Source organism: Pseudomonas sp. NMI542_15 (assembly GCF_021283425.1).
Lineage (GTDB): Bacteria > Pseudomonadota > Gammaproteobacteria > Pseudomonadales > Pseudomonadaceae > Aquipseudomonas > Aquipseudomonas fortuita.
This window is the reverse complement of record NZ_JAJSRO010000004.1, coordinates 56,263-266,579: the sequence shown is the minus strand read 5'-3', so window position 1 is coordinate 266,579 and position 210,317 is coordinate 56,263. Positions and strand designations below refer to the sequence as shown.

Genomic DNA, 210,317 nt, shown 5'->3' with positions numbered 1-210,317 from the left:
TGACCAGACCGAACAGCGGGCTCGCCGCGTCGAGCATCAGGTTTTCGAAGCCGCCACGCAGCTGGAACTCCGGGTCGCCGGGGTAACCTTCAAAATCCGGGTCACCTGCTCGCTGCCCCTGGTCAGCCGGATAGGGTGAATCGCTACCCTCCGGCACTTCGAGCATCGCGTAAACGCTGCGTTCTGAAGCGTCATGGGCATCGACAGCGCTGTCGGGTTTTACCGGAGGCAGATCGGATGGGCCGGGCATGAAGGGGTCCTTGTCTTCGAGAAAACTGAAGACATGAACACTATCGGGGAATCAATTCTCCAAGGAGTCTGGGGCTTCCCAAATGCTTGTAGGATCCTTCTCTGAATCTAGTTTCCAAACATTCCGCTGGCAGCATCCTGCTAGAGAATAGGGCCCTGAAAGAGCGGGTTTTCCGCTCCTGCAGGGATCGCACAACGCTTCCACAAGCGCGTTGCGCTCAGCCAAAGAGCCTGGCCAGGCAGGCCAGTTTCTTCTTGTATGATCGCCGCGCCTCCAGCGCCTGCTCCAGGCTCACCGCCAGGAACCTTGCCTGCTGGTTGGGCTGCATCTGGCCGATCAGGTCGAGGTCGGCGCTGATCACCGTGCCGATCATGGCGTAGCCGCCACCCGATACCGCATCACGGTGCAGGATGATCGGTTCCAGCCCCGCTGGCACCTGGATAGAACCGATCGGGTAGCAGCTGTCTACGATGTTGGACGGGTCCGAGCCGGCACCGAACGGTTGCTCCCGCGGCTGGAAACCCAAGGCGCTGCCGCCTTTGTAGCGATAGCCGATACGGTCCGCTTCGGAGCCGACTGTCCAGGCCTGTGTAAAGAAGCTTTGTGCTGCGTCTTCGGTCAGGCGATGAAAGTACAGCCCCGGCACCACCCGCACCACCACCTCGCCGCCCAGCGCCTGGCGCAGGGCCATGGGCAGGCTTGCGCCGGCGCGGGTCGTGCCGCTGGGCACACCAACCGGCAGCACGTCACCTGCCATCAGCTTGCGCCCCTGGAACCCGCCCAATGCCCCCAGCGCGTAGGTGGAGCGGCTACCGAGCACCTCAGGTACATCGATACCACCGGCCACGGCCAGGTAGGCACGGGCGCCCGCCGTGGGAAAGCCGAAGCGCAGCACCTGCCCGGCGCGCACCGCAAATGCCGTGTCGGGGCGCTGCTCGCGGCCCTCCAGCAAAGCGGGCATCTGTGCACCGCATACCGCCACCAGCGCATCCTGCTGGAACTCCAGCTCCGGCCCCACCAGCGCACACTCAAGGGCGGCTGCGCCCGCTGGGTTGCCCACCAGGTGGTTGGCCGCGCGCAGGGCGTACTGGTCGAGTGCACCGGACGGCGGAATGCCCAGGTGGTAGTAGCCTTCACGGCCCAGGTCCTGCACCGAGGTGGCCAGGCCGGGTTTGAGTACCTTGATCATGCCAGTACCTCCTGCAGCGACTTGGGGTAACCGACCGGGTCGGCAAGGAAGGCATCCAGGGAGAACTCGACCGGGCGAATACGCAAGTCGAACCGGCCCTCTTCCACATCTGCCACTGCCTGGTCGTAGGCCCGGCGATCAATGGGCTTGAACTGCACGATGTCACCCGGGCGGAAAAACACCATGTGCGCCTTCAGGTAGTTCAGTGTTTGCCCAGGGTCGTAGATCGGTGCCGGGGTGACGCCGAACATCTGGTAGCCCCCCGCCCCACGCACCGAGTAGATGCAACTGAAGCAACCGCCATGGCCCAGGGTAAGCTTGGGCGTGTCAGTACGCGGGCGCAGGTATTTGGGTACCTGCAGCTGCCGCTCACGCTCGACCATCTGGAACATGAAGGGCAGGCCAGCCACGAAGCCGACCATCGACACAAACCACGGCGCACCACTGTGGGCGGCGATAAAGGCATCGACATCCGCCAGCCCGTTTATGCGCGCCGCGTACTCCAGGTCCGTGCTGGCCGGGTCTTGGTGGCGGTCACGGAAACGCATCAGGGTCTCATGGGTCCAGGGGTCGTTGTACAGCACCGGGATCTCGATGATCCGCGTCTGCAACGAACGCTCGGCCACAGCCTGGGCTTCGGCACCTTGCACCGCTTCAAGCAGCGCCTGCGGCGCGATACGGTCCGGGTCGAAGCGGATCTGGAACGAGGCATTGGCCAGGCACACGTCCAGCACACCATCAAGCGCCAGCCGCTCCACTGCGCGGGTGACGGCCATGCCCTTGAAAAAAGCTTCCAGCGACATGCTTTCGCTGACTTCGGCAAACAGGTGCTCGTCGGCGCCGAAGCTGTAGCGGATCGGGGTTGTAGCAAGCGGTTCGGCCATGACTGTTCCTTTTCTTGGAATCTTTATAGAAAGGCAGGCGAAAACAAAATGCACGGGCTCCGGCTTGTCTGTGCCGGATACCTCACAGGTTCAGCGTGGCGCACGCACCACAATACCGGCCGCGTCCAGCGCCCTGCGTGTGGCCTCGACCAGGTCGAGTGCACCCGGGGTATCGCTGTGCAGGCAGATGGAATCGAATTCGATGGCCAGGTCCTGCCCTTCGACCGTGCGCACCAGGCCTTGCTGGCATGCCCGCAACACGCGCTCGGCGACCGCCTTGGGCTCATGGCCCCGCACATTGCGGGTGAATACAATCGAGCCGCTCAGGTCGTACTCACGGTCGGCGTAGAACTCGCGAACCACCGGTTGACCAAGTGCTTGGGCAACACGGCAGATCACCGAGCCCGGCATGCAGTACAGCAGCAGCTCCGGCTCGATCACCCGCAGGTTTTCCACCAGCAGGCGGGCGGCTTCTTCGTCGCGCGCCAGGTGCATGTAAAGCGCGCCGTGGGGTTTGATGTGCTGCAGACTCACCCCCTGAGCACGGGAAATTTCACGCAGTGCGCCCAGCTGATAGAGCATGTCATCGACCAGTTCCTGGGCTGGCGCGTTGATATGCCGGCGGCCAAAGCCGACAAGGTCGCGAAAGCCCGGGTGCGCCCCCACCGCCACGCCGAGGGCCTTGGCCCGCTCGACGGTGCGGCGCATGGTGCCGGGGTCGCCGGCATGAAAGCCCGTGGCGATGTTGGCCGTGCTTATATAGCCCATCAGCTCGCTGTCGACACCGTCGCCAATAGTCCACGGACCAAATCCCTCACCCATGTCCGAGTTGAAATCCACCACCTGCATGACCGTCTCTCCTGGTGCTTGTGACTGCATGCAAGCCACGTTAGATTCTCCTTACCCCCTTGGGAAGATCTATAAACAGATGGGGAGTCTTCGGAAAATCAGATACCTCAGGAGCCCACTGTGTCATTGACCCTGCGTCAGGTCCGCTACTTCGTTGCCACCGCCGAGATCGGCCAGATTTCCCAGGCAGCCATCCACCTGAACATCTCTCAGTCGGCGGTGACTACGGCGATCAAGGAACTGGAAGCCATGCTTGGCGTGATGCTGTTCCAGCGCTCGGCCCAAGGCATGAGCCTGACCGAGGCCGGCCGCCACTTCCTGAACCGCGCCTACGTGATCCTGCGCAGTGTTGACGACGCGCTGAACAGCCCGCTGCCGAACGTGCGCGCCAGCGGCCTGCTGCGCCTGGCGGCAAGCTATACGGTGATCGGCTACTTCCTGCCACACCATCTGCAGCGTCTGGAACACTGGCACCCCGATGTGACCCTGGAGCTGTACGAGCAGGAGCGCAGCGCCATCGAGCAGGGTTTGCTGGAGGGACGTTTCGACATGGCGGTCGTGCTCACCGCCAACCTCACCCACCCCGACATTGTCTCGGAGACACTGTTCAACTCCGAGCGACGGCTGTGGCTGCCTGGCCACCATGCGCTGTGCGAGCGCTCGGCGGTAAGCCTGGCCGATGTCGCCTGTGAGCCGTTCATCCTGTTGACTGTCGATGAGGCCGAGCAAAGCGCCATGCGTTATTGGGAACTGGCCGGGCAGCGCCCGAGCGTGCGGGTGCGGACCAGTTCGGTGGAAGCCGTGCGCAGCATGGTTGCCAATGGCAGTGGTGTGGCGATCTTGTCAGATCTGGTGCACAGGCCTTGGTCGCTGGAGGGCAAGCGCATCGAGACGGTGACCATCAGCGACCCGGTCACACCCATGAGTGTAGGGCTGGCCTGGCACCGTGAGCGGGCATTCAGCCCGGCGATGCAGGCCGTGCGTAATTACTTCCATGACGCGTTCCTGGCGCCCCAGCAGTTGTCCGCCCGGCGCTGAGGGTGTACTGGCAGGGCCGGCCTCTTCGCGGGTAAACCCGCTCCCACAGTTACTGCACCGGCCTTGAGGACAGTGGCTAGCTGAATAAGCCACCGCCCCTGGTGCGACGCGGTCAATGTGGGAGCGGGTTTACCCGCGAAGAGGCCATCACAGGTTTCAGCCGAACGATCAGGCCACAATGCCGTCATAACCTGAGCCGGTGCCGACACGCAAAGAGGACGCGAAATGACCCAGCCCGACCCGTCATATGTCAAATGGCTCGAAGACCGCGCCATGCTCAAGGCTTCCCAGGCGCGCGCCAGCCTGTACTCAGGGCAGTCACGCCTGTGGCAGCAGCCCTACGCCGAAGCCCAGCCCCGCCGCGCCACCGAAATTGCCTCGGTCTGGTTGACCGTGTACCCCGACGCCATCATCGCCCCGCAAGACTGCTCCGTACTTGGCGCCCTGGCTCACGAAGCACTGTGGAAACGCCTGTCGGAGATCGGCATCCAGGGGGTGCACACTGGCCCGATCAAGCTGTCCGGCGGTATCCGTGGCCGCGAACTCACCCCCAGTGTGGACGGTAACTTCGACCGCATCAGCTTCGATATCGACCCGCTGTACGGCAGCGAACAAGAGCTGGTCCAGATGAGCCGCATGGCCGCCGCACACAACGCCGTTACCATCGACGACCTGATTCCCTCGCACACGGGCAAGGGCGCCGACTTCCGCTTGGCCGAGATGGCCCACGGGCCCTACCCGGGGCTGTACCACATGGTCGAAATCCGCGAGGAGGACTGGCCGCTGCTGCCTGAGGTGCCCGCCGGCCGCGATTCGGTCAACCTGCTGCCAGCCCAGTGCGACGAGCTCAAAGCCCGCCATTACATCGTCGGCCAGTTGCAACGGGTGATCTTCTTCGAGCCCGGTGTGAAGGAAACCGACTGGAGCGTCACGCCGCCCATCACCGGTGTCGACGGCAAAACCCGTCGCTGGGTTTACCTGCACTATTTCAAGGACGGCCAACCCTCACTGAACTGGCTAGACCCGACCTTCGCCGCCCAGCAAATGATCATTGGCGATGCCTTGCACGCCCTTGACTGCCTGGGCGCGCGCGGTCTTCGCCTGGACGCCAATGGCTTTCTGGGGGTGGAAACGCGGGCCAGCGGCACCGCCTGGTCAGAAAGCCACCCGCTGTCGATCGTCGGCAACCAGTTGATCGGCGGGATGATACGCAAGGCGGGTGGCTTCAGCTTCCAGGAACTGAACCTGACCCTGGACGACATCGCGCAGATGTCCAAAGGGGGGGCGGACCTGTCCTATGACTTCATCACCCGACCGGCCTATCAGCATGCGCTGCTGACCGGTGATACCGAGTTCCTGCGCCTGATGCTCAAGGAAATGCACGCCTTCGGCATCGACCCCGCCTCGCTGATCCATGCCCTGCAGAACCACGACGAGCTGACGGTGGAGCTGGTGCATTTCTGGACCCTGCACGCCCACGACATGTACCTGTACAAGGGCCAGACCTTGCCAGGGAGTATTTTGCGTGAGCATATCCGTGAAGAAATCTACGAACGCCTCTCGGGCGAGCACGCCCCCTACAACCTGCGCTTCGTCACCAATGGCATTGCCTGCACCACGGCCAGCCTGATCGCCGCAGCGTTGGGCATCCGCGACCTTGAGCAAATCGGTGCGGCCGAAATCGAGCTGATTCAGAAAGTGCATCTGCTGCTGGTCATGTACAACGCCATGCAGCCTGGGGTGGTCGCGCTGTCCGGCTGGGACCTGGTCGGCGCCCTGCCCTTGCCCGCCGAAGCGGTCGCGCAGCGGATGCTGGATGGCGATACCCGCTGGATTCATCGAGGCGGTTACGACCTGGCCGGGCTCGCCCCACAGGCGGAGGAGTCAGTGCGCGGAATGCCGCGGGCTCGGGCATTGTATGGCAGCCTCGACAGCCAGCTGGAACAGGGTGATTCGTTTGCCTGCAAAGTGAAGAAGCTGCTGGCCGTGCGGCAGGCCTATGGCATCGCCACCAGCCGCCAGGTGCTGGTGCCTGAGGTCAGTAGCCCGGGGTTGCTGGTCATGGTTCATGAACTGCCATCCGGGCGCGGTATCCAGATCAGCGCACTGAACTTTGGCCAGGAAGTTATTGCCGAGGAGTTGCAGTTGACCGGGTTCACGCCGGGGCCGGTCGTGGACATGATCAACGAAACGGTCGAAGGGGACCTGACCAAAGACGGGCGATTGCTGGTGAACCTGGACCCGTACGAGGCACTGTGCCTGCGAATCGTCAACAGCAGTGGACATGTGTAAACGGCGCCGGGCCAGGGCATTGCAGCAGAGGGGCAGGTCGGTCTTGCAATTACAGCGCTACGGGCATAGCGTTCGGGAGATTTCTTTTCCGTGCCCAGGAGCAACTCCATGTACACCGGCATCGTTCAGGCCGTCCGCCCTCTGCTTGATGTGACCACCTACCCGGGCCACAACCAGTTCACGATCGACCTCACCCCGGAACTGCTCGACGAATTGAAGATCGGCGCCAGCGTCAGTGTCGAAGGCACTTGCCTGTCGGTCACCGAAATCGCCGGCACCCAAGTCAGGTTCGACGCCATGACCGCCACGCTCGAACGCACCAACCTACGCTTCTTCAAGGCGGGCCAGGGGGTCAACATTGAACGTTCGGCGAAAATGAACGCCGAAGTCGGTGGCCACCTGATGGCCGGCCATATCGCCACCACCGCCGAAATCGTCGAACTGTCGATCAAGGAAACCGGCGCCTTCATCAAGTTCCGCATGCCCCCGGAATGGGGCAAGTACGTGTTCCCGCGCGGTTTCATCGGGGTCAATGGCTGCAGCCTGACCGTCGCCGATGTCGACGACAACGTCATCACCATCAACCTGATCCCGGAAACCCTGCGCCAGACCACTTTTGCCAGCTACAAGGCCGGCGATCAGCTCAATATCGAGGTCGATCACCAGACCATGGTGCTGGTTGATGTGGTAGAACGCACCATCAAAGGCACCCTGGCCCGCGAAAAACTGCTGCCCTGAGGCCTGACCATGCTGCCCAACGCCCTTCCCGCGCGCACGGCCAGGCGGCTACGCCTGCAAGTGTTGCGTGGCCGTGTCGGCCTTGGCCTGGTCGCTGGTTTGTCAGTGCTGGCTGGCATGACCGATGCCATAGGCCTGCTGGCGTTGGGCGACTTCGTGTCGTTCATGAGTGGCAATACCACACGCCTGGCCGTGGCCATCAGTGAGGCAGACCTTGCGCTGGTGCTGCGCCTGAGTGGCGCGATACTGGGCTTCGTCGCTGGCAATGCGCTGGGCGTGCTGCTGGCCCGTGGCTTGCGCCGCCGGGCCTGGCCCGTGTTGCTGATGGTTGCGGTACTGCTGGCGTTCGCAGCGGCGTGGCCGTTGGCGGCCACCTTCCCGGCATTGTTGGCCGCCACGCTGGCCATGGGCATGATCAATGCCGTGGTTGAACAGGTGAACGGCCTGCCTATCGGCCTGACTTACGTCACCGGCGCCCTGTCCCGCTTCGGCCGTGGCCTGGGCCGTTGGCTGATGGGCGAACGGCGCAACGGCTGGCGGGTGCAGCTGGTGCCCTGGGCCGGCATGCTGCTGGGGGCCGCGTTGGGCGCCTGGTTGCAGCAGCGCCTGGGCCTGCAGGCACTGGCTGGCAGCTGCGTGCTGGCCCTGGTGTCGCGGTTCATACCGCGCGGCTGGCAGCGTGGCTACATGCCGCGCTGATCAATCAATGCGCGGGTGCTGCTGTGCCAGGGTCTGGCGCTTGGCTTCCAGCTCGGCGATCTGCGCATCGATGTCTTCGATCTTTTGCTCGATGTTGTCGTGGTGCTCCTGCAACAGCTCGCGCGCTTCATCAATGTCCGATGCCGCCGGTGCCGCGCCGCGCAGCGGCTTGTTGGCGGTTTCCTTCATGGTCAACCCAGTCAGCAAGCCAATAGCTGCGATCACCATCAGGTAGTAGGCCGGCATGTACAGGTCGCCCGTGCTCTCCACCAGCCAGGCAGTGAGCGTCGGGGTGAGCCCGGCGATCAGCACCGAAATGTTGAAAGCAGCCGCCAAGGCGCTGTAGCGGATGTGCGTAGGGAACATAGCCGGCAGCGTCGAGGCCATCACACCGATGAAGAAGTTCAGCAGCACGGCAATGATCAGCAGCCCGGCAAAAATCACCCCCAGCACGCCGCTGTTGATCAGCATGAACGCCGGGATGGCCAGGGCGAACAGGCCGACACTGCCCACGATAATGAACGGCCGGCGGCCGAACTTGTCGCTGAGCAGGCCGATCACAGGCTGCACGAACAGCATGCCAACCATGATCGCAATGATGATCAGCACGCCATGGTCTTCGCTGTAATGCAGGTTGTGCGACAGATAGCTCGGCATGTAGGTCAGCAGCATGTAATAGGTGACGTTGGTGGCAATCACCACGCCGATGCAGGTCACCAGGCTGCGCCAGTGCTGTGTGGCCACTTCCTTGAACGACACCTTGGGGCCGGAGGCCAGGCCTTCGCGGTCGCCCTGCTCCAGCTTGTCGACATGCTGCTGGAACGCGGGTGTTTCTTCCAGCGCATGGCGCAGGTAAAGGCCGATGATGCCCAGCGGCAAGGCCAGGAAGAACGGCAGGCGCCATCCCCATTCAAGGAACTTTTCTTCGCCCAGTATGGTGGAAATCAGCACCACCACCCCCGCGCCCAGCACAAAGCCGGCAATCGAGCCGAAGTCCAGCCAGCTACCGAGAAAACCCCGCTTGCGGTCGGGGGCGTATTCGGCCACGAAGATCGACGCGCCTGTGTACTCGCCGCCCACCGAAAAACCTTGGGCCATCTTGGCCAGCAGCAACAGGATGGGCGCCCAGATGCCGATGCTGGCATAAGACGGTATAAGGCCGATGGCAAAGGTGCTGAGCGACATGATGACGATGGTGGCGGCGAGGATTTTCTGCCGCCCGAACTTGTCGCCCAATGCGCCGAAGAACAACCCGCCCAACGGCCGGATCAGGAACGGCACCGAGAAGGTGGCCAGCGCTGCGATCATCTGCACACTGGGGTCGGCGTTGGGGAAAAACACCTTGCCCAGGGCATAAGCCACGAAGCCGTATACGCCAAAGTCGAACCACTCCATCGCATTGCCCAGCGCGGCAGCGGTGATGGCCTTCTTCATCTTGGCGTCGTCGACGATGGTGATGTCCTTCAGCCCGATTGGCTGGACGCGTTTCTTGCGAGGTTTCATACCCGTATCCCTGTCGATGAATGCTCTAAGGGATCAGATACAACGGGACACTAAATAATTCAGCGCTTACTGATTTTTTGTGCATTTGCGCCGCATCACCAACAGTGCAGACAGAAAAGCCGCTGCAGTAGCAGCGGCTTATTCATACCGAGCCCCGGGCTTCAGATACCTTCGCGCGCCAGGTCCATGGCGAAGTAGGTCAGGATCAGGTCGGCACCGGCACGCTTGATCGCGCCGATGCTTTCACGCACCACCCGGCCTTCATCGATGGCGCCCGCGAGGCCGCCGAACTTGATCATTGCGTACTCACCACTCACCTGATACGCCGCCAATGGCAGGCGCGAGGCGGCGCGGATGTCGGCGATCACGTCAAGGTAGGCACCGGCCGGCTTGACCATCAGCACGTCCGCCCCTTCCTGTTCGTCCAGCAGCGATTCGCGCACCGCTTCGCGGCGGTTCATGGGGTTCATCTGGTAGCTCTTGCGGTCGCCCTTCAGCGCGGTGCCACCGGCTTCACGGAACGGGCCGTACAGCGACGAGGCGAACTTGGTGGAGTAGGCCATGATCGCGGTGTCATGGAACCCGGCACCATCCAGCGCGCGACGGATGGCCTGGACCTGGCCGTCCATTGCTGCCGAGGGGGCGATGAAGTCGGCACCGGCAGCGGCGGCAATGACCGCCTGCCTGCCCAGGTTGGCCAGGGTGGCATCGTTGTCCACGCCATGGTCATGCAGTACGCCGCAGTGGCCGTGGCTGGTGTATTCGCAGAAGCAGGTGTCGGACATCACCACCATTTCCGGCACGGTGTCCTTGCAGATGCGCGACATGCGCGCGACCAGGCCGTTTTCGTTCCAGGTGTCGCTGCCGGTGGCGTCCAGGTTGTGCGATACGCCAAAGGTCATCACCGACTTGATACCGGCGCGGGCATAGCGTTCGATTTCCTGGGCCAGCAGCTTCTCGGGGATGCGGTTGACCCCGGGCATGCTGGTAATCGGCACGAAGTCATCGATGCCCTCTTCGACAAAGATCGGCAGGATCAGGTCTTCCAGGCGGAATTCGGTTTCCTGGAAGATCGTGCGCAGGGACTCGTTCTGGCGCAGGCGGCGTGGACGAACGGACGGGAATTGGTTGGACATGACAGCTCCAGGGCATTTTGAACGGCGTATACCTTATGCCTGTCGCGCGCCAGTGAAAAGGCTAAATGACGAGATTGTGTCTTGCGTCAATGGCAATGGCCAGGTTTAGCCTGTGCCGGCCCCTTCGCGGGTGAACCCGCTCACGCAGAACAAACGCTGATTTACAGATTTAGCGGTGACTCTGTGGGAGCGGGCTTGTCCCGCGAACCCCGGCGCAGCCGGGGCCATGCATCGCGTCGCCCGGATGTAGCCTGACAAGATACGGGAAAAGCCTCACAAAGTTGTGAGGCGCCTGCAACGCCTCACTGCAACCAGGGCGGCGTGGGCTCCTCTGCCTTGACCACTCCATGCTCAGCCTCGTCACGCGCTGCACGGCGGCGTGCATCATCCAGCCGAGCGGCGTCGATCTCGCGCATCACCCCGGTCACGTCAGCTTCATGTTCGTCATCCTCGAACACCCCCGTCAACGGGCTGTCGGGCAGCAAATCACCGGCCTCGAACAACGCCCACATCTCCTGCGCATACCGAGTGCTTTTCAGCTCCGGGGCAAAGCGCCCGAAATAATGGGCCATGTTGTCCACATCGCGCTGCAGCATGCTGAAAGCGTGGTTGTTGGCGGCTGCATCCACCGCCTGCGGCAAGTCGATGATCACCGGCCCGTCCGGGCCGAGCAGCACGTTGAACTCGGACAGGTCGCCATGCACCAGGCCCGCACATAGCATCAGCACAATCTGGCGAATGACAAAAGCGTGGAACGTGCGGGCTTCCTCGGCGTCCAGGTGCACGTCGTTCAGGCGCGGGGCCGCGTCGCCATCGGCATCGGTCACCAGCTCCATCAACAGCACGCCGTCCTGGAAGTCGTAGGGCTTGGGCACCCTTACACCAGCACCGGCCAGGCGGAACAATGCGGCAACTTCGGCGTTCTGCCAGGCATCTTCGGCTTCTTTACGGCCGAACTTGCTGCCCTTGGCCATGGCCCGGGCCTGGCGGCTATTACGCACCTTGCGGCCTTCCTGGTATTCGGCGGCCTGGCGGAAGCTGCGCTTGTTGGCTTCTTTATAGACCTTGGCGCAGCGCACCTGGTTGCCGCAGCGCACCACGTACACGGCGGCCTCCTTGCCACTCATCAGCGGCCGCAGTACTTCGTCGACCAGGCCGTCTTCGATCAGGGGTTCGATTCTTTTGGGTGTCTTCATCAGGCTGTGTTCGGGGTCCTGGCTGTGATGGGGGACATCCTCTCACAGCCGGGTGCGACTTGCTCGTCTGTCTTCAGCCCAGGCTGATCAAACGCCCTGCCCTGCGCTGTTCATCGGCACGCCGCGCGCCCGTCGGCGCGTGACCAGCAAGCCTGAACATACCACCAGCACCGCCAGCACCATGGTCGACACCACTTCCACCCGGTGATCTGGACGCAGGAGCATCACTACCAGCACGCTGAAGATGAACACGATCACACCCCAGGTCAGCCACGGGAACAGCCACATGCGGTAACCCAGCGTCTTGCCCTGTGCGGTCAGGCGCTGGCGCAGGCGCAGCTGGGACACCGCGATGACCAGGTACACCAGCAAGGCGATGGCGCCCGAGCTGGCCATGAGGAAGCCAAATACCTTGGCCGGCACCAGGTAATTGGCGATCACTGCCAAAAACGCCGCACCGGTGGAGAGCAGCACCGCGACCACAGGCGTGCCACTGCGGCTGGTCACCTGGGCGCAGGTCGGTGCATCACCGCGACAGCTCAGCGAGTACATCATGCGCGAAGCGGTATACAGCGAAGAGTTCAGGCAACTGGTGACCGAAGTCAGCACCACAAAGTCGATGATGGCCTTGGCATTCGCCACGCCCAGGGTGTCCAGCACCGTGACATAGGACCCCTCGGTCGCCAGGCGCGGGTCAGTCCAGGGGACCAGCGCGATGACGATGAATATCGACAGGATATAGAACAAGGTGATCCGCCAGATCACCGAATTGGTGGCCTTGGAAATATGCTTGCCCGCATCAGAGGATTCAGCTGCGGCAATGGTCACCACCTCGGCGCCGAGGAACGAGAACATGGTGATCAGCATGGCGCTCAGCACCGCGCCAAAGCCATTGGGCATGAAACCGCCGGTATCCCACAGGCGCGAAACACCACTGACACCGGAACCGGGCAACAGGCCAAAAATGGCGCACACACCCAGTGCAATGAACGCGACGATGGCCACCACTTTTACCAGTGCCAGCCAGAATTCGAACTCACCGTAGTTCTTCACGCTGAACAGGTTGGTGGCCGTCAGCAACAAGGTAATCACCAACGACAAGACCCAGATCTCCATCTGCGGGACCCAGGAATTGATGATGGTGGCGGCAATATTGGCTTCGATGGGAATGATCAGTACCCAGAACCACCAGTACAACCAACCGATGGTATAGCCCGCCCACTTGCCGATGGCGAGGTCGGCATAGGTAGAAAACGAACCGGTATCCGGCGAAGCAACCGCCATTTCGGCCAGCATGCGCATCACCAGCACCACCAGGCCGCCGGCCAGGATGTAGGCCAGGATGGTGGCCGGCCCCGCTTCAGCAATGGCACGACCAGAGCCGACGAACAGGCCGGCGCCGATCACACCGGCAATGGACAGCATGGTGACATGCCGTGATTTCAATCCATGACTCAAATTGTTCTTGTGGGTTTGCATGGCACTACCTTGTTGTTTTTGTCATGCCCACGCTGGGGCCGCCGGCTGCACGGTGGCCGACGCAGGCGCGAAAAAGCCCGCCCTGCCCTGAGTGCAGGGCAGTACGGGTTGAGTAAGCGGAAACCGCAGAACGGACTGCGGTATCGTCAGCTGGCCGCCCGCTGGCGGGCCGCCGTGTCCGCCTTGGGGGCATTGCCACCTGCGCGAGTGACCTGCTCACACACCTTCTCGACGATGTAGGCGCCGATCGGGATGGCTGAAGTGGCAGCCGGCGACGGTGCGTTGCACACGTTGACGCTGCGCGCGGTGTTGACGAACAGGAAATCGTCGATCAGCTTGCCATCGCGCGACACCGCCTGGGCACGCACGCCGGCCGGGTAAGGCGTGAGGTCGGCCTTGGTGATACTCGGGCAGTACTTCTGCACCTGCTTGAGATACCCGCCCTTGAACAGCGAGTTTTTCATCTCGATCAGGCCTGGGCGGAAGTTCTTCGCCAGCACCTTGAGAATGCCGGGGGTGGTCAGGGTCTGGAACAGGTCGCTGGGGCTGACGTCGGTCTTGCGGTAGCCCTCGCGCTTCATCGCCAGTACGGCGTTGGGGCCAACCGTGACGGTGCCATCGATCATGCGGGTCAGGTGCACGCCCAAAAACGGCATCGACGGGTCGGGAATCGGGTAGATCAGGTGGTTGACGATCTGGTTGTGCTGTTTGGGCAGCAAGTAGTACTCGCCCCGGAACGGACAGATGACAAACTCGGTGCGCAGGCCCAGCATGCTGACCACGCGGTCGGCCATCAGGCCCGAGCACGTGACCAGGAAACGGCTACGGAACTCGTCGCGCTGAGTGCGCACGACCACTTCGCTGGCGTGCTCCTGCAGGCCGATCACCTCTGCGCCATAGCGAATCTCGCCGCCGGCACGCTGGAATTCTGCGCCCATTGCAGCGGTTACTTCGGCGTAATTGACGATGCCGCTGGACGGCACGAAGATGCCCCCCATCCCCACGATATTGGGCTCGCGTTCGCGCAGTTCGTCTGCCGACAGCCAATAGCGCTCCAGCCCGTTGGCCGCGGTACGCTCCCACAGCGCTTTCATGCGCTGCATTTCCAGCTCGTTGGTGGCCACCAGCAGCTTGCCGCACTCATCGAAGCGGATGCCGTGCTGGGTGCAGAAGGCCTTGGTGGCCTTGTTGCCTTCCAGGCAGAAGCGCGCCTTGAGGCTGCCGGGGGTGTAGTACACGCCAGCGTGGATAACGCCGCTGTTGTGACCGGTCTGGTGGCGGGCCGGGCCGGATTCCTTTTCCAGCAGGAGAATCTTCGCCTCCGGGTACACCTTGATCAGGTGCATGGCCGTGGACATGCCCACAATGCCACCGCCAATAATGATGAAATCGTACACAGCCTTACCTCACACGCAGGCATTGCCTGGCTCGCTCACCAAGGCCCACGCGGGGCCCGGTGGCATCATTTTGTGCAAAGACGCATGGGCGGGCGCCCGCCCTGCGTCCTGTCATTATTGCCCGCGCTGGTACAGCGGTTTGGGGAACGCGACGTAACCCCGCTGGCGCATCAGTTCACGGCGCAGGCCCTCGTGTGGGGTGAAGCGGTCGCGGCCATGCAGCCAGAACAGGTTGTTGATCAGCAGGAAGCTACCCACCGCCACCGGCACCGAAACCTTCTTCGCGCTGCCTTCCAGCGAATCGGACAGGGCGTTCAGCCAGATGCCTTCTTCGTAGTTTTCCGGCTGCACGAACTGGTCAATGTAGCGCATGGTCGGGCGGCCTTCGCCGTCGGTGTCGAATACCGAGTGGAACACATCTTCGGCGACCTTCTTGCTCGGCGGCGCGGTCCAGCGCATTTCGCGGCGGGCCATCGGGTGGCGGAAGAATTCCTCGCATTGCTCCCAGTCGTCCAGGTGCAGCAGCAGGGAGTTACCGCCTTCCATGTTCTTTTCGTCGATCTTCAGCATCAGCACGTAATCGGTGATCTGGTTCACGAAGGTGCCGTCGTTGTGCAGTTCCATGACCCGATGCGGCTGGCGCAGGTAGCTGTCGGAGTTGTCGGAGTTGACTACCACAAAGCGGGCATAGAACTGGCCGCTCATGGCGTCGTAGTTGGAGCGGCCGATCAGGTGTGCGCAAGCGGTGGTGAACTTGACCATGTCCTCGGCCTGGCTCACGTCATCCAGGCCCACCGGGGTAATCAGCATGCCGCCGGTGGCGCGATCAAGGATGGTGTTGAGCAGCACCGGGCGCAGGGTGCCCTGGCACAGCTCGTCAAGGATTTCACCCAGCCGGAAGCGCAGGAACGACTTGTACTCCAGCGCCTGAACCGGCCACTGGGCAACGGCCTCGACGAACGCTTCGACAGTTTCCCGGGCGAAAGTCAGTTCAAGCAGGCGCGGCGACTGTTTCGAAGGGGCAATCGTGTAACCACGGGGCTCGAGCGGCAGTGGCATCACAAGTTCGTCGATCTGCGTAAAAGCGTTCATGGCAGTGTCCTGGCAAAAAAGTGGAAAGCGCCGTCCGGATGTGACCTGGATCAGTGCGGGCGAGGTAAAAGTATCGCCACTAGATGAAAATGTCTACATTTTTGTATTTGAGCGACACTTATGTTTTTTATCCACTGTTTTTCGTCGGCAGACGGTTTCGGTATGATCGCCAAAACGTTTTGAGGAACAGGATCTTGGAAGCGCTCGCCCCCCGACAAAACTCAGCATTCAGCGGGTATGAGAGGCTCAAGAAGGACATCATCCGTGGCGTGTTCAAGCCCGGCGAAAAGCTGTTGATGAGCGCCCTGAAGGAGCGCTACGACCTGGGCGTGGGCCCGCTGCGCGAAGCGTTGTCGCAACTGGTGGCAGAGCACCTGGTCAATGCCATCAGCCAGAAAGGCTACCGGGTGGCGCCCATGTCGCTGGACGAGATGAACGACATCTACGATGCCCGCGCCAACCTGGAGGCGATGATCATTGCCCTGGCCATCGAGCGCGGCGACGACACCTGGGAAGCGTCAGTGCTGGCCCACTCGCATACCCTGGCCAAGGTGGTGGAAGTGAAAACCCGCGAGCAGCGCCTGGATGTGTGGGACGAGCGGCATAAGGCGTTTCATACCGCCATTGCCTCGGGCTGCGGCTCCAAGCACCTGCTGCAGGCACGCACCTATCTGTTCGACCAGGCCGAGCGCTACCGCCACCTGTGGCTGACGCAGACGGTGTTCTCCGAACAGGCCCTGGAGCTCAAGCGCCAGGAGCATGCGGCGCTGGTCGAGGTGATTCTCGCCCGCGACGCCAAGCGCGCCAGCGCCATGATGCGCTCGCACCTGATGACCCCGGTGCCGATCATTGCGCAGATCATGCATGCCGAAGGTATCGGCGCCCGCTGAAACACCACGCCGCTTGCTTCGCGGGTGAACCCGCGAGGAGGCCAGCGCAGGTAAAAGACGCTAGATGAATTTTTCTTAAATCGCCGGTTGTCTATTCTTTGGCACAATCAAATCTCCATTAGATGCCCAGGAACCAGCATGCCTCGCGTACTGACCATCGAAGACGACGCCGTCACCGGCCAGGAAATCGTCGCCGAACTTACCAGCCACGGCCTGGAGGTGGAGTGGGCCGACAATGGCCGTGAAGGCCTGGCCAAAGCCATTGCCGGGGGCTACGACCTGATCACCCTGGACCGCATGCTCCCCGAGGTCGATGGCCTGACCATCGTCACCACCCTGCGCAGCCTCAAGATCGCCACGCCGATCCTGATGATCAGCGCCCTGTCGGACGTCGACGAACGCGTACGCGGCCTGCGTGCAGGCGGTGACGACTACCTGACCAAGCCGTTTGCCTCCGACGAGATGGCCGCACGTGTCGAGGTATTGCTGCGCCGTAACAGCGTGCCCATGACCCAGACCCGCCTGCAGGTTGCGGACCTGCAACTGGACCTGATCAGCCACGAGGCGCGCCGCGGCGACAATACGCTCAACCTGCTGCCCACCGAATACAAACTGCTGGAATACCTGATGCGCCACAGCGGCCAGGTGATCACGCGGATGATGATTTTCGAAGAAGTCTGGGGCTACCACTTCGATCCCGGCACCAACCTGATCGACGTGCACATCGGCCGCCTGCGCAAGAAAATCGACGCCCCCGGCCAGTCGCCGCTGATCCGTACGGTACGGGGCTCCGGCTATGCCATTGCTGAACCCGTCTAAAGGCTGGAGCTCTTCCACCAGCCGCCTGCTGGCGCTGTACAGTTTTCTGTTCGTGGCCTGGAGCAGCATCCTCATGGGCGTGCTGTACTTCGAGGTGTCCAGCTACCTGAACAAGCTCACCCGCCATTCAATGCTGCAGCGCCAGCATCTGTTCGCACACATGAGCGGCAAGCAGCTGGACGACGCCCTGATTGCCAGCCAGGCCTTCGAAGAACGCAGCTTTGATGCCTATGGCCTGTTCGACACCCAGCTCAACCCGATTGGCGGCAGTGTGCGTACCCTGCCCCCGGAGCTCAGGCTGGACGGCAAGATCCATGAGTTGAAACGCTGCCTGGATGCCGACGACCCACACCTTCCCCGCGACAGCTGCGATGCGGTGGCGATCAAAGTGCAAGATGGCCGCTGGCTTGTACTGTTCCGCGATAACGGCTCACTGTTCGTGGTTACCCGGATCATTCTCGACGCCCTGCTCTGGGGTATCTCCTTGACGCTGATCCCAGGTTTTGCCGGCTGGTACTTGTTGCGCCGCCGGCCGCTAAAGCGTATCCGCGCGATCCAGGCCCAGGCCGAGCTGATCGTTGCCGGCGACCTGACCCACCGTCTGCCCTTGTCGGCCCGGCGCGACGAGCTGGACATGTTGGCCGCCATCGTCAACGCCATGCTCGACCGCATCGAGCGGCTGATGCATGAGGTCAAGGGTGTGTGCGACAACATTGCCCATGACCTGCGTACCCCGCTTACACGCCTGCGTGCCCAGCTGTACCGCATTCGCCAGCAGAGCGACGTCGACTCCACGCAAGCCGAGGCGCTGGACCAGGCCATCGGCGAAACCGACACCCTGATGGCGCGTTTTCGCGGGTTGCTGCGCATCAGCGAACTGGAAGATCGCCAGCGCCGGGCCGGCTTCGTCCAGCTTGACCCCCATGAACTGCTGGTCGAACTGCACGACTTCTACCTGCCTTTGGCCGAGGATGGCGGCATCCACTTGGAATTGCACCAGCCCGCACAGCTGCCGGCACTGCACGGTGACCGCGAACTGCTGTTTGAGGCCCTGGCCAACCTTGTGGGCAACGGTATCAAGTTCACGCCCCAGGGTGGGCAAGTGCGGATTAGCGCAACACACGACGACACCGGTGTGCACCTGGCTATCGAGGACAGCGGGCCGGGCATCCCCGAAGAAGAGCGTACGGCCGTGCTGAAGCGGTTCTATCGCAGCGAGGAAGGTCACCGCCACGCGGGCTTCGGGCTGGGTCTGTCGATCGTTGCCGCGATCGTTGACCTTCATGGGTTTGGACTGGAGATAGGCGCCAGCGAGCTGGGTGGCGCCAGGCTGGTACTGCATTGCCCATTGATAGGGGTATCAAAGTAACGGCTGGGCGCCTCGCCCAGCAAACGCTTGAACACGGTCGCAAAGGCGCTCGGGCTGCTGTAGCCAAGCGCCATCGCGACGCGCGTGACGGGCTCACCCTTTCCAAGCCGAACCACGGCATCCAGCAAGCATGCCTGCTGGCGCCATTCGATAAAGCTGATCCCGGTGTACAAGCGAAACTGGCGTGTGAACGTGCGCCGGCTCATGCATGCCCATTGCGCCATTCCATCGATACCTGTTTGCAGCGAGGGTGCCGCCAGAAACGCCTTGCATGCCTGGGCAAGGCGCGGTTCCTCGGGGATCGGCGCATTCAGCGAAAGCGCCGGCATGTCGGCAATCTCATGCAGCAGCAAGCCCATCAAGCAGGCATGACGCCCCTGTAGGGGGTGCTGGGCAGGCACTTCGATCGCCTTCTCAAGCAGTTGCTGCACCAATGGGGAAACGGCGAAGACCTGGCAATGCCGAGGTAGGCCGACCCGCTCGGCTGCCTGCGGGCAAATGTAGGCATTGAGCATGATGACCGTGCCGCGCATCTGCATTGCATGGGCCAGTCGCGCAGGCACCCAAATGGCCCGCAACGGCGGCACAGCCCAGTTGCCCGCTTCAGTTGCCACTGTGATCACGCCGCAGGCCGCAAAGGCAAACTGCCCTCGATCGTGACGGTGTTTCGGGAAAGATTCGCCGTCGGCAAAAGCCTTCCTTGTAACCACCACTTCACACAGCGTGTTGCCGTACAGCGTGTCTTCAGCGTTTGTCATGGCCTGATTTTAATCAGATTTGACCTTCAATTGAAAGCGGGCCAAACCGCTGGCCGGCATATTAACGGAAGCGTCGAGGCGCACTGCCGCGACATCAGTAGATTGCCAAACCATGCACAGAAAACACATGATCCTTGCCGTCCTGGTTACAGCCCTATGGGGCCTCAACTTCCCGCTCACAAAACTGGGTTTGGCCCACATAGACCCACTCCTGCTCACAGGCTTACGCTTCGCACTGTGCGCATTGCCGTGGGTGTTTTTTGTGAAGCGCCCGAAGGTCGCTGTCCATTGGCTAGCTGCATATGGCCTGATCTTTGGCGTAGCGATGTGGGCACTGATCAATCTCGGGATCGCCATGGGGGTGCCAGCCGGCAGCGCCTCGCTACTGATTCAGTTCAGTGCATTTTTTACCCTGGCGTGGGGCTGTTTACTGTTTCGCGAACGCCTGACCGGCACCCAATTGGTCGGCATCGCGCTGGCGGCAACAGGGTTGGTTGGCATTCTGGCAGTAAGCCCCGGCAAAACCACGACCACAGGTTTGCTGCTGCTCTTGATCAGCGCGCTAGCCTGGAGCATCGGCAACGTCATCATCAAGCTGTCAAAGGTGAAGGAGATATTTGCCTTCGTCATATGGGCCAGCCTTTTCGCGCCAATACCTTTGCTGTCGCTGGCCTGGTGGCTGCATGGCACAGCCGCGTTCGTGGCACTGGCAGCGCAGGCGAATGCCGTCGTGGTCTTTTGCCTGTTATTCCAGGTGTATGCCGCAACACACTTTTGCTACTGGGGATGGAATTACCTGTTGCGCGAATACCCAGTGTCCAGGGTAGCGCCGCTTTCGCTGCTGATTCCGGTTTTCGGCATCGCCAGCTCAGCCTTGATCGTGGATGAGGTGCCTAGCGGGTGGGAGTGGCTGTGTATTGCCCTGATCTTATCGGCGCTGGCGGTCGGCATGAAGCCAGGGCGAGCGGTACTGGGCAGCAAACCGGTGGCTGCTGTTCACTAGCGTGTCGCGAAAGGGCTGCATGGCAGCCCCTTCGCGCCATTGGATCAGTCAGCCAGACGCCAGGTAGTAGAGCCTTTGCTGTCTTCCAGTACCACACCCATGGCGGTCAGCTGGTCGCGAATACGGTCCGACTCAGCCCAGTTCTTGTCTGTACGCGCCTGCAGGCGCGCCTGGATCAAGCCCTCGACCTCGGCAGCATCGACCTTGCCTTCGGCACCCGCACGCAGGAAGTCATCGGCTTCCAGTTGCAGCACACCCAGCACTTCACCCAGCTCGCGCAGGCGGCCAGCCAGGCCGGCAGCAGCGTCTGGGTCGCTGTCGCGCAGGCGGTTGATCTCGCGCACCAGGTCGAACAGTACGGCGCAGGCTTCGGGGGTACCGAAGTCGTCGTTCATCGCCACACTGAAACGCTCGACAAACGCTTCGCCGCCCTTGGCGGCCACCCGTGGCAAGCCGCGCAGGGCGTGGTAGAAGCGCTCCAGCGCACCCTTGGCGTCGCGCAGGCTGTCTTCGGAGTAGTTGATCGCGCTGCGGTAGTGGCTGGCCACCAGCAGGTAGCGCACCACTTCTGGGTGGTACTTATCGAGCACATCGCGGATGGTGAAGAAGTTGTTCAACGACTTCGACATCTTCTCGCCGTTGATCCGGATCATGCCACAGTGCATCCAGGCGTTGGCGTACTGCTTGCCAGTGGCCGCCTCGCTCTGGGCAATCTCGTTCTCGTGGTGCGGGAATTCCAGGTCGCTGCCGCCGCCGTGAATGTCGAAGCTCTCACCCAGGCAGCAGGTGGACATCACCGAGCACTCGATGTGCCAGCCCGGACGGCCCGGGCCCCATGGCGATTCCCAGCTCGGTTCGCCCGGCTTGACGCCCTTCCATAGCACGAAGTCCAGTGGGTCCTGCTTGGCTTCGTCGACCTCGATGCGTGCACCGATGCGCAGGTCTTCGATTTTCTTGCGCGACAGCTTGCCGTAGCCGACGAACTTGCCGACGCGGTAGTACACGTCGCCGTTGCCCGGGGCATAGGCGTAACCCTTGTCGATCAGGGTCTGGATCATTGCGTGCATGCCGGCGATATGGTCGGTGGCACGCGGCTCCTGGTCTGGCGGCAGGATGTTCAGGCGGCGCTCGTCTTCATGCATCGCATCGATCATACGAGCAGTCAGGGCTTCGAAGCTTTCACCGTTCTCGTTGGCGCGGTTGATGATCTTGTCATCGATATCGGTGATGTTGCGCACATAAGTCAGCTCGTAGCCGCTCTTGCGCAGCCAGCGGGTGACCAGGTCGAAGGCCACCATGCTGCGGCCATGGCCCAGGTGGCAGTAGTCGTACACGGTCATGCCGCACACGTACATGCGCACCTTGTTGCCATCCAGCGGCTTGAAGGTTTCCTTCGCTTTGCTCAGGGTGTTGTAAATGGTAAGCACGGCGTTTCCTCAGCTGCCCCAGGAGTCACGCAGGGTGACAGTGCGGTTGAACACCGGGCGGCCCGGCTGGCTGTCTTTCAGGTCGGCGCAGAAGTAGCCTTCGCGCTCGAACTGGAAACGGTCCTCAGGCTGCGCCTGGGCCAGCGAAGGCTCGGCACGGCAACCGCTGAGCACTTGCAGCGAGTCTGGGTTGATGTTGTCCAGGAAGCTGCCGCCCTCCTCGGTCTTTTCCGGGTTCGGCGAGCGGAACAGGCGGTCGTACAGGCGCACTTCGCACTCGACGCTGCCCTCGGCCGGCACCCAGTGGATCACGCCCTTGACCTTGCGGCCTTCAGGGTTCTTGCCCAGGGTGTCCGGGTCGTACGAGCAACGCAGCTCGACGATAGTGCCGTCGGCGTCCTTGATGGCCTCGTCGGCGCGGATCACGTAGCTCCCGCGCAGGCGCACTTCACCGGCCGGCTCCAGGCGCTTGTAGCCCTTCGGCGGCTCTTCCATGAAGTCATCGCGGTCGATGTACAGCTCGCGTGCGAACGGCAGCACACGCACGCCCATGTCTTCTTTAGGGTGGCGCGGCAGCTCAAGTTGCTCCACCTGGCCTTCCGGGTAGTTGGTGATGACCACTTTCAGCGGGCGCAGTACGCACATGGCGCGCGGTGCGGTGCGGTCCAGGTCGTCACGGATACTGAATTCGAGCATCGACATGTCGACCACGCCGTCGGAGCGGTTGGTGCCGATCATTTCGCAGAAGTTGCGGATCGAAGCCGGGGTGTAGCCACGGCGACGGAAGCCGGACAGGGTCGACATGCGCGGGTCATCCCAGGCGTCGACGTGCTTTTCGTCAACCAGCTGCTTGAGCTTGCGCTTGGACGTGATGGTGTAGTTCAGGTTCAGGCGGCTGAACTCGTACTGGCGCGGGTGCGCCGGCACGGGCAGGTTGTCGAGGAACCAGTCGTACAGCGGACGATGCCCTTCGAACTCCAGGGTGCAGATCGAGTGGGTGATGCCCTCGATGGCGTCCGACTGGCCGTGGGTGAAGTCATAGTTGGGGTAGATGCACCATTTGTCACCGGTCTGGTGATGGTGGGCATGGCGGATGCGATACAGGATCGGGTCGCGCAGGTTCATGTTTGGCGAAGCCATGTCGATCTTCGCCCGCAGCACGCGCTCGCCGTCCTTGAACTCGCCGGCCTTCATGCGGGCGAACAGGTCGAGGTTTTCTTCCACGCTACGCTCGCGGAACGGGCTGTTCCTGCCCGGCTCCTTGAGATTGCCGCGGTATTCCTTGGCTTGATCAGGGGTCAGGTCGCAGACATAGGCCTTGCCACGCTTGATCAGCTCGAGCGCCCATTCGTGCAGCTGGTCGAAGTAGCTGGACGCATAACGCACGTCGCCGGCCCAGTCGAAGCCCAGCCATTTGACGTCGCTCTGAATGGCGTCGATGTATTCCTGGTCTTCCTTGGCCGGGTTGGTGTCATCGAAACGCAGGTGGCAGACGCCCCCGAATTCCTTGGCCAGGCCGAAGTTGACACAGATCGACTTGGCATGACCGATGTGCAGGTAGCCGTTGGGCTCCGGCGGGAAGCGGGTGACGATGCTGCTGTGCTTGCCCGAGTCCAGGTCGGCCTGGATGATCGGCCGCAGGAAGTTCGCAGGGACAGCGGGGGCGCCTTTGGCAGCGGCGTTGGGCGCGTTGTCGGCAGTGGGCTTGCTCATAGGATCCTTGAATGCACGTGTCCGGCCTGGGTAGGCCGATTGAAACAAAGGGCCTATCATAGCCGAAGCAGTCAAGCTGCTGACAGTCGGGCCCGGACAAACTGGCGTGATTTATCACGGCTTTTTGCCGCAGCCTGGCAAAATGGCCAGTGCGCGCCATGTGTCGTGATCGCCTGAACATGCGTCAGGTGATAACCGGCGCCCTGCGCACCCTAATTCCCGATTGCCTTGAAAAAGCGAGTTTCAGCATGTCCAAAGTCAAACTGACCACCAACCACGGCGACATCGTCATTGAACTGAACGCTGAAAAAGCCCCGATTACCGTGGCCAACTTCATCGAATACGTCAACGCAGGCCACTACACCAACACCGTGTTCCACCGCGTGATCAAGGGCTTCATGATTCAGGGCGGCGGTTTCGAGCCAGGCATGAGCGAAAAGCGCGACAAGCGTGCCAGCATCCAGAACGAAGCTGACAACGGCCTGAAAAACGCCAAGTACACCATCGCCATGGCTCGCACCATGGAGCCGCACTCTGCTTCGGCGCAGTTCTTCATCAATGCCTCGGACAACGACTTCCTCAACCACAGCGGCAAGAACGTACAGGGCTGGGGCTACGCGGTATTCGGTGAAGTGATTGAAGGCCGTGAAGTGGTTGATGCCATCGAGAAGGTCGCCACCGGTTCCAAGGCTGGCCACCAGGACGTACCAAAAGAAGACGTGATCATCGAGAAAGCCGAGATCATTGGGTGATACTGCTGATCTCCGATCTGCATTTGCAAGAAGAGCGCCCGGACATTTCCCGGGCGTTTCTTGATCTGCTCGACGGCCGTGCCCGCCACGCCAAGGCGTTGTACATCCTGGGCGACTTCTTCGAAGCGTGGATCGGCGACGATGCCATGACGCCCTTTCAGCAGTCGATCTGCCAAGCCATGCGCCGGCTGAGCGACAGCGGTACAGCCATCTTCCTGATGCATGGCAACCGTGACTTCCTGATTGGCCAGGCTTTCTGCGACGCTGCGGGCTGCACGTTGTTGAGCGACCCCAGTGTGATCGAGCTGGGCGGTGAACAGGTGCTGCTGATGCATGGCGACACCTTGTGCACCCGCGACCTGGGTTACATGAAAATGCGCCGCTTGCTGCGCAACCCGCTGAGCTTGTGGGTCTTGCGTCACCTGCCGCTGTCAGCCCGCTACAAGCTGGCGCGCAAACTGCGCAGCGAAAGCAGCACGCAAGTGCGGATGAAGTCCACCGAAATTGTCGACGTCACACCGGAGGAAGTACCCAAGGTGATGGCGGCGCATGGCGTGCGCACGCTGGTGCATGGCCATACCCACCGGCCAGCGATTCACAAACTGGTGGTTGATGGGGAACCGGCACGGCGCATCGTGCTGGGCGACTGGGACCGCCGCGGCTGGGCCTTGCAAGTAGATGAGCAAGGGTTTCAGCTGGCGCCGTTCGAGTTTGCCTGACATTACAGGACTGGCAGTACCGGCCCTTTCGCGGGCAAGCCCGCTCCCACCGGTACACCACAAGTATGAAAATCTGTGGCGTACCTGTGGGAGCGGGCTTGCCCGCGGAGAGGCCAGAATACCTTACTGCTGAACCACCGCCCCTTTGTCCCGCTCACTGATCACCACTTCCCGGTACTCCGGGTCTGCCTTGATCTGCGCCTCGGTAAACGGAATCACCGCCAGTTGCTTGGCCGCAAATGCCTTGGTCTGGTCACTGGCATGGGCTGAAGCCGCTTCGCTCGACTGGGAGAATGCCAATAACCCACGAGCCTCTGGCCCTTTGTCGGTGAAGCTGACCAGTTGCAGGTAGCTGGTACCGCTGACCACCAACCGCTTGCCCTGCCCGTGCGGCACACTGTACATCGCGTTGTACACGCCCAGAGCCTGCGGACCACCGGGTACCGGCGTGCCATCGAGCGACTGCTGCACCTGCCCCCAACGCGTCCCCTCCGCGACACCGCTGTCGTTCACCTGCTTGAGCGACGCCAGTGCCGCGTCATGCACCCGTTTGCGCACGGCCGCCGGCTCCACCGCCAGACCACGGGGCGTGTGCTGCGGGTCTGCCGGGTCAAAGGCCACACGCCAGCTTTCCGGGTGCTCGGCCAGGGCAGTGAACAGGTTCTGGAAATGCACCAGACCAATGCCACTGTCGAGGTCGGCCTTGCCATTCCAGGCAGCCAGGCTGCTGCACACGGCCTGTACCTCTATGGCGGCGCCCTGGCACCATTGCAGCAGGTCTGGCAGCACCAGGCTGGCCAGGTAAACCTCGTCGTCGGTCACCATGCGCTGCAAGTCATCAACGCTCAGCCTTGCCGTGCCCTGCAGGCGCTGCAGGGCGAAACGGCCGCGCATGCCCAGCGGCTGGTCACTGCGGCTGATCAAGGGTGAATAGCCGGTCAGCGGCTGCGCCGGGTTGGCCAACCAGGCCGGGTCGTTGGAGTTCTGCACGAAGTCCTCGCGTTCAAGGCTCGGCAGCAGTCGCGCCGGGAAGATTCCCGGTTGCGCAGCGTTCGCGTCGATCTTCCATTGGCAGGCGCTACGCGAGCCGTCCAGCACCACTACGGGCCCCTGCCCTTGCGGGGTGCTGCAAGCGCCGAGCAGTTGCTGATCCACATATGGCACCACCGATTGGTTCAGGTACAACGCCCGCCCCCCTGGGTCCACGGCCAGGGTGTTGACCCAAGGGATACCCTGCAACTGCTCGACCGAGCCTTTCAACGCTGCCAGGTTATCGGCACGATTGATCTGGTACCACTGTTGCAGCACCCGGGTGTTGTCGAGGTTGGCGTCACGCAAGCTGTAGGCCACATGCGCATCCCAATCCAGGCGCCCGGGCCATTGCACCACCGGGCCGAATTGCGAACTGTAGACCTGCCGCTCCACCTGACCGAGGCTGCCATCCTCAGCCTTGACGGCAACGCTGATGGTTTGCCGGGCCAATGGCAGCGACTTGCCATCCAGCAGGTAGCGGGTCGGGTCCTTGGGGTCGAGCTGCAGCCGGTACAAAGTGAAGTGTTTGGACGTGTCGACGGTATGCGTCCAGGCCAGGTGCCTGTTGAAACCAATGTTGACCACCGGCAGGCCCGGCAATGCCGCGCCCATCACATCGAGCTGGCCGGGAATGGTCAACTGCATCTGGTAGAAGCGCATGCCGCCCATCCACGGGAAATGCGGGTTGGCCAGCAACAGGCCACGGCCATTGGCCGAACGCTGTGCCCCGACCGCCACCGCATTACTACCGCGCTCCGTGGCAAAGCGCGCTTGCCACGCCAGCGCAGCGGCGAAGCCTGCCGGCGCCTGCTGGCGAGCCTGTGCAGGGGGTTGCGCGCCTGCCAGCGCCTCGACGAACTGCCCGACGCCACCCTCGGCCAACAGGCGACGGGTCAGCTTGACCAGGTCCTGGCTGGTGATCGGTCGCAACCACTCACCGTTACCGCATTCGGCGGGTAGCCCCCCGCGGCGGCGCTCGGCCAGCGCCCGGTTGTAGCCGCTGGCATAACCCGCCAGCAATGCTTGCACCTGCGCCGGCTGCGCCTGCAGGAACGTATCGACCGCCACTGGGCTGTTGAGCCAAGTGAAAAACACGTCGCTGGCCAGGTTGTCACGCTGCTCCAGGGTCTTGCCGTTGGCACCAAAATGGCGTGAGCGCTCACCACTGACGGTCAGCACCTCGTTGGCCAGCAGGCACAGGTTGTCCTGGGCATAGGCATAGCCGACGCCATAGCCCAGGCCGCGCTCATCCTTGGCCACGATATGCGGCACCCCGTAACTGGTTCGACGAATCTGCGCGCTGGCATCAGTGGCGGGCTGCGCGTGTACGGCAACGCTCACCGCCAACAGCGCAGCGGCCAGGCCTGCGCACGTCATGGGATGGGAAAGTGGAAACACGGGCACTCCTCGGGTTCGGGCTCTATCCCGATCAGACGAATGGCCAGATGAAAATTTTACGTGTTACCGGGCAATGGAACGTCTTGAAGAAGAACACCATTTTTTTTACGGGTGGGTTGCTGTTTTTGCGTTCTCATTCGTCCTAGTTAGTGAGGCAACCACATTTCGGGTTCGTCCACGAAAAGGAGCATTCACATGTACAACCCGCAACCCTCGACCCAGGCCGGGCGCGTCCCAGGCAAAGCGCCCAACGGACAGGACGTTTTTTCTGAAGAACGCATCGGCAACGAACAGATCCGCGAGCTCCTGCGTACTTTCGGTCTGCGTACCAGCCTGATCCGGCTCAAGGTGATCGATGCCCTGCACACCGCCGACCGCAATGGCCGCAGCATTGGCGTACGCGGCGTGCACGCACAACTGGAACAACTGGACATACCGCTGTCGTTCCTCAGCGTGCGTGAAGTGCTAAAGCGGCTGTGCACCGAAGGTGTCATCGAGTTGGGCAACGACAAGTGCTATAGCCTCAACGCCCAGGCGCGCGCCGTACTGGAGCAGGCATCCTCGCGTTAAGCGCATGGCCGGCCACACCTGGCCGGCCCGCAGGGGTCAGGGTTTGACCTTGCGCCGCAGGATGCCGTTGATCACCACGACCACCACAGCGATGGCGATGGCCAGCATCTGAAAGGTCTGCTCACTGATCGTGCCCTGCTTCTGCAGGTGGGACAGGCCCAGCATCAGGCCTAGTACCACCAGGATGATCAGAAGGGAATATTTAAGGCGCTGCACGTGTGTCATCGAAAGTTCCTTGCAACATCAGGGGCAAATGGCTCGCAACGAGCCGCGCCAATGATACAACGCCCACTGGGCCCGGCGCTGCATTTCCTGCTGGGTAGGGTGGCGACTGCCTGAAAGCATGGGGCTTCAAGCACCCATGCCGGAGGCACCATGTACAAACCCCTGCTGTTCGCGTCCCTGATTCTGACCCCGCTTTCCCTTCACGCGCTGGACACCCGCGAAGTAAAGGCGGCGCAACTGCTTGAGCTTGGCCGCCACCTGGAGCGCCATGCCGGCGCCAGCCAGTGGCAACAACTGTGGCAGCGCGTGCGCCAGGCCGGCTACCTGCAGGCTCAAGGCGCGCCGCTGCACTTCAGCGCCCCCATGGCCCTGTTGCCTGAACTGGCGCGGCTGACCTTGGCCCAAGCCGATCATGTGCAACCGCTGCACCAGACCCAGGCGCTGTATCGCCGCAGTTTTTCCGACACGGTCATCGGTCAGCGCGGCGGCCAGCCACTGCATGCCTTGTGCCTGGTGGTCGACTGGCGGACGCTGCCAGAAAGCATGCTCGCCTCCCCCCAGGCCTACCTGCGCAGCGCCAGCCTGCTGAGCAGTTACCCCTGCAACTGAGGGTACCCCGCCCCATCACTCGATGAGCGTAGCGCCCTTATGGGTAATCAACCGCCACAGCCACATGCTGAAGACACGTCCTACACCGCAGGATATCGCTGCCTGCAATCCCTGTTCACCGAGGCTACAAACCGCACCCCATATGTCGCCTAGCGACGCGCGGTGGCTGTCACACAGAATTTGCTCACACCGTCGACATAACGCCGCTGGTGATCGGGTCGCACATCCCCCCATCCAGAAGGAGCGCCATATGGAATTACCAGACTTGAGCCTCATCGATATCAGCCAACTGCCCCATTCGCTGCAGGCCCTGGTCGACTGTATCGGCATCGACAACGCCTACCAGTTGACCTGCGCCTACGGCGGCAGGCCCAAATACATCCCCAAGTACCGCGAACGCACCAAGCTGGCCGACGTGCTGCCAGCCGAGGCGCTCGACGCATTGATCAAACGCTTTGCCGGGGTAGCCCTGGAAATCCCCAAGGCTGACCACTTTCTGCGCCAGTTGCGTAACCAGCAGATCCAGAAGGAAAGCGCCGATGGCCTTTCACGCAGCCTGCTGGCCAACAAGTACGGTCTGAGCTTGCGTCAGATCGGCAACATCCGCCGTCAGGAGAACTACGCCCGCTGACGGCCAACCCGTTAGGCCGCCACAGGTGGCCACTTTTCCCTTCAACAACAAGAGCAATCAAGCATGTCGATAGACAACAGCCTCATCGGATCCGTGATCAACGCCTTGCCAATGGATCGCATGATCGCAGGTCCCCTGCAGGCCATGGTCCAGGCACAGGTTACTGCGAGCAAGTCATACGCCGACTTCCTGATGCAGGTGTGCGTGCAGGACGGCAAGGCCGTCGCCATCCAGTTCGACTACGACGAAACCATCGTCGACGAACAGGGTGAATACAAAGGTGTGGTCAGCAAGACCATGAAGGTGCCGCTGCTTGCGGCCATCACGCACCCGAACATTTCCATCGAGGAAGGCAATGTCGAGTTCGAACTGGTCATCAACCAGATGTCGGAAGACACTTCCAGCAAGGACATGAGTGCCGATCTGACCGGCTCTTTGGGCTGGGGGCCATTCAGGCTGAATGTGAAAGGCAGCGTCAGCCATAAGTCCACACAAACCCGCAAGACCGACACCCGCGCCCGCTACGCCTTCAATACCACGCTCAAGCGCCAGGAGCCGCCTGAAGCAATGATGAGGGTGATCGAGTTCCTGACCGATGCGGCAACCAAGCCAACGGTGGTCAGAACCGCCGAACTGAAAAGCCAGGACGAGATTTCCCAGGCCGATACCTTGAAAGGTCCTGCTGCCGATGTAACTACCGGTACTGCTTGAGACGCTCCCTGCCCCGCAAAACAGCCCCCCTGGCCAGCGCCGGGGGGCACACCTGGCCTGAGGAGTCGAACCCATGAACAAGCCCCCTGCCCCGATGACCTCCATTGACCTGCGTGAGATCACCCGTGGCCTGCAAGAAGCCGCCAGCGCCACCAACAGCCTGATTGCACAACAGTACATCAACCTGTTCGACCAGTTCTTCGAGTGCGACAGCGACGCCTTGGGCGCCCCCATGAAAGCCAAGATGGTCGAGGTGGCCATGGATGGGCAACACATCATGCGCGTCCCCCTGTTTGCCTTGGTATCGCCCAAGGGCCTGGCCCTGGAGCGAATGCAGGTCGACCTCTCGGTACGGGTTAAAGGGACCGAAGCGCAACAGGCACTGCAGACCGCAAGCGAGAACAAGACTGCAAGCTTCAAGGTCACCATCGGCGGTCAAGGCCGTCAGGGCGAAAGCCGTGACCCTGACGAAGTACAGATCCGCATGCAGTTCCAGGCCAGCGAACCGCCGGAAGCCCTGAACCGGCTGATAGACGAATACACCAACCTGATCGTCCCGGTACGTGCCCCTGATCCGCAGCCCTCACCCGATACCAATGAATTTATCGAGGCGGCCACCGTCCGTTGACGGCCGCCCCGGCACCGCTTCAGAAATCGCGCTTGTAGAAGATGTCCAGTGAGCTGGCCAGCCCGCTGGCGGCTTCCAGGTACACCTTCTTGCTCAGCTTGTAACGCAACGCGATGGTGTTGGCGGGTTCGAACACACCCACGCCGTAACGCAGGCTCAGCTTCTCGGTGATGTTGCCGCTGGCGACCACGCTGGTGGTGTTGCCCGAGCCTTCGGTGTCCAGCTGGAAGTCGTCGATGCCCAGGCTCGATGCCAGGCTGCCGGTGATGCCGGCGCTGCCAGCCAGCCCCAGGCCCAACGCTGCCTCGGCAAGCATGTTGTTGTCCTCGCCAGCGTTGCCCAGAGGCCGCCCCAGCACGAGGTACGACAGCGCCTGCTCCTGGCTCATGGCCGGTTCCGAAAACACCTTGGTCGTGGGTTGCTCGGCACTGCCGCTCAGGCGGATACCGGCAATCACGTCATCGACCGTGCGTATGGCTTCGATGTCCAGGTAGGGCTGATCGATCGGGCCGGCAAACAGCAAGCGCGCGCGGCGGATGGTCAGGCGCTGGCCGTAGGCACGGTAACGGCCGTCGGCCAGGCTCAGCTCGCCACGGGTATCGAGGTTGTCGCCTATATGTACGTGGCCGAGCAGGTTGGCAGTGAGCCCAAAGCCGCTGAATGACAACTTGTCGCGGCCCACTTCGACATCGATGTCCATGGCCATCGCCATGGGCGGTTTGCCCTCTTCGGTCTGATGACCAACGATTACCGTGTCATCCGATACCTTCACGGTTGACGGCGGCAGTTCACGCACGGTGATCTTGCCTTTGGGTACCTGCACCTTGCCGGTAACCGCCAGTTTGTCGTCGATCAGGCGCAAGGTCAGGTCCGGGGCGACCTCCAGCGTTGCATAGGGCTCAACCGTGACTGGCAGTTGCTGGCCTTGCAGGCGCAGGTCCATGCCCAGCGCCTGGCCCCACGTGAGGTTGCCACTCAACTGGCCCCGCCCTGCATCGCCGCTGCGCCAGTTGCCATTGAGTTGCACCTGCTCGCCGGCGATCAGCGCCTGCAACGACAGGTCCTCAAGGCTGGCCGGCAACTCGGCGCCACTCACTTCACCGCCGCTGAGCATCAGGTTGCCGTTGACCTGTGGTGTCAGCAAGGTCCCTGAAAGCCGGCCACTGCCGTTGAGGTGCCCGGCCAGGCGTTCGACCATCGGCACGAACGGACGCGCCACCGACAGGTCCAGCCCGGCCAGGCGGAAATCACCTGACAACGGCTTGTTCTTGCCCAGCGGGTCGAGGCGCGTATTGACATTCAGCTCGCCCAGGCGCTCTCCACGGAAGGCCAGGCGGGTATCGATACGCCGTGGCGCCAACGTGCTGTCGACACGCAGGGTCTGATAGGGGAAATCGACCCAACGGCCCTTGTCGCGCACACGCAGCGTGCCGCCACTGGCATCAATGACAATGTTGCCTTTGGGGCCGCTGGCCGGGATGTCCAGATTGATATCCGCATTGAGCAGGCCCTGCCAGGCGAAGTCTTTTGGCAGCCACTGTGCAAGGCTGTCCAGCGGGAACTGCTTGAGGTGGTAACGCAAGCGCGGCTCGGGCGCCAGCCGCTGGTCGTCACCACAAAGGCTGGCCTGGCCAGAGCGCCAGCAATGGGCACCGAAGTCCAGCTGGCCGCTGGCCAGGCGCTGCAGGCGTGCCGGCGATTGCAGCTGCCAATCCTGGCCACCGGCCTGGATACGCCCACTCGCGAGGCGGCCACGCCAGTCACCCTTGCTCAACTGGCCATCCAGACCGAGGTCAAGCTTGAGCTGCGGGCCATCCAGCGCCAGGGTCAAGGCTTGCTGGCGAATGTCGCCTTTGCCGTTGGCCTGCAGCGTGCCCAATGCCGTGTCGCCCAGGTGAATGCCAGTGGCCTTTAGCTCGATCACACCGTGCTGGGCGTTGTCCAGACGGGCATCCAGGTCCAGCTGTTGCAGCCGGTTTTCGGCCTGGGCCAAGCGCTGGCCCTGCAAGGTCAGCGTGCTTTGCGGAGCTTGCAAGGTGCCGGCAACATCCAGCCGGCCCTTGACCTGGCCCTGCAGCCTTGGCCACAGCTGGCCCAGGCGCGGCAGGTCAAGGTCGATTCGCCCGGCCAGGCGCTGCTGCAAGCTGCCACTGCCGTTGATACGGTTGTCACCCAGCTGGATCGCCAAGGCGCCGAGGGTCCAGCTCTGCCCTGCCCCCTGCGCTTCGGCCTTGAGCACAGCCGGCTGGCCGCGCAGGCGGCCTTTGAGGTCAAGTTGGGCATCAAGGGTGAGCACCTCGCCCTTCATCTCGCCTTTACTGCGCAGCGGCCCCGCCAAGGTGCCCGGCAGCTCCGCCAGCCAATACGCCGGGTCGAGCGCCGAAAGCTGCAAGTCGACATCCCAAGCCAAAGTGTCGGCAAAACGCACGGCCACACTGCCGGCAGCCTTGCCTTGCCCGGCGGTCAGCGCCAGTTGCGGCAGTTTCACCTGGGTCAGGTCACCTTCGAACGGGCTGGCCAGGCTGAACGCCCCTGCCGGGCCGTCCAGGTCGCCTTTGAAGGTGCCCTGGTAATTGCCATCGCGATAATGCACCTGGGTACTGAAGCGCTTGAGGGTGACCTCGGGCGGCGCCTCCAGCGGGTACAGCCGCAACCACGGGAAGTCCTGCCAGTCCAGCTGCGCATCGGCGGTCAGGCCTTGCTGCCAGTCGGTCGTGGCCTGCAGTTTCACGCGCTGGGTGTCGCTGGCAGTCAGGTCAAGGGCATCGAGCCTGGCGCCTTTGCTGTCGACCAACCCGGACAGCGCCAACGCGATCGGCGACTGTTCAGCCGGCAGGTTGGCCGTTCCCGACAGTTGATAGCCCTTGAGCAGATCGCCCTTGGCATCAAGCACGAGCTGATTCAACTGCAACGTATCGGGCAACGAGCCCGCCGGTTTGAACGCCTCTGAACGAATCTGCAGGGTCGCCGGCAGATGCTCGGCCAACGCTTGCAACTGCCCGCTCAGCGTGGCGTCGAGATAACCACGGCTGGTGCCGGCAAGTTTCAGGGTCTTTTGTAATTCTCCGGTTGCCGTCAGCGCCAGCTGCCAGGCTTTGCCGTCTACGGCGGGCAGTTGCAGCTGCCCCTGGAGTTGCAATGGCCAGTCTCCTTCGGGCTGCAGGTCGCCCTGCAGGTCCAGTTGCAGCTCATCGCGCTGCAGGTGCAGGCTGTCGATGCGCATCCCGGTGCCGGTCCAGTGCGCCGCCAGTTGCAGGTCACCCAGCAGGTCGCTGCCATCCAGCCGCAGCTGGCCGACCTTGACTTCGCCCAGCTCGATGGCCAGCGGCAAGTGCAGCGCTGGCAACTGCAGCGGGCCGCTGTCGGCCGGCTCGGCACTTGGCGCAAAGGCCATGTCAATGCGTTGTGCCTGCAACTGGTCGATGCACAGAGTGGCGCGCATCAGACAGGCAGGCGACCAGGCGAATAGCGGTGCCTGCACCTCTACTGTATTGCCACCATCGGCCCAGCGCAGCACGCTGGCCTGCCAGCTGCCCGCCAAGCGGCCTTGGAAATCAGCCACCTCAAGCCCTGGCACTTTGCCCAGCGTCCAGCGGCTGCCCGCTTCGGTACCCAGCAACAGGCCCAGCCCTACGCCCAGGCTCGCGACCACACCTAGCAGGCTCAGCAGAATGTACTTGATCACGCGTTTCACAACTCAGGCCCCATGGAAAAGTGCAGGCGAATGCCCCCTTCGTCATCCAGCGCCTTGGCCAGGTCGAGTCGCAACGGCCCGACCGGCGATACCCAGCGCACACCAAAACCGACACCGGTTTTTAGGCTGGGTAGCTCAAGGTTGTTGAACGAGTTCCCCTGATCGACAAACGTCGCGATCCGCCACTTTTCAGTCAGCGAATACTGGTACTCGACACTGCCGGCTACCAGGTAGCGCCCGCCGATGCGGTCGCCATCGCTGTTCTTCGGTGACAGGGTCTGGTAGTCATAGCCACGCACGCTCTGGTCGCCACCGGCGAAGAAGCGCAGCGACGGCGGAATGTTGTTCTTGAAGCCGTTGGTGGCACTGCCACCGAACTGCACGCGCCCCAGAAGGCGGTGGTTGTGGCCAAGCGTGGTCAAGCCCTTGAGCAGTACGTTGCCGTGCAACAGGTTGGTGTCGGAAACCAGCCCTTCCTTGGCCCCTTGTACATCGAACTGCAGGCGGTAGCCGTTGTGCGGATCGATGCGATTGTCACTGCGCAGAAACGAATAGCTCACGCCAGGCATCAGCAGGTTGCTCAGCCCGGAATCGTCACCCAGGCGATACTCCTCGCGCTGGTACTTGAGCGAAATGACCCGCTGCCAGCCGCTGGGCAGCTTGCTGTGCCACTCTGGGCCCACTGTCAGCAGTTTGCTGAGTGTATCGGTACCTGCCAGCTCCTCGTTCTGGTAACCACCGGCAAAGCGCAGCTTGTCGGTCAGTGGCGGGTCGAGGGGGATGTCATACCACAGGCCAACGTTCTGTCGGGGGGCGGACAGCTCGGTTTCCCAACCGTAACTGTGGCCCTGCGGGTTGACCCAATGGCGGGTCCAGTTGGCCTTGCCACGCGGACCGACGTCGGTCGAGAAGCCCAGACCCAGCCCCATGGTGCGTGGTTTGCGGGTTTCCAGGCGGACATCCACCGGGATTTCTTCACCCACGGCAGCAGTGGGCGCCGCATCCACCCGTACGCCTTCGAAATAGCCGCTCGATTGCAGGTCATTGTTCAGTTCGGCGATCAGTTCCGAGTCGTAGGGCGTGCCTGGCTTGAACGACACCATGCGCTGCAGCAGGTCGTCGTCCAGCGGCGTGTCGCCGCCGAAGGTGACGGCGCCCAGGTGATAGCGCGGGCCACTCTGGTAAACCAGTTCGATATCGGCCACACCGGCCTGCGGGTCGACCGCAAGGCGCTGACGGCTGAAGCGGCCGCTGAAAAAGCCGTAGCGCGACGCCTGGTTCTGGATCAGCCGCTTGGCATCTTCGTAATGGCCGTGGTTGAGCTGTTCGCCTGCGCGCAGCGCCCGGCTGTCGGGCATGCGAAAGGCCTTCATTTCGCTGGCCGGGCCTTCGATACGCACGGTCACGTTGCGCAGGCGAATCGGCTCGCCCGGGTTGATGCTGATGACCAGTTGCGGGGAATGGTCTGCATCTCTGGGCGGCTTGACCTCGCTGTCGATCTGCGCCTGGTAGTAGCCAAGTGCCTGCGCGGCTTTGCGCGCCTGCTCCTCTGCCCCGCGACTGAAGCGTAACAATGCTTCTTCATCGCGGTCACCAAGGGTGCCTATATAGCCTTCGACATTGGCCTTGAGCGCCTTGTTGGCTGGTTTTACCTTCACCAGCAACTCGCTCTGGCCCCATGCTGCGAAACTGGCGGCCCAGAAAACCAGGCCCCAGGTCAATCTTCCTGAATACGTCATGCGGCAAATGCTACCAGAGCCAGGCGCTCAAGGGAGCCGCCTGGCGGGATGTTCAGGCAAAAGTGGACGTTGAAGAGACTGGATTGGGATGGAAGAACACCCGTTCCCGGATCGGTCCTACGGCGACCTCACCAATTTCTTCATAGCCCTGGCGCTGGTAAAAGGCCAGGTAATGCTCATTGCCGGTGTCGAGCACTACGCCCTGGGTGCCTGGTTGATCCGCGCACCAGTCGTGCACGGCTTGTAACAATTGCTCCCCGTAATGCTTGCCCTGAAATTGCGGATGTACCCCCAGCAGTGGCAACACATGCACCTGATCGGTGGGCAGGCAGGTGGCCAGGGCGGCCTGGTAGTCCATGTAACGCCGCGTGCAGCGCAGGCCAGTGCCGAGGATCATGCGCAGGCGCCAGGCCCAGCTGTCGGCAACGCCCAACCGGCGCACCGGCGGCACGATCAGGGCCATGGCAATCAGGCGGTCGTCCACCAGCAAGCCGATGGCAGGTAATTGCAGGTAGAAATGCTGGCGCACCCATTCGCGCACCATTACCCGCAAGCGTCGCTCATACCCCGGGCGCTGGGCTTCGAAGATATAGGCGAAGGTGGGTTCGTGGCGGTAGGCGTTGTACAGCAGCGAACGCGCTTCGCGGCTATAGCCATCATCAAGCAGGCAGACTTGAGCCGGGGCGGCAGTGGTTTCGGGCATTGCGGGCAGACCTCCTGGAATGGGCGTACATTGCCTTGGAGGTGCACCACCGCGCTTCGTTCACCCCCTACAGCACGTTAGCAGCAGGGGCCGGAGGCCGCCACGCTGGTGATGTGGGGCGATGTCGGCTAGCATCCCGCCTTTTACCGGGATTGTCTTTCCATGAAGATCGTCTGTTTCAACATCAACGGCCTGCGAGCACGCCCGCATCAGCTGGCAGCGCTCATCGAAAAGCACCAGCCGGACGTGATCGGCCTGCAGGAAACCAAGGTCAGCGACGATCAGTTTCCGCTGGCCGACGTGCAGGCGCTGGGTTACCACGTGCACTACCACGGCCAGAAAGGCCACTACGGCGTGGCTCTACTGTCGCGCCAGGCTCCATTGAGCCTGCACAAAGGCTTTGCCACCGATGAAGAAGAGGCCCAGCGCCGCTTCATCTGGGGCACCTTCGCCGATGCAGATGGCAACCCGATCACCATCATGAACGGCTATTTCCCCCAGGGCGAAAGCCGCGACCACCCCACCAAATTCCCGGCCAAGCAGCGTTTCTACAGCGACCTGCAGGCACTGCTGGAAGGCCAGTTCCGCAACGACCAGCCACTGCTGGTAATGGGTGACATGAACATCTCGCCGCAGGACTGCGATATCGGCATCGGCCCAGACAATGCCAAGCGCTGGCTGAAGACTGGCAAGTGCAGTTTCCTGCCTGAAGAGCGTGAGTGGATGGAGCGCTTGAAAGGCTGGGGCCTGGTTGACAGCTTCCGCCACCTGCACCCCGACGTGACCGACCGTTTCAGCTGGTTCGACTACCGCAGCCGGGGTTTCGAGGACGATCCCAAACGTGGCCTGCGCATCGACCTGATCATGGCCTCGCAGCACCTGGTGCCGCGTCTCAAGGCAGCGGGCGTGGACTATGAACTGCGTGGCATGGAAAAGCCCTCGGACCATGCGCCGATCTGGTTGGAGTTGAGCTGATTCTGGTGTGGGCCCAAGGTACACGCCTTGGGGCTTGTAGTGCCGGTTAGACCGAGCGCCGCCCGCGCGGCGCTTCGCGGGGCAAGCCCGCTCCCACATTTGTTGCAACATGGCCATGCCTATGGAAGCGGCGTGGTCAGCCTTGGTGCATGGCTTGAGATGGGTGGGGGGCGGCAGCGCCAGCCAGGAAATTGCGTCAAGCCAACAAGGCTGACAACCATGGCCTGACAGGTTCGGTACGTTGCAACAAATGTGGGAGCGGGCTTGCCCCGCGAAGCGCCGCGCGGGCGGCGCTCGATCGCACAGGCGCTGAAATTGTTATGGCGAGCACTCACAACCCCAACCGCAACGCCTCCCCCACCCCGGCCCCACGCGCATCGTCCGCCGCGCTGACCAAGGCGAAGTTGTAAGCCCCATGCGACCAGTACCGCGCCTCCAGCAGGCCATCAACCCGCTGCCCGTCTGGCATGCGCCGATAAAGCTCGCCCGGTGAGCGCAGGAACAGGCTGATGCGCTGGCCCTTGCCATCTTCAAACACCAGCAGTGCCGCCGGCCCCTGCTCGTTGCTGAGCAAGCGCGCCCCCACCGGTTTGAAGCCATAGCCCGCCAGGTCCGGCAATTGCCCAACGCGGCTGAAATGCCGCCCCAACCAGTCGCGCAACTGCCCTGGATCACTGGCCTGGATATCCAGCGCCTCGCTGGCGGCAAACAACCGGTGCGCCTGGACAGCATCGGCCATGGGCTGGTCGGCTCGTGCCAGGGACGCATCGCGCACCTGCCAGCCGCCCAGCCCTCCGACGCCCAATGCCAGCACGACCACCGCCGCGGTGGCCCAGCGCCGCTGCCGACGCTGGCGCAATTGCCGACGCAACTGCCCAAGGTCCAGCTGCGCCGCCCCGGGCAGTTCGCCAAACCCGGCCAGCGCCGTACGCAACCGGCGGGCATCGGCGCGCCAGCCCTCTACCCGTGCCGCAGCCTGCGGGTTGGCCGCCAGCCAGGCCTGCACTTCGGCCCGGCGCGCAGGCGCCAGGCGCTCATCGACGTAAGCGTGCAATTCGTCTTCGCTGGGGATCAGACGCGTCATTTCAGTCTCCGCAAGGCCGGGGGCTGAGGGTTGCCCTCGGTCAGTTCGCGCAAGGCACTGCGGGCGCGCGACAGGCGCGACATCACAGTGCCGATGGGGATGCCCAAGGCCTGGGCAGCTTCCTTGTAACTCAAGCCTTCGATGCTGATAAGCAGCAACAAGGCGCGCTGTTCGGCCGTCAGCCGGGCAAATGCCTGCAAGTCGGCCTGGGCCAGGACAATCGCCTCAAGGTTGGCCCCGAGCGGCTCCTCCTCGCTCTCGGCACGGCCGAACCACGACAGCCAGCGCGCATGCAGGCGGTCGCGACGCTTACCGTCAAGGAAAAGCCGATAGAGGATGGTAAACAGCCAAGCCCGCAGCGCCTCGGCATCGCGTTGCTGGTCACGTCGGCTTAGGGCCCGCTCGACCGTGGCCTGCACCAGGTCATCGGCGCTGCCCGGCTCGCGGGTCAGCCACACGGCAAAACGGCGCAGGCGGGCCAGCAGCTCGCGCCACTGGTGGTCGTCCAGATCATGCATGGCAAAGTCCCGGCCTTTGAAGTAGTCATTGTAAAGGCAGACGCCCACCAGGAAATTCTATTCCCGTCGATGGAATAAATTTTTCCCTGCCCCGTCGTACTGGCACATTCACCAAACCGGACGATGACCATGAACTCACCTTTGCACGGCCCGGCGAAAGCCTTGCGCCTGGCTGCCATCGGCGCCGTGATGCTGGCCGCAGGTGCCGGCTTTGCCTATGCCGCCGGCTGGCTTGGCGAAACCCGGCTGACACCACAGCGCATCATTGACACCTTCGAGGCCCAAGCCGGGCACTACCCAGGCTACCGCAAGAACCACGCCAAGGGCCTGTGTGTCAGTGGCTACTTCCAGGCCAGCGGGCAGGCCGCCAACCTGTCCACGGCGCGCGTATTCAGCCAGGCGCGTGTCCCGGTGATCGGCCGCCTCGCCATTGGCGGCGCCAACCCGTATGCCCCGGACACAAGCATACCCGTACGCAGCCTGGCCATTCAGCTGAGCACCGACGACGGGCAGGTCTGGCGCACCGGCATGAACACCCCGCCTGTGCTGGCGATAAGCACCCCGCAAGGGTTCTACGAGCAAGTACTGGCGAGTACGCCAGACCCGGCCACCGGCAAACCGAACCCCGCCAGCATGCAGGCGTTCTTCGCAGCCCACCCGGAAAGCGCAGCGTTTCGCCAGTGGGCGGCGGGCTACAAGCCCAGCAACAGCTTCGCCAGCACCCAATACCACAGCATCAATGCCTTTCAGCTGATAGATGCAAGCGGCGCCCGCCACCCGGTGCGCTGGCAGCTTGAGCCACAAACCGCGTTTGCCGCGCTGCCCACCCAGATTGATGACAAACAGTTTCTGCAACACGACCTGCAGCAACGCCTGGCCCAGGGCCCGTTACGCTGGACGCTTCGCCTCGTGCTGGCTGAACCCGGCGATGCTGTGGACGACCCTGCCCGGCCCTGGCCTGCCGAACGGCGCAGCGTAGACGCCGGCACCCTGGTGCTGGAACAGGTCGACGCCCCCGAACAGGGGGCATGCCGCGACCTCAACTTCGACCCGTTGATCCTGCCCCGAGGCATAGAGGCATCTGCCGACCCCATCCTCGCCGCCCGTTCGGCTGCCTACTCGGAATCGTTCAACCGCCGCAGCCGTGAATCGCTCAGCACCGGAGCCCGCCCATGAAACCCGAAGCCTTCCACCCTTTCGCCCGCCTGCTGCACTGGCTGATGGCCGTGCTGATCCTGGCCATGCTGTTCATTGGCGTGAGCATGGTTGCAGACCTGTCGCTACGCCACCCTGTACTCATCGGGCTGCACAAGGCCACCGGCCTGGCACTGCTGGTGCTGGTCGTGCTGCGTATCGGGGTGCGCCTGGCCGTGCCTCATCCACCCTTGCCGCGAGACCTGCCCACCCTGCAGCGCTGGGCCGCCGGGGCATCGCACCTGCTGCTCTATGGCCTGATGCTAGCCATGCCGCTACTGGGCTGGGCAATGCTGTCAGCGGGCGACTACCCTCGCCCGCTGGGCTTGCCGGCCATCGCCCCGCACAACTTGCAACTGTATGCCGTGCTGCGCATGGCACACGGCTGGGCCGGCTACCTGCTGTTGGCCACCGTGCTGGTGCATGTGGCGGCAGCCTTGATGCACGCATGGGTGCGCCGCGACGGTGTGTTGCGTAGCATGTGGCCTGGCCCCCTGCGCCGCAGCGAATGAATTGCAATAGCCCGGGCCGTTCGACAATCGATAACAATTCTTAATAATATCGGTTTCTATTGCCTTACTGCCCTGGACTGCCCAATGAACGTCGCAAAGGATCCTGCAACCCTTAAACCTGCCAGCACCCTGGACTTGCGTCCGCTGCTGCTGGCCAACATGGCCTGTACCATGTCGATGATGGCCTTCGTCGCCCTGATCGGCCCGATTGCCCGCCAGCTCGGCATGGCCACCTGGCAGGCGGGTGCCGCCGTGACTGTGGCCGGCGTGGTCTGGGTGCTGCTGGCGCGGCCCTGGGGCCGGGCGGCAGACCGCCTGGGGCGCCGGCGCGTTCTGCTGCTGGGCACCGCCGGTTTTACTCTGGCTTATTGGCTGCTATGCCTGTTTGTGGAAGGCGCGCTGCGCTGGCTGCCGGGGGCGACCGCAGCGTTCATCGGCCTGATGGTCGCACGCGGCTGCATCGGTGCCTTCTATGCGGCTATCCCGGTAGGTTGCAATGCGCTGATCGCCGACCATGTCGAGCCGCAGCGTCGTGCTCGGGCCATGGCCTCGCTGGGGGCGGCCAACGCTGTCGGCCTGGTGGTGGGGCCGGCGCTGGCGGCGCTGTTGGCCAGGCATAGTCTGAGCCTGCCTTTTCATATCATGTCGCTGCTGCCGGCCAGTGCCTTTCTCGTGCTGTTGTTCACCCTCAAGCCGCAGGCGCTGCCCCACAACCATGCCCCGAGCCCAGTGCGTTTGAACGACCCACGCCTGCGCCGGCCCCTGCTGGTAGCATTCAGCGCCATGCTCAGTGTCACCGTGTCGCAGATCATCGTCGGTTTCTTCGCCATTGACCGCCTGCACCTGGGCCCTGCAGAGGCCGCCCAGGCCGCCGGCATCGCATTGACCACCGTGGGCGTGGCATTGATGCTGTCACAGGTATTGCTGCGCAAACTGGAATGGCCGCCACTGAAAATGATCCGCACAGGCGCCACGGTCTCAGCCCTGGGCTTTGCCTGCGGCTCGCTCGCCACCACCGCACCTGCGCTATGGGGCTGCTATTTCATCGCGGCAGCGGGCATGGGCTTTGTCTTCCCGTCCTTTTCTGCGCTGGCGGCTAACGCCATGCACGCCTCCGAGCAGGGCGCCACAGCCGGTTCCATTGGTGCGGCCCAAGGCATGGGGGCGGTGATCGGCCCGCTGGCTGGCACCCTGGTTTATGCCCTTGATCCGCGCCTGCCATTCCTGGCCGTGGCCGCCCTGTTGCTGCTGGTCGGGCTATGGCCGATGCCGCGCGACCAGCGTGTCTGAGAAGCACAGCGCGCAAGCGTGCAGAGTGTGTTTTAATGCGCGTCGCTCATTATTTTTTACACCTCTGATTACAAGGCGGCTATGGACACGGGGACGCGACTCAAACTGGTGCGTGAACGCAACAACCTCTCCCAACGGGAACTGGCCCGCCGCAGCGGGCTGACCAATTCGACGATCTCGCAGATCGAGCAGAACCGCGTCAGCCCTTCGGTCAGTTCCCTGAAAAAACTGCTCGAAGGCATTCCCATGAGCCTCGCGGAGTTCTTCAGTTTCGACGAGCCGGTGCGCGAAGAACGCTTTGTCTTCCGGGGCGCCGAGCAGCCAGACCTGGGCCGCAACGGCCTGCGCATGCTGCTGGTTGGTGCCAGTGTCGAAGGCCGGCAGATGCGCATGCTGCGCGAACTGTATGCACCGGGTGCGGATTCGGGCGAGCCGATCGTGCATGCCGAGGGCGAAGAATGTGGCCTGGTCACCCGCGGCACCGTGGAGCTTTGGGTCGATGGCCAAGTCAGCGTGCTCAACTCGGGCGACGGCTACTACATCCCAACTACCCTGCCGCACAGCTTCAAAAACATCGGCCCGGACGAGGCCGAGATTATCAGCGCAAACACGCCGGCGAATTTCTGACCTTGACGCGCAGCGGTTCGCTGAACAGCCGGGCCATTTACCAGAGCCTGCGTAACGCTGCACTTGGCGTCCATCACCTGCAGGTGAGTGCACGCCGCGATGGCGGCCTGGTCGATGTCGACATCCAGGGTTGGCAATTGGCACTGGCCGTGGATACCGAAGGCCTTGCCCATTGCATCAGTTGCCGCTGCCCCGACGGCCATCAGGCCGGGATCGAGGAGTGGCAGCGCTACGGCACCAACCCGGTCGACCTGCTGAGCCTGTGGGAACGCACTCAGCTCGAAAAGCTGCTGGCACCCTGACTTAACGCTTCCTCGACAAAGTCCAGACGGTCCTGCCCAAAGAACATTGCCTCACCGACAAAGCAGGTCGGCGCGCCAAACACCCCGCGCTCCACTGCCACCTCGGTCGCCTGCTTGAGCGCTGCTTTTACTTCGCCGTCGGCCGCCAGCGCATGAAAAGCCTGCGGATCGAACCCTGCCTGGCTCAGTGTTTCGTCCAGAACCGCGCTATCGCTCAGGTTGCGCCGCTGCACCCACAGCCCATTGAACAGCGCCGACAGCAACGACTCCAACTGCTCCGGCGCGCGCAACTGGGTACCCATGACCCCGCGCATCAAGGTCAAGGTATTGACCGGAAACCCCGGCGGCAGCCCGAACGGTACCCCATAGCGCGCGGCAAAGCGTGCCAGGTCCGTGAACATGTAGCGCCCCTTGGCCGGGACCATGGCCGGCGAAGCATTGCCGGTAGCCTGGAAAACCCCGCCCAGCAGCATTGGCCGCAAGTGCAGCGTAGCCCCCTGGCGGGCACACAGGCCTGGCAATTGAGTCCAGGCCAGGTAGCTGGCCGGGCTGCCCAGGTCAAAAAAGAAATCGACAGTCTTGTTCATGGTGACAGTCCTTGCTTGGTGATAGGGGCTTACCAGCGTTCCATCCAGGGGCGCAGGTCCAGTTCGAAAGTCCAGGCGTCTCGTGGCTGGGCGTGCAGGAACCAGTAGCTGTCGGCAATGTGCGCCGGGTCGAGGATGCCATCCTGGTCCTTGAGGGCATAGCGCTCGGGAAAGCTGTCGCGGATGAAAGCGGTGTCGATGGCACCGTCCACCACTACATGCGCGACATGGATATTCCGCGGCCCCAGCTCACGTGCCATGCTCTGGGCCAGAGCGCGCAAGCCATGCTTTGCCCCGGCGAAAGCCGCGAAACCCGCCGCACCGCGGGTGCCTGCAGTGGCGCCGGTGAACAGGATCGTGCCGCGCTCACGCCGGACCATGCGCCGGGCAACCGCTTGCGCCGTGAGAAAACCGGCAAAGCAGGCCATTTCCCAGATCTTGAAGTACTTGCGCGGGGTTTCCTCGAGAATACTGCAGGGCACATTGGCGCCGATATTGAAGACAAACACGTCGATCGGGCCGATATCACGCTCGATAGTCTCGACCAACGCCGCCACCTCCTGCTCTTTGCGCGCATCGGAGCCAAAGCCGTGGGCCTGGCCGCCAGCGGCACGTATTTCCTCCAGCAGCGGTTGCAGCTTGTCAGCCTGACGCCGCGTGACGCAGGCAATGTAGCCCTCACGGGCAAAGCGCTTGGCAATCTCGCCACCCGTGGCATCGCCCGCACCGATCACCAACACGACTTTTTGTTGTTCTGGCATGCCTGCCTCCATTGGTAAATGATCGTTTAGTAAACGAACGCTATGTTATGATCACCGTCATCGTCAAGCCCGCCTGCAGAGGCAATTGAATGCGTTACTCCAACGAACACAAGCAGCAGACCCGTGAACGGTTGCTGAGCAGCAGCGGCGCGCTGGCCAAACGCGGGGGCTTTGCCAGTACCGGGGTGGCCGGGCTGATGAAGGCGATCGGCCTGACCGGCGGCGCCTTTTACAATCACTTCCCCTCCAAGGACGACCTGTTTACCGAGGTGGTGCGCCAGGAGCTGCGCAACAGCCCGCTGGCCCGCCTGGCCAACCAGGGCGCCAGCCGCGAACGCCTGGGCCGCTGTCTGCAGCAGTACCTGAGCCTGGCCCACCTGCACAATCCCGAAAACGGCTGCCCGCTCCCGCCACTGGGTGTGGAAATCGCCCGGGCCGCAACGCCGGTGCGCGAAGAGGCTGAGCACTGGCTGGTCGAACTGCACCAGGCCTGGAGCGCGACATTGGAGGATGATCAACTGGCCTGGGTGCTGATCAGCCAATGCGTGGGTGCGTTGATGATCGGGCGCATGCTGGCCACTGAAGGGGTGCAATCGCAGGTGCTGGATGCAAGCCGCCAGTTTGTCGAAAAGGCCCTGCATGAAGCGGATTAGCCTGCTGCTGGGCCTGACGCTGACGGTGCCCGCGCTTGCCGAACAAGCGTGCCCGCCCGGGCAATACCAAGTGTGCCTGATGGGCTGTTTTTGTGCGCCGATTGACCCGGGGCAAGCCGGTGAGATTCTCAAGGATGTGGAGGTGATGGCCTCGTCCAGCCTGACGTTCGCCTTGCGCCAGGCCAGGGATGAGGCCACCGCCAGCGGCGTCGAGCCGATCCCGCTGCATATCCGTGCGCAACTCGAACCCTGGTACGACTTTGCCGTGCTCGATGCGGCGCGCTTCCGGGTGGGTGACGAACAGCAGATGAGCGCAGCCAACGCGTTACTGCAGAACCCCGATGTAAACGCCGTGACGCTGATCGACACGATCATCTTCCGCCGGGCCGGCGACGCCGAGGACAACGTGGCCCTGTGGGCTCACGAGCTCAAGCATGTGCAGCAGTATCAGGCGCTGGGGGTGGAGGAATTTGCCCGGCGCTATACGCGCAACTATGACGACCTCGAAGCGCCGGCCTACAAGATCGAGGCCGAGGTCGGCAAGGCTTTGCGCGAACGCGCTTCAGGCCAAGCCAGGTAGAAATGGGCTGCTTTGCAGCCCATCGCGATACAAGGCCGCTCCGGTAGCGGACTGCGCATGCGCTCAGGACGCCGCCGAAGCCTCTTCGGCGCCCTGCTCACGGCTGGCATAACGTTGCCCCAGCACCGCACAGACCATCAGCTGGATCTGGTGGAACAGCATAAGCGGCAGGATCATCGCACCAATACCGCTGCCCACGAACAACACTTGAGCCATGGGCACACCGGTAGCCAGGCTTTTCTTGGAGCCGGCAAACAAGATGGTGATGCGGTCTTCGAGATTGAAGCCCAATGCCTTGCCAAGCACACGGGTACCAAACAGCACCACCGCCAGCAAAATCCCGCACACGGCGAACAACCCGGCCAGGTGCTGCGGCGATACCGTGTGCCACAAGCCGGTGACCACGGCTTCGCTGAAAGCGGTGTACACCACCAGCAGGATCGAGCCCTGGTCCACCACCTTGAGCCAACGCGCATTGCGCTTGACCCAGGCGCCGATCCAGCGCCGCGCAACCTGCCCGGCAACGAACGGCACCAGCAGTTGCAGGGTGATCTTCAGCACGGCATCCAGGCCAGAACCGGTGTCACCACTGGCGCCCAGCAACATCATCACCAGCAAGGGGGTCAGGAAGATACCCAGCAGGCTTGAGGCCGCCGCGCTGCAAATGGCTGCTGGCACGTTACCGCGGGCCAGCGAGGTAAAGGCGATGGCCGACTGCACCGTGGCCGGCAAGGCACACAGGTAGAGCACGCCCAGGTACAACTCGTTGCCCACCAGTGGCAGGAACACAGGCTTTAGCGCCAGGCCAAGCAGCGGGAACATCACGAACGTACAAGAAAACACCAGCAGGTGCAGGCGCCAGTGCCCGGCGCCGGCAATGATTGCCTCGCGCGACAGCTTGGCACCATGCAGGAAGAACAGCAGGCCGATGGCCAGGTTGGTCAGCCAGCCAAAATACACCGCGCCATCGCCCGAGCAAGGCAGGACGGTGGCGATCAGAACCACCCCAAGCAAAGCCAGGGTGAAATTGTCGAATAACATCCGCAAATACTTCATCACAGTGTCCGTCTTGTCATTGTGCAAGGGCAGACGATAAGGTCTACGGCTTTCCGCCGCTAACGCCGGAACCCCCATCGGTATCGCTCAACGGACACGCTCCGCAAAAGGACCCGCTCATGCCCCTCTCCCGCCCGGCCGCGCTTGCAGCCGTCATCACACTCATTCTGGGCCACACCGCCGCCCAGGCCGACGACCAATTGCAGGCCAAGGTCGACCAGATCATCCGCCCGTTGATGCAGGCGCAGGGAATCAGCGGCATGGCCGTGGCGATCTACGCACGCGACCACGCGCACTACTTCAGCTATGGCGTGGCCAGCAAGGCCGACAATGTGCCTGTCAGCCGAGACACGCTGTTCGAGATCGGTTCGCTGAGCAAGACCTACACCGCCACCCTGGCCGCGCTGGCCAGCGCCGAGGGCAAGCTGGACCTTGAAGCCCCGGCCAAGCACTATCATCCGGCACTGGCCGGGGCGCCCATCGGCGACGCGACGGTGCTGGAACTGGGTGCCTACAGTGCCGACTGCCTGCCCTTGCAGTTCCCCGATGCGGTGCAGACACCGCAACAGGTCGTCGATTTCTTCCGCCACTGGCAACCCCGTGCCAAACCCGGCACCCAGCGCTGCTACTCGAACCCCAGCCTTGGCCTGTTCGGTGACTTGGCCGCACGGGCACAGCATCAACCGTTTTCTACGCTGATGTCCGAGGGGCTGCTGGCAAAAATGGGCCTCAAAAACACCTATCTGCAGGTCCCGGCCAGTGCTCAGGGGCTTTATGCCCAAGGTTACGACGACGCCGACAAACCGGTGCGCGTCGGCCCCGGCCCGTATGCCGACGAAGCCTACGGCATCAAGACCAGCGCCAGCGATTTGCTGCAGTACGTGCGGCTGCACATGCAGCCCCAGGGCCTGCCACCGGCACTGGCTAAAGCAACCGCCATCACCCAGCAGGGCTACTTCCAGGTCGGCACCATGACCCAAGGCCTGGGCTGGGAGCGTTATCCCTACCCCGTCACGCTGGGCACCCTGGTAGATGGCAACAGCGCGCGGCTGGTCCGTGAACCGCAGCCAACCAAGCGCTTGCAACCCGCCCTGCCCCAACTGCCGGCCGCCTGGTACAACAAAACCGGTGCAACTAGCGGTTTCGGCGCTTACGCCGCATTTGTGCCCAGTGAACAGCTGGCAATAGTGTTGCTGGCCAATCGAAATTACCCGAACGAAGCCAGGGTTCGTGCAGCCTTCGAGATACTGTCCGGGCTGTAGTGGAAACGGCGATTGTCGAACAAAAAGACAGAAATGTAGTGAGTAAAAATATTCACTACAAAATGATTGACGCCGCTCATCGCCCTTGTGCATGATGAAGCCGTCTCCCTGATCGGGAGCGGTGGCAAGGGTGTTCCAGACGGCTTGCGCGGTAACGCAGGCCGTCCGTGGAGAGGGAACTGTCCAAAAGGCAGCGTGAGAAAGCCCCTGTTGCGATGCTGCTGTAGCAGCGTTGGTAGTGCGCTACACCGTGGTAGCGCCAACTGTGAAAATCACCTACGAATGGGTAATGGGGGCTTTATGATGAACTTGAACAACAATCCGACTATCGACCAACTGGCGCAGCTGTTCGCTGTACGCAAGGACAGCCTTGACGACCACCTGCTGTGGGTTAGCCAAACCGGTGAGGTGCGGCTCGACCGCCTGCCACCGAATACGATCGAAGATGAATTCGAAGAGCACCTGCCCAGCATGCGTGCCCGCTTCAAGGTCTACCGCCGTGGCCAGGGCTACGTCGGCAAGAAGGCCGCCGCCGATACCGAATTCGTCGGCCGCGTGCTGCAGACCCTGCAACAAGAATGGCCCGCCGCCCGTGAGCGGCAGGCAGTCAAGGTGATCGAACCGCTCAACTGAGGGTTCTCACCTTTATCTGAGCCCGGCCCGCATAGGCCGGGCTTTTTCATGCCTGGCGCCGTCGGCAACGGCTTTGCGGCAATGGCAGGGCACCGGTAGCCATCGCACGGGCACGGTCCACACCCCACACCAAGGCACGGGTCATGGTTTCCCCGGGCCGCGCAGGGTAGTACTCCTCCAGCATTGCCCGCCCATCGGCTCCATACAGCCCTAAAAACAGCTGAGTCGCCCCCAGACGTGACAAGCGCACCTGCACATCCAGCGTTGTGCCGTCACTGAGAGCTTCGTTGTGGCTGCGGCTGTGCAACTGGGCGTCGGCCCACTGCCAATACGTCTGTTCCCTGACTCGCATGAGCATTCGATCCTCCGTCGCTGGAATGCCACGACAGAAGACCACAACCCTGGCCAGCCGGCGAGCGCTACCCGGCAATGCCATGAGCCGGATCAACAAAGCGCAATAAAAACCCCGCCATTGGGCGGGGTTATGTACTGGGGCGGGGTCACTTCTTCAGCGGAACCCGCGGCATGAAGCGGCCTTTTTTACTGCGCTGCAGGTGTGCAGGCTGTAGCTGTTCGGAATCATCCAGCGTCATGTGGGCGAACCCGAGGCGGAAGGCCGCCTGGCCGCAACGCACTTGGCTGTTGATCGGGAACGCATCATTCAGGTCTTCGAAAAAGGATTCGCTCATGCCCTGTCTCCCTCCAGTGGCAGTCGCGCCGGCAACCAGAAAAGTCGCCCAGAAAACGCGGCCTGTAAAAAAGAGACTAGCCGGTCATTTACGGACCACCCGGACAATCGCACGACAGCCGACCAGTGGCAGACCGCTCTACTTCAACCGCACCGCGGTGCCGGTGGCAAATACCACGACCATGCCGCCCTGCACCGACGGCATGCTAATTTCGAAATCCACACCCACTACCGCATCGGCTCGCAACTGATGTGCCCGCGCCTTGAGCTCCTCGGTCGCCTGCTCGCGCGCCTCACGCAGGGCGCTTTCCAGCGTTTGCGAGCGGCCGCCGAAAAAGTCGCGAAAGCGTGCAAAGAAATCGCGCACGAAGTTGATGCCCTGCACCGATTCGGAGCTGACGACGCCCAAGTATTCAGCAATCGGGCGACCTTCGAGCTGGCTGGTCGTGGTAATGATCATGAAAGCGCTCCGTTGACCTGGATAAAGAGGCCGATTCTAACAGAGCGCCAAGCAGCATATTTGTGCGGCTTACGCGGTGACCGCCCGCAACCTTTGCCCGATACGCGCGCCGAATACGTTCACCAGCAACCCCGCCATTACCAGCAAGGCACCCCAGCCCTGGATTGCGGTCAGCCGTTCGCCCAGCAACAACGCCGACGAGCTCAAACCAATCACGGGTACCAGCAGCGAGAACGGTGCCACCTTGCCGGCCGGGTGGCGCGACAGCAGTTTGCTCCACAGGCTGTAACCAAGCATGGTGGCGACGAAGGCCAGGTACACCAGTGCCAGCACCGAGCTCCAGCTGATATTGGCCAGGGCATGGCCAATGCGCTCAGGCCCTTCCAGCCACCAGGACAACGCCAGGAACGGCAGTGGCGGTATCAGCCCGCCCCAGATCACCAATGCCACAAGGTCAACCGAGCCAAAACGCCGGGTAATGATGTTGCCCATGCCCCACATGGCACCACCGCACAAGGTCAGCACCAACGCCAGCAGCGGTACATGGCCACCATCTTCGCTACCAATCAACGCCAGGCCGCTGGCGGCTATCAGCAGCCCCAACACACTGGCCAGGCGCAACCGTTCACCCAAAAACAGTGCCGCGAACCCCAGCGTAAAGAAAGCCTGTGACTGCAAGATCAGCGAGGCCAAGCCAGGCGGCATGCCGCTGTACATAGCCTGGAACAGGAACGCGAACTGGCCCAGCGAAATCGTCGCACCATAGGCAATCAGCCAACGCCAAGGCAGTTTCGGCCGCTTGATCAGCAAGATTGCCGGAAACGCCACCAACAGGAAGCGCAGCGCCCCCAGCAACATCGGCGGCAAGCCGTCGAGGCCAACCTTGATGACCACGAAGTTGACTCCCCAGGCGACAATCACCACCAGGGCAATGAGCAGGTCCTTGAGCGGCATTGCGACTTCCTTCTACAGGCTTTGTGGACATATTTCGTTACAGCATAAGGCTATTCCTCAAAAGCGGACCAGCACAGTTACCCGCCGTCGTTGCGCAACAGTGACTGTTACTGGCCCCCAGTACGGGGCCAACCACAGGAGAACACATGTACTCCCGCCGTGACCTCGCAGGCGTTCCAGTGCCGGGCCTGACACACCCCTGCCAAATCAGCGGGTCGCAGCCTCAATCCTGATAACCTGGTGCCACCTTTTCCAGCATTCGCAACAACGCTGCCCACGCCAGCTGCAGCGCATCCGGGTCGGCCAGCTCACCCTGTTTCAACCCCCGCTCCGGCTCATTGAACTGCCGTTCGGTATGCACGCACACTGCGGCCGGCGGCAGTATCAGTTGACCGGCACTCTGCGCTGCCAACTGGATCTCACAGGCCTTCTCCAGGTAGAACATGCGCAAGAATGCTTCGGCCACGCTGCGCCCTGTAGCAAGCAGGCCATGGTTACGCAGGATCATCACCGGCTTGTCGCCGAGGTCGGCAACCAACCGCTGCTGTTCGTCCATATCCAGTGCGATACCTTCGTAGGAGTGGTAAGCCACCCGGCCGTAAAACTCCATGGACATCTGGTTGACCGGCAACAGGCCGCACTCCAGCGCGGCTACCGCGCAACCCGCGCGGGTGTGAGTGTGCAGCACGCATTGGGCGTCATCACGAGCGGCATGAATAGCACTGTGAATGACGAAGCCGGCCGGGTTGACCGGGTGCGGCGAAGGTTGCACTGGCCTTCCCTGCAAGTCGATCTTTACCAGGCTGGAGGCAGTAATCTCTTCGAACAGCAGCCCGTACGGGTTGATCAGGAAGTGATGCTCCGGCCCGGGCAGGCGCAAGGAAATGTGGGTGAAGATCAGGTCGCTCATGCGAAAGTGCGCGATCAGCCGATAGCAGGCAGCCAGTTCCCGGCGCAAGCGCTGTTCCGTTGCGATCATGGTGGTTATCTCTATAGATGAGGAGGCTTGAAACTACTTGCTCGCCCAGGCATTGAAGCGTTGTTCCAGCTCTTCGCCATGGTCGACCCAGAATTCCACATTCATCGCCAGTGCCCCTTGCAAGTTCTGCGGCGAAGTGGGCACCCAACTGGCCAGGGCCGGGTCAAGCCTGACGGCTGCCTGGGTGTTGGTCGGCCCATAGGGAATCTGCTGCACATACCGCACCTGGGTATCCGGCTGATTGGCATAGGCTATCAGCCGCTTGGCCTGGTCGACATGCCGCGAGCCTTTGATGATTGCCCAGTAGTCCATGCCATACAGGCTTCCAGGCCAGACCACGGCCAACGGGCTGCCTTGCTGCGCCGCCACGGCGATGCGCCCGCTGTAGGTCGAAGTCATTACCACATCACCTGCAGCCAGCCACTGCGCAGGTTGGGCGCCGGCGTCCCACCACTGGATATAGGGCTTGAGTTCGCTGAGCTTGGCGAATGCACGGTCAACCCCGGCCGGCGTCGACAGCACCTGATAGACGTCCTCTACCTTGACCCCATCGGCCAGCAGGGCAAACTCCAGGTTATACACCGCACGTTTGCGCAAGCCGCGCTTGCCTGGGTACTTGTTCACGTCCCAGAAGTCGGCCCACGAGGCCGGCGCCTGCGCCAGCTTGTTGCGGTCGTAGGCGATAGCCACGCTCCACACCAGCGCAGCCGAGCCGCAATCCTGCGCCGCGTCGGGTATGAGCTCGGCGGCATGGCCCAAGCGCTGCCAGTCGAGGTGTTCGTAGATACCTTCCTCACAGCCACGCATCAAGTCCGGCCCCTCGATCTGCACCACATCCCAATCGACGTTGCCGGTGTCGGCCATCACCTGGATCCGCGCCATTTCGCCGTTGTATTCGCTCTGTATCAGCTTGCTGCCATCCTGGGCACTGAAGGGCTTGAAGATTGCCTCGTCCTGAGCCTTCTGGCCGGCGCCGCCATAGCCCACCACGACCATCTGCGGCGCAGCTTGCGCAGTGCCCAGGCCAACGGCCAGCAACGTTGCCCAAAGGCCAGCAACACGTGCAATTGTCTGCATCTAAGTTTCCTCCTGCCGGTGCCCCCAAGGGCCCGTTTTCTTGTTGTTGTGAGGTCACGCCCTCGCGCTGAGGGTGATGAAAACCTAGTCGCGCACCAGTAAAAAAACAAGTTGATTTTTTACTGGAGCTACACTTTCATACACAAAACAAGAACAACACCGCACCGGAGCCGCCTGTATGCAGACCGCCTTCCCTCACCTGTTTGAAGCGTTGCAGATCCGCGGCAAGCGCTTGAAGAACCGCATCATGTCCACCGGCCACGATACCTGCCTGCCCACCGACAACCTGGTCAACGACAAGCTGATCGCCTACCAGCGCGACCGTGCAGCCGGTGGCGTCGGCCTGATCGTGCTGCAGGTTGCGGGGGTGCATGACAGCGCCCGCTACACCTCGCATGTGCTGATGGCCACCGACGATGCCTGCATCGACGGCTATCGACAGCTGGCCGAAGCCTGCCATGCACACGGCACCGTGGTGCTGTCGCAACTGTTTCACCCCGGCCGGGAGATCATGGAATCGGCAGACGGCCTGCTAGCGGTTGCCTACTGTGCGTCCTCGGTGCCCAACGAACGCTTCCGGGTGATGCCGCGCGCACTGGACCAGCCGATGATCGACGAAATTGTCCAGGGCTACGCCAGTGCGGCCCGGCGTCTGCACCAGGCTGGGCTGGACGGCGTCGAAGTGGTGGCAAGCCATGGCTACCTGCCCGCACAGTTCATGAACCCGCGGGTGAACCTGCGCAGCGACGGCTACAACGGCGATCTGGAACAGCGCCTGAGGTTTCTGCGTGAGGTGCTGGCCGCCGTGCGCGCCGCCACCGACGAGCAGTTCATCATCGGCCTGCGCATCAGCGCCGACGAGCGCGACAGCCAAGGGCTGAGCGAGGACGAGTCGCTGGCCGCAGCCATTGCCCTGCAGGGCCAACTCGACTACCTGCACATCGTCGCCGGCACATCGGCGTCCTTGGGCGGCGCCGTGCACATAGTCCCGCCCATGGCCATCGAGCCAGCCTATCTGGCCAGAGAAGCCGGCACCTTCAAGCAACAGCTGGCCATACCCCTGTTTGTTACCGGGCGCATCAACCAGCCCCAGGAAGCTGAACTGATCCTGGCACGCGGCCAGGCCGATGTTTGCGGCATGACCCGCGCACTGATCTGCGACCCGCTGATGCCGAGCAAGACCGAACGCGGCCAGGTCGAAGATGTACGCGCCTGTATCGCCTGCAACCAGGCCTGCATCGGTCACTTCCATCGCGGCTTGGCCATCTCCTGCATCCAGCGGCCAGAAACCGGCCGCGAATTGCAGTATGGGCAGCTGACGCCTACCACAACGCCCAAGCGCATTCTCGTCGCCGGTGGCGGCCCCGCCGGCATGAAGGCTGCCGCCGTGGCCGCCGCCCGCGGCCACCACGTAACGCTGTACGAGGCCGGCCCACAGCTCGGTGGCCAGGTGCTGCTGGCCCAATTGCTACCGCGGCGCAGCGAGTTCGGCGGGGCCAGTACCAATCTGCAACGGGAAATGGCCCTTGCCGGTGTCGAAGTCGTGCGCAACACCCGGGTGGACCGCGCCCTGGTCGAACGCGAACACCCCGACCTGGTCATTGCCGCTACCGGTGCCACCCCCTACTGGCCGGCGTTCGAGCGCAGCGGCGAGCTGCAGGTGGTGGACGCCTGGCAAGTACTGCGTAACGAAGTGAAGCTGGGGCGTTCGGTGCTGGTGATGGACTGGCGCTGCGACTGGATCGGCCCTGGCATCGCCGAACGCCTGGTACGCGAGGGGCACCAGGTGCAGTTGGCCGTCAACGGTACCCATTGCGGCGAGAACCTGCCGCTTTACGTGCGTGACCAGCTCGCCGGCGAACTGCATCGCCTGGGCATCCCTGTCACCCCTTACGCGCGCTTGTACGGCAGCGACGACAACACGGTGTACCTGGAGCACACCGCCAGCGGCGAACCCATGATCTTCGAAGGCATCGACACGCTGGTGCTGTGCATGGGCCATCAGCCGCAAGACAGCCTGGCCAGCGAGCTGGCCGGCCTGGTAGAAGTGCGGCGCATTGGCGACTGCCTGGCACCACGTACCGCCGAAGAAGCGATTCACGACGGCCTGACGGTTGCCTGGTCGCTCTGAGGCTGTACATACTGCGGCTTTTGCGATGGACCGACGTGCATGAGCCAACTCCCCCTGCCCCCCGCCAGCGAAGCCGGAGGCGCCGCGCCGCAGTTTCTGGGCACACGCATCCGCGGCCTGCGCAAGCGCCGCGGCATGACCTTGGCGGAGCTGGCTGCGCACAGTGAGCTGACCGCCGGCTACATCAGCCAGTTGGAGCGCAACCTCTCCTACCCGTCAATCCCGGCGCTGTTCAACATCGCCCGCAGCCTGGGCGTGACCATCCAGTGGTTCTTCGCCAGCGAGGCCACCCCTGCGCCCGAGGACCAGGGCTATGTCGTGCGGCGCAACAGCCGCCTGAGCGTGCACTATGAAGATGGCATCGTCGATCAGTTGCTCACCCCCCAGCCCAACCGCCAGCTTGAGATCCTGCACTCGCGCTTCCCCCCAGGCACCTACAGCCAGCAAAGCTACAGCCATGAGGGCGAAGAAGCCGGCTACATCCTGAGCGGCAGCTTCGAGCTGTGGGTGGGCGAACGCCATTTTCAGCTGGGTGAAGGCGACAGTTTCAGCTTCTCCAGCCAGGAGCCGCACCGCTACGGCAACCCCGGTGAGGTGGATGCCGTGGTGATCTGGGTGATCACACCGCCAACATTCTGAAGCACGCCTGACGGTTGCTCCCCCAATGTTCACGCTGGCGGTTACGGACTGGCTCAGGCAGCAGCAAACAGCGCGTTGGCAATCTGCGCCTGTGCAGCATCAATTGCTTGTGTGCGGTGCTCCGGGCCATAAGCCAGGCCATGGGCGCGAACGATTTCCAGGTCGGTGACACCGATAAAGCCCAGGAACACTTTCAGGAAGTCTTCATGCCCGGCGCCGCTCGGCTGGCCAGCGTGCAGGCCACCGGCAGTGGACACCAGTACCACTTTCTTGTTGCCGCACAGGCCTTCCGGGCCCGCTTCGGTGTAGCGGAAGGTCTTGCCGGCAACGGCAACGCGGTCGATCCAGGCCTTGAGCTGGGTCGGTACGGTGAAGTTGTACATCGGCGCACCAATCACCACAGCATCGGCGGCCAGGAATTCTTCCAGGGTTTGCGCGCTCAGCTTGGCCTCGAAGGCCTGGGCTGCATCGCGCATGTCCTCAGGGGTACCTGCGGCTACCAAGGTCGCGGCAGAGAAGTGTGCAATGGCGTCGGCGGCCAGGTCGCGGTACAGCACCTCCACGCTTGGGTCAGCGGCTTTCCAGGCTTCGACCACTTCACGGCTCAGCTGGCGGGAGGCGGAATTGTCGCCCAGGATGCTCGAATCGATGTGCAACAGTTTCATGGGACTCTCCTGTGATTGAAGACCGCAGCGTTAGGCGATCACGATGGAGAGAATCCTACAGAGATGAGTAATGGGTGATAAGGCGGCAAATATGCGCTAGTTTGTCCCACAGATGGAACAGTGAGACATTCTCATGCAAGACCTCAACGACCTTTTCTACTTTGCCCGCGTGGTCGAAGCCGGCGGTTTTGCCGCCGCCGGGCGTCAATTGGGCATCCCCAAATCGCGCCTGTCGCGGCGGATTGCCGAGCTGGAAGAGCGCCTGGGCACCCGCCTGCTGCAACGCACCACACGGCAGCTGAAGCTCACTGCGGTGGGCGAACGCTACCTGCACCACTGCCAGGCCATGCTGCTAGAGGCCGAAGCCGCCGATGAAGCCGTGGCCAGCATGAGCAGCGAGCCGCGCGGGCGCTTGCGGGTGTCATGCCCGGTGGCGTTGGCGCATGCCTTTCTGCCAGATGTGATCAGCCGCTTTCTTGCCCAGTACCCGCTGGTGCAGCTGGACATGGTGCTGCTCAACCGCCGCGTCGACCTGATTTCCGAAGGCATCGACGTCGCCCTGCGCGTACGCGACCTGGGCGACGAAGACCCGGCCCTGGTGACTCGTCGCCTGCGTCAGGCGCAGATGCAACTGGTGGCCGCGCCCGGTTTCGCCGACCACATCCGCGAACCGGGTGAGCTGGCGTCACTGCCGGTACTGGGCGCCGCCGAAGCAGACCGGCTGGTGCACTTGCGCCTGCTCGGCCCGCATGGCAAACAGCATGAAATTGCCTTGGAGCCGCGCTTGGCCATAGATGATTTCGTAGTGCGTAACGCCGCTGTACGGGCCGGCTTGGGGTTCACCGCGCTGCCCAGCATGTTCTGCGAAGAAGAGCTTGAGCGCGGCGAACTGGTGCGCCTGCTGCCAGACTGGTCACTGCCAGGCGGCTACCTGCAGGCGGTGTACCCGCACCGGCGCGGCGTACTGCCTGCGGTGCGGGTGTGGATTGATCACCTGGCGGCATCATTCGAGGCCTGTGGAGAGCGGTATGTCTGAAAGGAAGATGAGCGAAGCCCAGGTGGCCGCGTTTTGCCTGAGCCTTCCGGGTGCACGGGAAGACTACAAGTGGGGTGGCATCCGGGTGTTCTCGGTGGCGGGCAACAAGATGTTCGCGGTGCTCGACCTGGCGGGTGCGGGGCTGTCGTTCAAAGTGGCCGATGAGCTGTTTCTGGGCTACTGCGATCGCCCAGGGGGCGGCCTGCGCCTTATCTGGCGCGGGCGCGGTGGATCAGCATGGCGCTGCCCTACCCCATGGGGCGTGATGAGCTGTGTGATGTGTTGCAGCGTTCGCATCAACTGGTGGTGCGGCGATTGCCCAAGCGGTTGCAGGCAGGGTTGTTGATCTAGTCAGCCTGTATCGGCCTCTTCGCGGGCAAGCCGGCGAAGAGGCCGATACAGGCAAAAATCAATTGAAAGGCAGATAACGCCCCTCAAAAAACAGCCAATGGGCCCAGAACACCTGATGCATCAGCACAATCCCCCAGAACACCAACTGGTACGAAACCTTACGGGTTTTATGCCGGAACAACTGCTGGGCCAATAGCGCACCCGGCCACCCACCCAGCAATTCGCTGGCGTGCAGCACCTTTTCTGGGGTGCGCCAGGCCTGCGTACGCGCCTGCTGTTTATCCTGCCAGTACAGCAACAGGCTGATGAGGCTCATTGCCGGGTACAGCGCCAACGGCCACCAGGCCTGATGGCTCCACCCCATGCGTACCGCTCCCAAGCCGGGCAACAGGCAAAGCAAGCCCAACAGCAGCAATTTCAAGCGCACGTTGCGCACGCCGTCAGCCCTTTGCCCGCGCAGCGCCTCAGCCATGTGCTGTAGACCAGTCAACCCAGCCGAACTGCCAGGTCGCCAGAATCAACAGCCCGAAAACGATGCGGTACCAGGCAAATGCCGCATAGCTGTGGTTGGCAATGAACTTGAGCAGCGCACGCACCGCGATCATGGCGAAAATGAACGAAGTCACGAACCCGATGGCAAACACCGGCAAGTCACTTGGCTGGAACAGGTCGCGGTACTTATAGCCCGAGTACACCGCCGCACCCACCATCGTCGGCATCGCCAGAAAGAACGAGAACTCGGTCGCCGCCTTGCGCGACAGGCCGAACAGCAGGCCACCGATAATGGTCGAGCCGGAGCGCGAAGTGCCCGGGATCATCGCCAGACACTGGACGAAACCGATCTTCAGCGCATCGCTCCAGCGCATGTCGTCTACATGGTCGACCTGCACGCGGTGCTCGCGACGCTCAGCCCAGAGCATGATGATGCCGCCTACCACCAGTGCCGTCGCCACGGTGACCGGGTTGAACAGGTACTCATGAATCAGGTCGGCGAACAATACGCCCAGTACCACCGCCGGCAAGAACGCCAACAGCAGGTTACCGGTGAAACGCCGTGCCTTGGGCTGGCTGGTCAGACCAGATACCACATCGAGAATCTTGCCGCGAAACGCCCACACCACTGCCAGGATCGCCGCCAGCTGAATGATGATGTTGAAAGCCATGGCCCGTTCACCGCCAAACCCTATCAAGTCGGCGACGATAATCTGGTGCCCGGTGCTGGAGATCGGCAGAAACTCCGTCAGCCCTTCGACCACGCCTAAGATGATTGCCTGAAAGGCAGTCCAAAAATCCATCATTCCCCCGGATGGAGCGCTGCCTGTTGCACGCCCCTTGTTCTTGATTTGCTTGAAGTTGCCGCACGCGGCCCGGCTGTTTTACAGCGACTGTTGGTCGCAACGCCAGTAGAAATGTTCACGGCTGCTAAAGGTTTCATCTTGCGCGGCCGAAATCCTGACAGAGCCCCTTTGCAATCGCTTTACGCGACCTGCTACAGACTCTGACAAAGATAGCACCTAGCCATTAGTCGAGTGGGGCCTTGCCGCAAAGCATGCTTGGATGCACCTCTATAAAAAGAACAATGCGGGAGCTCGTGGATGAAGACCTTGAGATCAATGTCGATCAGCCGTCGCTTGTGGCTGATCCTTGTAGTGGCAGTGGCCATGCTGGTGGTGCTGGGCCTGCTGATGCTGCGCCAGATCCACGGTGACCTGTACCAGGCCAAGGCGGAGAAGACCCGCCACGTGGTGCAGACAGCAGCCGGTGTGCTGGCCTATTACCAGGGGCTGGAGGCGGCCGGTGCACTCAGCCGCGAAGCCGCCCAGCAACAGGCGCTGCAAGTGGTGCGAGCGCTGCGCTACGACCACGACGACTATTTCTGGATCAACGACCTGGGGCCAAAGATGATCATGCATCCGGCCAACCCCAAGCTTGACGGCCAGGACCTTTCGGCCATTCGCGACCCCGACGGTTTTGCCGTGTTCAACGAGATGGTCGCACTGGCCCGCCAGCAGGGCGCCGGGCCGGTGAACTACCGCTGGCCCAAGCCGGGCGCCAGCGAGCCGGTGGCCAAGACTTCCTATATACAGCTGTTCAAGCCGTGGGGCTGGATCATCGGGTCGGGCGTATACGTCGATGACGTGCAGGCCGAGTTCGCCCGCCAGCTGCGCGACGCCTCGCTGGTCGGCGTGGGCATTGCCCTGCTGATGGCGCTGGTGGTCTTGCTGATTGCCCGCAGCATCGCCCGCCCCTTGCAGGAGGCCGTGCAGGCCATGGGCAACATCGCCAGCGGCGAGAGCGACCTGACCCGGCGCCTGGATACGCATGGCCGTGACGAAATCACCCATTTGGGTGAGCACTTCAACCGTTTCAACGGCAAGCTCCAAGGGGTGGTCGGCCAGTTGCAGGGTGCAGCCCATGCATTGGCCCAGTCCGCCGGGCACGTCGGTGACAATGCGGGGGCCGCACAACAGCGCAGTGCCCAGCAATCGCTACAGATGGACCAGGTGGCCACCGCCGTGAACGAGGTGACTTACGCGGTGCAAGACGTGGCCAAGACCGCCGAACAGGCCGCCGGCGAAATGCGCACTGCCCAGCAGCAGGTGACGCACGGCCAACAGGCCATCCACGGCAGCCTGGCACAGATCGATCGGCTGTCGCTGACCATTGATCAGGCCGTTCAGGTAATCCGCGACCTGGCCGGGCACAGCACGCGCATTGGCGGCGTGCTGGATGTCATCCGTTCCATCGCCGAACAAACCAACCTGCTGGCGCTGAACGCGGCCATCGAGGCCGCGCGGGCCGGCGAGCAAGGCCGCGGCTTTGCCGTGGTCGCCGACGAGGTGCGCCTGCTGGCCCAGCGCACCGCGCAGTCGACGGCCGAGATCCATACCATGATCGCGCACCTGCAAAGCCAGTCGGACGCGGCGGTCAAGGCGATCGACACCAGCAGCGAAGCCTCGCGCCAGACCGTCGAGCAAGCCCGCGAGGCCGGCGCCAGCCTGGATGCCATCAACCAGGCGCTGAACAACCTCACCGCCTTGAATGCGTCCATTGCCAGCGCCACCTTGCAGCAGACGCATGTGGTCGAGGAGATCAACCGCAACGTGCTGGATACCGCCGGTTTGTCCCAGCAGACTGCCGATGCGGCGCGGCAGTCCAGTGATGCCGGAGTGGCGTTGGGGCAGTTGAGCGAGGAACTGGAACAATTGCTGCGCCAGTTCCGGGTCTGACCTTCAGATTGCCGGGGGCGCTTTGCGGCCCCGGCCACCTGACGCCCTACACCTTCCCCAGCCGAACCGCTACAATCGCGCCCTTCCCTCGATAGACTCTCCAAGGATCGCCGATGTCCGGCCTTGAACTCATCGCCGCCGTCCTCGGCGTTACCGCTGTCTGGCTAACGGTCAAGCAGAACGCCTGGTGCTGGCCGATCGGGCTGGTCATGGTGCTGATCTATGGCTGGCTGTTCTTCGAAGTCAAGCTGTATTCGGGCATGCTCCTGCAACTGGCCTACGCCATCCTGCAACTGTACGGTTGGTGGCAATGGAAGCGCCCCGGCCATGCTGAAGATGCCCGCCAGGTCTCCCGCCTGCAACGCCCTGCACTGCTCAGTGGCCTGGCTGCCGGGCTGCTGTTGAGCGCAGCCCTGGGTGCAGCCATGGCCAACTGGACTGATGCCGCCCTGCCCTGGCTCGACGCCACCCTCACCGGCTTCAGCCTGGTAGCGCAACTGTGGATGGCCCAGAAGCGCCTGCAATGCTGGCCGCTGTGGGTGGTGGTGGACATCGTCTATGTGGGCCAGTACCTGCACCAGCAGCTGTATTTCACTGCGGGCTTCTTCGCCGTGCTTACCCTGATCGCCGTGCGCGGCTGGCTGGAATGGCGTCGGGATCCGGCGTTGGTACAGGCATGAACGCAGAGCAGCCCATGAAGGTCCTGGTACTGTGCGGCCCCGAATCCAGTGGCAAGAGCTGGCTCAGTGGTGTGATTCAGGCGCATTTCGGCGGCGTGGTGGTGCCCGAGTACGTGCGCCACTTCATCGACCAAGAGTGCCGCGATACCTGCTACGCCGATATCCCCACCATCGCCCGGGGCCAGCTGGCCTGGGAGGACCGGGCCCGCGAGCAGGCCCCGCCACTGCTGATCCTTGACACTCACCTGCTCAGCAACATGCTCTGGAGCCACGCCTTGTTCGATGACTGCCCGCCCTGGCTGGAACAGGCACTGCTTGCCCGGCGTTACGACCTGCACCTGCTGCTGAGCCCACAAGGCGTGGACTGGGTTGCTGATGGCCAGCGTAGCCAGCCCGATCTCAACGACCGCCAACGCTTTTTCAACGACAGCCTGGCTTGGCTCAAGCGGCACCACCAGCCACACCAGATACTTGAAGGCAATTGGCCACAGCGCCAATTGCTGGCCCTGCAAGCGGTTGCTACACTGCTTAATAGCGATACGCCAGCATGCCCGACCGAGTGTTAAGCGTCTGAGACACACCGGTGGGGCAAAGCCCCCGAAAATGCGGGGCCTGCCCCCGCATCGGGGTCACTGTCAAGCCAGTGAAACACCCCTGCAAAAACCCTTCCAGTCAAAGCCACTGCTGGCTTGGCCAGCAATCCCCCGGGCTATCTGTATCAACCCTGAGACAGAATACGCCGCAGATTCTCAGCCCCTTGCTTTAACCCATTGATCTGCAAACGCTTCTCAAAAGCGGCACACCTTCTGCTCTGTTGTTCGCATCGCTGAACAGGGCCAGCGCACAAAGAAGGAGTTGCCGTCGTGAGGAAGAGTGACAAACGCCTCTATCACCTGGTACTGCTGGGTTGTGTATTCGGGTCACTGAGCCTGACGGCCCAGGCGGACAACGGGATCATCATCATCAAGCGCGATGTGCAGGTGCGCAATGCGACGATACCGCCCCTGATCCCTGACCCGAGCCCTACTACAGTCAATGCCAACCCTTCTGCCTACGTGCTCAAGCAGACCAACGAGCTGAGTGATGGCGATTTCGCCAGCATCAGCAGTGGCGCAGGCATCAGCAACATGATCACCCAGCAAACCAACAACCTGGGTGGCCACCTCGGCAATCAGAACCAACTGCCCAACCTCTCGGGTGGGCGCGGCACCGGGGGATCGGGCAACGGGATCGCGAACATGGTCAACTCAAGTGTTCAGCGCGGGCTCGCTCCGTTGCAGATCCTGACAGGCGGGGGCAAGTGAGATGAAGCACATGCTGCTGATTCTGGCCACCCTGTGCAGTGCGCCAGCCCTCGCCCAGTCCCTGGTGCCCGTCATCAACAACGCCGACATCGACGATTCCGGCAGCCGCTATCAGGGCAACCTCTCTGTCAACCAGGCCGCGGGTGACAAGCAGCAACAGGTCAATGCCCGCGCCATCGCCGTCGGGCCGCAAGCGAACGCCAGCACACAGATCCGGCAACGGCTCAACACGCCGGCTGACCCTGCGATGGATGCCCGCTCAACCATTCAAGGCAACGCATTCAGCAACGGCAGTGGCGCACTGGGTGTCAACCAGAGCGCCGGTGCCAATACCCAGCAAGCCAATGCCCTGAGCATCAGCCTCAGCGCTCAACCGCAAAGCATCGACGACAGCGTCCTCATGCAGCAGAACGTGGCGCTGCTCAACAACTCCGATCCAGCTGACACCGCACTCGGCCATCGCCAGGTCACCACCAGTGACCAGGCATTCACCGGTAGCCGTGGGGTGATCCAGCTGAATCAGAGTGCCGGGGTGGGAAACCGAATGGCCAACACCTTGAGCATCCGGGTCGCGGATTGACCCAATCAGTTAAGAACAACACTTAACCTAATAAAGTACGGAGAATCACCATGAAACCCTCGATGGCAATCAAGCCTCTGGTGTTCGCAATTGCTGCGGTCATGGCTGTTGCTGTACAAGCTGGACAAAACGATCGGCGCAACGACCACCACAACGGCCACAATAACAATGGTCAGCACACGCCTCCACCCACCAAGATCCCTGTGTATGCAACGGCCAATGCCTGGGATACCCAAAGCAGCACCAACAATCGCATCAGCAATCAAGGCACCATCAACGAAGCCGAGATGAGTGACTCGGGCACAGGCTCCAGCGGCAACGTTGGTATCAACGTCGCCGCCGGTAACGGCAACCAGCAAGACAACGCCGCTGCCATCGCCAATGCCGGCTCCGAGTCGAGCCTGGACAACAGCTTCGTGTTCGGCATGGCCAATGCCACTGCCGACGTTGAGCAAACCAGCAGAAACAACCGGGTCGACAACTATTCGACCCAGTCTTCGGCTGTGATGAGCGGCTCGGCCAGCGGGGCTGAGGGCAACATCGGCATCAACATTGCCGGTGGCGACCTCAACCAACAGAAAAACACCATGGCCATCGCCAACACGGGTGCCCCACTGGGTAACGCCACTGCCACTGCTTCCGCCAACCAGGACGGCCCAGGCCTGACTGTGAACAACAGCGCAGACCGCACCTACCGGGTTGATACGATTACCATCACCACCTCGGCAAGCGGTTCGAGCTCGCGCGATGGCACGTTCAACTCGACCGACGACCGCAGCTCGTCGTCGAGCTTCAGCGTGGCCGGCTCGCAAAGCGCCAGCTCCAGCGGCTCCAGTGGCTGGAACTCCAGCGGCTCGGCATCCAGCAATGCCAGCGGGTCCAACAGTTCGACCGCAAGCGGCTCTAACAGCTGGGGTGCCAGCGGCTCTGCCAGCGGTAGCAACAGCTCGTCGAGCAGCGCCAACCTGAACGCTTCGCTGGATGCAGCAGCCAACGCTACGCGTACCCTTACCACCGATGATGGCCGTCGCGAGCGCACCCGCTCCAGCAGCTTCGATGGTTCGCTGAATGCGTCGCTGGACGTATCGGTCGACAAGTCGCACGAAAGTGCATACGACTCGTCGTTCGAGAAAGCATTCGACTCCAACTACGACAAGTCGCATCAATCGTCGTACGACAAGTCCAAGGACTCTTCGTACACCAAGTCGCACGACTCTTCGTACGAGAATGCTTCGGCGTCTGACTTCTCGAAGTCTGGCGAAAAATCGAAACAATCCTCGAACGACGTTTCGAAGAGCTACAGCGAAAGCAGTGCTTACGACTTGAGCAATACCGTGTCCTTCCAAGTGCTGACCCCGACCGGCTGGGCCAACCCTGTTACCAATACTGCAACCCTTAGCGGTTCGGTGAACGGTGGCAGCGGCAACCTGGGCGTGAACGTGGCGGCCGGTGTGGGCAACCAGCAGAGCAACTCGCTGGCCATCTCCAACACCTCGTTCTAAACGCTGCGCTTGAGGCCCCCTCCGGGGGGCCTTTCTCCAACACACCGTAAGGCACCCGATCATGCGTATTTTCGCCTTGGCGTTTTTGCTGTGCCTGGCCAGCGTGAGCGAAGCTGCACAAATGCCGCTGTCCGTCCTGCCGGGCGGCGCCGTGGTGTTCAAGCCTCTCCAGAGCGTGCGCGAACGCAAATTCGCCGACCTGGTGCAACAAAAAACCGACTTCAGCTGCGGCGCCGCCGCGCTGGCCACCATTCTGCGCCAGGCCTACTGGCTGGATGTGGACGAACATCAGATCATCGAAGGCATGCTGGCCCACGCCGACCAGAACCTGGTGCGCACGCAAGGCTTCTCGATGCTCGACATGAAACGCTACGTCGAAAGCCTGGGCATGCGTGCCCGCGGTTACCGCGTGGCACCCGACACCCTGCACAGCGTGCGCATCCCGGTCGTCGTGCTGATGGATGTGCGTGGCTACAAGCACTTCGTGGTCATGCAGAAGGTCGACAAAGGCTGGGTCTACATCGGTGACCCGGTACTGGGCCACAAACGCTACAAAGTCGAAGACTTCCTCAAGGGCTGGAACGGCATCATCTTCGCCGTGATCGGTCAGGGTTACGACAAGAACAACATCCTGCTCGACCCGCCCCTGCCCCTGACCGCCAAGGGCCGGGTGGACACCTTCACCCCGGTGAAGGACAACGAGCTGCTGGACTTCGGCTTCATCAAAAGCGACTTCTTCTAACGACTGTTCTAATGACAAGGAGCATGATGCTCCAGGGAGCATTTCATGAAGACTTCATTGTGGCTGGCCATGGTCTGCCTGGCTGCCAGCTTGCCAAGCCACGCCGAGGCGTTGAAACCCATTGAACTGAAGGACCAGGAGTTGGCAAACCTGCGTGGCCGCTATGTGATGCCGGGGCGGATCGTCAGCTTCGGCATCGTCATGAGCAGCACCTGGCAAAACGCCAAGGGCGATGTGATCGGGGCGACCTCCACGCTTCAAGTTCAGCAATCGACCATCAAGCCCCAGTTCTATGTATCGATGATTGATGAAAAAGGTACAGGTACTGCCTCGACCAGTGCGCCCTCTGCCGGGACTGGCGTGGTCACCGGCGGCAATGGCCTTGCTACTACCGAGGGTGTGACCCAGGTGGTACGTGCGGCCGGCGACAACAACACGGCCTACAACAACGTCGATATCAACGTTACCAAGGCCAACCAGGCCCCCGCCGTGCAACAGCAAGGCCAGGTGCTGGCCGCCGGCCAGACCCTGCTCGGGGAAAACGGCGCCGGCTCGCTCAGCGTGTCTTCAAGCGGCGTAGGTGTGCAGCTCAACATCAATGCCAGCAACAACCAGGGCAGCAGCGTGCAGCGCCTGGCCCAGGGGGGGCTGATGCAGAATTCGACTTTGCTCGGCAACGGCAACCGGGTCAACAACATGACATCGTTGAATGTGGTCATGCGCGAGAACGTGCCGACAGCGGCTTCGCTCAATGGCAGCCTTGACCAGCTCAAAGGTCTTCGCACTTTCGGATACTGATCTACGCTCAGTCTCATCAAAAGTAGTTGGAAGGGACGGCAACTCCATGTACCGATCTTTAACGCTCAGAGCTTTTGTGTGTTTGACTACCCTGGCCCCCGCCACCGCACTCTACGCAGCCACCGATCCACAAGTGGACGCGCTGAAACAGGAACTGATCGAGCTCAAACGCCGCTACGAGGCCCAGCAACAGGCACTGATGGTACTTGAACAGCGGGTGCGCCAGGTCGAGGAGGCCCCGGCAGCGGCGCCGCCCAAGCGCCTGGTCAAGTCCCCCGCCGAAGGGGTCAAAGGCGCGCAGACCGTCGCGTCAGGCACACCGGGCGCCACAGGCAGCTCCTACGGCCAGGCGCTGACGGCCGATTCCGAACCGGCGCAAAGCGTTTCCAACCTGTATGACGAAGCCAGCGGATTCTTTGGCGGAGGCAAGTTCAGCTTCGAAACGGGTGTTACCTATACCCATTACGATACCCGTGCGCTGACGCTCAATGGCTTCCTGGCGCTGGATTCGATCTTCCTCGGCAGCATCAACCTTGACCGGATCAAGGCCGACAACTGGACCCTGGACATGACCGCGCGCTACAACCTGGCGCAGCGCTGGCAGTTCGACATAAACGTCCCCGTGGTGTACCGCGAATCAACTTACTCTTCCGGCGGTGCGGGAGGCGCCGGGGCCAGTACCTCCGATGCAACCGTCACGCGCGACCCGGAAATCGGCGACATCAACGTTGGCGTGGCCTATAAGTTCCTCGACGAGGACGAAACCTGGCCTGACGCCGTTGCCACCCTGAGGGTCAAGGCGCCGACCGGCAAGGACCCCTATGGCATCAAGCTGCGCGAAGTGGACGGCAACAGCAACCTGTCCGTCCCGGACAGCCTGCCGACCGGCAACGGCGTGTGGTCGATCACGCCAGGCATCTCGCTGGTCAAGACCTTCGACCCGGCGGTGCTGTTCGGCAGCCTCTCGTACACCTACAACATGCAGGACTCGTTCAGCGACATCAGCCCGCAGGTCAACAGCAAGGTGCCGGGTGACGTGAAGCTGGGCGACTCCTGGCAAATTGGCGGCGGTATCGCTTTTGCCCTGAACGAGAAGATGAGCATGTCGTTCTCGGTGTCTGACCAGTTTGCCCGCAAGAGCAAGATCAAGCCGGACGGTGGCGACTGGCAGTCGATCTCCAACAGTGACTACAACGCCGCCAACTTCAACATCGGCCTGACCTTCGCCGCCACCAACAACCTGACCATCGTACCCAACCTGTCCATTGGTCTGACCGACGATGCCCCCGACTTTTCCTTCAGCCTGAAATTCCCTTACTACTTCTGAGGCTTGCCCTCGGCCAGGCCCGCGCTAGCGGGCCCGGCTTTTGGTTACCAGCCTTGTAGCAAACCGCTTTCCCTTCCCCGGCCTGTTATCATCCAGCACAGATGCATGACGATTTAATGGCAAAAGGGAAGTTTTTGTGAAGAACCTGTCAGACCACCCGCGTACCCGGCTTGCCGCGTTGGCAGCCTTGGTACTGGTGATCCCACTGGGTACGCGCGCCATGCTGGGCTGGTCCAACCCGCTCGGCTACCTGTCCGACCTCGCCCTCGGCAGCCTGCTGGTATTGCTGCTGCACCGTCGGCCATGGTGGCTGGCCCTGCCGGTGCTGCTGGCCTGGGCAGCGCTGTGGGTGGCCTCGGCCGAACTGGTTAGCGCGGTAGGCCGGCTGCCAACCAGCGCCGACCTGACCTACCTGGTCGACCCGCAATTCATGGAAAATTCGACAGGTGGCGGCCTGGCGCACCCCTGGCTGCCCCTGACCCTTACTGCCGGCCTTCTGGGCTGGCTGGTCACCGTCTGGCGCGGCCGTACCCAACGCAGCATGCCGCTGCCCCGCAAGGCATGGGCCATTCCAGTGCTGCTGTTCGGTGCTCACTGGGGCAGCCAGCAGTTGGCACCCACCGACGCCGACCAGTGGCGGCAGTACAACCTCACTCACCAACTGATGTCAGCCGGTGTCGGCAGCCTGGAGCGCACGGTCGAAGGCTGGATGGGCCACACGCAAACCTTCACACCGCTGGCCAGCAGTGGCCTGACCCAATCCGACCTGAACGGGCAGCGGCTACTGGCCGGGCCAGGCAGCGCTCGCAACCTGCTGGTCATCACGGTGGAAGGTATCCCCGGCGCCTACCTGCGGCCCAACCGCCAGGCCCTGCACAGCCGCTTCGACGAAGACCTGATGCCCAAGCTCAGCCAATGGGCCGAGCGCGGCATGAACACCCCGGACTACGTGCTGCATACCCACCAGACCATCCGCGGCCTGTACGCGATGCTGTGTGGTGATTACGACAAGCTGGCCAACGGCACGCCCAAAGGCGTAGAGCTGCTGACCCAGAACGAACGCAACCAGGCCTGCCTGCCAGCGCAACTGCGCCAGGCTGGCTTCACCACCCACTACCTGCAAGGTGCCGGCCTGCGCTTCATGGCCAAGGACCGCATCATGCCGCATATCGGTTTCGACTCGGTGCATGGCCTGGAGTGGTTCCGCAACAAGAACTACCTGGACTTCCCGTGGGGCAAGGATGACCGGGCGTTTTTCGAAGGGGCGCTGGACTATGTCGGCCAATTGCAGAAACAGGACAAGCCATGGATGCTGACCCTGCTCACGGTGGGTACCCACCAGCCTTACTCCGCCCCAGCCGAGTACCTTGAGCGCTATGCCACGCCAAAACAGGCAGCGGTTGCCTACCTGGACGACGCGCTGGGGGCTTTCCTCGACAACCTCGAACGCCAAGGCGTGCTAAAAGACACCCTGGTGGTAGTGACCTCCGACGAGTCCCATGGCATCGACGGCGTGCGCCTGGCGTCGTCCTGGGGCTTCAACCTCACCCTGGCGCCAGAACAGGCGCAGTTGCCGCCTGTCAAACGCGGCACCTACGGCCATATCGATATGGCCACTTCCCTGCTCGACTACTTTGCGCTGCCTATCCCCATGGCGCTTGGCGGCCGTTCGCTGTACCGCGACTACGACACAGGCCGCGAGATGATTTCTTACACCAACGGCATGCTGCGCTACCACGACGGGCAGGGCGTCTTCACCGAGTGTGACTTCCAGCAACGCTGCCGGCGTTACGCCAGCGAGGGTTTCATTGCCGACCAGGCCCGCTACCTGGGCCAGGGTGACAGCTTGCTGGGCCAGCAGATCGGCGCCCTGGCCGGGGTGCTCGACCAGTCACTGCTGCAAACCCCGCTCAACCTGCGTTACCAGTTCGGCGGCCCTTCGCCGATCAAGTTGCGCAAGCGCATTCACGATGACTGGGCCGATAACCTGATCGGCGCCCAGTACCTGGAAATGCCGGGAGGCTCTCATACCCGCGTGCGGGTCAAGGTGCGCTCGCTGGACCCCAAGCGTGTGGCCTACATCCAGCTCAAGGCCAAGCAACTGGAACAGGACGTACCGCTGGGCTTGCCTGCTGAACTGAGGGTCACCGCCGACGACCCCCTGGAAATGGAGTTCAGCTTTGACAACCCGACCGAGCGCAAAGCGTTTTCCTTTCACTTGCTAGGCTACGGCGGCGGCAAGGTTGAAGTCAGCGACTTCAGCGTGATCACCGCGCTGCCCGGCGAAGATGACGCAGAAGATGAACTGGCCGAGGGGCATATCGCCCATTCGGGCTGAGCGACGTACCGCTCATCGCATGGCCACCGGTGCCTGTCGAATAGAACAGAGCGTGCTCGTCTAGTGTGTGAATCCCCCAGCGTGGAGACAGCACCATGAGCACAAGCGAAAGCAGGCATCCGGTGGCTTCCCGTAGCCAGTGGCTGGCGGCCCGCCAGCAACTGTGGCTGCACGAAAAAGCCTTTACCCATCACCGCGACGCATTGGCAGCAGCCCGTCGCGCCCTGCCCTGGGTCAGGGTCGAGCACGACTATCAGTTCCAGGGGCCGGACGGCGAACTGAGCCTGGCCGACCTGTTTGCGGGGCGCAGCCAGCTGTTGCTTTACCACTTCATGTTCGCCGAGGGCTGGAGCGAAGGCTGCCCCGGCTGCTCGTTCCTGGCCGACCATTTTGACGGTGCCAACCTGCACCTTGCTCACCACGATGTGTCGCTGGTGGCGGTATCGCGAGCGCCGTATGCCGAGTTTCAGGCGTTCCGTCGGCGCATGGGCTGGCAGTTTCCCTGGTACTCGTCACAGGGCAGTGGTTTCAACGAGGACTTTGGCGTCAGTGTCGGCAGCGAGGGTGAACGGCAGTACAACTATGCGCCGTATGACGGCAGTGAAAGCGAACTGCCCGGCTTGAGTGCGTTTTACCGCGAACCGGACGGCAGCGTGTACCACACCTACTCCACCTACGCCCGCGGGTTGGACATTCTGGTCAACACGTACAACTTCCTGGACATTGCGCCACTGGGGCGCAACGAAAGCGGGACCATGGACTGGGTGCGGCACCATGACCGCTATGAAGGGCAGCCAGACAAGCCACACTGCTGCCACAACTGACCAAACCAGACGCAATCGTTGCTGGAGCGGCCTTGTGTCGCGAAAGGGCTGCAAAGCAGCCCCAGGATTTCAGCGCGGACGCGAATACTGCCGGGGCCGCTTCGCGGCCCTTTCGCGACACAGGGCCGCTCCTGCAAGAGCCCGCGCAGTACGGATATCGCTATTAGCCACGCACACCCAGCATCCCGCGCTCGACAATGAAATCAATCACTGCCTGCAACCCCTCACCCTTCTTCAGGTTGCTGAAGGTCCACGGCCGCTGCGGGCGCATGCGCTGGGTGTCGCGCTCCATCACTTCCAATGAAGCCCCTACATAAGGCGCCAGGTCGGTCTTGTTGATCACCAGGAAGTCCGACTTGGTAATGCCTGGCCCACCCTTGCGCGGAATCTTCTCGCCTTCGGCCACGTCGATCACGTAAATGGTCAGGTCAGCGAGCTCCGGGCTGAACGTGGCGCTGAGGTTGTCACCGCCGCTTTCGACGAAAATCACTTCAAGGTTGCCAAACTTGCGCGCCAGCGCCTCGACGGCAGCCAGGTTCATCGAGGCGTCTTCGCGGATCGCCGTATGCGGGCAGCCGCCCGTTTCCACGCCCACAATGCGCTCCGGCTCCAGGGCGCCAGCCTCGGTCAGGATGCGCTGGTCTTCCTTGGTGTAGATGTCGTTGGTGACCACGGCGATCTGGTAATGGTCGCGCATGGCCTTGCACAGCGCTTCCAGCAGTGCAGTCTTGCCGGAACCGACCGGGCCGCCGACACCGACGCGCAGGGGTTGTTGATAGCTTTGCATGAAGGCAGTCCTCAGGAACGGAACAAACGGGTGTATTGAGTTTCGTGACGCGATGACGCAATGGCCAGCAATGGCAGGCCGCCACCGAGCTGGTCATCGCCCAGGGCCAATGCCCGGTCGAGGGCTGCCGGCAAGCCGGTGCCCAGGTCGCGCAGCAAGGTCTGGGCAGCCTGCTGGCCGAAAGGCACCAGCTTGACTCCTGCCATTACCGCGCCCTCCAGCCAGGCAAAGCCATAGCCGAGGGCCAGCGGGCGCAGCGGGATTGCCCAGTGCGCAGCCAGCCAGGCCATGCCGCCCAGTTGAGTCAATTCAAGGCTGGCACGCCAGGCCGGGGCCTGGCCCAATTGCCAGCCATCAAGCAGCCGGGCCAGCGCCGCGCCGCGCTGCTGTTCTTCCAGGCGCAACTCGGCGGTCTCGCGGTTGGCCAGCAGAAAACGGCTCCAGTGGGCGAACGCCGCGGCATCCTCGCCCTGGCAAGCGTGGTACAGACGCGCCAGCACCGGCCAGTCGAGGCAGGCCAAGGTGTCGTCGACCTGCTCCCGCTGCCAGGCCGCAAAACCGTCCGCGCCCCTTACCCAGCCCGCCTCGACTGCCCACTCCAGACCTTGCGAGTAGGTAAAGCCCCCCACCGGCAAGCCGGGGCTGGCCAGCTGCAGCAGGCGCAGCAATGCCAGGTCGCTGTCCATCAACCGGCCAGCACCAGCGCGGCGCCGGCCAGCAAGCCACCGCCAAAGGCCTTCTGCAGGCCACTGTGGCGGCGCAACAGGCAACCGACCGCAAAGCCCGCCGCCAGCAGCAAGCCGCTGACCGCGACAAACCCTGCGCTGAATTGCCAGAACGCGCTTGGCGTGGCTTCCACCCCATGAGCCCAGCCGTGGAACAAGGCGAACACCGGCATGGCCATGGCCAGCAGCAACTGGCGGCTCGGCAGCAGCACTGCCCCGGCAGCCACCAGCAGCGACAGGGCGATCAAGGTTTCCATGCCCAGCATGTCACCAAACAGGTGGCCACACACCGCGCCGCCAAACATCGCCGCCAGGGTTGCCAGGGGCAACGTCAGGCTGCGCCCGGTCAATGCAGCGAGCACCCCGGTGCCCAGCAGCATCAGCAGATGGTCAAGGCCGGTCAGCGGGTGCAACAGGCCGTCCTGCAGCGGGTTGCTGTCATGGCCAGGGTGGGCGAAGGCTGGCAGGGCCAGCATCAGCAGAAACAATGCGAGCGTCTTTTTCATTGGTTGCTCCAAGGCAGTTCAGGAATGGGCAGGCAGGCGTACGAACGGGTGATCGTTGCCGTGTGCATGGCTGTGGCCATGCGGGGCGCTCTGGTAGGCCCCCGCTTCAGGTTCGAACGGTGCCTGTTCGGCCTCTACCGTCAGGCCCAGGCCACGCAGCATGTCGCCCAGCACATGGTCGTGCTGGAAGCGCAACAGACCAGGCTCGATCTGCAGGGGCACGTGGCGGTTACCCAGGTGATAGGCCGCGCGAGCCAGCAGGTGTGGATCGGCGCAGCGCACCGTCGACACTGCTTCGGGCGCCGCCAGTACGCGGATCAACTGGCTGCCGTCAGCATCGGCAAGCAGCTCTCCCCCGCGCAACAGGTGGCCGCGCTCCAGCATGAGCCCGGCTTCGCGCCCATCGTCCAGGGTTACCCGCAGGCGGCTCTTGATGCGGCTGTCCACGTCCAGGGTGACGGTGCCGCTTACAGCAAGCGTGCCGGGGTCGGTGATACGGCGGGTCAAGACAATCATCGGTGCTCCTTCAAAACAGGAAATAACGCTGTGCCAGCGGCAGTTCGCTGGCGGGCTCGCAGACCAGCAATTCGCCGTCGGCACGCACCTGGTAGGTCTGCGCATCGACTTCGATCAGCGGCTGCAAGGTGTTGTGGACCATGTCCGGCTTGCGCACGCGGCGGCAGCCGTTGACCACGCCAATCAGGCTGCGCAGGTTCAGCTCCTCGGCCAGGCCGCGCTCCATTGCCGCCTGGGGCAGGAAGGTCATGCGCGTGGCATGCCGTGCGGCGCCGAGGGCGCCGAACATCGGCCGGTAGTGCACCGGCTGCGGTGTGGGAATGGAGCCGTTGATGTCGCCCATGGGCGCGGTGACGATCATCCCGCCTTTGATCACCAGGGCCGGCTTGACCGCGAAGAACGCCGGCGACCACAGCACCAGGTCGGCCAGCTTGCCCGCCTCCACCGAACCCACTTCGTGGCCGATGCCGTGGGTTAACGCGGGGTTGATGGTGTACTTGGCGATGTAGCGCTTGACCCGGAAGTTGTCGCTGTAGGCCATGTCTGGCGCCAAAGGCCCACGACGCAGTTTCATCTGGTGGGCAACCTGCCAGGTGCGCAGCACCACTTCACCGACCCGGCCCATGGCCTGAGAGTCGGACGAGGTCATGGCAAATGCACCCATGTCGTGAAGGATGTCCTCGGCAGCGATGGTTTCGCGGCGGATGCGCGATTCGGCAAAGGCCACGTCCTCCGCAATGCTCGGGTCCAGGTGATGGCAGACCATGAGCATGTCCAGGTGCTCGTCCACGGTGTTGACCGTGTACGGCAGGGTCGGATTGGTCGAGGATGGCAGCACGTTGGCCTGCCCCGCAGCGCGAATGATGTCCGGCGCGTGGCCACCGCCGGCACCTTCGGTGTGGAAGGTGTGGATGGTCCGGTCGCCGATGGCCGCCAGGGTGTCTTCGATGCAACCGGACTCGTTGAGGGTGTCGGTATGGATCGCCACCTGGACGTCCATTTCCTCTGCAACGCCCAGGCAGCAGTCGATAGCCGCCGGGGTCGAGCCCCAGTCTTCATGCAGCTTGAGGCCCACCGCACCGGCCGCGATCTGCTCACGCAGCGCTTCTGGCCGCGAGGCATTGCCCTTGCCCAGCAAACCGATGTTGATGGGCAGACTGTCGGCGGCCTGTAGCATACGCGCCAGGTACCAAGGGCCAGGCGTGCAGGTGGTTGCATTGGTGCCGGTGGCCGGGCCGGTGCCGCCGCCGATAAAGGTCGTGACGCCGCTGTTCAGTGCCTCGTCCACCTGCTGCGGGCAGATGAAATGGATATGCGAATCGACACCCCCCGCCGTCACGATCTTGCCCTCGGCCGCGATCACTTCGGTACCGGGGCCCACCGGGACGTTGACGCCCGGCTGCACATCCGGGTTCCCGGCCTTGCCGATCACCGCGATACGCCCGTGCTTGATGCCGATGTCGGCCTTGACGATCCCCCAGTGGTCGATGATCAGCGCGTTGGTCAGCACCAGGTCCATGGCCTCAGCGGCCAGCATCTGGCCCTGCCCCATGCCGTCGCGGATGACCTTGCCGCCCCCAAACTTCACCTCTTCGCCGTAGATTGTGTAGTCCTTCTCCACCTCTACCCACAATGCCGTGTCGGCCAGCCGCACGCGGTCGCCCACGGTGGGCCCGAACATGTCGGCATAGGCCTGGCGGGAAATACGGCTCATACCCTGCCCTCCAGCGGGCCCATCACCTTGCCCTGGAAGCCATAGACTTCACGCTTGCCGGCGTAGGCCACCAGTTGCACAGTGCGCGCCTGGCCAGGCTCGAAGCGCACGGCGGTGCCGGCCGGGATATCCAGGCGAAAGCCCAAGGTTGGCGCACGATCGAACACCAGCGCCTCGTTGACTTCGTAGAAGTGGTAGTGCGAGCCGACCTGCACCGGCCGGTCGCCGTGGTTGGCCACACTGACACTGACCGTTTCCCGGCCGCTGTTCAGTTCGATGTCGCCAGCGGCGACCTGGATTTCACCTGGGATCATGCGGGGCTCCTGGGCAGTTTCAGACGATGGGGTCATGCACGGTCACAAGTTTGGTGCCATCCGGGAAGGTCGCTTCGACCTGCACGTCGTGGAGCATTTCGGCAATGCCGGGCATCACCTGCTCGCGGGTCAGCACTTCGCGCCCTTGGCTCATCAGCTCGGCAACGGTGCGGCCATCGCGGGCGCCTTCGAGCACGGCAGCACTTATCAGCGCCACGGCCTCCGGGTAGTTGAGCTTCAGGCCGCGGGCCAGGCGCCGTTCTGCCAGCAATGCGGCGGTGAACAGCAGCAATTTGTCTTTCTCTCTCGGGGTAAGCTCCATGGCGCTCTCTCAGGTAGCCCAGATACGCGGTGGGCAGGCTGGCAGGCCAAGGACGGCCGGGCGCAGCACATGCCACAGGCGTTGCAGGGTGCGTTGCAGGTGTTGGTTGTCATGGTCAAGCACACGGATAACCAGCAACGACCCCAACAGGGTCGCGCCGGCCGGGTTGGCCAGTTCATCGAGCAATGGGCGAACCTGCTCCAGCACCGCCTGGTCGGCGGGTGCTGCACAGAACGTAGCGAGCAGCGGGTGGCCACCGAGCTTGTCCAGGCGGCCGCCTTCGATACGCAGGCGTTCATGCAGGCCAACGTCGTCGGGTAGTTCAATATGCAAACAGCTGTCCAGGGCGCCCTGCTCGAAACGCTCGTTCATGACAGGGCGCCCCAGGCACAGGGTTTCCCAGGCCAGCAGGCGCGCCCCGGGTTCGAGGGTGAAGCGGCTGTGGAGGCTGGCGCGGGCACCAGAAAAGAAGATGCTGTCCTGCGGCAACCATTCCAGTGTGCTGCCTGCAGCCAGCTGAAAACGCTGGGTCAGCCGCGCGGTCGGGCCGATGCTGCGGTAGAACTTACTGGCACCGGGCATGGTCAGCAGCGCGTGGCTGTCGGGCTCCAGGTGGATATCCAGATCAAGGCGGTCGCCGGCGACGATGCCACCCGGCGGGTGCAGCACATAGACATGGCACGGTGCACCTTCCGGGTAGAAGGGCCGCTGCACCAAAAGAGGTCCGAAATGCCGACGCGCACCAAGGCGGGTCACATCGTCACGCCTGACAAAGCGCAACTGCAGGTGGGCACTCCAGCCTGCATCGTCTTGTTGTTGTTCAATCTGCTCCGCGAGCGACATCCTGCGGCCCCTGAAATCCGTGGCCTGCTGGCCGTTTAGAGGGTCCGGCGCGGGCAATGGCTAGCGCGCGCGGCCTGACCACTCGATCAAATTCGCAGGCTGGATATAGCAGGTTGCGGGCCAACTCCGCAGGTGAAGGCAGATGAAACTTCAGCTGTGGCCGCTCTGGCATCGGGCATGCGCGCAGATGGCGCACAAAGCGGGGGCGCGTGTCGGCCCCGTTTCAGTGCCGACATCCGTGCAAATAGGGCTGCTTTGCAGCCCTTCGCGGGCGCGCCCGCTCCCACAGGTATTACACAGGACTCAAGGTCTGCGAGGAGCCTGTGGGAGCGGGCTTGTCCCGCGAATGGACCGCAAACACAAGGACTCAGTAGTCGAAGCGGTCGACCGCTCGCCGGCGTTCGTTGTCGTCACGCCGGTCATAAATGGCGGTGGTCTGGATATTGGCATGGTGCGCCAGCTTCTGGGCAATCGACAGATCATGCTCTTCGATCACCCGGGTGATGAACGCCCGGCGGAAGTCGTGCGGCATGATTTTCACCCCCACTTGCGCACCGCGCTGACGGGCAATGTAGTAGATCGCATGCTTGGTGATACGCGCCCGGGTGATGTGGCTACCGCGGCGGATGCGGTTGAACAGGAACGGGTCGTCCTCTGCCCCTGCTGGCAGGTCCTGACGGCGCAAGTCCAGCCACGCCTGCAGCTTCTCGAACGCCCATGGCGGGGCGTACTTGATCAGTTGGTGGTTGCCCTTGCCCACCACCTGCAGGCTGCGCGCCTGGAAATCGACCTGGGCCAGGTCGATGTCCACCGACTCTGACTTGCGCATGCCGGTGCCATAGAGCAAGGCGATGATCGCCGCGTCGCGCACGCCTTGCGGCCGAGGGTCGGATGCGCACACCTCCATCAGTTCGCGAATCAGGCTGCGGCGCAGGTTGCGCCCTGGCGGCAGGCGGCTGCCGGTGGCCGGTTTGACCTCACGAATGCGCAGCAACTGCTCATGGTCGATCAGGCCCTGACGCCAGGCCTCGTTCATCACCCCACGAATGGCGTTGACATACAAAGACGAACTGTTTGGCGCATAACCGTCGGCACGCAGGGCCGACACCAAGGCAATCACATGGCCCGGCTCTAGCCGATGCCAAGGCACGTCGACGACATTGCAGTCGACAAAGCCAAGCCGGTCGGCAGCGTCCTGAAGGATGTAGCGCATGGTTTGCTGGCTGGAGGGGGCCAGGCGGTCCATGTACTGCAGCAGCGGATTTTTGGGGAGATCGGACAAAACGTGAACCCTGTAGCGAAGCGGCGGCCGGTCGTGAAACTGGCAAACCCTGAAGCAAGTCGAAACGACATAAAAACAAGTCCTGACGAATGCCAAGCGCGCATTCCATCAAGCCCCTGTGAAGTGCCATCACCTTGATATACAAGGCTTTGCAACTGGCATGGTTCGTGATCTTACCGCAATCGGAGCGTGCTTTTGTCATCAGCCGGCGTGCTGGCCGGCGCAGCCTTGGGCCACCATGCCGGAAACATCTGCTGCACCCGGGGCTCGGCGAAGCGTTCATCTATCAGCACCAGCACGCCCCGGTCCTGGTCTCCACGGATAACCCGGCCAGCCGCCTGGATCACTTTGCGCACACCCGGGTAAAGATAGGTGTAGTCAAAACCCGCACCAAATTGCCGACCCAGGCGTTGCTTGAACTGCTCGTTGACCGGGTTGACCTGCGGCAACCCCAGGGTGGCGACAAACGCCCCGATCAGCCGGGTACCTGGTAAATCCACGCCTTCGCCGAAAGCCCCCCCCAATACGGCAAAGCCAACGCCCCGGCCGTCGGCAACAAATCGATCAAGAAACGCCTGGCGGGCGGCCTCGTCCATCCCCGGGGCCTGGGCCCACAGGGGAATCTGCCCATGCCGCTCGGCCAACAGGTCGGCCACCTGCTGCAGGTATTCGAAGCTGCTGAAGAATGCCAGGTAGTTACCCGGCATGTGCTCATACTGCTGGGCAATCAGCTCCACGATCGGTACCAGAGAGGCTTGCCGCTGCTGGTAGCGGGTGGACACCTGGCTGGCAATCCGTACCTCCAGCTGCTCTGCGCGAAACGGCGCAGCCACTTCCAGCCAGGCGGTATCGGCCGGCATACCCAGCAAGTCGCTGTAGAAATGCCGCGGGCTCAACGTGGCGGAAAACAGCGTCACACTGCGCGCCGCCAGCATGCGTGGGGCCAACAGGCGCGCCGGGGTGACATTGCGCAGGCACAGGGTAGCCAGCCGGCGCTTGCGCGGGCCCTGGCGCTGGCTGATGTCGAACAGGAAGTGTTCATCGAACAGCTCGGCAACCCGGCTGAACTGCAAGGCCTGATAGAAGAACTGCAATACCTGCGGGTCCATGTGCGCGGGCATCTGATTCATCTGCTCCTGAATCTGGCCGATGCACTGCTGCAAGGCGCGCAACAACCCGTCGGGCAGCGACTCGCTGGCCTGGTACGGCGCACGCTGTTCTTTGTACAGCGCATTCCACTGCCGGTTCAGGCGGTCAAGGGCGCTGACCAGCCCGGGCGGTTTGCGCTGACGCAGGGCCAGCAGCTGCCCTTGGTCAAGGCTGGCGCTGTACATGCCACGACCACGCTCAACCAGGTTATGCGCTTCGTCAACCAGCACCGCAACGCGCCACTGGTTGAGCTGGGTCAGGCCGAACAGCAAGGCATGCGCATCAAAGTAGTAGTTGTAGTCGGCGACCAGCACGTCGACCCAGCGCGCCATCTCCTGCCCCAGGTAATACGGGCAAACCTGGTGCGCCAAGGCCACTTCGCGCAGGTTGGCACGGTCGAGCAACGGCAGTGTTGCGGCGGCCTCACGCGCTGCCGGCAAGCGGTCGTAGAAGCCAGCGGCCAATGGGCAGGACTCGCCATGACAGGCTTTGTCCAGGTACTCGCAGGCCTTGTCGCGGGCAATCAACTCCAGTGTGCGCAAAGCAGGTTGTGGCGCAGCATCAGTGATCTGACGCATGGCATCGAGGGCCAGCGCCCGGCCCGGCGTCTTGGCGGTGAGAAAGAACAGCTTGTCCAGCTGCTGCGGCACCATGGCTTTCAGCAGCGGGAACAACGTACCAAGGGTCTTGCCAATGCCGGTGCTGGCCTGGGCCATCAGGCAACGCCCGGTGCTTACCGCCTTGTACAAGGTTTCGGCCAGCTGCCGCTGGCCCTGGCGAAACTGTGGGTAGGGGAAGCGCAGCGCCTGAAGGCCTTGGTCACGTTCGGCCAGGCGTCGTTGCTGGAATTGGGCCCAGCCTAGAAAGCGCTGGCACTGGGTTTCGAAGAAGGCCCGCAATTCAGCGGACTCATAGTGTTCACTGAACAGTGTCTGCTCATCGCTGTCCACGTCCAGGTACACCAGCGCCACCTCAATGGCGGACAGTTGTCGTGCCTGGCACATCAACCAGCCATAGACCTTGGCCTGTGCCCAGTGCAACTGACGGTGATTGGCGGGTTGACGCGCCAAGTCGCCACGGTGCGTCTTGATCTCTTCCAGGCGGTTGCTGCCAGGGTCGTAACCGTCGGCGCGGCCCCGCACCTTGAGGGTTTCGAATTGGCCTTCAAGGGTGATTTCCGACTCGTAGCCCGCAGCCCTCCGTGCCACTACCCGCTGATGCCCTTCGATGCCTTCCTGAGCGCTGGGCGACGGCGTGAAACGCAGGTCCAGGTCGCCAACCTTGGCGCTGAACTCGCACAGAGCACGCACCGCAATGCTGTAGCTCATGGCGCTTCGCGCCAACGCACATGGCACACCGCAACGGGCAGACCGTGTTGCCTGCAGAATTCCAGCCAGCGCAACTGGTTGTCCTGCAGGCGGTCACCGGGCCCCTTGACCTCGACCATGCGGTAACGGCCCTGCTCTGGCCAGAACTGAATCAGGTCGGGCATGCCCGCGCGGTTGCTGCGAATATCCTGCAACAGGCGCAGAAAGCACTGTTTCAGCTGGGCTGCCGGAAGGCAAGCCAGGGCCTGCTCCAGCAGTTGCTCGCTGAGCATGGACCAGAACACGAACGGCGACTGCAGGCCCTGCTTGCCCCTGTAGCAGTCGAGTATCGCCTGGCGATGGCTGCCATCGTCCAGCCGGCCCAGACAAAAATCGAACAGCGCACTGCGCCGTTGCTGGAAGTCACTGTCATGCAGGTCCTGTGGCGCCGCCTGGAACGGGTTGAAAAACGCGCCGGGCACCGGCGCAAAGATAGCCTCCCAGCACAACAGGCCAAACAGGCTGTTGAGCAACGTGTTCTCCACGTAATGCACCTGGCCGCCTTCTTGTGCCAGGTGTTGTCGCACGGCTTCCTCCACACCCAGCGCAGCGTGCTCGCGGGGCAGTTCGAGCTCGATCAGCTCCAGCGGCGTGGCCCGCTGGCGCCGCTGTGGCGGGCCGCCGAGCTTACGCGCCAAGCGTGGCAGCATGCGCTCGAGTGCTTGCACCTCCAGTGCATTGGCTGGTGCCGCAGCAAGTTGCAGTGCCAGCGCGTGGGCATGGGGCCACTGTTCGGTGCGCTCAAGTACACGCACCTGGCGAATGCGCGCCTGGGCATGGTTGCACTGCGCATACACGGCCATGGCCAGGTCCCACTCCCCCAGACGCTCGCATTGTTGGCCCAAGGCGAATTGCAGGCGCGCATGGCGCCTGGCCAACCAAGGGTTCTCGCTGTGCAGGCCTTGTAGAGTCGCCAGGATCGGCACTGGATCGCCGCCCTGCTCCAGGCGCTCGGCGCACTGATGCAAAGCCATGGCCAGGTCGATATCGTCACGTTGCTGCAAGGCGCGGGAATCTGTGCTGAACGGTACTTGCTCGTAGCGCAACAGGCCAAGGTCGGCCAGGACGAAATCTGACCAGTCCTGGTAAAGGTTGCCAAAGAACAACAACCGGATACGGTCGCACAGGGGCTGCAAGCACCACTGGAGAATGCGCACCTCGCTGTCCGGGAACCACTCGAGCAGTGATCGGGCCGCCAGCTCCAAAGGCTGCAGCTGTGCCAACAACTCATGCTTGGCGGCCCGCGGGCGGCTCAGTTGCCGGGCGAAGCAGCGGGCCAGCTCCTCCTTGCGCAGCAAGGCAAACAGCTGCTCCAGTTCCAGTTGCTCGGGTTCCCGCACCCAGCCAAGAACCTGCAACGGCTGCAGCGCCAGCGCGCTGTCGCCGATTTCGGCGTAGTCGAGCCGGTCGCTGCGAAACAACTCGCCTTTGCGCATGACCATGCGCACCATCAAGGCCTGGGCTGGCGCCTGCAGTTGGCTGAAGGCACGGATGAAAGCCAGTTCCTGCTCATCGAGCAGGTCCTGGTAGCGTTGTTCGACCCACAGCACTACCTGGCGGAAGTTGTGCAGGTAATAGAAAGGGTCGTCGACAGAATGGGCGATCACGGGCTGAAGTCAGATTGCGGTATCAGGCACTGTTTATACATACAGATAAACGTGCCTGACAAGAGCCGTGGGTCAGTCCATTGACGCTCCTACAGGGATTACGTGACGTTTCCGGGTTACTTGGTTGCCGGGACCCTCTCCCCTGCCGCGTCCTTCACTGCCAATCGGCGCCTGCAGCAGCAGGAAGTACGCCACCGCCGAGCACAGTGCCACCCCCGCGCTGATCATGAACGCCGTGGTGAACGAACCCGAGTACTGCGCTGGTACTTCTTCATAGGGTTCATGTGTCGCCCTTTTATTATTATTGTTGCCGCGCTGTCAGCGCCTTGGCGATCCATCGAGCGTGCTGCGCCCCTCCCTGGCGCAGCGTGTTGTTCAGGGCTGGCGGGCGGTGGCTGCGACCTCCAGCAGGCCACGCCGGCCAAGGTTGTCGATCAACGCGCGCAGGCCAAACGCCCACTGCGGTGCCTGGTCGCTGGTGGTCACCCGGTTGCACAGAGTGCCCAGTTGCGGGTTGCTGATGGTCACCACGTCGCCCGGCTTGTGAGTAAAGCCATTGCCTGGCTGGTCGCGGTCCTGCTTGGGGGCGAACAGGGTGCCCAGGAACAGCACCATGCCGTCGGGGTACTGATGGTTTTCGTTGAGGGTTTGCTGCACCAGGTCTTGCGGGTCGCGGCTGATCTGGCGCATGGAACTGCGGCCAGACAGGATGAAGCCGTCTTCGCCTTCAACACGCAGGTCCACTTCGGCGTTGCGCACATCGTCAAGGCCGAAGCTTTCGTCAAACAGGCGCAGCAGCGGGCCCAGGGCGGTAGAGGCGTTGTTGTCCTTAGCCTTGGACAGCAGCAAGGCGCTACGCCCTTCGAAGTCGCGCAGGTTGACGTCGTTGCCAAGCATCGCGCCCTTGATGCGGCCATCACTGGACACCGCCAGCACCACTTCCGGCTCTGGGTTGTTCCAGCTGGACTTGGGGTGGATGCCGATAGCGGCACCGTGGCCAACCGCCGACAGCGGCTGGGCCTTGGTGAACACTTCGGCATCCGGGCCGATGCCCACCTCCAGGTATTGCGACCACAGGCCCTGCTCCACCAGCACTTTGCGTAGCGCTTCGGCCTGGGCGGAGCCGGGCACGATCTGCGACAGGTCGGCGCCGATGCGGCTGACCAAGGTGTCACGGATTGCATCGGCCTTGGCCGGGTCGCCCTTGGCCTGCTCTTCGACCACACGTTCCAGCAAGCTGGTCGCAAAGGTCACACCTGCGGCCTTCACCGCCTGCAGGTCGATGGGTGCCAGCAGCCATGGCTGACTGGGGTCGCGCTGGCTCGGATCGCTGTTGTCCAGCAACACCGATAGCGCAACCAGTGGCTCGGCCAGCGGCAAGGCGCGCAGATAGGCCACCGGGTCGGTCACTTCCAGCAGGGCCGAAACAGTCGCCACGTGGCTGCTGATATCGTAGACGGCGCCTGCTTTCACCAGCACCACCGCCGGGCCCTGGTCCGCCAGCCAGACCCGCCCTACCCAGCTCCCGCTCTCGAAGACACTGGCGTTCTGGTTCAGCGACAGCGGTTGATTGGCGTTCGATCGATCAGTCATCTGTGTACCCTTGGTGTGCATTATTGGGAGAGTGCCGGCAGTTGCAGTTGGCCGGCCAGGCGGTCGAGGTCCGCCAGCAGTTCAGGCGAGAGGGTCATGCCCTGTTCCCCACCAGGCCCCGGTCGGTATAGGGCTTGAGATAGGCGGCCAGGCAGCCGATGTGCGAAGCACGGCGCACCACCGCAATACCGATGCCCTGCGCAGTCGCCCCCTTTGCCGCACAATCCAGCGCACGGCTGACGCAGTAAGGCCCCAGCAGGTAGTGGCCATCGAACACGCTGGAGACGTCACTGTGCGACACCTGTTCCAGTGCCTGCGCACGGGCCTTGACCGTTCCTTCCAGCATGCCGCCGATGTAGCGGCTGACCAGGTTCAGGCCGTGGGTGCGGTGCCCGAGCAGTTCACCCTCGAGCAGTACCTGGGTCACCACCTGGGCGACTTCGGCATCGGCGCCGGCCTTTTCGAACAGTTGCTCGACAAAGGTGGTGAGCGCTCGCACGTTGAAATGTGTGGCTTGAGTCATGGGTGTCATCTCGTAGGCGGAACAGAAGCGGTCAATCAGGTCACTGCACCGATCTGCCAGGGCACGAACTCGTTCTGCCCATACCCGTGCTGTTCGCTCTTGCTGCGTTCCCCGGAAGCAATGCGCAACATCTGTTCGAAAATGTACGCACCACGCTCTTCGATAGTGGTGGAGCCGTCGGCAATGCCGCCGCAGTTGACGTCCATGTCCTCTTGCTGGTGTTCGAACACCCGGTTGTTGGTTGCCAGCTTGATCGACGGTGCCGGAGCACAGCCGTAAGCCGAGCCGCGCCCGGTGGTGAAGGCGATCAGGTTAGCCCCGCCGGCCACCTGGCCGGTGGCCGAGACCGGGTCGTAACCGGGGGTATCCATGAACACCAGGCCTTGGGCACGCACAGCTTCGGCGTACTGGTACACATCGACCAGGTTGCTGGAGCCCGCCTTGGCCACTGCGCCCAGCGACTTTTCGAGGATGGTGGTCAGGCCCCCGGCCTTGTTGCCGGCTGAAGGGTTGTTGTTCAGCTCGGCGTTCATGCGCTGGCAGTAGTCTTCCCACCAGCGGATGCGCGCCACCAGCTTTTCGCCGACCTCACGGGTGACCGCGCGGCGGGTCAGCAAGTGCTCGGCGCCGTAGATTTCCGGGGTTTCGGACAGGATCGCCGTACCACCGGCCGCCACCAGACGGTCGACCGCGTTGCCCAGTGCCGGGTTGGCGGTAATGCCGGAGTAGCCATCTGAGCCGCCACATTGCAGGCCGACCACCAGGTGCCGTGCGCTGACCGGTTGGCGCTGGACATGGTTGGCCTCGGCCAGCAGGCTGCGGATCTGCTCGATGCCGGCAGCGATGGTTTTCGACGTGCCGCCGATGCCCTGGATGGTGAAGGCACGCAGCTGCGCACTGGCTTGCAGCCCCTGGGTTTCCAGCAGGCTTTCGATCTGGTTGGTTTCGCAGCCCAGGCCAATGATCAGTACCGCAGCAAAGTTGGGGTGCACGGCGTACCCGCCCAGGGTACGGCGCAGCAGGCCAAGGGCTTCCCCGCTGGGGTCCACTGCGCAACCGGCACCGTGGGTCAAGGCGACCACGCCGTCGATGTTCGGGTAGTCGGCCAGCACCTCGGGGTGAATGTCACGGCGGAAGTGGTCGGCCACAGCCCGGGCCACGGTCGCCGAGCAGTTCACCGAGGTGAGAATGCCGATGTAATTACGGGTGGCAACACGCCCATCGGCGCGCACGATGCCCTGGAACACTGCTTCGCTACCCGGCAAGCTGCGCGTGTCGACACCAAAGGCATAGTCGCGAGCAAAATCACCCATCTGTACGTTGTGCACATGCACGTGGTCGCCGGCATCAATGGCCTGCGAAGCAAAACCGATAATCTGCCCGTAGCGGCGTAGCGGCTGGCCCTGCTCCACGCGTTCGGTCGCGAGTTTGTGGCCCGAAGGAATCGGCTGACGCACGGTAATCGCCTCGGTATCCAGATGCAGGCCTTGCGGCAAGGCCTGGCGGGCGATGAGCACATTGTCCAGCGGGTTGAGGCGGATGACGGCAAGGTCACCGGACTTGGCAATCAGTTGCATGGGACCTCTCAGGGTAGTGCAGCGAGCTTCTTGTTATGGCTGTTGCCACTGTAAGAAGCCTTGGGCAGCATTCCCAATGAGATGATCCGATCAAGCGATAACCAGTGGTTATCAAAAGTTGTAATCGGGCGGTGATCCCTGATCGTCTAAAAGCCTGCCTCGAATTACTCAGGCCTGCACACACCCTGTGGGAGCGCCTGAACCATCAGGCCTTGCCCGAGGCGGTTGCAGCCGTACCTTCCTTTTGTCGCTGCCTGGCGCCCTCCAGCAAAATCTCGACAAACGCCCGGGCCGAAGCGCTCAGCGGTTCATCCTTGCGGGTAACCACGCCATACTCCAGGGCGGGTACGTGCAAGGGGCTGCGCAACTCCCTGAACTGCCCGCTGGCCAGCTGCGCGGCAACCATCGAGCGCGGCAACATGGCAATCATCGGAGCCGACTGCAGTAACTGCAGGAACATCGGCATGGAGATGGTCTCGACGCTGTCAGCCGGCGTGGCGATACCCGCCACCCGGAAGGCCTGCTCCAGGCGGTTGCGAATCGGCGTGCCCACCGGGTACAACACCCACGGCCAGTCGCCCAACGCCGCCAGGGGCGGGCTTTCCAGCTGGTTAAGCGGGTGCTCGCTGTTGACCACCAGGCTGAACGGTTCGGGCTCCAGAGGCTGGAAGTCGAACAACTGGCTGAAGCGCTCTTCGGTAAAGCGGCCAATCATGATGTCGAGCTTGTTCTGCTCGAGCATGGTCAGCAGGTGATCACTGGAATGCTCTACCACTTCAATCGACAACAGCGGGCTGCGCGCCTTGATCGCAGCGATGGCCTGCGGCAGGACCAGTGCAGTGGCGGCAAAGATGCCGCCGACGCGGATAAAACCGTGCCCGCCGTTGCGCAGGCGGTTGACCTGGTCGACGAATTGCTGCGACTCGGCTAACGCACCCTGGGCATAACGCACCACATATTCACCCAGCTCAGTGGGCGGCATGCTGCGTGGCAGGCGCTCGAACAGGGCAAAGCCGAACTGCTCTTCGAGATCGCGCAGCATCTTGCTCAGGGCCGGCTGACTGAGGTTCATGCGCGTGGCGGTTGCGTGCATGTTGCGGGTGCGCGCCAGGGTGTCGATCAGCACCAGGTGCTTGTAGCGGATCCAGTTGCAAAAGCTTGCGTGACTAATTTGCAGCCCTTTAACCACGGGGGCTGCATCGTTTCGGAAAGTCATCCTTTAGGTCCTATTGGGGCCTGAATGGCTCGATAATGCCAGCTTTATGACAACGCAGCTATTCCAGCCCTCGGCGTTCTGCCGACCGTTTTCCTTCCTTTATATGGCTACTCACAGCTGTGCCGTTTTCCGGCACCCTTGATCACCTGGTACCCGCCATGGTGGTCAGGCTCGTAATCGCCGAAGAGACCGATAGCCCAGGCCTCCTCGTGCTCCATCAGCGCCCACATCCTGCCCGCCTCGGCAAGCTCGAGCATGTCGACCAGGTCATTGTCATCGACATCCAGGCGCCGGTGAGCGGCGTAGGCCATCTCACTGAGCACCGCAGCACGCCCATCAGGATCGGTTACCAGGGCAACGTAGTCGCCCAGTTCGGCCAGCCAGGTCTGTGGCAGCCCACTCATCATTCTGCCCTGCACCACCAGGACTGCGCGTACAGCACGCCGTCGATTTCCTCCACCCCGTTGATGTTAATGCCGAGCTGGGCCATGCCGTTGACCTTAGCGTCGTGCAGGCGCGGAATGATGTCCGGTCCAGGTGTAGGGTTGAACACCCAGGCCTGAGTCGACACACGCCCCAGGGGCTCGCTGTGGTGATCACCGATGTGGACGTCCGCACGGAGTGGCTGGACTTTCCGTAGACGGTCGGAGGGTAAGGCCACGCCATGCTCGCGGCGTCGAACGAGAAGGAAGTACATGTGGCACCAATACTGTATAAATAGACAGTATCGTATAACCCATTAGCACTTCAGGCAACGACCGACCGGCGGCCTAATGCAGCGGTGGCAACTCCTTGCCTCGGGCCTTGGCCACGACACGAAGCTGATAATCCGACACGACCTGGAACAGCGACTCGGCCAGCTGGCGCAGGCGCTCCACCTCATGTACCGGCGCGCCGCGATCCTGGGCCTGGTGATACTCGCGCATGGCGTCGATCGCCTGCTGAATCAGCGGCTCGCCAGCCTCGACCATTCCGATAAACGTCCGCTTGTCCACTTCGATGCCCTGCTCACTTGGTCAGGCCATTATAGATCGACTCACACGCCAGCCCGGCTATTCGGCTTCGCTCAAGCGCTGCCGCGAGGTCTCCCGCCATTCGGTCAGACTCTTCAAGCAATCCCCCGAGCACCACGACGGCAGAGGTTCCTGCCTGGCGCTGCTGGGCAGCGATGGAGTCGCAGGTTGCTGCTCGGCCGGCGCGCAGTCGAGCGATTTCCCCGCGCAGCCCGCCAGCAGCAGACTCAGCAGCAGCGGCGCGGCCTTGGGCCAGTTCCAGTTTCTGTCGTGCACTCGCACCCTCCTCGTCCGCCAAAGCCTGGCGGCGCTGTTCTACTGCTCTGGCTTGGGCGGCAGTGCGCCGGTCGCGCTCGGATACCTCAAGGCGGTAGTCGGAAAGCTCGGCGCGCGCAGATGCGGTTTCACCGCGGGCGGCGGCCGCCTCAGCCTTTCCCGCTCCCACGCGGATTTCCTGGCCTCCAGCCACCATAGCCAAGGCAATCAGCCACCAGCACCAGGTGGGCACCGCGGCCCGCCAGGTCATGCCAGCGCCCGCCGAACGCCTTCATCAATGATCGTCGGCGCGTATGGGTTACCGCCGTTCTCGTGGATGATGATGCTGACCACCATGCCGCGCAGCGTGGCCGGGTCCTTGATATTGATCGGGTCGGTGGTACGCACGCCCAGGCGCTTGGCCACGGTCGAGGCGTAGGCTTGGGTGTCGTTCTCGTTGCTAGGCGCCCATCGGTTGATGGTTTCGAGCACCGTATCAATGCCCTTCCCGCCCACACCGGGCATGCCGTCTTTGCTGCGGTAGTTGATCAGCAGCTTGCCCAGCGCGCGGATGCCGTTTTCCGGGGTGTCGAAGACGGCGAAGCGGCCGCCGGGCTCCTTGCCGATCTGGCCCTGCCAGTCGTTGCGGGGGTTGTAATCGATATTGCCGGGGTTTTTGTTGCGAACACCGCGTGCGGTCATGGGATTTCTCCAGGCGAAAAAAAGCCCGCACAAAGCGGGCATTGGGTGGTTGCGAATGCCGTCAGGCAGCAGGCGCCCCAGGCTCCGGTGCTGGCTCTGCCGGATCTTTCGCGCTGATGGAGACCTTGGCGGTATAGTCCTTCAGTACCTGCGCGACACAGACCTGGGCGGCCGGGAACTGGGTCAGGATCTCGCGGGCACGGGCGTCAGCCTCCTCCTGGGTGGCGTAGCGGGTTTTGTTGGCGACTTCGTAGTCATTGCTCAGGTTGATGGCGACAAATGGCATGGGTTTTCTCCAGATAAAAAGAAGCCCGCTCAACGGCGGGCATGGGGTTTTGTGAAACCTTCAGGCTTTGGGGTGTTGCTGTTTGACCCTCTGCAGGGTCGTGTAGAAAGGCTCAGCCTTGGGCATCGCGCCTTGATCCATGGCGTGCCAAAGCATGTCCAATTGATCCTCAATAGGCGGGTACCCGTCCCGGCGCGCCAGGTCATAACTGACAGCGGGCGCGTAGGGCTCAAACTCGCCGTCGATGTACTTGAAGCGTCCCTGCGGCGCCGTGCCAAGGTGCAATACGCCGTCCAGGGCATGGTCATTCAGGTGCAGGCGCTGGGAAGTGCCCGACTGAATAACCACATTCTGCTGGTCCGTAACAAAGTACGAGACGACCTCATACGGATCGTCCCCATCCAAGGTCAATCTGTTCATCGTTTGCATACCACCGCAAGAATCGAGGCGCCGTTAGTGTTACCGGCGTGGTTTGAGGAAAGGGTGTAGGTGTGCGTGCCTGGCCCTGGGTAATCCATCACTCCGCGGCTGGCGATGCTGCTCCCTTGCGGTCGCTCGACCCACAGCGCAACCCCGTTCCTGGTCATCGAGATGTCCGAGTAATAGGTTTGCGTAAGCGATCCGAGCAAAAACACGGGGTAATTACCGTCGAGCGTTACCGTCACGCTGACGGAGCTGGCAGATGCGAATGCACCCACCGGAATGGTCACTGCGTTACCCCGAATACGCAGCGTGTCCACCTCCGCCTCACCGATCTTCGCGGTAGTGATGGCAGCATTCGTGATCTTGGCATTTCCGATACTTGCGTCCCGGATATACGCATCACTGATGAACGTCTGGTTGCCGACCACCGCAAACGGGCTTGAAACTGCATCGCCAGAAGGGTTGAGAATCGCAAACCTGCCGGCCAGGATCGCAAACGTGGATTGAACCGCACCTTTGGAGTTGTCGATGCTCAGGCCGAACCCGGCGACGTGCCGAATACCGTTGGCGGTCATCTGGACCTTCACGACCTCTGACGCATTTGCCACGGCATTAAGCTGAGTCAGCGTCGAGCTCACTCGCTGCACTGACGCATTCGTGTCCCCCAAGGACGATTGCGTGGTCTGGATCTGCTGGCTGAGTGCCGAGTCGGCGTTGGTTCGCGCAGTTATCTCGTTCTGGATCGCTGCCTGGGCGCTGCCAACCGATGTGTACAGCCCATCGATGCGCTGCGCCTCTGCCGTCAGCTTGTCGCCCTGCTGGGTGACCGTCGAAGTCAGCGACTCAACCACGCGGCTCGACGCCGACGGCCCGACACGGCCGACTGCGATCCAATCAACATCCCACACAGAATCGAGCGAATTGGCGAAGTCGAACCGCAACCGGCCGATGGTGCTATCCAACCAGTCCGTGCCGCCGACAGCCAGATTGGCCATGTCCCACTCAACAACAGCTGACTGGCCCACCGCGATGTTCGGGTTAGCCGCACTGGCTCGATAGGCAGACAAAATGCCGTGGGTAGTCGTTGAGTAGTAAAGTGTCCCCGTCCACGACGTGGCTGCACCGCCGCGGCGCGTTAACCCTACGCGCACCTTGGTGTATTGAGCACCGGGAATACTCAAGGTGAGCGCCCCGCTACTGGTCAGCAACTGCGGATTGGTGCTGGTCGGCGTCAGGCGCAGCGAGCCTCCAGACACTGCAGTATTTGCATTGACACCCACCAATCCTTCGGCGCCGGCATCGAACTGCCAGTAGGCCCCGGGAGCTGGGTCGAGCCCGGATGCGCCCAGGCCGCTCTGGATTGCACCGACATTGTTGCTCAAGTCGATCAGGCTTGCGGACTGGCTGGTGTTAACCCCCTCAGCTGCAGCAACACGGTTGGTAAGGGTTTGCAGCGCGGATGCCTCGGCTTTGGTGGCAACCTGAGTGAGCGCCGACTGCGCAGCGGCCGCAGCATCGGTAGCCGCTTTGTCGGTGACCGCCACCCAAGCGCTGCCGCTCCACCGTTTCGGCGTGTTGGCGTTGTTGGTGGTATCGATCCACAAGTTCTGGCCAAGGCGATCCGCCACCGCCGGGGCAGCAGACTGGTACAGCACCTTGCCCTTGGTCCCTGCCGAATCAGCCGCCGCTTGTGCCGCCTGCTGCGCGGTCGTGGCGTTTTGGTTGGTCACCGTTAGGCTGTTGTCCATGGCCGTGATCGCCTGACCCTGCGAGGTCAGCTTGCCCTCGGCGTCCGTCACCCGCGAGTTAATACCCTGCACCACCGATGCATCAGCTTTGCCCTGGGCAACCGACAACGCATTGGCTGCCGCCGCAGCCGCATCGGTGGCCGCCTTGTCCGTGACCGCGACCCAGGCACTACCGCTCCAGCGTTTAGGCGTATTCGCATTGTTGGTTGTGTCGATCCACAGGTTTTGCGCCAATCGATCAGCGGCCGCAGGGGCTGACGCCTGAATGATCACCTTGCCTTTGCCACCCGCCAGCGTGTTTGCCGCATCGGCGGCCTGTTGAGCAGTAGTCACGTTCTGGTTGGTGGTGGTCAAGCTGTTCTCAAGCGTTGTAGTCCTCCCGGTGACGCTGCTCAGCGTGCCGCCCTGCTGGTTGACGACCGACGTCAAGTTATCGACCGCTTTCGAGGTCGCACTGTTGATCGCAGCGTTGACCAGCCTGTTGTCTCGCCACCCGCTTGCACGAGTGCCTTGCTCCACTTGGTACTGGTCAGCCTCGATAAAACCACCTGTAACACTGGCGCCGCCGTACACCACTATCGACGGATACAGCAGGACGGTGTCGGAGGTGGCAACGAAGGTCACAACCAGGCGCGCCCACTCCAATGTGGCATCCTGCCGGACCGACCCCCACGAAGCCGTGTTGCTGCCGGCGGCGTTCAGGTTGTAGACCTGAGCGAGCACGCGTAGCCCTGGGGTGCCCCGCACGTAGACGGACGCCGTGTAGGTTTTCCCGGGAGTGACCTTGAACCGCATGCTTTGCTTGACGTAAACACGCGCCCAGGTACTTGGCGAGAGCCCAGTAATATCGAGACGCTGTGCAATGCCCGGTGCCACCGTTGAGGGAACCAGACTCGGTGCCCGTGTACCGGCGCTGCCGTCATACCACCAACCGTTGCCGATCCCTGGTGTACCGGGATCTTCTTCCTCAAAAGACGAGTTGTAGACCAGGTTCTCGCCACCGACATCGCCAATACTGTTGTTCAGCTCGGTCAATTGGTTTGAAGCGCTGGTCAGCCCTTGTTCAGTCAAAGAGACACGGCCAGTCAGCGCACTGGTGGCCAAGGCGTTGTTATCGATCTGGGCCTGCTCGGTAACATCTTCGATGGTGAAGAAGTCCACCGCCAGCTCACCACCAATACCGCTATAACCCGCGATCATCATCGGGGATACCCAAGCCACGCCGGACTTCATCCGCTTGGGATCGGCCAGTGTTCCCGCACCCGCCCCACCACCCTCGCTGCCGACGGTGTGACCTTTGACATAGGCCGTATGAGTAACCCACTCGCCCACCGGCTGCGGCCGCCCGTTTATAACCACATAATGCGAAGAACCAATGCCCACATTACCGAGGTTGTTTAAACGAGTTACACCGTCTTCGGCAAAGCCATCAAGTCCGGCATAGGTAACCGGGCTTCCATTGCCCGGGGTCAGTTGTTGAATGCGCACCGTAAGCTTGTACAGCCGCTCAGGGTCGAAGCGGATTTTCCGGGTCGAAGCGCCCCACCAGCTGGCATTGTTGGCTCCCCCACTCAGCGTCAGCGTAGCGCCGCTGGTATTGCCTGCAACGTTGGAAAACGAAGCTGACGCGCCTGCACCACTGTTGGTGGAAATCCATTTATCAAGCGATGCGTCAGAGAAAACGCTCTGGTAGATCTTGGCCGGGTTGTTGTCCAGGCTCTGAGCCAGGTTGGCGTTGATGCTGATCAACGCCTGTCCGTTGGCCGTAACCTGCTGGCCCTGCTGGGATACGGTCGACCCCAGCGTCTGCAGCGCCGAAGCGTCTGCCTTGAGTGCCACTTGTGACAGCGCCGACTGCGCCGCTGCCGCCGCATCGGTGGCCACCTTGTCCGTCACCACATGCCAGGTCGTGCCGTTCCAACGTTTGGGCGTATTGGCGTTGCCCGTGGTGTCGATCCACAGGTTTTGTGCAACACGATCCACCACGTCGGGCGCAGCAGCCTGCACGATGACCTTGCCCTTGCTGCCTGCCAGCGCGGCCGCGTTCTGCGCCGCTGCCTGCGCCGCCGTCACGTTGCCGTTGGTGGTGTTCAGGCTGTTTTCCAGGCTGGTGGTCTTGCTCGACGTACTAGCTAAGTCCGTACCCTGCTGGGTCACCTTGGCATTCAACGCTTCCACCGCTGTCGCGGTCGACGCCTGATTGCCACTGTTGACCTGACCGTTGTCGCGCCACCCGGTGGCCAGCGCGCCCTCCTCGATCTGGTATTGGTCGCCCTCGATAAAGCCGGCAGAGGCAGACGCGCCGCCATACACCACAAACGCCGGGTAGATTTGCGCGGTATTGGCGTCAGCGGTGAACGTGACCGAGAGGCGCGCCCACGTATCGCTGGCATCGACACGAACACCGGCCCACGAATTGCTGCTGACGCCGGCGTCGCTGACGCCATACACCTGCGGCAGAATACGCAGGCCGGCGGTGCCGCGCATGTACACCGAAGCGGTGTACGTCTTGCCGGGCACCACCTTGAACCGGCGATTGGCACGGCCATAAACTCGGGCCCAAGTGCTCGATGTCAGCCCTGCTACGTCAAGGCGCTGGGCAAAGCCCGGGGCCAGGGTAGAGACGACCAACGAAGGCACCCGGGTAACCGGAGCGCTCGCACTGTCATACCACCAGCCATCGGCCACCAGGGGTGTGGTGGGGTCCGGTGTGTCGAACGACGGGTTGTAGACTAGGTTCTCGCCGCCAACCAGCGGCAAGGCCGCATTGATCTTGGTCAGCGACTGTCCCTGCGCGCTGAGGTTCTGGCCGTGCTGGTTGACCTCATTGCTCAGGGCCTGAACGGTCGACGCTTCGGCCTTCTTGCTCACGCTGTCGGTGAGCGAGGTCAGGACCTGGCTCTGCGACGTAAGCTGCTGGTCTTGTGCCGCGTCCTTTTGCTCGGTGGCCGTGACGCGGTTACTGACCTGCTGCAACGACTGAGAACTGGCCTTGCCGTCGATGCTGGTCTGCATCCCATCCATGCGGGAAGCCTGAGACGACAGCTTGCCCTCGGCCTCACTGACCCGGGTGGCCACGTTGTTGACCACGGTTGCATCGGCCTTCAAGGCAACCTGAGACAACGCCGACTGGGCCGCAGCCGCAGCATCGATCGCCGCTTTGTCGGTGACCGCCAACCAGGTGGTGCCGTTCCAACGCTTGGGCGTGTTCGCATTGTTGGTGGTGTCGATCCACAGGTTTTGGGCCAAGCGATCAGCGGCCGCAGGAGCTGACGCCTGAATGATCACCTTGCCCTTGCCGCCCGCCAGCGTGTTAGCCGCATCAGCTGCCTGCTGGGCGGTGGTCACGTTCTGGTTGGTGGTGGTGAGGCTCGACTGCAAGCCACCGATCTGTGTCGCTTGCGCCGTGGCCTTGCCGTCCAGCGTGGATACGTCGGTTTCGACCTTGGACACACGCGAAGCCGTGCCGGCCGCCGTGACGATGGCCTGGCCAACGTCGGTCCAGTAGGTCGCGTTCGGTGGCGGGGTGTTCTTCGGTACCGCTTTCAGCGCCTGGTACAGCTTGCCGTCAGCCCCCAGCACTCCCTGATTGGTGGTGTAGGTCTTGTCTTTGTTGTACGGCAGCGAGCCGGCCAGCACGGATACCGAGTCGATTTTCTGCTGCAGGTCGGCCTTGGCGGCACCAACCTCCTGGCCAACCGCATTTACTTGCTGCTGCAGGTTGTCGCGGACGGCGGTGACCGAGTTGTGTACAGCCGCGACTGCGTTGTTGACCTCGGAAACCTGCTCGCTCAGGTCGCTACGCGCCGCCTCAACTCGCTCGTTTACCGATCCAGGGCCATTGCCATCTATAAGGTCGATCTTCTCGGTGAGCTGCTGACCAAGGTGGCTTTCGAGGATCTCGCCAGCGATCTGCTCAAGGATCGGCCCGGCATCGGCGCTGGCTGCGCCAGTTACGTACGTCCCCTCGACAGGATAAAACGGTCCGATGTTGCCAGACCGATCTACCAGACGCGCCCAGAAGTAGAAGCGCTGCCCGGCACGTAGGCCCTGCATGACATATTCATTCTGCGGGTACGCCAAGTCAGCCAGCTTGGTGGTCAGGCTAAGATCTGCACCCTCGCTGTACCATAATTCGGTGCGTTGCGTGTCTTCAGCACCCGCTGGAAAGCCCCATTTAATGCCGATGCCGAATAGCAGGCTCTCAGCTTCGAGGTAGGTGACCGATGGCGGCTGGCCTTCCTTTCCGGAGAGCTGAGTGAGAACAGAGCTTTTCCAGACCGAAGTGATGTCGAAAGCGCTCACCGCACGGACGCGCGCCAGGTAGGCACCAGCATAGATACCGACCACGTCGACAGAAGCGGCCCCAGTGCGCTGCATGCTCACCCAGTTGCCATTATCCTTGCGCCACTCTACGTCGTAGGCGACAGCGCCATCCACCGCCGGCCAGACGATGGTCATGGTGCTGACCGCTATGCCTTGGTCGATCATGTGGGTGGACGACAGCGTCACGCTGGCCGGGGGCTGCACGGTTGTCACCGGGATCACGCTGATCGGACGCTCATCCAGCTTGGCGCCGGTGTCGATCGCCGCGAACTTGCTCGGGTTGAACTCGAGCGCGGTGATCTCGTACTCGCCCTCTTGGGTGCGCGTTGTCTTCAGCACCCGGAACAGCTGCACCGCCAGGTCGTGGTAATCGATTGCCCACTGCAGTTCCGGCTCGGGCTGCACGCCATACGCGGTGGTTACCGTCACCGCGCGGCCGGCCACCGACTGCACCGTGCGTGCCTGGGCGGTGCCGTTCGGCAGGTTCAAGATCAGCCGGTCGCCAGCCTTGATCGGCGTGTCACGGTCCAAGGTCACAACGCGGCCGGCAGCCGCCGAAATCCGACCGCCGTTTGGACGGCCCGCAACCAGCTCGTCTGCGACGGGAATGACGTAGCCAGGCAGCGGAATGCGCCCTTCCATGCCGGTCTTGAATGTGACGGTGCGGTCCTGGCTGTTACTCAACAGCGCCCACTTACCGCGGCGCTGGGCCTCGGACGCACGGGTGCAGCCGATGGCTGAAATCTCCACCGGCCGGTCCCGGTACCGGCGCTGGAGAGCGTTGTCCGTGACCGGGATTACATCGGTGTCATAGTTGTTGGCCGGGTTGTCGTAGCTGACCAGAGCCCGGCTGTAGTGCGTGTTACGCTCGGCACCGCCGTAAACGAACTCCCCGTCGATGACATTGGCCCGGGTGAATACGTAGTCGATATCCTGGGCGCGCGGCATGTCTGCCTGCATGAAAAGAGAGCCGTGAGCCCAGTACACCATGCCCCGGTAAATCGCCGAGAGGTCGCGCAGCAAGGTCCAGGCTTCGGCGCGGCCCTGAAGATTCATGTCGCACAGGAAACGCGGCTCCTGACCGCCCTGCCCATTCGGCACCTGCTGGTCGCAGTACTGGGCGATGCGGTACATCTCCCACTTGTCGACCATCCACGGCTTGATGCGTTTGCCCAGGCCAAAACGGTCCTCGACGCACAGACCGTAGGTCACAAACGCCGGGTTGTTGGTCCAGGCCTGCTTGAAGGTGCCGTCCCACACGCCCGTATAGGTGCGTCCAATGGGGTCATAGTTGCTTGGCACAGGCCAGCGCTTGGCCTTGCAGTCGACGGTCACCGCCGGAATATTCTGGAACTGCTGCGCATCGAACTCGATGTACAGCAGCGCTGTGTTCGGGTAACGCAGCTTTTCGTCGATGATTTCGGTGTAGCCGGCGATGGTCATCGTGTCGGCAATGGTGCCCTTGTTGGCGTTCGGAGTGATCCTGCGGACGCGGAACATCCACCCCGAGGTGGCCTTGGGCAGGTCCACGCGCACGGAGCGCTGGTAGCCGCTGGTGGTCTTGCCGTCTACGGCGCCAAGGTGGGCCTCGACATAGGCGCCGCCGTCGGTGGCGATATCGATGGCGTACTCGATGCGGTAACCATTGGTGTTGCCGTTGCTGTCCTGCTGAGCAAGGCGCGGCCAGGACATGCGAACACGCACGGCGGAGAGCTGGGTGTCGCTCAGGGCACGACTGAACGGATTGTCACTGCGCAGCTCGACACCAACGGTGGTCTCGTTCTCCACGGCAGGAATGCCTTGGATATAGTCTTGCTCGATCGTGCCGCGGCGCCACTCCCACTTCACGCCAGGGAAGTTCACATTGCCGCTGGCATCCATGATCGGCGTGTTGTCGAGGTAGATGTCGCGGTCTGTAGGAGTGCCGTCAAACTCGCCCTCGCCCACGGCGATCAGAATCTTAGCGACGTTCGTCGATTGCAGGCTGTCAGGAGCCTCAACGGGAGTCTTCGGTTTGCTCTCGCCGCCCTTGGCGCCAGTGATTTTCAGATGAGCTGCTGCGCCCATACTTTCCTCCGGGCAATAAAAAACCGCCCGGAGGCGGCTGGTTTGCTGAATTGGCCCTAAGCCTTGTCTTGCGCCTCGATCGAGGCAGAGATAATCGCCCCGCCCCAGCGGCGCTTGCCGATGCAGATTGGGACAGGGTTACCGCTGGCGGTGGTGTTCTTCGCGCTGCCGAAGGCGTAGGAAGGAAGGTTCTCGGGCGATCCGCTCTGTGACAAGCCCTTGGCCTGCGGGCTGAGCATCTGGATCACACCTCCGATCCCTACCGCAATACCCGTTTGAACAAGCCAGGGCTGCCCGGTGACGACGCCAACGACAATCAGGACTGCAGCGATTACCGTCTGTAATACGCCGCCTCGCTTGCTGCCTTCTACTACGGGGACAATGCGCACTTCCTGAGTGCCGCGTCGCCCCAGATCATCCACTCCGACATTCTTCCGGTTGCGGAAAATGGCGAAACGCATGCCCAGTCCATCCAGGCGCCTGATCTCTGCCTCAAAGCCATCCAGCGTGGCCTTGAGAGCCTTGAAGACCTCCCAGGTTTCGCCACTGTCTATCTGTCGGCGGTGCGTGCGGCCAAACTTCTGGGCCAGAGAGCCGGAGAGTTTGATCGTCGTTAATGATTCGTAGTGTGCTGCTGTGACCGCCATGCTTTCCTCCGGGCAATAAAAAACCGCCCGGAGGCGGTTTGTTCAGTTGTAATTGACATACGGCCCTATATAGATGCCGCTCATGTCTCCAGTGATGCTGTAGAGGCTTTCAGCCCCAACCTGCACGGCGCCCGTAATGGTTCGGACGGCTACGCCCATGCATAGGCCTGATCCCGCGAAGCCGACCCCAATGTTGGGATGGCCTGGAGGAAGAAAGAACGTCGCGCGCTGTCCTGTGCCAATTTTCGCCGCCTTCACGCCGTCGATGTAGACGACTGCATCGCATCCAGACCCCACGAAACCAGAGTCCCGGACGACAGTGAGCGTCCCGCTTTGTCCTGCGGGCTTTGTCTGATAAGCATAGAGTTCGTCACTCGGCACCGGCTTCGCTTGCCCGACAGATATCGCAGATGAAGCACACCCCGCCAGCATCGCCAGCCCTACCGCACCGATCAGAATGCGCATGCCGCCACTCCCATGCGAGCTTATTGAAGCCATTCGTATACCCACCTATTGGTAGATGGCTCAGGCTTCTTGAAAATCTGCTCCCAAGCTCTGGCATATGATGGGTACCGCGAAACCTGAGAGATCTTCCAACTGCTACTGACGTCCTTTCTTTCGAGAACATACTGGAAGGGCTCGCCCGCTTCCTTGGCCTTCTTGTCATCAGCATCAAGAACTGCACCCTCTTCAGGAGGTGTCACGTTCTTGATTTGAGCGGTAACTACAGCGCGCGTGTCCGACTGGACCTCCACCTTCGTGATCTGCCTCTCAAAGAGAGGTGGAGTCTGCCCGCAGCTTCGCTCGTTGTATACGTCATCAGTCGACAGCTCTGAAAGCTTCTCGAAGTATGGAGCGGCCAGTTTCAAGTTGTTTTTACAGATTTCTGCCTGCAGGGCCGCACCGCTGTCTTTGGCTCGCCACCATGACTTTACAGCTACGTCAGGAGAGTTATTGCTAACTTCTGTCCTTCCGACCGCGCTGATAGCTTGAGCGAGGCCGTCCCCTGTCGCTTTCTCCTCATAGCATCCGCCCAAAACCAAAGCGGTCGCCGTTACCAGTACCAAACGTTTCATGCTCGCCCTCCTTGCTGATGAGGGCAATCTACCACTACAGCGCGCCAGCACCAAAACCCCGCGATGGCGGGGTTCTGCTTTCATTGGGTGATTACCGGGACAGACCGTGCGCGACGACCTCCGGCATTTCAGCCTGCAGCTTCTCGGCCAGGCGCTTCAGTGGCTTGGCTACCGACTCCTTCCAGAGGATCTGCTGTACCGGCTTTCCGTCGCTGTGCTTCTTTCCAGTGTCGGTGATGACAGCGAACTCCTTGCCATCCGGCGTGACCTCCCAGCGTTTCTTGCCGGGCTTGTACGTCACGTGGTGTTGCAGCCCGCACTGGGCCAGCAGCTTGTTCATGCCGTTCGCAGTCACGCCAAACTTCGCACCAAGCTCGCTGGGAAGGTAGTTCATCTCCTGAGCTTCGTTGACCAGCCGCTTAACGCCGGCCATTTCCATCAGGTCGATGCCAATGGCCGAACGGACCATGCTGTTCGCGCTCAGGATCGCTTGGTTACCTTCAAGCCCCAGGCTCTCAGCGATGCGCTTGGCGGCATCGAAGTTATCTGCTGCTACGGGCAGGCGCCGCTCCTGCGGAATGACAGCATCGTTCGCCGCTGCCGAGTCGAAGGTTCGGATCACATGCAGGCTGAACGTTGGGCTGACCCACATGGCGTAGGCGTAAACCAATTCCTTGCAGGCATAGGTTCCCGGTGAGCTACCTCCGCGCACAACTCTCAAAGCGGGAATTCCCGCTTTGAGCCTTAAGGTCTGCTAATCACACAGACCCTTGTCAGGGGTCAGCCCGACCAAACGCCGGACTTTTCGTTCCTGCCAGATACAAAAAAGCCCACATCAGTGGGCCGTGTCGACAGGGTAAAAGATCAGAAAACGGATGTGATGTCCATGATCGCAAATTTCTGACCATCCTCTGCCGGGACTGCGCACATAGTGCGACGCCCCTTGTCATCCCAGTCAATTGCGACGCTGACCGCAGAGACTTCGATGACCTCGAATGGGCGAACCTGGTAGCCTGGCACTACCACCCCCTCATCCTCGCAAGCCGCGAGTACGTGCATATCAGGGTCGAGCTTTTGCAGTTCAGCGATGAGTTCTTTTACCCTCATGGGCATTGCTCCTGACTGTTGACGAGAAACGCCAACTTAACAGCGCGGCTACGGCGCCGCTAGCCGAGAAGCAAAAAGCCCAGCGCGTTGCCAGGCTTCTTAGGAGGGTTCGACTAAGGAATTATCGTTCCATCGGCCCCGCTTGCGATCGACGGCTCAGGTTAAAGCAGCCTGAGGATATTCACCTTGAACACACTGCTGTAACCGCTGAAAAAAGCAAGCCACTCAGCGTCGGTCCAATTGGACCTGCGCTTGACCTGCCTCAAGTCGTGCCGGCTTGCCTTCAAGGCAGTGAGGCGCTTCCTGGATTTCTCAAAATCCAGCAAGGCCACCTTCACCGCGCCGCCGCGAAGATCAACGAACACGTGTTTCAGGTATAAGCACCCGTGCTGCCACCGACCGCGGTTCAAGGTTGCCAGAGCGCGGCCGTATGCGGCCAGAACCTCGTGATGCCGATCAGTTCCCACCGACTGGTACAGACCCTGGCGGTAGAACTCCTCCAGCGACAAATAGCCATCGAGAGCCGCAGTTATCATCACTGCCTGCCATACCCCATCAAGCTTGCGGACGTAGCTGTAGAGAAGCTCCGGAGTCAGTACTCCCAGCGAATCGGCGGCCGCCAGAGCATGCGCTTCACGGGCAACCGTCGGGTATCCAAGTGGATGACGCAGGCTTCGATAGATGTGCCCTGCCTGCTGTTTTTTGTAGAAGGTTTGCCCATCGTACTCAACCCTCAGTACACCGCTCTCACCTCCTCTACGGATGTTTGGAGGCTCTACCCATACCCCAGGAGCTGCCAAGATATGCTCGAGTCTTGGAGGGCTGGCATCGAGGCCGTGTGAATGTCTCATCAGGAACCTGCTGGCGGCTGGATATCAGCACTATCCTACCAATACGAGATGCTGTCTACCCAGATTTCGGTTACAAGCCGGGCTAGCAAACCATCCAAAGTGGAGGGGCAGCTTAAAAGTGGACCGCAGGTGAAATGGTGCGCATGCAAAAAGCCCAGCGCGGGGCTGGGCACACCGCTAACCAATCTGATTAGCAAAAAGTTGCAAAAAGCACCATTTTAGGTACACTCCCCTCATGCCTGATATCCCTCTTGTACTAAACGTCCGCTTCTTCTGTACCACCGCAGGCAACGAACCAGTGCGCGAATGGCTGGCTGCCCTGCCTCGGGAGCACAGGAGGATGATCGGCATCGACATAAAGACCGTTCAACTGGGCTGGCCCATCGGTATGCCGGTGGTACGCAAGCTTGATGCCGGGCTCTGGGAGGTCAGGGTGGATCTTGGCGATTCCATCGCGCGTGTTCTATTTACGGTTGCAGGCTCCGACATGGTGCTGCTGCATGGCTTCATTAAAAAAAGTCAAAAAACACCCGCATCGGACATGGCAACCGCCAAACAGCGCAAAGCAAGACTATGAGGTGCAACACATGAATCAGCACATTGGATCTGACTTTGATGACTTCCTTGCCGAGCAAGGCCTTGCCGAAGAGGTCTCCGCCGCGGCACTCAAGCGCGTTATCGCCTGGCAGATATCCGAGGCGATGAAGGCACAGCATGTCACCAAGAAAGCCCTGGCTGCACGCATGCATACCAGTCGAACCGCAGTGGACCGCGCCCTCGATCAGGATGATCCAGGAATGACCCTGGCCACGCTGGCTAGCGCTGCTCGCGCACTGGGTCAACGTGTGGAGGTGCGACTGGTGCCAGAGCAAGAGGCGGCTCACGCATAATCTCGACCCAATCGAGTAAGCCCGGCCAAGCGCCGGGCTTTTCGTTCCTGTCCACCCATCCAGCGTGGATGGAAAGCCAGTACCGAGCCTGGCGGAGGCGTAGTAGGTTTGCGCACCAACAAGACGAACTAATCACGGAGATGGATCGAAAGTGCGACCGAGAGCTGTAGTGGACGAGAATGTCGTAAGGATCAAGTTTTTGAATGATGATGGCTCGCTTTCCGAACTCCCCAGGGAGCTCGACCTCAAGCCAGTGATTGAGATAGAGGTGGAGCACTCCACACCTACTGGTTTGATCACATCAAAGGCTTTGGCTCTTATAGATACAGGCGCTGACCATCGAGTAATCGACAAGGCTTTTGCTGAGAGTTTAGAGTTGCCACCTGCTGGAACCACCGATACCTCTGGAGTGGGCGGCCACGCGAGAGATATCAACTACTACCAAATCAACTACAGAGTCACAACAAACGGCGGTTTGAAAAATCTCAAAGGTGCCTTTGTAGCGCCGTCTTTAGCTGACACGGGTCGAAAGTACCAGGTCATTCTAGGTATGTCCTTCCTGCAGAAAGGTCGTCTAATAATGGATGCTCAGACCCACGATTACTTGTTCGAGTTTTCGGATTAACCTATCCGTGCAGCAAGTGCCATGTCCCGATATTGGGCTGAAATGATGGGTTGGTCTGCTTGGGTATTCAGAAGGTACACAATTTTTACTGGGCGGCCCGGCGCAAAGCCGTCTGGGAAAGCCCATAGATAGCATCCGCTCCAAGCCTTCCAATCTCTATCGATACAGGAAACCAAGCGGGTTTCACTCTGCATTGCTGGCTCCTTGTTGACCCTTCATCACTTTGCGTCCCGATGACGCAGCACAAGGCGCGTCCGGTCGAGCCATGGCCCGCCGAATACGATGATTTCTGATGGCCTGCCAAACAGGTGGTGCAACAGGAATGGCCCGGGGCCAAACACTTCTACCTGCTCGCCGGGCAGCTGCGGGTTGGCACCCAGGTAGATGCCGGCGTGGTTCGGGTGCGCTGTGCGCCCCACGGCCATGACGATCATGTCGCCGCGTTGCGGCTGCCCCACCTGGTAAAAACCGGCGTCCTCATAGGCCTGCTCGTACAGGCTTGGCCCGCTCGCCTGCTCCCACCAACCCTCTTCCCGGGCGTAGGCCGGGAACTCCAGGCCCCACTCCCGCTGGTACCAGTCGGCGCAGACCTGCCAGCAGTCCCAAGCGCCGTGCACGAAGGGCCGGCTGAGCAGAGGGGTATGCCCGGTCGGCGTGATCGAGCGCAGGTCGCCCTCGGGCCAAGACAGGATGTGCCAGGGCAGTCCAGTGGCCTCGCACATGGCCAGGTCCCGCGGCGACGGCCGGCTGGTTGCGTCAGGGTGGGAGTGCACGATGCCGATCACCTCGCCCTGGTCCTCTGCTGCCGCGTACTGCTCCGGCGAGATCCGAAACTCTTCGGCGGGCTCGGTCGCGGTGTTGTCGCAGGCGATGTACCTGTGAGCCCTGCCGACAGCGACAATGAGCCCGCAGCACTCGCGCGGGTATTCCGCCGCGGCGTGCTTCTGCACGGCGGCCAGGATGTGTTTGCGCATGGTTAACTCCGGGCGATCAGGGAAACGGCTGGGAAGCCGCCGAAGGGCAGCTGATTACCTTGACCGAAGCGAACGGTGCAGCCTGTGTCCAGGCAGCCGTTGCATTGGTCCTTGACGGGGTCATCGGTTGGGTTGCCGTCCAGGTCGTAATAAGGGCCGGTGTAGCCGCAGTTCGGGCCGCGGTAGCCGGCGGTCATCGCCCAGTGGCATAGCTGGGTCATCTGCCGGCCAATGGTCTCGCCGCCGACATCGCCGGGGCTGGCAAGCTCCCAGGCGACCGTGGTGCCGCTCTCCGACACCTTCTGGTCGATGTACCAGACTTCGATCGCTTCTTCGGTCGGATCGGCCTCCGGATTGCCGCCTGGAAAGTTGGCCGCGTCCAGGTATCGCGCCATGGTGTGGCGCATGGTCAGCTTGAACTCGAGCAGGTTGTCGAAGGCCAGGCATAGCGCCGTTATCCTGCCGTTGACGTTGCCTACCGTCAGCGTGGGCCGCACGGCGGTGCCATCCGAATTGGCTTCGATACCGTCGATCTGCATGGGCCAGGCGCCGTACTCATTGCCCTGCCACCAGATGGCCTTGGCAGGTAACTGGTCAGCGTTGGCGCCGGCCGTCGCCAGCTCCTCGGGGGTGTGCGGAATTGCATGCCCGTGGAACCGCAGGGTGTCGGCGCCAAAGTCCGAGCCATCCAGCTCAAACAGCAGCACCTCGCTGCCCGGCTCCAGGGTCTGGATGTCCTTGATCAGTGACATTGTGGGTCCTTACGGGTGGAAAGCCCGCTGGAAGGTGGCGGTTACCTTGAACCGACCGCCGCCGACGGGTGTGGGCTTGGGGTCAGCGCAGGTGAACAGGCCAAGATCACCGAGGGGCGTGGTCCAAAGGAAAGCCTTCGCGCCGCCGTGGCGGTCGAGGAAGTCCATGATCTGGCGGACCTTGGCCTTTGTGCCGAAAACCGTGACGGGGTAGCTGTCTTCCTTATTGTTGGGGCCGTCGCCGACCACCTGCCGATACCCGCCACCAAACCGCGACTCCCGAATCCGATAGTTGATGTCTGGCGTTTCACCGCGCTGGGTTGGCCAGCTGAATTTCTCGACGGCCATCAGCGCCTCCCGTTTGCGTTTCGGTAGCTGGTGCCACCTGGTCGCCACGAATCGGCGATCGCTTTTTCTGCTGCCATCTGCATCTGCTTCTGCATGTTCTGCTGGAGCAGGTCCTGATCGAGCTCCACCCCCTCATCGCTCCGATCAGGGATGCTGATGCTCACAGGCGCGTTGATTGAGATGGATGTACCGCCTCCACTACCCCCGATTGCTCGAACGCCGAGGTTACCGTCCGAAGTGCGGGTCAGCGGCATGATTGCCTCAGGCCCAGCCTCGGCGAACACGCCGGCACCCTTCGCAAACGCGAAGAACTTCGGCGTGTCGTGTACCTGGTTGCTGAAACTTGAAAGGCTGGGCGAGTCGTAGACACCGCCCTTTGCGTTTGCAGTTACGAAGCCACCTTCGCTGAAGCCGCTGGTGCTGACCGTTTGCCCGCCAGGAGTGAAGTAGGCCCCAGCCACGGAGCCCAGGATGCTCCCGGCGATACCGGCGATAGCCTTCTGGGTCGCAATACGCGCCATGTCGGCCAGGATCGACTTGGTGAAGTCGGCGAACGAGAACTTGCCTGTCATGGCGAAGTTGACGACCGCATCTTCCATCGAGCTGAAGGCGTTGGTGAACAGCGTTCTGGTCTGTCCTGCCACGTCCCTGGCCTGCTCCAGATAGTTCTGGAACGCCGACGACGCGCCGGCGTCCCAGTCGCTCTGGGCAGCGGTCATCTGGTCGTAATTGGCGACTGCGGTTTCCTGCAGGTCCCGCTGTGATTTGTCGAGGGCTGCCAGCTTCTGGTTGTACTCGTCGACGCTCATGCCGCGCGAGCCATCGCCGTACTGGTTGGCCAGGTCCAGACGCTGCTGGTTGACCCGATCAGTTATGCCGTTCTGCTGGTCCTGCAGGCTTCGCTGGCGGTCGCCCAGGCCGAGACCATCGGCAGCACGCTGACCTTGCTGGCGCAGCGCCTGCACCTGCTGATCGAGCGCACTGGTATAGGTCTGCACCGCCTGGGCCTGCTTGCGCAGCCGGCCTTCCTCGTTCGTGGCCAGCACGGCCAGTTCCGAGTCGGCATCCTTTTGGGCCTTGACCATGCTGGCCCGGGCATCGGCGATCTTCTGGTCAAGCTGGACCCGCTGCTGGGTGCTAGTGGTAGCGCGGCCCTTGGCTTCCTCCAAGGCGCTGATTTCGGCCTGGTAGGCGCCGGTTATCTCGGCCTTCTGCTGCTCGATGATCGCGGCGCGCTGGGCAGCATACGACTCCTGGGAGATGATCCCGGCCTTCTGCGCCGCGTCCAACTCCTTCTGGTGGTTCTTGTACTCGGCCAGGATCACGTTGAGCGCGTTTTTCTGATCATTGAATCCAGTGAGGTCGACTGCCGAGGTCTTGCCGGCTGAATCCTTGTACTGCTTGGCAATATCGGCCTGCACCCGGGCGATGCTCCCGGGTTTCAGGCGCTCATCGTTCGGATTGACTTTGCGAATGTCTTCGAGGGATTTTTTATAGTCCTTCAAAGCATCCGCGCGCTTCTCGGCGTTGGTCCTAGCCGACTTTTCAAGGGCATCCACTTTGCCGATGGCCAGGATCGCAGCCTGTTGTCGCTGGTTATCCAGCGCACGCGCCTTGGCGATAGCGTCGAGCGTGTCTCGCTGCTGGATGAGGCCTTTGAGTTCCAGGCTCGCATTATCCCGCTTGGCCTTAGCGTCCGTATCGCTTGGGTCGCCCCTCAACGCGCTTTCAGCGGCAGCAAGTCGCTGCTGGGCTTCAACTATGCGGCTGGCCGCATCCTGCTCGCGACCGACGTCTTTCATGGCATCGACGGTGGCAGACACCTCGCCTTTGAGCGCCTTCCAGCCGCGCTCCCAGAGCGACAGGTTCTCAGTCACTTCACTGCTGCGGGTTTTGATCGTGTCGACGTAGGTGTCGGTCAGCAGTTTGGCGGCGCCGATGGTGTCGCCCTGCTCCTTCAGCGCAACGATCTGCGAGTAGGTTGCTGCGGTCAGAAAGTTGTACTGCTCGTTGAGGTCTTTGGCGGCCGCCACGGGATCCTTGCCGATCTTCACGAACTCGGCGACCGTGTCCTCTACCGCCCGACCTGTTGCCGAGCGCCATTCGAGGGCAGCTTCGGTAATCTCCACAAAGCTGGCCGAGGCAACCTTGCCGCTGCTCGCCAGCTGAGTGAGCACTCCAGCGGCGGCGCCGGTGGTACCGACCGTGGCCGCAACCTCGCGTGCCATGCCAGACAGCCGGTCAGAGGTCGTGCCGGCGGCGTTGCCGGACAGGATGAGCGCCTTCTGGAAGCGAACGGCCTCTTCGCTGCCGGAATAGTAGGCCAGGCCAAGCGCGCCCACTGCTGCTGCAGCGACGGTAAACGGATTCACCAGGCTCAGCACGTAGCCGCCAAGCGCCTGCGCGGCCGGCCCGATGCCGCCAAACATGTCCTTGAGCTGGCCGCCCTGTTGCAGCAGGACAGTGAGCGGGGCCTGGCCGCCCTGCAGTGACACGAAAATATCGGTGAATTGGGCAGGAACGCCCCGGAGCGCGGCAGCGTTCTGCTTGGCCGTGTTGCCAGTACGGGTCAGCGACTCATCAAAGCCAGTAAGCGACTTGCGTGTCTGATCGATCTTGCCCTGGTATTCGCTGAAGGTGGCGACATCCAGCGCCCCCAGCTTTTTCTGCTTAGCCAGGCGGGTTTCAAGTTCGTCCAACCGGCCAAGCGCTTTAACGGTCGGGTCGATCTCGCCGAGTAGCTGGCCAAGGTCGTCAGCTTGCCCACGAATGGCCTGGCCAGCTTTCTTGGCGCTCTGCTCCAGACCGGCAGCCGCCTTCTCGGCACGGCCACCAGCCTCAACCAGCTTGTCCAAGTCAGTCGCAGCGTGTACGGCATCGCCGGAATCCACCCTGATCCCGAGTTCGGCAATGGTGGTCATGATCTACTCCACAGATTCGGCCATGACGGCCAGTGCCTCGACCTCCATGGTGCGCAGGTCGGGGAAAATGTCGATAAGTTCGAGGCGTTTGATGCCAAGCATCGAGGCGGTGATCGGAATGGCAGCGTAGTCCAGGCCAGAAGGTCCGCCCTGCCCCAGGCGCCATTGCGTGCTTAGGGCCTCGAACAGCCGGAAGGCGGGCCAGGCGTCGGGCCAGACCTCGACTTCTTCTTCGGGAATGTCCGCGAGGGTCAGTCCCAGCACCGCCAGCTGCTCGGCAGAAGGACCAGGTTCATAGATGGCCCTGGCGGCCGCCCTCAGTTTCCCAGGCGGGCCGGGCTATAGGCGCTCTGGTATGCCTCCGTGACAGCCTTTGGCGCACCGGTGCAGGTCTTCACTAGGTCGAGAATCGCCTCCTCGCTGAATTCGTCATCCAGATCCCAGCCAACCACGATGTCCTTGAGCTGCTCGGCCTGCAGCTCGATTTCCGCCGCGGTGGCCTCTTTCCAGCTGGGGCTGTCTTCCTGCACCTTGGCAGCCCATGCGTCACGTGCCCTGTTCCAGCGGTCGAACATTTCGGCCAGGGCCACCCGGTCGAGGTAGCGGAACTGGAATTCCACTGGCACCGGTTCGGCGCCTACGCGCGGGAGCTTCACTTCGGCGCTGAACGTCGGGTTCTGCGCGATCTTGATCTTTGCCATGGGGTCTCCTTAAGCGGCAGCCATGTAGCGCACCGGACGGCCCGAAAGCGCGATGCTAATGGTTCGGGTCATGAGGTTGTTCCGCTCCATGGTTGGTGTGGTGGTGATGCTCACGTAGCCCGGGTAGAGGATCTGGTCGCCGCCTGGGAGCTTGAGGCGCACCACCGTGAGCTCTTTGCTATCCCCGTAGGCCTCGACCAACTCCACGTAGTCAGCGGCCGGCTGGTCCTCGACTGTGATCGACAAGGTGATCGGGTTGCGGTTGGTCGGGAACTGACGGTCATCATCGTCTTCCAGGTAGCCTACGGTCAGGTACTGTTGCTCGCCGCCGGCCGAGGTGAACGCGGTGACCTTGGAGATCTGCGCCCAGTTGCTGACCGGAATGACCGAGCCGATGCCCGCTCCGGCAGTGAACTTGTCTGTGTTGGTGGTATTCAGCCCGCCAAGCGAGAACTTGTCGGCTGCCACATTGGCGGCCCGCACGGCGCGGTCGCTGATCAGCGCCCAGCCGGAGTTGACCAGCAGGACGTCACCATTCTTGATGGTGTGGCCGGCCGCGTTGGCCACCGGTGGTGCAGCGTTGGTCAAAGCGGTAAAGGCGACGGCGGCGCCCAGCGTGCTGGCGATCTCCAGCACAGAGCCGTTCGGCAGCGGGAAGCGTGCGGCCATGGTGTTTTCCTCTTGGGTAAAAACGAAAAAGCCCGCACGCGGCGGGACTTGGAAATTGCAGTGATCAGCTACGGTGCAGAATGCCACCAGGCTTGAGCTCATCGCGGAGCAGGCGGCGAACGTCGTCTTCCAGGCTGGGCCCGAGCTTCAGGCTCCTTGCGACAGTGTTCATGCCAAGCCCGACTCCAGCGACGTAGAAGTGCCCCTGATCGTTCACGCCCAACTTGACGCTGTACTGACCGAGCGCAATATCCGCATCGCGCCGGGCATTGACTTCGTTCTCAATCGTATTAGTGAGCCCGGTGATTGCCTGCCCTTGTGGAGTCACAGTGCCGCCTTGGGCGCTGACTTGGCCGGATAGCGAGGCGACCTTAGCGATCAATTCGGAGACAACTCCTTGCAGAGAAACAATCGCATCAGTCGCCACCTTGGCAAACAAAAGGCCGCCAGGTTCGACCAAGTCCTGCCTGGTCAAACATAGGGCAGCGAGCTGCTCGTCTGTAGGTGGCGTGTCGCTATCTTCATCACGCAAATCCCTGAGCTGCTGAGCGGCCTGATCATTGGTCAGGCCTGGCCCGGCAGTGGTGATCATCTTCACCTCCGCATGAATACGACGATTGCCATCGTTCAGTACAAGCCGTCCATAGTCATCAATCTTCCAGCCGGATACCCCCGGCACATAATAGACGCTCTGCATTGATCTTTCCTTCAGGTGGTTGGCTGGTCCGCGACACCGCGGTAGGTGAAGCTGGCCGGGACCGTGTAGGTCGCCGACTCGGTGATAGTTGGGCCCTGCTCTACCGGTTCGGTGATCAGGCCTTCAAAGCCGCTGCGGCTGAGCCGGGAGTCGACGCGGAACAGGATGTTCAGCTCGTCGATGAGGGTCTCGGCGGTGGCCAGGGCCTGGCCCGCTGGGCATACGATACTGACCTGGTAGACCCCGGCGTACTCGTAGGCCTCGCCGCCCAGGTAGCGGCAGGTGGTTCCGGCCGGAAGGACGTAGGCACGAAGATAGGTTTCGTCAGGCTGAGGCTCGAAGCCTTCCTCGAAATTGGCGACCCGGATCGGGCGCGCCGCGGCCCAGGCCATCAGCTTGATTTCGATGGCCTGGCGGGCTCTTGCGTGGCTCATACCTGGTTGTTCCTGATGGCTTCGTCAACGATGCGTTGGAAATTGGCCAGGGTCACCCGGACCATTCCGTGCGGCGCCTGTGTGGAATGTCCATATTCCAATGGAACCGCGTAAATCAGGTTGTTCACGATGTAGGCTGTCTGGCCAATGGTCAGGGCCTGCACTTGGGCCAGCAGGTCAGCGATCGCCTCATTGCCCGACGGGTCGATGCGATCAAGCTCACCGGTGGCCGGCGTGTCGATCGAGAACTGCCAGTTCCCTCGGAAGCGACCGCCGACGTAGCCTTGCCCGGTCACCAGGCCGTTCACGTAGAAGTTCTGGTCCCGCTCGGTCTTCGTCAGCGGCTTGGCGTATCTCACGCCGCGCTTCAGGTTCCCCGCCTTGGTGAAGTTGCTTGGATCCTGGCGGACCGCTTCATTTCGCGCAGCGACCCGGGCGTCGTATCGATCGGCCTCTGCAGTTCGCGCCTGGCGATGAGCGACGTTGGCTGCCCAGATCTCAGGGTTGCCCACTGGAGACATGCGGATGACGCTGCTACCGATCTCGATCACGATCTCGCGGAAGGTGGCATCCAGCGCTTGCTGGGCCTGCTCGGCGAAGGCTCGAATGCTCTCGGCGAATCCACCCTCAAGCCCGCCGTACCGCTGCGTCATGTATGAGCCGCGCGGCATGGGTCACTTCCTCAGCTGGATGGTCCAGGTGGCCTGGGCCGGGTCTTCGGATACGTTGAGTGCTCGGTAACCGCTGACCTGGTCGCCGACCTTGGGCTCCGCAGGGGTTTCGCTAACCTGGCCGCCCTGCTCTTCGAACAACTCGTTCTGCAGCACCAGCAGCTTCACGTCCTCGGTCTGGATGCGTGATCCATCGATTTCCTTGGCCAGGTAGCTGCCGAACACTCCACGGCCGATGTAGCGAATCGTCGTGGCAGGCACTGTTCCGCCGATCTCCGGGTCGTACCCGCCCTTGATGGTGCGGCTGCCGAGAACCGGCTTCACCGCGTCTGCCAGACCGTCCGGATCATCAAAGGCTTCGGCCAGCTCGGCTTGTAGTTCCTCGCGCATGCCCATGATCAAACCCTCTTGAGCATCACGGTGCCAGACCGACGGGTCCAGGGCGCAATCAGATCCAAGGCGAAGTTCTCGCCAGTGGAACGCTCGACGGAGCCAGCAGCGTAGGTCTTGCTGACAGATGTGCCGGACTGGGCCGACACCGTCTTGCTCTGCACCTCGCGCTGCGTGTCCTTGTAGAGCTTGCCCTCAGCAGCCAGCTTGGCGACCTGGACGCCAGCGCTCTTGATTGCGTCAGGTACCACCTCGGGCACGACACGCTTGATCTTGGCCGTCAGCCAGGCATTGGCCATGGCCACGGCAAGGACCGCATCACCGGTGCCAGCCCAGCCTGACCCGAGCCTTTCGTTCACATCGGCAACAGTAATGAAGTCGGTCATGGCTTACTCCTGAGGGATCAGGGCTTGCAAGTCGGGCTTCTTCGCGCTGGCGTCGAAGTTGATGCCCTTGGCAGTGAGCCACTCCTTCAGCTCCGGCACGTTCATCTTGTGCGGGTCGGTTTCGGTGCTGCTTCCGCCTTCCCGCTGGGCGGCGATGGCTGCATCGATCTCTTCTTGAGAGCTTTGAGAGGCGTAACCTTCCGGTGGGTAGTCCGCAGCCTTGTAGCCGGCTTCCACGAACTCGCCAACGGTCGGGCCGTCTTGGCGCGGCCCATCACCCCCGCCACCATTGCCAGATCCTGCGGTCGATTGCGCCTGCTTGCGCAGACGGTTGATCTGGGCGAGCGTGAGCTGCTCACCTGGTTTGATGTCGTCTTTACTCATGGTCGTCTCCATGGAAACGAGGGCCGGAGCCCTCATCGGCTCAGGCGCCTTTGATCTTCAGGAAGGCAATCGGCACGTTCTTGCGATCGACCACACGATTCCAGTTGGCTGCCTTGCGCAGATCAGCCAGCAGTGGCGAGAACTCGTCCACGCTGGTATCGGCACCGGTACGGCCGCGCAGGTTCGCGCGGTTGGTGATGTCGTCACCGGTGAACTGGTAGCCGAACGGGTGCAGGATCCAGGTCTTGCGCTCCCACAGCGTTTCCACGCCGCCACCGTTGCCCGCGCGCGCCTGGCGCTCGATCTCTTCCGGCACCTCTGGGCTGCCCTCGCCGTAGCCAAAGGCGCCCGCGCCAAACAGCACAGCGGTCGTGGTGATGGTTGCGGGGTCACCTGCGCTGGTGGCTGGCATGGAATCGTCCACGATGACGCGCTGACCCATGAACGTGGGGATCGTTAGGTTGCCCTGGCTGTCTGGCACGAAGTCGATGTCATCGGCGTCGATCATCTGCTTGTACGCCAGCGAGTGCACAGCGATGGCCGACAGTTGACCAAAGGCGTCACCCAGCGTGAACACGGCCGAGGTGAACGCCTGGCGCGACCAAAGACCGGCAGCGCCGTCGTAGACCATATCGCCATCGTCGTTCGCTTCGTTGGCAGCCAGCAGGCCGACGGCAGAGGCGATGATGCGGCGCTGCCATTGGCGCTGCCAGTAGGTGCCAAAGCGGTTGCGGATACGCTGCATCGGGTCAGAGCCCGCCAGTTCCACCACCAGATCAGCCGCCGAATAGCCCTGGTTCAGGTAGCTGATCCGCGCCTTCTGCAGGCCAGAGCCCAGCTTGTTTGGCGCAGCCATGTCGGCGGGATCGTCGTTCGAGGCATTCGGCTCGACAGACGCATCCAGGTCGCGCCAGAACGGAACCTGGATCTCCTGTCCGCCTGTGTTCGCCTTCTGGTCCAGCATCGGGTTGCGAACCACAACGCCGGACTCGAAGAAGGCGGTCTTTTCTGGAGTGTTCTCCGCCTGGTAGTCGGCGTAGACCTCGGGGATTACAGCATCAGAAAGGCGAGTAGTCGCCATAGGGTGTTACTCCTGTTTGGTGGCATCGCGCAGCTGGCGATATTTCGCCGGGTCTGCCCTGAACAAGGCAGTGCGCTCGGCTTCGGTCATGTCGGAAAACTTCTGCGTGGCCTTGCCACCGTTGTCGCCGGTCGGTCCGGCACCCTGGGCCCTTGGCCACAGGTGAGTAGCGGTTTCGCGCAGCGATTCCGCCCATTCGAGGGGAGACAGCGGGGTCTTGCCGTCCTTGCCGTAGATGACTTCGCCATCCCGGTTGGTAGCGATTGCCTCGCCGTCCTCACTGAGTTTGAAGGTGCCCCGGGCGCGCAGGATGATGTCCTCAGCGGCCTCGGGTAGCGCACCAGCCTTGATGGCGGCAGCGCGAATGGAGTCAGCCAGCACCTTGTCGCTGTACTTGGCAGCGAAGGCTTCGGCCTTGTCGGCACGCTCGTTGGCGGCCTTGACCTGCTTGTCGAGGTCGGTGCGCAGGCGCTCGGTCCGGCGGGTGATGACCTCGTCCAGCTTGCCCTCGGCGATCAGCTTGGTCTCTTCATCCTGACCCACCTTGGTCAGCAGGCCTTTCACGGCCTCGATGTCCAGGCCATCGAACTGGCCTTTCAGCTTGTCCAGCTCGGTCTTGATGGTCTTGTTGGAGCCCAGCAGCTCGGTGTTCTTGGACTTGAGGCCGGAGACCTCCTTGTCCACGTATTCCTGCACCTTGCCGCCCAACGCCTCCTTGAGGGCTGCGGCTTGGGTTTCGTCGAGGGTGAGGCCGAGGGCGGCCGGGTCGAAGTCAAAAGGCATGTGGCTATCCCCTTGGGATTGGTTGGCCCGCCTGGCGGGCAAGAAAAAGCCCCGCGATAGCGAGGCCTGGAATGCGCGCCACAAAATGGTGGCCCGGAGTTTTGTGGCGCGGATCAGTTGATCCCTGCCCGCTCGAACGCCAGCGGTTCCAGCTCCTTGAGCTGGTCCAGCGATAGCGGCTTGAAGTTCTTGTCCATCTGCAGTGCAGCGAAGCGCTCGGCTGTCAGGCCGCCATTGCGGAACAGCTTGGCGCGCACCGGGCCGAGCGCGGCGTCTTGGAAGGCCGCTGGCTGCGTTTGGAGCCACTGGTAGTAGCTGAGACCTGCCGAGACCTGCGCGCCGCCGGCAGCGCCCACCGAGGCCCGCGTGGCGCCATCGGCGAACAGACCCGACAGCTTTGTCACCGGCACTGTGGTTGACCTGCAGTTCACGTGTGCCGGCGGCAGCGGGCCCTTCCCTACCTCGAACACCCGACCGTCCAGGCTCTTGCACAGGGCACTGGTCTTGCGATCGAGCGTCGACACCCAGCGATAGCCCGGGATCAGGTCGGCATTCGCCTTCAGCGTCTCCATGCGCGCCATGGTGGCCACATGCTGGACTGCGGTTTGAATGACTGACCGAGCGTTGCGGTTGCTGACCGCCAGCACGCCGTCAGTGAAATTCTGCGCCGCGGTACCGCGTATGACCTGAGTGATCTCAGCGTTGGTCTGGCCCTGCACGACGCCGAGCCGGATGGCGTTCGTCACCCGAGTCGCCTCGGTGCGCGTCCAGCCCTTGAGGAACGTCTTCAGCAGCGTGCCGCCGTCGATGCCGGACACCTGCAGCGGCTGCGTATTGATCGCCGCCCGGATCAGGGAGTCGCTCGGCATGATCGCGTCGATCAACAGCGCCTTGGCCAGGCTCCGACCCTCGAAGGCTGCCTCGTACTGCGCGATGTCGACCAGGTCGGCCTGCATGCGGTCATTGAAGGCCTTGTAGATGTCCAACAGCTTGCCGCCGACCCTGGCCAGGAACTCCTCGAGTCGGCTGCGGCTGTAGGTGGTCAGCTCCTTGCGGGTGAGCTGGTCCCGGACATGCGTGTCGACCTTGCGAAGGACGGTCTCGAACTTCTTGACCTCGCCGGCCTTGAGCCGCTCAAGCAGTACCGAGTGGCGGGTCACCTGCTCCAGCAGCTTGTCGTCCGCCGTCTGCTCCGGTTTCGTCGCCATCGTCGTTGTCCAGGTTGATGCCGGCCGACTCGCGCTCGTCGCTGATCAGCTCGGCCTCTTCATCGTAAGGGCGCTCCGGCAGCTTGCCGGTGGTGAGGTACTGCCAGTAGGTCTCGGCGCTGATAGTGCCGGCCATGACGCTCTTCTGCAGTTCGGCCAGCACCTGGGCGTTGACCTCAGGGATGACGAACTCTGGCTTGACCTTGAAGACCACGTCGTCAGGGTTGTAGCCGGTCCACTCGGCGGCATAGCGCAGAGCCTGCTCGATGCCGGCCGCCGCGGTGATGACGATACTGTGCAGCGTGGCGTGCTGGTCGTTCTGCCGGGTCTTGCGCGCCTCGCCAGACTCGGTACCGGCCACGTCCATGACCTTGGCGCCAGCCTCCAGGGCAGCGTTCTTCTGGTCCTCCATGGCGGTGCGGACCGCCTCGATGCCGGCGCCCTGGAACTCCAGGTAGCCGCATGAGCCGCTCGGCCCGAGGTCCCAGGCAGCGGACGGGCCGGTGACACTCAGCTCCACGCTTTCATCCAGTCCGGACACCCAAGGCTGCGGATGGCTGGTCTGGTGCAGTGCGGTGAAGTAGTCGGCGCTGAGCTGGTACGACTTGAGGGCCGCCCGCGCCATGGTCAGCAGCGGGATCTCGTCCACATCCGGAGAGTTGTCGGTCGATCCGCAGTAGATCACCGGGATGTACTCCAGGCCCCGCACCAGCTGGTTGTCCGTGCCGACTGTACCCAGCGGTCGTGCCTCCTCGATGAGCTCGCCCCCTTCGTTGCGCACCGCCGTGTAGCAGACCTCGCCGTCCATGTAGAACTCGCGGAAGACCGTCTCGCACTCATGGCTGTAGCGGTCCTCGGCGTCCTTCTTCCGGAACTCGCGGAACACGGCCAGCACCAGGTCCTGGCGGCCGCCTTGATCAGCAGTGTCCCAGTTGATGGCATTGCGCACTGCGTAGGTGGCGAAGTACGGCTGACCGGAGTCGTCGACGTTCACCACCAGCGGCACGCGCCCGTGGGAAATGGCCTGGCGTACGACCCGCATGAACAGCTGGGTCAGGCCAAAGCCGTCGGCCGTGGCGTACTCTTCGAGCTCCTTCATGCCGCTGGGCAGCTTCACCTCAGGGATGAGCCGGGAGACCAGGCCCATCATCGAGCGCAGCGAATCGCGCACCCAGTGCTCGTATTGGGCGCGGTCGGTGTAGTTGGTGTAGAGGTAGGCGTTCCCGGCGCCGTCCAGTTTCTCAGCCTCGACCATGCCGCTGGGCTTGGGCAGATTGCGCTGGTTGCGCTTGATCGCGCTCTCGCCCTCCAGGGCGTCATCCATCATCCGCCACTCTTCGATATGAGCGTCGTAGTCTGGGTTGGTGGATTGAACAGGCATTACGCCAAACCTCCGATGCGGCGGGTGCCGGCGGACTGAGTCTTGATCGGGAACCGCTTGGCGATGAAGTAGCCTGCGGCGTCGTTCATGTGGTCGTGCCCCTTCTTGGGGTCCTTGTCCGGCTCACCCTTGTCGGTGTAGGTCTGCCGCTCCAGGCATTGGGTGAGCTGCGGGCATTGGTCGATGTTGACCTTCAGGCGCCGCTCCCCGTAGGTGTTGAGGAACATCGAGTTCACCGCGTTGATGCGATCCTTCACGCCGGGGTTCTGCGAGTCGACCACCACGGTGAAGCCGGCCTTCTTGAGCAGGGACAGGTCCGATTCGCTGGCGTTCTTGCTGCTGGTGTTTTGGCCGCTGGCGTCGGGGTACACAGAAACGCTGTGGCCAGAGAAGCGAACCTTGATCTTCTCGATCATCTCTGGTGTATCGCGAACCGAATGGAACTCGTCCAGCGCCAGCGGCAAGCCGTCGCGAACCACGTACACGACCGCGGCCATCTTCATGACGTTGAAGTCCATGCCGATGTGCACGGCCTCGCCCGGTTTGACGCGCTCACTGGTGCGGCACTCGGCTCGGTCGAAGGTGTAGTAGACCACCCCGGCGTAATTCTCGAACCCAGCCTCGTATTCTTGGCGGAACGTGCGCGGGTCCATCTTGCGGCGCGCGGCGTCCAGCTCTTCGGCTGGGACGTTACCGCCCTGCAGCGAGGTGTACTGCCAGCTCTTGTGGTCTGGCTCTCCGCCCAGCTGCCCATCGCGATAAGTGTCGTAGCAGTGGTTGAAGCCCTTCGGGGTGCCGATCCGAAGCGCATGGCCGCCCTTCCTCGACTCCCCGGTCTGGGGAATCGTGTACTGGCAGGTCGAAAGCATGGGCCTGAGCACTTCTTCCCAAGCAGCCCACGGGCAGTCCGCCCATTCGTCCACCAGGACAAAGAACAGGCCAGAGCCACGCAGATTGTCGTAGTTGTCCAGGCCAACCACACGCATGATGTGGCCGGACTTGAGGGTGATCGAGCACTCGGTCTCGTTCGGCCGATTGGCGCGCCATGCTTCGGGGATGGCTTGCTTCAGCCGGCGCCAGAAGACCCGCTTGGCCTGCTTGAACGTCGGCGCGCCATACCAGATCTCGTCCTCGACGCTCACGCCCCATTCGGCAGCCAGCCGGGCCGCGCGACGCATCTCAGCCTTACCGAGAAAGGTCTTGCCGAATCGCCGCCCACACACCGCATCACGAAAGCGCGCCTCAGGCTGGAAGCCCCAGACGTAGATATTCGCCTGCTTCGGCGTCAGCTTCACCGGCGGGTCATAGGTACGGGGTAGTCGGGACACCTTCGTCTGGCTCCAGCTTGTACTCAGCAACCGCGTGCGGCTGATCCGCCTGGGAGCCCAGGGGCTTGTCGGGTTCGATCTTGCGGTTGACGTACATGTCGCCGCATTCCTTGGCTGCCTGCTCGTACAGCTGGGCAGTCAGCGCTAGGTTGCGCATGTTCTCGGCCTTCTCGGCCATTCGCCCGAGGCCGCGCAGACGGAACGCTCGGTTGGCAATGGGGATCTCAGCGGTCTCCTCACGGAAGCGCTTGCGGGTGTCCTCGAACAGGACCCGCCACTTGGCTGCCAGGTTCGCCCCAGCACGTTTGGTTGGGTCGTGCTGCTCCACCTGCTGACGAGTGACATCGATGTCGAATTCTTGCTTGACGGCTTGCGAGACCTGAGTAGGCGTATCGAAGCACGCCAAAGCCTGAACGATGAAGGCTTTCACATCGTTTTTCAGGGCTGCCATAGATTGGATTCCGTCTCATGCCTGTCTCACATCAGGCCAACTTGAGCAGACAGGTTCCGCAGGCCCTCGAAATGTTGATCTTGGCCACCTCAGGCGGCCGGCTTGCAGCGTCAATCAGCTGCTGTACGTCGTCGCTGGCACCGTAGCGCCTCACCACGCCGACGAACTCCTCGACGTCATGTCCGCGCAGGTAGAGCTTGGGCATCCCGTCCTGGGTGAACTTGGGCGCGCCATGCTCATCGGTCGCCTGGGCGATGTGGTACAGCTCGTGCTCGACTAGGGCGCAGAACTCAGCATCGGTGCACTGGGAGCAGTAGTCAGCTGCCAGGGTGATGAGGTAGGACGGCTCCTCGCCGAACCACTGCCGCATCTGCTGCTCTTGCCGGGCTTTCTGCCAGCCGCCAGCACGGAACATCAACTGCTCGGCCTGGCCTAGTACCACCCGCCCCTGCTTGCCGAATCCGCTTGATGCCCACAGCACGCCGATGTTGGCGTCGATCAGGTGGGCGTGGTCTGGGTTATGGATGCTGCCAGTTTCGGAAATTATCTCGCTCTGCACCCAATCCCACATACTCGTAGCCGGGCGCAGTGTGAGCCACAGCGATTCGAGCAGGTCTGCCGGTGGAAGTGGTCTAGCCAAAGTGCCTGGCCTCCAGCCGCTTATGGCATCGACTACCAACATGAGGCAATCTTACAGAGCACCATTGATCAGATAGGGATTTCACTGATGCCATTTCCACCGAAGGAACGTGCTGCACTATTGGAACTCAAGGGCGTAGGCCCAACGGTGATCGTCAGACTTGAGCAGATGGGGATCGACTCGTTGGCCGAACTGGGCAGAGCCGATGTTACCGACATCTTGGCGCGAGCATCTGCCGCATTGGGATCGACATGCTGGAGAAATAGCCCTCAAGCAAGAGCAGCTATTACTGCTGCCGTCGATTTTGCGAAAGGTGCGCTTAGCCAATAGCGCATCCTCACGTAACCACCATCCTGTGCGTCTCGGCATGAGCATGTCCGTGCAGGATGGACACGATCATGCCCTGGGGCAGGCCGGCGTCCTTAGCTTCAGCGATCGCCTTCACTACAGCTGCGTCGAGCGCATTGGTGGCGACCGTTACGTCGGCCGGGAGCGGCAAGACGTGCCGCAGGCGTGTCACGTTGCTCATATAGGCCTCCTTACGGGGATGGTCAAGCAAATGGATCAGCGGGCTTGGCGATCGAGCGAACGAACCACATGAAACCCTGCTGCAGGTTGGTCTTGGCCAGGGCCAAGGTGCGCTGATCCACGCCTTCGATCTGCCCGATCTGCTTAAACAGTTCGCCAGCGTCGGCCTCCAGGGCCTTGATCGAGTTCATGCCGTCGATCTCGCTCTGGGTGAGGTCGCGGTAGCCGGTGATCTTCTTGTGCTGGTTGTCCATGGATGATTCTCTATGCTGTTTGCAAGGCCTAATGGAGAAGGACGCTATGGAAGGAAAAAAGGATCTCGCCAAAAAGCATCTAGAGCTGATCGACCAACTCAAGCGGCTTTCTAGCATGCTGCACGATCACCCAGGCAGCACCGATCCACTGCTGGTCATGCGGCTTGATTATCGAATACACCAACTAGAACAAGCTGTCGTACAGGAGAAAGGCTGGCGATCTCCATTTTCGACAGGGGTTAAAAGATAGGCGCCTGATCTGTCAGTCAGCATCGCGCCACGAAACGGCGCATGCCGAATTTGTGGCGCGGCTTATGTGAAGACGTGGCCGCGACGGGCCCAGGCATAGGCCACCACCCCAGCGTGAAGCATCACGCCGAACGGGTTAACCCAGTGACCCTGCAGAGCGGTGACGAATGCACCGAATCCGCCAATGGCCACCAGGTAGAAGGCGATGCTCAGCAGCGGCTGGTCAGCCGGGCGAACCTTGCGCAGGTAGTCACACGCTGCAGCCACCACCAGAACGCACAGGAACACGTCCAGGGCGGTCAGCGCTGAAACCAGGATGTTGTTCATATCAGGCACCTCGCGCCGTGACGAACGACCCCATGGCAGCCTTGATCGCGGGGATGATGTTCATGGCGGTGAGGCCAAGCACGAACGCTACCCCGCACAGCAGGTCATCGGTGACCGCAAGCTCAAGCTTTGGGGCAAGCCAGGCGGTAACGGGCTGGGTCAGGTAGACCGAGAAGCCGAATCCGGTGGCGACCGCAGTGGCGGCCTGGAACCGGGTTAGGTCCTTCAGGAATCCCAGTGAGAGGATCGAGCCGATGAATGCAGCCATCACCACCCCGTACTTGCCCAGCACTACGCTCGCGGCGGCGCTTGTTGGTTCGGCCATAGGGGTGTCCTTGGAATAAAAGGCCCGGTTGATGCCCTATAGAGGGCCAGGGCAAACGTGCGGAGCAGCACATAACGAAATTGGAGCGGATACGGGGAATCGAACCCCGATCGCCAGCTTGGAGGGCTGTCTAGCGACCTGCGCTACCCGCTTTGCGTGGGTCTTTCCCCACCTGTCTGCCGAAGGCCATTCCAGCGCTGGCACCCTGATGCACCAGTCTCGCCGGTCAAGTCTCGCGCCATCCATCAGCACAGTGAGGGAATGGATGCGCGGGCTGCCGGTGTTTTTCCGTATCACCACACTACCGGCTAGCAGTGTCCAGGCTGTCCCGTGAGGGCCTGCCCTGGCTGCAGTTGCGTTTTGCGCGCACAAAAAAGCCCAGCTCAATGGCCGGGCTTTTGTGGTCACTCCTCAACACGCGCAGGAATGACAGGATGGATCAAATTTACGACATGGCGACATGATATTGCAAGCCCTTTTGAGGGCCTTTTACGCCGCCTCGCCGGAAAGCACCCCAACCGCCTCTAGCATGTGCTGTGCCTCCACCAGCGCTTCGTTGACCATCGACTCCAGGGAATCCTTGATGGCCTTGTTCCAGCGCTGGTAAGTGCGCTCGGTCAGACCCTGGGAATCCCAGTTGGTCATGTCGTAGTTCGATTCGGCGAGCACGATCATTTCGCCAGATCGCTGCTCAGCAACAGCTCTGGCGTGAGCATTGGCCCGTTCCACCGCCTGACGAGCCGCACGGTTACGCCACTCCAGCTTGCAACCATCCTTGCAGCCGCAGTCCTCGGCGCATTCCAGTGGCTTGACCGGTCTGGCCTGTGTCGCAACACGTTGCACGCCTTTCTTCTGCTCCGGCACAGCCCAAACCAGCACCGCCTGTTGGGTGAATAGCTTAGGTGCCGGAGTAGGCACCACGGAAACCAGGCGGCCGATTGAATCAATCTTGCGCCCACGGTGGGTGCTGTACTTGGCCACCAGTGCATTCCAGTGTCGCGGGCTGAGCTGGGCATGCAGCAGCTTGTGTACGATGCAGTCAGCCAGCAGAGCGGCGTCCTTGCCAGAGATCTCGCCCTTGAGCTTGCTGGTCTGAACCCGCGGTTCAACGTTGCACCCGCCCGCGCTGTTGATTGTCTCAGCCGCCAGAGCGCGAACCACTGCCGATACCACGTTCTGATAGTTCATTGCCCACCCCCTGCCCGCTTGGCCTTGCTCAAAATGAATTCTTCGTAGTTGCGCTTGCGGCGCACTGCGCCCGCCCAGGACAACGCCACACCACCCACCACCATGAGGGTGGCCAAAATCAGGAATCCCCATGCTGGTGTCATGCTGCAGCCCTCCTCAGGTCTTTTAGCTTCTGCCTGTACAGGGCCTTGATGGCCTGCAGGTCTTCGATGGTCAGGCGCTGGGGCTTATGAGGCCCTTCGAGCCAATCCACCTGGTCGGCGCCGATGCGCTTCACCAGACGGATGCGGTACTCGACCGCGTTACCCGACAGGTTCCGGTTGCACTTGACGCACTGGCGGTGGACGTTCAGTGGTTCGAATCGCAGCTCAGGACACGCGCCCACAGACCGGTAATGGCCGGCGTCCCAGCGACTGCCGGTGATGAGGTCGTGGTCGCTCGGGTTCGAGTCGCAGCTGATGCATGGCAGGCCGGCGTCACGCTCGCGGATGTAGGCGTTGAACGCGGTCTGCGCTTCGGCCATGTGCTCGCGGCGGGTCTTCAGCTTCTCCCGGCGCTCTTTGAGGTCTTCCCGGGCCTGCTTTGTGATGGCCTTGGCCGCCACCTTCTGCACCTTCGAATCCTTCGACATGGCCAACGCGCAGGCGATGCTGCACACCTTCTGAGTGGTCATGGTCGGTTTGAAGAGCTTTCCGCAACCTGGTGCCTTGCACTTCTTCGGCTTGATCTCCTTGATTGCAGTCATCAGCGATCCTCCCGTTTCTGCCGCTGGTAGAAGCTCGTGACTACCTCGGCCAGGAACCGGCAGCCCATCTCACTTAGCCCGCTGGCGAAGTCCGCTGCGGCACCGGCGCGCCCGGCGTACTCTTGATCCAGTCGCTGAGCCACTGCGGAACAGAAGGAGCCAATATCCTCGGCATCCATCTCTTTCACGACCTTCTCAGCCGAGAGGAACACAGTGGTTTGCGTTGTGATTCCAAGTCCGTCGCTCATGCCGCCTCCTCGCTGAGCAAGTCGCTGAACACCACACCCTGCGGCGCGAACTCGGCCACGATGCGGTCGGTGTACTGGCAGCCCTGAGCCCGGTCGAACAGCCGGGTCACCGGGAAGCCATCCGGCCCGAACATGGCGCACGGCCCCATCAGGCGAAGCTTCACGCTGTAGTCCAAGTGGATGAACGACTCAGCCCAACCGGTGCGAAATTCTGCGCATCCGGCCCGCATGATCGGCACGCCGAAGTGCAGCTTGCAGTACCGGCGCACGTCCTCGATGTCGCCCATCTCGGTACTCTTGGCGATGCGGTCGTACATGGCAAACCACAGAGCGTTCTGGTCCAGGGTGCGATCCTTTCCCGGGCGCATGCTGACCACGACGAACTTCTTGTCACGGAACATGCGCGTGAGCATGGTCACGGCCTCGGATAGCTTTGCCTGGCTGTTGACGCTGATTTTCTCGGTCATGCCGCCTCTCCCTTGCCCAGCTTGAATGCGTAACGCTCCAGCAGGTATGCGCGGTCAACAAATGCGTCAATGACGAAGCCGTTCAGCTTTACCTCACTGACTGCCCCCTCTCGAACAGCTGCCACGTAGTACTTGCAGCCAGGCCGCCCCATGGCCGGGTCATGCACAACCATCATTCCGTCGAGGCATTCGACGATGATCTGGTGCATGCCACCCTCCCAGTTCAGTGAAGGCACGCCGACCAAGTAAGCGCCATCGCGGTCAAACGCGGGCAAGTCAGCAGTGTCGAAGGACTCGAATGGAATCGCCTGCTGTTCCAGCGCCTCACGGGTGCTCATATCCCCGGCGAAGTAGCGCTCGTGCAGTTGGGCAACAACGACGCCGGCTGGCTCGGCCTTGATCATCGCCAAGCAGGTCGAGAAACAGGTGTTGTGCGTTGGCTGGGTCTGATGCGAGATCAAGTAGCTCATGGCGCCACCTTCAGGCCCTGGGCCTCGACCGCAGAACGCAGCGACTCACGCATGTCGCGCTCCATGCTGGCCGGGTAGTCGTCGAACTTTGGCAGCTCCACCACCACGGCCTCGCGGGAGGCCTGCCAGAACACCCAGGCTTCACCCGTGGCGCCCCAGTAGTAGGACTTGCCATCCGATGCCAGACGAAACTCATCATCCGACCAGTCCAAAACATCGCGGCCGAAGCTCTCGAATTGCTCGCGCATCTTGTTGGTGTCCATCAGTGCTTCTCCTCGATCACGGCCTGGTCGCCAATCAGCTCGAACTCGTCGGCGCGCATGTAGACGTTGAACTCAACTGGGCGGACGGTCAGATACCCGCTGTCATTTACGGACGCAGAGGCGATGGTCAGCGTCTTGCCCTTCTGCGACGGCTTGCTGGACCCGTAGCACTGGCCGTTGTAGTCGCTGAGCACCTTGATTTTCCGGCCTACCAGGGCGCGCACCCGGCGCTGGGTCTCCTGCGCGGCGGCGCGGGCTTCTTCCTCGAACTGCTTGATGGTGAGATTCATCACACCCCCTCCCCGGCCGGCTGCCCGGCGCGCTTGATGTTCAACTGAGCAATGGCGACGCGTGTCTGCCGCTTGCGTAGGTAGGTGTCGACCCGGCGGCGCTGGGATTCCTTGGCGCGCTCGCGGTCTTTCTTGGCTTTCGAGGCGGTCAGGATGCAGCGCACCTCCGCCAGCTTTTCGCGGACCTTGGGACTGACCTTGGCCCGCACTTCACCGGTGAGTAGGCCGGCAATGGCCTGACCGTCGTCGGTGATCGGCGCGATGCGCAGGTCGGCCAAGTACTTGGCGCCGGTCTCGTGGGTGATGAGCTGGGCGCGGACGGCGGATTCGATGGCCGTTACCCGGCGCCCGGCGTCGTAGCCCAGCGAAACCTCCCACTTGGCCGGCTGGTCTTCGGCCCGTGCGAAGCTGACCAAGCGCTCGTAGGCGCTCATGAACGCCATCCGGGCGCCGATCTTGTCGCCAGCCTCCAGAATCGGAGCGGATGCGATCATGGCCTGGCGGATTTCAGTGGTGAGCACAACGGTCTCGTGCTCGTCACTGGCCGCCAGGGCGATGGACCATGCCTCGTCCTTGCCTGGGCGGGTGTCTGCCGCGTGGATGTTCTTGAGGACCATGCCGAGCGAAAGGCGCCCAGCAGGCTCTCTACGGCACGCACGCAGTGCGCCGATGATGACGCCAGGCTCATACGCCGAAAGGTCCTCAGCGATGAGCTGAGCGCCTCCTGCGCTAATCGCCTGCCCCATCGCCTCGGCAGTTGCGCAGATTGCCACGGCCAGCTCGGCTTGTTGGTCAGAGGAAAGCATTGCGCTTACCTCCCTGCCCGTTGCGGATCGCGTCAGCCGCTTCCTGCGCCGCGTTTACGTTCGCCTGCGTCTGCTCCTGCTGGCGAGCAGTCGTGGCGTTCATCTGGCGATTGGTGACCCACTGGGTGTGGTAGGCCTCGGCCTTGGCCAGCAGGTCGCCCAGGTTGTGGCAGCCGTTGATCAGCTTGGCGTCGTTGATCCGCAGGTAGAACGCGGCGACATGGTGAGCAACTTCAATCCCGAGGCGGTCGATCAGCTGGCCCATCTGCCCGCCTGCCTTCGCATTCCAAACCGGCCAGGTGTGGTAGCGCTTGCGGTAGGCCATGGCGTAGTTGGCCCAGGCCTTGAAGGTTTTGCAGGACTGGTCCTTCGGTCCTGGCATGTCCGCCGGGATTTCGCAGCGCGGCTCTTCGCCCCCAACAGGGATCAGTGCAACCACTTTTCCGGCAGGCTGGTTCGGCTCGTCCGAACCTTCCTGCGAACACTGACTGGTACCCTGATTGGTATCCTGATTATTGGTATCCTGATTTGTCGGATTTTTTTCCGACCTTGCCTCGGATTTTTTTCCGACCATGCTCGGATTTTTTTCCGAGGTAGATCGGATTTTTTTCCGACCTTTGGTACCAGTAGGCGGGGTCGGATATTTTTCCGACCCATCCAGTTTCTGGTTCCACTCGGTGGCCTTCTCCGTCAGACGGAACAGCGTGATGCTGGACGTGCTGGAAAGCTCGATAAGTCCGACCTCTTCCAAGGCTTTCAGCATGCGATAGGCGGTATCAGGCTTGCCGGTGAGCAGCGGGAGCTCGTCGGTGATCTTGGCCTTGCTCAGGGCGAAGTAGATCCCGTCCGGCGTCTGCATAGGCTTGGCCCAGCTTGGGCAGCCGTAGACGAACGAGAACAGCAGGGCCTGCTGGGAGTTGAGCCCCCATTCCAGAGCTTTCACCTGGTTGATGGTGAGGGTGAACTGCATATCAAATACCCCTCTTGAGGACGGCGGTCAGCATCCGGTAGTAGCGCTTGAACCTCTCCGGTTGGTCGTCTTCAAGGCTCCAGCCCGGGTCGTGACACCAGCCGCAGGATTCGTCGCAGCTGTGGTTACGGCCTTCGTCGGGGAAGTGCTTCTTGATGATTGCCCGGGCTTCCTTGTTGATCGCGGCAGCCTTGGTCAGGAAGCGGCGGCCAGCAGTAGGCGCCAGGTATACGGTGGTTTGTTGGGGGATGATGCTCATGGCTCCTCCCGCTCGATCATGGAGCGCAGATCGCGGTCGAGGTCATGGACCGGCGTCCAGTCGTGGCCGATGTTCATGTGCACGGCCACGAACTCGTTGCTCGGCTGGTCTACCTTCTTTCTCAGCCAGGTGTAGAGGACGTGCGTCTCGGTCAGGACCTTCTTGTCGACTTCCAATTGCTCGCAATAACGACGGAATCGCTCGTTCTCAGCCGCCAACTGGTCTCGCTCCGCCTCAAGCCTGGCGATCGTTGCGTAAGCCATCTGTTCGCGCTGCGTGGGCTTTCTCATGCCGCACCCCGCACGGCCTTGTCGTGGGTGTGCAGGCCGTCCCAGTTCTTCTTCATAGGCAGTTCGCCGGCCAGGTACAGCTCGTACAGGCGCACGGCGCCCTTGCGCAGGAGGATCGGCGTATAGCTGATGAACGCCTCTTTCCCGTGCGGGGTGATCTCCTGCTGGTGCTCGGTCATGTACTTGTCGCGGGCATAGGCGGCCACGCGGTACCGGGTGCCGGACTTGCTCTCGTTATAGAGCCAGTTGCGGCGCTCGAGGAAGTGGCCAACCTGCATCACGTTGACCCCATTGAGGCCCTTGCAGAACTGGACGTGGCTCATGCCTTCCTTGAACAGGTTCTCGAGGTGGTCGATCTTCTTGGCCTGGGCCTCGACCTGGACGGTGAGCAGGACGCGGGCCTTCTCCGACTCCAGGGCCATCTGGAGGATCTCCAGCTTGCTGAGGTCGGCGGGCTGGGCGGGGGCGGTATAACCACCCGTTTTGCGAATGCTGGGCAACACTTCGCTCACCACCCATTCCTCAAAGCGTTCGGCTTGAGGCATCTTCGAGCGCATTACCAGCCGGTAGACGTCACGCTCGGGGATGATGTTTGCCGACGGGCCAAGGGTGAACGAATCGTTCACCCCCACCGGGCGCGGGCTTTTGCAGTGGTCGCGCACGGCTTTTTGTGGATTGGAGTAGCCGAGACCTTCAGCCACATCACGGGCAGAGAACCAAGGCTCACCATCAACGAGCACGACACGAACGTCGAACCCCTCGAAATTGAACAGGTTTACTGTGCGCGCCACGAAATCGTGGTTCGCATTTTGTGGCGCGAGGGCCACGGTATTGCTTTGGATGGTCTGGTGCATATATGATGACCTCACACAAGCGTTACGAATGCAGTTGAATCAGCCGACCTAGCCCGTCGGCTTTTTCGTATCTGCGGTTTGGGTTTTGCTGCGTTCAACGGCAGTTCCTCATGAGTCCCTCAGGGGCTTAATAGCCCTTGCGAAACGACCGAACGTTGCTTCGGCCAGGCTCTGTTCTCGTCATCCGGTTGAGAGCCTCATTGATGATTTGTGCCGCCAGTTGCTCAGGGGTTAAGCCCTTCTGCCTGGCGAGATACGCCAGATCTGAATTGCCCTTCCCGTCGAGCTGGATCTCCAGCTCTTTGCTTTCTGGCACAGGGCCTCCTCGGCCACTTCAGGCCACGTCAGTCTTCGCGTTAAGCTCTTGCATCATCTGGTCGAGACCGCGTTCCAGAATTTCCCTGGCGAGCACAGCTTTCTGAGTGCGCTTGAATCGAGCCATGGCCGACAGCAAGTCGTCGGCAGCCTCATCCAAGCGAACCTTGGTGGGCTTGTTGTGCAGGTGGTCGGGGTCGAAGTACGACACGGTTGGTTCCTTTGTGGTTGAAAGTGGTTAAGCAGCGGTTTTCTTTGCGCTAGCGCTGGGCTGGGAAGCTTCTTCCTGGGCTTCTTCCTCCAGGGCCTTGAAGACGTCCGGGCGGGCTACGCGCAGAAACATCATTCGGGCACGAGGAATGCCGTGCTTTTTCCAATCGCTCACCGACGGCGGGCGCACCTCGCACAGCTCGGCTACGCGAAATGTCCCGCCCAGAGCTTCGATAATTGCGCTGGGGTTCATGCCTGGTATCTCCGGCTGGAATCTTAGGTAGAGATATTAGGCATACCTTTTATTCAGGTCAATAGGAATACCTTAGATGCCTAGTGTTAGGCTCCCCTAATGAGCACACTCCAAGAACGATTGCGGCAAATCATGGCTGGGCCTCCGAAAATTTCGCAGGCCGCTTTAGCGCGGGCGTGCGGCATAAAAGCGCCGTCGGTGAATGACTGGATTTCAGGAAAGACAAAGACGATCGAAGGGCAAAACCTCCTCCTCGCCGCCGAGTTTCTGGGCGTCACGCCTAAATGGTTAGCTACTGGCAGGGGTCCGGTCCGCAAGGGGGTCGGACTAGACGAAGGCTCCAACGTGGAGGCAGCGCTCCAGCCAACCAGGTCATTCTCCTATCCAGAGATAAGCTGGGTTCAGGCAGGCTCCGCTAGGGAGGCGGTCGAGATGGGTAACATTGCTCTATGCCCTCAGCACACGTCTGACGTATGGGCTGGCGAGGATGCCTTCTGGTTGCGGGTGATTGGCGACTCAATGACATTGTCTTCGGGAAGCCCGTCGTTCCCTGAGGGCTTCCTGATTCTGATAGCTCCAGACATTGAGCCAAGGCCAGGACAGTTTGTCGTGGCCAGGATGACCAGCACCAACGAAGCGACTTTCAAACAGCTTGTTCGCGATGCCGGGGAGATATATCTGAAGCCACTGAACTCAGCCTACCCGACCAGAGCTGTTGACGACGCATGGGAGATCGTCGGCACCGTGGTTGACGGCAAGATGCCCAAGTCGATTTTCTTGTAGGAAACTCGCCATGCCCCTAACCAAGCCCAACCAAGAACTACGCCGCGACCTCCAGGGACTGGCCTCTGACCTGAAGTGGTCGGCGGTCGAACTGATGCGTATCGCGGTTCGCCTAAGTGAAGCCGGAAACGAGCATGACGCCCAGGCAGTGATCAGGATCTGCCAGGTGATGCAGGCTGGGGAGGATCGGCTGAATGGGTATGGTGAGGAGGTGAAGGTGGGAAGGATTGAGAGGTACGGAAAGTAATTTTCCCCGAGGAATGTGAGCAGATTGACGAAGATGGGCAGTCAAGCCCGCAAATGGAAAAATGATGAAAAGGGATAGAGATGTCTGAGTTTGTACTGCTGGTTGAGCATTCCGTAAAATACACGAACAAACAGCCACTGGCGGTCCAGGACGTAATAGACTCTCTGTCCGCTCTGGAAAAGGTTTCTGTTCACTTTCTTCCGGAAGCCCTGTCGCAGCTCACTGGCGCGGGTGTGATGTCAGCAGAGCTGCTGATTGAGGGGTTTCAGCATGGATCGTTCATTGAAGATACGCTTGTCAAGCTAATCTTCAAGAACAAGGAAGAAATGGACAAGTTTCTGGACAAGGTTCGAGAGGGGGGAAGGAATGTTTACAGAAATCTTCCTGGAAATGGGAGCCCTGTCTTGAAAGGGGCCGTGGCGGTAACTTGCGTGATCGGCGCTTTGGTAGCCGCGGGCGCTGGCTGGGCGATAATCAATAAATCTCCTCCGGCACCCTCTCCGATCTCCCTCAGTATAACTGATAGTAGCTTCGTGATTATCGGAGCTGAATCCTATGCTATCTCCCCCGAAAAATTTGCCGATGTCATCGAAAAAGTTGGCTCAACGGACAAGAAAAAGCTAGCTCAGGCGGCAGTGAAAATTATCGCGCCTGCAAAAAAAGAAGATGGCGCCACAGTCGTAATGAGCCAGGACGACAAACTGGCCATTCCAATCGAAACCGTCAAAAATACGCCTGATGCAGTTGAGTTCGAGCCCTTCGAAATTGACGAGCCTCACCCCGATGCCGATGTGGAAATCAGAGCTACAGATCTTGACTCTTTAAGCAGGGGGTGGGCTGCGATCATTCGTGGGCTGGTAGATCGCCGGGTTAAGCTTGTTCTGGATGAGGGTGTTGACCCTCAAAGCTTAGCTGGGAAATTTAAGGTTCGCGCCGATGTGATCGTAAAATTCAGGATGTCAGCGAAAACTAAAAAAATGGAACCAGTTTCCATCACCGTTCAGAGAATTATTGAAGACTGATCGCGCAGTTAGATTACTGAGAGCCCGCCTCGGCGGGCTTTTTCATACCTATCCGCGCCCCGCGCCGCCGCTACCTCTCAACCATCGGGTCACTGGAGCCCTTCGCCTCATACTGTGCTCGATTGAAATTGCGCTGGACCTCCTTCATGTCGGCGTCCCCGCGCTCGGTGCGTGAGGCCATGCACGTGAGCTCTCGAACTCCGCCGGGCCCTTCGATTTTCATTGCGTAGGGCTCACACGCCGCCCCCTTTCTGAGGTAGCACCTTGGGTTTTCCCCAAATATACACGCCCTTGCAGCACTATTCCTGTGGCTCTTCATAGGCGCCCAAGAGCCACCTTTTTTAGCTTGGATGGAGAAGGTGAGGCCTTCGTCGCCGACATTGGGGTATTCAGTGAGCGCCTCTGAAAATGCGCAAGGAATGTAACTTACAATCGCCAAGACCAGAGCCGGAACAATTTGGCGCCGCATAAAGACCTCCTAGGCTTCGTGATGGTTGACCTGGTCGACAACCATCACCCAGGTGACAGGAGTGTAGAAAGCTTCCGCATGATCTTCCTGCGGCCACGACAGGCGGCCATCTGAGACGGGGCATGCCTTCACGCTTTTTTCACGCCCGACCCTGCACAGTGAAGGCTCATCCGCTCCCTATATTTGCCCGCATCGCAGTGCGGGCTTTTCTTTGCCTGTGTGATGGCGGATGGCCAGAGTGGTAGGATGGGCGAATCCGCAAAACCGCGAAAGGATTCTCATGCCACTCATCACCTGCCCTGATTGTCAGCGCGAAATCTCAGACTCAGCACCGGCTTGCCCTGGGTGCGGGAGGCCTCACGGCGAATTGCAAAATGACTTTTTAAGGGCTGATGAAAGACCATACCGACCCAAAAAGCGAAGCAGGGGGCGGGCTGCAGCCAGGCTCTTTATTATTATTAATATTGGCTGGCTGGCGTGCGTCTTAGGGGTTGCCTTCCTGAACGATCACGGCGCATTTGATGGTGTCCGGATGCCCAGCTTCATTCCAAGTGTGGCTGTGGACTTCCATGCGGGCGGAGAAGGCATTATTCGCCAGCTTGGCTCCGACATCATTGGAAAACTAAGCAGAGAAAGCGCTAGCTGTAGCCGTCACGCAAAAATTGATACCGTGATAACTGAAAGGGATTGGCTCTTTTCCCGGACTGGAGCGTCATCGCTTTTCATTTCTGGCGGAAACGATACCGCGCTCAAGCTCGAATATCGCCTTGAGCTCGCCGGAGACAAGATGTATGCAATACCTAAGGACCCTGATTCTGCCCAGCAAGCACTAGCCGCGTTTCTGATCACAGGCTGCCACTAGGCAATAAAATTCATCGAAATGAGCCCGCCTAGCGCGGGCTTTTTTGTGTGCGCGTGAAAAAAAGTTAGGAATACCTATTGACGAGAAAAGAAGGAATGCCTAATGTTCACTCCATCGAGGCGCTACACAGCCCCTCGGGAGGCCCTCAAGCCTCACCGCTCTTTCACATTGATGGGAACCTCGCGGATCGATCCCGGCAACGGCACAGCGCGAGCAATAAATTCGATCCCCATGCCAGCTCTGGAACTGGCTACTGCGAAGTGAACCTTCGCCTGCTCAACGTCACGACGAACGCCAGTCAGCCAGGAACACAGGGTTGGCCGCGCAAGACGGACCGAGGGTTGCGCTTCAAACCGTCTCCCTGAAAGGTCCAGCTAAAAGGGCATCTATAGGCGCTTGGAGTGACCGCAACACGAGATTTTCTCGGTGCCCTTCTTGCGAGGGGCATCCGGAAAATCAACCGGAGGGATTCACGATGTTCAACATGGCAACCATGGCGGCTGATGAATGCCGCATCGACGCTGAAGAGCGCGCCTACTACCGCTGGATCGACAAGGCTTCCGAGCTGCTTGGCCACCAGGTTGGCCTGGGCTCGCGAGAAGAAAGCGATCTGCATGACTTCTACGCCGATGGCTGCACCCCGGCTGAGGCTGTAGCGGAGCTGCTGGCACAGGCTGAACTGGCTCGCGCTGCCTGATTTCACTGACTGGCCTTGGCGACAGGGCCAGACGGGAAATCAACCGCCCTGGAGGGCAAATAGATGATCTGTCGAATCAAGGCATTTCTGCTTGGCGTCATGGAATTTCGCCTCACCGCAACAACCTCGTTCTCCGATCTCGCTCACCAAGACGCATATGACTGGGGTCGTGAAATCGCTCACCGCTGCACGCTTCGAAGGCTTGAGCCGCACTGAACAACCAGCGCCCCGTCAGCCTGACGTTAACTGCCCGATGCCCTGCTCCCCATCGCAGGCTGCACCGGGATGTGACTTGTAGTTTGCCTCGGCGGATCAGGGGCGCCACACCAAGCTGGTGCGGCCAGTCAGGTAGCGCTGCCGAAGCTGGCGTAAGTCTTTGGGGTTCGAATCCCCGCCAAGTCACATCGCCGATGCAGTTTTCATCGATTTAAAGCGCATCACCGTGAGCCTTATGCAACTTAAGGCTCACCGCAGTAACCATTAATCGACGTACACGCAGGCGAATCCGGGGCCTACCCGGCCAGACCAGATGCATGTGAGGTAGCGCTCACCGCCTGCACCCTTCCCTTCAAAACGACCGCATCGGCAGGCGCCAGGCCACCTTTCACGGTGGGTTTGGTCACCCGCGCCTGGCTCCTGGCCAATGCGGTCCTGAGGATCACCCAATGAGCGGAATGAACGTTTCCGGCCAGGTCATGGTTCAGGAGCCTTCAGGCAGCGGCTTTTCGGCCCATGTCTACCCAACACGCCTTGATGCGGCCATTCAGTTGCTGCGCGTGATGATTCGTCGCGCCACTGACCAACAGCAGGCCATGGCCCAAATCGAAAATGCCGTAGCCGAGCTGATCAGCGAGGAGCGACATGATTTGGATATGGAAATGGCAACTGAGCGCCGGCGCCGGGGAGAAGAGCCATGAGCGGCTGGATCAAGTGCAGCGACAGGCTACCTCAGCTGCCCAAGGGTGGCGGCAAGGCATGGGTTATCGCCTACACGCCAGCACGAAAAGCACAGAGCGCCTTCAACGGCGCCCGCTTCCTCTACTGGAATGGCATCGACTGGCGTTATGGCGATGGCTCACGTTTCGAGCACCGCGTAACGCACTGGCAGCCACACCTCACCCCACCCACCGAGTAACCCACCACCTGGAGGCGACCATGGGCGCACTTCGAGCAGCACAATGGCGGTATGACCATGCTGAGCCGGACGACGACTCGGCGCATCAGGAAGCGGCGCAGCAGTGGATTGAGAACAACGCGGAAAGCCTGGTTGGCGGCTGCGACGTTTTGATCCCGCAGCGCTTTGGTGGCCCGGTTGGCGTCCGCCAAGACCAGTTCGTGGCCAAGGTGGCCGAGCACCTTCGCGCTCTGCAAGAGGCTGAGAAGGACGACCTCAACGCCTTGGCCCTCCTCCTGCTCCAGGCACAGGCCGGTGGCCCAGTGAAAAGCATGGTCGAGGATGTTGTCGGCCAGAGCGATCACTGCCGAGGCAAGCTGTACGAGATCGCTGAGTCGATGCTCGACCAGTACGCCGAGCAGGGTCTGCGGTACGAGGCAGACGAGGCGCGGCTATGAGCCCTCATAGCGTGGCAGTCAGCGCCATCGAGGCCGCAATAGAGACGATGCTTTTACCGGGCTCTGGCCCGGTGGAGGATGCCAAGGCCGAGACCCTGGTGGTCGCCTACTTCTCTCTCCTCGCTATCGACGCCGAGGAGTTCAAGCACTACTGCGAGCGTGTCCGCCGGATTTCCCAGCGGCGCAAGGAGGTTGCATGACCACGCCAGTTTTCCCGTCGATCATCGACGACCAGGTTGCCGAGGTTGCCAAGGCCCTGCCAGATGACCGCATCCTGCTGGTGTTCAAGGGCCTGACCATGGCCGACGCCATGAACCAGGCGCGCATGGCTCACATCGAGAACCCGGAAGCCTGGTCGGGCCGCGCTTACCTTTGCGGCATGTGCACGCTGGCCTACGAGGTTCGATCGTGACTTCCTGCCAGCGGGCCCGCCGCATCGCCACCTGGCGCGACTCCTTCATCGCCCTCACCTTCTGCACCGGCTGGCTCCTCCTGAGCGCCCTGGCCGGCAACATCACTTCCTGAATTCACGCCCGGCGCACGGCGGGCCTTCGGGATAACCGTACCCCTTCGGGAGCGTAAGCGGCGAGAGCGCGCAACCATCCACCGCAGCCAGGGCCTGGAGCGTACCTCCGTGCCTGGGTGACCTGGCATTTTTCCAATCCTCAACCGGAGGCGATCATGAGCAACGCCGTTGCCACAATCTCCCAGGACATTTACGGCACCCGCGACTCCTTCGCCTCGGTGCTGACAGACCGCTCGCTCAACTTCGAGCGCGAGGCAGAATTCGCAATCCAGACTATCACCGCCAACGACTATTCCATGAAGCTGGCGGTGCAGAACCGGCAGTCGGTGGTCAACGCGGTGACCAACATCGCCGCCATTGGCATCAGCCTCAACCCAGCCAAGAAGCAGGCCTACCTGGTCCCTCGGGACGGCAAGATCTGCCTGGACATCAGCTACATCGGCCTGATGGACCTGGCAATGAACACCGGCGCCATCCGCTGGGCTCAGTCGGAACTGGTCTACACGAGCGACAACTTCTCGCTCAACGGCTTCGACAAGCCGCCGACTCACTCCTACAACCCTTTCTCCAAGGATCGCGGCGAGGTGATCGGCGTCTACGTGGTGGTCAAGACCGCCGACGGCGACTACCTGACCGAGACCATGAGCGTGGACGAGGTCAACTCGATACGGGACCGCTCAAGCGCCTGGAAGGCTTGGATCTCGAAGCAGAAGTCATGTCCATGGGTCACCGACTGGGGCGAGATGGCCAAGAAAACCTGCGTGAAGCGCGCCTACAAGTACTGGCCAAAGACCGAGCGCCTGGAGGAAGCCATCCATTACCTCAACACCGAAGGTAACGAGGGCCTAGCCGCGATCAACGGCAAGGCCCAGGCCGATGCCGATCTGGCTCGGCGCTGGATCGACCAGGCAGTTTCGTGCCAGTCGGTCGACGCGCTGCAGCAAATATGGCAGGCCGGTCTGGCCGACATCAAAGCCGCCAAGGACATGGCCGCCTACAGCCAGTTCAAGACGCAGGTGGAAAAGCGCCGCGCCGAACTGCTTGAACTCGAACCCGCGACTCTGGAGGGTGAACCGCAATGATCCTCATCGAATGCGAACAAGGCAGCGCCGAGTGGCACCGGGCGCGCGCTGGCTGCATCACCGCCAGCATGTTCGGCGTTGCCCGGTCACGCACCGGCGGCCTGGACGAGAAGCAGCAGGCTTACGTGACCGCCATGCTTGCCGGCGCACAAGAGGCAGAAGCTCGCGCCGCTGCCGGCTATAAGACCGCGCCGCGCGCCGAGTCGATTCAGCGCGCGCTTGAGGGCAAGCCCGTCGGGCAGCCCACTGAGGCGGCGCTGAACTACGCCTTCAACCTTGCCGTGGAGCGAATCGCCGGCGAGGCCCTGGATAACGGTTTTGAGACCTGGCAGATGAAGCGTGGCCACGAGCTCGAACCCATGGCCCGGATGGAGCATGAGATGCAGACCGGCCTTATCGTGCAGCGCGCCGGATTCGTGACCACCGACGACGGCGCATTCGGCGCCAGTGCCGACGGCCTGATCGGAGAGGATGGGGGTAGCGAGTACAAGTGCTTCATCGCACCCGACAAGCTCCGCGCCTTCCACATCGACAACGACGCCAGCGGGATCATGGATCAGGTCCAAGGGTGCATGTGGATCACTGGCCGGAAATTCTGGCACGTAGGCATGTACTGCCCTGCTCTGGAGGCCGTTGGCCGTCAGCTGTGGTGGGCGGAGTTCAAGCGCGACGACGACTACATCGAGCAACTCGAGGCCGATCTCTGGCAGTTCAAGCTTCTGGTGGACGACTTCGAGGCCAAGCTGAGGAGCAAGGCTGCATGAACCCATCAATCGACTTGGAGGCCGCAAAAGCGGCCTTCCTTGCCTCTGGAGGCAGCATCATCGTGCTTGACGGGTACCAGTATGTGCCACACAGGCCGCACCGCGACATTGAACAGGTTCGCGCTGCGCAGCCCAAGCCACTGAACCAGAAGGCACAGAAGCGCCAAAAGCAGCTTGCGGAACTGCGCGAGCTGGCCAAGACCATGACCTACGCCCAGGCGATGGCCGAAACCGGGTTGGCACAGACAACGCTCTACCGGGCAGCGCAGGACGGAGGGTTTGCCTTCAAGCCTGACCCGCGCCGATTCCATGGCGAAAAGCAAAGGGCATATGCAGACCCTGCCGAGGACAAAGCGCTCGCAGCCAAGATCGCCGAATTGCGCGATGCCGGCCTGAACCGTCACGAAGCCAAAACCAAGCTGGGTATTTCCGACCGCAAGTTCTGCCGGGTCATCCACCTGTTCGGCGTCGACTACCCGAAGGTTGAGGGGAAGCGATGCGACGGTCCAGTTTGAAACACCAGGTCCGCCAGCGCCGGCGGCAAGAACAGTTCCACCTGCCGCCCAGCGGCCTATCGGAGCACAGACATGCAGAAAGCACCCTCTGGAGTGGTAACCCTGCCGGCCTGGATGAATCGGCCGGTCAAGAAGCTGTACAACACCCGCAGCGGCGGACAGTACCGGCCTGATGATGTGGCCATGGCCTTCGCGCTGAGCCTGCGCTTCCACGACAGCGCCGACCACCTGCGCAGGCTGGCCCGGCGCCTGGTCGACAAAGTCTGCCTCGAGCACCAGCCGAACATGAAGCGCCTGGCCCGCGAGCCAGACGATGCCAAGGTGTTCGACGCCGCGCTCAAGATCATCAATCGAGTGTGCGACCTGCTGGACATCGGGCCGGGCACAACCTTTGTACGCAATGGAGGCGATGATGGCTCTGACGCAGCAGCAGCGTGACGAGCGCAGGCGCGAGAAGGCCGAACGCCTCCAGGAAGAAGACCTGCGCTTAAAGGTTCGACCAGGGACTAAACAGGCACTGCTGGAACTGATGGAGTGGGCAGGGATCGAGGAACAGGGCGAGGCGATGACGCTGATGATTCATCACCTACACGCACTGGGCCCGGGCGGCGCGCTGCCGCTGCTGACACCTCCGCACCACGAAATCACGGTGTCACCGGCTGTGGCGCGGAAGCTTGAGAACTTCCGGGCACGTGAGGCGCTGCGAATCAGTCACGAAACTGACCGTTGTCCTTTTTCTTAATCCAGAAAAGATCTCCGCCCTTCTTGTACTCGCGACTCCACTCGTCGCCGCAGTCGATGCACTTCAGAAGCAAGCTGTGCCCGATAGCATCACGACCACTGAGCACCTGGAACTTTCCCAGCTTAGAAAAATTGTCATAGGCCTCGATCGAGGCTGAGCAGCAGCTATTAGGAAAAGGCATCTTCACTCCCTGACCCGGCCCCATGCCGGTCACCCGTAATACCGCATCCCAAACCCAATTTCCACCATGCCGCATCCGACCACGGAGGGCGGCGCATGCATGGACAACGCCATGAACATCGAGACATCGACCGTCACCAAGCTGCTGATCACCGGCGCCGAAGGCCTGGACCCGATCAGCGTCTACCTCGAAGACTTTGAGCCCTGCAAGGGCAAGATCACCGTCAGCTGCTACGACAAGACCTGGCACGCCTACTGGGGCGGCATGTGGGATGGTCTGACCATCGGCCAGTTCTTCTGCAAGCTGCACGACGCCTACATCATCGGCTACTTCGACCGGTCGCTCAGCTCTCGCCGGTTCAGTGCTGAGGCCCTGGCGGACAAGGCACGGAAGGTCATCGTGCAGATGAGGCGTGACCGGGATCTGGATGCAGAAGACGCCCGGAGCCTGCTCGACGAGGCCGAGGATGTTCGCCACACTAGCTCGCTCGATGAGTGCGGCGGTGCCCACCGCGAGTTCATGCATCGCGTGTTCGGTGACGACTGGTGGAACCTGCCGGCCGATGCCATGGAACCAAACCCAGATTGGGCCTATCTCTGCCGAATCATCGAGACGGTGCAGCAGGCTTTGGCCAAGCAGTTCCCGACCGACGCCTGACCCTCCGGCGCTGCCCGCAAACGAAAACGCCGCCTGATGAGGCGGCGCTGAATGACGAAGAACGGACGTTACCAGGTCTTCGGCTCTGACTTCTTGTACGAACCACCGGTCATGCACTTCTCGACCAGGTCTTCGCGGGCCTTATTGTCTGGAAGCGTTTTCAGGTAGTCGGGCTGACAATGTTCGCTAGTCGGCTCGTAGGCTGCCGTGTCGACGGCGTCTTCTTTGCAGCCCGCCAGAACCACTGCAGAGAATGCGGCGGCAGAGAAGAAAACCAATGCTTTGTGAGACATAAACTCATTCCTTTGAAGTGGTCGGGCGTTATAGCAAACCTCGACCAGCATCGCAAAGACCTCTCAGCGCTGCCCGCCAGCGCCTTCCCCTATTCAACGATAACGCCTCCCCGGCGAGGTATCCCATGCCCACAGAAAAGCGATCCAGCAACACCGAGATGGTCAGCGTGCCGCGTGAGCACGAGCTGAAGATCCGACAGACCCCATTGGCTGACCTGCTCAGCGGCCTCAAGACCGGCGAGATCCGGGATTGCTCAGATCGTGAGTTCGCCGTCGGCGACACGGTTGTGCTCCGCGAGATCGACGATTCCCGCGACTACACAGGCACGGTTCTACGCCGGACTATCACCCATGTGCAAAAGAACTACGGCCTGCCCGATCACTTGTGTGTGCTCAGTTATGGCCAGCCAGCCCCGCAGCCCCACCCCGAGCCGATAGCCTGGATGGTTGGTACTGCCTTCTGGTGGACCAAAGAAGAGGCAGAGCGGGATGCGGCGGCGACTGGGCTGCCGATCATCGCGGTCGGGCCGATCACGGATACCGCCAGCCCGCCCGTAGAGTGCATCCATGAGTGGACCGATGACGGTGAATTCATGCTGGTTTGCACGGCGTGTGGCACGCAGGAAAATCACGATCCAAAGTGGCGTGACATGGCGAGCGCGCCGCGAGACGGCATGCTGGTGCGCCTACTGGTTGAATTCACCGAGCATGCAACCGAAGACAGCGAATCCATGCCGTCTCCAACGATTGGGGCGAACAGCTACGACCATACTGGCGAAGACGTTTGGCAATTTGCTGGCTGGTCCTGGGAGCAGGATTGTTTCACTCAAGGCGCGGGCGATCCGATTGGTTGGCTTCCCCTGCTGGATACGCCACACACCGATCCTTGCGAGGTTGAGCGGCTGCGCAGCGCCATTAAGCAGCAGAAGAGCCTGATCGCATCGCTGCGCGCAGAACTTGTTGAGTCACGCAGCATTGACGCAAGCGCAGAGCCGACCGCGGCGATTGAGATCGATCATGACGCGCTTATCGCAGCGGTTTGCGTGTTGCGCAGTCAAGGCCTGGGGAATTTGTCTCAGGCCGTGGAAGTCGCCCGCGCCGCCCTGGAGCGCAAGCCCTACTGATCGCAGGAGTACATCTGTACTCCACCCAGCTGTAACCCCTCTCCCCTCTATTCACTGCCGCGATATGGCGGAAGGAAGAAGTCATGCCTGAAGAAAATAAAGTTGGTGGTTCGATTGAGTCGACCGAGGCCATGAAGTACGGCCAGCAGCTATGGCTGATGCTCGCGTCAACGTTTAACGAGGCCACTTTGCTCGACGGGTTCGGAAAACATCCCGAAAAGGCGCAGGCCTACCTTGGTTTCATTGCTGCAGCGTGTGGCGCCATGTTCGTTGAGACTGGCAGGGAGGCAACAATGGCTGCGCTGGCGGCAATTGCCCAGACGGTGGACAAAAAACCCCACCCCGCAGAGTCGAAGCACTGATGACCCTCCTCGCCCTCTGCCTCCTGCTGCTGGCCACCGGCGCCAGCGCAACCGAGAACGTCATCGACGTGCAGCACGACAGCCAGCGCGGCGTCACCTGCTACCTGCTCAACGGGGTCGGCATCAGCTGCATCCCCGACAGCCAGCTGCAGGCCGGCAACGAGCGCCAGCTCTCCCCGCACGAAACACAACCCGAACCTACACCAGCACTGGCGCCTGGGCGCTGGATTGATGAGAGGTATCAGCTGTGAGCGAAGCAAACGTTAACTCGGAGCCGAGTGCCTGCGGCTATTCGGTCGGTGACTGGGGATGCAGGCCAGGCGGTTACCTGTTCGATGCGGGTAGCGGCGAGGGCTACGACCCGCAAGACTGCTCCTACCTGTGTCCGCATTGCCGCACGCTGGATTATCTGGAGTCGGCCAAGGAAGAAGCCGAATCGGTCTCCAGCTATGGCGGAACCGGAGGAAGCGGAACAGGGCTGACCATTTGGATGGCGGCAGAGCGCCAGGCTCTAGAGGCGAACCGCCCGGCTGCGCTTGAGGCCCTGGCCAGTCTTGGCCCTGTACACGCCTTGGATGACGACGAAGTCGTCTTGTGCAACACGCAGCAGGAGCAGCCATGACCGACCTGATCGAAGTGAAGACGGCCGAACTGGCCGGCGAGGCCCTGGGGTGGGCCATCGGCAAGGCGGAAGGCCTGGACGTGTTCCTAGCGCCGCCGGAGTATGGAAACCCTTGGCGCGTGTTCGCCCGGCGCCAGGCCGCCGCTACCGAGCACACCAAGCGCTACAACCCGTGGGAAGACTGGGCTCTGGGCGGGCCGCTGATCGAGAAGTACCAGGTCTCGCTGTCTCCGCCGGCCAGCGCCGTGCACCGGAACTTCGGCTACATGGACAAGCGCAACGGCTACTACGAGTCGGGCCTTTGGAGCAGCACGATATTCGGCAAAGAGCGAAAGCACCGCCGCACCGCGTTCCACCATCCCAACAACCCACTGATTGTCGCCATGCAGGCGATCGCCCAGTTTGAGCTCGGCGATATCGTCCAAGTGCCCAAGGAGCTGATCCCATGCCCAGCATGATCAAAGTTCCAACCTGCGACCTGGCCGGCAAGGCGTTGCTCTGGGCCGTCGAAATGGTCGACGGTCCGATCCCGCAAGCCGCCGGCCAACTGCAACTGCCGCTCGGTGGTCAGGCCATCGACGACGCAACCGGCGAGCACCTGATCCAGAAGCATGGCATGTGGATCGAGCGCGGGTACAGCTGGCCCTGGCTGGCCTGTGTGTCAGGTCACCCTCTCGACCGCCAGCCCGGCGATACCCGGGCAGAAGCTGCAGCCCGTGCAGTCGTGCACCACGCCCGCGGCGAAACCATCAACGTGCCGATGGAGCTATGCCAATGATCCTGCCCCTGATGTGCATGGCCTATCTGGTATGGAGGGCACCTCAATGAGGAAGGTAACCCGCACAGTTGATGACCCGACTGCCAAGTGGGGCTTCCGAGTAATCCCAGCCACCTATGAGGAAGCCGAGAAGATCACCGGCTTCCGCCTGGACCGACGCCACAACTACTCCATCAACCGGGACGGCGAAGTCGAGGTGCTGGGAGTGTGCTCCGTGGAGTGTTCCGGCTGCAGTTGCGACTGCTCAAGCTGCAGCTATGGCTACAACGCCCACCCGGCAGCTGGCTGCCGAGAATGCGGCTACACCGGGCGCAGCCGCATGTACTTCGGCTATCCGCCAAGCCCGCCCCGGCTCATGAAGGCAGCTTAACCCCTCCCCCTACAACTCAAGCCCGCCGACATGCGCGGGCGAGGATTCGTCATGCCTGTCATAACCGTCAAGACCACCATCACCACCAGGTTCGACATCCCCGAGGGCCTGAGCATCGACATGATCCGCCACCAGGCCCTGCCCGTGCTATCCGAGGACGAAGAAGGCACCGACGAGGTGGGTAGCCTGCAGGAAACTGCGCTGAACATGGTTTTCCTGGGTGATGCCGATCCCCGGTCGCGCACCGTCGAGCACTCCATCGTTGAGGGAGGCGACCATCCATGAACCTGATCGACTGCTACGTCACGAAGATCCTCGGCGAGCCGTACCGCAAGTTCGGCCACTGGTGGGTCGACGTCGAATACGACAGCTGGGGCAGCACCAGCAAAACCCAGCTCATGTTCCGTACCGAGGAAGCTGCCCGGGCGGCGCAGGTCGGGCATCACTTCTTGGCCTGAGGAGGCCCATCATGGTCCGATACAAGACCGTGGAACAGTTCTCTCGCGAATCTGGGTACACACCAGACGCCATAAGGACCAAAATCCGCGACGGCAAATGGCCAAAACACATGGTTTGGCGCAAGGCGCCAGACGGAAGAATCCTAATTGACGTTGAGGGGTATTACTCATGGGTAGAGATGGGGGAGGCGTCAGGCCCGCGTCTTCAAGTAGTATCGAAATCACATTCCAATACCAGGGCGTCCGGTGCCGGGAGCGGGTCCAGCTCAAGCCCACCGCCGCTAACCTGAAAAAGGCGGAGCAGCACAAGTCGGCAATCGAGTACGCCATATCAAATGGAACATTCGATTACGCCGCCACATTCCCGCGATCAAAGCGCGCCGCCCAGTTTGCCAGGGCCAGCTCAAACCAGAATATCGGCGTCTACCTGGACGAATGGCTGGAGCGGAAAACGAAGACCTTCAAATCGAGCACCACGGCCCTATACCGGTCAATCATCAGATCGATACTCAAGCCAATGTTTGGGGATCTGTCGCTCGGAGAGCTCAACAAGAAGGTAATCAAGGATCAGTTGTCCGATTACCAGGTTTCGAACAGTAGGCTGACCACAGTTCAGACCTGCTTTCGGTCGGCGCTCAATGACGCAGTAGAGGACGAAATCATTGAGAGCAACCCGCTTTCGGGATGGGCATACAAGAATCGGGAGGAGATCAAGGAGGAGGATGACGTAGACCCGTTCACCCGGGAGGAGCAGGAGGCGCTGCTCAGGGCGGCGCGGGGGGAGACGTGGGCTCAGCTGCAGTTCGCGTTCTGGACGGGCCTTCGTCCTAGTGAGCTAATCGCGCTGGAGTGGGGGGATATTGATTGGATCGCTGGGGAAATCCGAATAGTTCGGGCCAAGACCAGGGCGGCCAAGGTTCCCGAGTCGACCAAAACCGCATCTAGCAGGAGAACGGTTAAGCTGCTTGGCCCTGCAAGAGAGGCACTGCTCAAGCAAAAGGAACTGACCTTTCTGGCCGGAAAGCATGTGTTCCTGAACACCATCACTGGCGAACCATGGCGACATGCCGGCTACATCTACCGAGTGATTTGGGTTCCTGCAATGAAAAAAGCGGGCGTACGGTGGCGGCGCCCCTACCAGAGCCGACACACATACGCCTCGATGATGCTCAGCGCTGGCGAAAATCCGATGTGGGTTGCTCAGCAAATGGGTCACAAAGACTGGACCATGATCGCCAAGGTTTATGGTCGCTGGATGCCCTCTGCCGACGTGGGAGCCGGAGGGCGCGCAGAGGCTCTTTTTGCAAGTAATGCCAGCGTTATGACAACATCACCTCTAGAGCCCGCGTTGTAAGCCGAAAAGATCAAGCTGCAAAAGCTGGAATGGGTCAGGTCCGGCGACATCGGCGGCAGGCCTCAGGCAGGTGAAAAGGCAGGGTTATTGCGCCCGCAGGTAGCGCAGCAAGGTATCCAGGGCAACCGAGTTGGGCCGCGAGCGCAGGGTCAGCACGCCCAGGTTGGCCATGGCCAGCGGCAGCTCTACCGGCAAAATGGCCACCATGCCATAGCGGGCATAATGCTCGGCTACGTCATTGGGCACCACCGCAATCATCTCGGACGCTTCGAGCATGGCAGTGGTGGCCAGAATCGAGGCGGTTTCAACAATGTCCAGTGACTGCACCATGCCCCCGGCCTGCAGCGCACTTTCAACACGGCGGCGCATCGGGCTGCCGATAGGATGCAGTATCCAGGTCAGGGCCACCAGGTCAGCCAATTGCAACCCGGCCGCCGCCGCCAGAGGGTGCCCGGCGCGGGCAATCACGCGCATCTGCTCACCGCCTTCAAACAGTTCGATGTTCAGGTCCTGGCTGTCGCTCTGGTCTGGCAGGCGGCCTACCACCATGTCGAAGTCGCCGCGCAACAACGCCGGCAGCAAGGTATCGCTGGTGCCCACTTCCAGCGAAATGCGCACCTTGGGATGGTCGCGCTTGTAGGCCAGTACCGCCTTGGTCAGAACGCCGGGCACCGGGCCCATGACGCTGCCCACCCGCACCAGGCCCGAGGCCCCGCGCGCCAGTTCGGCGATTTGTGCCTGGGCATGCTCGAACTCATGTAACGCGTTCTGCGCATAGCGGATCATCACCTCGCCATAAAGCGTTGCTTGCATGCCCCGCGGCAAGCGCTCGAACAAACGCACGCCAAGGCGCTCCTCAAGCTGCTGCAGCAACAGGCTCGCCGCCGGTTGCGTGGTGTGCATCGCGGCGGCGGCACGGCGCAGGTTGCCGAACTCGCCCAGGGCATTGAGCAGCGTGATCTGGCGGCTGGAGATCTTCAATGCGCCGAGGCTGGGTGGCGCCTGGATGGGGTCGAGTGGCAAGCGAGACATATCGAATCCGGTATCGCTGATTAAGAATTGGCGATTATGCCTGTATCGCTCGACAACCTACAGTCAGGTCTCCCAGCGCTTGAGCAGAACAAGAGTCGACCATGAGCATACGTATTACCCACCTGAGCGTTCGCGACATCCGTTTTCCGACCTCGCTGTCGCTGGACGGCTCCGACGCCATGAACAGCGCCCCCGACTATTCGGCAGCCTACGTGGTGCTGCACACCGACGCCGAGGCCCTTGAGGGCCACGGCCTGACGTTCACCATCGGCCGCGGCAACGAGATCTGCGCAGCAGCGGTGCAGTCGCTGGCACCCCTGATCGTCGGCCTCAGCCTCGAAGAAATCACCGCCGACATGGGCGGTTTCTGGCACCGCTTTACCGTCAGCGACAGCCAACTGCGCTGGCTAGGCCCTGAGAAAGGTGTGATCCACCTGGCCACTGCGGCCATCATCAACGCGGTGTGGGACCTGTGGGCCAAGCACGAAGGTAAACCGGTATGGAAACTGCTGGCGGACATGACGCCTGAACAGTTGGTGGGCTGCCTGGACTTCAGCTACGTCACAGACGTGCTCACCCCCGAGGAAGCCATTGCCCTGCTGCGCCGCCAGGCACCGGGTAAGGCCCAACGAGAGGCGCAGATGCTGCGCGAAGGCTACCCCGGCTATACCACCGCGCCAGGCTGGTTGGGTTACAGCGAAGAAAAAATGCGCAAACTGGCCCGTGAGGCCGTGGAGGATGGCTGGACCCACATCAAGCAGAAGATCGGCGCCGACCTGGAAGAAGACATACGCCGCGCCAGCATCCTGCGCGACGAAATCGGTTGGGAACGCACCCTGATGATGGATGCCAACCAGGTGTGGGGCGTGGAGGAGTCAGTCGCCAACATGCGCCGCCTGGCCGCCTTCGAACCGCTGTGGATCGAAGAGCCGACCAGCCCGGACGACATTCTCGGCCACGCCACCATTCGCCAGCGCATCGCGCCGATCGGTGTGGCCACCGGTGAGCATTGCCATAACCGGGTCATGTTCAAGCAGATGTTCCAGGCCGGTGCGCTGGATTTCTGCCAGCTGGATGCCGCCCGACTGGGTGGCCTGAACGAAGTGCTGATCGTGCTGCTGATGGCGGCCAAGTACGACGTGCCGGTGTGCCCGCACGGCGGCGGTGTCGGGCTGTGCGAATATGTGCAGAACATCGCCCTGTTCGACTACATCGCAGTGTCTGCTTCGCTGCACAATCGGGTGCTGGAGTACGTCGATCACCTGCATGAGCACTTCATCGACCCGGTGGTGATCCGCCGTGGGCGCTACATGCCACCGCAACGCCCGGGCTACAGCATCGAAATGCATGCCGAGACCCTGGAGCGCTACCAGTACCCCAACGGCGCGGTGTGGCTCGATATCAACCGTTCCTGAACAACACGCCTGGTGTGCCCGCTACGGGCACACCACCAGCACTTTTCACGGGGAAAAAAACAATGACAACCCTCACCCGTGCAGCGGCTTCGGCCCCTGCCGCCACCACCGAGCAGCGCCTGAATGGCCTGCTGTTACGCAAATTGATGCCACTGCTCATCGTCGTCTACGTGATGAGCTTTCTCGACCGCACCAACATCGCCCTGGCAAAAGCCAGCATGGGCATCGACCTGGGCCTGTCAGCAGCGGCCTATGGCCTGGGGGCGGGCCTGTTCTTCCTTACCTATGCATTGGCCGAAGTGCCGAGCAACCTGATCATGCACCGGGTGGGCGCACGCTTCTGGATTACCCGCATCATGATCACCTGGGGCCTGCTCTCGGCGGGCATGGCCTTCGTCCAGGGAGAAACGTCGTTCTATATCATGCGCCTGCTGCTAGGGGTGGCCGAAGCAGGCCTGTTTCCTGGGGTGATGCTGTACCTGACCTACTGGTTTGACCGTGAGCAGCGCGCCCGCGCCACGGGTTACTTCCTGCTGGGCGTGTGCCTGGCCAACATCCTCAGCGGCCCACTGGGCGGTGCCCTGCTGGAAATGGACGGCGTACTGGGCTGGCATGGCTGGCAGTGGCTGTTCGTAGTCGAAGGCTTGCCCGCCGTGGCCCTGGCCGTTGTGGTGTGGAAAAAGCTGCCCGATGGCCCGGCCTCGGCGCCCTGGCTATCAGCCGCCGACGCCCAGGACATCGAACGCCGCCTGGCGGCCGAACGGGCTGCCGCGCCCCAGCAGAGCAAGCTGGGGCAGATGTTCCGCGACCGGCAGATCTGGCTGGCGATCTCGGTGTACTTCGTGCACCAGATCACCATTTACACCGTGATTTTCTTCCTGCCCGGCATTATCGGCACTTACGCTGCGCTATCCCCCTTCCAGATAGGCCTGCTGACTGCCGTGCCATGGGTTGCTGCTGCCATCGGTGCTGCCACCTTCCCACGCCTGGCCACCTCGCCACGCCGTTGCCGCACCCTGCTGTTTGGCGGCCTGCTGACCATGGCGACAGGGTTGCTGCTGGCGTCGCTGGCCAACTCGTTCATCGGCCTGATCGGGTTTTCCCTGACCGCGCTGATGCTGTTCGTGGTGCAGTCGATCCTGTTTGTCTTCCCGTCCAGCAGGCTGAGTGGCAGCGCCCTGGCGGCGGGCCTGGCGTTCGTTACCACCTGCGGCCTGTTTGGTGGTTTCGTCGGCCCGTCGGTGATGGGCCTGATCGAGCAGACCACCGGCAGCACCCGCAACGGTTTGTGGATCATTGCCGCATTGCTGGTGCTGGCAGCGTTGCTCAGTACCCGCTTGCGCCAGGGGCAAGAGCATGCGCAGTCAGCGTGACACGCCGCCGGGCCGCCCACAACGCGGCTCCAGCGCCTGCGCCAGGCGCTCCACCGCCTGTTGCAGGTCACCCGGCTGGTCACCCAGCCACACCAGTGCCAGGTACTGCTGGTATCGCCCCTGCAGGCTGAACTGCCAGCCCGGCAGTGCATGCAAGGCGGAACCTGCCAACGCCGCAACAATGCAATCCCACTCCAGCGGTTGGCGAAAACGCACCCACAGCATTCGTCCGCCCTGGGGCATCTGCAACGCCACCCGCTGACCGAACTGCAACTCCAGCGCGCGTACCAGGTACTGTGTACGCCTGTGCAGGTCGGTACGCAGCTGGACAAGCTGCATCTCGATCTGCCTTTTGCCCAGCATCAGGGCAAGCGCTTGCAGGCGCAGCGGCGCAAGCCGAAATGCCCGTTCGGCAAACGCTTTGGCCAGTGCCGCGTCATGGCCCAGCACATAGGCGTAAGGTGCCTCGGCACCCACTGCCGCCTCGAATGCCCCCAGCACCAACAGCCAGCGGGGGTCGACCCAGTCGCGCAGGCGCGTGTGTGGCGGCCCGCTGTAACAGTGCTCACTGTCCAGGTCGTTTTCCAGCAACCAGACAGCATGCTGGTCCAGTAGCTGACCAAGCTGCTGCTGGTAGTGCGGCGACACCAGCCGCCCTTGTGGCATGCTCAGGCAAGACGGCATGACCAGCATGCACACCGGCTCGCCGCCCAGCAACCGGGCCAAGGCACGCAGGTCCGGGTTGCCGCGGCTATCCGCAGGCACTTCCAGCACCCGCATGCCAGCACGCGCGAAAGCGCGCAACACCTGCCAGCAACAGGGCGACTGCACCAGTACCGTCCCGCCCTGCAAGGCAAGCCCTGCGAGCACCGTCTCCAGCAACGCTTGCACGTCAGGGGCCAGTTGAACGTCCTCGGCACGCCAGTACTGGCTGGAGGAACGGGTATAACGCTCAGCCAAGGCATTGCGCAGACGGGAGTCGCCGAGCATCTCCCTGGGTGCAACGCTGCTGGCGCGCTGACGGGCCATGCGCCGCTCGTGGCCTAGCAGCGCACGCTCCAGCAGTGGCTGTACCGGCAAGGGAGACTGCGGGTACATGGGCGCTGCCTGCGCCTTTGCAGCGACCTGAGCGTAGTAGCCGGACCTCGGCAGACACTGGACCCGGCCTTCTTCCTCCAGCAGGTTGTAGGCACTCTGCACAGTCGCCAATGACACCCGCAACCGTCGGGACAGTGCACGTAACGACGGTAACTTGCAGGGGCCAACGCCTGAGCCCTGCTCGATCAACGCCTCCAGGTAGCGGTACACCTTGCGATAGGCGAACTCGCCGGGAACCGCTGGCCCTTTCAAGGCAACGCCACTGGGCTACGGCGGCGCCCCGACGAAGGCCGTGGCAGCAACCTGAGGTGCACATCGCGGCGGGCCAGGTTGCTCTGTAAGCGCCAGGCAGTCAGCGGCATGCGCCCCTCATAGATTGCCCGTAACTGCACCAGCGGCAGGCCACTGGTATTCACCAGCCAGTCCCGCACCGCATCGGGGCAGGGTTTGCCTTGCAGGGCCCGGTGCAGGTACGGCAGCGCTACCAGCATGTCTGCATGCCGGCACTGCAGAAAATGCTCGAGCTTCTTTCCCTGCCTGGCGAAGGGACTGAACAGCAGGCACACCAGTTGAGTCTGGTTGATACCGTAGGCTTTGCCCAGCGCCAGGGTGTGCCCATCGCGAGTCTTGCTATCACCCGACGGGTTCGCCAGCGAAAGCGCCGGGCGAGCGGCCTGCAGCTCCAGGCTGCGGGCGCGCAGTTGGTGCAACTGGGCCCGGGCGTTCGGATCGACGAACGCCGCCAATGGCCAGGCATCATCGGCCTTTTCGAGACCAGCACCCAACATGGCATCCAGTTGCTGCCCTTCAAGCAGATGCGGCAGCAGGTCATCTATGGCAAGTAGCCGCAACGATGCCTCCTGCGCGGCATCGCCCTGTGTGGGCTTCGCCAGGCTGCCCGGCGAGGCATCGGCTGCGCCGTGCAACCGGCTCAGCCCGTGGGCCAGCGCCGCCAGGCAGTGATGCAACACATGGGGGCCGCGCTCCCCTGCCAGGCGCAGACTACGCCGGGCCCACGCCAGGTAGCGGCGCCGCTGGCGTACGGGAATGGCGGTGATCAAGACATCGGCCGGTGTCGCGGCCTGCAGCGCAGAACACGCGGCATCCGCCAGCTCCAGGTGCAGCCGGCTACCCAGCAGGGCTTCGGGCCTGGCATCGACCATGTGCCCGAACATCAGCAGGGCGTTTCTCGCCAGCAGCCAGCGGTCGGGCGCTGCCGAAGACCGACGGCTGAAGGGCACCACTTCGCGCCCTTCGATCATCTGTAACTGAACCCGCGGGTCATCCTGCATGAACAGGGCACTGAAACTGCCCTCGTGGAATTCCAACGTATCGCTGGCAGCCACCGGCAGGCTGACCACGAGTACCCGCAACTGAAAGGTTACCGGCGCACGCAGGGCAATGCTCAGTTGTGCCGCACGCAGCATGGCCAGCAACCTGGCACTGTGGCGATCGCAACCTTGCAGTACCAGCACGCGGAACGTACCGATATACTCTGGCCCACCTGCAGCGACCAGCAAACGTTGTATCAGCAATTGAAGGGACGCGCGTTGCGCCTGAGACATTTGGCTCAACAAACGCTCGAGCACTTGTTGGTAGATATAATGCATTGCCTGATCGTGAATAGCCGTCACGAAATCACCTCATCAACTTCATGCAGCCAACGCGTGCCGAATCCTGTATTCAAGATTCAACACGCCCTGCGCTTACCCGGAAGAAATTTCCTACAATCAAATTGAAGTAATTACGTAACGCATCACTGTCGCCAGACCATCGAAAAATACTCGCCACCGCGACAGCCCGCCGCTACCAAACACAGCTCATCCTCAGGCATAGCCATGCTCATTCCACGCTCCTTGCGCAAACTATCATCGTGCCATTATCGGGGGATGCAGAGCGAATATAAGATACAGATCGGGGTAAAAAAACCATTCAGCACGACGGCGGATATACACTGAACGCCGAGCCGAAATCGTTCAAGACTGAATTGTTGGCGGAATATTTCCACAAAACGCCAGGCCATCGCCTTATATGTAGTCCGCGACTGATTTTAATGTAGGAATATTCTTATAGTTGGCATTTAAATCATTCTGTTTCGCGCACAAAAAACCCGGGACTCAGCCCGGGTTCATCAGCAATGCAAACAGCTGTCAGTGTTGCGCCATGTCCAGTACCACCCGCCCACCACAAGGGCATTGGTCCATGTAACGATGCGCCTCCACCACCTGCTCGAACGGATACACCTTGATGATTTGCGGTGTCAGCAACTGGTCGGCGGTGAACTGGTTGATATCGCGCAAGGCACGCTGCAGCGCGACCTGGTCCTGGCTGATGCCAAGCTCCGGCTTGCCGGTGAAGTTACCGATGCAATGCACGTAGAACTGGATGTTCTTCTGGAAGGCTGCACAGGCCGGGAACGGCGTCTGGTTACCGCCTTGAAGGCCATACAGGACCAGGCTGCCACGTGGCGCCAGCACATCGCCCAGCAGCGACATCTGCGGCCCGCCCATACCATCGAGGACCATGTCCACGCCGCGGCCATCGGTGTACTTGCCAACCTGCAGCAACAAGTCCTGTTCCTCAGTGACAATCACCTTGTCGGCCCCCAGGCCCAACAGGTAATCCCGCTGCTCCGCTTCTTTGGTAGCAGCAAACACCTTCAGCCCCAGGGCCTTGCCCAACTGGACGAAAGCGGGGCCGGCACAATGGCTGGCATCGGTTACCAGCGCGGTCTGCCCGGCCTTGGCCCGGGCCAGGTCAACGTAGGCGAAATAGGCGATCAGCAACGGCGTGTAGTGCACGCTCGCCTCGATCGGCGTGAGCACATCCGGGTAACGGGTAATGGCCGTACGCGGCAGCACGATGACATCGCCATACACGGGGTGATCGTTGGCACTGGTGGCCGGGAAGCTGGCGACCCGGTCGCCCACCGCAATGTCCTCGACCCCTTCACCGACCGCAGTCACCACCCCGGCCATTTCGTGGCCGATGCCCGCCGGCAGGCGTGCCTGGGACGGCGCCAGGTTCTGGCGCCAGAGCACGTCATACCAGCTGACGCCAATCGCCTGGACGCGGATCTGTACCTCGTCGGCAGCGGGTGACGGTTCGGCCTGCTCCTCGCAACGGAGCACATCGGCAGCGCCGAACTTGTGGAAACGGATCATGCGGGACATCGCATACCTCGCCTTTGTGAACCTCTAATTACCACTGACTTTATCCGGGCTTTGACGGTTAGACCATCAGTGGTCATTAATAGTCGACATGCTTGTCATCGATTGGGCACCTGACTTTCCCTGCAATGGGTCCCCCTAAACCCGTGCAGGGTAACAGCCTTTGGCCGTAAGATTCACCCCTGCCCCACTTTAGGCGAAGCGCACCGATGAATCGAAACGACCTGCGTCGCGTAGACCTCAACCTGCTGATCGTGTTCGAAACGCTGATGCATGAGCGCAGCGTGACCCGCGCTGCGGAAAAACTGTTCCTCGGCCAGCCGGCCATCAGCGCGGCCTTGTCGCGCCTGCGCAACCTGTTCGACGACCCGCTGTTTGTGCGCACCGGCCGCAGCATGGAACCCTCGGCGCGGGCCCACGAGATATTCGCCCTGCTGTCCCCGGCGCTGGATTCGATTTCCACTGCAGTCAGCCGCGCTGCCGAGTTCGACCCCGCCACCAGCAACGCAGTGTTCCGCATCGGCCTGTCGGACGATGCCGAGTTCGCCCTGCTACCACAGCTGCTCAAGCGCATCCGCGCCGAAGCGCCGGGCATCGTGCTGGTGGTGCGGCGGGTCAACTACCTGCTGATGCCGACGTTGCTGGCCTCGGGCGAGATTTCGGTGGGGGTCAGCTACACCAGCGAACTACCGGCCAACGCCAAGCGCAAGGTACTGCGCCGCAGCATGCCGAAGCTGCTGCGTGCCGACAGTGTGCCCGGCAGCATCACCCTGGACGACTTCTGCGCGCGGCCGCATGCGCTGGTGTCGTTTGCCGGTGACCTGTCCGGGTTCATCGACGAAGCCCTGGAAGAGATTGGCCGCAAGCGCCACGTGGTGCTGGCGGTGCCGCAGTTCAACGGGCTGGGGAGTTTGCTGGCGGGGACAGACATCGTGGCCACTGTGCCGGACTATACGGCCGATGTGCTGACCGCGGCGGGCGGATTGCGGGCCGAGGACCTGCCGATATCGGTGCGCAGTTTCGAACTGCACATGGCCTGGCGCGGGGCGCAAGACAACGACCCGGCGGAGCGGTGGTTGCGGTCGCGAATTCAGATGTTCTTTGGGGACCCCGATAGCCTCTGACCGAGTTCCACTGAGATCCAATAATGCTTCAAAAGCATAGACTTAGAGCAAATCATCGTCCGTTTCCGTCCATCGGAATCCACTCAATTCCAGCTTGACTGGGGGTATCTTTGGGGGACACCAAGCCCAAACTGAAAAAGATACCCCCACATCATGTCCCCCGAAAAACCGCCACCCTTCCGCCAGAAACTCAGCGATGCATTCATTCGGTCGTTGACCACATCAGGCAAGTACGCCGATGGCGACGTGCCGGGTCTCTATCTACAAGTGCGTGCCTCGCTCAAGCCTGGCAAATCTCCCTCCCGGCACTGGCGACTGAAGTACCGTCTTCGCGGCAAGGAAAACGTGTTCGTGATCGGCAGGTATCCGGATGTGGGCTTGAAAGAAGCCCGCGAGCTCGCCCGGGCAGCGCGCAATAGCGTGGCCAATCACATCGACCCACTCAAAGCCAAAAAAGCCAAGATTGAGGCGCAATGGCTAAATGAGTCACGTACGTTCGCCTACGTCGCTGAGGAGTGGATGAAGTTCAAATCCGCCGACCTAGTCAGCAAATCCGTCGCAGGATTTCGCGGCGCACTGCAGAACCACATTTTACCCGCTATCGGCGAGCGGCCCGTCAGCGAAATCAAACTCGAGCACATCACCGCGATCATTACCGAGTTGCGATACAAGCGAATCATGGCGATGGCGAGGCGCGTGCGGACGATCATTCGCTCCATCCTCGGCTTTGCCGAAGGACGTGGCTGGGTCGAGCGAAATGTGGCCCTGAGCAACACTGAGGAACTCAAGATCCGCCACGTGGTGACCAGCAACCCGGCCATTGAGCGGCCTGCTGATCTGGGCAAGTTTCTGCTGCGCCTGGATGATCTGAACCTTGGGAGCGTGGCCTATGCGATGCGCCTACTGGTGCTGTTGCCGGTTCGGCCGGGCGAACTTGTGAAGATGCGCTGGGAGGATGTCGATATGATCGGCGCCGATTGGCGATATGTGGTCAGCAAGACCAAACATCTGGACAAGAGCAAGCATATCGTGCCGCTCCCAGAGCAAGCGCTAGTCCTACTGCGCGAGCTGCACAAAGATCGGTTGGTTGATGATGCCGGTCACGGCTGGGTGTTCGGATCGCCTGTCTATCCAGGCCGGTCAATCGATGCGACGTCCATCCTCAAGTCGCTGCAAAAAGTCTGGCCTGAGTACGCAATCACCGCTCACGGCTTTCGGGCTACCTACCGCACGATCGCTCATGAGCATTTGGGCATCGATCCAATTGTACTGGAGCTGTCGCTATCGCACCGGATGCCAGGTGCGCTGGGAGCAGTTTACGCACGCGCTCAGCTCTTGAGTCAGCGCCGGGAAGCCGCGCAACTGTGGGCGAATTACTTAGATCAGCTTCGGAACAATACAAAGCTAGCGCTTGCAGATTAATCGCCGCCCCCTGAATTGAAGCCCAACGGTAACGGCCCCAGTCGTCTTTCTTCCCGTAACACGCCAAACGAATTTGGCGGAGTATGCGGGATTCGAACTCAACAGCACAGCTCCAAAAGTCAAAATTTTTACTGATAAAAATCAATATCTTATGAAAATCAGTTCGAATGCAGCGTAGTCATTCGAAGTGTGTTTCCACTCCCGACCACCGGCATCCAAAACCCGACGCCCGGCCGCTCTAGAACGGTATATTGCGGGTAACCTAAATGTTGCCACAGTCTTCTAGCTTCCGCCCAGTTCCGTCTGTTTCCAGGCTGTGAGTGGGGGACCAACTGGGGGACCAGATTCAGAGATCGGAGGTCACCACCATGCCCAAGCTCACCGCGAAATTGATAGAAAACCTCAAGGACTATGGCAAGTACGATGATGGCGATGGCCTGCGCCTTGTCATTCGAAAGTCTGGAAAAGCGTGGGTGCTGCGCTACCAGCTTGCAGGCAAGCGCAAGGAAATCGGCTTGGGCCCCTACCCTCACTATGGGTTGAAGGAGGCGCGCTCCCGCGCCGACACTCACAGAGCATTGATTCGGGAGGGTATCGACCCTTTGACACATAAGGCTGATGCACTCCAGCAAGCTGAAGCTGCTCGGATTGCTCGGGATCTGAACCTTGAAAACACCTTCCGCGCTTGTGCCGTGGACTACATCGAAGCCCATAGAGCTGGCTGGAAAAACGCAAAACACGCGCAACAATGGGTCAACACTCTTACCACGTATGCATTTCCCTTTATCGGAGAAAAGCCAGTCGACGAAGTTGAAACAGACGATATCCTGAAGATTCTGAATCCGATATGGACCGCTAAGCCTGAGACAGCGGCCAGGGTCAGAAACCGGCTAGAACTTGTTCTCGATGCTGCCAAAGCACGCCGGCTGCGCACGGGTGAAAACTCCGCTCGCTGGCGAGGTCACTTGGACAAGCTTCTGCCTAGAAGAAGGCTGGCAGACCGTGGTAATCATCCCGCTCTACCTTGGGAGCAATTACCAGCCTTCATGGCAGAACTAGAGCAATCCTGGGACCTTAGTTCAACTGCGGTGAAGTTAACCGTGCTGTGCGCTTTGCGCACAAGCGAAGTGATAGGTGGGTATTGGGAAGAGGTTGATCTGGACGAAGAAATTTGGACTATTCCGGCTTCCCGGATGAAAGCCGGGCGCCAGCATCGAGTACCGTTATCTAAAGCCGCCCTGCATACGCTCAGGTGCCTGAAGGCGGAAAGCAAAAGTGGGTTGCTTTTCCCGGGGCGGAGCATTGGTCGACCGCTCTCGAACATGGCAATGCTACAAAAAATACGCGGTATGGATGAGAAGTCCTTAGCCAACGACGGACCAGGCTGGCGCAACGAAGCGGGTGAAGTCATCACCATGCATGGTTTCCGATCAAGCTTCAGAGACTGGGCTGCCGAGACAACTAACTTCGCCAATATCGTCCCTGAAATGGCCTTGGCGCATAAAATCAGTAATGCGACTGAAGCAGCGTATCGACGAGGCGATCTGCTCGAAAAACGAAAACAGCTTATGGAGGAATGGGCTCGCTATGCACTGTCAGGTTGCAAAGCAACCTGACCAAGGCAAGGTGCTGGCTGAACTGAATTAAAGGATGAAAGACAGTCTCGAACTCAGGCAGACATCATTGGCATCTTTGTGCGCCACCAAGCTTCCCTACGCAACTGCCCCACCCCCAACGCAATCTGGAGTACCTTTCGGCGCTCCCGCGCTAGAATCTGGAGATTGCAGGTAACTCATGAACGTCCGCTATCGACCCAGGCTGTGTGAAAACGCAGTAAACACGTCGAAAACTGAGAGTCGCGCGGATTGCCTGTGGAATTAGCAGGCGAGAGCGTGAATAGCCCTACCCAGCGAAGTAGACATTTGTAGTGCTATATGGGCCGCGTCAGCGGCCCATATAGCTGTTTGCGGGCCAGCAAGCGGCGGGGTTTACGCCCTGATTGCCTCAAGTAGCCCTGCGATGCCGAAGATGCTCATCATCCGTTTGAGGTTGTAGGCGAGCACGTGAAGGCTCATCTCAGTGCTTACCCTCGGCAGGGTTCTGGTCAGGAAGTGGGTACTTCCCATCCAGAATTTGAGCGTGCCAAAGGGATGCTCCACCGTCTGCCGGCGAACCTTCATCTTCCCTGGATCTTGCTCCAATCGGATTTGCACTCTCTCGACTACTTCTTCATGCTCCCAGCGCTTGAGTCGCCGCTCTTTACCGGTCGTACACTGCTTCTGCATGGAGCAGCTCTGGCATCCTGAAAACCAATAGCAGTGCAGTAACATGCCGTCCTCCATCGAGGAATGCCGGCGCGTCAGCAACTGGCCCGCAGGGCATCGATATTCGTCCGATGCAGCCATGTAGGTGAAGTCCTGCTTGCCGAATCGGCCTTCCGCTTTGCTGCTCGATGTCAGGGGTTTCGGTACAAAGGTGGTGATACCCGCCTGCTCGCAAGCAAGGACTTCCGGGCCTTTGTAATAGCTTCGATCAGCGACCACTGTCAGCGCCTCAGCACCGATTTCTTCACGTGCCTGGTTAGCCATATTGCTCAGTTGCCCGCGATCATTACCAACGTTGGTCACCTCATGGGCAATGATCAGATGGTGCTTGTCGTCGACTGCTGTTTGTACGTTGTACCCAACTGTGCCGGAGCCTCGGCCGCTTGTGGCCATTGAGCGGGCATCTGGATCGGTAAGAGAGATTTGCTGATCGGGACTGGCGTGAAGCTGCGCCTCAATGTCCTTCAGTTTTTGCATCTGCTGTTTCAGCTTTTCGACTTTGTCTTTCAATCGCTCAGTCTTGGCCTCGGCCACTTCCGGCGCTGCCCGATCGGCTGAATCCATTGCCGCTAGATAGCGGTCGATGCTCTGCTCGATCTGCTGCATGCGCGCCTTCACCTTGCCTTGAGTGAAATTGCGGTCGCGGTTATTCACGGCTTTGAATTTGCTGCCGTCGATGGCGATGAACGATTGGGAGAAGAGATTGAGGTTGCGGCAAAGCACGACGAACTGTCGGCCGACGCTGCGAATGGCTTTACCGTTATCTCTGCGAAAGTCGGCAGGCTTCGCAGCCAGAAGCCCTCGCCTCGCGCCATAATGCGTGGTGGCACCATGGCCGGCAGGAACGGCCGCGAGTAGGCATCGGCAAGGGCGGCGATGACCTTCGGCCAGGTGGCCAGACGGGAGACATCGGCGTCGGTCAGGAATACGGTGGACACGTTTGCCACCAGGTTGTCGAGATTTTGTACTGCGTCCATAGGGTCCTCCAGAACCGTTGTGCCAAGTCTATGAAGGGCGGCACTGACGAGCTATGCGAGAGGACCCAATACAGTTATCTATAAATTGCTGATCGCTTGAGTATTGAAAAATAGATAACTGCTTTGTAATTGCTCCGGACGCAGGTGGGCATGGGCTCAGTTATCCTCCGCGTGTACGCAAACAACACGTGGACTATCATGTTCGAAATTGATGAATTGGCCGCCTTCGAATATCGACTGGTGATCGAGATGGCTGCGGCTGCACTCGCCGCACAACGCCGCAGCGTACGGGACTTAGAACGTATGGCGCGCAAGCTCGACGACCTCTTGGGGGCGCAGATTTCAACTGAGTTCGAACGTTCCGACCTGAATTTTCGTGAAGCAATGGGAGTAGCGAGTGGCAACAGGTACTTGCTCGATGCTATATCCAGCTTCAACACTCAACATGCTTCGACGACGATCGAGACGCAACAGCATATTATCGAATATCAAGCAATTTATCAGGCCATTAGCAGTAGTGACATTGAGTTCGCCAGAGCTGCAGTACATCAGCAGCTAATAAAATGGCATAACCGCTCAAAAGACCTTTCTCAGTAGGAGAGCACTGCCCTTCCAGATCTTCGGGATGACGGGATACTAAACGCAGGGTATCTTTTGTCACTGCAAAAACACTGCATATCAGTTGATATCGCACTGCTTTGCATATTGGCAAGCGCCGCATGACCGGCGCTACATCCTGAATTACTGCTGAGTTGCATGCTCAGACAAAAAATCAACGGCGGCCGCCGACATCGCCCGCGCGCCAACGATCAGCGCTTTTTCATCGACGAAGAATTTCGGGTTGTGATTCGGTGCTGCCTTGGCCGGGTCCTGCCCGTCGGGTGTCACGCCCAGGTAGAAGTAGAGGCCGGGTACCTTGCCTGCGAAGAAGGAGAAATCTTCCGAAGCACCGACCAGAGGGGTGGTGGCGACCTTGCCATAGGCCGCACGCTTGAGCACTGGCGCCATCTGCTCGGTCAATTGCTCATTGTTCATCGTCATGTCATAGGCCGGCACGATTGATACCTTGGCCGTAGCACCGGCGCTTTCGGCTATCTTCTCGGACGTGAGCTTCACATCGTGTGCCACTTGCGCACGTACCGCCGGATCGTAGGTACGAATGGTGCCTGCCATGTCGACGCTTTCCGGCACGATGTTCGGTGCACTACCACCTTTGATCATGCCCACAGTGACCACCGCTGGCGACTGGGTGAGCTTGGTGCGGCGGCTTACCACCGTCTGCAGGCCGTTGATGACCTGTGCAGAGGCCACTACCTGGTCGACAGTGTTCCAAGGCATGCCGCCATGGCCCTGCTGGCCTATAACCTTGATGTTCAAGTCGTCACTGCTGGCGGTCGTGGCACCCGAACGCCAACTCAATTGCCCTGAAGGCCCAGGCATGACATGCACAGCGAACACCGCATCAGGCTTGAGCTTGTCGAACAGCCCTTCCTGCAGCATCAACTGCGCCCCCCAACGCCGCCCCTCTCCGCCTTTGACCAGGCTCGAGCCCTCTTCAGCCGGCTGGAAAATGAACATGACCTTGCCCGGCAGGTTGTCACGCATGCCTGCAAGGATTTGCGCAGTTGCCATCAGCATGGCGGTATGGGTGTCGTGGCCGCAGGCGTGCATCACATCCACCTGCTGGCCATGATAGGTACCCCGCGCGGTCGAGGCGAATGGCAGGCCCGCAGGCTCCTTGACCGGCAAGGCATCCATATCCGCGCGCAGGGCGACGGTAGGGCCCGATTTGCCACCTTCGAGAATTCCGACCACTCCCGTGCGCCCGATACCCGTATGGACTTCGAGGCCAAGCTTTTCAAGGTGCTCGGCGACCAGCTTGGCAGTGCGTGTTTCCTGCTCGCCGAGCTCTGGGTGCTGGTGGATGTCCCGTCGCCACTCGATCATCTGCTGCTCGACCTGGGCAGCGCCGATAAAGGCCTGCTCCTCGAGAGGGTTCGCTTGGGGGGATGCGTGGCAGGCAAACGACATCATTGCCAGGCACAATGCACTGATCGAGGTAGAGGGTCGGAACAATTTGCTAGCTGATATAGTGGAAGCCTTGATGGTTTTTCGCGTAGATAGATCAATAGGCTGAACAGAAAAAGGACGACCTCACCCTAACAATTACCTAGCTAACTATCAATATGAACGTATTCCTGAATGCTTGGTTGGATCTCGATGGCCTGTAGACACAAAGCCGTGCATGCTGGCGCAGTCCTTTGCAGAGTTCCTCGAAGGACTCGCACAGCAAGGCCTCCTTGCTTTCTATTTGATTGTAGATAGAACTGCATTTCATACCTAAAGACTGGCGGTACAAGAAACAGATGGATTCTGGAAAGCAGAAATGAAATCCACAACAGCTATTGCGACCTCAACGACTACCAATCAGCCAAGTGCAAGGTTAACTTCGCGCCACAGCACCACAAGCGCAGGGTAGTCTTTTCTTCATGTTCCTAGCGCTCCGGTGACTAGGTGTCAGCTGAAGGATAGCGCTAATAGCGGGCTGCCACGAGTCGGCGTCGGCCTGAGGTATATCCGAAATACAGCATCGCTACGCCTACCCCGCTAAGAAATATCTCAACGTGCGCATAGCCAATGACCGGCGTATAAAGCACCCCGACCAGCAACGGCCCGAGTGCGCCCAGGCCGTAGCCGACGCCTTGCACCATACTCGAAAGTTCTGCCGCAACCTGTGCGTTTGCCGAGCGCAGCACAATCATGGTGATGGCAATGGAAGTCAAGGCACCTTGCCCGATGCCTTGTACCCCGCCCCACAGCCATACCGTGTCGAGCGGCGCGGACAGGCAGCCGAGAAAACCGACCGTGGTGAGCACCACAACAACCACATTGAACCAGGATTGACTCGGCAAGCGTGTGGCTATCAGCGGCCCGAGCAGACAAGCGACCATTTGTAGCAGGATTGAACTGGAGACGATGACGCTGGACTCCAGCGGCGTCATCCCCCGTCCATTCAGAAACGGGGCGAGCCAGCCGAACACGGTAAACGAATACATCGATTGCAGCACCATGAACAGCGTGAGTTGCCAGGCTAGCGCGCAGCGCCACACCCCTCGTACGCGCGGCGCAGCCTTGGGTGCCAGCGCACTGCCCTTGGGCAGTTGGAAAAGCCAGCAGGCACAGGCTGCCGCTGCCGGCACTGACCACAGCGCCAACGCCGTCGTCCAGCCACCGCCCAAGGTGCTTTGCAGCGCCAGGGTGAACCCTGCGGCAGTCGCCGCACCGCTCAACAGCGCCATGGAGTAGAGGCCGGCCATCAGCCCGGTGATCTTGGCGAAGTCGCGTTTGATAAGCCCAGGGAGCAATACGTTGATGATGGCGATGGCGCTGCCAATGACGATCGAACCGACCACCAGGCCGCTGACGTTCCCGGCGCCACGTATCAATAGCCCTGTGGACAACGCCGCCATCAATACCAAGATCGTGCGCTCTGTGCCTATTTTGCGGGCAAGCCAGGGCGCCACGGGCGCGAACAACCCCAGGCAAAATACAGGCAGGGTGGAAATTGCACTGGTGGCGGCAGGCGTCAGGCCTAGGTCGCTGGATATATCGGCAAGCACAGCGCCGAGGCTTGGGTACGCAGTGCGGAGGTTGAAGGCTACGAAAATGATGCTGCAGGCGAAATAAAAAAGCCGCGAACCCTTGGCAATTGTGCCAGGTTGCGGCAGCCCCCGTTCATTGCGAGCGTGCGCTGTCGCGTACTCCACACATGTCCTCCTTGAACCTTGGCATGGAAAAAGTCATACGGATAAAAAAAGCCGCACAGTTTCCTGTGCGGCTTGCTCGGTTACTTCTTGATGATGTTGTGTTCTGGGCCGTATGGGAACTTGGTGATGTTTTCAGCGCCGTTTTCGTTGACGATCAGAATGTCATGCTCGCGGTAACCACCCGCACCCGGCAGCCCTTCGGGCAGCATGATCATCGGCTCGATGGACACGACCATGCCAGGTTCCAGCACGGTGTCGATGTCTTCGCGCAGCTCAAGGCCAGCTTCACGGCCGTAGTAATGGCTCAGGGTGCCGAACGAATGGCCATAACCGAAGGTGCGGTATTGCAGCAGGTCGTGCTCGAGGAAAATCTCGTTCAACTGGTGGGCAATATCGCTGCAACGCATGCCTGGCTTGATCAGCTTCAGGCCGGCCTCGTGGACCTTGACGTTGACCTCCCACAGGCGCAGGTGCTCATCGGAGCAATGGTCGAGGAACAACGTGCGCTCCAGCGCGGTGTAGTAACCGGCGATCATCGGGAAGCAGTTGAGGCTCAGAATGTCGCCCTTGTTGACCTTGCGAGAGGTTACCGGGTTATGCGCGCCATCGGTGTTGATACCAGACTGGAACCAGGTCCAGGTGTCCATCAGTTCGGAATCGGGGAAAGTGCGGGCAATTTCACGGACCATGGCCTGGGTGGCATGCAGCGCCACTTCGTACTCAGGCACCTGGTCACGCAGGGCCTCAACCACCGCAGCACCACCGATATCGGCAACGCGGGCACCGTGACGAATGATGGCGTGCTCTTCAGCCGACTTGATCATGCGCATGCGCATGCATGGCGCGGCGACGTCCACCAGCTCGGCCTGGGGATAACGGCTGGCCAATTTGTCGCGGTTGACCAGGTTCAAGTGGTCGAACTCGATCCCGATACGTCCGGCCTTGGGCAAGGCTTGTTGAATCGCGACAAAGTAGTTATCGCGCTGCCAGTCGGTGTAGATGATGTTTTCGGTGCCCACGGTACGCCGCCATGGCTGGCCACCGTCGATGTTGGCGCTGATCGACACCACGGCATCCTGAGTCACCACCAGGGCATAAGGACGGCCGAACGAGCAATACAGGAAATCGCTGTAGTAGTTGATGTTGTGATAAGACGTGAAGACAGCGGCGTCGATATTGTTCTGGGCCAGGTAGCTGCGCAACTTGGATTGACGGTTGGCGTATTCCTGGTGCGAGAACGTCGGCTTAACTTTTTCGCCGTTTTGAATCTGTATTGTTTTCGGCATTTGCATGTCTTCACTCCTTGGTAGGTGATCAGTAGAGAGGCCCTGTTTTGGGTGCCACTGGAGATCATTCGAACAGATAAAAGGCGGCCTTTTTTGCGCGAATCCGACCCCTAGATGATCAGATCCGCCTTGCTGTAAACGCCGCTATGGAAAGGACAATATTGCCCGCCACTGCCGTACAGGCCTCGCTGCGGCAAGAACAGGCAGAGGTATAGATGAGGGGGAATGAAGGAGAGGAAACGCGCGATGTCGCGCCCATTGCAGGCGCGGATCAAGATAATTATCGAGGCAGGTTCAGCTCTGGTAGCGGGTGAACACGCGCTACGGGGACAACCGGGCAACGCCGATGAATTCGGCCAATTCGCCGACATCGAGCGTGCGGCAGGTCGGTTTGGTCAGCAGCGCCAGCGATTCGCGGACACTGTCGTCGGTACACAACTGCAATTCACTGCCAAGGCACAGAATCAGCACATCGAGGGGCTTGGCCTGGCTCAGTTGCACGGTGGCCGCCACGATGCCATTGTTGGCCTTCAGCGGCTGGCCCTCAAGGCTCAGTATCTGCCATTCGCAGACCACGCAGCGGGCCACGTCGTTGGCTTGGCGCAAGGGTTCCAGCGCAGCGGCCAAGGCATAGAAATCGAACCCTTCGGCCAGCAGGAAGCCAATACGCACGGCGCTGGCCAGGTTTTCGCTGGTTTCAGTCAATTGCTGCATGTACTGCCTCCTTCGGGTCAACTGGGCGTGGGTACGTCTACAATTGTCCACGCTGCCGCCCCTGCGCAGATGTCAGATATCGACCTCTAATTGCCACGTAAAATCAGCGCCCGCGCATCGTCCCACCCGACATGCACCCTCTGCCCGCTCTTGAGCCCAAGTAGGTCGTAATCCGCGTACGGCTTCTGCACTTGCAGTTCCAGCCCGTTGGCGGCTTCCAGGTATATGTTGACCATTGACCCAATGAATTCCTCCCCCATCACGGTACACGCCAGGCGGCTGGCTGTGGTCGGTTGCGCGGCGAGGTTGATATGTTCGGCACTGATGCACAGGGTGACCTCTTCCCCTACCGCAACAGATCGGTCTTCGGGCAAGCGTGCCAGAAAGCGACCATACGCCGAGTCCAGTTGCACCAGCCCGGTGTCGTCGAAGCCAAGCACAACGCCGCCAAGCATGTTCTTGCCGCCGACGAATTCAGCGACAAAACGGTTGTGCGGTTCGAAGAAAATATCCTTGGGCGTGCCAATCTGCTCAACCCGGCCACGGCTCATGATCACCACGCGGTCAGCCATGGCGAAGGCTTCGGATTGGCTGTGGGTGACATAGACGAAGGTGATGCCAAGGTCCTTCTGCAACCCAGTCAACACCGCCTGCATGCGCACGCTCAAGTGCGCATCGAGGGCACTGAGCGGTTCGTCCAGTAGCAGTATCGGGGGCTCGGTGACCAGTGAACGCGCCAGCGCCACCCGCTGCCGTTGCCCGCCAGAAAGCATGCTTATATCACGGTTGGCAAACTCGCCCAGGTCCAGGCGCTCTAGCCAGTGCAGGGCTTTTTTGCGCCGTTCAGCTTTGCCCATGCCGCGCATGCGCAAACCGAACTCAACGTTTTCAAGCACGCTCAGAAAGGGGAACAGCGCCAGGTTCTGCCACACCAGCGGGGTGTCCCTTTGCCAGGAATACAGGTCGTTGATGCGCTCGCCGTTCAAGCGAATTTCACCGCTGCTGGGCTTGTCGAGCCCGGCAAGCATGCGCAGCGTGGTGGTTTTACCACAGCCACTGGAGCCCATGATCGCGACGAACTCGCCCTTGTAGATTTCCAGGTTCATCGGTTCGACAGCGACGTAACTGCCGAATTGTTTGGTCACGTTATCGAATACCACTAACGGTTGAGTCATGGGGAGCTCCTGCGTCGGCATGGGATGTTCAGCTTTTTTTGCCGTCAGCCGGTTTCTTCTGCCGGCGCATGAGCAAAACCTGGGCAACGATCGTCAGCGTGATCGTGGTGATGAAAACGATCGTGCCTATCGCATTGATGGTCGGGCTGACCTGCCCTTGCAAAGTATTGAGGATGCGTACCGGGACTGTCTCGTTAAGGCCCGAAACGAACCAGGCCACCGCGAACTCGTCGAACGACACGGCCATGGTCACGAACAGTGCGGCGAAAATGCTCGGGGCGGTGAACGGCAGGATCACGTAGCGCATGGCCTGCCATTGGCTGGCGCTCAGGTTCCAGGCGGCGGCCTCCAGTTGCGGGGCCATCTGCGCCAGGCGCATGCGAATCACCGCCATGGCGAATGGTGAGCACATGACGATGTGGCAGATCATGACGGCATACAGCTCGCCGGACAGGCCGATTCGCGACAAGAACGCGAGCATCGCCAGGCCCAGAATCACCACCGGAATGGTAGGAGGCAGCAGTGCCAATGCCATGTACACCGACTTGCCAAAAAAGTGATAACGAAAGTCGGTATAGGCGGCAGTGAAGCCCAGCAGCGTGGAAACCAGCGATACCACCACACCGACGACCAGGCTGTTGTTGAAGGCTTGCCAGACTTGCGGGTCGGCGGCAATCGCTTCGTACCAGCGCAAACTGAAGCCACCCAGGGGCAAGGATGGGAAGCGGTCGACGTTGAAGGAAAACACGAAGCTGCCAATGATAGGCGTGAGGATGAACAAGAACACCAGGACGACGAAGCTGCGCAGCATGAAGTTGATGACACGATGTTCGTTCATGCGCGCCTCCTGTAGGCGTGGCGAACCATCAGGAACGCCGTGGCCAGCAAGGTCACGATCATCGTCGTGGCAATAACCGCCGCGCGTGGCCATTGCTGCCCCGATTTGGTCGTGTCGGTAATCAGGGTGCTCAAGGTTGGTGGTTGGCCGCCCCCTAGATAGAGCGGGCTGACAAAGTCACCGAAGGTCATGATGAAACAGAACAGTGCGGCGATGACGATGCCGACCCGCGCCGATGGAATCACTACCCCAAATACCGTGCGCAGACGGCCCGCGCGCAAGTTGTGGGCAGCTTCGATCAGCGTGCGGTCGATGTACATGAGGCTGAACAACTGCAGCAACACTACCAGCGGCAGGCACAGGGTGAAGTAACCCACATAGCTACCAAAACTGGTATTGAGCAAGGGCAACGGCCCAATCCCCAGCAACGCCAGGGCGCTATTGAGCAGCCCCTGGTCACTGAGAAAGACTTGCCAGGAATAGGTGCGCACCAGGTAACTGGTAAAAAATGGCGTGATCAACAACAGCACCAACCATTGCCGGGTCGATTCGCGGAACTTGAAGGCAATTGTATAGGCGCACGGAAAGGCTACGGCACTGATCAGCACACTGGCCCCCGCCGCCATCGCCCAGGTGTGCAAGTAGGCATCCCAGAAGTACTCGCGGCTGAACAGGTACTTCCAGTTCAGCCACTCGAACGCAGGGACCATGCGAAAGTTGCGCACCAGCCAAAAACTGATGGTCAGCAGAAACAGCAAGGGCGCTACAAAAAACAGTAGCTGCCAGACCAGTATCGGCAGCGACAGGATCAGCCCATACCCCGGTAAGCGCCAGGTGCGCTTGCCGAACTGCCCACGCGTGCGTGCAGGCTCCTCACTGGCGGGCAGTGGGGGCGATAGCTTGTTCGAAATCATTACGCCGCTCCTGTGTAGGCGCCATCAAGCGCCCTTGTACTGCGACCAGAAGTCGTTCCAGTCCTCCAGGCTCTGCTGCACGGGGAGCGCGCGATACTGAATACGCCCCTCGCGGATGTCGTCCATGACATTGCGCTGGCCCAGTACCATGCCTTGGCGTCTGGCTTCGGCAAGGTCGGTCTTGTTCAGCAACTCCCAGCCGCGCTTATTGGGAATCAGCGCCGGGTAAGCCTCCATCTTCGCCGACTTCACCTGGCCTTCAGGGGAGGTGATGTATTGAATGAACTTCTTCGCAAGTTCCGGGCTGTGGGCTTTCTTGGCGATGCAATAAGACTCGGTCCATTGCAGGCCGCCCTCCTCGGGTATCACTGTTTTTACCGGTGCCCCGGCACGCTGCAAGACCCCGGTAATCCAGTCGCCAATGCCACACATCGCGTGGATCTGGCCGTTTTTCAGGGAGGAGAAGGTACCGCCATAATCGAAGAACCCGGCCACTTGTCCGCGTAGGCTCATGGTTTTGTCCTGGAGCCTCTTCCAGTGCGCCGCGTCGATGTCGTAGGGCAGCCTGTTGCCATTGAGCAAACTGATCTGGCCCAGGTTTGGCAGGTGCCAGTCGAAGTGGCCGACCTTGCCCTTGAGGCTATCGTCCCAGAACACCTGGTAGCTTTTCGCCTTGGACTCCGGCAGCAACTGGGTATTGAAGGCGATACCGAGAAAGCCGAAGCGGACCATGACCGAATACAGTTCATCGCCCTGCCAGTGCCCTGGAAAGTGCTGAAACTCTGGGTAGAAGTCATCGAAGGGATAATCGGCAAGGTCCAGTCGCTCGATATAGTCGGCGGCGTTGAGTTGTTGCACATACTCGGCATCCGACAGGATCAGGTCGAAGGTGCCCGGTGGTGACTGCGAAATGAGCCCCAGCATGTTATCGCCGCCGGTGTAGTACTTGGCCCGCACCTTGACCCCATGCTCGCGCTCGAAATCCGCGACGATGTCGGGCGCGGCGTGGCCTGCCCACGCCAGTATCACCAGTTCTTTTTCGGCTGCGCCAAAGGTTCTGTTCGGAAGTACCCCGGAGAGCGCCGCCACACCGGCCAAAATGCTGCTGTTCTTGATGAATGTACGGCGTGAAAAATCGGCGCGACGCGTCATGGAGATACCCTCGGTAATCAAAAGTGCCTTGGCCCAGCCGCGCTTTCGCCCCGCTTCCCCAAGGTTTTCACCGCCTGTGTGATTACCGATTGCAGCAGATTGCCATCAGGGCAAGTTGTGTTTTTCCGACCTGTAATTTGTCAAATTCGCCCCCTGCCCCACCCGACCCACCTGGATCGCAGGTCCGTCAGCATTTGTCAAATTCAGGTCGGGAACTGACAAGTGAATGTCGTTGTGATCTGATCAAATCGTTGCATGTACTGGCTCGCTGCAAACGGACTACTTCAACGAATACAAGAATAAAGAGAGATAACCGATGAACGAAAGCGTAGTGGTTGGCGAACTCACCTGGCCTGAGTACGCACAGAAGGTAGCTTCCGGCAGCACGATTTTCTTGCCGGTGGGCGCCTTGGAGCAGCACGGTCATCACATGTGCATGGAGGTGGATGTGCTATTGCCTACCGCCCTGTGCAAGGCAGTAGCGCGAGAAGTCGACGGCTTGGTGTTACCCGCCTTGGCCTATGGCTACAAGTCACAGCAGAAGTCGGGAGGTGGCAACCACTTTCCCGGCACCACCAGCCTGGATGGCGCAACACTGACCCATACCATCCAGGACATCATCCGCGAACTCGCCCGGCATGGGGCGCGCAAGCTGGTCTTGATGAATGGCCATTATGAAAACTCGATGTTCATCGTCGAAGGCATCGACCTGGCGCTGCGCGAACTGCGTTATGGCGGTATCACCGATTTCAAGGTGGTCGTTCTGTCCTACTGGGATTTCGTCAACGCGCCGGCGGTCATCGAAGAGCTCTACCCCGAAGGTTTCCTCGGCTGGGACATCGAACACGGTGGCGTTTTCGAAACGTCACTGATGCTGGCCCTGCACCCTGAAAAGGTCGACCTGAGCCGCGCCGTCGACCACCCTCCGGCAAAATTCCCACCTTACGATGTCTTCCCCATCATCCCTGAACGCACCCCCGCCTGCGGAACGCTTTCCTCGCCTAAGGGCGCCAACCGAGAAAAAGGCGAGTTGATTCTGCGAGTTTGCGTAGAGGGCATTAGCAGCGCTGTGCGGGAGGCCTTCGACCTGCAGAAATAACACCGATCTCCAGCCCAGAGCAGCACCGCCGTTCGCAGTTCACCCTCCTTCAAGAATAAAAAGGGTAATTAGCATGTCCAGCAACTCAACTCTGGCCCCCGGCCTCAAGCAGCGCCACGTCACCATGTTGTCAATCGCCGGCGCTATTGGCGCCGGCCTCTTCATCGGCTCGGGGCATGCCATTGCTGCAGCCGGTCCTGCGGCAATTCTCGCGTACATCATGTCTGGCACACTGGTCGTTCTGGTCATGCGCATGCTCGGAGAAATGGCGGTGGCCTCGCCAGATACCGGGTCATTCTCCACCTACGCCGAGCGCGCAATGGGACGTACAGCAGGCTTTACCATTGGCTGGCTGTACTGGTGGTTCTGGGTGCTGGTCATTCCAATCGAAGCCATTGCAGCAGCGGCCATTCTGCATGCCTGGTTCCCTGCGATAGAAACCTGGGAATTCGCACTGGTGGTTACCGGTTTGCTGACCGTAACTAACCTGTTCAGTGTGGCGCGCTACGGTGAATTCGAGTTTTGGTTTGCGATGCTCAAGGTTATCGCGGTGCTAGGGTTCATTGCTCTGGGTGCATTGGCACTGACAGGCGCGCTGCCCGATATTTCAGTTAGCGGCGTGGTCAACCTGAGTCATGAGTTTGGTGGTTTCATGCCCAACGGCATGACCGCTGTCATCGGTGCCATGCTCACCACCGTGTTCAGTTTCATGGGTACTGAAATTGTCACCATTGCCGCCGCCGAGTCGAAAAACCCCTCCAAGCAAATCACCCGTGCCACCAATTCCGTGGTGTGGCGAATGGGGATCTTCTACATCGTCTCGGTGTTCCTGATCATCTCCATCGTGCCCTGGAACGACCCCATGCTAGTACAGGTCGGCTCCTATCAACGGGCCCTTGAGCTGATGAACATCCCGCACGCCAAGATGATCGTCGATATCGTCGTGCTGATTGCCGTTGCCAGTTGCCTCAATTCGGCCATCTACACCGCATCGCGCATGGTCTATTCGCTGAGCAAGCGCGGCGACGGTCCTCGCGTTCTGCAGCGCACCTCAGCGACGGGCGTGCCAGTGATTGCAGTGCTAGCCAGCACCGCAGTGGGCTTCTTGACCACAGCACTCAATTACTTCGCTCCCGACGAGGTGTTTTCCTTCCTGCTGGCAAGTTCGGGGGCGGTAGCGCTTCTAGTCTATCTGGCAATCGCTGTTTCGCAATTGGTTCTGCGTAATCGGATGGATAGCCAAGGTACTGCGCTGGACTTCAAGATGTGGCTGTTCCCCTGGCTCAGCTACCTGGTCATCTTCTCCATCATCAGTATCTTGACGATGATGCTGGTGATGCCAGGGCATCGCATGGAAGTGGTGGCAACTGGTGCGCTGGCGCTGTCCATCGTCTGCGTGAGCGCCATTTTCTCGTCTAAAAAGAGCACTTCGGCCACCGTGGCGAGCAAGCCTGCCTGACCAGGCCGAGTCGTTACCCACCCTGTGAAGGTGTTGCTTTCGCAGGGTTTTTGCTTTTCACCGGGGCGCCTCCCAATGCTTAGGCACTGCGTGTACTATCACTCTGACAAATGCATCAACCTAAACACAATGAATTGCCGATTTACGGCAACCAGACGCAGAGCACGTCATTTTTTTGCATTCAAGGAGTCGTATTGATGGGTACGTTAAAATCCTCGCCGTTGGCACCGGCATACCCTGTCAATGATGCCCCGCCGCTGAAAGTCGTCGGTTTCCTGATCATTCCCAATTTCACCACCATTGGCTTCGCCTCGGCGGTGGAAACCTTGCGCATGGCCAACCTGGCAGCACGCAAAACCATGTTCCAGACCCTGATCATTGCAGCCGACATGGAGCCAGTGAGTGCCAGTAACGGCATGCGCATCCTGCCCGATTTCAGTATCAAGGATGCCCCAAAGCTGGACATGCTGTTCGTGGTGGGGCCAAACCCGATAGTCTCCGACCACAATACCCGCCCCATCCTCAACTGGCTTCGCAAGTTGGCACATGACCAGGTGCCATTGGGCGGTATTTGCACAGGCAGCCATTTGCTAGCACGCGCCAATCTGCTCACTGGTTATCGGTGTACCATCCACTGGGAAGATATCGAGGCGCTAAAAGAGCGATTTCCCGGCATTATCATTTCCAACCAACTGTTTGAGCTTGACCGTGACCGTTTCACGAGCTCCGGCGGCGTGGCGTCCATGGACATGATCCTACAACTGATTGCCCGAGAACCTGGCGGGCGGGACATTGCCAGTCATGCGGCTGAACTGCTGTTATGTGATCGAGTACGTGGATCGCAAGAGCGCCAGCGCGTGCCTTTGCGGCAAAAGCTCGGCACCTCTCAGCCCAAACTCAGTCAGATTGTTACAATCATGGAAGCCAACCTTGAAGACCCGATGACCTTGGAAGAGCTTGCAGAACTGAATGAGATCTCGGTTCGGCAAATGGAGCGTTTGTTCCACAAGCATCTTCAAAACACACCGAGTCAGTATTACTTGGAACTACGCCTGACACGGGCTAGGCAACTATTGCTACACAGTGAATCCCAAGTGCGTGATATCGCCCTCGCCTGTGGTTTCATTTCGCCAGCACACTTCTCAAAGTGCTACAGTCGTTTCTTTGGTGTCTCACCAATCGGCGAGCGGAAAAAGGTAGTCTCTTCACTTCACTGAACAACCCTGTCGTTAGTTTTCGTGGCGCGGTCCAGGATTTCCTCGCCATGCTCCCCTCAGCTGGCCCGCAATGTGAGGGCATCCAAGTGAATGTGCGCTCCACGAGGGCGCCACCACAATTCTGCAGGGGAATCTCGGTCATTCCGCACAGTTTTGGACCATCACTTGGATCTGGCTAGATGTCATGCCATTCAGGACGAAGCGGACTACGCTTGCTACGCAGGCGCGCATTGATGATGTTCATGTCATTATTCCTTACCTCGGGCGATAGACATGTGCCATACCATAATAGCGATCGAAGCATTCATACGAAAAAGTGGATCGTCCAAGGATTTTCCACTCAGTTGTTCGATGCGCTGGATACGTTGATTGATGGTGTTACGGTGAAGTCCCAGGCGCTGGGCAGCCTTGAGCCCGTTGCCATTTTCCTTGAGCAAAGCGTCGAGGGTATGCACGAGTACTTTAGGGTGTTTACGGCCGGGCACGAACAACGGGCCGAGTGTCTTTTCGACAAAGTCGTCGATGAGCGTGCGGTCGACTACCCCCTGCAGCAAACCCAACACGCCCAACTCGTTGAAATCGCAGTATCCGCTCTCCGGGCGCAGTTTCTGCGCCACATTCAGCGCCTGGCGCGCTTCGTTGAGCAGTCGGCGGTAATGACCACAATCTTCAGCAACGCTCGACAGGCCCATGTACATATCCAACTCCCCTGCCACTCCGATCAGTTGCCGACGCAACGTGGTCAAGGCTGCCGGCAGGTCATCGGCATCCGCCAGCAGTAGCACGAAGAGGTCGCCCGGCATCTCTACCATCACCGTTCCCGGGCGGCTGCGACCCCAGGCTTCAAGTTGGTCTTCCATGGACTGGCGAGTGGCTTGCCACAGCTGCTCGCCTTGGGCCAAGCCTTGGCGCTCAAACAGCGTCTCGATACCTGACAAGCGCAGCACGACCAGTCGCCGTGGAATATCAAGCATCAGTTGCAGATGCGCAGCCCGCTGTCGGGCAATGGCCAGACTCGGGTAATCTCCGGTCAGCAACTGGCCGAGAATGTGGTTACGTGAGCGCCGCACTTGAGTCATATGCATCAGGGCCGTATCGATCAGGTGGGTCACAAACACCAACTTCAGCGGAGAGGGCTGCTCGATCAGCGACAATCCCAACTGTTCAGCACGAGCGATCACTGCAGACGGGATGCACTGGGGAAACGGGCCTCCAGTAAGAACCACCATCCCGGCAATACCCAACACAGCACCAGTCTCGACCAAAGTGAGTAACTTGCGTTCGTCACATAGGTAATTGATTTCCGAAATAAATACTAGTTCGCCGCCCATTTTACACGCGGTGATACCCTCATTTCCCGCCACGTAGGACCAGCATACTCGCCGTTGCAAGTAAAGCTCGCCTGCGCGGACCCTCATGTCTTCCAAGCCGGGCAGGTTCAGGACCTCACTCAGAGTCAAGCTCATGGCTCGACACCCGCCAGGCTCTGCATCTGACGCCCTCTAACTGGCTCGCACATGAGAATGTCGGGCTGTACCATGGCGTCACTGCTCGCCGAAGATATCAACTTTAGAAATTGAAGGAACATGCCAGTACTGCTCCTACGCCATGACCGAAAAGCGCATGCGGTTAAGTCTCAGCAAGCTCATCGACGACCATGCCGGGGACTTGTAATAGAGATGCTACCTGAAATCGTTCATGATCACTCCCTCGAACGGCGAGATGACTGCGATCAACAGCCCCAAGTATCGAGATGCCCTCCCGTACATTCCATCTACTCTCACGACTTTGGAGATAATCCCATCAAGCTTCATGCACTCGACGACCACGCGGACGTATGACCAAATTTCCGGTGGAGTGATGCTCACCCCCTATCCAAACGTTGCAGCTTAGTGCTCGCTTTCTCTACAATCTTTTAGCAACATTTACGTGACCAACCGAGCGGCCTCGCCCTGCTGGTGCTCAACACTGCCCGGTATCAAACGGCATCACTGACCGTGCCCGTCGCCGCACGCCGCTACACCTTGCAAGCGACCAACGCTGACCGACAAAACGGTGACGTTCAATGGCAGACTCCTCAAGCTCGGCACCAACGATGAAATGCCGACAATGGACTTTGTGCCGACCAAAACCGGCAAACTGGCCATTGAGCCGGCAAACGATAATTTCCTGAGCCTGCCATCTGCTGGAAATGAGACCTGCAATGGGCCTGCCCCGTGACAACGGACGCATTAGCATGTATTCGAGCATTGAATAGTTGGTGATTAGCAGTTCGGGGCAGCGCACCTGCATTTCTTCCCGCGTCTACGGAGCCGACGAGGACTTTCGTGAACAGCGCGAATGTGAGCGCCCGCTGAACGTCTATGGCTATTCGAAGTTCCTGTTCGATGCAACAGGTGCGCCGGCAGTTCTGTTGGCAGTAGCCGCGCCCAACCATTCAATGATGTGGCCCTGGCTGTGATCAATCGGTTGCGCGGGCAGCAAGGCCAACCCTCGTTGTCACTTGATATGGCCTTGCTGGAAGGCATTCTGGAGTACAGCGAATTTCCTGAACATTTGCGTGGCAAGTACCAGTGTTACACCTGCGCCGACCTGGAGCGCTTGCGCGCTGCCGGTTACACGGCACCTACAATGGTAGTCGAGCAAGGCGTGGCCCGCTACTGCGACTGGTTGCAAGGTCTTCAAAGACCGCCGCCTGCTCCAGTCAAGCAGGCAGCGTGATCGTGCTCAACGGCTACTTGAAACAGTATTCGTAGAGGCAAGTCTGGAACCCGTACTTGAGGTCGAACTTGCCATCGAGCACGTTGTTTTCCTTCGCGTACTGGTCCCACGCCACGAGCATTTCCTTCAGCTTGCCCGGCTCGGCCTGGGCCAGGTCGCGGCTTTCGGTCGGGTCGCTCTTGAGGTCGTACAGCTGCCACTGGGCGGTGCCGTAAGGTGGATTGACCAAGGTGATTTTCCAATGGCCCTTGCGCAGCGCCTTGCGGCCGAACAGTTCCCAGCCGATCTGACGCTGGGCCATGGCCCGACCTTCAAGCAATGGGCGCATGCTCTTGCCGCTGATGGCTTGCACCGGGCGACCTTGGAATGTCTTGCCCAGCGCCGGCACCCCCGCCAGGTCCAGCAAGGTTGGCATCAGGTCCATCACATGGACCATGTCGTTGTTGAGCGTGCCTTGCAGGTGGGCCTTCTTCAGCATTTTCGCGCTGATGATGGCTGGCGCGCGAATGCCGCCCTCGTTGGTGAACCCCTTGAACAGCGGATACGGCGTGGAGCTGACCTGGGCCCATTGTGCGCCATAGTCGGCATACGAGCCTTTGTGCCCGATGTTTTTCAGGCTGTTGTCGAAGTCCTTGGCCAGCCACTCCTTGTTGCCAGGCAGGTCGATCGGGCTATTGCCATCGGCACCGTTGTCAGAGATGAACACGATGAAGGTGTTGTCCAGCTTGCCGTTTTTCTCCAGGTACGTGAGCAGTCGGCCAATGTGGTAGTCCATGTTGGACACCATCGCCGCATAGATCTCCATGTTGCGCGCCTCACGCTGGCGCTGTTCATCGCTCAACTGGCCCCAGCTCGGCAGGCCCTTGGCCATGGGTGTGTTGGGCGTTGTGTTGGCCGCGACAATACCCAGCTGCTTCTGGCGCTCCAGGCGGGCCTGGCGGATCGAGTCGTAGCCGGCGTCATAACGGTGCTTGTACTTGTCCAGCCAAGCGTCTGGCGCATGCAGCGGCCAATGTGGCGCGGTGTAGGACAGTACGGCCATGAACGGCTTGTTGCTAGCTTTGTCGGCTTCGATGTAGTCGATTAGCCGATCGGTGTAGAACTCGCTGGAATAGAAGCCCTTGGGCACTTCCACCTGCTTGCCGTCTTCGCGGTAGATCGCCTTGGGGTCTTGGGCAATGATGGCGTGCTGGTCGTCGAAGTGGCTGGCACCGCCTTGCACCAGAATGAACGAGCGGTCGAAGCCGCGCGCCTTGGGGCTGGTCTCTTCGGTGCGACCCAGGTGCCATTTGCCGGTGGTGTAGGTGTTGTAACCTGCATCCTGAAGCACCTGGCCTACCGTAACCATGCGCTCGTTCAAATACCCTTCGTAGCCAGGCTGGCCTTTCTGGAACGGTTGCAGCAGCTCGCCCATGTTGCCCAGGCCCGCCACATGGCTGTCGGCGCCAGAGAACATCATTGCGCGGGTCGGCGAGCACGTGGGCGCCGTGTGGAAGTTGCTCAGGCGCACACCATCGCGCGCAAGTGAGTCAATGTTCGGGGTGCTGATTTCGCCACCAAAACTGCCCAGGTCGCTGTAGCCCAGGTCATCGGCGACGATGATCAGAAAGTTCGGGCGTTCATCTGCGGCCATGGCCGTGTGGCTGCATATGGCAACCATCAGAGCAAGCAGGCGTGTCTTAAACGAGCTCATGAAGCGTGTCCTCGGTTGTTATTATTGGTGTGCTTGCAAGTATGCGGATGGCCCGCCGCTCGCCGATAACGCTTCAGCGCAAGCGCTTATGCATCCGCGTGATTATTTGCCCCGAGGGCTAGGGCAGTGCCCGCTCGACGTTCATCATCCCCTTTATTTTCCGGGGGCGCGCACCCACTGGCAGGCAAGAGGTGGGGCACATGAAGCAAGCTCGTTGGCACGCAGCGAATGTCACCCGGGGGATGGCCCTGCTATGGCTGTGCGCATGGGCCGGCGGGCTGCTTGCCGCCCCGTCTCAACCGCCACAGCGCAAGCTGGACGACGGCTACGTCGACCCAGGCCAATGCCAGGCCTGCCATGCTTCACAGGCGCAACAGTGGTCCCAGTCACATCACAGCTGGTCGATGCGCAAGCCGACCGCGGACAATGTGCGGGGCGACTTCGCCGATCAGGCCTTTACGGACGCCGCCGGCGTAGAGGTGAGTTTCAGCACGCGCAATGGCACGTTTTACGTCAATGCCGAAAACGAACAGGGCCGACGCCAGGACTTCGCCGTGGCCTACACCTTCGGCGTTTATCCCCTGCAGCAATACCTGATCGAACGCCCTGGTGGTCGCTTGCAATCGTTGACCGTTGCCTGGGACAACCGCGCCAAGGCCGACGGTGGGCAGCGCTGGTTTTCGCTCTACCCCGGCCAGCGCTTCACCCCGGACGACGCCCTGCACTGGACCGGCCGCTCGCAGAATTGGAACGGCATGTGTGCCCAGTGCCACTCGGGCAACCTGAAAAAAGGCTACGACGCCAGCCAGGACAGCTTCGCCAGTACCTGGAGCGAGCTGTCGGTGGGTTGTCAGAGTTGCCATGGGCCGGGCGCTCAGCATCTGGCATGGGCCAAGTTGCCGACGGCGCAGCGCCAGCTCGCCAACAATGCCGGCGCACGCGGTTTGCAGGTGGACTTCGGGGCGCGAGCCAAGGGTTACGAAGTCGACCAGTGCGCCCGCTGTCACGCACAACAGGAAACCCTTGGTGTTGGCAGCCAGCCGGGTAAATCTCTGGTGGATAGTGCCTACCCTACCTTGTTGACCCCTGGCGCCTATCATGCCGATGGCCAGCAACAGGCTGAGGTGTTCGAGTATGGCTCCTTCGTGCAGAGCAAGATGTACGCCGCCGGCGTGACCTGCAGCGACTGCCACAACCCGCACACCGGCGAGTTGCCCGCCCAGGGCAATCAGTTGTGCGCCAGCTGCCACAACCCGCAGGGCAACCCGCGGTTCCCCACGCTGAAGAAGAAGGACTACGACAGCCACAGCCATCACTTTCATGAGCCTGGTAGCCCCGGCGCGCAATGCACCAACTGCCATGCGCCCGAACAGAACTACATGGTGATCGACGCACGCCGCGACCATAGCTTCCGCCTGCCAAGGCCCGACCTGACGCCGATCACCGGCGCGCCCAACGCCTGCACGCAATGCCACAAAGAGCGCTCGGCACAATGGGCCGCAAACGAGATCAGCCAGCGCTTCGGCCCGCTGCGTAGCGAGCATTATGGCCCGGTGATGCAAGGCGCCCGAGCGCACGATCCGCAAGCAATTGCCCTGGCCGCAAAGTTGGTCACCGACGCGACACGCCCGGCGATCGTCCGGGCTTCTGCCGCCGACGTCCTGAGCGGCGTCGAGGGGCCTGCGCTGGATTCGCTTGCCCTCGGGCTTGCCGATCAAGATCCACTGGTGCGCAGCAGCGTGGTGCGCGCCATGGCCAATGCCGACGATGCGCAACGCCTGCAACACTTGCCTGCCCTGCTTGATGACCCGGCACTGGCGGTACGCGATCAGGCGGCTCGCGCCTTGGCCGACCTGCAGGCGCAACTGCCGACCGCCCAACGTGACCGGCTCGGTCACCTGCTCCAGGACCACTTTGCGCGGCTCAGCGCCAACGCCGACTTGCCGGGCACGCGATTCAACCTGGCCAGCCTGCTGGCACGTCAAGGCAATGAGGCACAGGCACTGGATCAATATCACCAAGTCCTGCGCCAAGATCCGGACTTCACGCCCGCGCGCGCGGCACTTGCCAGGTTGCTGCTGACTCGCGGGCAATCCGACCAGGCCCTTGAAACACTACAGGCCGGCTTGCAACGCGGCGAGCAGCGCGCCGGCTTCAGCGAGCTGGCCTATGCCATGGGGCTGCTCCAGGCCGAGCGCCAGCAGCCCGAGCAGGCCATCGAGTGGCTGGAGAAAGCCCTGCCCGGCCAGCCGCTGAACCTGCGCCTGTATTACAACCTCGGCTTGCTGCGCAGCCAGCTCGGCCAACCTGAACAGGCGCGACGCGTGGTAGTGGCCGGGCTTGCTCACGCAGCGCAAGATAGGGATCTTTTGTATGCAGGCGCCTATCTGGATGCGCGGGCAGGCAACTGGGCCTCTGCATTCGCGTTCTTGCAGCGACTGTTGATGCTACAACCGCAGCACCCCGAGGCGCGTCGCCTGCTGGCTTATGTACAGCAGCAACAGCAGCGTACGCGCACCATGGGCGCGAATCGATGACCAGCGAAGCCGCGGCCAAGACTGAATACCACTGGATCAAACCAGACAGACAACAAATAAAGGTTACGGTGATGAATACGCCCCTTTACAGCGGCCTGCCCACTGCTGGCGACGCCCGCTCGGCCATTCCCTTTGCAGCCGAGCCCTTGCTGCGCTCGCGCAATGTCGAAGACGCCGAAGCCCTGCTCAACAACCACCTGGAGGAACGGCGGATTCGCCTCGGCGGGCGAGGCACGCTGGATATCGACTTCACCTTGCAGACCTTGCCGCAAATGAAGCTGTTCGGCGCGTGGTGGGGGCGCGAGGTTCGCGTGAGCTCAAGCCCGTTGAGCTGTTGGCATGGCATCCTGCCTTTGCACGGCGCGATCAGCAACCACCTCCAGGGCTTGCAGGCGAACGCGGGTGAGCTATTGGTGTTCAGCCCCGGGCAGGAAGTGGACGTCACCTGGCACGAAGGGACCAAGGCCATCGTCATTGCCTTGGATGCGGCCTTGCTGCTCAACCACCTGGAACGTCACCATCAGGTTCACCATGCCCAGAGCCCGACGCAGGCGTTGTTGTTCCAGGGTAATAACCCGGCCATGCGCAGCCTGGGCAACCTGCTGCGCATGGTCGACAGCGAAAGCGGCAACACCGCTGGCTTGCTAGCAACGCCCTTTGGCCAGTCCCACGTGCAGCACCTGTTTTGCGAAAACCTGCTGCACCTGCTGCCCAGCCTGTACAGCGAACCACCACGGCGCCTGTTGCCGGGCACCGTGAAACGGGTGGTCGATTTCATCCACGCCAATCTCGAACAGCCGCTTTGCATCACCCAACTGGTGACTGTCAGCGGCACCAGCCGACGCAGCCTGGAACAGGCGTTTCGCAACGGTTTGGGGACCAGCCCGCAACGCTACATCCAGCATTGCCGGCTACTGGCGATGCGCAAAGTGTTACTGGAGCACCAACCGGGTGAAGTACAGTTGTCGGCGCTGGCCTTCAAGTGGGGGTTTGCGCAACCCAGCCACTTTACCGCCGCCTACAAGCAAGCGTTTGGCGAGCTGCCCTCGCAAACGCTGGCCAGGTCAGATTGATGGGAAGGCCGCTGCAGGCGCAGCGGCCAGCTCGGCCAAGGCCTACCAGAATTTCCAGGTGTAGGTCGTGATCAAACGGTTCTCATCGTAGTCATTGCCATGCTTGAACTGCGCGTGGATGTTGCGCCACTCCACGGCCACGCCCTTGAGCGGGCCGCTCTGCACCACATAACTCAGAAACAGATCGCGCTCGTTTTCGGCGGTTTGGCTCAGGTCCCCACCGCGATCGATGCCCGTGCCGCGCAGGTAACGGGTGGTCAGGTTGAGGCCGGGTATGCCCATGGCCACGAAGTCATAGTCGTAACGCGCCTGCCATGAGCTTTCGTTGGGCCTGATGAAGGCCACGGCCGACCAATTGACCAGATACGGTTGCGGCACGAAGCCGTTCAACGTCGGGAACGCACTCTCGCCGAGCATGCGTTGATAGCCCACACCAAAGGCGTGGCCGGCTTTTCTCAAGGTGGTCATGGCGCCATAGGAGCGGTTATCGATCTTGCCGTACAGCGCGTCACCGTCTTCGTTGTGGTTGAAGTAACGCAGGTCGGTCTTCAGGCCGTAGCCTGCGCCCAGCTCGGTGTTCAGCGTCAGGCCCAGATAATGCTGCTGGTAGATACCCTCCAGCTGTCCATAAAAGTAGCTGGCAGCAAGGTTGGGGCTGAAGGCGTAGGTGGCGCCGGCGAAGTTCAGGCCATCGCTGGTATGACGGGGGCCGTTGGGGCGGGTGAACAGGTACAGCTTTTCACGGTTGGAGGATTCACGGGTGCTGATCCCGGTGAATCGCCCACCGGTCAGGGTGAGGTTGTCGATCTCGTTGGACTTGACCGTGAAACCATTGAAGGTCGTCACCAGTTGCCGGGAATCGTCCTGGAAGGCCACCGGCAAGGTCGGCCGATGCTCGCCGACCCTCAGCTCGGCCTTGGAATAGCGCACCTTGCCGGTCAGTGCCGCCCGGCCATATTCCCGGGCTTGCTCCCGTGAGCTCTGGCTGTAGGGCAAGACACTGTCAGGGCCACGACCTGAGCCGCCGTCCAGGCGATAGGCGTATTGCGCGGCGGCATCGACACCGAACGAGAGCGGGCCCTGGGTATAACCGGATGTGAAACGCAGATCCAGGCCCTGGCTCCAGCTGCCATCGCGAGAGGTTCTCGGGTTTTCGCCCTTGAAATCACGGTCTACGTAGAAGTTGCGCAGACCCAGGTTCAACTGGCTGTCTTCGACAAAGTCGGCTTGCGCGGCCAGGGGCATCATCACCCCGATCAGACCCACCGCCCTTAGATGTTTTCCAGCAGCGTACGCTGCGCGCGGCACAGTTGCGTGTTGACCGTTCATGGATGCCTCTAAACATTTTTATTGTTGTAGAGGTCCAGTATCCGCAGTCCGCTTACAAGCCGTTATCGCCTGCGCGTAACGACTAACTGCGCAGCGCAGAAAATCCGCCTTAATCCGCCGCTAGCTGCCCTTGAGCCGATAACTGACTTGCGCGCGGCTCATGCCCAGCATCTGTGCCGCCAGGGTGATGTTGCCGCCCGAGCGCTCCATGGCCAGATGCACCAGTTGCAGCTCGATATCTGCCAACGGTGTACTGAGCACCTTCTGGCTCCCGGCGACGAACGCCAGCAGCCCCTCCAATACCGGCTCTCGAATGTGCGCTGTGGGCTCGATTACCTGCCTGGCCGGCTCGTCACGGCGCTGCCCCCCGGACAAGCGCCCCTCAGGTGTCAGGCCAATCGCCGTGGCCATCAAGGGCGCGCCGATCTCGGCCAAGTGCACCAGGTCGATGACTTCGCCCTCACCGGCACTGATCACGCCCCGCTCGATCAGGTTCTGAAGTTCACGGATGTTCCCTGGGAACCGATACGTGAGCAGCGCGTTGACCAGCCGGGTGCTAAAGCCCGCAAGCCGACGCCCATGGCGCTGGCTGAAATGACGCAGGAAATAGCTCATCAGCAGCGGGATATCTTCACGGCGCTCCCGTAACGGTGGCAGGTGGATGGGAAACACGTTCAAGCGATAGAACAAATCCTCACGAAAACGCCCGGCCTCGACTTCGCGGCGCAGGTCCAGGTTGGTGGCGGCAATGACCCGCACATCGACCCGGATCGGCGCCGTGCCGCCTACCCGCTCGATTTCACCTTCCTGCAGGGCGCGCAGAATCTTGCTCTGGGCACTCAGGCTCAAGGTCGCGATTTCATCGAGAAACAACGTGCCACCATTGGCCCGCTCGAAACGCCCGGCACGCGAGCGGTCGGCACCAGTGTAGGCACCCCGTTCGACACCGAACAGCTCTGCTTCCACCAGGTTCTCCGGCAAGGTCGCGCAGTTGAGCGCCACCAACGGCCGCTGCTGGCGTGTGCTGGCTTGGTACAACGAGCGGGCGAACAGCTCCTTGCCAACGCCCGATTCCCCGGTCAGCAGCACGGTTGCCTGGGTCGAGGCCACGCGCTGCAGCATCTGCGTGGCGAGCACGAAAGCCGCCGAGATGCCCACCATTGGCTTGCCGTCGATAGGCGCCTCCAGCTCGGCTACCTCCGTGGCGCTACCTGAAGCATAAGTACTGCGGCTAAGGAAGTCGTCCGGCATCAGGTAGGCCAGATCGACGTCGATGTCGTCCCACTGATCGGCCGGCTTGCCTACAATCCGGCACGCCGGGTGCCCCATCGAGCGGCACTCCTGCTCACGGAACACGACCAGGCGACCGAGCAGTGACGAGGCATAGCCACTGGCATAGCCGATCTCCATCCAGCAGGCCGGTTCACCACCCAAGCCATAGGCCGCAATGTGCTCATCGTCTTCGAGCGAGTTGTGCCAAAGGAACTCGGAGTAGAAGTGGCCGACACCTGAATCGATTTCAAAGCGCACCACTTCGACATTGACCATCCCTTCAAGCATGTGCAGGCGCGGCCCTGCACTGTAGAGGCTGGCGTCATCACCCTCTGGCCATTGCGCGCTGACCTGGGCCGCGTCCCGCGCACCGGCCTGCCAGCCGATGCGCGTCAACAGGCCTCGCGCCTTATCGAACCCGAGCGCCTCGATCAGTTCGCGGCGCATGGCGCCGAACGCGGCGCCTTGCAGCAGCATCATGCGCTGGCCGCACATCCAGACGCTGCCTTCCTGCGGGGAAAATGCCACCGTCTCCGCCAACTGTTCTGCCGATGGCAGGCCACTGGCGCCAAACTGGCTGGCGCGGTCGACGATCAGGCGCTTCTGCTTGCCAAGCATCTGCTTGAAGAATTCTTCGTCGGCAGGACGACCGGGCTGGGTGGGTTTGGTAGGCGTCATGAGCAATCAGCAACGAACAAGTGAGTAGCTTGTGAGTATGCCGAGCCCTCGCGCCGGGTCAATGCGCGAGCGGTCGGCGTAAGCGCGTAGGCACTCGATCTGTCCGATAGCCGCACACCTTCTGTCTTTCTACAGGCTGACTTCGTCGATTTTTCTGCATGAATTTATGCAGGCTTCGTCGAAAATCATACAGTAACGACCGCTTGTCAGCGCCAGCTTTATCCCTCATCCCATTGAATTCATTGATGAATATATCTTTTCGAAGCATTGGCACGGTTGTTGTTATGCAGCGCAGGTGCACTTGATAAAAAAAATAGAGGTGACCTCCCTATGACGCTTTCCCACTCCCCTGCCTATCAAAACCTGCACTTGCAGCCCCTTGCCGGTGAATGGCGAGCCGGCAGCGCCGATCAATCGCTGGAGGTGTTCGACCCCTTCACGCAGAAGCGATTGCTGCAAATCACCCTGGCCAACCGCGAAGACCTCGATGCCGCCTACCGCAGGGCCCGCGAATGCCAGCTCGAGTGGGCGGCCAAAGGCCCCGCCGAGCGCAGCCAGGTCTTGCTCAATGCCGTGAAGATCTTTGACGACCGCCGTGAAGAAATTATCGACTGGATCATCAGCGAGTCAGGCAGCACGCGGATCAAGGCGCAAATCGAATGGGGCGCCGCACGCGCCATCACCCTCGAGTCGGCCAGCCTGCCAAGCCGCGTGCACGGGCGCATCATGGCGTCCAATGTGCCCGGCAAGGAAAGCCGCGTCTACCGGGTTCCCCTGGGCGTGATTGGCGTGATCAGCCCCTGGAACTTCCCCCTGCACCTGACCGCACGCTCCCTGGCACCTGCCCTGGCGTTAGGCAACGCCGTGGTGGTCAAGCCGGCCAGCGATACCCCAGTCACCGGCGGCCTGCTGCTTGCGCGAATCTTCGAGGAAGCCGGATTGCCGCCGGGTGTGCTCAGCGTGGTGGTGGGGGCCGGCGCGCAGATCGGAGACGCTTTCGTCGAGCATCCGGTGCCCGCGTTCATTTCCTTCACCGGCTCGACCCAAGTCGGGCGCAACATCGGCCGCATCGCCAGCGGCGGCGAGCACCTCAAGCACGTGGCGCTGGAGCTGGGCGGCAACAGCCCGTTCGTGGTCCTGGCTGATGCCGACGTCGAGCAGGCCGTCAATGCTGCCGTGGTGGGCAAGTTCCTGCACCAGGGGCAAATCTGCATGGCGATCAACCGCATCATCGTCGAGCAACCGTTGCTGGAGGCCTTCACCCAGCGCTTTGTCGAGCGGGTCAAGGCCCTGCCTTACGGCGACCCGAGCAACGCCAGCACGGTCATCGGGCCGGTGATCAACAGCAAGCAACTGGCGGGCCTGCAACAGAAGATCGTCACTGCCCACGCCGAAGGCGCCACCTTGCTGGTGGGTGGCGAGGCTCAAGGCAATGTGCTGCCGCCTCACGTCTTCGGCAACGTTACCGCCGACATGGACATCGCCCGTGAAGAAATCTTTGGCCCCCTGGTCGGCATTCAGGCTGCACGTGATGCCGAGCATGCCCTAACGCTTGCGAACAACAGCGAATACGGGCTCTCCAGCGCCGTCTTCACCTCCAGCCTGGAGCGCGGTGTGCAGTTCGCCCAACGCATCCACGCCGGCATGACCCACGTCAACGACATCCCGGTCAATGACGAACCCAACGCGCCATTCGGCGGCGAGAAGAACTCAGGTTTGGGGCGTTTCAATGGCGACTGGGCCATCGACGAATTCACCACCGACCACTGGATCACCCTGCAACACGTGCCCAGAGCGTACCCGTTCTGACCCGGCCCTTTGCCCATCCCACCTACAACAAGAATGGAGTACGAAATGTCTTCACTTCGCGACGGCTCCGTGATGAAACGGACATTGGCCGCCTGCTTCGCCCTGCCCTTGCTCGTGCTTGCCAATAACGCCGCTGCCGATGGCGATGGTGTTTGGAAAGGCGGCGAAAATGTCTACGCCAAGGTGTGTGGCCACTGCCACGAACACCAGGTCGGGCCGCAAATCACCGGCCGCCAGCTGCCGCCGGGGTACATCACTGCGATCGTGCGCAATGGTTTTCGCGCCATGCCCGCCTTCCCTGCCTCGTTCATCGACGACAACGCGCTGCAACAGGTTGCCGAGTACATCTCCACAGCATCCGCGCCTGCGCCCAACCCAGCCGGAGGCAAGCCATGAACGTCGAACGCCGATTCGTGCTCAAAGGCATGGCATTGTCCAGCCTTGCCGGTATTGCCATGAGCAGCGCAGGCATCAGCGCGGCCAACAGTGCCCTGGGCACACAACCACAACCGGCGCGTCCAACCCTGGTACTGGTCAGCAGCGCCGCCGCGCAGGCGGCTTTCCTCCAGGGCGTCAACGCAAGCCCCGCCGGCGAGCAGGTCAAGGTCCGGCGTACCGACCTCAGCCTGGACTTCATCCTTGGCTTTGAAAAACGCCTGCGTATCGCCACACCGCAACGCATCATCGGCCTGGTCGACGATGCCAGTGCCGCACTGATCGTCGACCTCGCGCGCAGCGCCGGTGCGCACGTGCAGTGGCTTGGCCAGCACCACGCCGCAGCCCACGCTTCACACCACCGCCTGCTCAGCGGCGAAACGGCCAGTGGCTGCGCCCCGCAACTCGGCCTGAGCCTGAACGCCTGCGGCGCAGGTTTCAGCCTTACCGAGCATCGCCTGCGCGGCCAGCAGCCCCCCCTGCGCGCGTCGGCTGCCGGCCGTGACAAAGGCGCCTCGGACCAATGGGCGGCCACACTCGGCTACGCCCTCGCCACCCTGGGCACCACGCACATCGGGCAAGCGCCTGTGGTCGACAACCGGTCGGCGGCGCTGACCGGTCATTTCGTTTCGTTTTCGATCGAGGCTTGAAGGAGCTGTAAGACATGACTGAGCAAAACACAACCACCCTGCTCCCGCGCGGCGTCGACCTCGCCAACTTCGATCAGGCCATTGCCAAGTTCCGGGCCCTGCTGGGCGATGAAAACGTCCTGATCAAGGACGATCAGCTGATCCCTTACACCAAGATCATGATGGCCGTGGACACCGCTGAGCACACCCCGTCCGCCGCCGTCACCGCCACCACCGTCGAGCAGGTGCAAGGCGTGGTAAAGATCTGCAACGAACACAAGATCCCGGTGTGGACCATCTCCACCGGGCGCAACTTCGGTTATGGCTCGGCGGCCCCAAGCCAGCGCGGCCAGGTCATTCTCGACCTGAAGAAGATGAACAAGATCCTCCATGTTGACCCGGAACTGTGCACGGCCCTGGTCGAGCCGGGCGTGACCTACCAGCAGTTGTACGACTATCTGCAGGAACACAAACTGCCGCTGATGCTGTCGTTCTCCGCACCGTCGGCCATCGCCGGGCCGCTGGGCAACACCATGGATCGCGGCGTGGGCTACACGCCCTACGGCGAGCACTTCCTGATGCAGTGCGGCATGGAAGTCGTGCTGGCCAATGGCGACGTGTACCGCACCGGCATGGGCGGAGTGAAAGGCGACAATGCCTGGCAGGTGTTCAAGTGGGGTTACGGCCCGACCCTAGACGGCATGTTCACCCAGGCCAACTATGGCATCTGTACCAAGATGGGCTTTTGGCTGATGCCCAAGCCTCCCGTGTTCCAGCCGTTCGAGATCAAGTTCGACAACGCCTCGGATATCGCCGAGATCGTCGAATTCATCCGCCCGCTGCGGATCGCCCAGGTCATTCCCAACTCGGTTGTCATCGCCGGTGTGCTTTGGGAGGCCGCCACCTGCAATACCCGGCGCGCCGACTACACCAACGAGCCGGGGGCGACGTCCGACGCTATCCTCAAACAGATCCAGAAAGACAAGAACCTCGGCGCCTGGAACGTCTATGCCGCGCTGTACGGTACCCAGGAACAGGTCGACGTCAACTGGAAGATCGTTACCGACGCCCTGAAGAAACTGGGCAAAGGCCGCATCTTCACCCAGCAGGAGGCCGGTGACACCCAGCCGTTCAAGTACCGTGCGCAGTTGATGTCCGGGGTGCCCAACCTGCAGGAATTCGGCCTGTACAACTGGCGTGGCGGCGGTGGCTCGATGTGGTTCGCGCCGGTGAGCCAGGCCCGAGGCAGCGAGTGCGACAAGCAGCAGGCACTGGCCAAGAAAACCCTCAACAAGCATGGGCTGGACTATGTCGGCGAGTTCATCGTCGGCTGGCGCGACATGCACCACGTCATCGATGTGCTGTACGACCGCAGCAACCCGGAAGAAACCCAGCGCGCCAATGCCTGCTTCGCCGAACTGCTAAATGTGTTCGAGCAGGAAGGCTACGCCGTCTACCGCGTCAACACGGCCTTCCAGGATCGCGTCGCGAACAGCTACGGCCCGGTCAAGCGCAAGCTCGAGCACACCCTCAAGCGTGCGTTGGACCCCAACAACATCCTCTCGCCAGGCAAGTCGGGCATCGACCTCGCCAACCCATTCTGAATGTTCTTGAAGCCCCGCCATACCTGACGTGGCGGTTAAATCCGAAGGAAATGAAATGAACCCTGCACAACTGCTGGTTGCCAGCGCCCTGCTCCTGGTCGCCCCCTTGACGCTGGCCGAGGGCGATGCCGCTCAAGGCAAGGCCCTTTTCGCCACGCAATGCGGTTTCTGCCACAGCACTGAACAGGGCAAGAACCTGATGGGCCCCAGCCTGCTAGGCGTGTTCGATCGCAGTAGCGGCCAGGCGCCCGCCTTCAACTACTCTGCCGCACTGCAAGCGGCCAAGCTGAAGTGGGATGACGCCAACCTGGATAAATGGCTGACCAAACCAGCGGAGCTGGTACCGGGCAACATGATGATGTACCCCGGGCAAGCTGACGCTCAGAGCCGTCAAAACCTCGTTGCCTACCTCAAGACACTGAAGTAAAACCAACCGCCAGCAGGGGCCTGGGCACCTGCTGGCGAACCGCATCGACGTATCAGCGCGGGCCCTGCCCGGATTCATCGGGCGCCTCAGGGGGCTGGTACTGCCTGGGTGTCAGAACAGAGGCAGTAGCGTTTTCACTTGAAAAGACCAGGAACGCCAGGTGGGTCTCATATCGATCGAGTACATCGTCGATGACCTGCTGTTTGGTCAGCCCCATCAGGTCATAGCCACCAGACCCGGTCTGTGTATACACCTCCAACCGATAATAGACATCGATCTCTCGCGTCATGCGGCCGCTGAACATGGGCACCGGCGCCTCGACGATGGCCACGTGGTAATGGAAATCGCGGAACGTATCCATCGAGACCCGCAGCAACGGCTCCTCGAAACCATGGCTGTTGACCACATTTTCCCGCATGACGTCATAGCCCTGATTGCGAAACTCAGCCGCGACCTCATCCAGTGCTGGCGCAACCATACGGTTGAGGAACTGAGTGGCCTGGCGCAGCGATGGGAATGCCCGCAAGTGCTCGAGCCGCTGCTTCCAGGAGCGCTCCGGGACATGCCCCCCGATAGCCGCCATGGAGGGGCGACGCAGCACTCTCCCCTCGCGCTCAGCGCGTTCCATGCGCAACACCTTGTAGAACGATGCCATCACCAGGTAAGCAATGATCGTCACCGGTAGCGCAAAGATCAGCGTGGCGTACTCCATCGTCTTGACCCCGCCCGCAACCAGCATCGCCACGGTGAGCATGGCCGTGAGCAATGCCCAGAAGATGCGCAGCCAGCTTGGCCCGTCGTGGGATGGGTCGGGAATCGAGGCAGAAAAATTCGACATCACCATTGCCCCGGAATTGGCGCTGGTGAGGTAGAACAAAAGACCTGATAGCGTCGCCAGGCCAATCAGGAACATTGGGGCCGGGAACATCTCCAGCAGTGCATACCAACCCCGTTCAGGGCTGTCCATCGCCAGTTGGGCAAACGCAGTGTTGCCCTGAAGTACCTGAAACAGTGCTGAATTGCCAAACAGCGAAACAATGATGAAATCGCACAGCACCGGCGCGGTCACTGCCGCCAGGACGAATTCGCGCAACGTGCGCCCCCGCGAAATCCGCGCCAGGAACACACCAACGAATGGCCCCCAGGCCAGCCAGAAGGCCCAGAAGAACAACGTCCAGCCCGCCATCCACCCGGCCCCATCGGGCGAGTAGCCGAAGGTTTGAAAGGTACGCGCGGGGAACGTGACGAGAAATTGCCCGATGTTCGACACCAGTGCGTTCAGCAGGAAGGCCGTCTGCCCGGTCAGCAGAATGTAGAGCATCATGGCCACGGCGCTCCACAGGTTCAGCTCGGCGATCCAGCGGATGCCACGGTCGACCCCGGAGGTGGTAGCCGCGATGGTCAGTGCCACCGCCCCCACTACTAGCAGGATCTGCAAGGTAAGGCCCTGCTCCAGACCAAAAATCAGCGCGAAACCCACGCTCAGCAGTACCACGCCGATGCCCATCGATGTGGCGACGCCAAACACGGTACCGACTAACGCGATGATGCTGATACCATCGCCCAACGGGCCGCGCACGCGTTTGCCAAACAGCGGATAGAGCGCGGCACGAATCGACAGCGGCATGTCCCATCGATAGGCAAAGTAACCCATGGCCATGCCCAGCAAGGCATACATCGCCCAACCCGCGATGCCGTAGTGAAACATGGTCCAGATCACTGCGTCCTGCATGGCCTCGGCAGTCCCGCCGGTGCCGCTGGGCGGGTGCAGATACTGCACGACCGGGCCGGTGACCGAATAGAACAGCATGTCTATCCCGACCCCTGCGGCAAACAGCATGGCGACCCACGTTACCAGCTTGTACTGCGGCCGCGAGTGGTCGGGGCCGATGCGCACGTCCCCCTCCTTGGAAAAGGCGACCCACAGCACGAACCCGATCACCAGGGTCATCGTCAGTACGTAGTACCAGCCGAGGTTCGTCGCGATCCAGTCGGTAGTCTGCTTCATTGCCACACGTGCAGCATCGGGCATGAGGATCGTGGTGATGGAAAACGCCAGTATCACTGCTGACGAAATCAACAGGACGCTCCAGTTGATATGCGCCTCACGATGCTCGATGAGTTCGTCATGGCCTTTGCTCAGGTCGCTGCGCGATACGGGGGTATCGTCATCGTCGCTCGGGCGCCTGGACAGGCGATCGGTACCGCCAAATTTGCTGCGCTCAAGCGCAGGGATCGATTTTACGCCTCCTGACGTGACCGGATCGACACCGTCGCGGTGCTGGTCTGAAGGGGGTTCGAAGGGCATGAGCTTTCTCCTGTTGCGTACTTCACTTCAACGCCTCCTGAGAGGGATAGGATGATCGGAGGCGCGGATTCTCTCTATTCTGATGGCACATGTGACTTCACTCAGGGTAGTCGCCCTGAAGGTAGATTCGGCAGGACTCATCGCGAAAAAGACTGCCGCGATGGCAGAGCGTCCTGCAGCAGCGAGTGCCAATTGAAAGCACTCCTCAAGATTTGGCCTGAGCCACCTTGCGTGGCTTAGGCGGGAATCGAACAGCCCCGCAGTTACAATTGCAACGCTTCAACCCACATCAGCGACCTGCCAGGTTCGGGCATGTCGTACTTACGGTGAAACGCCAAGGTACCATCGGGCTTGATGCGGAATACGGCGATATTGGCTTTCTCCGCTTCGGTTGCCGTACCGCGCTGGACTTGCCCGCCTTTCTGGTTGCCCACGATGAACCATTGATTACCGGGCGCCACACTGATCGTGCGGGCCTCTACCCCTTGCGTGGGGATATGTTGCAAGAGCTTCGGCTCGCCCGTTTTTGCATCCAGTACATACACCGCTATATCGTTTTCACCATGCTTGAACATCGCGGGTTTTTCCGTCGTTTGAAGCTCATCGGAGCGGTTGGTGACGTAGAGATACTTACCGTCTGGCCGCACCAGAATCACCCCGCCTTTCTTGATGCCCTCATCGGCCTCGGCATGCCAGTGTGGGTCGAGGGTACTGGTTTTAAATACGGGCCTGTTGGCCAGTCGTCCTTCCTTGGTCAACGGGTAGGTGTAGAGACTGCTGCCCCGCTCCATTGCCAGGTATGCCAAGGGTGCCCGAGGGTGGTAGGCGATATGGCGTGGGCCAACGGAGGGAGCAAAGGTTTCGACCCCGGCTGGGGTCAGCTTGCCGCCCGAGTAGGCAAACGCTGAAAGGGTGCCCAAATCTTCGGGCCGGCTTGCACTCGGATCATTGCCACGACCAGGCGCAATCACGAATTTATCGTTGGGTACTACCGTGACCTGGTGGGTGAATACGCCCGACTTGATTGGTTGCGCCTGTTTGACCTGGGCACCGAGACTGCCATCTGGCTGCAGTACATGAACCGTCACGGTTGGCGCCAGGTTGTAGGCCAGCAATGCATGTGTGCCATCGCGATCGAGGGTCAGGTAGATCGGCCGTTGCTCCAGCTTCACAGGTTCGCCCAACGGCATGAGTTGCCCCGTAGCATGGTCGATAGTAAAAGCACTGAGCATGTGAACATCGCCAGGGTTAGCTCCATTGATGTTGCTGGACGCCACATACAGGTGCCGATTGCCCTTGTCGGCAACGGCGAACTGCAACGGAGCTGGCAACTGAACCACCCCATTTTGCGTGAGCGAGCCATCGGGCGCGAGGGCATAACCCAGCAGTTTGTCTCCGAACCCTGCATAGATTTCGGTCATTGCCTGGGTATTTGCCGCCAGTGCCGCATGGGAGGAAGAGGCCAGAACCCCTGCCAGCAGAAAACTACAGGGCTGTAATTTGAATCTCATTACCTGCTCCCCTTCCTTAAAGTAACGTCAGTGGGTAAACCACGATCAGCCGATGCTCGTCGAAATCCTGCCCACCCTGATAATCACGCCTCACCGTGGCGCTGTGCCACTTGAGCACCAGGTTTTTGAACGTACTGGTCCGTACTGAATAGGCCACTTCCGATTCGCGTATCCACTCATTGCCATTGCGGTCGGCTGGCGAGACATCGATGTCGCGCCCCTGGATAGTGCGCTGACCCCAAGCACCTGATCATCCCACTGTTCGTTTCGCTGCTGGCGAAGGCCGCCGGGGCGTTCATGGACAGCAGTTCGAGCAACCTCACGCGCCCGGCGCAGATGTACTTCCGCCAGTTCCTGCTGGCCTTTGGCAGCACGTTCTTCCTCGGCCCGTCGATGGCCCTGGGCATCAGCCATGTGCGCACCAACCCGCGCAACCTGGTGAGCTTTTCGGTGCTGTTCGGCATCTGCAACAACCTCGGTGGCCTGATCGGCGCGGCGCTGCTGGGTACCTTCCAGACCTGGCGCGAGAAATTCCATTCCAGCCACCTGATAGACCGCCTCAGCTACCTCGAACCACTGGTCAACGCCCGTGTGCAAAGCGGCGGCGCCGGTTATGCCGGGATCCTCGCCGACCCGGCACTGCGCAGCGAGGCCGGCATGCGCGTGCTGGCCAGCGCCGCCACCCGCGAGGCCAACATAATGGCCTACAACGACGTGTTCGTGCTGATCGGCAGCATCGCCGTGCTGACCATGATCTGGATTACCATTCGCGGTTCTTGGCTGCGGTATGTCGCCCGCCAGGCCGCTTCATCCGACTCCACCAGCGGTACTGCCAGCCGATGACCGAAGAAACCCGCACCACGACCACCGCCGCCCTCGCCGAAACCCCGGAAGGCAGCACGCCGCCCAGCGAACCGACCAGCCCGGTGCGCACGCGGCGGGTGCGCATCCTGTCTACGATCAGCTTCGCCAGCGTGGCCCTGGTCGGCATCCTGGTAGTGCTCTACGCCTGGAACCTGCCGCCGTTCAGCAGCACCATCGAAAGCACCGAAAACGCCCTGGTGCGCGGCCAGGTGACAATCATCGGCCCGCAGCTGAGCGGCTATATCGTCGACGTGCCGGTGCATGACTTCCAGTTCGTCAAGGCTGGCGATCTGCTGGTGCAGCTCGACGACCGTATCTACAGGCAGCGCCTGGCCCTGGCCATCGCCCAGCTACAGCAGCAAGCCGCGCTGGCCAACAACCTGCAGCAGCGCAACAGCGCCGAAGCCACCATCGCCCAACGCCAGGCCGCCATCGGCGACGCTTCGGCCCAGGCGACTAAGGCCAAGGCCGACCTCAGTCGCAACCAGGCGCTGGTCAGCGATGGCTCGGTGTCGCGCCGCGACCTGGACCTGGCCCGCGCCAGTGAGGCCGCCGCCGTCGCCAGCCTGGCCCATGCCAAGGCCGCGCTGGAGATCGCCCGCCAGGACCGCGAGACCGTGATCGTCAACCGCGCCTCGCTGGAGGCTTCGGTGGAGAACGCCAAGGCGGCCGTCGAACTGGCCCGTATCGATCTCGACAACACCCGCGTCACCGCCCCGCGCGACGGCCAGCTGGGGCAGATCGGCACGCGCCTGGGCGCCTACGTCAACTCTGGCGCACAACTGATGGCACTGGTGCCCGACACCCTGTGGGTGATCGCCAACATGAAGAAAACCCAGATGGCCGACGTGCGCATCGGCCAGCCGGTGACCTTCACCGTGGACGCCCTGAACCACCTCAAGCTCTACGGGCATGTGCAGCAGATCTCGCCGGCCACCGGCTCGGAGTTCGCCTTGCTGCAGGCCGACAATGCCACCGGCAACTTCGTCAAGATCGCCCAGCGCATCCCGGTGCGCATTACCGTCGACCCCGAGCAGCCTGACGTCGCACGTCTGCGTCCCGGCATGTCGGTGGTGGTCAGCATTGATACACGAGCAGAATAATGACGCGGCCTGCCTCGGTCCTTTGCAGGCCCCCGAGCGGCGTCAAAACTTGACGCGTTCGCATAATGCGTGAAGAACCAACCTATCGCTTCGATGTCACCATCAATGGATCCCAAAAGTGATCCTTTGAAATCAGGCTCGCTAGACAGAGGCACAGATCACGCTGCCCCCGCCAGCGATTCCAGGACGAACGCAGCTGGAGGCTGTGTGCCATGATCTCGATCAGAAGCTCTTACCATCTCATCGATGCCGCCATTCTCTGGTGTGACCTTGCCGACCACGAAGACGAGATTTTACGGGTCGACCTCTCCTACCCCGGCAGTCTGCTCAAGCATTTTCCACAATGGCCGATCCTGCACCTTTATGCGGAGTGCATCTACGACGCCATTGTCAGCGGTGAGCTACCCGCGACCTGCCTGGGCCGACCGATCACTGCTGACAACCAGGTAAGCCGAGAGTACTGGTCCATTCAGCGTGCTGATCTGCTGGTCTGGTTCGCACGTAATTACCCCAACGAGAAGCCCGCCTTCTTGTTCTCGCAGAGCCTCGACCATTTGAACTGCGTCAGTCTCAATGCTCATTTGGTACAGGAAGCAGAGCTCGCTGCTGCTCAGCGCACGATCGACAAGCTGCGCGACGAGCTTACAGCAAGAGTTGACGAGGTGACAACGCTCACCGCGTGTAACCACGAACTGACAGCGCGACTTGAGGCCCAAGGCATTCCTTCCGAGGCCTCCGAAGGCACGAACAACATGCTCGTGGGCACCATGCTGGAAGTGACATTGGGTAAATCCAAAGACGGCCGTGTGCAATCGGCCTACAAGTCCCAGAGCGCTCTGGTCGACGAGATTCTACGCCGTTTTCCTGGTCTGCCTGGCCTGAGCAAAAGTACCCTTGATCGGCGATTTGCCGACGCTCGCCGTCATCTAGCCCAGGTAAAACGGGGCTGACACCGCATTGTCAGGCGATGCTCGGCATCGCCTGACAATGTTTTTCCTCCAGCATCGACCTTCACTGACTGTCACATCCCACTGCGCACCACATGGTGCTACGGAGTGACATCATGCAACAGATCAGCCCTGCCCCGCTGCCTGCCGACCGCCACATCATGCGCCGCGATGAGGTGGAACTGAAAACCGGCTTCAAACGTTCGCACATCTACAACCTGATGAAAGCCGGTCTATTCCCCCAATGCCGGCGCATTGGTACCCGCGCCGTCGGCTGGGACTCGCTGGAGATCGAGCAGTGGGTCCATGATCGACTGTCGGTCAGGGAGTAGCGTCATGGACGTCCTCTCGCTGATCTCGACCAAGGGCGGCGCGGGTAAAACCACCGTCGCCGCCAACCTGGGTGGTGTGCTCGCCGATGCGGGCCTTCGCGTCCTGCTGCTGGATCTGGACAGCCAACCGACGCTGTCCAGCTACTACGCCTTGCGCGAATCCCGTGAGGCTGGCAGCTACGAACTCATCGCGCAACGGCTCACGGCCCCCGAACAGGTGATTTCCGCCACCGTCATCCCGCACCTGGACCTGATAGTGTCCAACGATCGCGCCGGGCACATCAGCACTCTGCTGTTGCACGCGGCCGATGGTCGTCTGCGCCTTCATAATCTTCTGCCAGCGTTCGAGGAGCTCTACGATGTGCTGATCATCGATACCCAAGGCGCGCGCAGTGTAGTCGTGGAGATGGTGATCCTCGCGTCCGACTATGCCCTGTGCCCGGTCCCCCCAGAAATGCTCGCCGCACGTGAGCTGCGACGCGGCACGCTGGCGCTGTTTGAAGAGTTGGAGCCCTACCGCTACCTGGGCGTTGCCTTGCCGTCGGTGAAGCTGTTGCTCAACCAGGTCAAAGCCAATCGCCGTGACACCCGCTTGATCATGCACAGCCTGCAGGCGTCCTTCCAAGGCGACCCGCATGTCAGCGTCTGCACAACGGTGATTCCTGACCGTGTGGCCTACCCCAATGCCGCCTCGCTCGGCCTGCCGGTGCACCGCGTCGAGCCTACTCCACCCTCTGGCAGCCGAGGCCCTTGCGGCGCGGCGGTCATGCTTGAGCTGGCCATCGAGCTGTTCCCGCAGTGGGCTGAGCGACTTGTCGGCTCGGACGCGCCTCTGCCCGGCCAAGCGTCAGTGATCGACCGCCGACTCAACCGTCGCGGCTGATGGGAGGTTTTGCGATGAAGCCGCCCTCTTCCGAAGACATCACGCGACAGTTGCAGCAGGCGCATTTTCCACAGAAACATGGCCTCGACAGCTCGCCCGTGCCGGTCGGGGATACACCGTTGGTGGTCAGCCTGGAGCAATTGCGCCCCTACGAGCTCAACCCGCGGGTGGTTCGCAACCCGCTGTATGACGAGATCAAAGCCTCGATCCGCGAACGCGGCCTGGATCAGCCCCCTGCGATCACCCGCCGTCCGGATGAGCCGCATTTCATAATCCGCAATGGCGGCAACACCCGTTTGAGCATCCTCGGCGAACTCTGGCAGGAAACCCGCGAGGAGCGATTCTTTCAGATCCACTGCCTGTTCCGCCCTTGGCAGTCCGAGTCGCATGCCTTGATCGGGCACCTGGCCGAAAGTGACCTGCATGGCCAGCTCACGTTCATTGAGCGATCGCTCGCGGTGGCAAAACTCAGGGACATGTTACAAGAGCCCGATGCCCCTCTCAGTCAGCGTGAACTGTCCACACGCTTGAGCAAGGGCGGCTACCCGATTTCACAATCGCATATCAGCCGCATGTTCGACACGCTCGAACACCTGCTACCGGTCATCCCGCAGGTGTTGTATGCCGGGCTTGGCAAACCCACCATCGCCCGGATCATTAACCTGCGGCGCCGGGCGGAGTCGATCTGGAATCAGTATTTGGGGGACGTTCAACACTTCGCACTGCTCTGGTTCGAAGTGCTGTCGGCATTCGACAGTGATAAGCCCGATCTGAACTGGGGTGAGCTGCAGGATGAGCTGATTGCCAGGATGGCGGTGCAGTTGAAGCAGACGCCCCGCCTGCTCGCCTTGGAAATGCATCAGGAACCGCTTCGCTCAACGCCGCCTGCGGAAACGCCTCAGCCGCTGCCGCAAGCCCCACAAGGTGAGTGCTCCCCCCAGCTGCCTGTCGAAGATGAAGCACAATCGGCGCCTCAATCGCCCGCACCGGAGCCGATGAGCAGTGCGGACAACACTGCGGCAGCCGAGACTCCACGCCTCCCAAACATCCGCGAGGCGCTGAGTGATGACGATCCGCTTGCTGCGAGGGTGCCAAACGCCCTTGATGCCGGTGAGCCCTCCCTGGGTTCCGCCTCACCTCTCGCACCGCTACAGGGTGACATCACTGCATTGCGTGAGCGTTGTGCCGCCCTGGCGACAGACCTGGCGGCATATGCCGATGCCAGTGCCATGGTCACGCCGCACGCAGAGGGCTTGGGTTTTACCCTTACGCTGGAGCATGGCGAGCAACTGAGCCCTAGACATACCGGCATTCAGCTACTGCTCTCAGCCCTGCTGCGCTTGCAGGACGACGTGACTTCGCAACAACGTCAGCAGCTGCCGGCTGCGCTATTTGGCCAATTGCTGATTGGCACCTACGACCTGCCCTTCCCCGAGCGCCCTGCCCTAACCGTGGGCCTCGAACGACTACCCGATACCCAGCTGGAGCAGCTGTTCAGCCTGATCCGCCACGCCCGGCAGTTGATCGACCTGACGCTGTCGTCCACGCGTTAAGTGAGGAGCCGCCTCATGAGCACGACCTTCAATCTGTTGAACCATGCGATGTTGAACCAGGTGCTGCATGAGCTGCGCCATGGCCGTCTGCAGCGCTGCAAAGCGCTGGGCCTGGCCGACGAAGACATCGAGGTCCTGCAATCGCTGCCTCCGACCACCCTGTCCCACTTGGCGCATTCATCAATCGCCTGGGTTGAGGTCAAGGTTGATATCACCGTCCTGCGCCGCCTGATCGTCCAGGCCGAGCGCGACGAGCAGAACGAACGCCTGATCAACCGGGCACTGAAGCTCGGCGCGAGCTCGACTATCATGTACCGCTGTTTCGGCCTGGACCATTCGGAAACGGCGTTGCGCCGCCGAATACTGAAAATCGAAACCCACCGCGGCCGGCCGGTCCAGCTCAGTGAAGCCCAGGAGCATGCGGTGTGGAACCGCTGGAGCCAGTTACGGGCGGAGGCGCCAGACAACGATCCACTGGACACGATGATGATGCTGGCCGAGGAACAGCACATCAGCCTGACCCAGGTCTGGCAACAGGTCGAACTGTACGGAGGTACGCCATGCTGAGCTTCTACGAAGTGGACTGGCAGGACGTGGTGCGCCAGTGCTACGACGCCCTTCGACGCCGCAATGAGTTTCAGGCCGCCCAGGCCCAACAAGCGGCTGCTGCGGAGCCCGCGCTGCGCACGATCTACTACGGCGACAACAATCCCTTGCCGCAGGCCTTGCTACTCGATCGTCGACTGACCCCGCTGGAGCGCAACACCTGGCAGGTGCTGCGCTGGCTGATCACCGAACGCCAGGTTAAAATGCCCCGCTACCAGGACCTGCAACCCTACCTGGCAGCCAGCCCCTGTGGCACCCAGGCGTCGCGCGAGACCATCGCCCGCGCACTGAACGTCCTGCGTACCACCCGCTGGCTCAGCCTGGTCGACCGCTCGCGCGATGCCCAAGGCTGCCTGCGCGGTTGCATCTACGTGCTGCACGGCGATCCGTTGACGGCGGCCGAGCAGCTTGAGCTGGACAGCGGCTACGCGGATCTCCTGCAACAGAACCTCAGCCACGCCACCAAGGGGGTGCGTGATGTGACGCAGCATGTGCTGGCCGAAATTCAAGCCGACCCGCAAGTCGTCCAAGGCGACAAGGACAGGCTGGGCGCACTGCCGCCGACACAGCAACACTCGCTGCTGCTGATCAACGAAGCCGCGCAGGCGCAACATTCCGAACCTGGCCTGCTCCACCCCGTTCGGAATCCTCACGCCTCGGCCACCGATTCCGAACTGTGCGGCAATGCACCGGATTCGGCTGTGGTTCGGAATGCCGACGCCGGCCGTACAGTACAGAAAGACCAAAGCAAAAAAAGTACAGTACTGGCACAGGTCGAGTTTGGTCGTGCACGCTGGCCTGAAGATTTACCGCTGAATTCGACCGAGCGGCGCATGGCCTCCCAGGCGATGCGCCAGCTCGAACCGGAACAGCAACAAGCGGTGATCAATGAAGCGGCGGTGCGCTGCGCCCGCGGCGAGATCCGAAAACCGGTCGCCTACCTGATGGGCTTGATCAAACGCGCCTGCCAAGGCGAGTTCACCCTGTGGGCCGCGCGTACCGAGGAGGTCAAGACCTCAAGACCGACTTCAAATCCAGCGAGGCCTGTGCCAGCAGAGCCTCCCAGCGAACGACCGAAGCGCGGTGGTCAGCGCACCGCCTCGCCCCTCGCCCTCTCCTGCCTGGAGGAACTGAAACAACGCTGTCGTGGTTCGCTTGCGCCGACCTAGGGGTGGATCTCGGTGGACTTGATGCCCATGCCATTGAATCCACCGAGATCCACCGCCTGAAATTACGAGCGGACCACCTTCATGTTGATTCGCGTCGAACCGCACTAATCGGCCCATCGTCGGCGTCATTCCGACGGCGAGGTACTGGCGATGACCGATCACTACCAGCTCAACCTGGGCTCCCTGCGCAGCAGCATCACCCTCACCTTGCATACCCATCATGCGGCGCGGCTGTGGCAAGGCCGCATGGGCCGCGAAGGGGTACACGCGATCATGGGCATGCCCGGTTACATCGGCGTCACCAACCTGCTCAAGCACGCCAGCAGCCAGGATGACCCCTTCGCCGACTGGTTCATGCTGCAACTGGAGGACAAGCTGCTGCAGGCCAAGGCCGAACTGCGTGCGCTGACCAAGCAGGTCAGTCGGGTGGAGCGCGCCCTGCCCACCCAAGTCGACATCGGCGACAACCTCAATATCCATCCCGTCACCCTCCCCCTGTTCATCGGCAGCCAGCTTGGCTTTCTCGCGGTCTACCTGCTGACCGACTACGACGCCCTGGTGCGCCGCGTTCTGCTCGCCCACCACACCGCCTTAATCGGCCGCCCCGACATGGAAACCTGGATCGATCGCGGCGCCCACGAGCTGCGCAGCCTGTTCGGTCTGGCCCAGCGCTACCGGCTGGCAGGGGTCAGTCGGGATGACATGGCCGCCAACAACGCCCGCGCCCGTGAAGCGATCGACAAGTTCGGCACGCCACCAAGCAAGATCCTCGAGGGCAGCCACCGCTCCCAATTCGCCCCGCCCATCACGCGGGGTACCTCAGAACCGCTACCCGCTGGGTCGGATCAACACGACCAACCTGAGGTCGAAGCTCTCCCTGAGCCAGAAGAACCGGCCGAAGGAGGTGAGGCATGACCTTGGCCGACGCGATTGCCCGGCGTTTGTCAGCAGATGTCTATCGTGAGTTCGCACAAGGTGCCTCCCTAAAAGGCCTTTTAAAGCCTTTTAAGGGTAAGGGGGAGCTGCAGCAGTTCGCCGAGACGATCCTGCGCCTGCGCACCCAGGTCGCCGAGTTGATGGCAGTGATGCTGGCGATCATGGCGCAGCCCCCGTTCTCGTTGCTGGAACTGCGACTGGTCGTGCAGCACAGCGCGACCGGCACCGACTTCCTGCGCTGGCGCAGCCCGGACTTTCAGCGCATGGGCGTGCAGGTGTGGCAGGAGGCGGTGGTTCATCCGCATCTGCACCCTGAACTGCGGCAGGCGTTGTATCAGCTGGAGACCAACCGGGTGGTGCTGAACCTGCAGATGAGCAGCCTGCAGTCACTGTATCGCCAGGCTGTCGCCGGTGCCGGCAAGCTCGAGGCCGCCGAACTCGCCCTGACCCGTTCCCCCACCGAGGAGTGACCCGCATGAGTACGTTGTTTGTAGGTGAAGGCAACATCGGCAGTGTGCCGGAGTTTCAGGAGTTCAACTCCAACCCGGATGAACCACGACGCCTGCTGCGGCTGAACGTCTATTTCGACAACCCGGTACCGCGCGAGGGTGGCTACGAGGATCGCGGCGGCTACTGGGCGCCCGTCGAGCTTTGGCACCGCGATGCCGAGCATTGGAGCACGCTGTACCAGAAAGGCATGCGCGTCCTGGTCGAAGGCCGCACGGTCAAGGAGGAGTGGGAAGACAGCGAGGACAACGCGCGGGTGACCTTCAAGGTCGAGGCCCGGCGCATTGGTATCCTGCCGCATCGCCTGGCCTCGGTCTCGATGCGTGAGAAAGCTCAAGACACTCCCAGCGCCACGCGTAAAGGCGGTGGCAAGAAAGCCCCGCGCAAGGCCGGGTGATCCGTGGAACTCAGTGGAATCACTGCGCCCTGCGCGATACCGCAGGGGCTGCGCCGCCCAACCGGCGAGCAGTACTGGCCCCTCTAGCGCGTTCTATTGGGTCGGGGTTTACCCCGCCGTTCACTCTCCAGCAACTGCTTCACCTCCGTCAGGCACTGATCCAGGGCAAGGAATGCCCGCCAGTGCGCCGGACTCTCCTGAACCCAGGCAATCAAGTGCGCGCGCGCCTCCCCATTCTCCGGTTCCAGTTGCGTGGCCATGAACAGCTCGTAGGCCTTGATCGCTAACTTGTCTGCCTCACTCTGGTGGGATCCGTGCAAGTTGAAGCCTCCGTGTGGACGGGCGGGTCCTGCAGTTATTTTTCGTGATACGCCTCATAGGGTTGCCAGTCAACTCTCTGAGCCGCTCATATCCTTGGGTGGGTAGTCAACCATATGGATCGAATTGGAGAGCGCCCCGTTGCCCGTCAAAGAGCCTAGCCCACATCACATTGGCCGCCAGTTGGCGAAGTACCGTCGCGACCGTGGTTTGACCCAGGAGCAGGTCGGCGAACACCTGCGCATTACCGGCGAGGCCGTCTCGCGTCTGGAGCGTGGCCTGGTGGAGCTGTCCGTGACGAAGTTGCTGCAGTTGGCTGACCTGTATGGCTGCCCCGTCGATGAGCTGCTGCTGGCCATCAGTCCTCGCCCCCAGGACCAGGGCCAGCAGATCACCGCGATCATCAAGGAGCTGGGCGATGCCGATAAACAGTTCGCCCTGGAGTTTCTGCAAACGCTGGCCACTCATCTTGCGCAACGCAAGTAAGGTTTTAGCCCTGCGCTGAAACGTCGAACCGATCCCTCCGTTTTCGGCTTTACCCTGGCGCTTCACGGCCACACCCCCACCCTGTCGGAAACCACCGAGAGGGCCCGCATATGCGCCTGTTCATCTGCGAGAAACCGTCCCAAGCCCGTGACATCGCCCGAGTACTGCAGGCCAGCTGGCGCGGCGATGGCTACCTGCAGGGCCAGAACGTCACCGTCACCTGGTGCATCGGCCATCTGCTAGAAACCGCGCCCCCTGAGTCCTATGGTGATTACAAACGCTGGTCGTTGGACGACCTGCCGATCATCCCCGATCACTGGCAGTTGGTGGTCAAGCCCAAGGTCGCCAGCCAACTGAAGGTGATCGACCAACTGCTGCAAAGGTGCGCTGAGGTGGTCATCGCCACCGATGCTGACCGCGAGGGCGAGATGATCGCCCGGGAGATCCTCGAGCGCTGTCAGTATCAGGGGCCGGTCCTGCGTCTGTGGCTGTCCGCCCTGGATGAAGCCTCGATCCGCCGGGCCTTGGCCGCCTTGCGTCCGGGCGAACAGACCCTGCCGCTGTACCACTGTGCACTGGCCCGCTCCCGTGCCGACTGGCTGGTGGGCATCAACCTAAGCCGGCTGTTCACCCTGCTCGGCCGCCGCGCCGGCTTTGATGGTGTGCTGCCGGTTGGCCGCGTCCAGACCCCGACGTTGCGCCTGGTAGTCGAACGCGACCGGGCCATCGCGAGCTTTGTGCCGCACCCCTTCTGGAACGTCGACGCCCAGTTGGTGGCAGACGGTGTTAGTTTCAAAGCCAGCTGGCAACCTCCGGCTTCGGTCTGCGACGATGAGGGCCGCTGCCTTGATGAAGCGGCCGCCAGGCAAGCTGCACTGCGCCTGAGCCAACACGGAACGGCCCGTATTGGCACCATCGAGGTGGAACACGTCCGCGAAGGGCCGCCACTGCCGTTTGATCTCGGCACCCTGCAAGAAGTCTGCTCGGCCAAGCTCGGGCTCGGCGCCCAGGAAACGCTGGGGATCGCCCAAGCCCTCTACGAAACCCACAAGGCCACGACCTACCCGCGCACCGATTGCGGCTACCTGCCCGAGAGCATGCTGGATGAGGTGCCCCGCATACTGCATGCCCTGGTGGCTCCCAGCCCTGCGCTCGGTCAGGTCATCAAAGCGCTGGATCCGTGTCGCCGCTCGCGCGCCTGGAACAGCAGCAAGATCACCGCGCACCACGGGATCATTCCGACCGCCATCAAGCTCGACCTCACTCAGCTGTCTGAGCGCGAGCAGGCAGTTTACGCGCTGATCCGCGCCCGCTACCTCGCTCAGTTCCTTCCTGAGCATGAGTACCTGAAAACCCAGGTGTTGCTGCACAGCCAGGCCGACCAGCTACTGGCCCGGGGCAAGCAGATCCTGGTGCGCGGTTGGAAAGCGGTGATCAACGAAACCCACGGCAATGAGCCCGGCGAGCAGACTCAACGGCTACCCACACTTCGAGAATCCGTTTCGGTGGCGCTGACTGACGCCGCCGCCATTATCCAACGCACACACCCCCCCAAGGCCTACACCGAGGGCACGCTGGTCAAGGCGATGAAAACCATCGCCAACCAGGTGGCCGATCTGCGGCTCAAGCAGACGCTCAGGGAGAGCTGCGGCCTCGGCACCGAAGCCACCCGCGCGGCCATCATTCAGGGGCTGATCGACCACGGTTATCTGACCAAGAAGAAACGCAGCCTGGCCGCCTCAGCCGCGGCGCACACCCTGATCGAAGCAGTGCCAGCGGAAGTGGCCGATCCGGTGCTGACGGCGCTATGGGAGCAGGCTTTGGGCCGAATTGAGTCGGGCCAGTTGAGCGTCGAGACCTTTCTAGCCAAGCAGTCGCAGTGGCTGACCCGCTTGGTGCGCAGCAACGCCTCGCTCACCCTGCAGCCGCCCCCATCGAAGGGACCGCTCTGCCCGGTGTGTTGCAGCGGCATGCGCCAGCGCAAAGGCCGTACTGGCAGCTTCTGGTCCTGCATCCGCTACCCGGACTGCAAGGGCACCAAGCCGGTAACTAAAGCCAAGCGCCCGAAGAAGACATGACTTGACGCCGCACCGCCGCGCTGGTGTAGTGAAGTTGCCCCACGCCACTTGGCGACCCCAGACCGATTCGCTCCGGGCAGCTCGGTCAGACTCGTAGAGTTCGGAGCCATCCTTCACCGCCTTTGCGGATAACTTCTCAGCGTTCCAAGTCTCCTAGGTGGATGACCCATGCGGCTTGTGCCAGGCCTCAAGGGTCATCCGCTTCGGCGGCGATGCTCAGCTCCGGTGCCCGCCGGCGAAACACTGGGCACCTTTTGTGCGCGGATGCGTGCCAGTTGATTCCGACCTAGGCCACGACAAGGGTCGGTTGATCCCGGTGGATCGACAGCGGAGAGTTTGCGACGAACTCCGGTGTCACATCGCCGGATCAAAGGTGGTCCACTTCTTCCTAGCCTGATGACCGTCGGGCTATTTTTTCGCCGCCGAGAATCCACCGGAAGCCACTGATTGCCACCCGCCCAAACCGCCGCAAATCCCCGGTTGACGGGGGTTCTGCGGCGTTTTATAGATGAGCTGCACACCGCTGTCGTTGACAGCTCCCAGGCCGCCAGAACCTTGAAGGCTGCGCCCGCTTCGGGTGGTTCTCCCCAAGTGCGACTCGCGCTCGGCAGCTCGCACGGTCACCGACCTGTCGGTGATGAGCGCCCTCTCTACCGATCATGTGTTTGCACCCTCACCCTTGCGGAACTCACCAGCCGCCAGGGCCGGTGGTTGTCCGCGTTTCTGCTGAACAGGAGATCCACCATGGCCACCGCAAGCAATAACGCCCCCACCACCTACTTCAACCTGCACACCCAAGGCATCGGTTACCTGAACCGTGTCCGCGAAGTCCCGGTTCGCCGCGGCCAAGCGTTCATGGCCTGTGACATCGCTGCCTTGCACGGTGCCTCGGACGACGTCGAGTACACCCGCTTCGACTGCAAAGTCGCTGGCGGCGAAGCCGAACGGCTGATCCGTGAGCACCTCGAAGACGTCCGCGCTGAACGCAAGGTCCTCATCGCGTTTCGCATCGGCGACCTCTGGGTGGATCCCTTCCTGTACGAGAAAGGCGAACGCAAGGGTCAACCCGGCGCCAGCCTCAAGGGCCGCCTGATCTTCATCGAGTGGATCAAGGTCGATGGCCAGTTCAGCTACCGTGCGCCCGCCCGCACCGACGCTGCCTCTGACGCGATGGAACCTGCTGAGGCGGATGGGGACAAGGCAAACACTGACGGTGACTCCGATCAGCGCCAGCCAACTCCAACCGCCCCCCGTAACTCCACCGCAGCAGCTCAATCTGCCTGAGGCAGTTTGACCGCCAACAACAGGCGCTCTTGGGAGCGCCTGTTGTTCATTCACGTCGGAGGTTGTCATGGAAAGCTTCTGGCTCTGCGAAGACTGCCTGCAGGCGGTGGCTTACGACGACTTCAGCACCTTGTCGCTGTACTACAGCGAGGCCGAAGTTGACGAGCGAATCGCGCAGATACGTGAGGCAGTGCAAGCGTTGCTGCCGTTCAGCGCCGATTTCGATCCGGACACCGGCATCGGCATCGACTCGTTCTCCACCCGCCCCTGCGAAAGCTGCCACTCACCGTTGCACGGCACTCGCCATCGGTTCACCCGCCTGTGACCGCCTGATCTCACCCACTTGGGGCCTCCTCCCGGAGCGCTCCTGCATATGAGGCTTTGCTCATGAACACGCCATTGACCCTGGTCGAGCCCCTCGACCCCGTCCTGACCCAGCGCGCCCACGAAGATGCACTGATCAACGAAGCCCTGCAGCTGTTGGACCAACGCTACTTCCAACGCGGCGAAGTCCTCATCACGCCGGCCGACGCCGCCTCTTACCTGAAGCTGCGCTTGGCGCCTTATCACCACGAGGTGTTTGCCCTGCTGTACCTCGATTCCCAGCACCGCGTGCTGGACTTCGAGGTGTTGTTTTTCGGCAGCATCGATGGGGCTTCGGTGTATCCCGTGAAGTGGTGGTCAAGGCACTGGCACACAACGCCGCCGCAGTTATCCTCAGCCACAACCACCCTTCCGGCTCCCCCGAGCCCAGCGGCGCCGACCGCGTGCTGACGGCGCGCCTGATCGAAATCCTGGCGCTGGTCGAGGTCCGCGTTCTGGACCACATCATCGTCGGAGAAGGTCAGCCCCTCTCCCTGGCCGAATACGGCTGGATTTAACCCTCCCCCACCCGCCACCGCCTGCATGGGGTGGCGTTCTCTTTTAATTGGAGCGCCATCATGCTCACCTCAACCCCCAACCCGTTTGCCCGCGGTTTTCATGCATTTGCCTGCAAGCGCGTGGTTCAGATCCACTACGACGACCAGTGCCCGCCCTGCTATCGCCCCTTGCACACCGCCCAGCTGGAGTTGAACGACGATCACATCAACTCTCAGGCCTGCGTGTTCGATGACGATTGCGCCGTCATCACGGAAGGCCAGGATGTCTCGGGTTTCCTTCGCATGCAGTTGCCCGCGGACAGCGTGGTCAGCACCGTGCTGTACCAGGTCACCGCCAAGCAGTTGAGTGGCTCGGTGCACCTCTGCGACCTTCCCACCCGGAAAGCTGCCGAACACCTGATGCAGCAGCTGTCCTTTGCCACCGGCCAGTACAGCCGCAGCTGGGAGATCAGCACATCTCACCTACCGGCCGACGAGTACGCCTACCTTCAGCAGCTTGCCCGCTCCGAACGACCGGCGGGCTTCTTTGAATGTTTCTCATTGGTCAGCAACCGCTCCGTCGGCTGCAAGCTGTACTCCACACCCTGGCACCGCAGCGCCCACGTGGAAGGTCCCGGTTGCTCAGCGGCGGACGTCTGCATCCGCCTGTTGGATGAACAGGTACCGCCGGTGTTGATGACCCTGTTGTTGCTGGCCGGCCAGGCCGACACGCGCTTCCTGGTGTTTGACCCTGATGCAGCCCCGCTGGCAGGACTGCCAGTGTTTGCTGACGATTGACCTAAGGCGCCCTGCTGGGCGCCTTTTTTATGGACTAAGCCTGATAACCCGGACGGGGAACTTCGGTTTTTCAGTGGGTGCACCTCGCGCGTGTTGCCAAGGTGTCGGCAACATCTGTCGAGACCTGCTCATGCACACGCCCGCACTTCCTTACCTTGTCCTGATGCTCGCGCTGGCGGGTTGCAACACGTCGCCTGCCATCACCCCATCGAAAGCGCCAGCCAAAGCCGTACCAGCTCCGGCCACCCCGTCCAAGCCGTTGTCAGAATCACCGGCGTGGGTCCGCCAGGACCGCTACACCCTGGTCAGCACGCGACCGACGCTGGAACAACGCCAGCCCTTATTCCAGCTCATCACCGTGCAGATTTCACCGGCGCTGCATGCGACGGTCGGTGATGCGTTGCGCCACGTGTTGCAGCGCTCGGGCTACTCGCTCTGCACCAACCGCGCCGAGGTCACGACCTTGTTCAGCCGCCCCCTGCCGGCCGTGCAGCACCAACTCGGGCCGATGGCGCTGCTGGACGCCTTGACCATCCTCGGCGGCCCGGCCTGGCGACTCATGATCGACCCGGTCGAACGCAGCGTGTGTTACGCCCTTCGCGCACCGGTGCCCGCCCCACCTCGCCCGCCCCTGGAGATCGCGCCATGAAGGTCCATCACTTTCAGGCCCTGGTGCTCGGGGCCCTGTGCCTCGGCGCCGCAGTACTCGCCGCCACGACCTACAACCACCAGCAGCAACTGGCCAGGCTCCTAGTCGCTGCGGAAAATGCGCCAGCCGATCCAGTACCGGCGCTGTGGCGGGACCTCGATGCACTCAGCGCCGACCTTGCGGCACTCCCAGCGCAAGTGAACGCGCTGGGCGAGCACCAGCGCCAGCAGGACGCGACCTTCGCGGCGTTGAGCAAACAGCTGGATGAGGTGAACGCTTCGCTCAAGTCCATTGAAGCGGTGCCGCTGGGTCCGACCAAGGCCGACCTGGCCGCGCTGGAACAGCGCATGGGCAACGCCGAAACCGCCGTCCACGCCCTCGAGGCTCGCCCGGTTGCGCCATCCACACAACCCCAGCCTGCAGCCCCCGCCAAACCGGCCGCCAAAACCCAAACCCCGACGCCGCCATTCACCTTGCTGGGTGTCGAGACCCGAGGCGACCTTCGGTTTGTCTCGGCTCAACCGGCCGGCGCGCATGCCCTGTCGACCGTCCACCTGCTGCAGCCCGGTGACAGCTTGAACGACTGGCAGCTTAAGGCCATTCGCCGGAACCAGGCCGTGTTCCAGGTGCCTGGCCTCGGCGAACGTTCGCTGCCCCTGCCATGACGAGGTGCATATGGTCCGTTTCATCAGTCTCTCGTTGCTCCTATTCCCCATCTGCCTGGTGTCGGGATCGGGATGGAGTGCCCCAGCCACGGTCGAAACGCAGCAGCAGTCCAGCGAGCAGGCCGCGCTGCAGCAAGCGCGATCTGCAGCACAGGCCAAGGCCTGGGGCCTGACCGACGACGAATGGTCCAAGTTCGAGCGCCTGCAGAGCGGTCCCCGTCAGTACTGGTCACCGCACCTCGATCCGCTGACCACCCTGGGCGTGGAAGCCGACTCGGACCAGGAGCGCCAGCGTTACGCCGAGCTGCAGGTGCGACTCGAAGCCAAACGTGCCGAGCGCGAACTGGCCTATCAAAAAGCCTACTCTGCTGCCTGGGGGCGGTTGTTCCCAGGGCTGCGGCCGGTACAGGGATTGAGCGATGCAATCCCTCCGTCGAGCAACCCGCGCTATGCGGTGTTTGTGGAAGATCCGTGTTCGACCTGTGAGGCCAGCCTCCGCCAATGGCTGAGCACGGGCGCCCACTTGGACATCTATCTGGTGGGCAGCCAGGGCGATGATGCGCGCATTCGCCAATGGGCGCGCAAGGTGGGCATTACCCCTGCCCAGGTTGGCAGCGGCCAGGTCACCCTCAATCATGACCGTGGCCGCTGGTTCGCCCTCGGCGCCAGCCGCACCTTGCCCGCGCGCTTTCAACAGGTGGAAGGGAAATGGCAGCGCGTCGATTGACCCTCGCCCTGACCCTGATGGGAGTGACGGCGGCCCAAGCAGGCGGCCTGCCTCCGCCGGCCTACCAGTTGGCCGCAGCCCAGGCCGGCATCCCGGCCTCGGTGTTGTTCGCCATTGCCCAGCAAGAGAGCGGCACACCGTTGCGTGGGCGGCTTCTGCCCTGGCCGTGGACCTTGAATGTGGCCGGTACGCCACAGCGCTTCGCCACCCGTGACCAGGCTTGCAGCGCACTCAAAGCGGCGCTCACCCGCCATGATCCCAAGCGCATCGATGTCGGCCTGGGCCAGATCAACCTGGGTTATCACCCGGAGCGCTATCCCACCGCCTGCGATGCCCTCGATCCGCGCGCCAACCTCGCCGTCACCGCCGATCTGTTGCGCGCGCACTACGCCGACGTCGGTGACTGGGTCATTGCCGCAGGCCACTATCACCGGCCTGCGGGAGGGCCCCCGGCGGCGCGCTACCGCACGCAGTTCAGCCTGCACTGGCAGCGCCTTGAAGCCGCCACGTCCAGCCGTGGAGGACCACGCTCATGATTGTCGTTCGCCGGGGCGCACTGATTTGCGGGTTGATGGGGTCGTTGGCTGCCGGGGCATGGCTTGGGCCAACGCCCCCTGTCATTGCCGCTGAGTCGGCTACGGCGGTCGAACGGCCCGATCCACGAACCCTGAACTGGGTCTTGCCGGTGCACAGCGCGCGCCTCACGCCGGGTGAGGTGCCCCGCAGAGCGCTGGATCTGCCCGGCATGGTCCCGCTGTTCCTGGTTGGGGCGGACGCCGCCTCGTTGGCGTGGCTGACGCAGCACGCGCCAGCGCTGAAGCGACTGGGCGCCAACGGCCTGGCTGTTGAAGTCGTTGATGCCGCAGCGCTGCAGCGTATCCAGGCGGTAGCGCCTGGTTTGGCCATCTGGCCGGTGAGTGGCGACGACATCGCCGAGCGGCTGGAACTGGAGCACTACCCGGTACTGATCACTCCGACCGGCATGGTACAGTGAGGTAGTGCCATGGGCGATCATGCGATGGAATCCCTGCTGCGCCCGGCAGTGGAGCTGTACA

229 protein-coding genes, 1 tRNA gene and 7 pseudogenes (1 of these 237 running past the window's edge) are annotated in these 210,317 nt (G+C 61.6%); 113 read left to right on the top strand and 124 right to left on the bottom strand.

Annotation, left to right across the window (positions count from 1 at the left end):
* The 4 genes and pseudogenes from LU684_RS10205 to LU684_RS10190 form a co-directional block, all read right to left on the bottom strand.
* A pseudogene (locus tag LU684_RS10205) lies at nucleotides 1-250 on the bottom strand (type IVB secretion system protein IcmH/DotU); the annotation flags it as partial.
* Nucleotides 251-467: 217 nt separating this feature from the next.
* On the bottom strand, nucleotides 468-1,439 hold the full coding sequence (locus tag LU684_RS10200) for a biotin-dependent carboxyltransferase family protein (protein WP_024717963.1): 972 nt from the start codon (nucleotides 1,437-1,439) through the stop codon (nucleotides 468-470).
* Nucleotides 1,436-2,323, bottom strand: a complete 888-nt coding sequence (locus LU684_RS10195) for a 5-oxoprolinase subunit B family protein (RefSeq protein ID WP_232894607.1) — start codon at nucleotides 2,321-2,323, stop codon at nucleotides 1,436-1,438. The genes LU684_RS10200 and LU684_RS10195 overlap by 4 nt, the downstream gene beginning before the upstream one ends.
* Nucleotides 2,324-2,413: 90 nt before the next feature.
* Nucleotides 2,414-3,172: a 5-oxoprolinase subunit PxpA gene (locus LU684_RS10190; RefSeq protein WP_096426004.1), complete on the bottom strand. Its 759-nt coding sequence runs from the start codon at nucleotides 3,170-3,172 to the stop codon at nucleotides 2,414-2,416.
* 120 nt (nucleotides 3,173-3,292) lie between these two features.
* On the opposite strand from LU684_RS10190, the gene LU684_RS10185 reads away from it, so the two are divergent.
* The 4 genes from LU684_RS10185 to LU684_RS10170 all read left to right on the top strand — a co-directional run bounded on the left by LU684_RS10185 (nucleotide 3,293) and on the right by LU684_RS10170 (nucleotide 7,939).
* Nucleotides 3,293-4,210 (top strand): LysR family transcriptional regulator, encoded by a 918-nt coding sequence (locus LU684_RS10185; protein ID WP_023049313.1) that lies wholly within the window; start codon nucleotides 3,293-3,295, stop codon nucleotides 4,208-4,210.
* 225 nt (nucleotides 4,211-4,435) lie between these two features.
* Nucleotides 4,436-6,502 (top strand): maltose alpha-D-glucosyltransferase, encoded by a 2,067-nt coding sequence (treS, locus tag LU684_RS10180; RefSeq protein ID WP_232894605.1) that lies wholly within the window; start codon nucleotides 4,436-4,438, stop codon nucleotides 6,500-6,502.
* Between the two features lie 108 nt (nucleotides 6,503-6,610).
* Nucleotides 6,611-7,240 carry a riboflavin synthase subunit alpha gene (locus LU684_RS10175; protein WP_095115087.1) on the top strand — a complete coding sequence of 210 codons (630 nt, stop codon included), beginning with the start codon at nucleotides 6,611-6,613 and terminating at the stop codon, nucleotides 7,238-7,240.
* Between the two features lie 9 nt (nucleotides 7,241-7,249).
* Nucleotides 7,250-7,939: a YoaK family protein gene (locus LU684_RS10170; RefSeq protein ID WP_232894603.1), complete on the top strand. Its 690-nt coding sequence runs from the start codon at nucleotides 7,250-7,252 to the stop codon at nucleotides 7,937-7,939.
* Here the strand turns inward: LU684_RS10170 and proP are convergent, their stop codons facing one another.
* From proP to glaH, 6 genes are all read right to left on the bottom strand, one after another.
* Complete coding sequence (gene proP, locus LU684_RS10165) at nucleotides 7,940-9,442, bottom strand: glycine betaine/L-proline transporter ProP (protein WP_023047996.1); 1,503 nt, start codon at nucleotides 9,440-9,442, stop codon at nucleotides 7,940-7,942.
* Between the two features lie 161 nt (nucleotides 9,443-9,603).
* The gene (gene hemB / locus LU684_RS10160) at nucleotides 9,604-10,578 is read right to left on the bottom strand and encodes a porphobilinogen synthase (protein WP_060516602.1); all 975 of its coding nucleotides are present in this window, start codon (nucleotides 10,576-10,578) and stop codon (nucleotides 9,604-9,606) included.
* 302 nt (nucleotides 10,579-10,880) lie between these two features.
* Nucleotides 10,881-11,774 (bottom strand): PA4780 family RIO1-like protein kinase, encoded by an 894-nt coding sequence (locus LU684_RS10155; RefSeq protein WP_023047994.1) that lies wholly within the window; start codon nucleotides 11,772-11,774, stop codon nucleotides 10,881-10,883.
* Between the two features lie 87 nt (nucleotides 11,775-11,861).
* Entirely contained in the window at nucleotides 11,862-13,253 is a 1,392-nt protein-coding gene (gene gabP / locus LU684_RS10150) for a GABA permease (RefSeq protein WP_023047993.1), read from the bottom strand.
* A 146-nt stretch (nucleotides 13,254-13,399) separates the two neighbouring features.
* The gene (gene lhgO, locus LU684_RS10145; protein WP_232894602.1) at nucleotides 13,400-14,650 is read right to left on the bottom strand and encodes an L-2-hydroxyglutarate oxidase; all 1,251 of its coding nucleotides are present in this window, start codon (nucleotides 14,648-14,650) and stop codon (nucleotides 13,400-13,402) included.
* Between the two features lie 114 nt (nucleotides 14,651-14,764).
* Nucleotides 14,765-15,742 carry a glutarate dioxygenase GlaH gene (gene glaH, locus LU684_RS10140; RefSeq protein ID WP_023047992.1) on the bottom strand — a complete coding sequence of 326 codons (978 nt, stop codon included), beginning with the start codon at nucleotides 15,740-15,742 and terminating at the stop codon, nucleotides 14,765-14,767.
* A 194-nt stretch (nucleotides 15,743-15,936) separates the two neighbouring features.
* On the opposite strand from glaH, the gene csiR reads away from it, so the two are divergent.
* From csiR to LU684_RS10125, 3 genes are all read left to right on the top strand, one after another.
* Nucleotides 15,937-16,632: a DNA-binding transcriptional regulator CsiR gene (gene csiR / locus LU684_RS10135; RefSeq protein ID WP_016486553.1), complete on the top strand. Its 696-nt coding sequence runs from the start codon at nucleotides 15,937-15,939 to the stop codon at nucleotides 16,630-16,632.
* 138 nt (nucleotides 16,633-16,770) lie between these two features.
* On the top strand, nucleotides 16,771-17,451 hold the full coding sequence (locus tag LU684_RS10130) for a response regulator transcription factor (protein WP_016486552.1): 681 nt from the start codon (nucleotides 16,771-16,773) through the stop codon (nucleotides 17,449-17,451).
* On the top strand, nucleotides 17,429-18,820 hold the full coding sequence (locus LU684_RS10125; RefSeq protein ID WP_060516606.1) for a sensor histidine kinase: 1,392 nt from the start codon (nucleotides 17,429-17,431) through the stop codon (nucleotides 18,818-18,820). Before LU684_RS10130 ends, LU684_RS10125 begins: the two co-directional genes overlap by 23 nt.
* Here the strand turns inward: LU684_RS10125 and LU684_RS10120 are convergent.
* Nucleotides 18,733-19,578: an AraC family transcriptional regulator gene (locus LU684_RS10120; RefSeq protein WP_232894601.1), complete on the bottom strand. Its 846-nt coding sequence runs from the start codon at nucleotides 19,576-19,578 to the stop codon at nucleotides 18,733-18,735. The two genes, LU684_RS10125 and LU684_RS10120, sit on opposite strands and share 88 nt — an antisense overlap.
* 112 nt (nucleotides 19,579-19,690) lie before the next feature.
* On the opposite strand from LU684_RS10120, the gene LU684_RS10115 reads away from it, so the two are divergent.
* The gene (locus LU684_RS10115) at nucleotides 19,691-20,581 is read left to right on the top strand and encodes an EamA family transporter (RefSeq protein WP_031311993.1); all 891 of its coding nucleotides are present in this window, start codon (nucleotides 19,691-19,693) and stop codon (nucleotides 20,579-20,581) included.
* Between the two features lie 44 nt (nucleotides 20,582-20,625).
* Here LU684_RS10115 and cysS read toward each other — a convergent pair whose 3' ends face one another.
* On the bottom strand, nucleotides 20,626-22,008 hold the full coding sequence (gene cysS / locus LU684_RS10110; protein ID WP_232894599.1) for a cysteine--tRNA ligase: 1,383 nt from the start codon (nucleotides 22,006-22,008) through the stop codon (nucleotides 20,626-20,628).
* Nucleotides 22,009-22,017: 9 nt separating this feature from the next.
* Nucleotides 22,018-23,721 carry a glutamine--tRNA ligase/YqeY domain fusion protein gene (locus LU684_RS10105; protein ID WP_016486547.1) on the bottom strand — a complete coding sequence of 568 codons (1,704 nt, stop codon included), beginning with the start codon at nucleotides 23,719-23,721 and terminating at the stop codon, nucleotides 22,018-22,020.
* 248 nt (nucleotides 23,722-23,969) lie between these two features.
* Between LU684_RS10105 and LU684_RS10100 the strand changes: the two genes are divergently transcribed.
* Both LU684_RS10100 and LU684_RS10095 read left to right on the top strand, forming a co-directional pair.
* Complete coding sequence (locus LU684_RS10100; protein WP_024717966.1) at nucleotides 23,970-24,473, top strand: peptidylprolyl isomerase; 504 nt, start codon at nucleotides 23,970-23,972, stop codon at nucleotides 24,471-24,473.
* The gene (locus tag LU684_RS10095; protein WP_016486545.1) at nucleotides 24,470-25,192 is read left to right on the top strand and encodes a UDP-2,3-diacylglucosamine diphosphatase; all 723 of its coding nucleotides are present in this window, start codon (nucleotides 24,470-24,472) and stop codon (nucleotides 25,190-25,192) included. The genes LU684_RS10100 and LU684_RS10095 overlap by 4 nt, the downstream gene beginning before the upstream one ends.
* A gap of 123 nt (nucleotides 25,193-25,315) precedes the next feature.
* Here the strand turns inward: LU684_RS10095 and pvdQ are convergent, their stop codons facing one another.
* Nucleotides 25,316-27,622: a bifunctional acylase PvdQ gene (gene pvdQ, locus LU684_RS10090; protein WP_232894598.1), complete on the bottom strand. Its 2,307-nt coding sequence runs from the start codon at nucleotides 27,620-27,622 to the stop codon at nucleotides 25,316-25,318.
* A gap of 195 nt (nucleotides 27,623-27,817) precedes the next feature.
* Here pvdQ and LU684_RS10085 point away from each other — a divergent pair, with 195 nt between their 5' ends.
* Nucleotides 27,818-28,192, top strand: a complete 375-nt coding sequence (locus tag LU684_RS10085; protein ID WP_016486543.1) for a fe2+ zn2+ uptake regulation protein — start codon at nucleotides 27,818-27,820, stop codon at nucleotides 28,190-28,192.
* A gap of 36 nt (nucleotides 28,193-28,228) precedes the next feature.
* Here LU684_RS10085 and LU684_RS10080 read toward each other — a convergent pair whose 3' ends face one another.
* Entirely contained in the window at nucleotides 28,229-28,417 is a 189-nt protein-coding gene (locus LU684_RS10080) for a hypothetical protein (RefSeq protein WP_003248064.1), read from the bottom strand.
* 150 nt (nucleotides 28,418-28,567) lie between these two features.
* Here LU684_RS10080 and LU684_RS10075 point away from each other — a divergent pair, with 150 nt between their 5' ends.
* From LU684_RS10075 to LU684_RS10060, 4 genes are all read left to right on the top strand, one after another.
* Nucleotides 28,568-29,026: a hypothetical protein gene (locus LU684_RS10075; protein ID WP_016486542.1), complete on the top strand. Its 459-nt coding sequence runs from the start codon at nucleotides 28,568-28,570 to the stop codon at nucleotides 29,024-29,026.
* A gap of 250 nt (nucleotides 29,027-29,276) precedes the next feature.
* Nucleotides 29,277-29,657, top strand: a complete 381-nt coding sequence (locus LU684_RS10070; RefSeq protein ID WP_016486541.1) for a Mor transcription activator family protein — start codon at nucleotides 29,277-29,279, stop codon at nucleotides 29,655-29,657.
* A gap of 63 nt (nucleotides 29,658-29,720) precedes the next feature.
* Entirely contained in the window at nucleotides 29,721-30,368 is a 648-nt protein-coding gene (locus LU684_RS10065; protein ID WP_016486540.1) for a DUF2589 domain-containing protein, read from the top strand.
* A 73-nt stretch (nucleotides 30,369-30,441) separates the two neighbouring features.
* Complete coding sequence (locus tag LU684_RS10060) at nucleotides 30,442-30,996, top strand: DUF2589 domain-containing protein (protein WP_016486539.1); 555 nt, start codon at nucleotides 30,442-30,444, stop codon at nucleotides 30,994-30,996.
* Between the two features lie 19 nt (nucleotides 30,997-31,015).
* Here the strand turns inward: LU684_RS10060 and LU684_RS10055 are convergent, their stop codons facing one another.
* From LU684_RS10055 to LU684_RS10045, 3 genes are read right to left on the bottom strand one after another with little or no spacing between them, the layout of a single operon-like run.
* A complete protein-coding gene (locus LU684_RS10055) occupies nucleotides 31,016-34,690 on the bottom strand; it encodes a translocation/assembly module TamB domain-containing protein (RefSeq protein ID WP_232894597.1) in 3,675 nt (1,224 codons plus the stop codon).
* Nucleotides 34,687-36,429: an autotransporter assembly complex protein TamA gene (locus LU684_RS10050; RefSeq protein ID WP_016486537.1), complete on the bottom strand. Its 1,743-nt coding sequence runs from the start codon at nucleotides 36,427-36,429 to the stop codon at nucleotides 34,687-34,689. The genes LU684_RS10055 and LU684_RS10050 overlap by 4 nt, the downstream gene beginning before the upstream one ends.
* A gap of 52 nt (nucleotides 36,430-36,481) precedes the next feature.
* The gene (locus LU684_RS10045; RefSeq protein WP_016486536.1) at nucleotides 36,482-37,132 is read right to left on the bottom strand and encodes a GNAT family N-acetyltransferase; all 651 of its coding nucleotides are present in this window, start codon (nucleotides 37,130-37,132) and stop codon (nucleotides 36,482-36,484) included.
* A 162-nt stretch (nucleotides 37,133-37,294) separates the two neighbouring features.
* Here LU684_RS10045 and xthA point away from each other — a divergent pair, with 162 nt between their 5' ends.
* Nucleotides 37,295-38,107 carry an exodeoxyribonuclease III gene (xthA, locus tag LU684_RS10040; RefSeq protein WP_060516625.1) on the top strand — a complete coding sequence of 271 codons (813 nt, stop codon included), beginning with the start codon at nucleotides 37,295-37,297 and terminating at the stop codon, nucleotides 38,105-38,107.
* 331 nt (nucleotides 38,108-38,438) lie between these two features.
* Here the strand turns inward: xthA and LU684_RS10035 are convergent, their stop codons facing one another.
* Together LU684_RS10035 and LU684_RS10030 are read right to left on the bottom strand one after the other, a co-directional pair.
* Nucleotides 38,439-39,191: an anti-sigma factor family protein gene (locus tag LU684_RS10035; protein WP_232894596.1), complete on the bottom strand. Its 753-nt coding sequence runs from the start codon at nucleotides 39,189-39,191 to the stop codon at nucleotides 38,439-38,441.
* Nucleotides 39,188-39,709 (bottom strand): sigma-70 family RNA polymerase sigma factor, encoded by a 522-nt coding sequence (locus tag LU684_RS10030; RefSeq protein WP_024717967.1) that lies wholly within the window; start codon nucleotides 39,707-39,709, stop codon nucleotides 39,188-39,190. Before LU684_RS10030 ends, LU684_RS10035 begins: the two co-directional genes overlap by 4 nt.
* Nucleotides 39,710-39,832: 123 nt before the next feature.
* Here LU684_RS10030 and LU684_RS10025 point away from each other — a divergent pair, with 123 nt between their 5' ends.
* The 5 genes from LU684_RS10025 (at nucleotide 39,833) to LU684_RS10005 (ending at nucleotide 43,634) form a co-directional block, all read left to right on the top strand.
* A complete protein-coding gene (locus LU684_RS10025) occupies nucleotides 39,833-40,885 on the top strand; it encodes a catalase family peroxidase (protein WP_232894595.1) in 1,053 nt (350 codons plus the stop codon).
* Nucleotides 40,882-41,415, top strand: coding sequence for a cytochrome b (locus LU684_RS10020; protein ID WP_232894594.1), 534 nt, complete (start codon nucleotides 40,882-40,884; stop codon nucleotides 41,413-41,415). The genes LU684_RS10025 and LU684_RS10020 overlap by 4 nt, the downstream gene beginning before the upstream one ends.
* Nucleotides 41,416-41,499: 84 nt before the next feature.
* The gene (locus LU684_RS10015) at nucleotides 41,500-42,705 is read left to right on the top strand and encodes an MFS transporter (RefSeq protein WP_016486530.1); all 1,206 of its coding nucleotides are present in this window, start codon (nucleotides 41,500-41,502) and stop codon (nucleotides 42,703-42,705) included.
* 81 nt (nucleotides 42,706-42,786) lie between these two features.
* Nucleotides 42,787-43,332, top strand: coding sequence for a cupin domain-containing protein (locus LU684_RS10010; RefSeq protein WP_016486529.1), 546 nt, complete (start codon nucleotides 42,787-42,789; stop codon nucleotides 43,330-43,332).
* 2 nt (nucleotides 43,333-43,334) lie between these two features.
* Complete coding sequence (locus LU684_RS10005) at nucleotides 43,335-43,634, top strand: DUF7693 family protein (RefSeq protein ID WP_232894593.1); 300 nt, start codon at nucleotides 43,335-43,337, stop codon at nucleotides 43,632-43,634.
* Here LU684_RS10005 and LU684_RS10000 read toward each other — a convergent pair.
* Together LU684_RS10000 and LU684_RS09995 are read right to left on the bottom strand one after the other, a co-directional pair.
* Nucleotides 43,607-44,221, bottom strand: a complete 615-nt coding sequence (locus LU684_RS10000; protein WP_016486527.1) for a 2-hydroxychromene-2-carboxylate isomerase — start codon at nucleotides 44,219-44,221, stop codon at nucleotides 43,607-43,609. The two genes, LU684_RS10005 and LU684_RS10000, sit on opposite strands and share 28 nt — an antisense overlap.
* Nucleotides 44,222-44,250: 29 nt before the next feature.
* A complete protein-coding gene (locus LU684_RS09995) occupies nucleotides 44,251-44,982 on the bottom strand; it encodes an SDR family oxidoreductase (RefSeq protein WP_070086510.1) in 732 nt (243 codons plus the stop codon).
* A gap of 89 nt (nucleotides 44,983-45,071) precedes the next feature.
* Here LU684_RS09995 and LU684_RS09990 point away from each other — a divergent pair, with 89 nt between their 5' ends.
* Nucleotides 45,072-45,635, top strand: a complete 564-nt coding sequence (locus LU684_RS09990) for a TetR/AcrR family transcriptional regulator (RefSeq protein ID WP_016486525.1) — start codon at nucleotides 45,072-45,074, stop codon at nucleotides 45,633-45,635.
* On the top strand, nucleotides 45,622-46,215 hold the full coding sequence (locus LU684_RS09985; RefSeq protein WP_232894592.1) for an eCIS core domain-containing protein: 594 nt from the start codon (nucleotides 45,622-45,624) through the stop codon (nucleotides 46,213-46,215). Before LU684_RS09990 ends, LU684_RS09985 begins: the two co-directional genes overlap by 14 nt.
* Before the next feature lie 63 nt (nucleotides 46,216-46,278).
* On the opposite strand, the gene LU684_RS09980 is transcribed toward LU684_RS09985, so the two are convergent.
* Entirely contained in the window at nucleotides 46,279-47,271 is a 993-nt protein-coding gene (locus LU684_RS09980) for a bile acid:sodium symporter family protein (protein WP_232894591.1), read from the bottom strand.
* 119 nt (nucleotides 47,272-47,390) lie between these two features.
* Between LU684_RS09980 and ampC the strand changes: the two genes are divergently transcribed.
* Together ampC and LU684_RS09970 are read left to right on the top strand one after the other, a co-directional pair.
* On the top strand, nucleotides 47,391-48,533 hold the full coding sequence (gene ampC / locus LU684_RS09975; protein ID WP_232894589.1) for a class C beta-lactamase: 1,143 nt from the start codon (nucleotides 47,391-47,393) through the stop codon (nucleotides 48,531-48,533).
* Between the two features lie 300 nt (nucleotides 48,534-48,833).
* Nucleotides 48,834-49,166 (top strand): hypothetical protein, encoded by a 333-nt coding sequence (locus tag LU684_RS09970; protein ID WP_016486521.1) that lies wholly within the window; start codon nucleotides 48,834-48,836, stop codon nucleotides 49,164-49,166.
* Nucleotides 49,167-49,212: 46 nt separating this feature from the next.
* On the opposite strand, the gene LU684_RS09965 is transcribed toward LU684_RS09970, so the two are convergent.
* The 6 genes from LU684_RS09965 to LU684_RS09940 form a co-directional block, all read right to left on the bottom strand.
* A complete protein-coding gene (locus tag LU684_RS09965; RefSeq protein ID WP_016486520.1) occupies nucleotides 49,213-49,524 on the bottom strand; it encodes a hypothetical protein in 312 nt (103 codons plus the stop codon).
* 142 nt (nucleotides 49,525-49,666) lie between these two features.
* A complete protein-coding gene (locus LU684_RS09960; RefSeq protein ID WP_003253897.1) occupies nucleotides 49,667-49,855 on the bottom strand; it encodes a hypothetical protein in 189 nt (62 codons plus the stop codon).
* A 138-nt stretch (nucleotides 49,856-49,993) separates the two neighbouring features.
* The gene (locus LU684_RS09955; protein ID WP_016486519.1) at nucleotides 49,994-50,314 is read right to left on the bottom strand and encodes a YbjQ family protein; all 321 of its coding nucleotides are present in this window, start codon (nucleotides 50,312-50,314) and stop codon (nucleotides 49,994-49,996) included.
* A gap of 69 nt (nucleotides 50,315-50,383) precedes the next feature.
* The gene (locus tag LU684_RS09950; protein WP_095115077.1) at nucleotides 50,384-51,268 is read right to left on the bottom strand and encodes an EamA family transporter; all 885 of its coding nucleotides are present in this window, start codon (nucleotides 51,266-51,268) and stop codon (nucleotides 50,384-50,386) included.
* 223 nt (nucleotides 51,269-51,491) lie between these two features.
* On the bottom strand, nucleotides 51,492-52,247 hold the full coding sequence (locus LU684_RS09945) for a class II aldolase/adducin family protein (protein WP_016486517.1): 756 nt from the start codon (nucleotides 52,245-52,247) through the stop codon (nucleotides 51,492-51,494).
* 33 nt (nucleotides 52,248-52,280) lie between these two features.
* Nucleotides 52,281-53,324: an ABC transporter substrate-binding protein gene (locus LU684_RS09940; protein WP_191087653.1), complete on the bottom strand. Its 1,044-nt coding sequence runs from the start codon at nucleotides 53,322-53,324 to the stop codon at nucleotides 52,281-52,283.
* 178 nt (nucleotides 53,325-53,502) lie between these two features.
* Here LU684_RS09940 and LU684_RS09935 point away from each other — a divergent pair, with 178 nt between their 5' ends.
* Together LU684_RS09935 and LU684_RS09930 are read left to right on the top strand one after the other, a co-directional pair.
* Complete coding sequence (locus tag LU684_RS09935; RefSeq protein ID WP_232894587.1) at nucleotides 53,503-55,455, top strand: oxidoreductase; 1,953 nt, start codon at nucleotides 53,503-53,505, stop codon at nucleotides 55,453-55,455.
* A 39-nt stretch (nucleotides 55,456-55,494) separates the two neighbouring features.
* The gene (locus LU684_RS09930; RefSeq protein WP_016486514.1) at nucleotides 55,495-56,094 is read left to right on the top strand and encodes a helix-turn-helix domain-containing protein; all 600 of its coding nucleotides are present in this window, start codon (nucleotides 55,495-55,497) and stop codon (nucleotides 56,092-56,094) included.
* 53 nt (nucleotides 56,095-56,147) lie between these two features.
* Here the strand turns inward: LU684_RS09930 and LU684_RS09925 are convergent, their stop codons facing one another.
* Nucleotides 56,148-56,759 (bottom strand): FMN-dependent NADH-azoreductase, encoded by a 612-nt coding sequence (locus tag LU684_RS09925; RefSeq protein WP_023049322.1) that lies wholly within the window; start codon nucleotides 56,757-56,759, stop codon nucleotides 56,148-56,150.
* Between the two features lie 133 nt (nucleotides 56,760-56,892).
* Here LU684_RS09925 and LU684_RS09920 point away from each other — a divergent pair, with 133 nt between their 5' ends.
* Entirely contained in the window at nucleotides 56,893-57,795 is a 903-nt protein-coding gene (locus LU684_RS09920) for a LysR substrate-binding domain-containing protein (protein ID WP_060516636.1), read from the top strand.
* Nucleotides 57,788-58,146, top strand: a pseudogene (locus tag LU684_RS09915) (MmcQ/YjbR family DNA-binding protein). Before LU684_RS09920 ends, LU684_RS09915 begins: the two are co-directional and overlap by 8 nt.
* 58 nt (nucleotides 58,147-58,204) lie before the next feature.
* Here LU684_RS09915 and LU684_RS09910 read toward each other — a convergent pair.
* Both LU684_RS09910 and LU684_RS09905 read right to left on the bottom strand, forming a co-directional pair.
* Nucleotides 58,205-58,618 (bottom strand): DUF1294 domain-containing protein, encoded by a 414-nt coding sequence (locus LU684_RS09910; RefSeq protein ID WP_016486458.1) that lies wholly within the window; start codon nucleotides 58,616-58,618, stop codon nucleotides 58,205-58,207.
* The gene (locus LU684_RS09905; protein ID WP_031312576.1) at nucleotides 58,611-59,441 is read right to left on the bottom strand and encodes an undecaprenyl-diphosphate phosphatase; all 831 of its coding nucleotides are present in this window, start codon (nucleotides 59,439-59,441) and stop codon (nucleotides 58,611-58,613) included. Before LU684_RS09905 ends, LU684_RS09910 begins: the two co-directional genes overlap by 8 nt.
* Nucleotides 59,442-59,741: 300 nt before the next feature.
* Here LU684_RS09905 and mcpP point away from each other — a divergent pair, with 300 nt between their 5' ends.
* The 11 genes from mcpP (at nucleotide 59,742) to LU684_RS09850 (ending at nucleotide 71,471) form a co-directional block, all read left to right on the top strand.
* Nucleotides 59,742-61,376, top strand: a complete 1,635-nt coding sequence (gene mcpP, locus LU684_RS09900; protein WP_232894585.1) for a methyl-accepting chemotaxis protein McpP — start codon at nucleotides 59,742-59,744, stop codon at nucleotides 61,374-61,376.
* A 113-nt stretch (nucleotides 61,377-61,489) separates the two neighbouring features.
* A complete protein-coding gene (pnuC, locus tag LU684_RS09895; RefSeq protein ID WP_016486455.1) occupies nucleotides 61,490-62,056 on the top strand; it encodes a nicotinamide riboside transporter PnuC in 567 nt (188 codons plus the stop codon).
* Nucleotides 62,053-62,622, top strand: a complete 570-nt coding sequence (locus LU684_RS09890; RefSeq protein ID WP_016486454.1) for an AAA family ATPase — start codon at nucleotides 62,053-62,055, stop codon at nucleotides 62,620-62,622. Before pnuC ends, LU684_RS09890 begins: the two co-directional genes overlap by 4 nt.
* A gap of 297 nt (nucleotides 62,623-62,919) precedes the next feature.
* Nucleotides 62,920-63,360, top strand: coding sequence for a hypothetical protein (locus tag LU684_RS09885; protein WP_016486453.1), 441 nt, complete (start codon nucleotides 62,920-62,922; stop codon nucleotides 63,358-63,360).
* A 1-nt stretch (nucleotide 63,361) separates the two neighbouring features.
* Nucleotides 63,362-63,940 carry a hypothetical protein gene (locus LU684_RS09880; RefSeq protein ID WP_016486452.1) on the top strand — a complete coding sequence of 193 codons (579 nt, stop codon included), beginning with the start codon at nucleotides 63,362-63,364 and terminating at the stop codon, nucleotides 63,938-63,940.
* Between the two features lie 50 nt (nucleotides 63,941-63,990).
* On the top strand, nucleotides 63,991-65,442 hold the full coding sequence (locus tag LU684_RS09875) for a hypothetical protein (protein ID WP_016486451.1): 1,452 nt from the start codon (nucleotides 63,991-63,993) through the stop codon (nucleotides 65,440-65,442).
* Nucleotides 65,443-65,503: 61 nt separating this feature from the next.
* Complete coding sequence (locus tag LU684_RS09870) at nucleotides 65,504-66,184, top strand: C39 family peptidase (RefSeq protein WP_016486450.1); 681 nt, start codon at nucleotides 65,504-65,506, stop codon at nucleotides 66,182-66,184.
* Between the two features lie 45 nt (nucleotides 66,185-66,229).
* Nucleotides 66,230-66,982, top strand: a complete 753-nt coding sequence (locus tag LU684_RS09865) for a hypothetical protein (RefSeq protein ID WP_232894583.1) — start codon at nucleotides 66,230-66,232, stop codon at nucleotides 66,980-66,982.
* Nucleotides 66,983-67,028: 46 nt separating this feature from the next.
* On the top strand, nucleotides 67,029-68,309 hold the full coding sequence (locus LU684_RS09860; RefSeq protein ID WP_232894582.1) for a hypothetical protein: 1,281 nt from the start codon (nucleotides 67,029-67,031) through the stop codon (nucleotides 68,307-68,309).
* A gap of 136 nt (nucleotides 68,310-68,445) precedes the next feature.
* Nucleotides 68,446-70,647, top strand: coding sequence for an LTA synthase family protein (locus LU684_RS09855; protein ID WP_232894580.1), 2,202 nt, complete (start codon nucleotides 68,446-68,448; stop codon nucleotides 70,645-70,647).
* A 95-nt stretch (nucleotides 70,648-70,742) separates the two neighbouring features.
* On the top strand, nucleotides 70,743-71,471 hold the full coding sequence (locus tag LU684_RS09850) for a DUF899 domain-containing protein (RefSeq protein ID WP_016486446.1): 729 nt from the start codon (nucleotides 70,743-70,745) through the stop codon (nucleotides 71,469-71,471).
* Between the two features lie 163 nt (nucleotides 71,472-71,634).
* On the opposite strand, the gene ureG is transcribed toward LU684_RS09850, so the two are convergent.
* The 30 genes and pseudogenes from ureG to LU684_RS09700 form a co-directional block, all read right to left on the bottom strand.
* Nucleotides 71,635-72,258, bottom strand: a complete 624-nt coding sequence (ureG, locus tag LU684_RS09845) for an urease accessory protein UreG (protein WP_010953755.1) — start codon at nucleotides 72,256-72,258, stop codon at nucleotides 71,635-71,637.
* A gap of 11 nt (nucleotides 72,259-72,269) precedes the next feature.
* On the bottom strand, nucleotides 72,270-72,944 hold the full coding sequence (locus LU684_RS09840; RefSeq protein WP_060516645.1) for an urease accessory protein UreF: 675 nt from the start codon (nucleotides 72,942-72,944) through the stop codon (nucleotides 72,270-72,272).
* Entirely contained in the window at nucleotides 72,944-73,489 is a 546-nt protein-coding gene (locus tag LU684_RS09835; RefSeq protein ID WP_016486444.1) for a HupE/UreJ family protein, read from the bottom strand. Before LU684_RS09835 ends, LU684_RS09840 begins: the two co-directional genes overlap by 1 nt.
* Before the next feature lie 18 nt (nucleotides 73,490-73,507).
* Nucleotides 73,508-74,005, bottom strand: coding sequence for an urease accessory protein UreE (gene ureE, locus LU684_RS09830; protein ID WP_016486443.1), 498 nt, complete (start codon nucleotides 74,003-74,005; stop codon nucleotides 73,508-73,510).
* A 10-nt stretch (nucleotides 74,006-74,015) separates the two neighbouring features.
* The gene (gene ureC / locus LU684_RS09825) at nucleotides 74,016-75,719 is read right to left on the bottom strand and encodes an urease subunit alpha (RefSeq protein ID WP_232894579.1); all 1,704 of its coding nucleotides are present in this window, start codon (nucleotides 75,717-75,719) and stop codon (nucleotides 74,016-74,018) included.
* Nucleotides 75,716-76,033 (bottom strand): urease subunit beta, encoded by a 318-nt coding sequence (locus LU684_RS09820; RefSeq protein ID WP_016486441.1) that lies wholly within the window; start codon nucleotides 76,031-76,033, stop codon nucleotides 75,716-75,718. The genes ureC and LU684_RS09820 overlap by 4 nt, the downstream gene beginning before the upstream one ends.
* A 19-nt stretch (nucleotides 76,034-76,052) precedes the next feature.
* A complete protein-coding gene (locus LU684_RS09815) occupies nucleotides 76,053-76,355 on the bottom strand; it encodes an urease subunit gamma (protein ID WP_016486440.1) in 303 nt (100 codons plus the stop codon).
* Between the two features lie 9 nt (nucleotides 76,356-76,364).
* Nucleotides 76,365-77,198: an urease accessory protein UreD gene (locus LU684_RS09810; protein ID WP_023047955.1), complete on the bottom strand. Its 834-nt coding sequence runs from the start codon at nucleotides 77,196-77,198 to the stop codon at nucleotides 76,365-76,367.
* A gap of 367 nt (nucleotides 77,199-77,565) precedes the next feature.
* Nucleotides 77,566-78,480, bottom strand: coding sequence for a site-specific integrase (locus LU684_RS09805; RefSeq protein ID WP_016486438.1), 915 nt, complete (start codon nucleotides 78,478-78,480; stop codon nucleotides 77,566-77,568).
* 173 nt (nucleotides 78,481-78,653) lie between these two features.
* Entirely contained in the window at nucleotides 78,654-80,957 is a 2,304-nt protein-coding gene (locus LU684_RS09800; RefSeq protein WP_016486437.1) for an ATP-dependent DNA helicase, read from the bottom strand.
* Nucleotides 80,954-82,603, bottom strand: a complete 1,650-nt coding sequence (locus LU684_RS09795) for a VRR-NUC domain-containing protein (RefSeq protein ID WP_102689210.1) — start codon at nucleotides 82,601-82,603, stop codon at nucleotides 80,954-80,956. Before LU684_RS09795 ends, LU684_RS09800 begins: the two co-directional genes overlap by 4 nt.
* A 116-nt stretch (nucleotides 82,604-82,719) precedes the next feature.
* Nucleotides 82,720-82,861 (bottom strand): annotated as a pseudogene (locus LU684_RS09790) (MFS transporter); the annotation flags it as partial.
* Nucleotides 82,862-82,978: 117 nt separating this feature from the next.
* A complete protein-coding gene (locus LU684_RS09785; protein WP_016486435.1) occupies nucleotides 82,979-84,196 on the bottom strand; it encodes a fumarylacetoacetate hydrolase family protein in 1,218 nt (405 codons plus the stop codon).
* Nucleotides 84,197-84,305: 109 nt separating this feature from the next.
* Nucleotides 84,306-84,719: pseudogene (locus tag LU684_RS09780) on the bottom strand (Ldh family oxidoreductase); the annotation flags it as partial.
* Nucleotides 84,720-84,754: 35 nt separating this feature from the next.
* Nucleotides 84,755-86,296 carry a UxaA family hydrolase gene (locus LU684_RS09775; protein WP_232894577.1) on the bottom strand — a complete coding sequence of 514 codons (1,542 nt, stop codon included), beginning with the start codon at nucleotides 86,294-86,296 and terminating at the stop codon, nucleotides 84,755-84,757.
* A 205-nt stretch (nucleotides 86,297-86,501) separates the two neighbouring features.
* A complete protein-coding gene (locus LU684_RS09770; protein WP_232894576.1) occupies nucleotides 86,502-87,512 on the bottom strand; it encodes a LysR family transcriptional regulator in 1,011 nt (336 codons plus the stop codon).
* 107 nt (nucleotides 87,513-87,619) lie between these two features.
* The gene (locus LU684_RS09765; protein WP_232894575.1) at nucleotides 87,620-87,919 is read right to left on the bottom strand and encodes a hypothetical protein; all 300 of its coding nucleotides are present in this window, start codon (nucleotides 87,917-87,919) and stop codon (nucleotides 87,620-87,622) included.
* Nucleotides 87,916-88,209, bottom strand: coding sequence for a hypothetical protein (locus LU684_RS09760; RefSeq protein ID WP_086977659.1), 294 nt, complete (start codon nucleotides 88,207-88,209; stop codon nucleotides 87,916-87,918). Before LU684_RS09760 ends, LU684_RS09765 begins: the two co-directional genes overlap by 4 nt.
* 73 nt (nucleotides 88,210-88,282) lie before the next feature.
* Nucleotides 88,283-88,507 (bottom strand): hypothetical protein, encoded by a 225-nt coding sequence (locus LU684_RS09755; protein ID WP_232894573.1) that lies wholly within the window; start codon nucleotides 88,505-88,507, stop codon nucleotides 88,283-88,285.
* 13 nt (nucleotides 88,508-88,520) lie between these two features.
* Nucleotides 88,521-89,051: a DUF2514 family protein gene (locus LU684_RS09750; protein WP_232894572.1), complete on the bottom strand. Its 531-nt coding sequence runs from the start codon at nucleotides 89,049-89,051 to the stop codon at nucleotides 88,521-88,523.
* Nucleotides 89,048-89,482, bottom strand: coding sequence for a structural protein P5 (locus LU684_RS09745; protein ID WP_232894570.1), 435 nt, complete (start codon nucleotides 89,480-89,482; stop codon nucleotides 89,048-89,050). The genes LU684_RS09750 and LU684_RS09745 overlap by 4 nt, the downstream gene beginning before the upstream one ends.
* Nucleotides 89,483-89,543: 61 nt before the next feature.
* Nucleotides 89,544-89,768, bottom strand: coding sequence for a hypothetical protein (locus LU684_RS09740; protein ID WP_232894569.1), 225 nt, complete (start codon nucleotides 89,766-89,768; stop codon nucleotides 89,544-89,546).
* Nucleotides 89,769-89,828: 60 nt separating this feature from the next.
* A complete protein-coding gene (locus tag LU684_RS09735) occupies nucleotides 89,829-90,188 on the bottom strand; it encodes a hypothetical protein (protein ID WP_232894568.1) in 360 nt (119 codons plus the stop codon).
* Complete coding sequence (gene gpJ, locus LU684_RS09730) at nucleotides 90,185-98,332, bottom strand: TipJ family phage tail tip protein (protein WP_232894566.1); 8,148 nt, start codon at nucleotides 98,330-98,332, stop codon at nucleotides 90,185-90,187. Before gpJ ends, LU684_RS09735 begins: the two co-directional genes overlap by 4 nt.
* Before the next feature lie 56 nt (nucleotides 98,333-98,388).
* Nucleotides 98,389-98,979, bottom strand: a complete 591-nt coding sequence (locus LU684_RS09725) for a tail assembly protein (RefSeq protein ID WP_232894565.1) — start codon at nucleotides 98,977-98,979, stop codon at nucleotides 98,389-98,391.
* 42 nt (nucleotides 98,980-99,021) lie between these two features.
* Nucleotides 99,022-99,444, bottom strand: a complete 423-nt coding sequence (locus tag LU684_RS09720) for a hypothetical protein (protein WP_232894563.1) — start codon at nucleotides 99,442-99,444, stop codon at nucleotides 99,022-99,024.
* 20 nt (nucleotides 99,445-99,464) lie between these two features.
* On the bottom strand, nucleotides 99,465-100,055 hold the full coding sequence (locus tag LU684_RS09715) for a hypothetical protein (protein WP_232894562.1): 591 nt from the start codon (nucleotides 100,053-100,055) through the stop codon (nucleotides 99,465-99,467).
* Between the two features lie 91 nt (nucleotides 100,056-100,146).
* On the bottom strand, nucleotides 100,147-100,767 hold the full coding sequence (locus LU684_RS09710) for a KilA-N domain-containing protein (RefSeq protein WP_442964202.1): 621 nt from the start codon (nucleotides 100,765-100,767) through the stop codon (nucleotides 100,147-100,149).
* 152 nt (nucleotides 100,768-100,919) lie between these two features.
* Nucleotides 100,920-101,162, bottom strand: coding sequence for a hypothetical protein (locus LU684_RS09705; protein ID WP_232894559.1), 243 nt, complete (start codon nucleotides 101,160-101,162; stop codon nucleotides 100,920-100,922).
* Nucleotides 101,163-101,323: 161 nt separating this feature from the next.
* Nucleotides 101,324-102,013: a lipopolysaccharide kinase InaA family protein gene (locus tag LU684_RS09700; RefSeq protein ID WP_232894558.1), complete on the bottom strand. Its 690-nt coding sequence runs from the start codon at nucleotides 102,011-102,013 to the stop codon at nucleotides 101,324-101,326.
* A gap of 235 nt (nucleotides 102,014-102,248) precedes the next feature.
* On the opposite strand from LU684_RS09700, the gene LU684_RS09695 reads away from it, so the two are divergent.
* The 3 genes from LU684_RS09695 (at nucleotide 102,249) to LU684_RS09685 (ending at nucleotide 103,528) form a co-directional block, all read left to right on the top strand.
* Nucleotides 102,249-102,590 (top strand): type II toxin-antitoxin system RelE/ParE family toxin, encoded by a 342-nt coding sequence (locus LU684_RS09695; RefSeq protein ID WP_232894557.1) that lies wholly within the window; start codon nucleotides 102,249-102,251, stop codon nucleotides 102,588-102,590.
* A gap of 10 nt (nucleotides 102,591-102,600) precedes the next feature.
* Nucleotides 102,601-102,903, top strand: coding sequence for a helix-turn-helix domain-containing protein (locus LU684_RS09690; RefSeq protein WP_232894555.1), 303 nt, complete (start codon nucleotides 102,601-102,603; stop codon nucleotides 102,901-102,903).
* A 169-nt stretch (nucleotides 102,904-103,072) separates the two neighbouring features.
* Nucleotides 103,073-103,528, top strand: a complete 456-nt coding sequence (locus LU684_RS09685) for a retropepsin-like aspartic protease (RefSeq protein ID WP_232894553.1) — start codon at nucleotides 103,073-103,075, stop codon at nucleotides 103,526-103,528.
* A 218-nt stretch (nucleotides 103,529-103,746) separates the two neighbouring features.
* On the opposite strand, the gene LU684_RS09680 is transcribed toward LU684_RS09685, so the two are convergent.
* The 20 genes from LU684_RS09680 to LU684_RS09585 form a co-directional block, all read right to left on the bottom strand.
* Complete coding sequence (locus tag LU684_RS09680; protein WP_232894551.1) at nucleotides 103,747-104,502, bottom strand: C40 family peptidase; 756 nt, start codon at nucleotides 104,500-104,502, stop codon at nucleotides 103,747-103,749.
* A gap of 2 nt (nucleotides 104,503-104,504) precedes the next feature.
* Entirely contained in the window at nucleotides 104,505-105,254 is a 750-nt protein-coding gene (locus LU684_RS09675) for a phage minor tail protein L (RefSeq protein ID WP_232894549.1), read from the bottom strand.
* Nucleotides 105,255-105,263: 9 nt separating this feature from the next.
* The gene (locus LU684_RS09670) at nucleotides 105,264-105,602 is read right to left on the bottom strand and encodes a phage tail protein (protein ID WP_232894548.1); all 339 of its coding nucleotides are present in this window, start codon (nucleotides 105,600-105,602) and stop codon (nucleotides 105,264-105,266) included.
* The gene (locus LU684_RS09665) at nucleotides 105,602-108,523 is read right to left on the bottom strand and encodes a phage tail tape measure protein (RefSeq protein ID WP_232894547.1); all 2,922 of its coding nucleotides are present in this window, start codon (nucleotides 108,521-108,523) and stop codon (nucleotides 105,602-105,604) included. Before LU684_RS09665 ends, LU684_RS09670 begins: the two co-directional genes overlap by 1 nt.
* Before the next feature lie 3 nt (nucleotides 108,524-108,526).
* The gene (locus LU684_RS09660; protein ID WP_232894610.1) at nucleotides 108,527-108,778 is read right to left on the bottom strand and encodes a DUF1799 domain-containing protein; all 252 of its coding nucleotides are present in this window, start codon (nucleotides 108,776-108,778) and stop codon (nucleotides 108,527-108,529) included.
* 62 nt (nucleotides 108,779-108,840) lie between these two features.
* A complete protein-coding gene (locus LU684_RS09655) occupies nucleotides 108,841-109,224 on the bottom strand; it encodes a phage tail assembly chaperone (protein WP_232894545.1) in 384 nt (127 codons plus the stop codon).
* Between the two features lie 9 nt (nucleotides 109,225-109,233).
* Complete coding sequence (locus tag LU684_RS09650) at nucleotides 109,234-109,893, bottom strand: phage tail protein (protein WP_232894544.1); 660 nt, start codon at nucleotides 109,891-109,893, stop codon at nucleotides 109,234-109,236.
* Between the two features lie 64 nt (nucleotides 109,894-109,957).
* Nucleotides 109,958-110,590, bottom strand: a complete 633-nt coding sequence (locus LU684_RS09645; RefSeq protein WP_232894542.1) for a DUF1983 domain-containing protein — start codon at nucleotides 110,588-110,590, stop codon at nucleotides 109,958-109,960.
* A gap of 11 nt (nucleotides 110,591-110,601) precedes the next feature.
* Entirely contained in the window at nucleotides 110,602-111,024 is a 423-nt protein-coding gene (locus LU684_RS09640) for a phage tail terminator-like protein (protein WP_232894540.1), read from the bottom strand.
* A complete protein-coding gene (locus LU684_RS09635; RefSeq protein ID WP_232894539.1) occupies nucleotides 111,021-111,695 on the bottom strand; it encodes a hypothetical protein in 675 nt (224 codons plus the stop codon). The genes LU684_RS09640 and LU684_RS09635 overlap by 4 nt, the downstream gene beginning before the upstream one ends.
* Nucleotides 111,696-111,698: 3 nt before the next feature.
* Nucleotides 111,699-112,091: a hypothetical protein gene (locus tag LU684_RS09630; RefSeq protein ID WP_232894538.1), complete on the bottom strand. Its 393-nt coding sequence runs from the start codon at nucleotides 112,089-112,091 to the stop codon at nucleotides 111,699-111,701.
* A gap of 2 nt (nucleotides 112,092-112,093) precedes the next feature.
* Complete coding sequence (locus tag LU684_RS09625) at nucleotides 112,094-112,471, bottom strand: hypothetical protein (protein WP_232894536.1); 378 nt, start codon at nucleotides 112,469-112,471, stop codon at nucleotides 112,094-112,096.
* Between the two features lie 3 nt (nucleotides 112,472-112,474).
* The gene (locus LU684_RS09620; protein WP_232894533.1) at nucleotides 112,475-112,855 is read right to left on the bottom strand and encodes a HeH/LEM domain-containing protein; all 381 of its coding nucleotides are present in this window, start codon (nucleotides 112,853-112,855) and stop codon (nucleotides 112,475-112,477) included.
* Nucleotides 112,856-112,895: 40 nt separating this feature from the next.
* Nucleotides 112,896-113,936: a phage coat protein gene (locus LU684_RS09615; protein ID WP_232894531.1), complete on the bottom strand. Its 1,041-nt coding sequence runs from the start codon at nucleotides 113,934-113,936 to the stop codon at nucleotides 112,896-112,898.
* A 6-nt stretch (nucleotides 113,937-113,942) separates the two neighbouring features.
* On the bottom strand, nucleotides 113,943-114,719 hold the full coding sequence (locus LU684_RS09610) for a hypothetical protein (RefSeq protein ID WP_232894530.1): 777 nt from the start codon (nucleotides 114,717-114,719) through the stop codon (nucleotides 113,943-113,945).
* Nucleotides 114,720-114,832: 113 nt separating this feature from the next.
* Nucleotides 114,833-115,927, bottom strand: a complete 1,095-nt coding sequence (locus LU684_RS09605) for a minor capsid protein (RefSeq protein WP_232894529.1) — start codon at nucleotides 115,925-115,927, stop codon at nucleotides 114,833-114,835.
* Complete coding sequence (locus LU684_RS09600) at nucleotides 115,854-117,308, bottom strand: DUF4055 domain-containing protein (protein ID WP_232894527.1); 1,455 nt, start codon at nucleotides 117,306-117,308, stop codon at nucleotides 115,854-115,856. The genes LU684_RS09605 and LU684_RS09600 overlap by 74 nt, the downstream gene beginning before the upstream one ends.
* Nucleotides 117,308-118,636: a terminase large subunit gene (locus tag LU684_RS09595; RefSeq protein ID WP_232894526.1), complete on the bottom strand. Its 1,329-nt coding sequence runs from the start codon at nucleotides 118,634-118,636 to the stop codon at nucleotides 117,308-117,310. The genes LU684_RS09600 and LU684_RS09595 overlap by 1 nt, the downstream gene beginning before the upstream one ends.
* Nucleotides 118,611-119,087 (bottom strand): DUF2280 domain-containing protein, encoded by a 477-nt coding sequence (locus tag LU684_RS09590; protein ID WP_232894524.1) that lies wholly within the window; start codon nucleotides 119,085-119,087, stop codon nucleotides 118,611-118,613. Before LU684_RS09590 ends, LU684_RS09595 begins: the two co-directional genes overlap by 26 nt.
* Before the next feature lie 31 nt (nucleotides 119,088-119,118).
* Nucleotides 119,119-119,727 (bottom strand): putative metallopeptidase, encoded by a 609-nt coding sequence (locus LU684_RS09585; protein WP_232894522.1) that lies wholly within the window; start codon nucleotides 119,725-119,727, stop codon nucleotides 119,119-119,121.
* Nucleotides 119,728-119,814: 87 nt separating this feature from the next.
* On the opposite strand from LU684_RS09585, the gene LU684_RS09580 reads away from it, so the two are divergent.
* Nucleotides 119,815-120,057: a helix-hairpin-helix domain-containing protein gene (locus LU684_RS09580; protein ID WP_104881555.1), complete on the top strand. Its 243-nt coding sequence runs from the start codon at nucleotides 119,815-119,817 to the stop codon at nucleotides 120,055-120,057.
* Between the two features lie 7 nt (nucleotides 120,058-120,064).
* On the opposite strand, the gene LU684_RS09575 is transcribed toward LU684_RS09580, so the two are convergent.
* Nucleotides 120,065-120,256 (bottom strand): hypothetical protein, encoded by a 192-nt coding sequence (locus tag LU684_RS09575; protein WP_232894520.1) that lies wholly within the window; start codon nucleotides 120,254-120,256, stop codon nucleotides 120,065-120,067.
* Between the two features lie 22 nt (nucleotides 120,257-120,278).
* Nucleotides 120,279-120,509 (bottom strand): Acb2/Tad1 domain-containing protein, encoded by a 231-nt coding sequence (locus tag LU684_RS09570; protein WP_015269843.1) that lies wholly within the window; start codon nucleotides 120,507-120,509, stop codon nucleotides 120,279-120,281.
* Between the two features lie 46 nt (nucleotides 120,510-120,555).
* On the opposite strand from LU684_RS09570, the gene LU684_RS09565 reads away from it, so the two are divergent.
* Nucleotides 120,556-120,759, top strand: a complete 204-nt coding sequence (locus tag LU684_RS09565) for a hypothetical protein (protein WP_143516634.1) — start codon at nucleotides 120,556-120,558, stop codon at nucleotides 120,757-120,759.
* Nucleotides 120,760-120,821: 62 nt separating this feature from the next.
* Here the strand turns inward: LU684_RS09565 and LU684_RS09560 are convergent, their stop codons facing one another.
* The 19 genes from LU684_RS09560 to LU684_RS09470 form a co-directional block, all read right to left on the bottom strand.
* Nucleotides 120,822-121,085, bottom strand: coding sequence for a hypothetical protein (locus LU684_RS09560; RefSeq protein ID WP_232555090.1), 264 nt, complete (start codon nucleotides 121,083-121,085; stop codon nucleotides 120,822-120,824).
* 1 nt (nucleotide 121,086) lies between these two features.
* Complete coding sequence (locus tag LU684_RS09555) at nucleotides 121,087-121,410, bottom strand: hypothetical protein (protein WP_054882101.1); 324 nt, start codon at nucleotides 121,408-121,410, stop codon at nucleotides 121,087-121,089.
* An 81-nt stretch (nucleotides 121,411-121,491) separates the two neighbouring features.
* Nucleotides 121,492-121,561 (bottom strand) — tRNA-OTHER (locus LU684_RS09550).
* A gap of 338 nt (nucleotides 121,562-121,899) precedes the next feature.
* Nucleotides 121,900-122,598, bottom strand: a complete 699-nt coding sequence (locus LU684_RS09545; protein WP_232894519.1) for a hypothetical protein — start codon at nucleotides 122,596-122,598, stop codon at nucleotides 121,900-121,902.
* A complete protein-coding gene (locus LU684_RS09540) occupies nucleotides 122,595-122,741 on the bottom strand; it encodes a hypothetical protein (protein WP_232555092.1) in 147 nt (48 codons plus the stop codon). The genes LU684_RS09545 and LU684_RS09540 overlap by 4 nt, the downstream gene beginning before the upstream one ends.
* On the bottom strand, nucleotides 122,738-123,343 hold the full coding sequence (locus LU684_RS09535; protein WP_232894517.1) for a recombination protein NinG: 606 nt from the start codon (nucleotides 123,341-123,343) through the stop codon (nucleotides 122,738-122,740). Before LU684_RS09535 ends, LU684_RS09540 begins: the two co-directional genes overlap by 4 nt.
* Nucleotides 123,343-123,591 carry a hypothetical protein gene (locus LU684_RS09530; RefSeq protein ID WP_039615284.1) on the bottom strand — a complete coding sequence of 83 codons (249 nt, stop codon included), beginning with the start codon at nucleotides 123,589-123,591 and terminating at the stop codon, nucleotides 123,343-123,345. The genes LU684_RS09535 and LU684_RS09530 overlap by 1 nt, the downstream gene beginning before the upstream one ends.
* The gene (locus tag LU684_RS09525) at nucleotides 123,588-124,058 is read right to left on the bottom strand and encodes a hypothetical protein (RefSeq protein WP_232894515.1); all 471 of its coding nucleotides are present in this window, start codon (nucleotides 124,056-124,058) and stop codon (nucleotides 123,588-123,590) included. Before LU684_RS09525 ends, LU684_RS09530 begins: the two co-directional genes overlap by 4 nt.
* The gene (locus LU684_RS09520; protein WP_061550565.1) at nucleotides 124,055-124,528 is read right to left on the bottom strand and encodes a hypothetical protein; all 474 of its coding nucleotides are present in this window, start codon (nucleotides 124,526-124,528) and stop codon (nucleotides 124,055-124,057) included. The genes LU684_RS09525 and LU684_RS09520 overlap by 4 nt, the downstream gene beginning before the upstream one ends.
* Nucleotides 124,525-124,791: a hypothetical protein gene (locus LU684_RS09515; RefSeq protein WP_232894514.1), complete on the bottom strand. Its 267-nt coding sequence runs from the start codon at nucleotides 124,789-124,791 to the stop codon at nucleotides 124,525-124,527. Before LU684_RS09515 ends, LU684_RS09520 begins: the two co-directional genes overlap by 4 nt.
* Entirely contained in the window at nucleotides 124,791-125,081 is a 291-nt protein-coding gene (locus LU684_RS09510; RefSeq protein WP_232894513.1) for a hypothetical protein, read from the bottom strand. Before LU684_RS09510 ends, LU684_RS09515 begins: the two co-directional genes overlap by 1 nt.
* Complete coding sequence (locus LU684_RS09505; RefSeq protein ID WP_232894512.1) at nucleotides 125,081-125,887, bottom strand: hypothetical protein; 807 nt, start codon at nucleotides 125,885-125,887, stop codon at nucleotides 125,081-125,083. The genes LU684_RS09510 and LU684_RS09505 overlap by 1 nt, the downstream gene beginning before the upstream one ends.
* Nucleotides 125,874-126,857, bottom strand: a complete 984-nt coding sequence (locus LU684_RS09500; RefSeq protein ID WP_232894510.1) for a phage replication protein — start codon at nucleotides 126,855-126,857, stop codon at nucleotides 125,874-125,876. Before LU684_RS09500 ends, LU684_RS09505 begins: the two co-directional genes overlap by 14 nt.
* Before the next feature lies 1 nt (nucleotide 126,858).
* Complete coding sequence (locus tag LU684_RS09495; protein WP_167469044.1) at nucleotides 126,859-127,116, bottom strand: hypothetical protein; 258 nt, start codon at nucleotides 127,114-127,116, stop codon at nucleotides 126,859-126,861.
* Nucleotides 127,113-127,406 carry a hypothetical protein gene (locus LU684_RS09490; RefSeq protein ID WP_232894507.1) on the bottom strand — a complete coding sequence of 98 codons (294 nt, stop codon included), beginning with the start codon at nucleotides 127,404-127,406 and terminating at the stop codon, nucleotides 127,113-127,115. Before LU684_RS09490 ends, LU684_RS09495 begins: the two co-directional genes overlap by 4 nt.
* Nucleotides 127,403-128,260, bottom strand: coding sequence for a BRO-N domain-containing protein (locus LU684_RS09485; RefSeq protein WP_012273060.1), 858 nt, complete (start codon nucleotides 128,258-128,260; stop codon nucleotides 127,403-127,405). Before LU684_RS09485 ends, LU684_RS09490 begins: the two co-directional genes overlap by 4 nt.
* A gap of 127 nt (nucleotides 128,261-128,387) precedes the next feature.
* Nucleotides 128,388-128,576, bottom strand: a complete 189-nt coding sequence (locus tag LU684_RS09480) for a hypothetical protein (RefSeq protein ID WP_232894506.1) — start codon at nucleotides 128,574-128,576, stop codon at nucleotides 128,388-128,390.
* An 18-nt stretch (nucleotides 128,577-128,594) separates the two neighbouring features.
* Nucleotides 128,595-128,786: a hypothetical protein gene (locus LU684_RS09475; RefSeq protein WP_012053015.1), complete on the bottom strand. Its 192-nt coding sequence runs from the start codon at nucleotides 128,784-128,786 to the stop codon at nucleotides 128,595-128,597.
* A gap of 27 nt (nucleotides 128,787-128,813) precedes the next feature.
* On the bottom strand, nucleotides 128,814-129,038 hold the full coding sequence (locus LU684_RS09470; RefSeq protein ID WP_232894505.1) for a helix-turn-helix domain-containing protein: 225 nt from the start codon (nucleotides 129,036-129,038) through the stop codon (nucleotides 128,814-128,816).
* A gap of 99 nt (nucleotides 129,039-129,137) precedes the next feature.
* Here LU684_RS09470 and LU684_RS09465 point away from each other — a divergent pair, with 99 nt between their 5' ends.
* From LU684_RS09465 to LU684_RS09390, 16 genes are all read left to right on the top strand, one after another.
* Nucleotides 129,138-129,821 (top strand): LexA family protein, encoded by a 684-nt coding sequence (locus LU684_RS09465; protein WP_232894503.1) that lies wholly within the window; start codon nucleotides 129,138-129,140, stop codon nucleotides 129,819-129,821.
* Between the two features lie 10 nt (nucleotides 129,822-129,831).
* Nucleotides 129,832-130,068: a hypothetical protein gene (locus LU684_RS09460; RefSeq protein WP_232894500.1), complete on the top strand. Its 237-nt coding sequence runs from the start codon at nucleotides 129,832-129,834 to the stop codon at nucleotides 130,066-130,068.
* Nucleotides 130,069-130,148: 80 nt separating this feature from the next.
* Complete coding sequence (locus LU684_RS09455) at nucleotides 130,149-131,090, top strand: hypothetical protein (RefSeq protein ID WP_232894498.1); 942 nt, start codon at nucleotides 130,149-130,151, stop codon at nucleotides 131,088-131,090.
* 749 nt (nucleotides 131,091-131,839) lie between these two features.
* A complete protein-coding gene (locus tag LU684_RS09450; RefSeq protein WP_232894496.1) occupies nucleotides 131,840-132,421 on the top strand; it encodes a hypothetical protein in 582 nt (193 codons plus the stop codon).
* Between the two features lie 475 nt (nucleotides 132,422-132,896).
* On the top strand, nucleotides 132,897-133,118 hold the full coding sequence (locus LU684_RS09445; RefSeq protein ID WP_232894495.1) for a hypothetical protein: 222 nt from the start codon (nucleotides 132,897-132,899) through the stop codon (nucleotides 133,116-133,118).
* 665 nt (nucleotides 133,119-133,783) lie between these two features.
* On the top strand, nucleotides 133,784-134,035 hold the full coding sequence (locus tag LU684_RS09440) for a hypothetical protein (protein ID WP_232894493.1): 252 nt from the start codon (nucleotides 133,784-133,786) through the stop codon (nucleotides 134,033-134,035).
* Nucleotides 134,032-134,253 (top strand): DUF551 domain-containing protein, encoded by a 222-nt coding sequence (locus tag LU684_RS09435; protein ID WP_053867829.1) that lies wholly within the window; start codon nucleotides 134,032-134,034, stop codon nucleotides 134,251-134,253. Before LU684_RS09440 ends, LU684_RS09435 begins: the two co-directional genes overlap by 4 nt.
* Nucleotides 134,254-134,273: 20 nt before the next feature.
* The gene (locus LU684_RS09430; protein WP_232894490.1) at nucleotides 134,274-134,690 is read left to right on the top strand and encodes a hypothetical protein; all 417 of its coding nucleotides are present in this window, start codon (nucleotides 134,274-134,276) and stop codon (nucleotides 134,688-134,690) included.
* Complete coding sequence (locus tag LU684_RS09425) at nucleotides 134,687-134,890, top strand: hypothetical protein (RefSeq protein WP_232894488.1); 204 nt, start codon at nucleotides 134,687-134,689, stop codon at nucleotides 134,888-134,890. The genes LU684_RS09430 and LU684_RS09425 overlap by 4 nt, the downstream gene beginning before the upstream one ends.
* The gene (locus LU684_RS09420) at nucleotides 134,887-135,102 is read left to right on the top strand and encodes a hypothetical protein (RefSeq protein ID WP_232894487.1); all 216 of its coding nucleotides are present in this window, start codon (nucleotides 134,887-134,889) and stop codon (nucleotides 135,100-135,102) included. Before LU684_RS09425 ends, LU684_RS09420 begins: the two co-directional genes overlap by 4 nt.
* Nucleotides 135,103-135,371: 269 nt before the next feature.
* Entirely contained in the window at nucleotides 135,372-136,298 is a 927-nt protein-coding gene (locus tag LU684_RS09415) for a recombinase RecT (protein ID WP_232894486.1), read from the top strand.
* The gene (locus LU684_RS09410; RefSeq protein WP_232894484.1) at nucleotides 136,295-137,062 is read left to right on the top strand and encodes a lambda exonuclease family protein; all 768 of its coding nucleotides are present in this window, start codon (nucleotides 136,295-136,297) and stop codon (nucleotides 137,060-137,062) included. Before LU684_RS09415 ends, LU684_RS09410 begins: the two co-directional genes overlap by 4 nt.
* A 14-nt stretch (nucleotides 137,063-137,076) precedes the next feature.
* Entirely contained in the window at nucleotides 137,077-137,577 is a 501-nt protein-coding gene (locus tag LU684_RS09405) for a hypothetical protein (RefSeq protein ID WP_232894483.1), read from the top strand.
* Nucleotides 137,578-137,649: 72 nt separating this feature from the next.
* On the top strand, nucleotides 137,650-138,015 hold the full coding sequence (locus tag LU684_RS09400; protein WP_232894481.1) for a DUF7740 domain-containing protein: 366 nt from the start codon (nucleotides 137,650-137,652) through the stop codon (nucleotides 138,013-138,015).
* Entirely contained in the window at nucleotides 137,990-138,319 is a 330-nt protein-coding gene (locus LU684_RS09395) for a hypothetical protein (RefSeq protein ID WP_232894479.1), read from the top strand. The genes LU684_RS09400 and LU684_RS09395 overlap by 26 nt, the downstream gene beginning before the upstream one ends.
* A gap of 292 nt (nucleotides 138,320-138,611) precedes the next feature.
* A complete protein-coding gene (locus tag LU684_RS09390) occupies nucleotides 138,612-139,157 on the top strand; it encodes a hypothetical protein (protein ID WP_232894609.1) in 546 nt (181 codons plus the stop codon).
* Between the two features lie 68 nt (nucleotides 139,158-139,225).
* On the opposite strand, the gene trbK is transcribed toward LU684_RS09390, so the two are convergent.
* On the bottom strand, nucleotides 139,226-139,450 hold the full coding sequence (trbK, locus tag LU684_RS09385) for an entry exclusion lipoprotein TrbK (protein ID WP_232894476.1): 225 nt from the start codon (nucleotides 139,448-139,450) through the stop codon (nucleotides 139,226-139,228).
* A gap of 125 nt (nucleotides 139,451-139,575) precedes the next feature.
* Between trbK and LU684_RS09380 the strand changes: the two genes are divergently transcribed.
* The 10 genes from LU684_RS09380 to LU684_RS09335 all read left to right on the top strand — a co-directional run bounded on the left by LU684_RS09380 (nucleotide 139,576) and on the right by LU684_RS09335 (nucleotide 144,518).
* On the top strand, nucleotides 139,576-140,574 hold the full coding sequence (locus LU684_RS09380) for a DUF3850 domain-containing protein (RefSeq protein WP_232894475.1): 999 nt from the start codon (nucleotides 139,576-139,578) through the stop codon (nucleotides 140,572-140,574).
* 83 nt (nucleotides 140,575-140,657) lie between these two features.
* Complete coding sequence (locus LU684_RS09375; RefSeq protein ID WP_232894474.1) at nucleotides 140,658-140,936, top strand: hypothetical protein; 279 nt, start codon at nucleotides 140,658-140,660, stop codon at nucleotides 140,934-140,936.
* The gene (locus LU684_RS09370; protein ID WP_232894473.1) at nucleotides 140,936-141,187 is read left to right on the top strand and encodes a hypothetical protein; all 252 of its coding nucleotides are present in this window, start codon (nucleotides 140,936-140,938) and stop codon (nucleotides 141,185-141,187) included. Before LU684_RS09375 ends, LU684_RS09370 begins: the two co-directional genes overlap by 1 nt.
* Nucleotides 141,184-141,558 (top strand): hypothetical protein, encoded by a 375-nt coding sequence (locus LU684_RS09365; protein ID WP_232894472.1) that lies wholly within the window; start codon nucleotides 141,184-141,186, stop codon nucleotides 141,556-141,558. Before LU684_RS09370 ends, LU684_RS09365 begins: the two co-directional genes overlap by 4 nt.
* Entirely contained in the window at nucleotides 141,555-142,016 is a 462-nt protein-coding gene (locus tag LU684_RS09360) for a DUF2591 domain-containing protein (protein WP_232894471.1), read from the top strand. The genes LU684_RS09365 and LU684_RS09360 overlap by 4 nt, the downstream gene beginning before the upstream one ends.
* Nucleotides 142,004-142,336: a hypothetical protein gene (locus LU684_RS09355; RefSeq protein ID WP_232894470.1), complete on the top strand. Its 333-nt coding sequence runs from the start codon at nucleotides 142,004-142,006 to the stop codon at nucleotides 142,334-142,336. Before LU684_RS09360 ends, LU684_RS09355 begins: the two co-directional genes overlap by 13 nt.
* A gap of 46 nt (nucleotides 142,337-142,382) precedes the next feature.
* The gene (locus tag LU684_RS09350; protein WP_232894469.1) at nucleotides 142,383-142,706 is read left to right on the top strand and encodes a hypothetical protein; all 324 of its coding nucleotides are present in this window, start codon (nucleotides 142,383-142,385) and stop codon (nucleotides 142,704-142,706) included.
* A 51-nt stretch (nucleotides 142,707-142,757) separates the two neighbouring features.
* Nucleotides 142,758-142,991, top strand: coding sequence for a hypothetical protein (locus LU684_RS09345; RefSeq protein ID WP_232894468.1), 234 nt, complete (start codon nucleotides 142,758-142,760; stop codon nucleotides 142,989-142,991).
* Nucleotides 142,988-143,164 (top strand): hypothetical protein, encoded by a 177-nt coding sequence (locus LU684_RS09340; protein WP_232894467.1) that lies wholly within the window; start codon nucleotides 142,988-142,990, stop codon nucleotides 143,162-143,164. Before LU684_RS09345 ends, LU684_RS09340 begins: the two co-directional genes overlap by 4 nt.
* Before the next feature lie 169 nt (nucleotides 143,165-143,333).
* Nucleotides 143,334-144,518 carry an Arm DNA-binding domain-containing protein gene (locus tag LU684_RS09335; protein WP_232894466.1) on the top strand — a complete coding sequence of 395 codons (1,185 nt, stop codon included), beginning with the start codon at nucleotides 143,334-143,336 and terminating at the stop codon, nucleotides 144,516-144,518.
* Nucleotides 144,519-144,602: 84 nt separating this feature from the next.
* Here the strand turns inward: LU684_RS09335 and LU684_RS09330 are convergent, their stop codons facing one another.
* On the bottom strand, nucleotides 144,603-145,550 hold the full coding sequence (locus LU684_RS09330; protein ID WP_016486431.1) for a LysR substrate-binding domain-containing protein: 948 nt from the start codon (nucleotides 145,548-145,550) through the stop codon (nucleotides 144,603-144,605).
* A 101-nt stretch (nucleotides 145,551-145,651) separates the two neighbouring features.
* Here LU684_RS09330 and LU684_RS09325 point away from each other — a divergent pair, with 101 nt between their 5' ends.
* Nucleotides 145,652-146,965 (top strand): L-fuconate dehydratase, encoded by a 1,314-nt coding sequence (locus tag LU684_RS09325; protein WP_102689207.1) that lies wholly within the window; start codon nucleotides 145,652-145,654, stop codon nucleotides 146,963-146,965.
* A gap of 62 nt (nucleotides 146,966-147,027) precedes the next feature.
* On the top strand, nucleotides 147,028-148,338 hold the full coding sequence (locus tag LU684_RS09320) for an MFS transporter (protein WP_232894465.1): 1,311 nt from the start codon (nucleotides 147,028-147,030) through the stop codon (nucleotides 148,336-148,338).
* Here the strand turns inward: LU684_RS09320 and LU684_RS09315 are convergent.
* From LU684_RS09315 to LU684_RS09305, 3 genes are all read right to left on the bottom strand, one after another.
* Nucleotides 148,330-149,688: an aminotransferase class I/II-fold pyridoxal phosphate-dependent enzyme gene (locus tag LU684_RS09315; RefSeq protein ID WP_232894464.1), complete on the bottom strand. Its 1,359-nt coding sequence runs from the start codon at nucleotides 149,686-149,688 to the stop codon at nucleotides 148,330-148,332. The two genes, LU684_RS09320 and LU684_RS09315, sit on opposite strands and share 9 nt — an antisense overlap.
* Nucleotides 149,685-151,070 (bottom strand): hypothetical protein, encoded by a 1,386-nt coding sequence (locus tag LU684_RS09310; protein ID WP_016486427.1) that lies wholly within the window; start codon nucleotides 151,068-151,070, stop codon nucleotides 149,685-149,687. The genes LU684_RS09315 and LU684_RS09310 overlap by 4 nt, the downstream gene beginning before the upstream one ends.
* A 516-nt stretch (nucleotides 151,071-151,586) precedes the next feature.
* Entirely contained in the window at nucleotides 151,587-152,609 is a 1,023-nt protein-coding gene (locus LU684_RS09305) for a zinc-dependent alcohol dehydrogenase family protein (protein WP_016486425.1), read from the bottom strand.
* A gap of 206 nt (nucleotides 152,610-152,815) precedes the next feature.
* Between LU684_RS09305 and LU684_RS09300 the strand changes: the two genes are divergently transcribed.
* The 3 genes from LU684_RS09300 to LU684_RS09290 all read left to right on the top strand — a co-directional run bounded on the left by LU684_RS09300 (nucleotide 152,816) and on the right by LU684_RS09290 (nucleotide 156,768).
* Nucleotides 152,816-153,730, top strand: a complete 915-nt coding sequence (locus LU684_RS09300; protein WP_016486424.1) for a LysR family transcriptional regulator — start codon at nucleotides 152,816-152,818, stop codon at nucleotides 153,728-153,730.
* Nucleotides 153,731-153,883: 153 nt separating this feature from the next.
* Nucleotides 153,884-155,152 (top strand): tyrosine-type recombinase/integrase, encoded by a 1,269-nt coding sequence (locus tag LU684_RS09295; protein WP_054904295.1) that lies wholly within the window; start codon nucleotides 153,884-153,886, stop codon nucleotides 155,150-155,152.
* 368 nt (nucleotides 155,153-155,520) lie between these two features.
* On the top strand, nucleotides 155,521-156,768 hold the full coding sequence (locus tag LU684_RS09290) for a tyrosine-type recombinase/integrase (RefSeq protein WP_024717430.1): 1,248 nt from the start codon (nucleotides 155,521-155,523) through the stop codon (nucleotides 156,766-156,768).
* Nucleotides 156,769-157,140: 372 nt separating this feature from the next.
* Here the strand turns inward: LU684_RS09290 and LU684_RS09285 are convergent.
* Nucleotides 157,141-158,256, bottom strand: a pseudogene (locus LU684_RS09285) (IS1182 family transposase); the annotation flags it as partial.
* Between the two features lie 395 nt (nucleotides 158,257-158,651).
* Here LU684_RS09285 and LU684_RS09280 point away from each other — a divergent pair.
* Nucleotides 158,652-159,050, top strand: a complete 399-nt coding sequence (locus tag LU684_RS09280; protein ID WP_161775543.1) for an FCD domain-containing protein — start codon at nucleotides 158,652-158,654, stop codon at nucleotides 159,048-159,050.
* 144 nt (nucleotides 159,051-159,194) lie between these two features.
* Here the strand turns inward: LU684_RS09280 and LU684_RS09275 are convergent, their stop codons facing one another.
* From LU684_RS09275 to LU684_RS09240, 8 genes are all read right to left on the bottom strand, one after another.
* The gene (locus LU684_RS09275; protein WP_016488017.1) at nucleotides 159,195-160,487 is read right to left on the bottom strand and encodes an amidohydrolase; all 1,293 of its coding nucleotides are present in this window, start codon (nucleotides 160,485-160,487) and stop codon (nucleotides 159,195-159,197) included.
* Nucleotides 160,488-160,987: 500 nt separating this feature from the next.
* On the bottom strand, nucleotides 160,988-162,220 hold the full coding sequence (locus tag LU684_RS09270; RefSeq protein WP_016488018.1) for a CynX/NimT family MFS transporter: 1,233 nt from the start codon (nucleotides 162,218-162,220) through the stop codon (nucleotides 160,988-160,990).
* Nucleotides 162,221-162,300: 80 nt separating this feature from the next.
* Complete coding sequence (locus tag LU684_RS09265; protein ID WP_016488019.1) at nucleotides 162,301-163,512, bottom strand: M24 family metallopeptidase; 1,212 nt, start codon at nucleotides 163,510-163,512, stop codon at nucleotides 162,301-162,303.
* A 315-nt stretch (nucleotides 163,513-163,827) separates the two neighbouring features.
* Nucleotides 163,828-164,220, bottom strand: a complete 393-nt coding sequence (locus tag LU684_RS09260) for a hypothetical protein (RefSeq protein ID WP_016488020.1) — start codon at nucleotides 164,218-164,220, stop codon at nucleotides 163,828-163,830.
* Between the two features lie 86 nt (nucleotides 164,221-164,306).
* A complete protein-coding gene (locus LU684_RS09255; RefSeq protein ID WP_016488021.1) occupies nucleotides 164,307-165,395 on the bottom strand; it encodes an ABC transporter ATP-binding protein in 1,089 nt (362 codons plus the stop codon).
* 28 nt (nucleotides 165,396-165,423) lie between these two features.
* On the bottom strand, nucleotides 165,424-166,233 hold the full coding sequence (locus tag LU684_RS09250; RefSeq protein ID WP_016488022.1) for an ABC transporter permease: 810 nt from the start codon (nucleotides 166,231-166,233) through the stop codon (nucleotides 165,424-165,426).
* Nucleotides 166,230-167,147: an ABC transporter permease gene (locus tag LU684_RS09245; RefSeq protein WP_024717429.1), complete on the bottom strand. Its 918-nt coding sequence runs from the start codon at nucleotides 167,145-167,147 to the stop codon at nucleotides 166,230-166,232. Before LU684_RS09245 ends, LU684_RS09250 begins: the two co-directional genes overlap by 4 nt.
* 24 nt (nucleotides 167,148-167,171) lie before the next feature.
* On the bottom strand, nucleotides 167,172-168,299 hold the full coding sequence (locus LU684_RS09240; protein WP_016488024.1) for a polyamine ABC transporter substrate-binding protein: 1,128 nt from the start codon (nucleotides 168,297-168,299) through the stop codon (nucleotides 167,172-167,174).
* A gap of 316 nt (nucleotides 168,300-168,615) precedes the next feature.
* Between LU684_RS09240 and LU684_RS09235 the strand changes: the two genes are divergently transcribed.
* The 3 genes from LU684_RS09235 (at nucleotide 168,616) to LU684_RS09225 (ending at nucleotide 172,074) form a co-directional block, all read left to right on the top strand.
* Nucleotides 168,616-169,398: a creatininase gene (locus LU684_RS09235; RefSeq protein ID WP_016488025.1), complete on the top strand. Its 783-nt coding sequence runs from the start codon at nucleotides 168,616-168,618 to the stop codon at nucleotides 169,396-169,398.
* Nucleotides 169,399-169,471: 73 nt separating this feature from the next.
* A complete protein-coding gene (gabP, locus tag LU684_RS09230) occupies nucleotides 169,472-170,857 on the top strand; it encodes a GABA permease (RefSeq protein ID WP_016488026.1) in 1,386 nt (461 codons plus the stop codon).
* A gap of 197 nt (nucleotides 170,858-171,054) precedes the next feature.
* Entirely contained in the window at nucleotides 171,055-172,074 is a 1,020-nt protein-coding gene (locus tag LU684_RS09225; protein ID WP_016488027.1) for a GlxA family transcriptional regulator, read from the top strand.
* A 248-nt stretch (nucleotides 172,075-172,322) separates the two neighbouring features.
* Here LU684_RS09225 and LU684_RS09220 read toward each other — a convergent pair whose 3' ends face one another.
* Nucleotides 172,323-173,540, bottom strand: coding sequence for a PucR family transcriptional regulator (locus LU684_RS09220; protein WP_016488028.1), 1,218 nt, complete (start codon nucleotides 173,538-173,540; stop codon nucleotides 172,323-172,325).
* 589 nt (nucleotides 173,541-174,129) lie between these two features.
* Here LU684_RS09220 and LU684_RS09215 point away from each other — a divergent pair.
* From LU684_RS09215 to LU684_RS30700, 3 genes are read left to right on the top strand one after another with little or no spacing between them, the layout of a single operon-like run.
* A complete protein-coding gene (locus tag LU684_RS09215; protein WP_155500257.1) occupies nucleotides 174,130-174,294 on the top strand; it encodes a hypothetical protein in 165 nt (54 codons plus the stop codon).
* 40 nt (nucleotides 174,295-174,334) lie between these two features.
* Nucleotides 174,335-174,535, top strand: a complete 201-nt coding sequence (locus tag LU684_RS30705; protein ID WP_024717428.1) for a hypothetical protein — start codon at nucleotides 174,335-174,337, stop codon at nucleotides 174,533-174,535.
* Nucleotides 174,536-174,570: 35 nt separating this feature from the next.
* The gene (locus tag LU684_RS30700; RefSeq protein ID WP_370688739.1) at nucleotides 174,571-174,795 is read left to right on the top strand and encodes a hypothetical protein; all 225 of its coding nucleotides are present in this window, start codon (nucleotides 174,571-174,573) and stop codon (nucleotides 174,793-174,795) included.
* Nucleotides 174,796-174,808: 13 nt separating this feature from the next.
* On the opposite strand, the gene LU684_RS09205 is transcribed toward LU684_RS30700, so the two are convergent.
* Nucleotides 174,809-176,488 carry an arylsulfatase gene (locus tag LU684_RS09205; protein ID WP_016488032.1) on the bottom strand — a complete coding sequence of 560 codons (1,680 nt, stop codon included), beginning with the start codon at nucleotides 176,486-176,488 and terminating at the stop codon, nucleotides 174,809-174,811.
* A 200-nt stretch (nucleotides 176,489-176,688) separates the two neighbouring features.
* On the opposite strand from LU684_RS09205, the gene LU684_RS09200 reads away from it, so the two are divergent.
* Both LU684_RS09200 and LU684_RS09195 read left to right on the top strand, forming a co-directional pair.
* Nucleotides 176,689-179,025: a tetratricopeptide repeat protein gene (locus LU684_RS09200; protein WP_024717426.1), complete on the top strand. Its 2,337-nt coding sequence runs from the start codon at nucleotides 176,689-176,691 to the stop codon at nucleotides 179,023-179,025.
* Nucleotides 179,026-179,096: 71 nt separating this feature from the next.
* Nucleotides 179,097-180,098, top strand: coding sequence for an AraC family transcriptional regulator (locus tag LU684_RS09195; protein ID WP_016488034.1), 1,002 nt, complete (start codon nucleotides 179,097-179,099; stop codon nucleotides 180,096-180,098).
* A 42-nt stretch (nucleotides 180,099-180,140) separates the two neighbouring features.
* Here the strand turns inward: LU684_RS09195 and LU684_RS09190 are convergent, their stop codons facing one another.
* A complete protein-coding gene (locus LU684_RS09190; protein WP_232894463.1) occupies nucleotides 180,141-181,346 on the bottom strand; it encodes an OprD family porin in 1,206 nt (401 codons plus the stop codon).
* Between the two features lie 201 nt (nucleotides 181,347-181,547).
* Complete coding sequence (locus tag LU684_RS09185) at nucleotides 181,548-183,377, bottom strand: sigma-54-dependent Fis family transcriptional regulator (protein ID WP_054888283.1); 1,830 nt, start codon at nucleotides 183,375-183,377, stop codon at nucleotides 181,548-181,550.
* Between the two features lie 330 nt (nucleotides 183,378-183,707).
* On the opposite strand from LU684_RS09185, the gene pchA reads away from it, so the two are divergent.
* From pchA to LU684_RS09160, 5 genes are read left to right on the top strand one after another with little or no spacing between them, the layout of a single operon-like run.
* Nucleotides 183,708-185,186 carry a 4-hydroxybenzaldehyde dehydrogenase gene (gene pchA, locus LU684_RS09180; RefSeq protein ID WP_016488037.1) on the top strand — a complete coding sequence of 493 codons (1,479 nt, stop codon included), beginning with the start codon at nucleotides 183,708-183,710 and terminating at the stop codon, nucleotides 185,184-185,186.
* 45 nt (nucleotides 185,187-185,231) lie between these two features.
* Nucleotides 185,232-185,582, top strand: a complete 351-nt coding sequence (locus tag LU684_RS09175; RefSeq protein WP_016488038.1) for a c-type cytochrome — start codon at nucleotides 185,232-185,234, stop codon at nucleotides 185,580-185,582.
* Nucleotides 185,579-186,271, top strand: a complete 693-nt coding sequence (locus LU684_RS09170) for a hypothetical protein (protein WP_016488039.1) — start codon at nucleotides 185,579-185,581, stop codon at nucleotides 186,269-186,271. The genes LU684_RS09175 and LU684_RS09170 overlap by 4 nt, the downstream gene beginning before the upstream one ends.
* 14 nt (nucleotides 186,272-186,285) lie before the next feature.
* On the top strand, nucleotides 186,286-187,854 hold the full coding sequence (locus tag LU684_RS09165; protein WP_054888282.1) for an FAD-binding oxidoreductase: 1,569 nt from the start codon (nucleotides 186,286-186,288) through the stop codon (nucleotides 187,852-187,854).
* Between the two features lie 55 nt (nucleotides 187,855-187,909).
* Nucleotides 187,910-188,281 carry a c-type cytochrome gene (locus tag LU684_RS09160; protein ID WP_016488041.1) on the top strand — a complete coding sequence of 124 codons (372 nt, stop codon included), beginning with the start codon at nucleotides 187,910-187,912 and terminating at the stop codon, nucleotides 188,279-188,281.
* Between the two features lie 52 nt (nucleotides 188,282-188,333).
* On the opposite strand, the gene betT is transcribed toward LU684_RS09160, so the two are convergent.
* The 3 genes from betT to LU684_RS30695 form a co-directional block, all read right to left on the bottom strand.
* Nucleotides 188,334-190,589 (bottom strand): choline BCCT transporter BetT, encoded by a 2,256-nt coding sequence (gene betT, locus LU684_RS09155; RefSeq protein ID WP_016488042.1) that lies wholly within the window; start codon nucleotides 190,587-190,589, stop codon nucleotides 188,334-188,336.
* Between the two features lie 263 nt (nucleotides 190,590-190,852).
* A complete protein-coding gene (locus tag LU684_RS09150) occupies nucleotides 190,853-192,010 on the bottom strand; it encodes a lactonase family protein (RefSeq protein WP_016488043.1) in 1,158 nt (385 codons plus the stop codon).
* A 106-nt stretch (nucleotides 192,011-192,116) separates the two neighbouring features.
* Nucleotides 192,117-192,311 (bottom strand): OprD family outer membrane porin, encoded by a 195-nt coding sequence (locus LU684_RS30695; RefSeq protein ID WP_442964201.1) that lies wholly within the window; start codon nucleotides 192,309-192,311, stop codon nucleotides 192,117-192,119.
* 23 nt (nucleotides 192,312-192,334) lie between these two features.
* On the opposite strand from LU684_RS30695, the pseudogene LU684_RS09145 reads away from it, so the two are divergent.
* The 23 genes and pseudogenes from LU684_RS09145 to traD form a co-directional block, all read left to right on the top strand.
* Nucleotides 192,335-192,943, top strand: a pseudogene (locus LU684_RS09145) (MFS transporter); the annotation flags it as partial.
* Nucleotides 192,940-194,067, top strand: a complete 1,128-nt coding sequence (locus LU684_RS09140) for an HlyD family secretion protein (protein ID WP_016488046.1) — start codon at nucleotides 192,940-192,942, stop codon at nucleotides 194,065-194,067. The pseudogene LU684_RS09145 and the gene LU684_RS09140, both read left to right, overlap by 4 nt.
* A 212-nt stretch (nucleotides 194,068-194,279) precedes the next feature.
* A complete protein-coding gene (locus LU684_RS09135; RefSeq protein WP_016488047.1) occupies nucleotides 194,280-195,017 on the top strand; it encodes a hypothetical protein in 738 nt (245 codons plus the stop codon).
* Nucleotides 195,018-195,130: 113 nt separating this feature from the next.
* Nucleotides 195,131-195,346, top strand: coding sequence for an AlpA family transcriptional regulator (locus tag LU684_RS09130; RefSeq protein ID WP_016488048.1), 216 nt, complete (start codon nucleotides 195,131-195,133; stop codon nucleotides 195,344-195,346).
* A gap of 4 nt (nucleotides 195,347-195,350) precedes the next feature.
* Nucleotides 195,351-196,229, top strand: a complete 879-nt coding sequence (locus LU684_RS09125; RefSeq protein ID WP_016488049.1) for a ParA family protein — start codon at nucleotides 195,351-195,353, stop codon at nucleotides 196,227-196,229.
* Nucleotides 196,230-196,243: 14 nt separating this feature from the next.
* Entirely contained in the window at nucleotides 196,244-197,782 is a 1,539-nt protein-coding gene (locus LU684_RS09120; RefSeq protein ID WP_016488050.1) for a ParB family protein, read from the top strand.
* Nucleotides 197,783-197,797: 15 nt separating this feature from the next.
* Entirely contained in the window at nucleotides 197,798-198,349 is a 552-nt protein-coding gene (locus LU684_RS09115) for a DUF2857 domain-containing protein (protein ID WP_232894462.1), read from the top strand.
* Nucleotides 198,343-199,557 carry an STY4528 family pathogenicity island replication protein gene (locus LU684_RS09110; protein ID WP_016488052.1) on the top strand — a complete coding sequence of 405 codons (1,215 nt, stop codon included), beginning with the start codon at nucleotides 198,343-198,345 and terminating at the stop codon, nucleotides 199,555-199,557. The genes LU684_RS09115 and LU684_RS09110 overlap by 7 nt, the downstream gene beginning before the upstream one ends.
* 150 nt (nucleotides 199,558-199,707) lie before the next feature.
* Entirely contained in the window at nucleotides 199,708-200,472 is a 765-nt protein-coding gene (locus LU684_RS09105) for a PFL_4669 family integrating conjugative element protein (protein ID WP_016488053.1), read from the top strand.
* Nucleotides 200,469-200,963, top strand: coding sequence for a DUF3158 family protein (locus tag LU684_RS09100; protein WP_016488054.1), 495 nt, complete (start codon nucleotides 200,469-200,471; stop codon nucleotides 200,961-200,963). The genes LU684_RS09105 and LU684_RS09100 overlap by 4 nt, the downstream gene beginning before the upstream one ends.
* Before the next feature lie 5 nt (nucleotides 200,964-200,968).
* Nucleotides 200,969-201,397 carry a single-stranded DNA-binding protein gene (locus LU684_RS09095; RefSeq protein WP_016488055.1) on the top strand — a complete coding sequence of 143 codons (429 nt, stop codon included), beginning with the start codon at nucleotides 200,969-200,971 and terminating at the stop codon, nucleotides 201,395-201,397.
* 459 nt (nucleotides 201,398-201,856) lie between these two features.
* Nucleotides 201,857-202,201, top strand: a complete 345-nt coding sequence (locus LU684_RS09090; protein WP_024717424.1) for a helix-turn-helix domain-containing protein — start codon at nucleotides 201,857-201,859, stop codon at nucleotides 202,199-202,201.
* A 110-nt stretch (nucleotides 202,202-202,311) separates the two neighbouring features.
* Nucleotides 202,312-204,279, top strand: coding sequence for a DNA topoisomerase III (locus LU684_RS09085; protein WP_016488058.1), 1,968 nt, complete (start codon nucleotides 202,312-202,314; stop codon nucleotides 204,277-204,279).
* A 744-nt stretch (nucleotides 204,280-205,023) separates the two neighbouring features.
* The gene (locus LU684_RS09080) at nucleotides 205,024-205,563 is read left to right on the top strand and encodes an STY4534 family ICE replication protein (protein ID WP_016488059.1); all 540 of its coding nucleotides are present in this window, start codon (nucleotides 205,024-205,026) and stop codon (nucleotides 205,561-205,563) included.
* Between the two features lie 67 nt (nucleotides 205,564-205,630).
* Entirely contained in the window at nucleotides 205,631-205,888 is a 258-nt protein-coding gene (locus tag LU684_RS09075) for a hypothetical protein (protein ID WP_016488060.1), read from the top strand.
* Nucleotides 205,889-205,950: 62 nt separating this feature from the next.
* Nucleotides 205,951-206,444 (top strand): annotated as a pseudogene (locus tag LU684_RS09070) (JAB domain-containing protein).
* A gap of 60 nt (nucleotides 206,445-206,504) precedes the next feature.
* Nucleotides 206,505-207,221, top strand: a complete 717-nt coding sequence (locus tag LU684_RS09065; protein WP_016488061.1) for a DUF5983 family protein — start codon at nucleotides 206,505-206,507, stop codon at nucleotides 207,219-207,221.
* Nucleotides 207,222-207,480: 259 nt separating this feature from the next.
* Nucleotides 207,481-207,870 (top strand): PFGI-1 class ICE element type IV pilus protein PilL2, encoded by a 390-nt coding sequence (gene pilL2 / locus LU684_RS09060; protein WP_102082271.1) that lies wholly within the window; start codon nucleotides 207,481-207,483, stop codon nucleotides 207,868-207,870.
* Nucleotides 207,867-208,535 (top strand): hypothetical protein, encoded by a 669-nt coding sequence (locus tag LU684_RS09055; RefSeq protein ID WP_016488063.1) that lies wholly within the window; start codon nucleotides 207,867-207,869, stop codon nucleotides 208,533-208,535. The genes pilL2 and LU684_RS09055 overlap by 4 nt, the downstream gene beginning before the upstream one ends.
* A 10-nt stretch (nucleotides 208,536-208,545) precedes the next feature.
* The gene (locus tag LU684_RS09050; protein WP_016488064.1) at nucleotides 208,546-209,262 is read left to right on the top strand and encodes a TIGR03759 family integrating conjugative element protein; all 717 of its coding nucleotides are present in this window, start codon (nucleotides 208,546-208,548) and stop codon (nucleotides 209,260-209,262) included.
* Nucleotides 209,244-209,798 (top strand): lytic transglycosylase, encoded by a 555-nt coding sequence (locus tag LU684_RS09045; protein ID WP_016488065.1) that lies wholly within the window; start codon nucleotides 209,244-209,246, stop codon nucleotides 209,796-209,798. Before LU684_RS09050 ends, LU684_RS09045 begins: the two co-directional genes overlap by 19 nt.
* Nucleotides 209,795-210,256 carry an integrating conjugative element protein gene (locus LU684_RS09040; RefSeq protein ID WP_230849746.1) on the top strand — a complete coding sequence of 154 codons (462 nt, stop codon included), beginning with the start codon at nucleotides 209,795-209,797 and terminating at the stop codon, nucleotides 210,254-210,256. Before LU684_RS09045 ends, LU684_RS09040 begins: the two co-directional genes overlap by 4 nt.
* Nucleotides 210,257-210,265: 9 nt before the next feature.
* A protein-coding gene (gene traD / locus LU684_RS09035; RefSeq protein WP_016488067.1) for a type IV conjugative transfer system coupling protein TraD crosses the window boundary here: on the top strand, nucleotides 210,266-210,317 show its start. Its footprint extends 2,075 nt past the window's final position; the window shows 52 of its 2,127 coding nt (coding positions 1-52); the start codon lies at nucleotides 210,266-210,268; its stop codon lies beyond the right edge, outside the window.

Excerpts from the sequence above, each read along its gene's own strand:
- treS (WP_232894605.1), top strand. The coding sequence starts at position 4,436 with ATGACCCAGCCCGACCCGTCATATGTCAAATGGCTCGAAGACCGCGCC.
- LU684_RS09045 (WP_016488065.1), top strand. The coding sequence starts at position 209,244 with ATGGCAGCGCGTCGATTGACCCTCGCCCTGACCCTGATGGGAGTGACG.
- LU684_RS09945 (WP_016486517.1), bottom strand. The coding sequence starts at position 52,247 with ATGATCGCAACGGAACAGCGCTTGCGCCGGGAACTGGCTGCCTGCTAT.
- betT (WP_016488042.1), bottom strand. The coding sequence starts at position 190,589 with ATGCCCTTCGAACCCCCTTCAGACCAGCACCGCGACGGTGTCGATCCG.
- LU684_RS10065 (WP_016486540.1), top strand. The coding sequence starts at position 29,721 with ATGTCGATAGACAACAGCCTCATCGGATCCGTGATCAACGCCTTGCCA.
- LU684_RS09940 (WP_191087653.1), bottom strand. The coding sequence starts at position 53,324 with ATGCAGACAATTGCACGTGTTGCTGGCCTTTGGGCAACGTTGCTGGCC.
- LU684_RS09815 (WP_016486440.1), bottom strand. The coding sequence starts at position 76,355 with ATGGAGCTTACCCCGAGAGAGAAAGACAAATTGCTGCTGTTCACCGCC.
- LU684_RS10050 (WP_016486537.1), bottom strand. The coding sequence starts at position 36,429 with ATGACGTATTCAGGAAGATTGACCTGGGGCCTGGTTTTCTGGGCCGCC.
- LU684_RS09990 (WP_016486525.1), top strand. The coding sequence starts at position 45,072 with ATGCGTTACTCCAACGAACACAAGCAGCAGACCCGTGAACGGTTGCTG.
- LU684_RS09225 (WP_016488027.1), top strand. The coding sequence starts at position 171,055 with ATGGGTACGTTAAAATCCTCGCCGTTGGCACCGGCATACCCTGTCAAT.
- LU684_RS09775 (WP_232894577.1), bottom strand. The coding sequence starts at position 86,296 with ATGCAACTGATTGCCAAGTCCGGTGACCTTGCCGTCATCCGCCTCAAC.
- glaH (WP_023047992.1), bottom strand. The coding sequence starts at position 15,742 with ATGAACGCTTTTACGCAGATCGACGAACTTGTGATGCCACTGCCGCTC.
- LU684_RS09725 (WP_232894565.1), bottom strand. The coding sequence starts at position 98,979 with ATGGCGGTCACAGCAGCACACTACGAATCATTAACGACGATCAAACTC.
- LU684_RS10115 (WP_031311993.1), top strand. The coding sequence starts at position 19,691 with ATGCACAGAAAACACATGATCCTTGCCGTCCTGGTTACAGCCCTATGG.
- LU684_RS10120 (WP_232894601.1), bottom strand. The coding sequence starts at position 19,578 with ATGACAAACGCTGAAGACACGCTGTACGGCAACACGCTGTGTGAAGTG.
- LU684_RS09740 (WP_232894569.1), bottom strand. The coding sequence starts at position 89,768 with ATGCCATTTGTCGCCATCAACCTGAGCAATGACTACGAAGTCGCCAAC.
- LU684_RS10000 (WP_016486527.1), bottom strand. The coding sequence starts at position 44,221 with ATGAACAAGACTGTCGATTTCTTTTTTGACCTGGGCAGCCCGGCCAGC.
- LU684_RS09665 (WP_232894547.1), bottom strand. The coding sequence starts at position 108,523 with ATGACCACCATTGCCGAACTCGGGATCAGGGTGGATTCCGGCGATGCC.
- LU684_RS09075 (WP_016488060.1), top strand. The coding sequence starts at position 205,631 with ATGGAAAGCTTCTGGCTCTGCGAAGACTGCCTGCAGGCGGTGGCTTAC.
- LU684_RS09375 (WP_232894474.1), top strand. The coding sequence starts at position 140,658 with ATGCCTGAAGAAAATAAAGTTGGTGGTTCGATTGAGTCGACCGAGGCC.
- LU684_RS09860 (WP_232894582.1), top strand. The coding sequence starts at position 67,029 with ATGTACCGATCTTTAACGCTCAGAGCTTTTGTGTGTTTGACTACCCTG.
- LU684_RS09935 (WP_232894587.1), top strand. The coding sequence starts at position 53,503 with ATGCAGACCGCCTTCCCTCACCTGTTTGAAGCGTTGCAGATCCGCGGC.
- LU684_RS10060 (WP_016486539.1), top strand. The coding sequence starts at position 30,442 with ATGAACAAGCCCCCTGCCCCGATGACCTCCATTGACCTGCGTGAGATC.
- LU684_RS09635 (WP_232894539.1), bottom strand. The coding sequence starts at position 111,695 with ATGCCGCGCGGCTCATACATGACGCAGCGGTACGGCGGGCTTGAGGGT.
- LU684_RS09395 (WP_232894479.1), top strand. The coding sequence starts at position 137,990 with ATGGCTCTGACGCAGCAGCAGCGTGACGAGCGCAGGCGCGAGAAGGCC.
- LU684_RS09100 (WP_016488054.1), top strand. The coding sequence starts at position 200,469 with ATGACCTTGGCCGACGCGATTGCCCGGCGTTTGTCAGCAGATGTCTAT.
- LU684_RS09040 (WP_230849746.1), top strand. The coding sequence starts at position 209,795 with ATGATTGTCGTTCGCCGGGGCGCACTGATTTGCGGGTTGATGGGGTCG.
- pchA (WP_016488037.1), top strand. The coding sequence starts at position 183,708 with ATGACGCTTTCCCACTCCCCTGCCTATCAAAACCTGCACTTGCAGCCC.
- LU684_RS09110 (WP_016488052.1), top strand. The coding sequence starts at position 198,343 with ATGCTGAGCTTCTACGAAGTGGACTGGCAGGACGTGGTGCGCCAGTGC.
- LU684_RS10025 (WP_232894595.1), top strand. The coding sequence starts at position 39,833 with ATGACCATGAACTCACCTTTGCACGGCCCGGCGAAAGCCTTGCGCCTG.
- LU684_RS09720 (WP_232894563.1), bottom strand. The coding sequence starts at position 99,444 with ATGCGCATTCTGATCGGTGCGGTAGGGCTGGCGATGCTGGCGGGGTGT.
- LU684_RS09950 (WP_095115077.1), bottom strand. The coding sequence starts at position 51,268 with ATGCCGCTCAAGGACCTGCTCATTGCCCTGGTGGTGATTGTCGCCTGG.
- LU684_RS09625 (WP_232894536.1), bottom strand. The coding sequence starts at position 112,471 with ATGACCGACTTCATTACTGTTGCCGATGTGAACGAAAGGCTCGGGTCA.
- LU684_RS09700 (WP_232894558.1), bottom strand. The coding sequence starts at position 102,013 with ATGAGACATTCACACGGCCTCGATGCCAGCCCTCCAAGACTCGAGCAT.
- LU684_RS10100 (WP_024717966.1), top strand. The coding sequence starts at position 23,970 with ATGTCCAAAGTCAAACTGACCACCAACCACGGCGACATCGTCATTGAA.
- LU684_RS09190 (WP_232894463.1), bottom strand. The coding sequence starts at position 181,346 with ATGATGCCCCTGGCCGCGCAAGCCGACTTTGTCGAAGACAGCCAGTTG.
- LU684_RS09295 (WP_054904295.1), top strand. The coding sequence starts at position 153,884 with ATGTCCCCCGAAAAACCGCCACCCTTCCGCCAGAAACTCAGCGATGCA.
- LU684_RS09275 (WP_016488017.1), bottom strand. The coding sequence starts at position 160,487 with ATGATGTCGTTTGCCTGCCACGCATCCCCCCAAGCGAACCCTCTCGAG.
- LU684_RS10020 (WP_232894594.1), top strand. The coding sequence starts at position 40,882 with ATGAAACCCGAAGCCTTCCACCCTTTCGCCCGCCTGCTGCACTGGCTG.
- LU684_RS09600 (WP_232894527.1), bottom strand. The coding sequence starts at position 117,308 with ATGCCTGTTCAATCCACCAACCCAGACTACGACGCTCATATCGAAGAG.
- LU684_RS09930 (WP_016486514.1), top strand. The coding sequence starts at position 55,495 with ATGAGCCAACTCCCCCTGCCCCCCGCCAGCGAAGCCGGAGGCGCCGCG.
- LU684_RS10010 (WP_016486529.1), top strand. The coding sequence starts at position 42,787 with ATGGACACGGGGACGCGACTCAAACTGGTGCGTGAACGCAACAACCTC.
- LU684_RS09410 (WP_232894484.1), top strand. The coding sequence starts at position 136,295 with ATGATCCTCATCGAATGCGAACAAGGCAGCGCCGAGTGGCACCGGGCG.
- LU684_RS09185 (WP_054888283.1), bottom strand. The coding sequence starts at position 183,377 with ATGACGCCTACCAAACCCACCCAGCCCGGTCGTCCTGCCGACGAAGAA.
- LU684_RS09340 (WP_232894467.1), top strand. The coding sequence starts at position 142,988 with ATGAACCTGATCGACTGCTACGTCACGAAGATCCTCGGCGAGCCGTAC.
- LU684_RS09265 (WP_016488019.1), bottom strand. The coding sequence starts at position 163,512 with ATGCAAATGCCGAAAACAATACAGATTCAAAACGGCGAAAAAGTTAAG.
- LU684_RS10080 (WP_003248064.1), bottom strand. The coding sequence starts at position 28,417 with ATGACACACGTGCAGCGCCTTAAATATTCCCTTCTGATCATCCTGGTG.
- gabP (WP_016488026.1), top strand. The coding sequence starts at position 169,472 with ATGTCCAGCAACTCAACTCTGGCCCCCGGCCTCAAGCAGCGCCACGTC.
- xthA (WP_060516625.1), top strand. The coding sequence starts at position 37,295 with ATGAAGATCGTCTGTTTCAACATCAACGGCCTGCGAGCACGCCCGCAT.
- LU684_RS09465 (WP_232894503.1), top strand. The coding sequence starts at position 129,138 with ATGAGCACACTCCAAGAACGATTGCGGCAAATCATGGCTGGGCCTCCG.
- LU684_RS10170 (WP_232894603.1), top strand. The coding sequence starts at position 7,250 with ATGCTGCCCAACGCCCTTCCCGCGCGCACGGCCAGGCGGCTACGCCTG.
- LU684_RS09345 (WP_232894468.1), top strand. The coding sequence starts at position 142,758 with ATGCCTGTCATAACCGTCAAGACCACCATCACCACCAGGTTCGACATC.
- LU684_RS09870 (WP_016486450.1), top strand. The coding sequence starts at position 65,504 with ATGCGTATTTTCGCCTTGGCGTTTTTGCTGTGCCTGGCCAGCGTGAGC.
- LU684_RS09655 (WP_232894545.1), bottom strand. The coding sequence starts at position 109,224 with ATGGCAAAGATCAAGATCGCGCAGAACCCGACGTTCAGCGCCGAAGTG.
- LU684_RS09235 (WP_016488025.1), top strand. The coding sequence starts at position 168,616 with ATGAACGAAAGCGTAGTGGTTGGCGAACTCACCTGGCCTGAGTACGCA.
- LU684_RS09420 (WP_232894487.1), top strand. The coding sequence starts at position 134,887 with ATGACCACGCCAGTTTTCCCGTCGATCATCGACGACCAGGTTGCCGAG.
- LU684_RS09715 (WP_232894562.1), bottom strand. The coding sequence starts at position 100,055 with ATGAAACGTTTGGTACTGGTAACGGCGACCGCTTTGGTTTTGGGCGGA.
- LU684_RS09460 (WP_232894500.1), top strand. The coding sequence starts at position 129,832 with ATGCCCCTAACCAAGCCCAACCAAGAACTACGCCGCGACCTCCAGGGA.
- LU684_RS09255 (WP_016488021.1), bottom strand. The coding sequence starts at position 165,395 with ATGACTCAACCGTTAGTGGTATTCGATAACGTGACCAAACAATTCGGC.
- LU684_RS09960 (WP_003253897.1), bottom strand. The coding sequence starts at position 49,855 with ATGAGCGAATCCTTTTTCGAAGACCTGAATGATGCGTTCCCGATCAAC.
- LU684_RS09425 (WP_232894488.1), top strand. The coding sequence starts at position 134,687 with ATGAGCCCTCATAGCGTGGCAGTCAGCGCCATCGAGGCCGCAATAGAG.
- LU684_RS09455 (WP_232894498.1), top strand. The coding sequence starts at position 130,149 with ATGTCTGAGTTTGTACTGCTGGTTGAGCATTCCGTAAAATACACGAAC.
- LU684_RS09450 (WP_232894496.1), top strand. The coding sequence starts at position 131,840 with ATGCCACTCATCACCTGCCCTGATTGTCAGCGCGAAATCTCAGACTCA.
- LU684_RS10035 (WP_232894596.1), bottom strand. The coding sequence starts at position 39,191 with ATGACGCGTCTGATCCCCAGCGAAGACGAATTGCACGCTTACGTCGAT.
- LU684_RS09495 (WP_167469044.1), bottom strand. The coding sequence starts at position 127,116 with ATGAGCATCATCCCCCAACAAACCACCGTATACCTGGCGCCTACTGCT.
- LU684_RS09840 (WP_060516645.1), bottom strand. The coding sequence starts at position 72,944 with ATGGACAGCGACCTGGCATTGCTGCGCCTGCTGCAGCTGGCCAGCCCC.
- LU684_RS09605 (WP_232894529.1), bottom strand. The coding sequence starts at position 115,927 with ATGGCGACGAAACCGGAGCAGACGGCGGACGACAAGCTGCTGGAGCAG.
- LU684_RS09810 (WP_023047955.1), bottom strand. The coding sequence starts at position 77,198 with ATGTCGCTCGCGGAGCAGATTGAACAACAACAAGACGATGCAGGCTGG.
- LU684_RS09800 (WP_016486437.1), bottom strand. The coding sequence starts at position 80,957 with ATGAGCTACAGCATTGCGGTGCGTGCTCTGTGCGAGTTCAGCGCCAAG.
- LU684_RS09305 (WP_016486425.1), bottom strand. The coding sequence starts at position 152,609 with ATGTCCCGCATGATCCGTTTCCACAAGTTCGGCGCTGCCGATGTGCTC.
- LU684_RS09640 (WP_232894540.1), bottom strand. The coding sequence starts at position 111,024 with ATGAGCCACGCAAGAGCCCGCCAGGCCATCGAAATCAAGCTGATGGCC.
- LU684_RS09485 (WP_012273060.1), bottom strand. The coding sequence starts at position 128,260 with ATGCACCAGACCATCCAAAGCAATACCGTGGCCCTCGCGCCACAAAAT.
- ureG (WP_010953755.1), bottom strand. The coding sequence starts at position 72,258 with ATGCAAAGCTATCAACAACCCCTGCGCGTCGGTGTCGGCGGCCCGGTC.
- LU684_RS09670 (WP_232894548.1), bottom strand. The coding sequence starts at position 105,602 with ATGGCCGTCGAGAAATTCAGCTGGCCAACCCAGCGCGGTGAAACGCCA.
- LU684_RS09250 (WP_016488022.1), bottom strand. The coding sequence starts at position 166,233 with ATGAACGAACATCGTGTCATCAACTTCATGCTGCGCAGCTTCGTCGTC.
- LU684_RS09170 (WP_016488039.1), top strand. The coding sequence starts at position 185,579 with ATGAACGTCGAACGCCGATTCGTGCTCAAAGGCATGGCATTGTCCAGC.
- LU684_RS09500 (WP_232894510.1), bottom strand. The coding sequence starts at position 126,857 with ATGCAGTTCACCCTCACCATCAACCAGGTGAAAGCTCTGGAATGGGGG.
- LU684_RS09525 (WP_232894515.1), bottom strand. The coding sequence starts at position 124,058 with ATGACCGAGAAAATCAGCGTCAACAGCCAGGCAAAGCTATCCGAGGCC.
- LU684_RS09435 (WP_053867829.1), top strand. The coding sequence starts at position 134,032 with ATGAGCGGCTGGATCAAGTGCAGCGACAGGCTACCTCAGCTGCCCAAG.
- LU684_RS10045 (WP_016486536.1), bottom strand. The coding sequence starts at position 37,132 with ATGCCCGAAACCACTGCCGCCCCGGCTCAAGTCTGCCTGCTTGATGAT.
- LU684_RS10075 (WP_016486542.1), top strand. The coding sequence starts at position 28,568 with ATGTACAAACCCCTGCTGTTCGCGTCCCTGATTCTGACCCCGCTTTCC.
- mcpP (WP_232894585.1), top strand. The coding sequence starts at position 59,742 with ATGAAGACCTTGAGATCAATGTCGATCAGCCGTCGCTTGTGGCTGATC.
- LU684_RS09535 (WP_232894517.1), bottom strand. The coding sequence starts at position 123,343 with ATGACTGCAATCAAGGAGATCAAGCCGAAGAAGTGCAAGGCACCAGGT.
- LU684_RS09135 (WP_016488047.1), top strand. The coding sequence starts at position 194,280 with ATGATCTCGATCAGAAGCTCTTACCATCTCATCGATGCCGCCATTCTC.
- LU684_RS09555 (WP_054882101.1), bottom strand. The coding sequence starts at position 121,410 with ATGGCCGAACCAACAAGCGCCGCCGCGAGCGTAGTGCTGGGCAAGTAC.
- LU684_RS09335 (WP_232894466.1), top strand. The coding sequence starts at position 143,334 with ATGGGTAGAGATGGGGGAGGCGTCAGGCCCGCGTCTTCAAGTAGTATC.
- pnuC (WP_016486455.1), top strand. The coding sequence starts at position 61,490 with ATGTCCGGCCTTGAACTCATCGCCGCCGTCCTCGGCGTTACCGCTGTC.
- LU684_RS10195 (WP_232894607.1), bottom strand. The coding sequence starts at position 2,323 with ATGGCCGAACCGCTTGCTACAACCCCGATCCGCTACAGCTTCGGCGCC.
- LU684_RS09620 (WP_232894533.1), bottom strand. The coding sequence starts at position 112,855 with ATGAGTAAAGACGACATCAAACCAGGTGAGCAGCTCACGCTCGCCCAG.
- LU684_RS09920 (WP_060516636.1), top strand. The coding sequence starts at position 56,893 with ATGCAAGACCTCAACGACCTTTTCTACTTTGCCCGCGTGGTCGAAGCC.
- LU684_RS09835 (WP_016486444.1), bottom strand. The coding sequence starts at position 73,489 with ATGAAAAAGACGCTCGCATTGTTTCTGCTGATGCTGGCCCTGCCAGCC.
- LU684_RS09890 (WP_016486454.1), top strand. The coding sequence starts at position 62,053 with ATGAACGCAGAGCAGCCCATGAAGGTCCTGGTACTGTGCGGCCCCGAA.
- LU684_RS09380 (WP_232894475.1), top strand. The coding sequence starts at position 139,576 with ATGCCCACAGAAAAGCGATCCAGCAACACCGAGATGGTCAGCGTGCCG.
- LU684_RS09875 (WP_016486451.1), top strand. The coding sequence starts at position 63,991 with ATGAAACCCTCGATGGCAATCAAGCCTCTGGTGTTCGCAATTGCTGCG.
- LU684_RS09750 (WP_232894572.1), bottom strand. The coding sequence starts at position 89,051 with ATGACCTGGCGGGCCGCGGTGCCCACCTGGTGCTGGTGGCTGATTGCC.
- LU684_RS09695 (WP_232894557.1), top strand. The coding sequence starts at position 102,249 with ATGCCTGATATCCCTCTTGTACTAAACGTCCGCTTCTTCTGTACCACC.
- LU684_RS09120 (WP_016488050.1), top strand. The coding sequence starts at position 196,244 with ATGAAGCCGCCCTCTTCCGAAGACATCACGCGACAGTTGCAGCAGGCG.
- LU684_RS09610 (WP_232894530.1), bottom strand. The coding sequence starts at position 114,719 with ATGCCTTTTGACTTCGACCCGGCCGCCCTCGGCCTCACCCTCGACGAA.
- LU684_RS09165 (WP_054888282.1), top strand. The coding sequence starts at position 186,286 with ATGACTGAGCAAAACACAACCACCCTGCTCCCGCGCGGCGTCGACCTC.
- hemB (WP_060516602.1), bottom strand. The coding sequence starts at position 10,578 with ATGTCCAACCAATTCCCGTCCGTTCGTCCACGCCGCCTGCGCCAGAAC.
- LU684_RS09925 (WP_023049322.1), bottom strand. The coding sequence starts at position 56,759 with ATGAAACTGTTGCACATCGATTCGAGCATCCTGGGCGACAATTCCGCC.
- LU684_RS09245 (WP_024717429.1), bottom strand. The coding sequence starts at position 167,147 with ATGATTTCGAACAAGCTATCGCCCCCACTGCCCGCCAGTGAGGAGCCT.
- ureC (WP_232894579.1), bottom strand. The coding sequence starts at position 75,719 with ATGAGCCGTATTTCCCGCCAGGCCTATGCCGACATGTTCGGGCCCACC.
- LU684_RS09880 (WP_016486452.1), top strand. The coding sequence starts at position 63,362 with ATGAAGCACATGCTGCTGATTCTGGCCACCCTGTGCAGTGCGCCAGCC.
- LU684_RS09675 (WP_232894549.1), bottom strand. The coding sequence starts at position 105,254 with ATGTCACTGATCAAGGACATCCAGACCCTGGAGCCGGGCAGCGAGGTG.
- LU684_RS10105 (WP_016486547.1), bottom strand. The coding sequence starts at position 23,721 with ATGAGCAAGCCCACTGCCGACAACGCGCCCAACGCCGCTGCCAAAGGC.
- LU684_RS09650 (WP_232894544.1), bottom strand. The coding sequence starts at position 109,893 with ATGGCCGCACGCTTCCCGCTGCCGAACGGCTCTGTGCTGGAGATCGCC.
- LU684_RS10190 (WP_096426004.1), bottom strand. The coding sequence starts at position 3,172 with ATGCAGGTGGTGGATTTCAACTCGGACATGGGTGAGGGATTTGGTCCG.
- LU684_RS10030 (WP_024717967.1), bottom strand. The coding sequence starts at position 39,709 with ATGCATGATCTGGACGACCACCAGTGGCGCGAGCTGCTGGCCCGCCTG.
- LU684_RS09195 (WP_016488034.1), top strand. The coding sequence starts at position 179,097 with ATGAATACGCCCCTTTACAGCGGCCTGCCCACTGCTGGCGACGCCCGC.
- LU684_RS09160 (WP_016488041.1), top strand. The coding sequence starts at position 187,910 with ATGAACCCTGCACAACTGCTGGTTGCCAGCGCCCTGCTCCTGGTCGCC.
- LU684_RS09320 (WP_232894465.1), top strand. The coding sequence starts at position 147,028 with ATGACAACCCTCACCCGTGCAGCGGCTTCGGCCCCTGCCGCCACCACC.
- LU684_RS09865 (WP_232894583.1), top strand. The coding sequence starts at position 66,230 with ATGAAGACTTCATTGTGGCTGGCCATGGTCTGCCTGGCTGCCAGCTTG.
- LU684_RS09240 (WP_016488024.1), bottom strand. The coding sequence starts at position 168,299 with ATGACGCGTCGCGCCGATTTTTCACGCCGTACATTCATCAAGAACAGC.
- gabP (WP_023047993.1), bottom strand. The coding sequence starts at position 13,253 with ATGCAAACCCACAAGAACAATTTGAGTCATGGATTGAAATCACGGCAT.
- LU684_RS09330 (WP_016486431.1), bottom strand. The coding sequence starts at position 145,550 with ATGTCTCGCTTGCCACTCGACCCCATCCAGGCGCCACCCAGCCTCGGC.
- LU684_RS09445 (WP_232894495.1), top strand. The coding sequence starts at position 132,897 with ATGTTCAACATGGCAACCATGGCGGCTGATGAATGCCGCATCGACGCT.
- LU684_RS09370 (WP_232894473.1), top strand. The coding sequence starts at position 140,936 with ATGACCCTCCTCGCCCTCTGCCTCCTGCTGCTGGCCACCGGCGCCAGC.
- LU684_RS10015 (WP_016486530.1), top strand. The coding sequence starts at position 41,500 with ATGAACGTCGCAAAGGATCCTGCAACCCTTAAACCTGCCAGCACCCTG.
- LU684_RS10175 (WP_095115087.1), top strand. The coding sequence starts at position 6,611 with ATGTACACCGGCATCGTTCAGGCCGTCCGCCCTCTGCTTGATGTGACC.
- LU684_RS09705 (WP_232894559.1), bottom strand. The coding sequence starts at position 101,162 with ATGAGGGTAAAAGAACTCATCGCTGAACTGCAAAAGCTCGACCCTGAT.
- LU684_RS09400 (WP_232894481.1), top strand. The coding sequence starts at position 137,650 with ATGCAGAAAGCACCCTCTGGAGTGGTAACCCTGCCGGCCTGGATGAAT.
- LU684_RS09735 (WP_232894568.1), bottom strand. The coding sequence starts at position 90,188 with ATGAACAGATTGACCTTGGATGGGGACGATCCGTATGAGGTCGTCTCG.
- LU684_RS09415 (WP_232894486.1), top strand. The coding sequence starts at position 135,372 with ATGAGCAACGCCGTTGCCACAATCTCCCAGGACATTTACGGCACCCGC.
- LU684_RS09850 (WP_016486446.1), top strand. The coding sequence starts at position 70,743 with ATGAGCACAAGCGAAAGCAGGCATCCGGTGGCTTCCCGTAGCCAGTGG.
- LU684_RS09520 (WP_061550565.1), bottom strand. The coding sequence starts at position 124,528 with ATGAGCTACTTGATCTCGCATCAGACCCAGCCAACGCACAACACCTGT.
- LU684_RS09430 (WP_232894490.1), top strand. The coding sequence starts at position 134,274 with ATGGGCGCACTTCGAGCAGCACAATGGCGGTATGACCATGCTGAGCCG.
- LU684_RS09910 (WP_016486458.1), bottom strand. The coding sequence starts at position 58,618 with ATGGCTGAGGCGCTGCGCGGGCAAAGGGCTGACGGCGTGCGCAACGTG.
- ampC (WP_232894589.1), top strand. The coding sequence starts at position 47,391 with ATGCCCCTCTCCCGCCCGGCCGCGCTTGCAGCCGTCATCACACTCATT.
- LU684_RS09085 (WP_016488058.1), top strand. The coding sequence starts at position 202,312 with ATGCGCCTGTTCATCTGCGAGAAACCGTCCCAAGCCCGTGACATCGCC.
- LU684_RS09505 (WP_232894512.1), bottom strand. The coding sequence starts at position 125,887 with ATGCTTTCCTCTGACCAACAAGCCGAGCTGGCCGTGGCAATCTGCGCA.
- LU684_RS09560 (WP_232555090.1), bottom strand. The coding sequence starts at position 121,085 with ATGAACAACATCCTGGTTTCAGCGCTGACCGCCCTGGACGTGTTCCTG.
- LU684_RS09300 (WP_016486424.1), top strand. The coding sequence starts at position 152,816 with ATGAATCGAAACGACCTGCGTCGCGTAGACCTCAACCTGCTGATCGTG.
- LU684_RS09575 (WP_232894520.1), bottom strand. The coding sequence starts at position 120,256 with ATGAGCAACGTGACACGCCTGCGGCACGTCTTGCCGCTCCCGGCCGAC.
- LU684_RS09390 (WP_232894609.1), top strand. The coding sequence starts at position 138,612 with ATGAACATCGAGACATCGACCGTCACCAAGCTGCTGATCACCGGCGCC.
- LU684_RS09150 (WP_016488043.1), bottom strand. The coding sequence starts at position 192,010 with ATGACCGAAATCTATGCAGGGTTCGGAGACAAACTGCTGGGTTATGCC.
- LU684_RS09080 (WP_016488059.1), top strand. The coding sequence starts at position 205,024 with ATGGCCACCGCAAGCAATAACGCCCCCACCACCTACTTCAACCTGCAC.
- LU684_RS09205 (WP_016488032.1), bottom strand. The coding sequence starts at position 176,488 with ATGAGCTCGTTTAAGACACGCCTGCTTGCTCTGATGGTTGCCATATGC.
- LU684_RS09645 (WP_232894542.1), bottom strand. The coding sequence starts at position 110,590 with ATGCAGAGCGTCTATTATGTGCCGGGGGTATCCGGCTGGAAGATTGAT.
- LU684_RS09765 (WP_232894575.1), bottom strand. The coding sequence starts at position 87,919 with ATGATGAGTGGGCTGCCACAGACCTGGCTGGCCGAACTGGGCGACTAC.
- LU684_RS09350 (WP_232894469.1), top strand. The coding sequence starts at position 142,383 with ATGAGGAAGGTAACCCGCACAGTTGATGACCCGACTGCCAAGTGGGGC.
- LU684_RS09955 (WP_016486519.1), bottom strand. The coding sequence starts at position 50,314 with ATGATCATTACCACGACCAGCCAGCTCGAAGGTCGCCCGATTGCTGAA.
- LU684_RS09980 (WP_232894591.1), bottom strand. The coding sequence starts at position 47,271 with ATGAAGTATTTGCGGATGTTATTCGACAATTTCACCCTGGCTTTGCTT.
- ureE (WP_016486443.1), bottom strand. The coding sequence starts at position 74,005 with ATGATTGTCTTGACCCGCCGTATCACCGACCCCGGCACGCTTGCTGTA.
- LU684_RS09360 (WP_232894471.1), top strand. The coding sequence starts at position 141,555 with ATGACCGACCTGATCGAAGTGAAGACGGCCGAACTGGCCGGCGAGGCC.
- LU684_RS10130 (WP_016486552.1), top strand. The coding sequence starts at position 16,771 with ATGCCTCGCGTACTGACCATCGAAGACGACGCCGTCACCGGCCAGGAA.
- LU684_RS09785 (WP_016486435.1), bottom strand. The coding sequence starts at position 84,196 with ATGACTGATCGATCGAACGCCAATCAACCGCTGTCGCTGAACCAGAAC.
- LU684_RS09325 (WP_102689207.1), top strand. The coding sequence starts at position 145,652 with ATGAGCATACGTATTACCCACCTGAGCGTTCGCGACATCCGTTTTCCG.
- LU684_RS09105 (WP_016488053.1), top strand. The coding sequence starts at position 199,708 with ATGACCGATCACTACCAGCTCAACCTGGGCTCCCTGCGCAGCAGCATC.
- LU684_RS10085 (WP_016486543.1), top strand. The coding sequence starts at position 27,818 with ATGTACAACCCGCAACCCTCGACCCAGGCCGGGCGCGTCCCAGGCAAA.
- LU684_RS09540 (WP_232555092.1), bottom strand. The coding sequence starts at position 122,741 with ATGACACCAGCATGGGGATTCCTGATTTTGGCCACCCTCATGGTGGTG.
- LU684_RS09490 (WP_232894507.1), bottom strand. The coding sequence starts at position 127,406 with ATGAGAAAGCCCACGCAGCGCGAACAGATGGCTTACGCAACGATCGCC.
- LU684_RS09440 (WP_232894493.1), top strand. The coding sequence starts at position 133,784 with ATGAGCGGAATGAACGTTTCCGGCCAGGTCATGGTTCAGGAGCCTTCA.
- LU684_RS09355 (WP_232894470.1), top strand. The coding sequence starts at position 142,004 with ATGCCCAGCATGATCAAAGTTCCAACCTGCGACCTGGCCGGCAAGGCG.
- gpJ (WP_232894566.1), bottom strand. The coding sequence starts at position 98,332 with ATGGGCGCAGCAGCTCATCTGAAAATCACTGGCGCCAAGGGCGGCGAG.
- LU684_RS09220 (WP_016488028.1), bottom strand. The coding sequence starts at position 173,540 with ATGAGCTTGACTCTGAGTGAGGTCCTGAACCTGCCCGGCTTGGAAGAC.
- LU684_RS09905 (WP_031312576.1), bottom strand. The coding sequence starts at position 59,441 with ATGGATTTTTGGACTGCCTTTCAGGCAATCATCTTAGGCGTGGTCGAA.
- LU684_RS09965 (WP_016486520.1), bottom strand. The coding sequence starts at position 49,524 with ATGCTCATGCGAGTCAGGGAACAGACGTATTGGCAGTGGGCCGACGCC.
- LU684_RS10200 (WP_024717963.1), bottom strand. The coding sequence starts at position 1,439 with ATGATCAAGGTACTCAAACCCGGCCTGGCCACCTCGGTGCAGGACCTG.
- LU684_RS09545 (WP_232894519.1), bottom strand. The coding sequence starts at position 122,598 with ATGAACTATCAGAACGTGGTATCGGCAGTGGTTCGCGCTCTGGCGGCT.
- LU684_RS09200 (WP_024717426.1), top strand. The coding sequence starts at position 176,689 with ATGAAGCAAGCTCGTTGGCACGCAGCGAATGTCACCCGGGGGATGGCC.
- LU684_RS10155 (WP_023047994.1), bottom strand. The coding sequence starts at position 11,774 with ATGAAGACACCCAAAAGAATCGAACCCCTGATCGAAGACGGCCTGGTC.
- LU684_RS09985 (WP_232894592.1), top strand. The coding sequence starts at position 45,622 with ATGAAGCGGATTAGCCTGCTGCTGGGCCTGACGCTGACGGTGCCCGCG.
- LU684_RS09140 (WP_016488046.1), top strand. The coding sequence starts at position 192,940 with ATGACCGAAGAAACCCGCACCACGACCACCGCCGCCCTCGCCGAAACC.
- proP (WP_023047996.1), bottom strand. The coding sequence starts at position 9,442 with ATGAAACCTCGCAAGAAACGCGTCCAGCCAATCGGGCTGAAGGACATC.
- LU684_RS10125 (WP_060516606.1), top strand. The coding sequence starts at position 17,429 with ATGCCATTGCTGAACCCGTCTAAAGGCTGGAGCTCTTCCACCAGCCGC.
- LU684_RS09065 (WP_016488061.1), top strand. The coding sequence starts at position 206,505 with ATGCTCACCTCAACCCCCAACCCGTTTGCCCGCGGTTTTCATGCATTT.
- LU684_RS09690 (WP_232894555.1), top strand. The coding sequence starts at position 102,601 with ATGAATCAGCACATTGGATCTGACTTTGATGACTTCCTTGCCGAGCAA.
- LU684_RS09760 (WP_086977659.1), bottom strand. The coding sequence starts at position 88,209 with ATGTACTTCCTTCTCGTTCGACGCCGCGAGCATGGCGTGGCCTTACCC.
- LU684_RS09630 (WP_232894538.1), bottom strand. The coding sequence starts at position 112,091 with ATGGGCATGCGCGAGGAACTACAAGCCGAGCTGGCCGAAGCCTTTGAT.
- trbK (WP_232894476.1), bottom strand. The coding sequence starts at position 139,450 with ATGTCTCACAAAGCATTGGTTTTCTTCTCTGCCGCCGCATTCTCTGCA.
- LU684_RS09820 (WP_016486441.1), bottom strand. The coding sequence starts at position 76,033 with ATGATCCCAGGTGAAATCCAGGTCGCCGCTGGCGACATCGAACTGAAC.
- LU684_RS09260 (WP_016488020.1), bottom strand. The coding sequence starts at position 164,220 with ATGCAGCAATTGACTGAAACCAGCGAAAACCTGGCCAGCGCCGTGCGT.
- LU684_RS09680 (WP_232894551.1), bottom strand. The coding sequence starts at position 104,502 with ATGCGCAAACACATCCTGGCCGCCGTGCAGAAGCACGCCGCGGCGGAA.
- LU684_RS09580 (WP_104881555.1), top strand. The coding sequence starts at position 119,815 with ATGCCATTTCCACCGAAGGAACGTGCTGCACTATTGGAACTCAAGGGC.
- LU684_RS09570 (WP_015269843.1), bottom strand. The coding sequence starts at position 120,509 with ATGGACAACCAGCACAAGAAGATCACCGGCTACCGCGACCTCACCCAG.
- LU684_RS09290 (WP_024717430.1), top strand. The coding sequence starts at position 155,521 with ATGCCCAAGCTCACCGCGAAATTGATAGAAAACCTCAAGGACTATGGC.
- LU684_RS09510 (WP_232894513.1), bottom strand. The coding sequence starts at position 125,081 with ATGAATCTCACCATCAAGCAGTTCGAGGAAGAAGCCCGCGCCGCCGCG.
- LU684_RS10070 (WP_016486541.1), top strand. The coding sequence starts at position 29,277 with ATGGAATTACCAGACTTGAGCCTCATCGATATCAGCCAACTGCCCCAT.
- LU684_RS09115 (WP_232894462.1), top strand. The coding sequence starts at position 197,798 with ATGAGCACGACCTTCAATCTGTTGAACCATGCGATGTTGAACCAGGTG.
- LU684_RS09745 (WP_232894570.1), bottom strand. The coding sequence starts at position 89,482 with ATGACCGCACGCGGTGTTCGCAACAAAAACCCCGGCAATATCGATTAC.
- LU684_RS09280 (WP_161775543.1), top strand. The coding sequence starts at position 158,652 with ATGTTCGAAATTGATGAATTGGCCGCCTTCGAATATCGACTGGTGATC.
- LU684_RS09995 (WP_070086510.1), bottom strand. The coding sequence starts at position 44,982 with ATGCCAGAACAACAAAAAGTCGTGTTGGTGATCGGTGCGGGCGATGCC.
- LU684_RS09590 (WP_232894524.1), bottom strand. The coding sequence starts at position 119,087 with ATGGCAGCCCTGAAAAACGATGTGAAAGCCTTCATCGTTCAGGCTTTG.
- LU684_RS09770 (WP_232894576.1), bottom strand. The coding sequence starts at position 87,512 with ATGACTTTCCGAAACGATGCAGCCCCCGTGGTTAAAGGGCTGCAAATT.
- LU684_RS09530 (WP_039615284.1), bottom strand. The coding sequence starts at position 123,591 with ATGAGCGACGGACTTGGAATCACAACGCAAACCACTGTGTTCCTCTCG.
- LU684_RS09125 (WP_016488049.1), top strand. The coding sequence starts at position 195,351 with ATGGACGTCCTCTCGCTGATCTCGACCAAGGGCGGCGCGGGTAAAACC.
- LU684_RS09050 (WP_016488064.1), top strand. The coding sequence starts at position 208,546 with ATGGTCCGTTTCATCAGTCTCTCGTTGCTCCTATTCCCCATCTGCCTG.
- LU684_RS09095 (WP_016488055.1), top strand. The coding sequence starts at position 200,969 with ATGAGTACGTTGTTTGTAGGTGAAGGCAACATCGGCAGTGTGCCGGAG.
- LU684_RS09055 (WP_016488063.1), top strand. The coding sequence starts at position 207,867 with ATGAAGGTCCATCACTTTCAGGCCCTGGTGCTCGGGGCCCTGTGCCTC.
- LU684_RS09565 (WP_143516634.1), top strand. The coding sequence starts at position 120,556 with ATGGAAGGAAAAAAGGATCTCGCCAAAAAGCATCTAGAGCTGATCGAC.
- LU684_RS09515 (WP_232894514.1), bottom strand. The coding sequence starts at position 124,791 with ATGGACACCAACAAGATGCGCGAGCAATTCGAGAGCTTCGGCCGCGAT.
- LU684_RS09970 (WP_016486521.1), top strand. The coding sequence starts at position 48,834 with ATGATGAACTTGAACAACAATCCGACTATCGACCAACTGGCGCAGCTG.
- LU684_RS09130 (WP_016488048.1), top strand. The coding sequence starts at position 195,131 with ATGCAACAGATCAGCCCTGCCCCGCTGCCTGCCGACCGCCACATCATG.
- LU684_RS09470 (WP_232894505.1), bottom strand. The coding sequence starts at position 129,038 with ATGAACCCCAGCGCAATTATCGAAGCTCTGGGCGGGACATTTCGCGTA.
- LU684_RS09615 (WP_232894531.1), bottom strand. The coding sequence starts at position 113,936 with ATGGCGACTACTCGCCTTTCTGATGCTGTAATCCCCGAGGTCTACGCC.
- LU684_RS09175 (WP_016488038.1), top strand. The coding sequence starts at position 185,232 with ATGTCTTCACTTCGCGACGGCTCCGTGATGAAACGGACATTGGCCGCC.